The 230,686-nt window shown below is 48.4% G+C and carries 210 protein-coding genes, 3 tRNA genes, 1 other RNA gene, 4 pseudogenes and 3 riboswitches; of the genes and pseudogenes, 128 read left to right on the top strand and 90 right to left on the bottom strand.

Annotation, left to right across the window (positions count from 1 at the left end; genetic code table 11):
* The first annotated feature begins 5 nt into the window (after nt 1-5).
* Together IE082_RS04075 and IE082_RS04080 are read left to right on the top strand one after the other, a co-directional pair.
* Entirely contained in the window at nt 6-1,070 is a 1,065-nt protein-coding gene (locus tag IE082_RS04075; protein WP_444542693.1) for a CLIPPER-2 domain-containing protein, read from the top strand.
* Complete coding sequence (locus IE082_RS04080; protein WP_189491975.1) at nt 1,070-1,375, top strand: OmpA family protein; 306 nt, start codon at nt 1,070-1,072, stop codon at nt 1,373-1,375. The genes IE082_RS04075 and IE082_RS04080 overlap by 1 nt, the downstream gene beginning before the upstream one ends.
* A 219-nt stretch (nt 1,376-1,594) precedes the next feature.
* Here IE082_RS04080 and IE082_RS04085 read toward each other — a convergent pair whose 3' ends face one another.
* The 6 genes from IE082_RS04085 to IE082_RS04110 all read right to left on the bottom strand — a co-directional run bounded on the left by IE082_RS04085 (nt 1,595) and on the right by IE082_RS04110 (nt 9,352).
* The gene (locus IE082_RS04085) at nt 1,595-2,791 is read right to left on the bottom strand and encodes an acetyl-CoA C-acyltransferase (protein WP_189491977.1); all 1,197 of its coding nucleotides are present in this window, start codon (nt 2,789-2,791) and stop codon (nt 1,595-1,597) included.
* A gap of 113 nt (nt 2,792-2,904) precedes the next feature.
* A complete protein-coding gene (locus tag IE082_RS04090) occupies nt 2,905-5,298 on the bottom strand; it encodes a 3-hydroxyacyl-CoA dehydrogenase/enoyl-CoA hydratase family protein (RefSeq protein ID WP_189491980.1) in 2,394 nt (797 codons plus the stop codon).
* Nucleotides 5,299-5,412: 114 nt separating this feature from the next.
* Nucleotides 5,413-5,832 (bottom strand): DUF2147 domain-containing protein, encoded by a 420-nt coding sequence (locus tag IE082_RS04095; protein WP_189491983.1) that lies wholly within the window; start codon nt 5,830-5,832, stop codon nt 5,413-5,415.
* Between the two features lie 132 nt (nt 5,833-5,964).
* The gene (locus IE082_RS04100) at nt 5,965-7,746 is read right to left on the bottom strand and encodes an acyl-CoA dehydrogenase C-terminal domain-containing protein (RefSeq protein ID WP_189491986.1); all 1,782 of its coding nucleotides are present in this window, start codon (nt 7,744-7,746) and stop codon (nt 5,965-5,967) included.
* Nucleotides 7,747-7,778: 32 nt separating this feature from the next.
* Nucleotides 7,779-8,426: a TetR/AcrR family transcriptional regulator gene (locus tag IE082_RS04105; RefSeq protein WP_189491989.1), complete on the bottom strand. Its 648-nt coding sequence runs from the start codon at nt 8,424-8,426 to the stop codon at nt 7,779-7,781.
* Between the two features lie 170 nt (nt 8,427-8,596).
* Nucleotides 8,597-9,352, bottom strand: coding sequence for an enoyl-CoA hydratase (locus IE082_RS04110; protein WP_189491992.1), 756 nt, complete (start codon nt 9,350-9,352; stop codon nt 8,597-8,599).
* 429 nt (nt 9,353-9,781) lie between these two features.
* On the opposite strand from IE082_RS04110, the gene aqpZ reads away from it, so the two are divergent.
* Nucleotides 9,782-10,504 carry an aquaporin Z gene (gene aqpZ, locus IE082_RS04115; protein WP_189491995.1) on the top strand — a complete coding sequence of 241 codons (723 nt, stop codon included), beginning with the start codon at nt 9,782-9,784 and terminating at the stop codon, nt 10,502-10,504.
* A 182-nt stretch (nt 10,505-10,686) separates the two neighbouring features.
* Here the strand turns inward: aqpZ and IE082_RS04120 are convergent, their stop codons facing one another.
* The 4 genes from IE082_RS04120 to pyrC all read right to left on the bottom strand — a co-directional run bounded on the left by IE082_RS04120 (nt 10,687) and on the right by pyrC (nt 14,142).
* The gene (locus IE082_RS04120; protein ID WP_189491998.1) at nt 10,687-10,923 is read right to left on the bottom strand and encodes a hypothetical protein; all 237 of its coding nucleotides are present in this window, start codon (nt 10,921-10,923) and stop codon (nt 10,687-10,689) included.
* A 47-nt stretch (nt 10,924-10,970) separates the two neighbouring features.
* A complete protein-coding gene (locus tag IE082_RS04125; RefSeq protein ID WP_189492001.1) occupies nt 10,971-11,531 on the bottom strand; it encodes a YqiA/YcfP family alpha/beta fold hydrolase in 561 nt (186 codons plus the stop codon).
* A 49-nt stretch (nt 11,532-11,580) separates the two neighbouring features.
* Nucleotides 11,581-12,945, bottom strand: coding sequence for a UDP-N-acetylmuramate:L-alanyl-gamma-D-glutamyl-meso-diaminopimelate ligase (gene mpl / locus IE082_RS04130; RefSeq protein ID WP_189492004.1), 1,365 nt, complete (start codon nt 12,943-12,945; stop codon nt 11,581-11,583).
* Nucleotides 12,946-13,098: 153 nt separating this feature from the next.
* Entirely contained in the window at nt 13,099-14,142 is a 1,044-nt protein-coding gene (pyrC, locus tag IE082_RS04135; protein WP_189492008.1) for a dihydroorotase, read from the bottom strand.
* A gap of 252 nt (nt 14,143-14,394) precedes the next feature.
* On the opposite strand from pyrC, the gene IE082_RS04140 reads away from it, so the two are divergent.
* The 5 genes from IE082_RS04140 to IE082_RS04160 all read left to right on the top strand — a co-directional run bounded on the left by IE082_RS04140 (nt 14,395) and on the right by IE082_RS04160 (nt 18,127).
* Nucleotides 14,395-15,543: an alpha-hydroxy acid oxidase gene (locus IE082_RS04140; protein WP_189492549.1), complete on the top strand. Its 1,149-nt coding sequence runs from the start codon at nt 14,395-14,397 to the stop codon at nt 15,541-15,543.
* Between the two features lie 111 nt (nt 15,544-15,654).
* Complete coding sequence (locus tag IE082_RS04145; protein ID WP_189492012.1) at nt 15,655-15,984, top strand: ArsR/SmtB family transcription factor; 330 nt, start codon at nt 15,655-15,657, stop codon at nt 15,982-15,984.
* A gap of 18 nt (nt 15,985-16,002) precedes the next feature.
* On the top strand, nt 16,003-16,548 hold the full coding sequence (locus tag IE082_RS04150) for an arsenate reductase ArsC (protein ID WP_189492014.1): 546 nt from the start codon (nt 16,003-16,005) through the stop codon (nt 16,546-16,548).
* Between the two features lie 8 nt (nt 16,549-16,556).
* Entirely contained in the window at nt 16,557-17,216 is a 660-nt protein-coding gene (locus IE082_RS04155) for an aquaporin (RefSeq protein ID WP_189492017.1), read from the top strand.
* Nucleotides 17,217-17,335: 119 nt separating this feature from the next.
* On the top strand, nt 17,336-18,127 hold the full coding sequence (locus tag IE082_RS04160; protein ID WP_189492019.1) for a class II glutamine amidotransferase: 792 nt from the start codon (nt 17,336-17,338) through the stop codon (nt 18,125-18,127).
* A gap of 19 nt (nt 18,128-18,146) precedes the next feature.
* On the opposite strand, the gene IE082_RS04165 is transcribed toward IE082_RS04160, so the two are convergent.
* Nucleotides 18,147-18,605, bottom strand: a complete 459-nt coding sequence (locus tag IE082_RS04165; RefSeq protein ID WP_189492022.1) for an Lrp/AsnC family transcriptional regulator — start codon at nt 18,603-18,605, stop codon at nt 18,147-18,149.
* Nucleotides 18,606-18,734: 129 nt separating this feature from the next.
* Between IE082_RS04165 and putA the strand changes: the two genes are divergently transcribed.
* The 8 genes from putA to IE082_RS04205 all read left to right on the top strand — a co-directional run bounded on the left by putA (nt 18,735) and on the right by IE082_RS04205 (nt 28,286).
* Entirely contained in the window at nt 18,735-22,226 is a 3,492-nt protein-coding gene (gene putA / locus IE082_RS04170) for a bifunctional proline dehydrogenase/L-glutamate gamma-semialdehyde dehydrogenase PutA (RefSeq protein ID WP_189492024.1), read from the top strand.
* A 173-nt stretch (nt 22,227-22,399) separates the two neighbouring features.
* Complete coding sequence (locus IE082_RS04175; protein WP_189492027.1) at nt 22,400-23,581, top strand: branched-chain amino acid ABC transporter substrate-binding protein; 1,182 nt, start codon at nt 22,400-22,402, stop codon at nt 23,579-23,581.
* A gap of 317 nt (nt 23,582-23,898) precedes the next feature.
* Nucleotides 23,899-24,399: a phosphatidylglycerophosphatase A family protein gene (locus IE082_RS04180; protein WP_189492029.1), complete on the top strand. Its 501-nt coding sequence runs from the start codon at nt 23,899-23,901 to the stop codon at nt 24,397-24,399.
* On the top strand, nt 24,396-24,944 hold the full coding sequence (locus tag IE082_RS04185) for a CinA family protein (protein WP_189492031.1): 549 nt from the start codon (nt 24,396-24,398) through the stop codon (nt 24,942-24,944). The genes IE082_RS04180 and IE082_RS04185 overlap by 4 nt, the downstream gene beginning before the upstream one ends.
* The gene (locus IE082_RS04190; RefSeq protein ID WP_189492034.1) at nt 24,937-25,206 is read left to right on the top strand and encodes a YkgJ family cysteine cluster protein; all 270 of its coding nucleotides are present in this window, start codon (nt 24,937-24,939) and stop codon (nt 25,204-25,206) included. Before IE082_RS04185 ends, IE082_RS04190 begins: the two co-directional genes overlap by 8 nt.
* A 362-nt stretch (nt 25,207-25,568) precedes the next feature.
* Nucleotides 25,569-26,639 carry an NAD-dependent epimerase/dehydratase family protein gene (locus IE082_RS04195; RefSeq protein WP_189492037.1) on the top strand — a complete coding sequence of 357 codons (1,071 nt, stop codon included), beginning with the start codon at nt 25,569-25,571 and terminating at the stop codon, nt 26,637-26,639.
* 39 nt (nt 26,640-26,678) lie between these two features.
* Entirely contained in the window at nt 26,679-27,665 is a 987-nt protein-coding gene (locus IE082_RS04200) for an AraC family transcriptional regulator (RefSeq protein WP_189492040.1), read from the top strand.
* Between the two features lie 81 nt (nt 27,666-27,746).
* On the top strand, nt 27,747-28,286 hold the full coding sequence (locus IE082_RS04205; protein ID WP_189492042.1) for a DUF1439 domain-containing protein: 540 nt from the start codon (nt 27,747-27,749) through the stop codon (nt 28,284-28,286).
* 62 nt (nt 28,287-28,348) lie between these two features.
* On the opposite strand, the gene IE082_RS04210 is transcribed toward IE082_RS04205, so the two are convergent.
* Nucleotides 28,349-28,870, bottom strand: coding sequence for an RNA pyrophosphohydrolase (locus IE082_RS04210; RefSeq protein ID WP_189492045.1), 522 nt, complete (start codon nt 28,868-28,870; stop codon nt 28,349-28,351).
* A gap of 104 nt (nt 28,871-28,974) precedes the next feature.
* Between IE082_RS04210 and IE082_RS04215 the strand changes: the two genes are divergently transcribed.
* On the top strand, nt 28,975-30,717 hold the full coding sequence (locus IE082_RS04215) for a proline--tRNA ligase (protein WP_189492048.1): 1,743 nt from the start codon (nt 28,975-28,977) through the stop codon (nt 30,715-30,717).
* Between the two features lie 68 nt (nt 30,718-30,785).
* Nucleotides 30,786-31,379: a lytic transglycosylase domain-containing protein gene (locus tag IE082_RS04220; protein ID WP_189492051.1), complete on the top strand. Its 594-nt coding sequence runs from the start codon at nt 30,786-30,788 to the stop codon at nt 31,377-31,379.
* Between the two features lie 53 nt (nt 31,380-31,432).
* On the opposite strand, the gene IE082_RS04225 is transcribed toward IE082_RS04220, so the two are convergent.
* The 6 genes from IE082_RS04225 to hutC form a co-directional block, all read right to left on the bottom strand.
* Entirely contained in the window at nt 31,433-32,020 is a 588-nt protein-coding gene (locus IE082_RS04225) for a CBS domain-containing protein (RefSeq protein ID WP_189492054.1), read from the bottom strand.
* Between the two features lie 199 nt (nt 32,021-32,219).
* The gene (locus IE082_RS04230) at nt 32,220-33,887 is read right to left on the bottom strand and encodes a long-chain-fatty-acid--CoA ligase (RefSeq protein ID WP_189492057.1); all 1,668 of its coding nucleotides are present in this window, start codon (nt 33,885-33,887) and stop codon (nt 32,220-32,222) included.
* Nucleotides 33,888-33,957: 70 nt separating this feature from the next.
* Nucleotides 33,958-34,626 carry a transposase gene (locus IE082_RS04235; protein WP_189492061.1) on the bottom strand — a complete coding sequence of 223 codons (669 nt, stop codon included), beginning with the start codon at nt 34,624-34,626 and terminating at the stop codon, nt 33,958-33,960.
* 174 nt (nt 34,627-34,800) lie between these two features.
* Nucleotides 34,801-35,634 carry a peptide chain release factor N(5)-glutamine methyltransferase gene (gene prmC / locus IE082_RS04240; protein WP_189492064.1) on the bottom strand — a complete coding sequence of 278 codons (834 nt, stop codon included), beginning with the start codon at nt 35,632-35,634 and terminating at the stop codon, nt 34,801-34,803.
* A 35-nt stretch (nt 35,635-35,669) separates the two neighbouring features.
* Complete coding sequence (gene ttcA, locus IE082_RS04245) at nt 35,670-36,605, bottom strand: tRNA 2-thiocytidine(32) synthetase TtcA (protein WP_189492068.1); 936 nt, start codon at nt 36,603-36,605, stop codon at nt 35,670-35,672.
* A 98-nt stretch (nt 36,606-36,703) separates the two neighbouring features.
* Entirely contained in the window at nt 36,704-37,402 is a 699-nt protein-coding gene (hutC, locus tag IE082_RS04250; RefSeq protein ID WP_189492070.1) for a histidine utilization transcriptional repressor HutC, read from the bottom strand.
* Nucleotides 37,403-37,543: 141 nt separating this feature from the next.
* Between hutC and hutU the strand changes: the two genes are divergently transcribed.
* Both hutU and IE082_RS04260 read left to right on the top strand, forming a co-directional pair.
* The gene (gene hutU, locus IE082_RS04255; RefSeq protein ID WP_189492073.1) at nt 37,544-39,244 is read left to right on the top strand and encodes a urocanate hydratase; all 1,701 of its coding nucleotides are present in this window, start codon (nt 37,544-37,546) and stop codon (nt 39,242-39,244) included.
* 108 nt (nt 39,245-39,352) lie between these two features.
* Nucleotides 39,353-39,886 (top strand): annotated as a pseudogene (locus IE082_RS04260) (aromatic amino acid lyase); the annotation flags it as partial.
* 145 nt (nt 39,887-40,031) lie between these two features.
* Here the strand turns inward: IE082_RS04260 and IE082_RS04265 are convergent.
* Nucleotides 40,032-40,430 (bottom strand): dihydroneopterin aldolase, encoded by a 399-nt coding sequence (locus tag IE082_RS04265; protein ID WP_189492081.1) that lies wholly within the window; start codon nt 40,428-40,430, stop codon nt 40,032-40,034.
* A 25-nt stretch (nt 40,431-40,455) separates the two neighbouring features.
* Nucleotides 40,456-41,253, bottom strand: coding sequence for an SDR family oxidoreductase (locus IE082_RS04270; protein WP_189492084.1), 798 nt, complete (start codon nt 41,251-41,253; stop codon nt 40,456-40,458).
* Between the two features lie 105 nt (nt 41,254-41,358).
* Between IE082_RS04270 and IE082_RS04275 the strand changes: the two genes are divergently transcribed.
* On the top strand, nt 41,359-42,525 hold the full coding sequence (locus IE082_RS04275) for a class I SAM-dependent methyltransferase (RefSeq protein WP_189492087.1): 1,167 nt from the start codon (nt 41,359-41,361) through the stop codon (nt 42,523-42,525).
* A gap of 96 nt (nt 42,526-42,621) precedes the next feature.
* Here IE082_RS04275 and IE082_RS04280 read toward each other — a convergent pair whose 3' ends face one another.
* From IE082_RS04280 to IE082_RS04290, 3 genes are all read right to left on the bottom strand, one after another.
* Nucleotides 42,622-44,034, bottom strand: coding sequence for a sodium:proton antiporter (locus IE082_RS04280; protein ID WP_189492090.1), 1,413 nt, complete (start codon nt 44,032-44,034; stop codon nt 42,622-42,624).
* Between the two features lie 231 nt (nt 44,035-44,265).
* Complete coding sequence (gene gltS / locus IE082_RS04285) at nt 44,266-45,516, bottom strand: sodium/glutamate symporter (protein WP_229809713.1); 1,251 nt, start codon at nt 45,514-45,516, stop codon at nt 44,266-44,268.
* Nucleotides 45,517-45,757: 241 nt separating this feature from the next.
* Complete coding sequence (locus tag IE082_RS04290; protein ID WP_229809714.1) at nt 45,758-47,128, bottom strand: dicarboxylate/amino acid:cation symporter; 1,371 nt, start codon at nt 47,126-47,128, stop codon at nt 45,758-45,760.
* 421 nt (nt 47,129-47,549) lie between these two features.
* On the opposite strand from IE082_RS04290, the gene IE082_RS04295 reads away from it, so the two are divergent.
* Nucleotides 47,550-48,500 (top strand): D-2-hydroxyacid dehydrogenase, encoded by a 951-nt coding sequence (locus IE082_RS04295; protein WP_189492093.1) that lies wholly within the window; start codon nt 47,550-47,552, stop codon nt 48,498-48,500.
* Between the two features lie 29 nt (nt 48,501-48,529).
* On the opposite strand, the gene IE082_RS04300 is transcribed toward IE082_RS04295, so the two are convergent.
* Nucleotides 48,530-50,065, bottom strand: a complete 1,536-nt coding sequence (locus tag IE082_RS04300; protein WP_308429000.1) for a B12-binding domain-containing radical SAM protein — start codon at nt 50,063-50,065, stop codon at nt 48,530-48,532.
* 165 nt (nt 50,066-50,230) lie between these two features.
* Between IE082_RS04300 and cysM the strand changes: the two genes are divergently transcribed.
* From cysM to IE082_RS04320, 4 genes are all read left to right on the top strand, one after another.
* Nucleotides 50,231-51,142 (top strand): cysteine synthase CysM, encoded by a 912-nt coding sequence (gene cysM, locus IE082_RS04305; protein WP_189492101.1) that lies wholly within the window; start codon nt 50,231-50,233, stop codon nt 51,140-51,142.
* Nucleotides 51,143-51,295: 153 nt separating this feature from the next.
* Nucleotides 51,296-53,287, top strand: coding sequence for an acetate--CoA ligase (gene acs / locus IE082_RS04310; protein ID WP_189492105.1), 1,992 nt, complete (start codon nt 51,296-51,298; stop codon nt 53,285-53,287).
* Between the two features lie 256 nt (nt 53,288-53,543).
* Complete coding sequence (locus tag IE082_RS04315) at nt 53,544-53,804, top strand: hypothetical protein (RefSeq protein ID WP_189492107.1); 261 nt, start codon at nt 53,544-53,546, stop codon at nt 53,802-53,804.
* Complete coding sequence (locus IE082_RS04320; RefSeq protein ID WP_189492110.1) at nt 53,794-54,846, top strand: LPO_1073/Vpar_1526 family protein; 1,053 nt, start codon at nt 53,794-53,796, stop codon at nt 54,844-54,846. Before IE082_RS04315 ends, IE082_RS04320 begins: the two co-directional genes overlap by 11 nt.
* Nucleotides 54,847-54,925: 79 nt before the next feature.
* On the opposite strand, the gene IE082_RS04325 is transcribed toward IE082_RS04320, so the two are convergent.
* Nucleotides 54,926-56,032 (bottom strand): anhydro-N-acetylmuramic acid kinase, encoded by a 1,107-nt coding sequence (locus IE082_RS04325; protein WP_189492113.1) that lies wholly within the window; start codon nt 56,030-56,032, stop codon nt 54,926-54,928.
* Nucleotides 56,033-56,125: 93 nt separating this feature from the next.
* Nucleotides 56,126-56,464: a P-II family nitrogen regulator gene (gene glnK, locus IE082_RS04330; protein WP_189492116.1), complete on the bottom strand. Its 339-nt coding sequence runs from the start codon at nt 56,462-56,464 to the stop codon at nt 56,126-56,128.
* Nucleotides 56,465-56,696: 232 nt separating this feature from the next.
* Between glnK and tyrS the strand changes: the two genes are divergently transcribed.
* Both tyrS and dtd read left to right on the top strand, forming a co-directional pair.
* Nucleotides 56,697-57,935: a tyrosine--tRNA ligase gene (gene tyrS, locus IE082_RS04335; protein WP_189492119.1), complete on the top strand. Its 1,239-nt coding sequence runs from the start codon at nt 56,697-56,699 to the stop codon at nt 57,933-57,935.
* Nucleotides 57,936-57,951: 16 nt separating this feature from the next.
* On the top strand, nt 57,952-58,407 hold the full coding sequence (gene dtd, locus IE082_RS04340) for a D-aminoacyl-tRNA deacylase (protein ID WP_189492122.1): 456 nt from the start codon (nt 57,952-57,954) through the stop codon (nt 58,405-58,407).
* A gap of 201 nt (nt 58,408-58,608) precedes the next feature.
* On the opposite strand, the gene IE082_RS04345 is transcribed toward dtd, so the two are convergent.
* Entirely contained in the window at nt 58,609-58,773 is a 165-nt protein-coding gene (locus IE082_RS04345; protein WP_189492125.1) for a rubredoxin, read from the bottom strand.
* Between the two features lie 80 nt (nt 58,774-58,853).
* Here IE082_RS04345 and thiD point away from each other — a divergent pair, with 80 nt between their 5' ends.
* From thiD to IE082_RS04390, 9 genes and pseudogenes are all read left to right on the top strand, one after another.
* Nucleotides 58,854-59,747 (top strand): bifunctional hydroxymethylpyrimidine kinase/phosphomethylpyrimidine kinase, encoded by an 894-nt coding sequence (thiD, locus tag IE082_RS04350; RefSeq protein WP_189492129.1) that lies wholly within the window; start codon nt 58,854-58,856, stop codon nt 59,745-59,747.
* A 12-nt stretch (nt 59,748-59,759) separates the two neighbouring features.
* On the top strand, nt 59,760-61,052 hold the full coding sequence (hemL, locus tag IE082_RS04355; RefSeq protein WP_189492131.1) for a glutamate-1-semialdehyde 2,1-aminomutase: 1,293 nt from the start codon (nt 59,760-59,762) through the stop codon (nt 61,050-61,052).
* A gap of 74 nt (nt 61,053-61,126) precedes the next feature.
* Complete coding sequence (locus IE082_RS04360; protein ID WP_189492134.1) at nt 61,127-61,876, top strand: SDR family oxidoreductase; 750 nt, start codon at nt 61,127-61,129, stop codon at nt 61,874-61,876.
* 102 nt (nt 61,877-61,978) lie between these two features.
* The gene (locus IE082_RS04365) at nt 61,979-62,653 is read left to right on the top strand and encodes a response regulator (protein ID WP_189492136.1); all 675 of its coding nucleotides are present in this window, start codon (nt 61,979-61,981) and stop codon (nt 62,651-62,653) included.
* Between the two features lie 121 nt (nt 62,654-62,774).
* Nucleotides 62,775-64,432, top strand: a pseudogene (locus IE082_RS11325) (MFS transporter).
* Nucleotides 64,433-64,454: 22 nt separating this feature from the next.
* Nucleotides 64,455-65,891 carry a sensor histidine kinase gene (locus IE082_RS04375; RefSeq protein WP_189492138.1) on the top strand — a complete coding sequence of 479 codons (1,437 nt, stop codon included), beginning with the start codon at nt 64,455-64,457 and terminating at the stop codon, nt 65,889-65,891.
* Nucleotides 65,892-66,147: 256 nt separating this feature from the next.
* Nucleotides 66,148-66,453 (top strand): DUF485 domain-containing protein, encoded by a 306-nt coding sequence (locus IE082_RS04380; protein ID WP_189492141.1) that lies wholly within the window; start codon nt 66,148-66,150, stop codon nt 66,451-66,453.
* The gene (locus tag IE082_RS04385; RefSeq protein ID WP_189492144.1) at nt 66,453-68,123 is read left to right on the top strand and encodes a cation acetate symporter; all 1,671 of its coding nucleotides are present in this window, start codon (nt 66,453-66,455) and stop codon (nt 68,121-68,123) included. The genes IE082_RS04380 and IE082_RS04385 overlap by 1 nt, the downstream gene beginning before the upstream one ends.
* Nucleotides 68,124-68,294: 171 nt before the next feature.
* Nucleotides 68,295-69,140 carry an undecaprenyl-diphosphate phosphatase gene (locus tag IE082_RS04390; RefSeq protein ID WP_189492148.1) on the top strand — a complete coding sequence of 282 codons (846 nt, stop codon included), beginning with the start codon at nt 68,295-68,297 and terminating at the stop codon, nt 69,138-69,140.
* A gap of 67 nt (nt 69,141-69,207) precedes the next feature.
* On the opposite strand, the gene IE082_RS04395 is transcribed toward IE082_RS04390, so the two are convergent.
* Complete coding sequence (locus IE082_RS04395; protein WP_189492151.1) at nt 69,208-71,421, bottom strand: RelA/SpoT family protein; 2,214 nt, start codon at nt 71,419-71,421, stop codon at nt 69,208-69,210.
* Nucleotides 71,422-71,643: 222 nt separating this feature from the next.
* Here IE082_RS04395 and ppk2 point away from each other — a divergent pair.
* Nucleotides 71,644-72,399, top strand: a pseudogene (ppk2, locus tag IE082_RS04400) (polyphosphate kinase 2); the annotation flags it as partial.
* Nucleotides 72,400-72,404: 5 nt separating this feature from the next.
* Here the strand turns inward: ppk2 and moaA are convergent.
* The 5 genes and pseudogenes from moaA to IE082_RS11440 all read right to left on the bottom strand — a co-directional run.
* Complete coding sequence (moaA, locus tag IE082_RS04405) at nt 72,405-73,400, bottom strand: GTP 3',8-cyclase MoaA (RefSeq protein WP_189492157.1); 996 nt, start codon at nt 73,398-73,400, stop codon at nt 72,405-72,407.
* 83 nt (nt 73,401-73,483) lie between these two features.
* Entirely contained in the window at nt 73,484-74,023 is a 540-nt protein-coding gene (gene mog / locus IE082_RS04410; RefSeq protein WP_189492160.1) for a molybdopterin adenylyltransferase, read from the bottom strand.
* 42 nt (nt 74,024-74,065) lie between these two features.
* The gene (locus IE082_RS04415) at nt 74,066-74,791 is read right to left on the bottom strand and encodes a sulfite exporter TauE/SafE family protein (RefSeq protein ID WP_189492163.1); all 726 of its coding nucleotides are present in this window, start codon (nt 74,789-74,791) and stop codon (nt 74,066-74,068) included.
* Between the two features lie 93 nt (nt 74,792-74,884).
* Nucleotides 74,885-75,219, bottom strand: an RNA gene (gene rnpB, locus IE082_RS04420) — RNase P RNA component class A.
* A 92-nt stretch (nt 75,220-75,311) separates the two neighbouring features.
* Nucleotides 75,312-75,926: pseudogene (locus IE082_RS11440) on the bottom strand (YoaK family protein); the annotation flags it as partial.
* Between the two features lie 240 nt (nt 75,927-76,166).
* Between IE082_RS11440 and IE082_RS04430 the strand changes: the two are divergent.
* Nucleotides 76,167-77,591, top strand: a complete 1,425-nt coding sequence (locus IE082_RS04430) for an APC family permease (RefSeq protein ID WP_189492165.1) — start codon at nt 76,167-76,169, stop codon at nt 77,589-77,591.
* A gap of 80 nt (nt 77,592-77,671) precedes the next feature.
* On the opposite strand, the gene gcvP is transcribed toward IE082_RS04430, so the two are convergent.
* The 4 genes from gcvP to gcvT form a co-directional block, all read right to left on the bottom strand.
* Nucleotides 77,672-80,557, bottom strand: a complete 2,886-nt coding sequence (gcvP, locus tag IE082_RS04435) for an aminomethyl-transferring glycine dehydrogenase (RefSeq protein ID WP_189492167.1) — start codon at nt 80,555-80,557, stop codon at nt 77,672-77,674.
* Nucleotides 80,558-80,559: 2 nt separating this feature from the next.
* Nucleotides 80,560-81,666 carry an ATP-binding protein gene (locus IE082_RS04440; protein ID WP_189492170.1) on the bottom strand — a complete coding sequence of 369 codons (1,107 nt, stop codon included), beginning with the start codon at nt 81,664-81,666 and terminating at the stop codon, nt 80,560-80,562.
* A gap of 87 nt (nt 81,667-81,753) precedes the next feature.
* Nucleotides 81,754-82,122: a glycine cleavage system protein GcvH gene (gcvH, locus tag IE082_RS04445; RefSeq protein WP_189492174.1), complete on the bottom strand. Its 369-nt coding sequence runs from the start codon at nt 82,120-82,122 to the stop codon at nt 81,754-81,756.
* A gap of 51 nt (nt 82,123-82,173) precedes the next feature.
* Nucleotides 82,174-83,271 (bottom strand): glycine cleavage system aminomethyltransferase GcvT, encoded by a 1,098-nt coding sequence (gene gcvT / locus IE082_RS04450; protein WP_189492177.1) that lies wholly within the window; start codon nt 83,269-83,271, stop codon nt 82,174-82,176.
* A gap of 56 nt (nt 83,272-83,327) precedes the next feature.
* Nucleotides 83,328-83,444, bottom strand: a riboswitch (glycine riboswitch).
* Between the two features lie 27 nt (nt 83,445-83,471).
* Nucleotides 83,472-83,559: riboswitch (glycine riboswitch) on the bottom strand.
* 212 nt (nt 83,560-83,771) lie between these two features.
* On the opposite strand from gcvT, the gene IE082_RS04455 reads away from it, so the two are divergent.
* The 8 genes from IE082_RS04455 to IE082_RS04490 all read left to right on the top strand — a co-directional run bounded on the left by IE082_RS04455 (nt 83,772) and on the right by IE082_RS04490 (nt 92,282).
* Complete coding sequence (locus tag IE082_RS04455) at nt 83,772-84,809, top strand: BMP family lipoprotein (RefSeq protein ID WP_229809717.1); 1,038 nt, start codon at nt 83,772-83,774, stop codon at nt 84,807-84,809.
* A gap of 168 nt (nt 84,810-84,977) precedes the next feature.
* Nucleotides 84,978-86,543, top strand: coding sequence for an ABC transporter ATP-binding protein (locus IE082_RS04460; RefSeq protein WP_189492180.1), 1,566 nt, complete (start codon nt 84,978-84,980; stop codon nt 86,541-86,543).
* Nucleotides 86,544-86,545: 2 nt separating this feature from the next.
* Nucleotides 86,546-87,643, top strand: a complete 1,098-nt coding sequence (locus IE082_RS04465) for an ABC transporter permease (protein WP_189492182.1) — start codon at nt 86,546-86,548, stop codon at nt 87,641-87,643.
* Nucleotides 87,643-88,617, top strand: coding sequence for an ABC transporter permease (locus IE082_RS04470; protein WP_189492185.1), 975 nt, complete (start codon nt 87,643-87,645; stop codon nt 88,615-88,617). The genes IE082_RS04465 and IE082_RS04470 overlap by 1 nt, the downstream gene beginning before the upstream one ends.
* A 1-nt stretch (nt 88,618) precedes the next feature.
* Complete coding sequence (locus tag IE082_RS04475; protein WP_189492187.1) at nt 88,619-89,485, top strand: ribokinase; 867 nt, start codon at nt 88,619-88,621, stop codon at nt 89,483-89,485.
* 37 nt (nt 89,486-89,522) lie between these two features.
* Nucleotides 89,523-90,482 (top strand): nucleoside hydrolase, encoded by a 960-nt coding sequence (locus IE082_RS04480; RefSeq protein WP_189492190.1) that lies wholly within the window; start codon nt 89,523-89,525, stop codon nt 90,480-90,482.
* A gap of 38 nt (nt 90,483-90,520) precedes the next feature.
* The gene (locus IE082_RS04485) at nt 90,521-91,360 is read left to right on the top strand and encodes a 2OG-Fe(II) oxygenase family protein (protein ID WP_229809718.1); all 840 of its coding nucleotides are present in this window, start codon (nt 90,521-90,523) and stop codon (nt 91,358-91,360) included.
* A 139-nt stretch (nt 91,361-91,499) separates the two neighbouring features.
* Nucleotides 91,500-92,282, top strand: coding sequence for a GNAT family N-acetyltransferase (locus IE082_RS04490; protein WP_189492196.1), 783 nt, complete (start codon nt 91,500-91,502; stop codon nt 92,280-92,282).
* Between the two features lie 262 nt (nt 92,283-92,544).
* Here the strand turns inward: IE082_RS04490 and metK are convergent, their stop codons facing one another.
* On the bottom strand, nt 92,545-93,714 hold the full coding sequence (metK, locus tag IE082_RS04495) for a methionine adenosyltransferase (protein ID WP_189492199.1): 1,170 nt from the start codon (nt 93,712-93,714) through the stop codon (nt 92,545-92,547).
* A 286-nt stretch (nt 93,715-94,000) separates the two neighbouring features.
* On the opposite strand from metK, the gene IE082_RS04500 reads away from it, so the two are divergent.
* The 10 genes from IE082_RS04500 to IE082_RS04545 all read left to right on the top strand — a co-directional run bounded on the left by IE082_RS04500 (nt 94,001) and on the right by IE082_RS04545 (nt 103,975).
* A complete protein-coding gene (locus IE082_RS04500) occupies nt 94,001-94,870 on the top strand; it encodes a lysophospholipid acyltransferase family protein (RefSeq protein WP_189492202.1) in 870 nt (289 codons plus the stop codon).
* On the top strand, nt 94,857-95,774 hold the full coding sequence (locus IE082_RS04505; protein ID WP_189492205.1) for a lysophospholipid acyltransferase family protein: 918 nt from the start codon (nt 94,857-94,859) through the stop codon (nt 95,772-95,774). Before IE082_RS04500 ends, IE082_RS04505 begins: the two co-directional genes overlap by 14 nt.
* Nucleotides 95,771-96,631 carry a diaminopimelate epimerase gene (dapF, locus tag IE082_RS04510; protein ID WP_189492209.1) on the top strand — a complete coding sequence of 287 codons (861 nt, stop codon included), beginning with the start codon at nt 95,771-95,773 and terminating at the stop codon, nt 96,629-96,631. Before IE082_RS04505 ends, dapF begins: the two co-directional genes overlap by 4 nt.
* 55 nt (nt 96,632-96,686) lie before the next feature.
* Nucleotides 96,687-97,451: a DUF484 family protein gene (locus IE082_RS04515; RefSeq protein WP_189492212.1), complete on the top strand. Its 765-nt coding sequence runs from the start codon at nt 96,687-96,689 to the stop codon at nt 97,449-97,451.
* A gap of 17 nt (nt 97,452-97,468) precedes the next feature.
* Nucleotides 97,469-98,431, top strand: coding sequence for a tyrosine recombinase XerC (xerC, locus tag IE082_RS04520; protein ID WP_308429001.1), 963 nt, complete (start codon nt 97,469-97,471; stop codon nt 98,429-98,431).
* Between the two features lie 67 nt (nt 98,432-98,498).
* A complete protein-coding gene (locus tag IE082_RS04525; RefSeq protein ID WP_189492215.1) occupies nt 98,499-98,786 on the top strand; it encodes a YbeD family protein in 288 nt (95 codons plus the stop codon).
* Nucleotides 98,787-99,428 carry a lipoyl(octanoyl) transferase LipB gene (gene lipB / locus IE082_RS04530; RefSeq protein ID WP_189492218.1) on the top strand — a complete coding sequence of 214 codons (642 nt, stop codon included), beginning with the start codon at nt 98,787-98,789 and terminating at the stop codon, nt 99,426-99,428.
* A 99-nt stretch (nt 99,429-99,527) separates the two neighbouring features.
* Nucleotides 99,528-100,493: a lipoyl synthase gene (gene lipA / locus IE082_RS04535; RefSeq protein WP_189492221.1), complete on the top strand. Its 966-nt coding sequence runs from the start codon at nt 99,528-99,530 to the stop codon at nt 100,491-100,493.
* 91 nt (nt 100,494-100,584) lie between these two features.
* Nucleotides 100,585-102,291, top strand: coding sequence for a hypothetical protein (locus IE082_RS04540; RefSeq protein ID WP_229809719.1), 1,707 nt, complete (start codon nt 100,585-100,587; stop codon nt 102,289-102,291).
* Between the two features lie 67 nt (nt 102,292-102,358).
* Nucleotides 102,359-103,975, top strand: a complete 1,617-nt coding sequence (locus tag IE082_RS04545; RefSeq protein WP_189492227.1) for an ATP-binding protein — start codon at nt 102,359-102,361, stop codon at nt 103,973-103,975.
* A 19-nt stretch (nt 103,976-103,994) separates the two neighbouring features.
* Here the strand turns inward: IE082_RS04545 and IE082_RS04550 are convergent, their stop codons facing one another.
* The 3 genes from IE082_RS04550 to IE082_RS04560 all read right to left on the bottom strand — a co-directional run bounded on the left by IE082_RS04550 (nt 103,995) and on the right by IE082_RS04560 (nt 106,833).
* A complete protein-coding gene (locus tag IE082_RS04550) occupies nt 103,995-105,284 on the bottom strand; it encodes a DNA cytosine methyltransferase (RefSeq protein ID WP_189492231.1) in 1,290 nt (429 codons plus the stop codon).
* Nucleotide 105,285: 1 nt separating this feature from the next.
* The gene (locus IE082_RS04555) at nt 105,286-105,675 is read right to left on the bottom strand and encodes a hypothetical protein (protein ID WP_189492234.1); all 390 of its coding nucleotides are present in this window, start codon (nt 105,673-105,675) and stop codon (nt 105,286-105,288) included.
* A 138-nt stretch (nt 105,676-105,813) separates the two neighbouring features.
* Nucleotides 105,814-106,833 (bottom strand): TniQ family protein, encoded by a 1,020-nt coding sequence (locus IE082_RS04560; RefSeq protein ID WP_189492236.1) that lies wholly within the window; start codon nt 106,831-106,833, stop codon nt 105,814-105,816.
* A 78-nt stretch (nt 106,834-106,911) separates the two neighbouring features.
* On the opposite strand from IE082_RS04560, the gene IE082_RS04565 reads away from it, so the two are divergent.
* Nucleotides 106,912-107,175 (top strand): hypothetical protein, encoded by a 264-nt coding sequence (locus IE082_RS04565; RefSeq protein ID WP_189492239.1) that lies wholly within the window; start codon nt 106,912-106,914, stop codon nt 107,173-107,175.
* 15 nt (nt 107,176-107,190) lie between these two features.
* Here IE082_RS04565 and IE082_RS04570 read toward each other — a convergent pair whose 3' ends face one another.
* From IE082_RS04570 to IE082_RS04580, 3 genes are read right to left on the bottom strand one after another with little or no spacing between them, the layout of a single operon-like run.
* Nucleotides 107,191-108,084 carry a TniB family NTP-binding protein gene (locus IE082_RS04570; RefSeq protein WP_189492242.1) on the bottom strand — a complete coding sequence of 298 codons (894 nt, stop codon included), beginning with the start codon at nt 108,082-108,084 and terminating at the stop codon, nt 107,191-107,193.
* Nucleotides 108,081-109,949: a TnsB C-terminal domain-containing protein gene (locus IE082_RS04575; protein WP_229809720.1), complete on the bottom strand. Its 1,869-nt coding sequence runs from the start codon at nt 109,947-109,949 to the stop codon at nt 108,081-108,083. The genes IE082_RS04570 and IE082_RS04575 overlap by 4 nt, the downstream gene beginning before the upstream one ends.
* Nucleotides 109,946-110,608 (bottom strand): TnsA endonuclease N-terminal domain-containing protein, encoded by a 663-nt coding sequence (locus IE082_RS04580; RefSeq protein WP_189492249.1) that lies wholly within the window; start codon nt 110,606-110,608, stop codon nt 109,946-109,948. The genes IE082_RS04575 and IE082_RS04580 overlap by 4 nt, the downstream gene beginning before the upstream one ends.
* 272 nt (nt 110,609-110,880) lie before the next feature.
* Here IE082_RS04580 and IE082_RS04585 point away from each other — a divergent pair, with 272 nt between their 5' ends.
* From IE082_RS04585 to IE082_RS04605, 5 genes are all read left to right on the top strand, one after another.
* A complete protein-coding gene (locus IE082_RS04585) occupies nt 110,881-112,038 on the top strand; it encodes an AAA family ATPase (protein WP_189492252.1) in 1,158 nt (385 codons plus the stop codon).
* The gene (locus IE082_RS04590) at nt 112,038-112,685 is read left to right on the top strand and encodes a retron system putative HNH endonuclease (RefSeq protein ID WP_189492255.1); all 648 of its coding nucleotides are present in this window, start codon (nt 112,038-112,040) and stop codon (nt 112,683-112,685) included. Before IE082_RS04585 ends, IE082_RS04590 begins: the two co-directional genes overlap by 1 nt.
* Before the next feature lie 98 nt (nt 112,686-112,783).
* Nucleotides 112,784-112,993, top strand: a complete 210-nt coding sequence (locus IE082_RS04595) for a hypothetical protein (RefSeq protein WP_189492258.1) — start codon at nt 112,784-112,786, stop codon at nt 112,991-112,993.
* A 176-nt stretch (nt 112,994-113,169) separates the two neighbouring features.
* Nucleotides 113,170-113,547 carry a cysteine-rich CWC family protein gene (locus IE082_RS04600; protein WP_229809721.1) on the top strand — a complete coding sequence of 126 codons (378 nt, stop codon included), beginning with the start codon at nt 113,170-113,172 and terminating at the stop codon, nt 113,545-113,547.
* The gene (locus tag IE082_RS04605; RefSeq protein ID WP_189492260.1) at nt 113,544-114,020 is read left to right on the top strand and encodes a flavodoxin family protein; all 477 of its coding nucleotides are present in this window, start codon (nt 113,544-113,546) and stop codon (nt 114,018-114,020) included. Before IE082_RS04600 ends, IE082_RS04605 begins: the two co-directional genes overlap by 4 nt.
* Before the next feature lie 55 nt (nt 114,021-114,075).
* On the opposite strand, the gene IE082_RS04610 is transcribed toward IE082_RS04605, so the two are convergent.
* Both IE082_RS04610 and IE082_RS04615 read right to left on the bottom strand, forming a co-directional pair.
* Complete coding sequence (locus tag IE082_RS04610; RefSeq protein WP_189492265.1) at nt 114,076-114,603, bottom strand: lipocalin family protein; 528 nt, start codon at nt 114,601-114,603, stop codon at nt 114,076-114,078.
* Between the two features lie 139 nt (nt 114,604-114,742).
* Entirely contained in the window at nt 114,743-115,486 is a 744-nt protein-coding gene (locus IE082_RS04615; protein WP_189492268.1) for a beta-ketoacyl-ACP reductase, read from the bottom strand.
* Between the two features lie 149 nt (nt 115,487-115,635).
* Here IE082_RS04615 and IE082_RS04620 point away from each other — a divergent pair, with 149 nt between their 5' ends.
* Nucleotides 115,636-116,130 carry a YbaK/EbsC family protein gene (locus IE082_RS04620; RefSeq protein ID WP_189492271.1) on the top strand — a complete coding sequence of 165 codons (495 nt, stop codon included), beginning with the start codon at nt 115,636-115,638 and terminating at the stop codon, nt 116,128-116,130.
* A gap of 107 nt (nt 116,131-116,237) precedes the next feature.
* Here IE082_RS04620 and IE082_RS04625 read toward each other — a convergent pair whose 3' ends face one another.
* Entirely contained in the window at nt 116,238-116,966 is a 729-nt protein-coding gene (locus tag IE082_RS04625; protein ID WP_189492273.1) for a YebC/PmpR family DNA-binding transcriptional regulator, read from the bottom strand.
* A 123-nt stretch (nt 116,967-117,089) separates the two neighbouring features.
* Between IE082_RS04625 and IE082_RS04630 the strand changes: the two genes are divergently transcribed.
* Nucleotides 117,090-118,586, top strand: coding sequence for a helicase HerA-like C-terminal domain-containing protein (locus tag IE082_RS04630; RefSeq protein WP_189492276.1), 1,497 nt, complete (start codon nt 117,090-117,092; stop codon nt 118,584-118,586).
* 94 nt (nt 118,587-118,680) lie between these two features.
* On the opposite strand, the gene IE082_RS04635 is transcribed toward IE082_RS04630, so the two are convergent.
* Entirely contained in the window at nt 118,681-119,967 is a 1,287-nt protein-coding gene (locus IE082_RS04635) for a M48 family metallopeptidase (protein ID WP_189492279.1), read from the bottom strand.
* Between the two features lie 397 nt (nt 119,968-120,364).
* Nucleotides 120,365-122,575, bottom strand: coding sequence for a catalase/peroxidase HPI (gene katG / locus IE082_RS04640; protein WP_189492282.1), 2,211 nt, complete (start codon nt 122,573-122,575; stop codon nt 120,365-120,367).
* Between the two features lie 300 nt (nt 122,576-122,875).
* On the opposite strand from katG, the gene can reads away from it, so the two are divergent.
* Nucleotides 122,876-123,559 carry a carbonate dehydratase gene (can, locus tag IE082_RS04645; protein ID WP_229809722.1) on the top strand — a complete coding sequence of 228 codons (684 nt, stop codon included), beginning with the start codon at nt 122,876-122,878 and terminating at the stop codon, nt 123,557-123,559.
* A 61-nt stretch (nt 123,560-123,620) separates the two neighbouring features.
* Here can and IE082_RS04650 read toward each other — a convergent pair whose 3' ends face one another.
* Entirely contained in the window at nt 123,621-124,841 is a 1,221-nt protein-coding gene (locus tag IE082_RS04650) for an ROK family transcriptional regulator (protein WP_189492285.1), read from the bottom strand.
* A gap of 270 nt (nt 124,842-125,111) precedes the next feature.
* Between IE082_RS04650 and xylB the strand changes: the two genes are divergently transcribed.
* The 6 genes from xylB (at nt 125,112) to IE082_RS04680 (ending at nt 133,664) form a co-directional block, all read left to right on the top strand.
* The gene (gene xylB, locus IE082_RS04655; RefSeq protein ID WP_189492288.1) at nt 125,112-126,563 is read left to right on the top strand and encodes a xylulokinase; all 1,452 of its coding nucleotides are present in this window, start codon (nt 125,112-125,114) and stop codon (nt 126,561-126,563) included.
* A gap of 284 nt (nt 126,564-126,847) precedes the next feature.
* Nucleotides 126,848-128,161 carry a xylose isomerase gene (xylA, locus tag IE082_RS04660; RefSeq protein WP_189492291.1) on the top strand — a complete coding sequence of 438 codons (1,314 nt, stop codon included), beginning with the start codon at nt 126,848-126,850 and terminating at the stop codon, nt 128,159-128,161.
* 206 nt (nt 128,162-128,367) lie between these two features.
* Nucleotides 128,368-129,510 carry a substrate-binding domain-containing protein gene (locus tag IE082_RS04665; RefSeq protein ID WP_189492294.1) on the top strand — a complete coding sequence of 381 codons (1,143 nt, stop codon included), beginning with the start codon at nt 128,368-128,370 and terminating at the stop codon, nt 129,508-129,510.
* A 250-nt stretch (nt 129,511-129,760) separates the two neighbouring features.
* Entirely contained in the window at nt 129,761-131,281 is a 1,521-nt protein-coding gene (locus IE082_RS04670; protein WP_189492298.1) for an ATP-binding cassette domain-containing protein, read from the top strand.
* Nucleotides 131,282-131,355: 74 nt separating this feature from the next.
* A complete protein-coding gene (gene mmsB, locus IE082_RS04675; protein ID WP_229809723.1) occupies nt 131,356-132,504 on the top strand; it encodes a multiple monosaccharide ABC transporter permease in 1,149 nt (382 codons plus the stop codon).
* Between the two features lie 110 nt (nt 132,505-132,614).
* Nucleotides 132,615-133,664, top strand: coding sequence for an aldose epimerase family protein (locus tag IE082_RS04680; protein ID WP_189492300.1), 1,050 nt, complete (start codon nt 132,615-132,617; stop codon nt 133,662-133,664).
* Nucleotides 133,665-133,727: 63 nt separating this feature from the next.
* Here IE082_RS04680 and IE082_RS04685 read toward each other — a convergent pair whose 3' ends face one another.
* Nucleotides 133,728-134,525, bottom strand: a complete 798-nt coding sequence (locus tag IE082_RS04685; protein ID WP_189492303.1) for a DsbC family protein — start codon at nt 134,523-134,525, stop codon at nt 133,728-133,730.
* Nucleotides 134,526-134,586: 61 nt separating this feature from the next.
* Nucleotides 134,587-135,801, bottom strand: a complete 1,215-nt coding sequence (locus IE082_RS04690; RefSeq protein WP_189492306.1) for a UbiH/UbiF family hydroxylase — start codon at nt 135,799-135,801, stop codon at nt 134,587-134,589.
* A gap of 162 nt (nt 135,802-135,963) precedes the next feature.
* Between IE082_RS04690 and IE082_RS04695 the strand changes: the two genes are divergently transcribed.
* The 3 genes from IE082_RS04695 to IE082_RS04705 all read left to right on the top strand — a co-directional run bounded on the left by IE082_RS04695 (nt 135,964) and on the right by IE082_RS04705 (nt 137,599).
* Nucleotides 135,964-136,039 (top strand) — tRNA-Arg (locus IE082_RS04695).
* A 324-nt stretch (nt 136,040-136,363) separates the two neighbouring features.
* Nucleotides 136,364-137,137 carry a hypothetical protein gene (locus tag IE082_RS04700; RefSeq protein ID WP_189492309.1) on the top strand — a complete coding sequence of 258 codons (774 nt, stop codon included), beginning with the start codon at nt 136,364-136,366 and terminating at the stop codon, nt 137,135-137,137.
* A 150-nt stretch (nt 137,138-137,287) separates the two neighbouring features.
* Nucleotides 137,288-137,599, top strand: a complete 312-nt coding sequence (locus IE082_RS04705) for a DUF167 domain-containing protein (RefSeq protein ID WP_229809724.1) — start codon at nt 137,288-137,290, stop codon at nt 137,597-137,599.
* 126 nt (nt 137,600-137,725) lie between these two features.
* On the opposite strand, the gene IE082_RS04710 is transcribed toward IE082_RS04705, so the two are convergent.
* Complete coding sequence (locus IE082_RS04710) at nt 137,726-138,175, bottom strand: OsmC family protein (RefSeq protein WP_189492312.1); 450 nt, start codon at nt 138,173-138,175, stop codon at nt 137,726-137,728.
* A 573-nt stretch (nt 138,176-138,748) separates the two neighbouring features.
* Here IE082_RS04710 and rplM point away from each other — a divergent pair.
* The 17 genes from rplM to IE082_RS04795 all read left to right on the top strand — a co-directional run bounded on the left by rplM (nt 138,749) and on the right by IE082_RS04795 (nt 153,871).
* Complete coding sequence (rplM, locus tag IE082_RS04715; protein WP_189492315.1) at nt 138,749-139,177, top strand: 50S ribosomal protein L13; 429 nt, start codon at nt 138,749-138,751, stop codon at nt 139,175-139,177.
* Between the two features lie 9 nt (nt 139,178-139,186).
* Nucleotides 139,187-139,579, top strand: coding sequence for a 30S ribosomal protein S9 (gene rpsI / locus IE082_RS04720; RefSeq protein WP_114562369.1), 393 nt, complete (start codon nt 139,187-139,189; stop codon nt 139,577-139,579).
* A gap of 178 nt (nt 139,580-139,757) precedes the next feature.
* Nucleotides 139,758-140,804, top strand: coding sequence for an N-acetyl-gamma-glutamyl-phosphate reductase (gene argC, locus IE082_RS04725; RefSeq protein WP_189492318.1), 1,047 nt, complete (start codon nt 139,758-139,760; stop codon nt 140,802-140,804).
* A gap of 96 nt (nt 140,805-140,900) precedes the next feature.
* Nucleotides 140,901-141,260 (top strand): iron-sulfur cluster insertion protein ErpA, encoded by a 360-nt coding sequence (gene erpA, locus IE082_RS04730; protein WP_189492321.1) that lies wholly within the window; start codon nt 140,901-140,903, stop codon nt 141,258-141,260.
* Between the two features lie 197 nt (nt 141,261-141,457).
* Complete coding sequence (ccoN, locus tag IE082_RS04735) at nt 141,458-142,891, top strand: cytochrome-c oxidase, cbb3-type subunit I (protein WP_189492324.1); 1,434 nt, start codon at nt 141,458-141,460, stop codon at nt 142,889-142,891.
* A 24-nt stretch (nt 142,892-142,915) separates the two neighbouring features.
* Complete coding sequence (ccoO, locus tag IE082_RS04740; RefSeq protein ID WP_189492327.1) at nt 142,916-143,530, top strand: cytochrome-c oxidase, cbb3-type subunit II; 615 nt, start codon at nt 142,916-142,918, stop codon at nt 143,528-143,530.
* 9 nt (nt 143,531-143,539) lie between these two features.
* The gene (locus IE082_RS04745; protein ID WP_189492330.1) at nt 143,540-143,737 is read left to right on the top strand and encodes a CcoQ/FixQ family Cbb3-type cytochrome c oxidase assembly chaperone; all 198 of its coding nucleotides are present in this window, start codon (nt 143,540-143,542) and stop codon (nt 143,735-143,737) included.
* 50 nt (nt 143,738-143,787) lie between these two features.
* The gene (ccoP, locus tag IE082_RS04750; RefSeq protein WP_189492333.1) at nt 143,788-144,990 is read left to right on the top strand and encodes a cytochrome-c oxidase, cbb3-type subunit III; all 1,203 of its coding nucleotides are present in this window, start codon (nt 143,788-143,790) and stop codon (nt 144,988-144,990) included.
* A 58-nt stretch (nt 144,991-145,048) separates the two neighbouring features.
* Nucleotides 145,049-146,512, top strand: a complete 1,464-nt coding sequence (gene ccoG / locus IE082_RS04755; RefSeq protein WP_308429003.1) for a cytochrome c oxidase accessory protein CcoG — start codon at nt 145,049-145,051, stop codon at nt 146,510-146,512.
* A complete protein-coding gene (locus IE082_RS04760; protein ID WP_189492336.1) occupies nt 146,509-147,021 on the top strand; it encodes a FixH family protein in 513 nt (170 codons plus the stop codon). Before ccoG ends, IE082_RS04760 begins: the two co-directional genes overlap by 4 nt.
* Before the next feature lie 430 nt (nt 147,022-147,451).
* Nucleotides 147,452-147,820, top strand: coding sequence for a type I restriction-modification system subunit M (locus IE082_RS04765; RefSeq protein ID WP_229809725.1), 369 nt, complete (start codon nt 147,452-147,454; stop codon nt 147,818-147,820).
* Between the two features lie 142 nt (nt 147,821-147,962).
* On the top strand, nt 147,963-148,553 hold the full coding sequence (locus IE082_RS04770) for a thermostable hemolysin (RefSeq protein WP_189492339.1): 591 nt from the start codon (nt 147,963-147,965) through the stop codon (nt 148,551-148,553).
* A 108-nt stretch (nt 148,554-148,661) separates the two neighbouring features.
* Nucleotides 148,662-150,149 (top strand): AMP-binding protein, encoded by a 1,488-nt coding sequence (locus IE082_RS04775; RefSeq protein WP_189492342.1) that lies wholly within the window; start codon nt 148,662-148,664, stop codon nt 150,147-150,149.
* Nucleotides 150,150-150,202: 53 nt separating this feature from the next.
* On the top strand, nt 150,203-150,958 hold the full coding sequence (locus IE082_RS04780) for an SDR family NAD(P)-dependent oxidoreductase (RefSeq protein ID WP_189492345.1): 756 nt from the start codon (nt 150,203-150,205) through the stop codon (nt 150,956-150,958).
* A gap of 17 nt (nt 150,959-150,975) precedes the next feature.
* Entirely contained in the window at nt 150,976-151,647 is a 672-nt protein-coding gene (locus tag IE082_RS04785) for a response regulator transcription factor (RefSeq protein ID WP_189492347.1), read from the top strand.
* The gene (locus IE082_RS04790; protein ID WP_189492350.1) at nt 151,644-153,002 is read left to right on the top strand and encodes an ATP-binding protein; all 1,359 of its coding nucleotides are present in this window, start codon (nt 151,644-151,646) and stop codon (nt 153,000-153,002) included. Before IE082_RS04785 ends, IE082_RS04790 begins: the two co-directional genes overlap by 4 nt.
* Before the next feature lie 8 nt (nt 153,003-153,010).
* Nucleotides 153,011-153,871, top strand: coding sequence for a TauD/TfdA family dioxygenase (locus tag IE082_RS04795; RefSeq protein ID WP_189492353.1), 861 nt, complete (start codon nt 153,011-153,013; stop codon nt 153,869-153,871).
* Between the two features lie 185 nt (nt 153,872-154,056).
* Here IE082_RS04795 and IE082_RS04800 read toward each other — a convergent pair whose 3' ends face one another.
* Nucleotides 154,057-154,710 carry an IS3 family transposase gene (locus IE082_RS04800; protein WP_189492356.1) on the bottom strand — a complete coding sequence of 218 codons (654 nt, stop codon included), beginning with the start codon at nt 154,708-154,710 and terminating at the stop codon, nt 154,057-154,059.
* Between the two features lie 38 nt (nt 154,711-154,748).
* Between IE082_RS04800 and IE082_RS04805 the strand changes: the two genes are divergently transcribed.
* Nucleotides 154,749-155,279, top strand: coding sequence for a hypothetical protein (locus tag IE082_RS04805; protein WP_189492359.1), 531 nt, complete (start codon nt 154,749-154,751; stop codon nt 155,277-155,279).
* A gap of 367 nt (nt 155,280-155,646) precedes the next feature.
* Here the strand turns inward: IE082_RS04805 and IE082_RS04810 are convergent.
* Nucleotides 155,647-155,723 (bottom strand) — tRNA-Pro (locus tag IE082_RS04810).
* 88 nt (nt 155,724-155,811) lie between these two features.
* Between IE082_RS04810 and surE the strand changes: the two genes are divergently transcribed.
* From surE to IE082_RS04890, 16 genes are all read left to right on the top strand, one after another.
* Entirely contained in the window at nt 155,812-156,591 is a 780-nt protein-coding gene (surE, locus tag IE082_RS04815) for a 5'/3'-nucleotidase SurE (RefSeq protein WP_189492362.1), read from the top strand.
* 4 nt (nt 156,592-156,595) lie between these two features.
* Nucleotides 156,596-157,435 carry a protein-L-isoaspartate(D-aspartate) O-methyltransferase gene (locus IE082_RS04820; protein ID WP_229809726.1) on the top strand — a complete coding sequence of 280 codons (840 nt, stop codon included), beginning with the start codon at nt 156,596-156,598 and terminating at the stop codon, nt 157,433-157,435.
* A 20-nt stretch (nt 157,436-157,455) separates the two neighbouring features.
* On the top strand, nt 157,456-158,217 hold the full coding sequence (locus IE082_RS04825; protein WP_189492364.1) for a peptidoglycan DD-metalloendopeptidase family protein: 762 nt from the start codon (nt 157,456-157,458) through the stop codon (nt 158,215-158,217).
* A 98-nt stretch (nt 158,218-158,315) separates the two neighbouring features.
* Nucleotides 158,316-159,680, top strand: a complete 1,365-nt coding sequence (gene rlmD, locus IE082_RS04830; RefSeq protein ID WP_189492367.1) for a 23S rRNA (uracil(1939)-C(5))-methyltransferase RlmD — start codon at nt 158,316-158,318, stop codon at nt 159,678-159,680.
* A 32-nt stretch (nt 159,681-159,712) separates the two neighbouring features.
* Nucleotides 159,713-161,191, top strand: a complete 1,479-nt coding sequence (locus IE082_RS04835; RefSeq protein WP_189492370.1) for a hypothetical protein — start codon at nt 159,713-159,715, stop codon at nt 161,189-161,191.
* 80 nt (nt 161,192-161,271) lie between these two features.
* Nucleotides 161,272-162,468, top strand: coding sequence for a phosphoglycerate kinase (locus tag IE082_RS04840; RefSeq protein ID WP_308429008.1), 1,197 nt, complete (start codon nt 161,272-161,274; stop codon nt 162,466-162,468).
* 29 nt (nt 162,469-162,497) lie between these two features.
* The gene (locus IE082_RS04845; protein WP_189492375.1) at nt 162,498-162,794 is read left to right on the top strand and encodes a hypothetical protein; all 297 of its coding nucleotides are present in this window, start codon (nt 162,498-162,500) and stop codon (nt 162,792-162,794) included.
* A 7-nt stretch (nt 162,795-162,801) separates the two neighbouring features.
* The gene (locus IE082_RS04850) at nt 162,802-163,677 is read left to right on the top strand and encodes an aldo/keto reductase (RefSeq protein ID WP_189492377.1); all 876 of its coding nucleotides are present in this window, start codon (nt 162,802-162,804) and stop codon (nt 163,675-163,677) included.
* A gap of 394 nt (nt 163,678-164,071) precedes the next feature.
* Nucleotides 164,072-165,148, top strand: a complete 1,077-nt coding sequence (fbaA, locus tag IE082_RS04855) for a class II fructose-bisphosphate aldolase (RefSeq protein ID WP_189492380.1) — start codon at nt 164,072-164,074, stop codon at nt 165,146-165,148.
* A gap of 124 nt (nt 165,149-165,272) precedes the next feature.
* The gene (locus IE082_RS04860; protein WP_189492383.1) at nt 165,273-166,169 is read left to right on the top strand and encodes a phosphoribosylaminoimidazolesuccinocarboxamide synthase; all 897 of its coding nucleotides are present in this window, start codon (nt 165,273-165,275) and stop codon (nt 166,167-166,169) included.
* Nucleotides 166,166-166,666 carry a 5-(carboxyamino)imidazole ribonucleotide mutase gene (gene purE / locus IE082_RS04865; RefSeq protein WP_189492386.1) on the top strand — a complete coding sequence of 167 codons (501 nt, stop codon included), beginning with the start codon at nt 166,166-166,168 and terminating at the stop codon, nt 166,664-166,666. The genes IE082_RS04860 and purE overlap by 4 nt, the downstream gene beginning before the upstream one ends.
* Before the next feature lie 42 nt (nt 166,667-166,708).
* Nucleotides 166,709-167,326, top strand: coding sequence for a hypothetical protein (locus IE082_RS04870; RefSeq protein ID WP_189492389.1), 618 nt, complete (start codon nt 166,709-166,711; stop codon nt 167,324-167,326).
* 18 nt (nt 167,327-167,344) lie between these two features.
* A complete protein-coding gene (locus tag IE082_RS04875; RefSeq protein ID WP_189492392.1) occupies nt 167,345-168,517 on the top strand; it encodes a 5-(carboxyamino)imidazole ribonucleotide synthase in 1,173 nt (390 codons plus the stop codon).
* Nucleotides 168,510-169,517 carry an L-threonylcarbamoyladenylate synthase gene (locus IE082_RS04880; protein ID WP_189492395.1) on the top strand — a complete coding sequence of 336 codons (1,008 nt, stop codon included), beginning with the start codon at nt 168,510-168,512 and terminating at the stop codon, nt 169,515-169,517. The genes IE082_RS04875 and IE082_RS04880 overlap by 8 nt, the downstream gene beginning before the upstream one ends.
* A complete protein-coding gene (locus tag IE082_RS04885; protein WP_189492399.1) occupies nt 169,514-169,936 on the top strand; it encodes a bacteriohemerythrin in 423 nt (140 codons plus the stop codon). Before IE082_RS04880 ends, IE082_RS04885 begins: the two co-directional genes overlap by 4 nt.
* 186 nt (nt 169,937-170,122) lie before the next feature.
* Nucleotides 170,123-171,367, top strand: a complete 1,245-nt coding sequence (locus tag IE082_RS04890; protein WP_189492402.1) for an MFS transporter — start codon at nt 170,123-170,125, stop codon at nt 171,365-171,367.
* Between the two features lie 110 nt (nt 171,368-171,477).
* On the opposite strand, the gene IE082_RS04895 is transcribed toward IE082_RS04890, so the two are convergent.
* The 4 genes from IE082_RS04895 to IE082_RS04910 form a co-directional block, all read right to left on the bottom strand.
* Nucleotides 171,478-172,263, bottom strand: coding sequence for a sulfite exporter TauE/SafE family protein (locus IE082_RS04895; protein ID WP_189492406.1), 786 nt, complete (start codon nt 172,261-172,263; stop codon nt 171,478-171,480).
* 202 nt (nt 172,264-172,465) lie between these two features.
* On the bottom strand, nt 172,466-174,262 hold the full coding sequence (locus IE082_RS04900) for an acyl-CoA dehydrogenase (RefSeq protein WP_189492409.1): 1,797 nt from the start codon (nt 174,260-174,262) through the stop codon (nt 172,466-172,468).
* Between the two features lie 144 nt (nt 174,263-174,406).
* Entirely contained in the window at nt 174,407-175,336 is a 930-nt protein-coding gene (locus IE082_RS04905; RefSeq protein ID WP_189492411.1) for an electron transfer flavoprotein subunit alpha/FixB family protein, read from the bottom strand.
* A gap of 26 nt (nt 175,337-175,362) precedes the next feature.
* Entirely contained in the window at nt 175,363-176,112 is a 750-nt protein-coding gene (locus IE082_RS04910; protein WP_189492413.1) for an electron transfer flavoprotein subunit beta/FixA family protein, read from the bottom strand.
* 291 nt (nt 176,113-176,403) lie between these two features.
* On the opposite strand from IE082_RS04910, the gene IE082_RS04915 reads away from it, so the two are divergent.
* Entirely contained in the window at nt 176,404-177,270 is an 867-nt protein-coding gene (locus IE082_RS04915) for a ZIP family metal transporter (protein ID WP_189492416.1), read from the top strand.
* Between the two features lie 57 nt (nt 177,271-177,327).
* On the opposite strand, the gene IE082_RS04920 is transcribed toward IE082_RS04915, so the two are convergent.
* The 5 genes from IE082_RS04920 to IE082_RS04940 are packed head-to-tail and all read right to left on the bottom strand — an operon-like array spanning nt 177,328 to nt 181,560.
* Nucleotides 177,328-177,936: a response regulator transcription factor gene (locus IE082_RS04920; protein ID WP_189492419.1), complete on the bottom strand. Its 609-nt coding sequence runs from the start codon at nt 177,934-177,936 to the stop codon at nt 177,328-177,330.
* Between the two features lie 44 nt (nt 177,937-177,980).
* On the bottom strand, nt 177,981-179,996 hold the full coding sequence (locus tag IE082_RS04925) for an ATP-binding protein (RefSeq protein WP_229809727.1): 2,016 nt from the start codon (nt 179,994-179,996) through the stop codon (nt 177,981-177,983).
* A gap of 2 nt (nt 179,997-179,998) precedes the next feature.
* A complete protein-coding gene (locus IE082_RS04930; RefSeq protein ID WP_189492425.1) occupies nt 179,999-180,661 on the bottom strand; it encodes an HAD family hydrolase in 663 nt (220 codons plus the stop codon).
* Between the two features lie 31 nt (nt 180,662-180,692).
* Nucleotides 180,693-181,184, bottom strand: a complete 492-nt coding sequence (locus IE082_RS04935; RefSeq protein ID WP_189492428.1) for a MerR family transcriptional regulator — start codon at nt 181,182-181,184, stop codon at nt 180,693-180,695.
* A gap of 16 nt (nt 181,185-181,200) precedes the next feature.
* A complete protein-coding gene (locus IE082_RS04940) occupies nt 181,201-181,560 on the bottom strand; it encodes an integration host factor subunit alpha (RefSeq protein WP_189492583.1) in 360 nt (119 codons plus the stop codon).
* A 162-nt stretch (nt 181,561-181,722) separates the two neighbouring features.
* On the opposite strand from IE082_RS04940, the gene IE082_RS04945 reads away from it, so the two are divergent.
* Entirely contained in the window at nt 181,723-181,872 is a 150-nt protein-coding gene (locus IE082_RS04945) for a hypothetical protein (RefSeq protein WP_189492432.1), read from the top strand.
* A gap of 142 nt (nt 181,873-182,014) precedes the next feature.
* On the opposite strand, the gene pheT is transcribed toward IE082_RS04945, so the two are convergent.
* The 12 genes from pheT to IE082_RS05005 form a co-directional block, all read right to left on the bottom strand.
* The gene (pheT, locus tag IE082_RS04950) at nt 182,015-184,432 is read right to left on the bottom strand and encodes a phenylalanine--tRNA ligase subunit beta (RefSeq protein WP_189492435.1); all 2,418 of its coding nucleotides are present in this window, start codon (nt 184,430-184,432) and stop codon (nt 182,015-182,017) included.
* 32 nt (nt 184,433-184,464) lie between these two features.
* Nucleotides 184,465-184,899 (bottom strand): hypothetical protein, encoded by a 435-nt coding sequence (locus IE082_RS04955; RefSeq protein WP_189492437.1) that lies wholly within the window; start codon nt 184,897-184,899, stop codon nt 184,465-184,467.
* 23 nt (nt 184,900-184,922) lie between these two features.
* A complete protein-coding gene (locus tag IE082_RS04960) occupies nt 184,923-185,159 on the bottom strand; it encodes a hypothetical protein (RefSeq protein WP_189492439.1) in 237 nt (78 codons plus the stop codon).
* A 664-nt stretch (nt 185,160-185,823) separates the two neighbouring features.
* Nucleotides 185,824-186,852, bottom strand: a complete 1,029-nt coding sequence (pheS, locus tag IE082_RS04965) for a phenylalanine--tRNA ligase subunit alpha (RefSeq protein ID WP_189492441.1) — start codon at nt 186,850-186,852, stop codon at nt 185,824-185,826.
* A 208-nt stretch (nt 186,853-187,060) separates the two neighbouring features.
* Complete coding sequence (gene rplT, locus IE082_RS04970) at nt 187,061-187,417, bottom strand: 50S ribosomal protein L20 (RefSeq protein ID WP_189492443.1); 357 nt, start codon at nt 187,415-187,417, stop codon at nt 187,061-187,063.
* A 27-nt stretch (nt 187,418-187,444) separates the two neighbouring features.
* The gene (gene rpmI, locus IE082_RS04975; protein WP_189492444.1) at nt 187,445-187,642 is read right to left on the bottom strand and encodes a 50S ribosomal protein L35; all 198 of its coding nucleotides are present in this window, start codon (nt 187,640-187,642) and stop codon (nt 187,445-187,447) included.
* Between the two features lie 163 nt (nt 187,643-187,805).
* Nucleotides 187,806-188,315, bottom strand: coding sequence for a translation initiation factor IF-3 (gene infC, locus IE082_RS04980; RefSeq protein WP_189492448.1), 510 nt, complete (start codon nt 188,313-188,315; stop codon nt 187,806-187,808).
* Nucleotides 188,316-188,536: 221 nt separating this feature from the next.
* Nucleotides 188,537-190,444, bottom strand: a complete 1,908-nt coding sequence (gene thrS, locus IE082_RS04985) for a threonine--tRNA ligase (RefSeq protein ID WP_189492453.1) — start codon at nt 190,442-190,444, stop codon at nt 188,537-188,539.
* A gap of 221 nt (nt 190,445-190,665) precedes the next feature.
* Nucleotides 190,666-190,742: transfer RNA gene (locus IE082_RS04990), tRNA-Val, on the bottom strand.
* A 63-nt stretch (nt 190,743-190,805) separates the two neighbouring features.
* Nucleotides 190,806-191,957: an MFS transporter gene (locus IE082_RS04995; RefSeq protein ID WP_189492455.1), complete on the bottom strand. Its 1,152-nt coding sequence runs from the start codon at nt 191,955-191,957 to the stop codon at nt 190,806-190,808.
* A gap of 68 nt (nt 191,958-192,025) precedes the next feature.
* Nucleotides 192,026-192,337 carry a cell division protein ZapA gene (locus IE082_RS05000; protein ID WP_189492458.1) on the bottom strand — a complete coding sequence of 104 codons (312 nt, stop codon included), beginning with the start codon at nt 192,335-192,337 and terminating at the stop codon, nt 192,026-192,028.
* Entirely contained in the window at nt 192,334-192,537 is a 204-nt protein-coding gene (locus tag IE082_RS05005) for a DUF904 domain-containing protein (RefSeq protein ID WP_189492461.1), read from the bottom strand. The genes IE082_RS05000 and IE082_RS05005 overlap by 4 nt, the downstream gene beginning before the upstream one ends.
* Before the next feature lie 127 nt (nt 192,538-192,664).
* A riboswitch (cobalamin riboswitch) is annotated at nt 192,665-192,924 on the top strand.
* A gap of 61 nt (nt 192,925-192,985) precedes the next feature.
* On the opposite strand from IE082_RS05005, the gene IE082_RS05010 reads away from it, so the two are divergent.
* The 3 genes from IE082_RS05010 (at nt 192,986) to IE082_RS05020 (ending at nt 196,694) form a co-directional block, all read left to right on the top strand.
* A complete protein-coding gene (locus IE082_RS05010) occupies nt 192,986-194,872 on the top strand; it encodes a TonB-dependent receptor domain-containing protein (protein ID WP_189492464.1) in 1,887 nt (628 codons plus the stop codon).
* A gap of 83 nt (nt 194,873-194,955) precedes the next feature.
* Nucleotides 194,956-195,948 carry a FecCD family ABC transporter permease gene (locus IE082_RS05015; RefSeq protein WP_189492467.1) on the top strand — a complete coding sequence of 331 codons (993 nt, stop codon included), beginning with the start codon at nt 194,956-194,958 and terminating at the stop codon, nt 195,946-195,948.
* Nucleotides 195,945-196,694, top strand: a complete 750-nt coding sequence (locus IE082_RS05020) for an ABC transporter ATP-binding protein (RefSeq protein WP_189492469.1) — start codon at nt 195,945-195,947, stop codon at nt 196,692-196,694. The genes IE082_RS05015 and IE082_RS05020 overlap by 4 nt, the downstream gene beginning before the upstream one ends.
* Before the next feature lie 76 nt (nt 196,695-196,770).
* Here the strand turns inward: IE082_RS05020 and IE082_RS05025 are convergent, their stop codons facing one another.
* From IE082_RS05025 to IE082_RS05065, 9 genes are all read right to left on the bottom strand, one after another.
* Complete coding sequence (locus IE082_RS05025; protein ID WP_189492471.1) at nt 196,771-197,916, bottom strand: deoxyguanosinetriphosphate triphosphohydrolase; 1,146 nt, start codon at nt 197,914-197,916, stop codon at nt 196,771-196,773.
* A gap of 98 nt (nt 197,917-198,014) precedes the next feature.
* A complete protein-coding gene (locus IE082_RS05030; RefSeq protein ID WP_189492473.1) occupies nt 198,015-199,142 on the bottom strand; it encodes a UvrD-helicase domain-containing protein in 1,128 nt (375 codons plus the stop codon).
* A complete protein-coding gene (locus tag IE082_RS05035; protein WP_189492475.1) occupies nt 199,132-200,748 on the bottom strand; it encodes an ATP-dependent nuclease in 1,617 nt (538 codons plus the stop codon). Before IE082_RS05035 ends, IE082_RS05030 begins: the two co-directional genes overlap by 11 nt.
* A 54-nt stretch (nt 200,749-200,802) precedes the next feature.
* Complete coding sequence (gene aroB / locus IE082_RS05040; RefSeq protein WP_189492477.1) at nt 200,803-201,885, bottom strand: 3-dehydroquinate synthase; 1,083 nt, start codon at nt 201,883-201,885, stop codon at nt 200,803-200,805.
* The gene (locus IE082_RS05045) at nt 201,882-202,382 is read right to left on the bottom strand and encodes a shikimate kinase (protein WP_189492586.1); all 501 of its coding nucleotides are present in this window, start codon (nt 202,380-202,382) and stop codon (nt 201,882-201,884) included. Before IE082_RS05045 ends, aroB begins: the two co-directional genes overlap by 4 nt.
* A gap of 86 nt (nt 202,383-202,468) precedes the next feature.
* The gene (locus IE082_RS05050; protein WP_189492479.1) at nt 202,469-203,923 is read right to left on the bottom strand and encodes a type IV pilus secretin PilQ; all 1,455 of its coding nucleotides are present in this window, start codon (nt 203,921-203,923) and stop codon (nt 202,469-202,471) included.
* Nucleotides 203,923-204,501, bottom strand: a complete 579-nt coding sequence (locus IE082_RS05055) for a pilus assembly protein PilP (protein ID WP_189492481.1) — start codon at nt 204,499-204,501, stop codon at nt 203,923-203,925. The genes IE082_RS05050 and IE082_RS05055 overlap by 1 nt, the downstream gene beginning before the upstream one ends.
* Nucleotides 204,498-205,106 (bottom strand): hypothetical protein, encoded by a 609-nt coding sequence (locus IE082_RS05060; protein ID WP_189492484.1) that lies wholly within the window; start codon nt 205,104-205,106, stop codon nt 204,498-204,500. Before IE082_RS05060 ends, IE082_RS05055 begins: the two co-directional genes overlap by 4 nt.
* Nucleotides 205,093-206,643 carry a PilN domain-containing protein gene (locus IE082_RS05065; protein ID WP_189492487.1) on the bottom strand — a complete coding sequence of 517 codons (1,551 nt, stop codon included), beginning with the start codon at nt 206,641-206,643 and terminating at the stop codon, nt 205,093-205,095. Before IE082_RS05065 ends, IE082_RS05060 begins: the two co-directional genes overlap by 14 nt.
* Nucleotides 206,644-206,853: 210 nt before the next feature.
* On the opposite strand from IE082_RS05065, the gene IE082_RS05070 reads away from it, so the two are divergent.
* Entirely contained in the window at nt 206,854-209,343 is a 2,490-nt protein-coding gene (locus IE082_RS05070; protein WP_189492490.1) for a penicillin-binding protein 1A, read from the top strand.
* A gap of 129 nt (nt 209,344-209,472) precedes the next feature.
* Here IE082_RS05070 and IE082_RS05075 read toward each other — a convergent pair whose 3' ends face one another.
* From IE082_RS05075 to IE082_RS05090, 4 genes are all read right to left on the bottom strand, one after another.
* Nucleotides 209,473-211,743: a RelA/SpoT family protein gene (locus tag IE082_RS05075; RefSeq protein ID WP_229809728.1), complete on the bottom strand. Its 2,271-nt coding sequence runs from the start codon at nt 211,741-211,743 to the stop codon at nt 209,473-209,475.
* Between the two features lie 68 nt (nt 211,744-211,811).
* Nucleotides 211,812-212,015: a DNA-directed RNA polymerase subunit omega gene (gene rpoZ / locus IE082_RS05080; protein ID WP_189492493.1), complete on the bottom strand. Its 204-nt coding sequence runs from the start codon at nt 212,013-212,015 to the stop codon at nt 211,812-211,814.
* 47 nt (nt 212,016-212,062) lie between these two features.
* On the bottom strand, nt 212,063-212,704 hold the full coding sequence (gmk, locus tag IE082_RS05085) for a guanylate kinase (RefSeq protein WP_189492496.1): 642 nt from the start codon (nt 212,702-212,704) through the stop codon (nt 212,063-212,065).
* 79 nt (nt 212,705-212,783) lie between these two features.
* The gene (locus IE082_RS05090) at nt 212,784-213,725 is read right to left on the bottom strand and encodes a YicC/YloC family endoribonuclease (RefSeq protein WP_189492499.1); all 942 of its coding nucleotides are present in this window, start codon (nt 213,723-213,725) and stop codon (nt 212,784-212,786) included.
* Nucleotides 213,726-213,785: 60 nt separating this feature from the next.
* Here IE082_RS05090 and rph point away from each other — a divergent pair, with 60 nt between their 5' ends.
* The 13 genes from rph (at nt 213,786) to IE082_RS05155 (ending at nt 228,432) form a co-directional block, all read left to right on the top strand.
* Entirely contained in the window at nt 213,786-214,508 is a 723-nt protein-coding gene (gene rph, locus IE082_RS05095) for a ribonuclease PH (protein WP_189492503.1), read from the top strand.
* A 3-nt stretch (nt 214,509-214,511) separates the two neighbouring features.
* A complete protein-coding gene (locus IE082_RS05100) occupies nt 214,512-214,799 on the top strand; it encodes a hypothetical protein (protein ID WP_189492506.1) in 288 nt (95 codons plus the stop codon).
* A gap of 338 nt (nt 214,800-215,137) precedes the next feature.
* Entirely contained in the window at nt 215,138-217,795 is a 2,658-nt protein-coding gene (gene aceE, locus IE082_RS05105) for a pyruvate dehydrogenase (acetyl-transferring), homodimeric type (protein ID WP_189492509.1), read from the top strand.
* Nucleotides 217,796-217,857: 62 nt separating this feature from the next.
* Complete coding sequence (locus IE082_RS05110) at nt 217,858-218,097, top strand: putative quinol monooxygenase (RefSeq protein ID WP_189492512.1); 240 nt, start codon at nt 217,858-217,860, stop codon at nt 218,095-218,097.
* A 100-nt stretch (nt 218,098-218,197) separates the two neighbouring features.
* Nucleotides 218,198-219,859 (top strand): dihydrolipoyllysine-residue acetyltransferase, encoded by a 1,662-nt coding sequence (gene aceF, locus IE082_RS05115; protein WP_189492515.1) that lies wholly within the window; start codon nt 218,198-218,200, stop codon nt 219,857-219,859.
* A 10-nt stretch (nt 219,860-219,869) separates the two neighbouring features.
* On the top strand, nt 219,870-221,660 hold the full coding sequence (lpdA, locus tag IE082_RS05120) for a dihydrolipoyl dehydrogenase (RefSeq protein ID WP_189492518.1): 1,791 nt from the start codon (nt 219,870-219,872) through the stop codon (nt 221,658-221,660).
* Between the two features lie 75 nt (nt 221,661-221,735).
* The gene (locus IE082_RS05125) at nt 221,736-222,707 is read left to right on the top strand and encodes a DUF3644 domain-containing protein (RefSeq protein ID WP_189492521.1); all 972 of its coding nucleotides are present in this window, start codon (nt 221,736-221,738) and stop codon (nt 222,705-222,707) included.
* A gap of 236 nt (nt 222,708-222,943) precedes the next feature.
* On the top strand, nt 222,944-223,744 hold the full coding sequence (locus IE082_RS05130) for a copper resistance protein NlpE N-terminal domain-containing protein (RefSeq protein WP_189492524.1): 801 nt from the start codon (nt 222,944-222,946) through the stop codon (nt 223,742-223,744).
* A 140-nt stretch (nt 223,745-223,884) separates the two neighbouring features.
* Complete coding sequence (locus tag IE082_RS05135) at nt 223,885-225,066, top strand: MFS transporter (protein WP_229809729.1); 1,182 nt, start codon at nt 223,885-223,887, stop codon at nt 225,064-225,066.
* Nucleotides 225,067-225,324: 258 nt separating this feature from the next.
* Nucleotides 225,325-226,941, top strand: coding sequence for a glutamate--cysteine ligase (gshA, locus tag IE082_RS05140; RefSeq protein WP_229809730.1), 1,617 nt, complete (start codon nt 225,325-225,327; stop codon nt 226,939-226,941).
* Nucleotides 226,942-226,968: 27 nt separating this feature from the next.
* Nucleotides 226,969-227,355, top strand: a complete 387-nt coding sequence (locus tag IE082_RS05145) for an Lrp/AsnC family transcriptional regulator (RefSeq protein ID WP_189492527.1) — start codon at nt 226,969-226,971, stop codon at nt 227,353-227,355.
* A 112-nt stretch (nt 227,356-227,467) separates the two neighbouring features.
* Nucleotides 227,468-227,932, top strand: a complete 465-nt coding sequence (locus tag IE082_RS05150) for a MarR family winged helix-turn-helix transcriptional regulator (RefSeq protein WP_189492530.1) — start codon at nt 227,468-227,470, stop codon at nt 227,930-227,932.
* A gap of 95 nt (nt 227,933-228,027) precedes the next feature.
* Nucleotides 228,028-228,432 (top strand): DUF1398 domain-containing protein, encoded by a 405-nt coding sequence (locus IE082_RS05155; protein WP_229809731.1) that lies wholly within the window; start codon nt 228,028-228,030, stop codon nt 228,430-228,432.
* A gap of 134 nt (nt 228,433-228,566) precedes the next feature.
* On the opposite strand, the gene pta is transcribed toward IE082_RS05155, so the two are convergent.
* Nucleotides 228,567-230,654 (bottom strand): phosphate acetyltransferase, encoded by a 2,088-nt coding sequence (pta, locus tag IE082_RS05160; RefSeq protein WP_189492533.1) that lies wholly within the window; start codon nt 230,652-230,654, stop codon nt 228,567-228,569.
* Nucleotides 230,655-230,686 lie beyond the last annotated feature (32 nt).

Raw genomic sequence — 230,686 nt, forward strand, 5'->3', positions numbered from 1 at the left:
CTGGAGTGAGTACCACCTGTACGGGCACACACACCATCACACAAGCGGAGGTTGATGCAGGTGAGGTCAGCAACGTAGCGAGCGTGACAGGTACTGACCCATCGGGCACGGTTGTAAGTGATGAGACAGAACCTGTTATTACCAAGTTAGAGCAAGTCGCTCGATTATTGTTAAGCAAAACCATTTTGCCTATAGAACGTCCACAACTTGGGAGTGTATTGACTTACCGTTTTGAGGTACGTAATACTGGTAATGTGAGCTTATCGGGACTTAGTATAGACGATGCACTGATTGATATGCCTGCAATATGTCCTTCAAACTCGCTTTTGCCTAATGCAGTGGTTACTTGTGTTGGTCAACGCAAGGTGACTGAGAATGACGTTCTTTTAGGCTTTGTGATAAATGTTGCTCAGGCCAAAGCGAATACCTCAGCGTTGGGTTTTGTACTCAGTAATCAGTCTACAGTTACTCAAGCGATTTTTGGGAGAAATGTTCAGCTTCTCGTGACCAAGCGATCTAAAACCAAAACGGCGAAGATTGGTGATTTTGTTCGTTACGAAGTGGTGATTGAGAACCCAAGCAAATACGATGCCAAAGACTTTATCTTAGTGGATCAACCCGCGCCAGGTTTGAGCTATGTTTCAGGCTCAATGAATGTGGTAGGTGATAGCAGCTTTACTGTGACGTCAGAGTATCCATTGACGACATCGAGTTTGGATGTTGCCGCAGGCCAAAAGCTGACATTGAGCTACATGATGCGTGTGGGTGCGAGTGCAGGACAAGGCAGTTTGGAGAACTGTGCGAAGGTCGGTGATGCGTCTTCAGCTATTANGATTGAAACCGATGCATATGGCCGCTACCATATTGAAGGCATAAACCCAGGTCAATGGGCGCGTGGCAGTAACTTCATTGTGAAGGTTGATGTGGCTACTATCCCTGAGGGCGCTGTTTCTACAACGCAAAACCCATTGGTTAAACGCTTGACTCAAGGTTTGCCTGGCTTGTTTAACTTCGGTTTCCGTATGCCGTTTAATACCTATGAACCAGGCAAACCGCTGTCGTACCAGTGATGCTCTCAGCGGATGGTTTGTTTGAGTATGACCGCTTTGATTTGTTGGACGCAGGACGTAAGAAGCTGGCTGATTTGGCTAAGCATTTATTGGAAGACTCGAAGACACAAAAAGGGTTGAAAGTATCCGCTTACACTGATCGTTTGGGTTCGGCTGCCTATAATCAAAAGCTCTCAACGAAACGAGCTGAAACCATTAAAGCATTTTTAGTGAGCCAAGGCATTGATGAGAGCTTGATTACCATTAAAGGCACGGGGGCAGTCAGCCCTTGGTTCAATGTCCAGGACCTAAAAATGACAAGCTGATTCAATGCTTGGCACCTAATAGGAGGTTTGAGGTGGCGTTGCATTAAGAGTGCAAGTGCGACCTGACCTGCCTTTAGTCAGAGAACAGCGTGGTTGATCATGGGATTGTCTTTCATGAAAAATCTTTCAATGGCATCATGCATGATCTTTGTCAGTTTGACGTGAAAAAAACGCCACATGCTTAAAGCATGTGGCGTTTTTGGTTTAAGTCAGTTGAGTTTAGAGACGTTCAATAATGCCTGCTGCTCCCATGCCTGTACCCACACACATTGTGACCATGCCATAGCGGCCACCCGTACGCTTGAGGCCGTGCAGTACTGTGGCCGCGCGAATCGCACCCGTTGCACCGAGTGGGTGACCCAGAGCAATTGCGCCACCGAGAGGGTTGATTTTGCTCATATCCATATCGAGGTCTTGGATGACCGCGAGTGCTTGTGCGGCGAAAGCCTCATTCAACTCAATCCAGTCGATGTCGGATAACTGCAAACCTGCAACTTTTAATGCGGTTGGGATGGCAAATTTTGGACCAATACCCATGATTTCGGGCGGCACACCACGAACGGAGAACGATACGAAACGACCTAGGGGCGCGAGATTGTGTTCTTTCAACATGCGCTCTGACACGAGAATCAATGCACCTGCGCCGTCTGACATTTGCGAGGAGTTGCCTGCCGTGACGCTGCCTTTGGCTGCAAATACGGGTTTGAGTTTGCCCAAGCCTTCGGCGGTGGTATCAGAACGAGGGCCTTCATCCTGAGAAACGGTGAAGTTTTTGTTTTTCAACTCGTGAGTAGATAAATTCAAGCCTATGTCTGTCACGTTATAAGGTGTGATTTCTGCGTTGAAATAACCAGCCGCTTGTGCAGCGAGTGCGCGGCGATGTGATTCTGCGGCGAAGGCGTCTTGCGCTTCGCGAGAGATATTCCATTGTTTGGCGACGTTTTCAGCGGTCAGACCCATGCCGTAGGCGATGCCAACGTTTTCGTCCTTGGTGAAAATCTCTGGGTTCATATCGGTCAGGATGGCATTCATTGGCACCATGCTCATGGACTCTGCGCCACCTGCAATCATCACATCGGCTTGCCCTGTGCGAATGCGATCAGCAGCCATTGCGAGCGCTGTCACGCCAGAAGCGCAATAGCGATTGACGGTCACACCACCGATGGTGTTGGGCAAACCTGCAAACAACACGCCCATGCGTGCCATGTTCAGGCCTTGTGGGCCTTGTGGAATGGCACAGCCAATGATGGCGTCTTCGATGAGTGCGGGGTCAAGATTAGGTACTTGTGCTACGGCACTGCGCAATACGTGCGCGAGCAAATCGTCTGGGCGGGTGTTTTTAAACACGCCGCGTGGTGCTTTACCTACGGGGGTGCGGGTTGCCGCGACGATGTAGGCTTCTTGTAATTGAGTCATTTAAATCTCTCCAAATTCGTTGAGTGAGGCGGGCATTGCCCACCAGTGCTACAGTCAAGAGGTCAGTGGTGGGCTATCGAAAGCGCAGACTTCGCCACTAGACCTCGGTGCGATTAGTTTCGCACTGGTTTGCCCGTAGACAACATGCCCATGATGCGTTCTTGGGTTTTTGGTTTGCCCAATGCGTCGATGAAGTGCTCACGTTCTAGTTTGAGCAACCATTCTTCGTCAATGACCGTGCCTGCTTCAACGCCGCCGCCAGCAAGGATGTTTGCCACGCGGGTGGCAAGTTCGCCGTCATAAGCACTGATGAATCGGCCGTCGCGCATGTTGGCGATGATCGATTGCAACGTTGCTTGGACAGATGGTCCAGCCGCAGTGATGGCCACGCCCGCTAAAGGTGGGCGATAACCCGCATCAGCCAGTGATTTGGCGGTGTTTTTCGCCACGTGCAGCAACTCGTGTACGTTGAATACCACGGTGTCTGAGGCGGTGAGATAGCCCATTTCACGCGCTTCGAGCGCAGATTTTGAGACTTTGGCCATGGCGACGTTTTGGAACCATGGTTTGACGAATTCGGTCAAATTAGAGAAACCATAAGCACCACCGTCACGTGAGGCGCGCAGTGCTGCTTCTTTTAAACCACCACCTGCAGGTACGAGGCCAACGCCTAGCTCAACCAAACCCATGTAAGTTTCGAGGTGTGCTACACGGTGTGCACAGTGAATGGCTGTTTCAACACCACCACCCAATGCCAAACCAGCTAACGCCGCAACAACAGGTACTTGTGCATATTTAAGACACATCGCGGTATCTTGAAATTTTTTCACAAAAGGCTCAACCGCTTTCGCGCCGCCTTGCATGAACAATGGCATCGCAGCTTGTAAATCCGCACCCGCAGAGAATGGCCCACCTGTCAAAGATGCAGGTTGCCAAATGACCAAACCGCTAAAGTCTTTTTCGGCAATGCTGACGGCACGTTGCAAACCATCGAGCACATCTGGGCCGATGGTGTTCATTTTGGTTTTGAATGATGCGATGAGCACGCCGTCGTTTTGATGCCATAGGCGAATAGAGTCATTCTCCTCGACTGTCACGCCTGCGGTTTTTGGATCGGCTGCATTTTCACCGACGAGCGCGGCTGGGAATGCTTGGCGAGCATACACGGGTAAGCTTGAGCGTGGTGTATAGGATTTTTGAGCGGGGGCGTATGAGCCTGCTGGCGTGTGTACGCCACCTACTTCGCTCACCCACGCTGGCAATGGTGCGTTGGACAATGCTTTACCCGCCGCGATGTCTTCTGAAACCCAGTCAGCGATTTGCTTCCAACCTGCAGACTGCCAAGTCTCAAATGGGCCTTCGTTCCAGCCAAAGCCCCAACGAATCGCAAAGTCAACGTCACGCGCATTGTCGGCAATCGACTCTAAATGCAGGGCAATATAGTGGAACACATCGCGGAAAATCGCCCACAAAAACTGTGCTTGAGGGTGATCAGTTTCACGCAGTAATTTAAAGCGCTCCGTCGCTGGACGTTTGAGAATGCGTGCAACCAGCTCGTCCGCTTTGGCGCCGCCGGTGACGTATTCGCCCGTGGCTGGGTTGAGCACTTTGATTTCTTTTCCTTCTTTTTTGTAGAAACCAGCGCCTGATTTTTGACCCAGTGCGCCTTTTTCAACCAAGGCTTTGAGCACTGCGGGTGTTGTGTACTGTGCTGCGAACGGGTCATCCTTGAGGTTGTCTTCCATGGTTTTGATGACGTGTGCCATCGTGTCCAAGCCGACCACGTCGGCGGTGCGGAAGGTGGCTGATTTGGCGCGACCAAGTTTTGAGCCTGTCAAATCATCGACGACATCAAATGATAAACCGTATTTTTCGGCTTCGGCAATCACCGCCAAAATTGAGAACACACCAACGCGATTGGCGATGAAGTTGGGGGTGTCTTTTGCACGAACCACGCCTTTGCCCAGTGTGCTGGTGGCGAATGATTCAAGTTTGTCTAATGTCTCAGCATCGGTTGTCGCAGTCGGAATCAACTCAACCAAGTGCATGTAGCGCGGCGGGTTGAAAAAATGCACACCGCAAAAGCGTTTTTTGAGCTCGTCCGAAAAGCCATTTGATAATTCGGTGATCGACAGGCCTGAAGTATTCGATACAAAAATCGCGTGAGGTGCCAAGTGTGGCGAGACTTTTGCGTACAGGTCATGTTTCCAATCCATGCGCTCGGCGATGGCTTCAATGACCAAATCGCACTCAGCCAGTTTGGATAAATCAGTTTCGTAGTTCGCCGCTTCGATGTAGGCGCCATGGGCAGCGTTGCCCAATGGTGCAGGTGAGAGTTTTTTAAGGCCTGCCAATGCTTTATCGACGATGGCGTTTTTTGAACCTTCTTTATCTGCCAAGTCAAACAACATGACGGGTACTTTTGCGTTAACTAAATGCGCAGCGATTTGCGCACCCATCACGCCTGCGCCGAGCACGGCGACTTTGCGAATTACTAAGTTACTCATGGTTGTCCTTTTCACATCCAATTAAAATCAAATACAGCAACATGACCCATTCAAAATCATGCTGCTGTTGGTAGAGGAAATACGGCGGGGATGAACACCCACCAAACAAATGTTTTACTGACGGTACCAAGTCTGTGTACGACCGATACCCATCACAGAGCCACGCACGGCAAGCGTGTTGCCGTTGTCGGTGAGGGAAACGGTGTAGGTTTTGTCGCTTTTTGGGTCCATGATTTTGCCGCCACCGTATTTGTTACCGCCTTCGGATTGCACGTTCCACATAATGGTTTTGCCCGAAACATTTTGACCTTTGAGCTTGCCTTCGCATGCGTTGCACACATTGCCCGATGGATTGTTGAGTAGCTGAACGATGCGACCGACGTATTTACCATCTTCAAGAGTGATTTTCACCAATGACTTTGGCTTGCCCGTGGCATCATCAATGGTGCGCCAAGTGCCGACTGGGTCAGCCATAGCTGCCAAGGAAAGAGTTAAACCTGCGGTGAGTAACCCTAATTTTGCGAATAATTTCATTTTTTGTCTCCTGTGGGTGAAAGGGTGTTGCGGGTACTGCCATGAATGGATGTGGATGTGAAAGAACCACATGACTTCAATGTGTTGCTCAGCTGCTTGGTTGACCCAAGCCGCATGATATACCTTTGATGATTAGAACCACTCGTCTTTCATGTCGGCCAGTGTGGCATTACCTGCGCGCGCCTGACGGATGTAGCCAGCCGTTTCGGGCAAGAGTTTGGCAAAGTAAAAACGAGCCGTTGCGAGTTTGGCTTTGTAGAAGTCGTCTGTGGATTCTTTTTCCAAGGCCACTTTCGCCATTCGTGCCCAAAAGTAAGCGAACACCATGTGGCCAACCACTCGTTGATACGGTACGGATGCTGCGCCGACTTCGTCCTGGTTGGTCATGGCTTTCATGCCGATTTCCATCGTGAGCTTTTCGACTTTGACGGCAATGTCACCAAGCGGGTTGATGAATTCTTGCATTTTGGCATCGACTCCGTGCTCTTCGACGAATGAACGAACTTGCTCACCGAATTTTTTCATCTTCGCACCCATGTCTGACAAAATTTTGCGACCAAGCAAGTCCAAAGCTTGAACGCCGTTCGTGCCTTCGTAGATTTGAGTGATACGAGCATCGCGCACGTATTGCTCCATGCCCCATTCGGCGATGAAGCCGTGACCACCATAAACTTGGACGCCGTGGTTGGTACATTCAAAGGCATTGTCCGTGATGAATGCTTTGACAATCGGTGTGAGCAATGCCACTAAATCAGCCGCCTCTTTGCGGACAGATTCGTCTGGATGAGACAGCTCTCGGTCAATTTGCAAGGCGATCCAGTATGTGAAGGCACGAGCACCCTCAGCATAAGCGCGTTGCGTGAGCAACATGCGGCGAACATCTGGGTGTACCAAAATCGGGTCGGCTTCTTTTTCGGGATGTTTTGCGCCAGACAGTGCGCGCATCTGGATGCGCTCTTTCGCGTAATTGCGAGCGTTTTGATACGAAATTTCCGTCAAACCCAAACCTTGCATACCTACGCCTAAGCGTGCGGCATTCATCATGACAAACATGGCTTGTAAGCCTTTATTTGGTTCGCCAACCATCCAGCCAAGAGCGCCATCTAAGTTGATCACGCAGGTTGAGTTGCTGTGAATCCCCATTTTGTGTTCAATCGAACCGCATGAAACGGGGTTTCGCGCGCCAACTGAACCATCAGCATTGGGTAAAAACTTAGGTACGACAAATAGCGAAATACCTTTCGTGCCAGTCGGTGCGCCAGGCAGACGTGCCAAAACGAGGTGGATGATGTTTTCCGCCATGTCGTGCTCGCCACTGGAGATGAAGATTTTTGTACCAGTGATTTTGTAGCTACCGTCGTCTTGTGGGTCGGCCTTAGTGCGCAAAATACCGAGGTCTGTACCGCAATGAGGTTCAGTCAAACACATCGTGCCAGTCCACTCGCCTGAAGCCAGTTTCGCCAAATAGGTGTTTTTTAATTCATCTGTGCCGTGTGCGTGTAAAGCTTCGTAAGCACCGTGTGACAAACCCGGATACATCGTCCATGCGATGTTTGCTGAATTGAGCATTTCATACAGTGCGTTATTCAGCGAAATCGGTAAGCCTTGGCCTCCGTAAGCTGGATCGCAAGACAGTGATGGCCAGCCTGCCTCGACGTATTGCTGATAGGCCTCTTTGTACCCTTTGGGCGTGGTGACGACGGTGTCGTTCCAGTGGCAGCCTTCTTGGTCGCCTGATTGGTTGAGAGGGAAAATGACTTCAGAGGCAAATTTTCCCGCCTCTTCGATGACAGCGTTGATGGTGTCTGCGTCGATCTCAGCGTGGGCTGGCATCGCTTGTAATTCAGCTTCTACGTTGAGTAACTCGTGCATCACGAATTGCATGTCGCGCAGTGGTGGAATATATGAACCCATGTTTTTGTCTCCAATTGTGCGCGACGGTTGTGTTACGTCACGCGTCGATATTGTTTAAGAATGCGTTCGAACACTTGGCGAACCAGTGCGGAACCATTTTCGCGTTTCATCAGTCGATTGTGCTGATGAAAAACCAAAGCGACACCATACAACTCAAAAATCACCAACTCCACAGGCGTGTCCGACATCAACTCGCCTGTTTCGATGCTTTGGTTGATGGATTTGTATAACTCCTTCTCCCAAGCTGAAATCATGGCGACCAACTCATCTCGAACTGGGCCTGGGCGATCATCGTATTCAACTGCGCCGGATATGTATAAGCACCCTGACTCTGCCTCTGCATTTAAGCGGTTGAACCAATTGCCCAAAATAGCCTTGAGGCGAGCTAGGCCTCGTGGCTGTGTGACCGCTGGTTTAAGGACTTCTGCCAAAAAGCGATGTTCATACTCTTTGAGTGTTGCAATCAAAAGTTCTTCTCGTGAGCCAAAGTGGGAAAACACCCCGCTTTTGCTCATGCTCAGACGGTCAGCCAAAATGCCGATTGTCACACCCTCTAAACCATCTCGTGCTGCTACTTCTAAGGCGACATCCAAAATTGCCATGCGGGTTTGCTCGCCTTTGCGCACAGCTGTTCGTGTGGGCTGGCGTTCGACGGGTGTCGAATGAGTTGTGTCGCTCATCGGTTTCTCCAAACAAAATCGAACGTTCGTTCTATTTTCAACAAAAGTATATCTCGTGTCAATAGGTTAGCACAAAAAAACTGTGTTTTTGTCGAAAAAGTGCGTGTGTGCGTTTTTATTGTGAGTACAGAGTCAACCTATAGCGTCGTGCTGAAACTCTGAGCAGGGTTTTACTGGAAGTTTGGTTGACGCTTCTCAAAAAATGCGGTCATGGCTTCTCGTGAGTCAGCACCACGGAGTAACTGACCAAAGCTGAGTAGCTCAGCATCCATCGCATCACGCAACGCATCCGCATTTGCCGCCTTGAGCAGCGTTTTGGTAGCGCGCATGGCTTGTGGTGATTTTTCTGCCAAATGTCGGGCTTGATGCTGGGCATAGCGCAGGACTTCAACGTGGGGCATGATGCGGCTGGCAATGCCCATTTCCAAAGCTTCTTGTGCGTTAAAAAATTCACCAAGCATCAGTTTTTCCGCGCTGCGTAAATACCCTGTTCGCTGTGTGAGCAGTAAGCTGGAACCCGCTTCTGGACAGAGTGCGAGATTGATAAAAGGCAACTGAAATTTTGAGTCATCGGCCACAACGACAAGGTCGGCGTGTAGCAACATGGTGACACCGACACCGACAGCAACGCCGTTAACCGCAATGACCAGTGGTTTTTTTAAGTCTCGCAGAGCGAATAAAAATTGCACCACGGGTGCATCATTGCTGGTGACGGGGTTCTGTAGAAAGTCTTGTAAATCATTGCCCGCACAAAACATGTCTATCAGACCATGTAGCAAAATCACACGGACGCTGTTGTCCGCATCGTAGCTTTTAAGCGTTTCTGCCATGGTTTGGTACATGGCTGATGTGAGGGCGTTTTTCCGTTCAGGGCGGTTGATTTGTATGTAGCCAATGCGCTCGTCGATATGAGTGATGATGTTCATGCTGTCTCCGTTTTGGAAATTATGAATGATGGCTTGGTAACGGCAATCAAAGTGCCAAACGATTTTTTTTGAGGCGACTTTTTCATCAGTTTGCTCATCATGTATGACAACTGGATGACTCAAAGTTACATGATGAAAAAATAGAATGATCGTTCTTATCTATGGGGCAGTGTAATTTCAGTCATCCTGCTTGTCAAACATTAGTCAAAAATCACAAGGATTTTGCCCATGTTCAATACTTAATTTATCGCATGAATGATGACTCAAATCTGAAAAATCCAAGCTGGATGATGACGTGTCTGTTTGTTTTCTAGTAAAATCGCGCCGTTGTGCTGCATCATGCCCATTATGTTGGTGTATTGTGTCGCCAAGGTGGCTTTGGGCTTGGCTCCAAAGTCTGATACTGCTTTTTTATTAATGGAGGTTGATATGAATAAATTACTCGCTGAGTTTATCGGTACTTTTTGGTTGGTTTTGGGTGGTTGCGGTAGCGCGGTTTTGGCTGCGGCGTTTCCTGAGCATGGCATTCACTTTGTGGGTGTATCGTTCGCTTTTGGTTTGACTGTGTTGACCATGGCTTATGCTGTGGGTCATATTTCGGGCGGTCACTTTAACCCTGCTGTGACTTTTGGCTTGTGGGCGGGTGGTCGTTTTGCGACTAAAGACATCGTTGGTTACGTCGTGGCGCAGGTCGTGGGGGCGATTGCTGGTGCTGCAGTTTTGTACTGCATCATCAGTGGTAAGTCTGGTTTCGCTGGTTTGGCGACTTCTGGTGCGGGTGTATTTGCGACGAATGGTTACGGTGAGTTGTCACCTGGTGGTTTTAGCATGATGTCGGCATTGATCGCTGAGTTTGTGATGACAGCGGCATTTTTATTTATTATCATGGGTGCTACACACAAAGACGCGCCTGCAGGCTTTGCGCCAATCGCCATTGGTTTGGGTTTGACTTTGATTCACTTGATTTCGATTCCTGTGACCAACACTTCAGTTAACCCTGCACGTTCAACAGGTGTTTCAGTGATTGCTGCGATGTTTGGTAATGGCGCATCGGTTGGTCAATTGTGGTTGTTCTGGTTTGCGCCGATTGCGGGTGGTATCGCGGGTGCGTTGCTGTATCGCGTGACCAAATGCGAAAAATCTGCCAAATAAGAAATGATGTTGTAAAAAAACCTCCACTGATGTGGAGGTTTTTTATGCGCTATTTTCTTTGGTGTGATGGGTGCAGATTTTTGCTCAATATCAGTGCCAGAATCGGACGGCCGAGAGAGTCATTCGAGACCAAATGGACGCCCAGTTCGGAAATTTTTTGCAATAACTGTTTGCGGCGTGGATTAATTGTTCCGTAAAAAAAGCACGTCAATATCCTGTGGCACATTTGTCGGAATACAACTCATTACAGGCATATAACCCATCGGTACAAAATCAATGTGTTCGGCTTTTTTCTTTAGCGATGCTAAAGGTTCGCTGTGCGTGGCAAACAAGATGTTGAGAGCACCAGGACGAATGACGCCGTGCTCGACAGAGGTGGTGTGGCCGAGTGATTCAGCCGCGTTGACAAACAGAGCCATTTCGCGCTGAAAAGCGGAGAAATGAATATGATGAAACTAAGGGTTCCTCATGAAGACAAAAACGTCATTAAGTCATGGAGCTGACCGCCAAAGTCGTTGAGCGCGTGGTCTCCGCCTTCAACGATGATTTGTTGCGCCCCTTTGAAAAAAGCCCGCATTTGCCAAGGGTTGAGTACTTCATCGCCCATTGCCACAAGCAATAAATAACGTGACAAATCGGTGACTTCTTCAGTTTCATAATGCTTGAGTTCAGCCAGGTAGCGGATGGCGTCTGATGGTGTGATTTCTTCAACGTTGTATCGCGTTTGCAGGCTGGCTTGTTTGAGTTCGTTCCATGGGGTGAGGGCTGGGTTGATCGTGGCGCAGCGAAAATGGTATTTTTCGGCCAAATGAATGGCGTAAAAACCACCGAGTGAAGAACCACAGACAGTGTCAATCGCGTGCTCCTTGATGAGCTTTTCGCACAGTTTGATCGAGTCCTTCGGGGATATGGGTAACTGCGGCATCACGGGTGCGCTCAAACCATGGGTTTTACAGTAGTCCGCAATCGCCACAGCTTTTGGTGACTTAGGGGTGGAGCGAAAACCATGCAAGTACAAAAGTTTCATGAAAAATTCTCCTTGTTCTGCGCACCACATGAGTTTGGGTGGGCAATGATTATTTTAGTGCATCCAATAATTTTTGATGTACGCCGCCAAATCCGCCATTGCTCATGACCAGTATATGATCGCCCGATTGTGCGACTGCCTTGACGGCATTCACCAACTCATTGAGGTCGCTAAATGCGCGCGCTTTATCTCCCAGCGGCGCCAGTGATTCAGCCAAGTCCCAGCCGAGCGCGTCTTTGCCATCGCCGACTGCGCCGTAACCGAATATCAAATCGGCTTGTGTCAATGAGTCAGGCAGCTGTGCTTTCATGACACCAAGTTTCATGGTGTTCGAGCGGGGTTCCAGTACGGCCAAAATCCGTGCTGTACCGACGCGTTTACGCAGACCCGCAACCGTGAGTGTGATGGCAGTGGGGTGGTGGGCGAAGTCGTCGTAGACGGTGATGTTGTTGACCACACCTTTGATTTCCATGCGGCGTTTAACCATCTCGAATCGGGAGAATGCCTCAATCGCGTGACGTGGCTCAACGCCAACATGACGCGCGGCCGCGATGGCGGCCAGTGCATTCAATCGGTTGTGTTCGCCTGTGACGTTCCATTGGACGCGGCCTTGCAGTTCGCCCTTGAGCAATACATCAAATGAATCATCACTGCCCACGTTGCTGATTTGCCAGTCGCCCAAACCATTACCAAAGCGTGCCACATCGGTCCATACGCCACGAGACAAGGTTTCGTCCAAAGCGGCTTCATGCGCATTGGAGACAATCAAACCATTGGCTGGGATGGTGCGCATGAGGTGGTGAAACTGCGTTTGAATCGCGTTTAAGTCAGCGAAAATGTCTGCGTGGTCAAACTCAAGATTGTTCAAAATTGCAGTGCGTGGGCGGTAATGCACGAATTTACTGCGTTTATCAAAAAACGCCGTGTCGTACTCATCGGCTTCGATGACAAAAAAAGGGTCATCGGTCAAACGCGCCGAAATGCCAAAGTTATTTGGCACGCCGCCAATCAAAAAGCCAGGGCTTAAACCCGCATCTTGTAAAATCCACGCCAGCATGGATGAGGTGGTGGTTTTGCCGTGTGTGCCTGCGACGGCGAGTACCCATTTGTCACGCAGGACGTTTTCACCGAGCCATTGTGGACCTGAAATATAAGGCAGACCTTGATTTAGAATCGCCTCCATCAGCGGGTTACCACGCGAGACGACATTGCCAATCACGTATAAATCAGGCTTTAAGTCAGTTTGTGACGCATCAAAGCCGCTGATGAGCTCAATGCCTTGCGCTTCGAGTTGTGTGCTCATGGGCGGGTAAACGTTGGCGTCGCAGCCAGTGACTTTGTGACCTGCTTGTTTGGCGATGGCCGCGATGCCACCCATGAATGTGCCGCAAATACCTAAGATGTGAATGTGCATAAAACCCAACCAGTGATGTAATTTAGAGAGGTGAGACGTGTGTTTCACCTCGTTTTTTTAAGATGGTCGGTATTTTAACTTACTTTGATTGGCTCGCTGTGGCAAAGACGCACAAAACCAGCGGCTTTTATTTGGTTTGTCCTGAATTGGTTTTTAAACAATCCCAGCAAATTTCCACGACAGCGTCTCGCCCGCATTGAGCGGAATCAGTTTTTGTCCTTCAATGTACGGTAATTCGCTGGGTACTTGCCAATCTTCTTTAACCAGTCGGATTTTTCGTGTATTCACAGGCAAACCATAAAACGCTGCGCCGTGGATGCTGGAGAAGGCTTCGAGTTTATCGAGGGCACCCGCTTGCTCAAAGGCGGTGGCGTACAGCTCCATCGCGTGTAATGCTGTGTAGCAGCCTGCGCAACCGCAGGCGGTTTCTTTGGTGGGTTGCGCGTGTGGTGCGCTGTCTGTACCGAGGAAAAACCGTGGGTTGCCAGATGTGGCCGCTCCAATCAGTGCTTCGCGGTGTGACTCACGTTTGAGAATCGGTAAACAGTAGTAATGTGGTCTGATGCCGCCAGCCAGCATGTGGTTGCGGTTATACAGCAAGTGATGAGCGGTAATTGTGGCTGCGATACCATCCTCTGATGTGGCCACGTACTCAGCTGCTGCGCGGGTGGTGATGTGCTCCAGCACGATTTTGAGCTTCGGATAGCGAGCGCGTAAAGGGATGAGTACTTTGTCGATGAATACGGCTTCGCGGTCAAATATGTCCACGTTGGCATCCGTCACTTCACCGTGCACCAGCAGTGGCAACCCAGCACTTTGCATCATCGACAATGCCCCATCACAATGATCCAGTGACGTCACACCTGAGTCGGAGTTGGTCGTGGCTCCTGCTGGGTAGAGTTTGACTGCTTTGACGGCGTTGGCTGACACGGCGCAGTTGATGTCGCCCGCATTGGTCTTGTCGGTGAGGTACAGCGTCATTAACGGCGTGAAATCGACATGTTCTGGTACATGCTCCATGATGCGCGTGGCGTAGTCTTGTGCCATGGTACGATTGGTCACAGGTGGTTTCAGGTTGGGCATGACGATGGCGCGTGCGAACTGGTTTGCGATGTGCGGTACGGTGTGGGCGAGTGCCTCACCATCGCGCAAATGGACGTGCCAGTCGTCTGGCTGAATGATGTCGATAGAGGTCATGGGATTCCTGAGGTTTTTGACGTTTTATGAGACTCGTTGAGCGGTGTTTTTTGAGAGTGTTCGGTCAAAGGTTTCATCACGGGGCGCGTGATTTTACCACAGTGATTTTTATGGCTGGCTTACATGTGTGGTTGGCGAATATATTTTGATTTTTTGCTCGATTTTTCTAAGGAAATAGCAGTATGATTCTTACGAAATTACGTTGCTGCCTTGCCTTTTTTAACCCTGTGTCTCAAATCATCCCCAGAGTTCATCATGATTATCACCACTATAGAAGATCTTCGCCAATTGGCACAGAAGCGTGTGCCTCGCATGTTTTATGACTATGCTGATTCAGGTTCTTGGACCGAGTCAACGTACCGAGCCAATGAATCAGACTTTCAAAAAATCAAGTTTCGCCAGCGTGTCGCTGTCAATATGTCTGGTCGCACCACTGCCAGCACAATGGTGGGGCAACCAGTCAGTATGCCTGTGGCGATTGCGCCGACGGGGTTGACTGGTATGCAACATGCTGATGGCGAGATTCTGGCGGCGCGAGCGGCTAAGGCATTCGGTATTCCGTTCACGTTGTCCACCATGAGTATTTGCTCGATTGAAGACATTGCGACAAAGACGGACAACCACCCTTTTTGGTTTCAGCTTTATGTGATGCGAGACAAAGCGTTTATCGAGCGGTTGATTGAACGAGCGCGGGCGGCGCATTGCTCGGCGTTGGTGCTCACGTTGGATTTGCAGGTATTGGGGCAGCGTCACAAAGACATTCGAAATGGTTTGTCTGCGCCACCGAAGCTCACGATGGCGAATATCCTAAATATGGCCACCAAACCCCGTTGGTGCTGGGGTATGCTCAATACAAAGCGGCGATTTTTTGGCAACATTGTCGGGCATGTGAGTGGCACTGGAGATATGGGCTCTTTGTCTGACTGGGTCTCTGGTCAATTTGATCCTGAGCTGAGCTGGTCTGATGTGGCATGGATTAAAGAGCGTTGGGGCGGTAAACTCATCGTCAAAGGCATTTTGGACGAAGAGGATGCTCGACTTGCCGTGCAGCACGGGGCAGATGCGATTGTGGTGTCTAACCATGGTGGCCGTCAGCTTGATGGGGCGATGTCGTCGATTCAGGCGCTGCCAAGGATTGTGGACGCCGTCGGGCAAGACATCGAAGTACACATGGACGGTGGGATTCGCAGCGGGCAGGATGTGCTCAAGGCGATGGCACTGGGGGCGAAAGGCACGTACATTGGCCGACCGATGTTGTACGGCCTGGGGGCCATGGGGGAGGCGGGTGTGACGCGGGCATTGGAGATTATTCACAAAGAGCTTGATTTAACCATGGCGTTTTGTGGGCGGACAGAGATGGCTGCGGTGGATAAAGAGATTTTGTTGCGTGGGACTTACTGAAGTTGCTAAAACGCCAAAAGGTTTCGCGATTTAGTCTCGCTAGTTTGAAAAGCGCCCCATGATGGGCGTTGTTTTATTGCCATACCTCCATCTTTCAACTATTATTGAAATATGGAAACTAAAGCCACTGTTCTCGCTCTCTCCGCACTCGCTCAAGAGTCGCGCTTGTCTATCTTTAAACTGCTGGTACAAGCTGGTCCCAGCGGTTTGCCCGCAGGCAAAATCTCAGAAGAAACAGGCATTTCGCCCTCATCGCTATCCTTTCACCTCAAAGAATTGTCCCATGCCGATATGGTCACTTCTCGCCAAGATGGGAGATTTGTCATCTATGCCGCGAATTTTTCGACCATGAATGCGTTGTTGCAATACCTCACTGACAATTGCTGTGGTGGCAATCCCTGTATGACCAACAGCGATGTGCAGTGCACTTCTCAAAACTGATTATCATAAAGGTTCGCTATGCTCAATGTGCTCATCCTCTGTACACACAACTCAGCGCGCAGTGCGCTCGGCGAAGCCATGCTCAATCACTGGGCGCGTGAGCGCGATGTCGCGGTCAAAGCCTACAGTGCGGGCAGCGCACCTTCTGGCCGTACCAACCCTCATGCACTGGCTGTTTTAGCGCAGGCGGGTATCGATGTCTCATATTTGCGCAGCAAAAATTGGGATGAGTTTTCGCAAAATGACGCACCCAATATCGACATCGTCATCACGGTGTGCGATTCGGCGGCGGGCGAGGTCTGCCCGTTGTTTCAAGGGGGCGCGCATCAAGTCAAAGTGCATTGGGGTTACCCTGACCCGTCCAATACGGTGGGTGACGACACGGCCAAACACGCCGCGTTTGAGGTCACGCGCCAAGCCATCGGCTATCGGATGTTGATGTTGCTCGATTTTTTTGAGAGCTTGACGGACAAACCTGAGGATGACAATGCGCTCAAACAGGCATGGCAAGCATTGCCCAAAGACGTGCGTTTGGCACAGTTAACCCACGTTTTGAAAAAATGAGCGATTAAATGAAACGATTGTTTTTCGCAGAAACTTTTGGCACAGCCTCATTGCTCGCCGTTGTGATTGGTTCGGGCATCATGGGCGAGCAACTGGCGGGTGGCAACGTGGCGGTTGCGCTGTTGGTCAATACCATTGCCACCGTGTTTGGTCTTTATGTGCTGATTACTACGCTTGGATCAGTCAGCGGCGCGCACTTTAACCCTGTCGTGTCACTGGTGATGTGCCTGCGCGGTCAGTTATCAAAGCGTCACACGTTGCTTTATTGGTGTGCACAAAGCATCGGCGCTGTACTCGGCGCGATGCTGGCACATGCGATGTTTGATTTGCCGATTGGGCAGGTGTCACACCATGTGCGTGATGGCTTGAGTTTATTTGTGAGCGAAATCATTGCCACGGCTGGTTTGCTGTTTGTGATTTTGCGCTTTCCCTCATCGCAAGTGGCCGCTGGTGTAGCATGTTACATCGGGGCGGCGTATTTATTCACAGCGTCTACATCGTTTGCCAATCCTGCGGCGGTGCTGGGGCGCATGTTTACCGATACGTTTTCGGGTATTGCGCCGCAGTCGGCGGTGATGTTTGTGGTGGCGCAGGTGATTGGCGCGTTGTTGGGTTGGCTCTTGGCAAAGACTTTGACGGCACGTCATGAGCGAGGTGAGAGAGATTAAACAAATTAGAAACCAGCTTCATGTGATGCTGGTTTTTTTGGCTGTGTTGTCACTGTGCATTGCCCCACACGTTGAGTTTCGCTACACTGCGAAGGTTTTGAACCTAAATGATAAATACTATGTGCCAACTGCTTGGAATGAATTGCAACACCCCGACTGATATTGTGTTCTCTTTTGAGGGTTTCACACAGCGGGGTGGGCTTACCGACCACCACACGGATGGTTGGGGTATTGCGTTTTTTGAGGGCAAGGCGGCGCGGTTGTTCATTGATCATCAGCCGTCGATTCATTCGCCGATTGCGCAGTTGGTGCGTACCTATCCGATTAAATCGCTCAATGTGATTGCCCACATCCGCAAAGCCACGCAAGGTGACGTCAATCTCGAAAATTGCCATCCGTTCATGCGCGAGATGTGGGGTTTGCAGTGGGTGTTTGCGCACAATGGTAATTTGATTGACTTCAATCCACAGTTCACAGGTGTGTATCACCCCGTTGGCACAACGGATTCTGAGGCGGCATTTTGCCTCATCATGCAAAATCTGAGAGCCAAGTTTCCCCAAGCCACCGCATTGCTACCACCTGCGCCGCATGAAGTAGATGAGGCGCTGCGTGTGATTGTCAAAGAGATTGCGCAATTTGGTACGTTTAATTTTTGCCTCTCCAATGGTCAAGCCATGTGGGCGTACTGCTCGACAAATCTGTGCTACATCGTGCGCGAGCATCCATTCACCACCGCCCACCTGCTTGACGCGGATGTCGCGATTGATTTTGCTGAGCACACCACACCAGACGATCGCGTGGCGGTTATTGCCACACAACCACTCACAGACAACGAAGTGTGGCACAAAATGGTGGCCAATGAATTCATTCGATTCTCGAATGGCAAGCCGCGGGCTCATGCGCTATTGTGATGCTCTATTGAACAGCCTATTAGTCTTTCACTGACTCCATGACAATAAACGTCGAGGTCTGCTTCACATGCGGCAGTGTGGAAATTTTGTCGGCAAAAATTCGTCGGTAGTCGGTCATGTTGACACTGCGCACCTTTAATAAATAATCAAAATTCGCGGCAATCATGTGGCATTGCTCAATCTCTGAGATTTTTGCCACCTCTCGATTAAACGCTTCCAACGCGGGTGCGCTGGTGCTGTTCATGGTGACTTGGACGAATGCCATGTTTTCACCGAGCAGTAAATGATCGTCGATGATGGCGGTGTAGCCCTTGATGATGCCTTTTTTCTCAAGGTGTTTGACTCGCGCGGCGCAAGCGGTTGCTGACAAACCCACCATGTCAGCAAGGCGACTATTGGGGATGCGGCCGTCTTGGCGCAGGTGTTTGATGATGTTTAAATCCAATTTGTTGAATTCACTATATATATCAGTTTTCATGATTAAATCACCTATAAAGTAGTTATTAAAAAATTAAAAAATATGATAATTGGCTGAAAATAGACGATAAATGATTTTAGCATCCGTTAAAATTTTTAAATAATTTTTGCACTACCAAAGGATGCTGCCATGTTGCCCCAACACCGTTTGACCATTGCCCAAGCCTTGATGATGTCAGAGTCTGACGCTTTGGCACGATTTGAACCGCTGATTCCGTCATTAGAGCATCGAGCCGCCATCACTGAGCGTGCAGCGCAGCTCATTAAAGACATTCGGGCAGAGCAAAATCCAAGCTTGATGGAGTCGATGCTCGCTGAGTATGGTTTGTCAACCGATGAAGGCGTCGCTTTGATGTGTTTGGCTGAAGCCATGCTGCGCGTGCCTGACTCAGCGACGGTGAATGAGCTGATTGAGGACAAAATCGCGGCGGCCAATTGGGCAGGGCACAAAGGTCAGTCTCCTTCGACATTGATCAATGCGTCCACATGGGGTTTGATGCTCACGGGAAAAATTTTATCAGCTGATGAAACCAGTGGGGTTTTGGGGACGTTGCACGGTTTGGTGAAACGTTTGTCAGAGCCTGTGATTCGCACGGCCATCGGTGAAATGCTCAAACGCTTGGGCACACAGTTTGTGTTGGGCGAGACCATTGAGCTTGCGTTGAAAGAGGCCCGCAAACAAGAAGCGCGTGGTTACACGTATTCGTACGATATGCTCGGTGAAGGGGCAAAAACCGAAGTTGACGCGCTGCGTTATTTTGCTTCTTATCGCAGCACCATTGAGACCTTGACGCCATTGTGTACCCATGACACCGTGAAGGGCAATCCAGGTATTTCGGTCAAGCTTTCAGCGCTTTATCCGCGCTACGAGCATGCCAAAAAAGCCGATGTGATGGCTGTCTTGGTGTCGCGAACATCTGAGCTGGCCAGATTGGCGGCGCGTGCGAACATGGGGTTTAATATTGATGCGGAAGAAGTCGAGCGGCTCGATACTTCCCTCGATGTGATTGAGGCGGTGCTGCGTGACGAGGCCTTGCGAGGCTGGGATGGTTTCGGCGTGGTGGTGCAGGCTTATGGCAAACGCGCACCCGCGGTTTTGGACTGGTTGCACCGATTGGCTACCGAGTTAGACAGAAAAATCATGGTGCGTTTGGTCAAAGGGGCATATTGGGATGCTGAGATCAAACGTGCCCAAGTGCTTGGCTTGGACGAGTTTCCTGTCTACACGCACAAGGCAAATACCGACGTGGCTTATCTCTCCTGTGCGCAGCAATTGCTCACGATGCATGAGCGCATTTATCCACAGTTTGCTACACACAATGCCCATACTGCGACGGCGATTTTGCAATTCGTGGGTGAGCAAGCCATATCGTTTGAGTTCCAGCGCTTGCACGGTATGGGCGAAGCGGTACACGATGAAATCATGCGTCAATACCAGGCGCGTTGCCGCATTTACGCGCCCGTTGGTGCGCATCGCGACTTGCTCGCATACCTCGTGCGACGACTGTTAGAAAATGGTGCCAATGGCTCGTTCGTCCACCAAATGGCGAATGAAGACGTGCCTGCAGAGCTGGTGGCGGCGGATCCTTGGTTGATCGTTGAGCAGTTGCGCGGTGTGACGTCAAATGGCGTGGTCAGGCCATCTGACTTGTTTGCACCGTCACGTCGAAACTCTAAAGGCTGGGATTTAACTGACCCCTTGACCTTGGCTCAACTACCGCATCATCAACCATTTTTTACTGATTCTGCTATCTTAAACGCGGCACATGATGTGGTGATTCGCAATCCTGCGGATTTAAATGATGTGGTGGGTACTGTGAAGAGCGCATCCACTGAGGACGTTCAGGCGGCGATTGCTCGAGCGGTGGCAGCTCAGGCTGGTTGGACGAATACACCAGTGACCGAACGCGCGTACTGCTTGAATCGTTTGGCCGATTTGTATGAAGCGAATGCGCCGCAGCTTTTCGCACTGCTCACGCGAGAAGCGGGTAAAACGTTGGCCGATGCCGTTGCTGAGTTGCGTGAGGCGGTGGATTTTTGTCGTTATTATGCAGTGCAAGCGATGGACTACAGCCATGCGCCTGCGCGTGGCGTGGTGACGTGCATTTCACCGTGGAACTTCCCGTTGGCGATTTTTACAGGTCAAATTGTCGCGGCTTTGGTCACGGGCAATACCGTATTGGCCAAGCCTGCAGAGCAAACACCATTGATTGCGCAGCGAGCGATTGAACTCATGCACCAAGCGGGTGTGCCGCATGATGCGGTGCAGCTTTTGTGTGGTGACGGCGCTGTGGTTGGCGCGGCAATGACAGTAGATGTTCGTATTAATGGCGTGGTGTTCACAGGTTCGAGTGTGACGGCGAAATTGATTCAAAACAACATGGCCAAACACTTGGCACCCGATGCCATGTTTATTGCCGAGACGGGCGGGTTAAATGCCATGATTGTGGATTCATCGGCCTTGCCTGAACAAGTGGTGCGTGATGTGATGGCATCTGCTTTTCAAAGCGCTGGGCAACGCTGCTCGGCCTTGCGGATTTTGTACGTGCAAGAAGACGTGGCACATGATGTGATTGAAATGATTGCTGGGGCGATGGATTTACTCGCAGTCGGTAACCCTTGGCAACTGGAGACTGATGTGGGGCCGGTGATTGATCTGGATGCACAACGTGAGTTGAACGAGTATCTGAAAAACTGCGACATCATCAAAACCGTGCCCGTGCCGAACGCTGGCTACTTCGTTGCCCCAACCATGGCGCGCGTGCAAGGGATTGAGGCGATGGGTAAAGAGATGTTTGGCCCGATTCTGCATGTGGCCACATTTAAAGCGCATGAGTTAGAACAAGTGGTGCAAACCATCAACAACAAAGGTTATGGTTTGACTTTGGGTGTGCACAGTCGCATTGAATCACGCGTCGATGCGGTTTGTGCTCAGGCACATATTGGTAATATTTATGTCAATCGCAATCAAATCGGCGCGATTGTTGGTAGTCAGCCATTTGGTGGTCATGGTTTGTCAGGGACTGGCCCGAAAGCGGGTGGTGCATTGTATCTGTCGAAATTTGTACGTGGCACATCCAACGCTGCCGTGATGGATGTAACAAAAGCCGAGCGTATTGCCCGAATCACTGCCGCCATCTCTCCTGAAGCCAGCCAAGTGTGGCAACAGGTATTGGATGCCACGGCTGCCTTAAATCTTTCGACCATCAGTTTACCTAGCCCGACAGGTGAGTCCAATGACTATCGCATCATTCCACGTGGCACGGTGACTTGCTTGGGCGGTGCGTCTGAGTTTGATTTGATGCATCAAGTACTTGCTGCCTTGCTGTGCGGTAACCGTGTGCAAGTGCTCAGTGATGCTGCTTGGCTAAAGGAGCTTCAGCAAGTGGGTCATATCGAGTTGGTTCGTGAGCTGGGCTTAGATGCTGTGGATGCTGTTGCATTATTTGCTGATGCATCAGCGCAGCGGCAGTGGCAAAAAACATTGGCCGAACACGAAAGCTTAGTGATTCCGCTTATGACTGAGCTCACCGATGTTGCGGCTTTGGTACATGAGGTGCACGTGTGTACGGACACCACTGCGGCAGGTGGTAACGCACAGTTGCTGGCGCACTCTGTGTGATAAAAACAATTCCTTATGGTTGATGGGATGCTTGAAGCGTTGCGGTGGATAACGGTTGTTTATCCATGCAAAGCGTTTTAAACTGACAGCCTTGCTGTTTGGATAGACAAATGGCACGGCGGTTTATTTTAATGAGGTGCAAACACCTTATGATTTTTTAACTGGAGAGACACATGAATTTTAAATATTTAACCCTCACAGCTGCATTGATTGGCAGCTTGACCTTGGCCGCCTGCGGTGCAGGTAACAAAAAGGCCGATGGCGTAGCCAGCAGCAACGTGATTAAGATTGCCACAGCATCGCCGATGAGCGGTGGTCAATCAACTGTCGGTAAAGACAATGAAAGCGGCGCGCGTTTGGCTGTCGAAGAAATAAACGCTGCAGGTGGTGTCGATATCAGTGGTAAAAAATACACCATTGAGTTGGTAGTTGAGGACGACGCAGGCGATCCGAAGCAGGGCGCGACTGTCGCACAAAAAATCGCTGATGACAAAAGCATCTCTGCGGTGGTCGGTCACTACAACTCAGGTGTGACAGCTGTGGCACAACCGATTTATGCCAAAGCCAATCTCGTCGCACTCACCGTCAGCAGCAACCCAGACATTACCCTCAAAGGTGTCAAAAATGACGCAGGCTTGACCATGGTTTATCGTTTGGCTGGCCACGATGGTATGCAAGGCCCAGCCTTGGCAACCTTCGCTCAGAAAAAAGGCTTTAAAAATATCGCCATTGTTGATGATGCGACCGCTTATGGCAAAGGCTTGGCCGATCAGGTTGATAAAAAAGCCAGGGAACTCGGTGTGACTGTTGCTGAGCGCGAATCGGCAACCGACAAAACCACGGATTTCAAAGGCATTTTGACCAAGCTCAAAGCCAAAGGTGTGGATGCCATTATGTGGGGTGGCTATGATGACACGGCGGCGACATTGGCCAAACAAGCTCGTGAGTTGGGTATCACAGCCACCTTCCTCATGCCAGATGCAGTGTGCACGGACAACTATCTGAAACTCGCGGGTGCAGCTGCTGAAGGCACGATTTGCTCAGCGACCAGCCAGCCATTGGCTGATATGAAGGAAGGTGCGGCATTCAAAGAGCGTTTTGAAAAACGCTTCCCAGGTCAAGCCATCCAAGCCTACGGTCCTTTGTACTACGATGGCGTTTATGCTGCCGTGGCTGCGATTAAAAAAGCAGGTTCTACTGATGCTGTAAAAGTGGCTGAAGCCATGAAAGGTTTGAGTCTGACTGGTTTGAGTGGCACGATTGCTTTTGATGACATTGGCGAGCGCAAAGATGCCGTGATCACGATGTCTGAAAGCAAGGGTGGTAAGTTCGTCACCGTTGATCAAGTGAAATAACTGATTTCATGTGGTGCTTCACGCCACGGCAGAAATGCCGTGGCGTTTTTTTATATGGCATGCTTGAGTAACGCCTCATCGATGTACCCATGTCGTGGGCGGTTCGCGAGTGTTTGCGAATGTATTTGTGCTCGTAAATCTAAATTGGCATGGCATTTTCGCTGGCTTTTGCTTAAAGCAAGGGCTTTTTATCAGCATTTCTGTGTTCTTTGAGGGTGTCGCGGTTATAATCATTGCTAATTTTTTATCTCATCTGATGATTAATAGGTTCAGTGCTCTTTTGATACTGAGCCTTCGTTTTTTTAGGAATCAAATCAATGCAAACTCGTTTTCAATGGATTTTGGTGCATCCAGCCGCCATCGTGGCTCAAGGTGCTGGCTCAGGTCTGCTTCATCCTGCGTCAGGTACTTGGGGAACATTGGTTGGGTGGTTGCTGTTTAGTTTTTTGTACACGAACGGGATGACCGCTCCTTGGGTTTGGGTAATATTTTTAGCGGTCACATTCATCATTGGTGTGTGGGCTTGTCATATCACAGGTAAACAACTGGGGGTGCATGATGACTCGTCTATTGTTTTTGACGAAATGTGGGCCATCTGGTTGGTGATGTTGTTTGTTATACCACTCAGCATTTGGTGGCAGTTATTGGCATTTGGGTTGTTTCGTTTGTTTGATATTTGGAAGCCTTACCCCATTCGCATCGTTGATGGTAAATGGCACAACGGACTGGGCGTGATGGTCGATGATGTGTTGGCGGCGTTTTATGCTTTGCTGTCATTCTCCGTGCTCTTCAATGTTTATAAATGGATCACAGCATGATGAGCGTAGATTTAACCCCAGCGATTAACGTGCTGGCCGAGTCACTAAAAACACTCGGCTGGCAAATGGGCACCGCAGAGTCGTGCACAGGTGGTGGTATTGCTTATTATTTAACTGAGGTCCCTGGTTCTTCGGCGTGGTTTGCGGGCAGCGTGGTGTCCTACAGTAATGCTGTTAAACAAGATGTACTGGGTGTAACTTCGCATGATTTGATGGATTATGGTGCGGTGAGTGAGCAGGTGGTGGCGCAGATGGCGCAAGGGGCGTTGCGGGTCTTGAACATCGACTGTGCGGTGTCTGTGAGTGGTATCGCAGGGCCAGGTGGTGCAACGCCGCGTAAACCATTGGGTATGGTCTGCTTTGCGTGGAGTTGGCGTGATGCACACGGTACCAGCCATGCCCGCACAACGACCAAGCAATTTACAGGGGATCGCCACTCGATTCGTGTGCAGACGGTTGAGTATGCGATTTTGGGCATGCAGCGTTTGTGCGATGCTTTTGGCTCGGGCGACTGGTATTTTGAAAGTTTTGAGCGAGATGACTAATCTAGCGTGTCGCTCGGGTTGCGCTGCTTGCTGTATTGCGCCCTCTATTAGCAGCCCCATTGTTGGCATGCCCAATGGTAAGCCAGCAGGCGTGCCTTGTGTGGCGCTCGATGAGCAGCTGCGCTGTCGACTATTTGGTGATGAGCGTCGGCCAAAAGTGTGCGGCAGCTTGCAGCCATCTATTGAAATGTGCGGGAACGAGCAGCAAGGACGTGCGTACGCGATTACTTACTTAACCCGTCTGGAATTGGCGACTTCATAGAAAAAACACGCAGAACGGCCATACTACTTTGTGCAAAGCCTTGTTTTTTAGCGAAAGTTTGTTGATAAACTGTTGCGGCTTTTCTCTAAAAAAACTACATGAATAACTCAATTTTACTGTGCGATTTACACTTGCAGGGGGGATTTTTATTCATTGTTGTATTTCATGACTCAACATAAAAAATGATGTACAAAAGAAGCCCAGATAAACTAATCAATACAAAACGCACAAAATAAGTCCATATAATCGGGCATACACAACGTTTGGCGTGTTTTGCTTAAAATATGGCGTATATGGTTATTGCCCCCTCAGTTAACTTTAATTGATAATAAGTAAGAGTTATCAAACAAAAGGAGATGTAAATGGAATTGGTTTTTGATCAGAATAAACCCGTACTTGTTACGGGCGCAACAGGTTATGTTGCAGGTTGGGTTATTGAACGCTTGCTCACTTTGGGGTTGACCGTTCATGCGGCTGTGCGCAATCCCAATGATGTCAAAAAAATAGCGCATTTGGATGCCTTAGCTAAAAAACACACGGGCAATATTCGCTATTTTAAAGCCGACTTGTTAAATCATGGCGATTACGATGAGGCCATGAAGGGGTGTCAGGTGGTGTTTCATACAGCCTCACCTTTTGTCTTGAATGTTCAAGATCCACAAAAAGATTTAGTCGACCCAGCGGTCTTGGGCACTCGCAACGTTCTTGAGTCCGTTAATCATTGTCCATCTGTTGAACGCGTGGTTCTCACCAGCAGTTGTGCCGCTATTTATGGTGATAACATCGATGTTGCGAATACCCCTAACAATATTTTGACCGAAGAGATTTGGAACACCAGTTCTTCGCTGCAACATAACCCTTATTCATACTCTAAAACATTGGCGGAGGCCGAGGCATGGAAAATGGCTGAAACTCAAAACCGTTGGCGTTTGGTGGTAATTAATCCGTCCTTAGTCATTGGGCCTGGTATAAACCCTAATGCAACATCCGAGAGTTTCAATCTGGTTCGTCAATTTGGTGATGGTCGAGCCAAAATGGGCGTGCCTAAGTTATATATTGGTGTTGTCGATGTCCGTGATGTCGCCGATGCCCATGTCCGTGCCGCTTTTTTGCCAAACGCCCAAGGACGACACATTTTATCGGGTCATGACACCAACCTAGCTGAAATGGCGGCGTGTTTATTGCCTAAGTTTGGTAATAGCTACCCGATCCCCAAACGCATTTTGCCCAAATGGTTGGTTTGGCTTGTGGGCCCTTTGGCGGACAAAACCTTCACCCGTGAAATTATTCGTCGAAACGTCAACATCCCTTGGCGCGCGGATAATAGCAAAAGTCGACGTGAGCTCTGCCTAACATACCGTTCGTTAAACGACTCCATGAACGAATTTTTTGAACAGCTCGTACAATCAGGGCAGTTAAACGCCAAAAAATAGTAAATCGGTGCGCAAACTGAACATAACAACATGAAAGTAATGAGCCACTTCCTCGTACAACCCAGTTGGCGCTTAATTATCACCGACTTGGGCTTAAATGTGGGGCATGTACTGCGCTCGGCACAACTTCCTGCGGATTTATTCAGCCGAGAAGAGGCCTACCTCAGTACGGCTCAATATTTCAAGTTATGGCAAGCCACTGGACAACTGGTGGGCAATGCCAATGACCTCCCTTTGAGGATTGCCCAATCAGTTGCGATTGAGTCTTTTAGCCCACTTGTATTTGCGTGCATGTGCAGCGCAAACTTAAACGTTGCCCTAAAACGCTTGGCCGAATTTAAAAGTCTACTCGGACCAATGACGCTGCATGTCGAGGAAGATGAGACGCATACATGTGCCCAACTTCGCTTTTGTCATACCGAAACACCTGTGCCCACAATTATTGCAGCAACGGAATTGGTATTTTTCACGCAACTGGCTCGTATCGCGACCCGTCAAATGATTGTGCCGTCAAGCCTAGCTTTGCAAGAGCTGCCCAGCGATTTAACGCCTTACACCCAGTATTTCGGTCGTCCAATTGAACCAGGCACTGACATAACAATCGCATTTTCAAAAGTGGATGCCGAGTGCCCTTTCTTGACTGAAAATTCGCCGGTGTGGCAGTTTTTTGAACCCACTTTGCGAAAGCAGCTAAGTGAATTGACGCAACACAGCACAACTGCAGAAAGAGTTAAAAGTGTTTTATTGGAACTGCTACCAACTGGGCGCAGCAGCATAGATGCCGTTGCCAAAACCTTAGCCATGAGCGTGCGTAGTCTGCAACGTCATCTACACAGTGAAAATCTACATTTTCAGGAGGTTTTGCACCAGACCAGAAAAGATTTGGCGCAACACTATCTCAAAAAAAGCCATATTTCTTTGAATGAAATTGCTTATTTACTGGGTTTTCACGACAGTCAATCCTTTGCCAGAGCTTTCAAGAAATGGCAAGGTCAAACGCCATTGGCTTTTAGAAAACAAAAATAAATTCATAATTTTGATTTAAGTAAAGAGATTACACTGGCATCATGCAAAATAGTCATAACATTAATTTTTGGAACATCGAATATGAAACTCATTAAATGGCTTGTGGCTCTGGCCGCATTGGCTGGTTTAACGCTTGCGGGGTGTGAGGCTTTGAACACTGATAAAACGTTCCGTGTGAATCAAGCACAGTTACAAAAATTAGTGAATCGAAACTGGACCACCATAGCAGAGAAGTTGGCACAGTACAATGTGACCATTGCAGCACCCACAATCAACTTGCAGCCCAATGAGCAGCGCATTGGTGCCGATTTTGATGCTTATATTGATTTGGGGCTGATCAAGGTTGAAGGTGTCATGTCTGTTTCTGGGATTCCTGCGTACAGTGAGTCAAAAGGTGCCGTGATGCTCAATAACTTGCGTGTGGATAATTTCGATGCCAAAAACCTTCCTGATGCTTTGGTGAAGTCTCAAGCTCAAAAAATGATTGGTAAAAAGTTTGGCGTGGATATTCCGCTGTATGAAATTTCGCCTGAAAAATTGTCTTTTGCAGGGAAAAAATGGATTCCACAAACCATCAACGTCGAGCGAGACGGTTTAGAAATCATCCTGCAGCCAAAATAATCACCCATGAATCCATCAGATCACGCATAAAAAATCCGCCCAAAAAATGAGCGGATTTTTATTTACTCTGCTAACTGACCATCGGGTGGAATGTGTTGCGGCAAAGGGCGTTTGTGGAACAATAAACGAGCCAGTTCCTCCAATGCTTGCTGATACACACCACGCTTGAAGTCGATGACTTCATCGAGTGGAATCCAATAGTCATTCCAGCGCCAAGCATCAAACTCAGGATGTTCTGAGGCACGTAAATTCACGTGATGATCGCGACCAACAAGTCGCAGCAAAAACCAAATCTGCTTTTGACCACGGTAATGATTGCGAAAATCGCGTTTAACCCAACGGGTCGGAACATCGTAGCGCAACCAATTTCGGGTACGTCCAATGACTTTAACGTGTTCGGGCAATAAGCCTGTTTCCTCATACAGTTCGCGCAACATGGCTTGCTCAGGGGATTCGCCGTGGGCAATGCCCCCTTGGGGAAACTGCCATGCGTGTTCACGGATGCGTTTACCCCAAAAAACCTGATTGCGTGAGTTGACCAGAATGATGCCGACATTGGGGCGATAACCTTCTTTGTCGAGCATTTTTTCCTCAATAAATGATTTACAATAGCGAGATTATATAGCGATTCACACAACTGTGAACTTCAAATTTCCCTTCAAATACACTAACCGAATATCGAGCCCGCATGAAAGCCAGTCAATTCTTTATCTCCACTCTCAAGGAAGCCCCAGCAGAAGCAGAAATCATCAGTCACCAGCTCATGATGCGCGCAGGCCTCATCAAACGCATTGGTAGTGGTATTTATAGCTACATGCCGATTGGCTTGCGCAGCGTACGTAAAGTTGAACAAATCGTTCGCGAAGAAATGAATAAAGCGGGCGCCATGGAGTTGCTCATGCCCGCAGTGCAGCCTGCCGAGTTGTGGCAAGAATCTGGTCGCTGGGAACAATACGGCCCAGAATTGCTGCGTTTGAAAGATCGTCATAACCGTGATTTTGTTGTTGGCCCGACCCATGAAGAAGTCATCACCGACTTGATTCGCCGCGATGTCAAAAGCTACAAACAGTTGCCTGTTAACATGTATCAAATCCAAACAAAGTTTCGCGACGAGATTCGCCCGCGCTTCGGCGTGATGCGTGGTCGTGAGTTCATCATGAAAGACGCCTACTCATTTGATAAAGATGTTGATGGCATGAAGGCATCGTATGACAAAATGTTCAACGCTTACACTGCGATTTTCAAACGCCTCGGCTTAAACTTTCGTGCGGTCGCGGCAGACAATGGCTCTATCGGCGGCGATGGCTCGCACGAATTCCACGTCATCGCAGAGACTGGTGAGGACGACATCGTGTATAACCCCAATAGTGACTATGCAGCGAACATCGAGGCGGCCGAAGCCGTTGCTCTCATCGCTGAGCGTGCGGCGCCGACACAAACATTGACCAAGACTCACACGCCAAGTAAAGGCAAATGCGAAGATGTCGCCGAGTTTCTGGGGGTGCCGTTGGATAAAAATGTTAAATCCATTGTTTTGGCGGTAGACATCGAAAACCAAGAAGACGACAGTGCTACTCAAATTTTTCTCGTATTGCTGCGTGCAGACCACACACTCAATGAAATCAAAGTGTCCAAATTGGCTGGTTTGTCAAACTATCGCATGGCGACTGAAGCCGAAATCGCCACCGCTTTTAACACCACTCCAGGCTACATAGGCCCCGTCGCCACTGCACAAAAAGTCACGATTATTGCTGATAAGACTGTTGCGAACATGTCTGACTTCATCTGCGGTGCGAATGAGGTCGATTACCACCACGTCGGTGTCAACTGGGGGCGTGACTTGCCCGAACCCGACCTCATCGCTGACGTACGCAACGTCGTCGCTGGCGACCCCGCACCTGATGGTAATGGCACAGTGGGCATTTGCCGAGGCATCGAAGTTGGCCACGTATTCCAGCTCGGCACGAAATATTCTGAGGCAATGAAAGCGACATTCCTCGGTGAAAACGGCAAACCGCAGCCATTCGTCATGGGTTGCTACGGTATTGGCATCACGCGAATTCTCGGTGCGGCCATCGAGCAAAATTTTGACGCCAAAGGCATTCTTTGGCCACAATCCATCGCCCCATTTGAAGTGGTGATTTGCCCTGTTGGTGCGGATAAGTCAGAGGTGGTACGTGAGGAGGCGGATAAACTTTACCACTCACTCATCCAAGCTGGTGTGGACGTGATCATTGATGACCGTGGAGAGCGACCTGGTGTGATGTTTGCTGATTGGGAATTGATTGGCGTGCCTCATCGCTTGACCATAGGTGATCGTGGCTTAAAAGAGGGTTTGGTTGAATACCAAAATCGTCGTGACACAGAAGCGACGAAAGTGCCTGTGCTTGAGATTCATGCGCATGTGTTGGCACAGATGAGCGTAGCCTAACGGCTTTGATGTGGAGCGCTTTTGAACGATACCATTGTCTGCCGGGAATGAGCAAGGGAAAAGGCTGTATGGACTGGTTTCTGCGCATCGGTGTGATACTGATGTTTTTTTTGAGTGGCATCACACAGGCTGGTTATCAGAAAGAAGAATACTTGGCCGACTCTGTGAGTACGCTGCTGCGCCAATCGGTCTCTGCCCAAATGCCGCAACAACGCCCCTTTATGTCCGAGCGTGACGAGCAGAATTTTTATCTTTGGCGCAGTGTCATGAGTCAGCGGATGGCGCGGTATGTCTCGCAGCCGTCTCTGCGTCACGCGATACTCGATGCTGTTGATTATGAAGCGCGCCGTGCTGGTTTAGAGCCAGCATTAGTGCTCGGCGTCATTACCGTCGAAAGCCAGTTTAAGCCTGTCGCTACGAGCCCTGTTGGTGCACGTGGCTTGATGCAGGTGATGCCGTTTTGGGCCAAAGCGATTGGGGATGGCGATGCGCGGCGGCTTTATCAGTTGCGTGTGAATGTGCGTTTTGGGTGCGTAATTCTGCGACATTATTTGGAAAAAGAGCGCGGCGATCTTGTCCGTGCTTTAGCTCGCTACAATGGTAGCCTTGGTCAAACGGCTTATGCAGAGAAAGTGTTGCTGTCAGCACGTCAGTGGAGATGATTTTTTAGTGCGCTCTTAAAAAACCTGTCTCAAGGACAGGTTTTTACATCCATTCATTTTAGAGCATTTTCAATTTCGACAAATGTGCGGGCAACATCGGTGTGATGTGCGACACCCAGCTGTCTGGCGATTTGTGCCGCAGAGACAATACCTCGCACGATTTCATTGCCTTGTTGTTCCTCTAACACCAGTGTGTGTTGACGGCCTGATTGGCGAAGGGTTTGTAGTATGTGGCCAACTTTGGCTTTGGCAAGATCATTGTAATGGACGAAAAATAATTGATCACTGGCTGTCATCACGTCGTAGACTGTGACGTCTTGGTGGCGGCCACCTCGCTGTTGTAAAACACGCATGGGCTTCTCGCCTAAAATATCTGATGCTGTGACAATACCGACCACTTGAGCTTTTGAATTGGTGACCAATAGTGAACGTATGCTGAATGAAATCATTTTTGCGTTCGCATCGTCAATATTGGTATCGGAATCAATGGTAATGGCGGGCGTGTGATGAAAGTCTGTCATGACTTCAATCGCTGATGAGTGCAAGTTAACATCACTGATGTTATTTTTTGGGGCTTGAGCATAGACAGCGATGCCCTTTAGGTTAATCTCGGTAAGTGCGGAAAATTGCTCAATGGACATGTTGTAACCTTCGTCTGGTGATTGATTGACCCGAATGATGCAAAGCCATGCATACCTTCGGCGTTTGTTGTTGTGAGCGTATTGTAAACCTATTTTTTTTGAGTGTTTTCTTCTTTTATTGATTTGGCCTAATGTGCTTTGATTCAAAAAAGCCCGCCTGATTGCGCAGGGGGCTTTTTTAAATTTGATGTAGTATGGGTTATTGTCCACGCAAATCTTTACGCAGAATCTTGCCTACATTGGATTTTGGCAAGTCTGTTCGGAACTCAACATACTTAGGACGTTTGTAGTTGGTAAGGTATTCCTTCATGAACTCAAGCAACTCAGTCTCAGTCAGGCTATTGTCTTTCTTCACGACAAAGATTTTGACGGCTTCACCCGAATGCTCATCGGGTACACCGATGGCTGCGCATTCGAGGACTTTGGAGCAGCGGACAGCAACATCTTCAATTTCGTTTGGATAAACATTAAAGCCTGAGATGAGAATCATGTCTTTCTTGCGGTCAACGATTCTGACAAAGCCAGACTCTTCCATAATGCCGATGTCACCTGATTTGAAGTAACCATCCGAAGTCATGACTTTAGCGGTTTCATCAGGGCGCTGCCAATAGCCAGCCATAACTTGCGGGCCGCGAATGGCGATTTCACCCGTCGCACCGATGGGCAGATGATTGCCGTCATCAGCGATGATGGCAACATCAGTTGATGGCAGTGGTAAACCAATTGAACCGTTGAACTCACGACTGCCCACTGGATTAATGGTCGCCCCAGGGCTGGTTTCTGACAGACCATAGGCTTGGCAAATCGTAACGCCCGTTATTTTCTTAAATCTTTCAGCCACCGCTGATTGGACGGCCATGCCGCCACCTAAAGCGATTTTGAGGCTGGAGAAATTCAGTCTCTCAAAATCAGGGTGGTTCATGAGTGCTGTGAACAGGGTGTTGACAGCAGGCAGTAATGCGAAGGGATATTTAGACAGCTCTTTGATAAACGCTGGAATATCGCGCGGGTTGGTGATGAGGAGCAGGTGACCGCCGACGTGTGCACAGTATAGGGCGCACGCGGTGAGGCCAAATATGTGGTACATGGGTAATGCGCCGACGAATACGGTGCCGTCTTCGCCGTCTGTTTGTAGCTCTTTGCCGCACCATGCATCGACTTGGAGCACATTGGCGATGATGTTGGCATGGGTCAATGTGGCACCTTTTGCAACACCTGTTGTACCGCCAGTGTATTGCAAAAATGCGAGATCATTGTGTTCTAAGTGCACAGGGGTGAGCTTGGCATTGATGCTTTGACTGAGTACAGATTTGAAAGAAATGGCGTTGTCGAGTTTCCATGCGGGCACCATTTTTTTGATTTTACGTACGACAAAGTTAACAACATGGCCTTTAAGGCCGAGCATGTCGCCAAGTGTGGCGACGATGGTGTGTTTGAGTTGCTTGAGGTTGGGCAATGATGCTTGCAGTGTGGCGGCGAAGTTCTCAAGGATAAAGATAGCTTTTGCGCCAGAGTCGTTCAATTGGTGTGTTAATTCTGTCGCAGTGTAGAGAGGATTAACGTTAACCACACAGTAGCCTGAGCGCAAAATAGCGGCAACCAAAATCGGGTATTGCATACAGTTTGGCATCATGATGGCGACACGGTCACCTTTTTTCAGACCCAGTTGCTGCAGCCATGCACCAACGTTTTCGGAGTGCTTGGCCCACTCGGCATAGGTCATGTCTTTGCCCATCGATGATGTCGCGATGCGATGAGCGTACCTCTCGAATGCCTCTTCAAACATGCCTGCGATTGACGCATATTTGTCAATATTAATGGTGGCAGGAATGCCAGCCTCATAGGACTTGAGCCAGGGTTGGTTCATGGTTGTCTCCTTGTAACCAATGTTTATGTTGTCTGTGAATTGTACTTAAAAAGTGTACGGATGTGCGGTTTTATTGCATGGGTTGTGCTGGCTTTTTCTTTGGGCGTCCTCTTGCGGCTGGTGTGACTCGCCGCCCACCTAGCCGTGCTGCTTGCGTGAGAAACGTGGCATCACCGAGTGCCCAACCTGTTTGGACAGCATGAGACAATGTTTGTGCCACACGTTCTGAAATGCCTGCTGCGAGTAATTGCTTGTAGCTAAGTTGACGGTCAAAAGGGGTGTTGCCGAGTGACCAGTATTGAGGGTGGTCTTGGATAAAACCCAACAGAGACAATCCGATGTGGTGTGATTGGCTGGTATGTTGACTCATACCATCGAGCCAAAGATAGGCTTGTAGTACATATGGTGTGTCTTGGATGTGTGCGGTTCGATAGCGGCCTTCCCACAATGTCCCGCTGCGCTGATACTTGGTGTTGATTTGGCGCACGTAGCGACGTCCTAGGTCTTGCATCAGTCGCCCCAGTGCTGTTTCATCGCGGGCGGTGACCAGCAGAAATGCTGAGTGCTCAACCAATGCATAAGCATGGATATCCACGGCGTGATTCGGGGCAATGTTGCGCAAAATCGAGCACCATGATTCATAATCTTGGGTTGAAAAGAAAACCGCTGCGCTGTTGATGCCTTGCACTTGCACCAGTTGCGCCACGCCTGGCAAATACACGCGCGCCATCCGAGCCATGCTTGTCCCCTGCATTAATTTAACAAAACTTGTACAAGTCACAATCGACTTGTCTTTTTTCTATACTTGTTATTGGGGTCAGTTTGCATTAAAGATGCGGGCACGTCAAGGTTTGGGTAAAAAAACGTTGTAGGTACTGTTTGGCTTAATGGTGAGTCTGGTGAGTCGCCGTCATCATAGTCCTTGCAAAATGCCCAAAGTGACACGCTCATGTCCCGCTAAGTCTCTGTGTGTTTGTATGCTTGAGAAGCCAGCTTGGGCAAACAAATCTCGTACTGCCTCGCCCTGTGTGAAACCATGCTCCACGACAAAGTGTCCACCCACCGCCAAATGCGTGGCGACTTCGAGTAGTAGAGTGCGATAACAGGATAATCCATCAATGCCATCCGTCAATGCTGTTATCGGTTCAAATCGTACGTCTCCTTGGCTCAGGTGTTCATCAGCTGGTTCGATATAGGGTGGATTGCTGACAATGATATCGAACTGTGCATTGCTGCCTTGAAACACCGAAAACCAATCACTTTCAAAGAACGATACATGCGCATCCAGTCTAGTGGCGTTCTCTCTAGCCACCATCAAAGCGGCACCGCTGACATCGACCGCACAAACGCGCCAATCAGGGCGTTCACATGCGAGAGTGATGGCAATAGCTCCTGAACCAGTACCCAAATCAAGTGCACGAATGTTTTGTGTACGGGATGGTAAATTCAAAACTACCTCAACCAGTAACTCTGTGTCAGGGCGAGGAATTAGCACCGCAGGTGACACCAAAAAATCGCGTCCAAAAAACTCTCGTGAACCCAAAATATAAGCCATCGGCTCACCCGATAATCGGCGTGTGACCAGGGCGTCAAGTGTCATCATCTGTGTAGTTGTTATGACATCATGGGCTCGACTGATGAGTTGTACGTGTGACAGTCCTGTGGCTACCGTGAGCAGCATACGCATCTCAAGTGTAGGTAGCACGCCCGCACGTAAGTGACTCTGGATGGTGGAGGATGGCTTCATTTGGTTTTCGATTGCAGTTACAGCTTTAACCACGCTCACACAAACTGAATCGTTTGAGGGCGAATGGTGTTCAAATCATTCAACTCTAGTGGTTCTGTACTATTTGTCCCGCAAGGTTCTTCATCAAATGCCACATCGCCTTGCTCGACTTCTGTGTCAACAGTCAACCCTTTGAAGTCAAACAATTTACCATCGAGTAGATGAGAAGGCACGACGCTGGACATGGCGGCAAACATGTTTTCCACTCGGCCTGTGAATTTTTTGTCCCACTCGTTGAGCATTGTTTTCATGGCTTGGCGTTGCAGGTTTTCTTGCGAGCCACACAGATTGCAAGGAATGATGGGGAACTGCTTGATTTGGGCGTAGCGCTCTAAATCCTTTTCTTGCACATAAGCCAGTGGTCGAATCACGACATGTTTTTTGACGTCCGAGACGAGTTTCGGTGGCATGGCTTTGAGCTTGCCGCCATAAAAAAGATTTAATAAAAATGTTTCGAGGATGTCGTCGCGGTGGTGACCAAGTGCGATTTTGGTCGCACCGAGTTCGTCCGCCACGCGGTACAAAATACCACGGCGTAGGCGAGAACATAAGCCACAAGTGGTTTTGCCTTCTTCGATGACGCGGGTGACAATGCTGTAGGTGTTTTGCGTCTCAATGTGAAAGGGAACGCCGAGCTCTGTTAAATAAGCAGGCAAAACTTGCTCAGGAAACCCAGGCTGCTTCTGATCGAGATTCACCGCCACGATGTCAAAATGAATCGGCGCACGCTCGCGCAGCTTGAGCAAAATATCCAGCATGGCATAGCTGTCTTTACCGCCAGACAAGCAGACCATGACTTTATCGCCATCTTCAATCATGTTGTAGTCGCCAATCGCTTCACCGACTTGGCGGCATAGACGCTTTTCTAATTTGTTGTTTTCGAATTGGACTTTTTGTTCGGCCTTGGTGGGGAACGTTGTGGGGCTATTCATGATGCGGACTTAAAATGGATAAAACAGGATTTTAAAGCAAAATGGCAAGGTGCGGCGCATCCTGTTGTGTGGCTTATTGGTTTTAGATGCCACGCATTTTAAAACCCACCCGAAAAGCGGTAACGTGTGCCTGCGTGCCACATGGTTGCGATGGACGCGACACAACCCATCGAACGTGTTTTTCGGTGTAGGACAAGGCAAGGCTCGTGAGTGCTGATATGCAAGAGTGCTGCGATGTGCTCGGGCGCAGTGATGGCTTCGATTTGGTAATCAACACCTTGCAAAGGTGCGGCCATCATGAGGTATTCGTTCGCTGTGATGCGTGAAAAGTCTTGTTTTAAGTAGTCTGGGGCGATGGCCGCGTTGACCCGGCGGTCTTCAACTTGTATGGGTATATCGTTTTCAAAATGCACGATGAGTGAATGATAAAGAGTGCTTTTGGTTTTTAGTTCAAATAAAGCTTTGAGCGAATCGCTGGCTTTTGATTGCGACAGTTGCTGTAGCTCGCTACGGTGCTTGTGGCCTCGAGCGCGGATTTCGTCAGCGATGCTTTTGATTTCGACAAGGGTGGTCTGGTATTTTTGCTGCGCCACGTACGTGCCTGAGCCTTGAATGCGTGTGACGATTTGCTCTGCGGTGAGTTCGCGCATGGCACGATTGACCGTCATGCGCGAGACACCGAATTGTTCTGCCAGCTGCATTTCTGCGGGTATGGCTTCACCTTCTTTCCAAACGCCGTTGTGGATGGCCTCAAGGATGTGGTTTTTGATGTTTTGGTATGCGGGTAAGGTGGTCATGGTTGAGCCTCGGTTGGATCAGGACATTTTACTGTGTTTACTGTCCATTTTTTGCAGCAAGTGCTTTTTCTCAATAAATTGTATTGACAACTATATTTTGTTAAATTAAAGTTGTATATACTATTTATTTAGGAGGTGACCATGAACTTTTCCCATGACCCCCGTTTTGATGAACAAAGAGGGATCCGCGCACCCCGTGGCAGTGAAAAAGTGTGCAAAAGCTGGCATGCTGAGGCGGCCTATCGCATGATTCAGAATAACCTTGACCCAGAAGTGGCTGAAAACCCGAAGCACCTTGTTGTCTACGGTGGTATTGGCCGCGTTGCTCGTGATTGGGCTTGTTATGACAAAATCCTCGAAGTGCTCAAAGAACTCAATGATGATGAGACCTTGCTTGTGCAATCTGGTAAGCCAGTGGGCGTCTTTAAAACCCATGCGGATGCGCCGCGCGTGCTCATCGCTAACTCGAACTTGGTGCCCAAGTGGGCGAATTGGGAGCACTTCAATGAGCTAGACCGAAAAGGTTTGTTCATGTACGGCCAAATGACAGCGGGTAGCTGGATTTATATTGGCTCGCAAGGCATTGTACAAGGCACATTTGAGACGTTTGTCGAGGCGGGTCGCCAACACTTCGGTGGTTACTGGGGCAGTCGTTGGATTCTGACTGCCGGTTTGGGCGGTATGGGTGGTGCGCAGCCTTTGGCCGCGACGCTCGTAGGTGCTGTATCGCTGAACATTGAATGCCAACAATCGAGTTTGGACTTCCGCGTTCGCACACGTTACTTGGATAAAATTGCTGACAATCTGGATCATGCGCTCGAATTGGTCAAATACCACTGTGACCGTAAAGAAGCCGTATCGATTGGTTTGCTGGGTAATGCGGCGGACATTTTGCCTGAGTTGGTCAAACGAGCTCAAGCGGGCGGGATTAAGCCAGACTTGGTGACCGACCAAACATCCGCACATGATCTGATTAATGGTTATTTACCCAGCGGTTGGACAGTGGCACAATGGAGAGCGGCACAGCATGACCCAGAACAGCACGCCAAGCTCATGAATGACGCTGCGCAATCATGCGCGGTGCATGTTCAGGCGATGCTTGATTTCCAAAGCATGGGCATCCCAACGGTGGACTATGGCAACAACATTCGCCAAGTCGCTTATGACACAGGCGTGGCCAATGCGTTTGATTTCCCAGGCTTCGTTCCAGCCTACATTCGCCCATTGTTCTGTGAAGGCAAAGGCCCGTTCCGCTGGGTGGCATTGTCTGGTGACCCAGAGGACATCTACAAAACCGATGCGAAAATCAAAGAATTGTTCCCTGACAACAAGCACGTTCACCATTGGTTAGACATGGCGAAAAAGCGCATTGCGTTTCAAGGTTTGCCTGCGCGGATTTGCTGGTTGGGTTTGGGCGAGCGTCATTTGGCTGGTTTGGCGTTTAATGAAATGGTCAAAAGCGGTGAGCTCAAAGCCCCCATTGTTATTGGCCGTGATCACTTAGACACAGGTTCGGTCTCGTCACCGAATCGCGAAACGGAAAGCATGATGGATGGCACGGATGCGGTATCAGACTGGCCGTTGCTCAATGCACTGCTCAATACGGCTGGTGGCGCGAGCTGGGTGTCTTTACACCACGGTGGCGGCGTGGGCATGGGCTACTCGCAGCACTCGGGTATGGTGATTGTGGCCGATGGTACGGATGCCGCCGCAGCGCGTTTGGCCCGTGTATTGGTTAATGATTGTGGTTCTGGTGTGATGCGACATGCCGATGCGGGTTATGATTTGGCCAAAGCGACTGCGAAGAAACAAGGACTCAATCTGCCGATGCTCAATGACTAAAACGTGCTGACGTCAGCATGTGGCCATTCTTTTTAGGTACAAGAAATACACACAGCAGGGAAGCATAGTAGATGTCCCAGCTTTCCCAATACAGATATAAATGGACTGATGATGACCACTCACACTTTACACATTAAACCGAGTCAGCTCACGCTCAATGATTTGCGCAGCGTCTGGGCTGAGCACACCGTGGTTTCATTAGAGGCGTCTGCCCATGAAAACATCAATATTTCATCACAGACCGTTGCGGACATCATCGCCAAAGGTGATGCGGCTTATGGCATCAATACAGGTTTTGGCCTGCTGGCGAAAACACGCATTGCCGATGAGGAGCTTGAAAAGTTGCAACGCAATTTAATCTTGTCGCACTCAGTCGGGACAGGTGAGCCCTTGTCAGATGGTGTGGTTCGATTGGTGATGTTGATGAAAATTGCCAGCTTGGCACGCGGTTATTCAGGGATTCGTGCCGTGGTGATTGATACCATGATTGCGATGTTTAACGCAGGCATTATACCGTTGATACCTGTGAAGGGTTCAGTGGGCGCGTCGGGTGACTTGGCGCCGTTGTCGCACATGACATTGGCTTTGCTGGCCGTTGGTTATTCAGCGGATTTGGCTATTTGGGATATTGCGCGTCCTGCGGATTTGGCGTACAGCATAGGACACAATGCTTGTAAGACTGTGGTGAAGGCTGGCGTGGTCTTGTAAATATCGGTACGGTTTGTTTGAAGGGCGCGATTGATTGCGCCCTTTTTTATTCTGATGAGATCATGACTGATGTTATCAATCACAAATACCAAGCACCCACACCAATCGCATCACAATCAGGATAAATGTCGGTTTTTTCACTGCTGATGTATGCTGCGACGATGGCTGACTTTTTGAGCAATGTCTCGCCGATGCGATCGCACAGGGTTTCTTGCAGTTGGACGTGGGCGCCTTTGGCATGCTCGGTGATGGTGTTGCGCACGAAGTCATAATCAATGACTTCGTTGAGTCCATCGTGCTTTGGACTGGCAGATTCACGTTTGACGAAAGCGGTGACGTTAAAGCGCATGGTTTGCGGTGCATGTTTCTCATGGTCATAAACACCGATGGAGACTTGCAGCTCATAATCGCGGATGAAAATACAGCGACAGTGAACCAGTAAGGCTGAGAGTTCGGGGGTAATGGGGTGTGTGAGCATGTGGATGGTCTTTTAGGTTAATCAATTAAGCACGATGCGTAAACATCACGTCGCGCGCTTGTGGGGTCAAATGTTGTCCTCCATCGACCAGCAGTGTTGTGCCCGTGATGCTTTTCGCGCCAATCGCGTACAACATGGCATCAGCGATATCGGCGGGGTCTGAGGCGTGTTGCAAAATGGTTTGCTGGTGGGCTGATTGAAAGTCAGCTTCTGACTGGTCACCAGACGGTAGGCTGATACCTGGTGCAATGCCAACCACGCGCACACGTGGCGCGAGCGCTTGCGCTGCGAGTGTGGTGGCGTGTGACAAAGCGGCTTTGGATAAGGTATAGCTCAAAAAGTCAGGGTTGGGGTTGTGCAGCTTTTGATCAAGAATGTTAATGACCACACCAGTGCGTGTTTCGTTAATTTGGGCGGCAAACTGCTGCATGAGCGCGATGGGAGCGAAGGTGTTGGCTCTGAAATGTTGTTCAAACAGCGCAAGTGATAAAGGGTCTTCTTGGGTGAGTGAATCGTATTCAAACAAAGAAGCGTTGTTGACCAGTACACCAATATCTCCCAACACAGCGCGGGCATCGTTGACCAAATGATGTACAGAAAACTCATCTGATAAATCTGCTTGCAAGGCAAAAGCCTGTCTGCCTGCCACGCGAATCTCATCAACCAGCCTCAACGCATCGTCTTGTGATTGACCATAATGTACCGCAACGCCAAATCCCGCCTGAGCCAATGCCAAACAAAGCACGCGCCCGATGCGCCGTGCGCCACCTGTGACCAGCGCCGTGCGTGGTAAAGAGTTCGGAAAGGTGGATTTGATGGGCATGGTTTGCGGTAAAATGAGAAATGAAGTTTGATGAGTGCTCGAATATCTCTTGAGCGCTTGATTCACTGACACCACATTATACCCTTTCCCGTCTGACGAAAACCCATGTCTGCTTCTTTGCCCACACCTTCTGCTGCACAAATCAGCCGCAGCGCTGATTTAGTCCAACACATCATCCAACTCATTAACGCTCATCAGGGGTGGTTACCGTTCGATGAATACATGAATGCGGCTTTGTACACACCACGCTTGGGGTATTACAGCAACGATGGTTCACCGTTTTCTGAGTTTGGCGTAAAGGGCGATTTTATCACTGCACCTTTGCTCTCGCCTTTGTTTGGCGCTTGTGTGGCGGAGCAGGCTTTGGAGGTTTTTGAACGGATTGGCTCTAATCAAATGCTCGAAATTGGGGCGGGCACAGGGCAGTTGGCTGCCGATGTGCTCACGCATTTGGCTAAATCAGGCGTCAAGGCGCAGTATTATATTTTGGAATTGTCTGCGACTTTGAGAGCGCAGCAGCAGGCGACTTTGGCTGACGTGGGATTTCACAATATTATTTGGTTAGATGCCCTGCCTGTTGATTTTGAGGGGCTGATTGTGGGCAATGAAGTGCTCGATGCCATGCCTGTCAAACTCGTGGGTATGAAGCTGGGTGACTGGTTTGAGCGGGGCGTTGTGCATGAGAACGGTCAGCTGAAGTATGCAGACAGATCAACAACGGAACGGCTGCCAACCAGTGACTCTTGGCAAGCAGCACTTCGTGAGTCAGGCGCGACGTATCTCTCAGAAACGCAACATCAGCAGGCGGCGTTTATTAAAAGTTTGGCGTTGTGCTTAAAGCGTGGCGTTGTTTTGATGATTGATTATGGTTTTCCTGCCAAGGAGCTTTACCATCCGCAACGCAATACGGGCACGTTGATGTGTCACATTCAGCATGTGGCGCATGATGACGCGCTCTATTATCCAGGTGTACAGGACATCACAGCCCATGTGAATTTCTCTGCATTGAAAGAGGCGGGGTGTTTAGAACATTTATTTGCTGTGGGATATACAAATCAAGCCAATTTTCTCATCAACACAGGACTTTTGAATTTGTTGTCACAGATAGAACCAGAGCAACAACGGATACACGCCAATCGCGTGAGTAAGCTACTGTCCGAGGCAGAAATGGGCGAGTTGTTTAAAGTCATGGCGTGGCAAAAAGGCTTGGGCTGGGATGAGAATGATGCATTGTTGGGCTTTGAGCGTGGAGACCGAATAGACAGTTTATAATAAGACTCCAAATAAACCCAACGTGGGTGGTAAACAATAAAAAAGCCTGGTCAGAATGACCAGACTTTTCACATGCTTGTTGATGCCGTTTGTGTCTTAAATGAAAAACAAAAACGTGAGCAGCACGAACAACGGAATCAAAATCGCAAATGACCAAGCCATGTAGCCAAAAAACGATGGCATTTTAACGCCGCTGTGTTCGGCGATGGCTTTGACCATGAAGTTAGGAGCATTACCGATGTAACTTAATGCGCCCATGAACACGGAGCCAGCCGAAACCGCAGCCAGTGTGCTGGCCAAACGGGTGGTCAGCTCGGTGACATCGCCACCTGCCAAATTAAAGAACACAAGGTAAGTCGGTGCATTGTCGAGAAAGCCAGACAACATCCCTGTTGCCCAGAAATAGCGCCAAACAATCGGCTCACCCGTATCAGTGTGTACGGCGGCAATCAAGCCTGCGAACGGCCCATCCAAACCTGCTTGCAACATGGTAATCACGGGGGCAATGGTGATGAAAATCGCGAGAAATAATTTCGCCACTTCAAACACAGGACCGAAGTTGAACTGATTCTCGTCACGCACTTTCATTGCCGTGGTTTTCCACGACAATGCGGCCATTAAAATCAAGCCCGCATCACGAACCAAATTCTGCAATGTCACTGGTGTACCGAGAATATCAAATGAGACCCCAGAATTCCACAAGCCGCTGATGAGAACGAAACCGATTGCCCCAGCAAGCCAGAGAAAGTTCAAGCCGCCATCAAACGAGATGCGTTTGGTGTCAGGCGTTGGATCCATGATGGCGGGCAACTGCTCTTCACGACGGTGAAAGTAATAACTGTCAATGGCGTAGAACAAAGGCAGCAAAATCACTGTAGAAACCAATGTATCCAACCAAATGTTTTCCAATGTCCATGTAAACGGAACACCCTTTAAAAAACCGAGAAACAACGGTGGATCACCCAGTGGCGTCAGTGAGCCACCGATATTTGCGACAAGGAAGATGAAAAACACGACGACATGCACTTTATGCCTTCGGTTGTCATTCGCGCGCAGCAGTGGTCGAATCAGCAGCATGGAGGCTCCTGTCGTGCCCATAATGGAAGCAAGCACGGTGCCGATGGCCAGTATCGCGGTGTTGAGCTTGGGGGTGCCGTGCAGATTACCTTTGATGTAAATGCCACCAGAGATAATATACAAACAGGCAATAACAATAATGAATGGAATGTACTCCGCAACCAGCGCATGCGTCACAATGTGAATCAGCTCATTGCCCCCAAAACGCATCGCAGCTGGGACCATAAACAACAGCATCCAAAATGCTGCAATTTTACCAAAATAATGATGCCAAAAATGCGGCGCGATCAGGGGAAATAGGGCGATTGATAGCAATATGCCGATAAATGGAATGGCCCACATCAAGCTCAGTTCGGACATGCTGCCGCCTGCGGCTAAGGCTGGGCAGGAGGCAAGAGCCAGTAAAAATAATGTGATTGTTTTTGTGTGCATACATTGTCCCCATTAAAGGTTATTTTAGTCGCACTCACTGAAAAGCGAGTCGCGCATCATAACACTGTCGCGTGTGTGGTTAAAGTGCCATCATTAAAAGTTCGCACCATTTTGGTGAAATTTGCTGTCAGTTAAAATCTTATATAAACCTTGACAAAAAGCGAGCAGAATTTCTGCTCGCTTTTTCGTTTATCTGTTCAATTGCAGACTGGTTTTAGCCATTATCAAACATTAGCTAAAAAAGCCCATGAACAAAGAAATGATGATGGCATTGATTGGGTCAATGAACAATGAACCAACCAAAGGTACGACAAAAAATGCTTTCAAAGATGGACCATTTGCTTTGGTGAATGACTGCATGTTTGCCATCGCGTTTGGTGTCGCACCCAAGCTAAAACCACAGTGGCCTGCAGACATCACCGCTGCATCGTAGTTTTTACCCATAACACGGAATGTGATGAAGTAAGCAAACAGAGCCATTAAGATGGTTTGTACGATCAAGATGATAACGAGTGGACCAGCAATGCCGGCCAATTCCCACAACTTCATAGACATGAGTGCCATGGTCAAGAAGAACATCAAGGACACATTGCCGATGATGTCAAACTGGGCAACTGGTAAAGTCCAGTTTTTTGCATCAATCACATTGCGAACGATGACTGCTACCAGCATTGGTAGTAAGTAACTTGGCAACGCAATACTGATTTTCACACCCAACACGCCAGTCAAAAACGCTGAAAAGGCTTTTAAACCGATGTTTATAGGATCTGTAATGATATAACCGACACCAATACACAGAGCGATCAAGATAATGGCGTACAAAGATGTGTCGGTTGTGGTTGATTTGGTTTCAGAAGTTGTCTCAATGTTTTGTGGAACAGATGGGGTGTCTACCATGCTTGAGTCAAGCTTGTGGCGTTTGAGCAAACGCGATGCCACTGGACCGCCAATCAAGCAGCCAAACACCAAACCCCAAGTTGCTGAAGCAATGGCGGCAGGTGTTGCGCCAACCGCACCTGCTTTTTCGAGCAATGGGCCGAATGCCGCGGATGTACCATTACCGCCTGTCAATGAGACAGAGCCAGCAGACAAGCCGATGAGCGGGTGAATGCCCAAAGCCGATGCCAAAGTCGTGCCCACAGTATTTTGGATAATAACCATGATCACTGCAGCTGCTAAGAAAATCATGACTGCCGTGCCGCCTTTTTTGAGTAACTCAAATGACGCCATAAAGCCGATGGTTGTGAAGAATACCAGCAGCAAAAAGTCCTGCATGTCTGAATAAAATGCGAACTTAAATGCACCTGTTTGGTAGCCAATCAATGAAACGATTGAGAACAGCAAGCCGCCAATGACTGGACTGGGGATGAAAAAGCGCTCCAAAACGGAAATGCGTTTTTTGAGAAACTCGCCAATGACGATGAGTACAGCAGCAATCGCTACCGTCGTCGCCATATTAAGTTTAATTTCTGTTATTTCCATGATAAGTTCCTTTTGCGTGATGCGTTGGGGTTGGTGCTGCACTGACTCTCCCGCCACGTGTGTTTCTAATAGTGCTAAAGTCTGCTTTTTGCAGCGCATGTCCCATGCGGAGGAGGGACTGTGGATAGATGTGCTATAAAAAGCTGGTGCATTATAAAGGCTGTGCGTGTCTTTACAAGCATTGATGTGAGACAAAAGCGAGCCGAAGCTCGCTTTTTTATCAAAACCAATCACATTATGATTAGCCCATGTTGTGATGACCTTTGTCTGATTCAACATGGTGGCTCAAGGTTGCAGCAGCTTCTTCTTCAATCATCGCCGCGCGTTTTGCTGCGTCTTCAACGGAGAGCAACTCGCCTTCCCATTTGCCGATCACAGCAGATGCAACTGAGTTACCCACTGCATTGGTTGCAGAACGACCCATGTCGAGGAAGCGGTCAACGCCCAAAATCAACAACATACCTTCAACTGGCAAGCCAAACTGTGCCAAAGTACCTGCAATCACCACCAATGATGCTGATGGAATCCCCGCCATACCTTTAGATGTCACCATCAATGTAAACAACATGGCCAATTGCGTACCAAAATCCAAGTGGATGCCGTAAAACTGAGCGATGAACAACGCAGCAAACGTACAGTACATCATTGAACCGTCAAGATTGAACGAGTAGCCCAAAGGCATAACAAAGCTGGAAATCTTACGGTTGACACCGAAGCGATCCAACGCGTCCAAGATTTTTGGATAGGCGGCTTCTGATGATGCGGTTGCGAACGACAAGAAAAAGGCTTCTTTGATTTCTTTGAGCAATGTGAATACACGTTTGCCTAAGAACAAGTAGCCGACAAATACCAACAATGCCCACAGTACGAACAAAGCGATGTAGAACGTACCCATGAATTTACCGTAAGTTACCAATACGCCCAAACCTTGTTGCGCAACTACGGTAGAGATGGCAGCAAATACAGCGAAAGGCGCTGCTTTCATCACATAACCAGTGATTTTGATCATGACGTGTGACAATTGTTCCAAAATGTCTACTAAGCCTTTGCCCACTGGACCCAACGCACCCAAAGCCACACCAAAGAAAACCGAGAAGAACACGATTTGCAGCAGTTTATTGCCCGATGCTGCATCAGCGAATGAAGTTGGAATCAATTGTGCAGTGATAAATGCGACGAAACCAGAATCTTTCACCCCTTGTGCGAAACCATCCAATTTACCTTTACCTGCAGCGATTTGCTCAGGCGTCAATGGTTGTAATGTACTGCCAACACCTGGTTGGAACAGATTTGCAAAAATCAAACCCAAGAACAATGACACGACAGAGGCGATGATAAACCAACCCAAAGCCTTTAAACCGACGCGGCCAACTGCTTTGCCTTGCCCCATTTGCGCGATACCAACGACCAAAGTCGAGAATACGAGCGGTGCGATAATCATTTTAATCGCACGCAAAAACAACGTCGATAACAAACCGATATACGACATATCGACATTAATCGCTTTGGTGTTGACCAAATAACCGAAGATAATACCTAAGATCATTGCAATAATGATGTATATCGCTAAGCGACCGCTGCCGCCTTTTGATGAGCTATTCATGTTAGCCATAATTATTTCCTTTTGTGTGATGCGTTGGGGTTGGTGCTGCACTGTCTCCCCCGCCACGTGTGTTTCTAATAGTGCTAAAGTCTGCTTTTTATAGCACATGCAGTGGATGGACTGTGGATAGAATGTGTGCTATAAAAAGCTGGTGCATTATAAAGGCTGTGCGTGTCTTTACAAGCATTAATGTGAGACAGAGTAGAAAAAAACAATAATTGTGTGTGAATTGTTGTTTTTGGCTTTCTTATCGCTGTTGTTCGTTATCTTTGCAGTTAATTGTTTCGTTTTTTTATAATGTGCAGAATAAGGGACGGTTTGGGTGGGTTGAAGCTTTGGTTTTTTTAGGGTGGTTTTTGCACGAGTTTGGTGTTTTTTTGTGCCTAAAGACCATGATTGTGGCGTTCATGACAATAAATAGGGACAGAAAATGACGGGTTTGATTCTTTCAAAGGCGGCTTTGAGTTACCAGCATTTTGCCGAGCAGTCTCGGATAGAAGACTTACGGGATTGGTGGGTGACAGAGTGTCTGGATGATGTGTTGTCCGCCGACGACTTGCGACGCGCCTCAGTGCGGTGGCTGTTGGCTGAACCATCTTTGGCTTTGGCGGTGTTGCCTTATTTGCCAAATTTGGTTTGGTTGCAATCGACTTGGGCGGGTGTTGAGGTGTTGCTTGCACCTTCGTTGCGGCGTGACTATACGTTAACCAATATTCGAGGCATATTCGCACCGCTGATGAGTGAGTATGTGCTGGCACATTGCTTGGCACATGAGCGGCGCTTGTTGGCGCATGAGGCTGCCAAGAGAGAGAAACGCTGGCTGAACGAGCACAATGGGGTACTGCGTGGCAAAACTCTATTGATTATGGGTGTAGGCTCCATTGGGATGGGCATTGCCCAAGCTGCGCGGTTCTTTGGCATGAGGGTGCTGGGGGTGGTGGGTACAGCCCGCCCGATGAGTGATGTGGATGAGGTGGGCACTTTCGTTGATTTACCAACTTTGTTGCCTCGTGCTGATTATGTCGTGAATGTTTTGCCCAATACACCTGCGACACAAAATGTGGTGGATGCGCGCTTTCTATCTCTGATGAAGTCTTCGGCGGTGTTTATGAATGTCGGTCGTGGGCAAGCTGTCATAGAGGCCGATTTGGCAGCGGCTTTGTCGAACGGCATTATCTCGGCGGCGGTGCTTGACGTGTATCGTGAGGAGCCGTTACCTGAGCATCATGTGTTTTGGGATACGCCAAACTTGACATTGACCTCACATACCGCAGCACCGAGTTTTCCAGAGGAGGTGTTTGGGGTGTTTGCTGAGAATCATCGTCGATTTGTGGCGGGAGAGGATTTGATGTATCAGGTGAGTTTTGAGCGGGGTTATTAACTTGCCCCCTTGCACGGTTTTTTCGTCGGTTAGTTAGCTGATGATGTCATTGTTTGGTGTCTGGCTTGTCTGGCCAGTAGGCTACCGTCCGTTTTTTGTTTGGTTTGAATCGTTAGGCCGCGTGTCATCCATGGTAGTTTACCTTGTGCGCCGCTGGCAAGGTAGTCGGCGGTGACGGCATGGCGAATGTCGTCGTGATTTGATTCGTCGCTACGACTCATCAGCCAATTGGCCACTTCTGTGAATAACTTCTCTAAGACGATGCTGTGGCTGCGTTGCCAGATGGTATTTAAATAGTGTGATAAATCAGCGAAACGCGCATAGGGAGACGCACCAGCCATGATGAGTGGTAATGTTTGGTTGAAACGGCCAGAGTTGGCAATCGCGTCCCAGTATTTGGCGAAATGTTTGAAGGCGTCTAATTCGGCTTGTGAGACATCGTGATTAGAAATAATCTCGTAAGGTGGTGCCTCTGAATACACCATGCCAAATGCTTCTGTATGACGAATAATCGGCGTGCCACGCAGACGCTTTAATATACCGATCTGAATTTCATGAGCATCCCACTGATACAGTCGGTCAAACCCTTCGGCAAAGCTTGCCATGGTTTCAGACGGTAACCCCGCGATTAAGTCCACGTGCAGGTGAGCATGGCTGTGTTCGCGCAGCCAGCGCACATTCGCTTCGGCTTTGGTTAGGTCGGTCTTGCGCGAAATGTGCTTTTGCACCGTGGTGTTGAGGGTTTGAATACCGATTTCAAACTGCAAGCTGCCTGCGGGAAAAGCGGCAATCGCTTCTTTGAGTAGCTCTGGTAAATGGTCGGGAATGACTTCAAAATGGGCAAAAATCGGGTCGTCATCGTTCAATTTTTCTCTGAAAAAATCGAGGATGCGCCGTCCTGTGTCGGGCTTCAGATTAAAAGTACGGTCAACGAATTTAAACGTGCGCGCACCGCGTTGATAAAGCGTTTCCATTTCGCGCAAAAAATGGTCTAAATCAAAAGCCCACGCGGTTTTGTCCAAGCTGGACAAACAAAATTCGCATTTAAAAGGACAGCCACGTGAGGCTTCGACATAGATGTTGCGGTGTGCCAAATCATGATCCGTGTAGAGGTGATAGGGCGTGATGAGGTCGTCTAACTTGGCTTGCACACCGATGTGGGTTTTCATCAGTGGTTTTGGCCCATCAATCAATGACGTGAGCAGTTGGGGTAAGGTGATTTCTCCCCAACCTGTGATGACATAATCGGCCAGTTTCGTGATGGCTTGCTGATCCACTTCGTACGAGACTTCTGGGCCGCCAACGATGAGGATCGTTTGGGGTGCTGCGGCTTTGACGGCTTGCATCAACGCCAGAGTTTCATTCACATTCCAGATATACACACCAAAACCGATGATGCGTGGCGCGTCGCTTAGTAGGTCGGCCACCATTTCATCGGTTGCAGATTTAATGGTGTATTCAACCATGCGTGTGTGAGTGGCATGCTCACCAAGGTTGGCCATCAGATAGCGCAAACCCAGTGAGGCGTGTGAATAACGGGCGTTGAGTGTGGTTAAGGTAATCATGGGTGTCATTATACGCTACGGCAAAATCATCGTTCTTTTTATACTTACTCATAATGGCACTGCACTATTTTGCGGTTTTTTCCATCGCAGTTGCGCTCATTGCGCAGCGTCAGCCAATAAATCTTTCACGCGCTATAATGGCGCACATCCTAAATGAGGAATCTCATGAAACACACCTACCCAACCATTGACCAGTTCATCGGTAACACGCCCTTGGTGCGCATACAGCGCATTGGTGCGGATATCTGCTTGCCGCGCAACAATGTGATTCTCGGAAAGCTAGAGGGGAATAACCCTGCGGGTTCTGTCAAAGATCGTCCAGCTCATTCGATGATTGTCGAAGCTGAAAAGCGTGGTGACATCAAACCAGGTGACACCCTGATTGAGGCCACCAGTGGCAATACGGGAATTGCGCTGGCGATGGTGGCGGCGATGCGTGGCTACAAAATGATTCTCATCATGCCTGATAATTTGTCGGTCGAGCGTCGTTTGGCCATGCAGGTGTATGGTGCGGAGTTAATCTTGACCCGTGCCGAAGATGGTGGGATGGAATACGCACGAGACTTGGCGCTCAAAATGCAGGCCGATGGCAAAGGGCGTGTGCTCGATCAGTTCGCCAATCCTGATAATCCGTTGGCGCACATACGTGGCACAGGCCCAGAGATTTGGCGCGACACGCACGGCGAAGTGACGCATTTTGTCAGCGCGATGGGCACGACGGGCACGATCACGGGTGTCTCGACCTATCTCAAGTCCCAAAACCCAAAAATCCAAATCGTCGGTGCACAACCCGCTGAAGGCTCCAGTATCCCCGGAATTCGTAAATGGCCACAAGCTTATTTACCAAAAATTTATGATGCTGCACGAGTCGATCAAGAGGTTTTGGTCGAGCAAAAAGACGCCGAAGAATTCGCACGCAGAATGGCCACCGAAGAAGGCATTTTCGCAGGTGTATCGTCGGGCGGTGCGTTGTGGAGTGCTTTAGAAATCGCAAAAACGGTGGAGAATGCAACCATTGTCTTCATCGTGTGTGACCGTGGTGATCGGTATATGTCGACGGGGGTGTTTGATGTTTGATAAAAATGGGGCTTTGCGCCCCATTTTTTGCATGTGTTTAAAAAATAAAAAAATAGATGCGTTTCTACAGTCTGTGCTGTAAGTGTTCTGTCAGTGACAGTCAGTACGATGAGTCCACAAAATCAAATAAACCACTTTCATGAGGAGACAATCATGAGTCAAAATCCGCAAAACATTCAGAGCGTATTAAACGAAACACGCTCATTCGTTCCAAGCCTAAAAGCGACTAGCAGTGTGCCTGATATGGCCACCTACGAGGCGCTATGTGCTGAGGCTGTTCGTGATGAGCAGGGTTTTTGGGCACGTTTGGGGCGAGAGAACCTAGATTGGCATAAACCATTCACCCAGACGCTTGATGAGTCCAATGCACCGTTTTATCGTTGGTATGGCGATGGGTTATTAAATGCGTCTTACAACTGTTTAGATCGTCACGTACTGGCAGGTCGTGGCGATGTGACAGCGATCATCAGCGAAAGCGATTCGGGGGTAGTGACGCGTGTGACTTATGCAGAATTACTGGCTCGTGTCTGCCAAATGGCCAATGTGCTCAAAAGCCTAGGCGTGCAAAAATCCGATCGAGTTATCATCTACATGCCGATGTCAATCGAGGGCATTGTCGCTATGCAAGCGTGCGCACGCATTGGTGCGACGCACTCTGTGGTGTTTGGTGGTTTTTCGGCCAAAGCGATTCATGAGCGTGTGATTGATGCGGGCGCTGTGTTGATCATCACTGCGGATGCACAGACTAGAGGCGGCAAACAGCTGGGGTTGAAATTGGTGGTTGATGAAGCTCTGGCATTGGGTGGTTGCGATACGGTTCGCCATGTTTTAGTGAATCAGCGTACGGAGCAGGGTTGCGATATGGTCGTGGGTCGTGATTTGGCCTTAGAACCTCTGCTCGCGCAGCAGTCTACTGATTGTGTGCCTGAATGGGTCGATGCTGAGCATCCGCTGTTTGTTCTCTATACCTCTGGTTCAACAGGCACGCCCAAAGGTGTCCAGCATTCGACAGGTGGTTACTTGATGTGGGCGACACAGACGATGAAGTGGTCGTTTGATATTACTGCTCAGGACGTGTTTTGGTGTACCGCTGACATTGGTTGGATTACGGGGCATACGTATGTTTGCTACGGGCCGTTGTCTTGTGGTGCGACGCAATTGGTTTTTGAGGGGATTCCGACTTATCCAGATGCGTCTCGTTTTTGGCAAATGATTGAGCGTCACCGTTGCAGTATTTTTTACACTGCACCGACAGCCATTCGCTCGTTGATTAAAGCGGCGGATATGGATGAGCAAGTTCATCCCAAAAAATACGATTTGAGTAGTCTGCGGATTTTGGGCACGGTCGGCGAGCCGATCAACCCAGAAGCGTGGATGTGGTATCACAAACAGGTCGGTGGCGAGCGTTGTCCGATCATGGATACGTTTTGGCAAACTGAAACGGGTGGTCATGTGATTACGCCGCTGCCTGCTGCGACACCGCTCACGCCTGGTTCTTGTACATTACCTCTGCCCGGCATTCAGGCAGCGATTGTCGATGAAACCGGCGAGGATGTCGAAAATGGTCAGGGTGGCTTACTCGTTATCAAACGCCCATGGCCATCGATGATTCGCACCATTTGGAATAACCCAGAACGCTTCAAGGCAGGCTACTATCCCGAAGAGCTCGGTGGACGATATTACCTCGCAGGCGATGGCGCAGTGCGCCACAGCGACACCACGTATTTTCAAATCATGGGGCGGATTGACGACGTGCTCAATGTCTCAGGACACCGCTTGGGTACGATGGAGATTGAATCTGCGCTGGTGGCTCACCCGATGGTGGCGGAAGCCGCTGTCGTTGGCAAGCCCGATGAGGTCAGTGGTGAAGCCATCTGTGCGTTCGTGGTGCTCAAAAGTGCCATCCCAGAAGGTGAAGCCGCCGTTAAGCTGGCCAATGAACTGCGCGAGTGGGTGAAACACGAAATTGGCCCAATCGCGAAACCAAAGGACATCCGCTTTGGTGATAATCTACCCAAAACGCGCTCAGGTAAAATCATGCGTCGCTTGCTACGCTCCATCGCTAAAGATGAGGCCATCACGCAAGACACCTCGACTTTAGAAAATCCTGCGATTTTGGATCAGTTGCGTACCAGTGTGGTTTAGTGCTGGTGTGATCTAATGAAATGTTGGAAAAGGGCGATTTGTGAATCGTCCTTTTTTGTGTTATTTAAACAAATCACGGCATTTTTCGGTTTTGCAGTAATACTAGTCAGTTATTTGCTATTGTTTGGGGCAGCATCTATACTGGCGTTATTCGGTGTGAGGGCATCTGTGTTTTTTAATTTAATCAATAGGATAAGCGGCAAAATGAAAACAAAATGTCATTGTTTTTCAACGTTTAGATATCAGGAGTCACTACATGCTAATCATTAGAATTTTGAGCACCTTGGCGTTAATCGGATCGATTCTTTGGTTTACCAAGATGCCTGACTATGAGCCAGCGATTGCGATAGTTACCTCCATAACAGCTTTAATAGCTGCTTGGTACAAGGGTCAAAAGCCAGAGCAACAAGCAACTCAAAGGCAGGGAGTTGCAGAGAATGGCGTCGGTATTCAGGCAGGCGGTAACATCACAATAGGCGAGATAAGCCTCGGTCAAAAGGCAAAAGATGCTGAGTAAAGATCAAGACCAAAAAGTTGCTGAGGGCGGCAGTGGAATCCAAGCGGGTGGTAACGTCACGGTAGTAAATGTAGGCGTGACAGCCTCTGAAGCTCGGTCTATCGCTTTAGATGTTGCGAAAGCAACATTCAATGAACTTACCGGCGCGGCAAAAGATACGGCCATCGCGAGAGTTGACGAAATAACGACGCAGATCATTGAAAAGCTTGAGCGGGAATTCCCAAACGGCCTTCAAAAGGCAAGAGACCCTGATTTTCAATATGCGCTCTTTACCGTTCAAAAGGAGTTTGCTCGAAGCGGAGACAAAGACCTCGGCGACTTACTTGTTGATCTCTTAGTCGATCGAAGCAAGTATGACCAGCGGGACATTCTCCAAATTGTTCTCAATGAGTCAATCGCCACCGCACCAAAGCTAACAGATAACCAGCTTGCTGCCTTGGCTGTAATTTTTTTATTCAAGTACACACAAAATTACAATGTTGGGAACCACCAGTTGTTGGGTGAGTACCTTGATAAACACGTTTTGCCATTTGCCCAAAAGCTTTCAAAGAGCCAAGCAGGCTACCAACATCTTGAGTTCGCTGGCTGTGGAACAAGCCTAGTAGGTGATCCTTTGGAAAAAAGCTTTGGTCAAAATTATCAAGGTCTTTTCGTCAAGGGGTTTGATGAGTCTGAGATTACTAATCGCGAAATCACCGTTGGCCTCGATGCTAGGTTTTTCATTCCTTGCATCAACGACTCGTCGAAGATTCAGGTGAAGGGCCTCAATAAAAATAATGCGGAAAAGTATCTCGCAGAACAAGGGTTGTCAGACGAGGACAAGATAAAAATTCTAGCGCTATTTGACATTTCAAAGATGAATAATTATGAGATAAAAGAAATGGTGATTGCCAATCGCCCTTATATGCAGAAAGTCTTCGATATATGGAATGAATCGGCAATGCAGCATTTTAATTTGACTAGTGTCGGAATGGCCATAGGTCACGCCAATATCAAGCGCTTTAACTGTGAGTTCACAGACCTTTCGCTTTGGATTAACTGATGCATAAGAAAGTAGGTTTTGCTTTTTACTGAAACTTCATGCTCTATCTATCGCTAAAACAGCTATGTCTCATGTTGGCTCAAGCTAATGTGATATTGCCCAAAATTCGCGCACCACGCGCACCTGTCACAGCCGGTAAATTGCTGGTTTTGCCTTGAATTGTCTGAGCGGCTAACCATGCAAAAGCAGCGGCCTCAACATGCTCTGGCGCAATACCATGGGCGGCTGATGTTTGCACACGCACCGCTGGTAAGGCATGAGCGAGTTGTTTTATTAACTGCTGGTTGTATGCGCCACCACCACAGATGATGAGTTCGTGCAGGTTCACCGAGCTGCGGTTGATTTCGTTGAGTATGGTCTGGCAGGTCAGGCGCAGCAGCGTCGCTTGTACATCTGCGGCGGAGATGTCGTTAAAATCCGCTAAATGTTTGTATAACCACGGCAAATGAAAGCTATCTCGCCCCGTACTTTTGGGTGGGGGTTGCTGAAAGTATGGTTCATCCAACAAACGATTGAGTAAGTTCTGATGCACTGTGCCCGTTGAGGCCCATTGACCAGACGCATCATAGGTATGCCCCAGATGTTCAGAAATCCAAGCATCCATTAGAACATTACCTGGTCCCGTGTCATAGCCAAACGCATCTGCACCCACATTAAGCACACTGATGTTGGCAAAGCCGCCCACATTCAGAATCACACGATTGAGTCTCTTATCTCGCCAAATCGCATCGTGAAATGCAGGCACCAGCGGCGCACCCTGACCGCCTGCTGCGATGTCTCGCGCCCGAAAGTCAGAGACCACCGTCAAACCTGTTTGCTCCGCAATACGGGCAGGTTGATTCAGTTGAATGGTGTAACTATGCTCGGGACGGTGGCGAATGGTTTGCCCGTGCACACCCACTGCTGCGATGGACTCATGCGCGAGCGATAGGTTTTGGCGCAATTGGTCAATGGCTTGGGCATATAAATCAGCGAGCTGGTTTGCGACGATTTGGGCGCGGGCGATTTCGTCTGTTTGCGGCGCTTGTAATGCCAAACAGTCGGCGCGCAGAGACTCATCAAATGCAACGCTGTATGCGCCGACGACGGATTGTTGCGTCACATCAAAGGCCACCACATCGACGCCATCTAAACTGGTACCTGACATCACGCCGAAATAAATTGAGGAGTTTGGAGGGGTGAACATAGTTATTTTGAACTCAAAAGCAAAGCCCAAGTCTAACCGACTTGGGCTTTGTTGTCAGTGATGCTGTGTCAATTAATGACAAATGATCATCGATTACACCGCGTCAATACCTGTTTCGCCTGTGCGGATTCGGATGACTTCTTCGACATTGCGCACAAAAATTTTGCCGTCGCCGATTTTGCCCGTGTAAGCGGCCTTGATGATGGCATCGACCGCAGGGTTGAGCTGCTCGTCTGCGAGTACCACTTCGATTTTGACTTTTGGTAAAAAATCGACCACGTACTCAGCACCACGATACAGCTCTGTGTGGCCTTTTTGACGGCCAAAACCTTTGACTTCAGTGACGGTTAAGCCCTGAATACCAACGTCGGCGAGCGCTTCGCGTACTTCGTCGAGTTTGAAGGGTTTGATGATGGCGGTGATTTCTTTCATGGTGTGCTCCGTGGTTTTTGTGGGTTTGGGATACGCCCTACGTCAACGTCTGATGGGATTGTGCCACATTCGATTGTGATGTAAAGCACTAAACACGGTGATTTTACGGCTGTTGTGGTGCAAATTTTGCACTGTTTTGGTGCGTTTTGAATGCTGTGCTTTTCAGGTGGGCGGCAGCGGTCAGAGTTGGTACAATATCGGCCATTCACAATATGGATTATATGAGTACATTATGACAGAAGCCGCGACTAACTATCCCATCACCCCAGACGTTGAAAAAGCACTCGCCATCACCAAGCGTGGCTGCGATGAGTTGCTGATTGAGGCTGATTGGGTCAAAAAATTGGCCAAAAGTGCCGCCACAGGCGTGCCTTTGCGTATTAAGCTGGGTTTAGATCCGACCGCGCCTGATATTCACCTTGGCCATACGGTTGTTCTGAATAAACTGCGTCAGTTACAGGACTTGGGTCACACGGTGATTTTTTTGATTGGTGATTTTACATCGATGATTGGTGATCCCTCTGGTCGAAATGCGACGCGCCCACCGCTCACACCTGAGCAAATTAAAGTCAATGCCGAAACGTATTACAAGCAGGCTTCATTGATTCTCGATGAGTCAAAAACCGAAATTCGCTACAACTCCGAATGGTGCGACCCTCTCGGTGCGCGAGGGATGATTCAGCTCGCGTCGCGTTATACAGTGGCACAGATGCTTGAGCGCGATGACTTCACTAAACGATATGACAGTGGTGTACCGATTTCGGTGCATGAGTTTTTGTACCCGCTGATGCAAGGTTATGACTCTGTTGCGCTCAAATCCGATTTAGAGCTCGGCGGTACCGATCAAAAATTTAACTTACTGGTTGGTCGTGCTCTGCAAAAAGAATATGGTCAAGAGCCGCAGTGCATCCTCACCATGCCATTGCTCGTTGGTTTGGACGGCGTGGACAAAATGTCCAAATCAAAAAACAACTACATTGGTATCACCGAGGCGCCGAGCGAGATGTTTGGCAAGGTCATGAGTATTTCGGATGAGATGATGTGGACTTGGTATGACTTGTTGTCTTTTCAATCTATTGAAGCGATTGCTGCACTCAAAGCCGAAGTTGCTGCTGGGCGCAATCCACGCGACGCAAAAGTTGGCCTCGCGCAAGAAATCGTCGTCCGTTTTCACTCACAATCAGCTGCTGAACAGGCACTGGAAGCATTTAATCACCGCGCTAAAGGCGGCGTACCTGATGATATTCCAAGTATCACCGTAGAGTCATCACCCGCTACCTCTACACTAGGTGGGATTCTGAAAGCCGCCGGTTTGGTTGAGTCAGCCTCCGAAGCCAACCGCGCGATTGACCAAGGTGGATTCAAGCTCAATGGCGAAGTCGTTAAAGACAGAGGGCTTAAACTGCCAGCTGGCGAGTATTTGATGCAAGTCGGTAAACGACGTTTTGCAAAAGTCACATTCACTCATTAAGCGACAGTCAGCCACCATGATTGCTTTACTCCAGCGCGTCAAACGCGCTGCCGTCGAAGTCGATGGCAGCATCACGGGTCAAATCAATATGGGTTTGCTGGTGTTTTTATGTGCCGAAAAGAACGACACGTTTGCCATAAGTGACAAACTGCTCAAAAAAGTCCTTGCTTATCGTATGTTCAGCGATGAGCAAGGCAAAATGAACCGCAACGTGCAAAATATTGACGGCAATGGTGCTCACGGTGGCTTGCTCATTGTGTCGCAATTTACCCTCGCAGCAGACACGAATAGTGGCACGCGCGCGAGCTTCACTCCAGCAGCCCCGCCAGATTTGGCTCGTTCGTTATATGATGAGTGGGTCAAACAAGCCCGAGTCGTTCACAGTGATGTGCAAACAGGTATTTTTGCGGCAGATATGCAAGTGTCTCTCGTCAATGATGGACCTGTGACGTTTTGGTTGCAGGTGTCTTAGCTGTATTTTGGTTTATGGGAAACAGCGTCGAGTGATCAAGGTCTCTGTTTCATATATAGCAAAAGACTCCGACGCAGTTGTCGTGAATCTTAGTGTGGTCATGGAGCGCGTGTTAGCGTTTGCTCCCCGTGCCATGACCTGACAGATACTCTGGATGACTTCATTTCTCTAAGTTAGAAAAACGCGTCTGTGGGCTTTGATTTAAAACTCCATCATCTCAAAGTCCTCTTTGCGGGCGCCGCATTCTGGGCATGACCAGTTGATTGGCACATCTTCCCAGCGTGTGCCTGGAGCGATGCCGTCTTCGGGAGCGCCTGCCTCTTCATCATAAATCCAGCCACAAATCAAACACATCCAAGTTTTCATGCTTTTTCCTTTTTCAAGCACTCACCCACGGTGAGCAAACGAGTACAATACGATTGTACCAAATCAAGAAAGACGACACCATGAGCCGACCGATTATTCTGAGTTTTAATGCCCATGACCCGACGGGGGGGGCAGGTATCGCTGCTGATGTACTAACGAGTGCAAGCCTTGAGGCGAATGCATTTACCATACCGACGGCATTGCTGACTGGCGATTTTAGCCAGCTCGATGCGGTGTGCCCGCTTGATGCTGACTGGATTGATGATCAGGCGCGCACATTGCTTGAGGACTCCGTGATTGATGCGATTAAGGTGGGCGTGATGCCTGACTTGAATGTGGTGCGGGTGGTCGCAGAAATCATTGCGGATTATCCACAGGTGCCTGTGATTTTGGCGCCGTCTATCTTGGTGGCAGACGATGATGAGGATAATGACGCCGATGAGATTATCATGGCGATTCATGAGTTGATTTTGCCAAATACGCACTTGCTCATTGCGCAAAAATCATTGCTCAAGCAGCTCGCTGAAATACGCCATGATTTTTCAAGTATTCCTGCTCATGAATTGGCGCATGCGCACGCGCACGCTTTGATGTCGATGGGCTGTGAGTATGTTTTATTGACGGATGCAAAAGCGCCCGAGCCACAGGTGGTGCATCTGTTGTTTGGTGAAGGCGGTTTGTTGCGCTCGGACGCGATGGCGCGTTTACCGTATTCGTTTTTGGGGGCGAACACGACCTTGTCGGCCTCGATTGCGACACTGATTGCCCATGGTCAACCGACGCCACAGGCGGTTGGTGAGGGGCTTGAGTTCACTTGGCAAACCTTACAGCATGGCATCAATATGGGCATGGGCAAAAAAATCCCCGATCGTTTTTATTGGACGCGACCAGATGATGCGGATGCCGAAAAAACCAAAACCACCGATACCGTGGGCGGTAAACGACCCACACCATCTCCCACTACGTTGCAATAATTTTCTTCTTTTATGACCAATCTTAACCAAGCTTTATTTGACCGCGCCAGTTTAACCTCACCAGGGGGCGTGAATTCGCCTGTACGCGCTTTTCGCTCTGTCGGCGGTACGCCACGCTTTATCAAACGTGCCCAAGGCGCGTATATGTGGGATGAAAACGACACACGCTATATAGACTACGTTGGCTCATGGGGGCCTGCGATTGTGGGACACGCTCATCCTGAAGTGGTGAGTGCTGTGCAAGAGGCGGCGACTCAAGGTCTGGGGTTCGGTGCACCAACCCGCGCGGAAGTCGAAATGGCCGAATTGCTCTGTACCATGCTGCCGAGTATGGCGCAAGTCCGCCTTGTGTCTAGCGGTACGGAAGCGACGATGAGTGCGATTCGTCTGGCGCGTGGGTTTACCGGGCGTGACTTATTGATTAAGTTTGAAGGTTGTTACCATGGTCATTCAGACAGCTTGCTGGTGAAAGCGGGTTCGGGTTTGTTGACTTTGGGTAACCCAAGCTCAAAGGGTGTTCCTGTGGGCGTGTCGAATAATACTTTGGTGCTGCCATACAATGATGTGCCTGCACTAAAAACCCTGTTTGCCGAAAAAGGGGATCAAATTGCCGCTGTGATTTTAGAACCGATTGCGGGTAATATGAATTTTGTTCGCGCCAGCTTTGAGTTTATGAACGCCTTGCGGGACTTGTGTACTGAGCATGGCGTGGTGCTGATTATCGATGAAGTTATGACGGGTTTTCGCGTTGGCTTGCAATGTGCTCAGGGTTTGTATGGCATTCAAGCGGACATTACCACGCTGGGCAAAGTCATCGGTGGTGGTATGCCTGTAGCGGCATTTGGCGGACGAGCAGACATCATGGCGCACATGGCACCACTCGGCGGCGTGTATCAAGCGGGGACACTGTCGGGCAATCCCGTCGCCGTTGCGGCAGGTTACACCACGATGAAGCTGATTCAGGCGCCTGGCTTTTATGAAAATTTGCGAGCCAAAGGCGCGGCGTTGCTCGATGGATTGACCCATGCAGCTCATGCTGCGGGTGTGCCGCTCTCAACTGAGTTAGAAGGTGGGATGTTTGGTATATTCTTCTCAGAGCAAGTGCCTAAGAGTTTCGCGGATGTGATGGCTTCGCGCGTGGACTTGTTCCCCGCTTTTTTCCATGGCATGCTCGATGAGGGCGTTTATCTCGCGCCATCTGCGTTCGAGGCTGGATTTATTTCGGCGGCGCATACGGATGACGATGTGGCGCAGACGATTGACTGTGCTAAGCGTGCATTTGCGCGTATTGCGAACCAAGTTTAATGGTTTATGAATACCTTTAAAGCCCATCATGTATGGGCTTTATTGTGGCTTGCATAATATAGTGATTTAAAAAAATGACTCAAAAAACGCTTCTCATCACGGGCGCGTCACGCGGCATCGGCGCGGCGACTGCCATTCGCGCAGCGCGAGAAGGCTGGCGTGTAGCGGTTCACTATCATCAAAATAGCCAAGCAGCTCAGGACGTCTGTGATGCGATTACTCATGCTGGCGGGCAAGCCGATGCATTTGCAGCGGATATGGCGAGTGAGTTCGATATCAAAAGTTTATTTGACCGTGTGCTGACTCATTATGGTCGTCTTGATGGTTTGGTGAATAACGTTGGCATCACGCCTTTACTTGGTCGCGTGGATGAAATGGATGCGTTGCGACTGAATCAAATATTCACAACCAATATCACCAGTGCGTTTTTGTGCTGCGGTCATGCTGTGAAGGCGATGAGTACGCGCTATGGTCACGCGGGTGGTGTGATTGTGAATGTTTCCTCACGTGCTGCCCAGCTGGGCTCGGCTAATCGCTATGTGGATTATGCCGCATCAAAGGCTGCTCTCGATACGCTCACCATTGGTTTGGCGCGAGAGGTCGCGATGGAGGGGATTCGGGTGAATGCCGTGCGCCCTGGTATGATTGATACCTGCATTCATGACAAAAATGGTGGGCGGCAGGATTTGAATCGGGTTACATCGACGATTCCGATGCAACGCATTGGAACACCAGACGAAGTGGCTTCGGCGATTGTCTGGTTGCTCTCTGAAGACTCGCGTTATTGCACTGGGACTTTTGTGGATGTGGCTGGTGGTCGGTAAAAGAAGTGCATAAATATCTAGGGCTAAAGAGAGATGGTGATTGACAAAACCACGGGTAAGCCCGATGATGACAAAATCATATAAAAGCAGTAGGAGGCAAATATGCGTATTTTATTGGCAGAGGATGATGCCATCTTGGCCAACGGCTTGTCGCGTGCTTTGCGTGATACAGGTTATGTGGTCGATGTTGTGGGTGATGGTGAGTTGGCGGATACCGCCTTAAGTTCACAATCATGCGACTTGGTGATTCTTGATTTGGGTTTGCCGCGTATTTCGGGTTTGGATGTGTTGCGCCGATTGCGCGCGCGACACAATTCGACACCTGTGATTATTTTAACAGCAGGCGACTCGGTCGATCAGCGTGTGCAGGGGCTTGATCTCGGTGCAGATGATTACATTGCCAAGCCGTTCTCATTGTCTGAGTTGCAAGCACGCGTGCGAGCGTTGGCGCGTAGACATTCGGGTTTTGATCAAAGTAAAATTCAATTAGGCAAACTCACCTATGATCAGGTCTCACGGAGCACTTATGTGGATGGTGAGTTGCTCGAACTGTCCGCGCGTGAAATTAGTGTGCTCGAGGTGCTTATCAATCGGGCGGGGCGACTGGTCAGCAAAGAGCAGATTCTTGATGGTTTGTGTGAGTGGGGTGAAGAAGTCAGCCACAACGCGATTGAGGTGTATATTCATCGGCTGCGTAAAAAAATCGAAACCTCGGGTTTGTCGATTTCCACGATTCGTGGCTTGGGTTATTGCTTAGATAAACCGAAGAGCGAATGAGCCTGTGTGACTTAAAAAACCTAAACCATGCACATCGCCTTTCATCTGATGTGCATGATGTTTTTTTATATTTTGTATCTATCTCTTGTGCTGTGTTGGTCTTTGGGCAGGAGGGTTTGGTATGAGACGATTGGCGATGTTGCCCATGATTCAGCGAGAGCGCAAAGTGGTTTTTGCCTCATCGCTGGGGACTGCGTTCGAGTGGTACGATTTTTATCTCTTTGGTGCACTCGCGCCGATCATGTCACGTCATTTTTTCTCAGGGTTCAGTGACTCAACTGCTTTTATTTTTGCACTCATGGCCTTTGCGGTGGGATTTGCTGTTCGTCCTTTGGGTGGCGTTTTGTTTGGCTGTCTCGGTGATTTGGTGGGGCGCAAACACACCTTTTTGGTCACGATTCTCATTATGGGTTTGTCCACCTTCATCATTGGGGTGTTGCCTTCTTATGCCACAGTGGGAGTGGCTGCACCGATTATTTGATCGGTTTGCGTCTTTTGCAGGGGCTGGCCTTGGGTGGCGAGTATGGTGCAGCCGCGACTTATGTGGCAGAGTACGCGCAGAATGGTCGGCGAGGTTTGTATACTGCGTGGGTTCAAGCAGCAGCACCGTTTGGTTTGTTTTTATCGTTGTTAGTGATTGTCGTGACGCGATCATGTATGGACGAGGTGGCATTTGAGGCTTGGGGTTGGCGAGTTCCATTCTTGGGTTCGATGGCTTTGTTGGTTGTGTCCATTTGGATGCGGATGCAGTTGCACGAGTCACCGGTGTTTGAGGCGCTGCGCGAAGAGGGACGTTTATCTATCGCTCCTGTCCGTGATTCGTTTGGCCAATCTGGCAATTTAAAATTGGTGTTGTTGGCATTGTTTGGTTTGACGGCAGGGCAGGGAGTGGTGTGGTACACGGGGCAGTTCTATGCCTTATTTTTTCTGACGCAAACGTTGAGGGTCGATAACGATACGGCTTACGGAATGATGGCGATCGCTTTGTTGTGTGTTGTGCCGTTTTATATCTTTTTTGGTGCGCTGTCTGATCGTGTTGGGCGAAAGCCTATTATCATGGTGGGCTGTTTGTTGGCTGCATTGACTTACTTTCCTTTGTTTCAAGCATTGACCCATTATGCCAATCCAACATTACAAGAAGCGCAAAATACTGCACCGATTGTGGTGAGTGCTAATGCTCAAGACTGTTCTTTCTTATTCAATCCCATCGAATCCGTTCGTTTTACCAGCTCATGTGATGAGGCGAAAAGCTACTTGTCTAAAGCAGGTTTGAGTTATAGCAATCAAAACTTAGAGGTCAATGGTCTAGCGAGTATTCAGATTGGTGATCGAGTGGTCAGGTCGTTTGATGGTGCGGCGTCCGATGCCAAATGGCAGCGTTTGAGGTTTCAATCAGAAATTCAGTCTGCCTTAAAGCAAGCGGGTTATCCAACGAAGGCCAATCCGAGTATGATAAATCAGCCGATGGTGGTGATTATTTTATTCATTTTGATGTCGTATGTAGCCATGGTTTATGGACCGATTGCGGCGATGCTGGCAGAAATGTTTCCCACACAAATTCGCTATACCTCTATGTCTTTACCTTATCACGTTGGTAATGGTTGGTTTGGCGGTTTTCTCCCCACCGTTTCGTTTGCGATTGTGGCGACGTCGGGAAATGTTTATGATGGTTTATGGTATCCGATTGGTGTGGCACTGATGACATTGACGATCGGCGTCTTTTTTGTTCGGGAGCGGCGTGATGTTGATATTCGTCGAGTTGATTGTGATGTGATGTGATTTTTATGGGTGAAATAAGCACATGGCTTTGACGAAGCAAAAATCTCTATTTGGGCAGATTTTGCTGTGGATGATGATTCCACTAACGGTGTTGTGGCCGCTGTCATTTTTGGTCAGTTACAACTTGGGTCGAAATATTGCTGACGCGCCTTTTGATCAAGGTTTGAAAAACAGTGTGTTGAACTTATCGCAACAGTTGCAAAGTTCGTATTCCGAGCGATCTTTGTCATCGTGGGGTTTGAGTGTGCCTTCAAGTGATGAGCAAGATCATGTGTATTATCAAGTGGCAGTGGTAGATGCGGAGACCATCGTGGGCACGGTGTCTATGCCAGAGCCACCTTCAGATATGGTGCTCAATCGAGTGCAGTTGTACGACGCAGTGATGTACGAGGAGCCAGTTAAAGTCGCTTATATGTGGGTGGATTTGGCTGGTCAGTCTTTACTCAATTCACGTTTTAAGGAGCATCCTATTGTATTGATTCAAGTGGCTGAGTCTTTGCACAAACGCGAGACTTTGGCTCGCCAAATTTTGCAAGGGGTGACATTACCCCAATTGATTTTTTTGCCGATTGCGGTCATGTTGATTTGGTTTGGGCTGTTTCGTGGGCTGCTGCGTTTGAATCAGTTGCAGCACCAAATGTCGCAACGAGACAGTCAGGATCTGAGCGATTTGAGTACAGAGGACACGCCTGAAGAGCTGCAGCCCTTGGTCCATGGTTTTAATCACGTGTTGTCAAGACTTCGTCGTCACATCGCTTTGCAAAAACGATTTTTGACTGACACAGCCCATCAAATAAAAACCCCGTTGGCGGGCTTAAAAACCCATGCAGAGTACGCTTTGGCAACACAAGATGAAGCGGATCGAAACCACAGCCTCAAACAAATCGTCGCGTCATCTGAGCGAACTGCTCGTTTGGTCAACCAGTTGATTGCGTTGTCTCGAACAGAACATTTGGCTGAAGAACGTTTGGATTTAAGCCCAATGGATTTGGCAAGCATTGCGCGTGAGCAAACAGTCTATGCTGCAGATCGGGCATTGCAAAAGGGTTTGTACATTGCACTGGAAGTGCCAGATACGCCAGTCTGGGTGTTTGCCCATGCCATTATGTTTGGTGAGTTGATTAAAAATTTAGTGGACAATGCGATTTTTTATACCAATAGCTTGGTGATTGTTCGAGTGCTGTTTGATGAGGAACGTGCGCATTTGTATGTACTTGATGATGGACCGGGTATTGCATTAGAGGAACGGGAAAATGTTTTTGAGCCGTTTCACAGCATCTTGGGGGCGAATGGCAACGGCAGTGGACTTGGTTTGGCAATTGTCCGGCAAATTGCTCAGATGCACCACGCGGTAATTGATGTGAGTGACAATAATGAACTACGGGGTGAACAGGTGGGGGCCGTTTTTCACGTCAGCCTACCACGTCAAATCGTTCGCAGTGATGAGTCAAGTGAGTAGCGTAGTTTTGAAAGATAACTTGTTTGGCATTTTTTTCAAAACATGAGGAAAGGCCACTACTTTTCTGGTCGATATAAAAGCCACAGCCGATTGGGTTGTGGCTTTTTTGCGGCGGTGCAAGAACGAAAGTTTTTGTAAAAAGCTTTTGAGTGTGAGGGTGTTCAGACAATTGTAAGTATTGAGGGCTACATTGAGCATCATCATGCAAGGTTAAATGCATTGATATCCAAAAATGGCAAAAACAGGAGACAAAAAAATGGACGACACCTTTATCAAAAGAGTCGAAGGCAATCCAAAATACCAAAGATTAGTGAAAATCAGAACGGCATATGGCTGGGTGCTCACTGCCTTGGTATTGATAGTGTATTACGGTTATACGCTGTTGATTGCATTTGACAAAGAGTTACTCGCGACGCGTATAGGCGATAGTGTGATGACTTGGGGCATTCCCATGGGCTTGTTTGTGATTGTATTCACTATTGTGATTACGGGCATTTATGTGCGACGTGCCAATCATGAGTTTGATGAGTTAACCGAACAGATTAAAAAAGAGGTGATGTGATGAACAAACAAGTCAAAGTGCTCATCGCTGCCAGTATGATTGGCGCGATTTCCTCCGCTCTCGCTGCGGGTGCAGATCTGGGACAGGCCGAAAAACTCGGAACGAACTGGACGGCGATTACGATGTTTTTAGCCTTCGTTGTTCTAACGCTATACATTACCAAGTGGGCGGCAGCCAAGACGAAGTCGGCAGCTGACTTTTATACAGCAGGTGGCGGTATCACGGGCTTTCAAAATGGCTTGGCGATTGCGGGTGACTATATGTCAGCGGCATCGTTTTTGGGCATTTCGGCAGCGGTGTACGCCAATGGCTATGACGGTTTGATTTACTCCATCGGCTTTTTGGTCGGCTGGCCAATCATCACGTTTTTGATGGCCGAGCGGTTGCGAAATTTAGGGCGATATACCTTTGCAGATGTGGCGGCGTATCGTTTTCAACAAGGGCCTGTGCGGGTTTTTGCTGCGACCAGTACGTTGGTTGTGGTGGCTTTTTACCTGATTGCACAAATGGTTGGTGCAGGTCAGTTGATTAAACTCTTGTTTGGCTTGGATTACTATTTGGCGGTCATTAGTGTCGGCGTTTTGATGATGGTGTACGTGCTCTTTGGTGGCATGACTGCCACGACTTGGGTGCAAATTATTAAAGCGGTGATGTTGCTGGCGGGTGCAAGTTTCATGGCATTTATGGTGATGGCCAATTTCGGTTTCAGCTTTGAAGCCTTATTTGCCAAGTCTGTCGAAGTGCATGAGAAAAAACAAGCCATCATGGGGCCGGGTGCATTCATCAAAGACCCGATTTCAGCGATTTCTTTTGGTATGGCTTTGATGTTTGGCACGGCGGGTTTGCCTCACATCATGATGCGCTTCTTTACAGTACCTAATGCAAAAGAAGCACGCAAATCGGTATTCTGGGCAACGACTTGGATTGGCTATTTTTATATCCTGACCTTCATCATCGGTTTTGGCGCGATTGTTTTGGTGAGCACCAATCCTGTCTTCAAAGATGCTGCAGGTAAGCTCATGGGTGGCGGCAATATGGCTGCGATTCATTTGGCCAGTGCTGTTGGCGGCAATGTATTTTTGGGTTTCATTTCTGCGGTTGCTTTTGCCACGATTTTGGCAGTGGTGGCAGGTTTGACGCTCTCAGGTGCTTCAGCAGTGGCACATGACTTATATGCCACTGTGATTAAAAAAGGCAAAGCGAGTAGCGTTGATGAACTGCGCATTTCCAAGCAAACCACCATTGTTTTGGGTGTTGTAGCTGTAGTGTTGGGTATTGTATTTGAGAAGCAAAATATCGCATTCATGGTGTCTTTGGCTTTCGCTGTTGCAGCATCCGCAAACTTTCCCGTGCTGTTTTTGTCGGTGTTGTGGAAAGGTTGTACCACGCGCGGGGCAACTATCGGTGGGTTTCTGGGATTAATCTCTGCGGTGGTGTTGACCATTTTGTCACCATCTATTTGGGAAGCTGTCTTGGGTAACGCGATCGGTAGCTCACCCTTTCCTTATGCATCACCTGCTTTGTTTTCGATGACGATTGGCTTTGTGGGGATTTGGTTGTTCTCTGTCACTGATACATCAGCGCGTGCCATGCAAGATAAAGCAGGTTATGTCGCTCAAAAAGTCCGCTCAGAAACAGGAATTGGTGCTTCTGGTTCTTCTGGACATTGACTGAGTGATGCTTAGATTGTCTATATTTAAAACTAACCTTCCTTTGCCCTGACTTGTCGGGGCTTTTTTATTTGTAGAGTGTTTGTCTGATTGTAGTCGCAAAGTTCGGTTTCGACTCGGTTTTTTTGAGATAATGCCGAATTGTTTTGTCACTCATCAGCAAGGATGGTTATGGATTTTATTTTAATGCTCAAAGCGGCGTTTCTCGGCATTGTTGAGGGATTGACCGAGTTTTTACCGATTTCCAGTACGGGACACTTGATTTTGGCTCAGGCGGGCTTTGATGGTTTGTTTCCCGCAACGGCGACACAGCCATCCCACGAGTTTTGGAGTGGGTTTGAGGTGGCGATTCAGTTTGGTGCGATTATTGCGGTGATGTGGGAGTTCCGTTCACGCATCGGTGGAGTCCTCACTGGCATGGCTAAGCGAGAAGCCATTTCATGGCGTTTTGCTGTCAATGTGGTTATTGCCACTATCCCTGCGGTAGTTCTCGCGTTGGCATTTGGTGATGTTATTAAAGAATATTTATTTAATCCTGTTGCAGTTGCCATCGCGCTGATTGTCGGTGGTTTTATCATCATTGCAGCCGAACGTCGCCAAGCGGCGATTGCTCCGACAGTGACTGACATGGATGACTTAAGCTATATTGATGCACTGAAAGTCGGTTTGGCGCAAACATTGGCGGTGGTGTTTCCTGGCACTTCACGCTCTGGTGCAACGATTATTGGCGGGATGTTTTTTGGGTTGTCGCGTCAGACTGCAACGAATTTTTCGTTTTTTCTCGCCATTCCGATTTTATTTGGTGCATTCGTCAAAGGCCTGTATGACATGCGAGAGTTACTCAATGCTCAGGCGTGGGTGTTGTTTGCGATTGGTTTTGTATTCTCGTTAGTCAGTGCGTTTATTTGTGTGCGTTGGTTGCTCAAGTTTGTCAGCAACAACAACTTTATCGGCTTTGCGTGGTATCGAATCATCTTCGGTGTGTTGATTTTGGTTTTGGCACAGTGGTTGGGTTAAGGTTTTAGATGTGTTTAATTATGATGGCTTTAAAAAGCGCCCTGAGTTTCAGGGCGCTTTTTGTTGGTTATATCCGCTCGACACTGCGTACATCGGGTAATTGGCGCAGGGCTTGCATGGATTTTTCGAGTTGTCCTGTGTTCTCGACCTCAAGCGAAAAAACGAGTTGGCATCGACCAGATGTGCCACGTTGTTTAGATAAGCCGCTGACCAGAATCTTTTCTCGCGCAATGATGTCGGTGATGTCTTTCAAAAGATCAACAGATTCGTGTGCTTGGATAAGCACATCAACCGCATAGCGAGAGCCAGCACGCGTTGCCCAAGTGCAAGGCAATACACGCTCGGGATGTTGCACTTTCATGTGGGCGAAATTATCACAACTGCTGCGATGGATGGAGATGCCTTTGCCACGCGTGACAAAACCTGAGACGTCGTCGGGTGGCGCGGGTTTACAGCATTGTGCGAGCTGGGTCATGAGGTCATCTAGACCGACGACGAGCACGCCACCTTTATTGAGAAACTTGCCTGTTTGAGCACTGACCCATTGCTTATCATCGCTACTCGGGTCTCGTGTGTCTGGTGGTGCAGTTTCTTTAAAGTGTGTTTCTATGTGGTGGGCTGTGATCTCCTCGCGGCCAAAGGCTAGATAACACTCATTGGCGGTGGCAAAGCCTAAGGCCTGGGCAATATCTTCGTGTCGTGCTGCGGTTTTGCCCAAACGCTGTAGCTCTTTTTCGAACAAAGTACGACCTTGCGCGACATAGTCTGCGGTGGCTTGGGCATTAAACCACGAGCGGATTTTTGATTTGGCGCGGTTGCTTTTGACAAAATCGTCACGCAGCCAGTCGCGCGAAGGACCGCCTTGTTTGGCTGCAACGATGGCGACGGTTTGACCTGTTTGTAGTTTAGTGTTCAATGGCACCATTTGGCCGTTCACTTTTGCGCCGCGGCACAAATGGCCAAGGTTGGTGTGAACGTGATAAGCGAAGTCAATCGGCGTTGATTCGCGCGGCAGCTCCATGACACGGGCATCGGGCGTGAGCACGTAGATGTGTGGGTCTTGCAACTTGAGTGCTTTATCTTGAGCCGATAGTGCATGCGTGAGGTCTGACTGCCAACTGATCAGCTGGCGCACCCAGGCGATTTGCGCATCGTACTCGGATTGCTCGGCGTTACCACCTTTGGAAAAGCTACCTTCTTTGTAGCGCCAGTGCGCAGCGACGCCGTATTCGGCGAACTGGTGCATGTCTTTGGTGCGAATTTGGACTTCGATGGGGCGGCCATCGTCACCGACGACGACGGTGTGCAGTGACTGATAACCGTTTGATTTCGGTCGGGCAATGTAGTCGTCGAACTCCTTGGGAATGGGCTGCCATAAGTGGTGTAGCACACCGAGCACGCTGTAACAGTCTTTTAAGTCTGCGACGATGATGCGAAAGGCTCGAATGTCATACAGGTCGGCGAACTCAAGATTTTTGCCACGCATTTTGTTGTAGATGCTGTAAATGTGTTTCGGGCGGCCTGAGATGTCGGCACGGATGTGTTGTTCTTTGAGTGCGGTTTGTAATCTGTCGATGGATTGGGAGATGAATGACTCGCGCTCGGTGCGTTTTTCATCGAGCCATTTAGAAATATCCCGATAGACTTGCGGCTCAGCGAAGCGAAACGCCAAGTCCTCTAACTCCCATTTGACTTGCCAAACACCAAGACGGTTGGCCAAGGGTGAATATAAAAGTAACGTTTCTTGAGCGACTTCGGGCGGACAAATGATTTTATTGGACGCAAAATAGCGCAAAGTTTGAAGTCGAGACACCAAACGCAGAATCACAACTCGAATGTCATGTGCCATGGCGAGTAGCATTTTACGCACGCGCTCGATTTGTTCGGACAGGTCTTGGGCTGCGGCGCGTTTGTCTTTTTTGTCAATGTCCGCATCGGATTTGACTACTTGCACTTTCACACCGATGTTCATTAGGGCATCTAAATTTTGGATGCGCGCCGCTTGTATGTCACCCCAATCCGCCGCGAGTTGCTCGTGACGTTGTTTGCGCTCAGTGGTCGTTTTGGCCAATGCCAAATATGAAAATAGGTAGGCACTGACGTGCATTTCATCACCGACGTCAAGCCGTGACAAAATATCGCTCATGCCGCACGCATGAGCAAAAATGGGCTCTCCTGACGACAGCAGGCTGTCACCATAGCAGCTTTTGGCATAATTTTGTACGCGTCGTAAAGCCTCGCTGGCATTCATTTGTGTCGTGAGTGGTTCGGTGGGCGTCATGGTATGAATCGTTGAAAACGTTATTTGTCATGATACACGCTTGTGTGTTTTGCGACAGCATCTGTACCTGAATTACCGTGATGAAATGTCATCTTTGTGTCATCAACTCGTTCTACAATGACAAAACTACAGACACGATTTGGACAGATGATGAATACTGATACAACCAACCAATTTCTCAAATTGCTACCAACTTTAGAGGACAGTCACGAAAAAACGCCTTACCCTTATGACGATTGGCTGGACTATCAGATTTATGAAGATAAGAAAAAAGAGTTGCAGATAGAGCTATTGAAGCTACAAGCTTGGGTCAAAGAAACCAATCAAAAAGTCATTATTGTTTTTGAAGGCCGGGATGCGGCAGGTAAGGGCGGTACGATTAAACGATTCATGGAGCACTTAAACCCTCGTGGCGCACGCGTGGTGGCGTTACAAAAACCGACAGAGACCGAGCGCGGGCAGTGGTATTTCCAACGTTATGTCGCTCAGTTGCCCACGGCTGGTGAAATCGTCATGTTTGACCGTTCGTGGTACAACCGTGCGGGGGTTGAGCGTGTGATGGGTTTTTGCAGCACGCAAGAGTATTTCACGTTTATGCAGCAAGCCCCTGAGTTTGAGCGAATGTTGGTCAATAGTGGGATTCATTTGATCAAGTTTTGGTTTTCTGTATCGCAAGCCGAGCAGCGACGCCGATTTGAGGAGCGTGCCACCGATCCACTCAAGCAGTGGAAATTATCTCCTGTTGACACGGCCTCATTAGACAAATGGGCGGAGTATACTGATGCCAAAGAAGCCATGTTTTCATTCACGGATACGCCAGATGCGCCGTGGACAGTGATTAAGTCCGATGACAAACGCAGAGCACGGTTGACTGCCATGCAATTTGTGTTACACAAGCTCGATTACACGGACAAAGATGAAGTGCGTATTGGCTTGCTCGATGAGCACTTGATAAGCTCGCCGAAAGATGATTTGTAATGATGTTATCCGCCAGTTTTGGACATAAACCGCAGCACTTGCTGCGGTTTTTCGTTGAATTCGTGGTGTTCGGGTTTCATGCTGATTCCTGAAACAATCGCCGCGCGCAACTCATTGTCAGAGGCGCCCTCTCGCATGAGTGAGCCTAATTCTACCTTGTCATTTTGGCCGAGGCACAAATAAAGTGTGCCCTCGGTGGATAGACGGACGCGGTTACAGGTGTTGCAGAAATGCTGGCTTTTGGGGGTGATGAAACCCAGCGAACCTTTGCCATCGGCGGTTTGCCAGTATTGAGCGGGGCCGCCGCCAACGTGTGTCGGCTGAGCGATGAGGTTAAACTGTGATACGAGGCGTTCGCGCAATACGGAGAGATTGATGAACTCGGCTGCTGCACCTGTGACGCCCATGGGCATGGCTTCGATGAGTCGCAGAACAAAACCGCGCTTGATACAAAACTCGGTCATGGCAGGTACTTCGTGCATATTTTCAGCCATGACAACCATGTTGATTTTAATCGGTGAGAATCCTGTCGCGACGGCAGCATCTAAGCCTGCCATGACCGACTGTAAGCTGTCTCGTCCCGTGATGGCTTGCACCATGGATGGATCTAAGCTGTCTAAACTGATATTGAGACGAGAAACCCCCGCTTCGTACAATTCATGGGCTTGCTGCGTCAGTTGTGTAGCATTGGTGGAGAGTGAAATATCATCAAATAACTGCAAATCACGAATGCTGCGTACCAATCTACTGAGATTTTTGCGTAGCAGCGGTTCACCACCCGTTAAGCGCAGCCGTCGCACTCCCAGCTCGCCAAAAATTTTGGCAACGCGTGTGATTTCGTCGAAATTGAGCCATTCGGCAGGTTCGGCGAAGTCCCGAAAACCTTTGGGTAAGCAATAATGACAGCGCAAATCACAGCGATCCATCACCGACAATCGCAGGTAGTCAATCTTTCTGTCAAAACGATCAATCAGGGCAGCGGGCAGATTTGAGGTGGGCATTGTTTTAAGCAGTCAGCGAGGTTCTAATGGGGGTTGCTAGGGCTATGATGGTTAGACGTTGGGTTTCGCTGAACATGACAGGTTTATTTGGTTTTGGGACGGAAAACATTGACTGAGCCTTCGCGCACCTCAATGAATGGCGCACCAATCAAATCCAAACAGTAGGGAACAGCACCAAACACACCATCAAGCGTTTCTTTAATTGCCTTGGGCTGACCAGGCAGGTTGATGATGAGTGACGAGCCACGAATGACCGCGACTTGCCGAGACAAAATAGCCGTTGGCACGTATTGTAGGCTGACCGCACGCATTTGCTCACCAAAGCCTGGCAAAACCTTATCCGCCACAGCCAACGTGGCTTCTGGTGTGACGTCTCTGGGCGAGGGACCTGTGCCCCCTGTTGTTAATATCAACGCGCAATGCTCTGTGTTTGAGAGTTGTTTGAGTGTTTGCTCAATCACAGGTTGTTCATCAGCGATCAGGTGGCTGACCCACTCAATTGGATTGAGCAAGGTCGCTTCTAACCAATCTCGCAGCGCTGGTAGTCCTTTGTCCTCGTATACGCCAGAGCTAGCGCGGTCACTGATGGAAACGAGTCCGATGCGAATGGGGTCAAGATTCATGTTGTGCCTTTGGTGAGTGAAATGAGATGGTCGGTTGGTTGTTTACGTCAATAGCAGTTTAACACCCGCAATCACCAAAACCAACGCGAGTACCGCATTGACCAAGAGCGGACTGCCATGACGTGCGCCCCATGTGCTGCCTGCGAATCCACCGATGATGACCGCGAGCAACCACCAGCCAAATTGATTAGGCAGCTGTGCGCCAGAAGACAATGCGCCGATTAAGCCTGATAACGAGTTCGCCAAAATAAACGGTGCCACCACTGCGGAGGACTCACGCACCAGTGCCCAACTCATCAAAATAAAAATTGGGCTTAAAAATACACCGCCGCCAATACCCGTCAAACCTGACAATAGCCCCAAAACCATGCCCAACAAAAACAAAATCCATGCGGCAGGCTCTCGTAAATGAGTTACCTCACGATGCGCGGTCAATAATCGAACGGCAGCAGTGACCAGTGTGGTGCCAATCAGTAGTTTGATGAGTGTCGCATCCACGGGCAGACGCCCGCCAATAAACGCTGGGGGCACAGAGCCAGCCAAAAGTGGCCAAAGCAGTTTTGGAAACGAACCAAATCGCCGAATATATTGAACAGAAGCCAGCGAAGCTACCGCCACATTCAAGGCCAAAGCCGCAGGACGAAGCGATGCGGGGGCAAGCCCCAATAGTGCAAAAACGGCCAAATAACCCGAAGCACCACCGTGCCCGACAGCTGAGTAAAGCGCCGCAGCAATGGCCAACAGCAAAGGCAGCAAAATGTCGTTCATAACAAAATCGTACAGATATTAGGTGGTTGGCTCATGACATGAGTGGCGCAGTCAAACGAAAAAAGCAGGCTCTGCCTGCTTCACTCTTGATTCATCCCAAGTTCGCCGATAAGCCGGATTCTGTGACTTCATGCGTCGTGAAACGCATGAAGCGACAATCATTCCTCTAGGCGACAGATTGCTCTGCCACTCAAGCCACCTACCCGCGCGCTCAGCGAGCCGCCTCAATACGCGCCTATTTGGTGTTGCTCCCGATAGAGGTTACCGCGTTTCACCGTAACTAAATACGCTCGTCTCTGTGGCCCTATTCCTCGCCTTATGCCTCTTTTCAAAGATTTCGGCGGACGGCTGTTAGCCGCTATCGTGCTCTATGGAGTCCGGACTTTCCTCCCTCATCGTGAGATGACAGCGATTGTCTGGCAAACATGGGGAAAAGAGTGTAACACAAACCGACGTTTCGCCGACAGGCTTGAAGCCTGTACTTATTGTGTAAAAGTCGCCAATAAGCCGCAGCCAACAACAGCGTTAAGCAAGCGGGTACAGCCAAAGCGTTAATCGCCCATAGCTGAAAAGACCATGCGCCAAATACGCCGCCCACGATAAAACCGTTGATTAAAATCAAATACAGTTTGACCTTGCGCACTTCGATGGGCATGCCACGTAGCCAATTGCCTAGCATAATCCCTAAATCAGTAAACAAGCCAGAAACATGCGTTGTGCGTATCAGCACACCGCTATAGGTTGTCGTCATTGCATTTTGTAACCCACAAGCGGTGGCTGCGAAAAAATGCCCTGAGGTTGAGCCTAAATTCAAAGTGATTAAAGCTGTAAATAAAAACACCGGTTCAACCAATAGAGCCACACCATAGCATCGCCTCAGTTGTAGGTGTGAGTCTCGGACAATTAGCCCTCCTAATACAGCACCAACCACAAAGCTAAACACAATCAAGTTCAAGTGAATTACCAATGATCAGTTGCCCTTCGCCACCTCAAAGCCGATAAAGCTGGAGACACCTGTCAAATGTGAAATGGCTTGATGCTCAAAACCAAGCAGGCCGATGACGTTGATGGAACCTGCGATGAAGGTGAGAAAATCCCCACCGATTTTGATCCAAGCGGGGAATTTGTTGATCATTCTGAGGTCTGCTGTGTCCAGTGCTAAAGCGTTCCACGCGTCGATAATGCGTTTGAACAGGCATCAAAACGATTGGTTTCGCTTGGTATATACGTTGATGGGGTTGATAGGGGGGGCGCTAGTGTACGGTTGGTTTGCTCATAAGTGGCACCACAGCACTTGGCAGTTTATCGTCATAATCGCGCAATTTCACCACAATTACTACATTTTTTATTTTAACTGACGCTTAAGGAGACAATCATGTCAGACAATAAAGGACTTGCTTCAGGGACACTTGGGGCATTTGAGTCGGCCATCATGGGCATCGCTGGCACGGCTCCCGCATTTAGCGTTGCTGTCACCACTGCCACCATTGTTGGTGCTGTGGGTGAGCTTGCCGTGGGTAGTATTCTTTACTGCGGTTTGATCATGTTTGGCATCATGCTGGCATTCACTCATTTGAATAAAATCACGCGTCATGCTGGCGCTACGTATGCTTGGGTGGGTAAGGTGTTTGGTGAGTCTTGGGGGTTTTTGGCTGGCTGGGGTTTACTGATTGCTTCCATATTCTTTATGGTGTCGGCCACCACGCCAGCCGCCACTGCTACACTCAAAATGTTTAGCGAACTTTTTGGTGCACCTGAAGCGTGGGTAAAGGACGTGAGCTACGTGACCTTTACCGCTTGGGTTTGGCTCACTTTGGTGACGATTGTTGTCATTAAAGGGATTCAGCATGCCAGCTATGCACAATTGATTTTGACGGTGATTGAGACCGTCATTATCTTTGCCTTGATTATTGGTGCGTTTGTCGAGTACGGTGATAAACCTGCCCATGCGTTTTCATGGTCTTGGTTCTCGCCGACCTCGTTTAGCGCAGAGACTTTCGCTCAAGGCGCATTGATTGCGATTTTTTTTTATTGGGGCTGGGATGTCACCATGAATTTGGGGGAAGAAACCAAGGAGGGGACGCCCAATCCAGCATCGTCGGGTGCATTTTGGGCCATGGTCAATTTGATTTTGTTCTTTATCATCATGATGATTGTGGTGTTGATCACGCTCACGGATGCAGAAATTGCTGAGGCTGAGACGAATGTTTTGTACGCTATTGCTGACAAATTGTTCCCTAAACCTTGGAGTTATTTGGCCGTTTTGTCGACAATTTTGAGTACGATTGGCACGATTGAAACTCAGATTTTGCAGTTCTCTCGCAGCATGTTTGCGATGTCGCGTGACAATGCGTTGCATCCCATCTATTCAAAAGTTCACCCAGAGTGGAAAACGCCTTGGGTCGCAACCTTTGTGATTTGGTTTTTGGGTTCTGTGTTGCTGTTTTGTGCCACGATGATGCCGACAGTGCAAATGATTTTGGATGCCTCTATCACTGCCATTGGTATTCAAATTTGCTTTTACATGAGCTTGGCGGCATTTGCTTGTGCATGGTGGTACCGTGATAAATTGAACAAGGGTTTGGGTACATCGGTTTCTTATGTTGTATGGCCTGCGTTTAGTGGCGCGTTTATGGTGTTTATGGCGCTTTATCTGTCTTACACCACCTTGATGAATGACGACTCGGAAGATAATTTGGCTATTTATTTGGGCTTTGCGGGTTTGTTGATTGGTTTGGTACCGATGTTTTTGGGCAAGCTGCGACGAGCCAAAATCAAACAAATTGACTTTAATCGTTGATGGTTGAGAACTTTAGAGTGATAAAAAACCCTGCGTCAGCAGGGTTTTTTATTCAGTTCAGTCCAGTCAGACTGGCTTGTTTATGCGGTGTATTCTGAAATCGGAATGCACGAGCAAAACAAGTTTCTATCACCATACACATTGTCGGCGCGCGAGACTGGTGGCCAATATTTGCGTGAGCGCAAAGAAGCAACAGGGTATGCGGCTTGGCTGCGCGGGTAGGCATGTGTCCATTCATCGGCACTAACCACGGCAGCGGTGTGCGGTGCGTGTTTGAGTGGATTATCATCAGCGGGCAATTCGCCACGTTCAATTTGTGCGATTTCGTCGCGAATCGTGTGCATGGCGGTGATGAAGCGGTCGAGCTCTTCCAATGGCTCTGATTCGGTCGGCTCAATCATCAACGTGCCCGCCACGGGAAAGCTCATGGTCGGCGCGTGAAAGCCAAAGTCCATCAAGCGTTTGGCAATGTCATCAACCGTCACGCCCGTGCTGTCTTTGACCACACGCACGTCTAAAATACATTCGTGGGCAACCAGACCTTTTTCGTCGGTGTAGAGAATCGGGAAAAATGCCGAGAGTTTTTTCGCCAAATAATTGGCTGACAAGATGGCTACTTTTGATGCTTCAGTCAAACCTTCAGTGCCCATCATCGCAATATACATCCACGTAATTGGCAACACGCCCGCGCTGCCGTAAGGCGCGGCGGACACTGCTGAAATGCCATTCGGATTGCGCTCGTAACCGACCGCGTTGAGATTTGGCAAAAACTCGGCCAAGTGTGCCGCCACGCAAACAGGGCCAATACCGGGCCCACCACCGCCGTGCGGGATGGCGAAGGTTTTGTGTAAATTCAAATGCGAGACATCGCCACCGAACTGACCAGGGGCGCACAAGCCGACCATCGCATTCATATTCGCGCCATCGACATACACTTGTCCGCCGTGCTGATGAATGATGTCACAAATTTCCGTGATGCTTTTCTCAAACACGCCGTGTGTGGATGGATAGGTAATCATCAACGCTGCGAGGTTGGCGGAATGCTGCTCGGCTTTGGCTTTTAAATCCGCCACGTCGACATTGCCGCACTCATCGCAAGCCACGACCACCACTTGCATGTCCGCCATCGCGGCGGAGGCGGGGTTCGTACCATGCGCCGATGCGGGGATGAGGCAAATGTTGCGGTGCGCTTCGCCCCGTGATGCGTGGTATTTTTGGATGATGAGCAAACCTGCGTACTCGCCTTGCGAGCCTGCATTCGGCTGCAAACTCACCGCCGCGTAACCTGTCGCCGCCACCAACATCGCTTCAACTTCAGCAATCATTGCGCGATAGCCAACCGTTTGCGCGTCGGGTGCGTAGGGGTGGATGTTGCAAAATTCTGGCCACGTCACGGGGAGCATTTCGCTGGTTGCATTGAGTTTCATTGTGCAACTACCGAGCGGAATCATCGAGCGGTCAAGTGCCAAATCTTTGTCAGATAACTCACGCAAATAGCGCAACATGCCGTGCTCAGAGCGGTGTGTGTTGAACACAGGATGGGTTAAAAATTTTGATGTGCGACGCAAACTTTCAGGAATCAAATCACGGGTGGTTTGTGCCAAGGAGGCAAAATCAGGCAAGGTTTGCTCGGCTGACGCGAAAATTTGCCACAGCAAACGCACGTCATCTGGCGTAGTGGTTTCGTCTAAAGAGATGCAAATATATTCATCCCAAGCCATGCGTAAATTAGCACCGTGCTCGTGCCCACGTGCGATGAGCGAGCCAGTAGCCGTGCCAGTTTTGAGGCAGAGCGTGTCAAAGGTTTGTTCATCATGGCATTCGCTGTAGCCCAACTGCGCCAAACCTGCGCGCAAAACTGCCGTGTAATGCGCTACTCGTTGCGCGATGCGGGTCAAACCCTCCGCGCCGTGATAGACCGCATACATACTCGCCATAATCGCCAACAAAGCTTGCGCGGTACAAATATTCGACGTCGCTTTTTCGCGGCGAATGTGTTGTTCGCGGGTTTGCAGCGCGAGGCGCAAGGCTGGATTGCCCTGTGCATCGACCGATACGCCGACCAATCGACCGGGCATCGAGCGTTTAAAGCTGTCACGCGTCGCCATAAACGCCGCGTGTGGGCCACCAAAGCCAAAGGGCACGCCAAAGCGTTGCGTGTTGCCAATCACAATATCCGCGCCGCCGTGCGGCCACTCACCTGGTGGTTTGAGTAAGGTGAGCGCGAGTAAATCACTCGCCACGATGTACGCCGCGCCTTTGTCGTGTACAGTTTTGACATCCTCAAAATCCTCACCCAAACGACCACTGGTCGATGGATATTGGTCAAGCACCGCAAAATAATCATCGCCTTGAATCAACGCGTACCACTCTTCAGCAGAATTCGCGACGCGCACCTCTATGCCCAAAGGCGCAGCACGCGTCTGAATCACTTCAATTGTTTGAGGGTGCGCATCACCCGCCACGATGATGGCATTGCCCTTGGCTTTCACACTGCGCATCGCCAATGTCATCGCCTCCGCTGCCGCCGTCGCTTCATCGAGCATCGACGCATTGGCTATGTCCATCGCGGTTAAGTCCGTCACCATTTGTTGAAAATTGAGCAGGGCTTCTAAGCGACCTTGCGAAATTTCAGGCTGATACGGCGTATACGCCGTGTACCACGCAGGATTTTCCAGCACATTGCGCAAAATCACCGCAGGTGTGTGCGTGCCGTAGTAGCCTTGGCCGATGAAGCTTTTAAAAACCTTATTTTGGTTCGCGTGCTGGCGCAAACGGGCAATCGCGGCTTCTTCAGAATAGCCATGGGCAAACTCGCCGAGATTCATCTCGCTGCGGCGGATGTTATCGGGGACGACGGCATTGATGAAACTGTCCATCGAGTCAAAACCCAAGGCTTTGAGCATGTGCGCTTGGTCAGCGGTGGAGGGGGCGGTGTGGCGGGAGGCGAAGGTGGTTGAGGTCATGGTTAAGTTTCCTTTTGATTTTGAAATTCGGTATAAATATCAAGTAGCTCGTAAAATAAACGATTTTGCTCTTTATTATCCAGAGTAGGTTTGTTGCTTTTAATATCCAACTTCATTTTTGAAAAGCTAAGGAAGTCTTGTAATTGATTTTCTGATTCAAAAACTGGAATATCAAAATTTTGAGGAGAAGTTGCTCTCTTCAGGTTTTTAGAGTGGTCGCTCTTATTGAAATGATTGATCATGAAATTGTGAAAACAATATTCGAAACTATCTTTTAAATAATAATAAATTCGTCCACTGCCAACCGCCGACCAATCTGGGTTGACGATGTCTTTTTTGCCACCATCAAATTTGCAGTACACACACTTGAATAGTTTTGTGTTGTGATAGTAAAAAGTCCAGCAGTAAGTGTTATTGCCTGACGTGTATGAATAACCAATTTCACCTCTTGCCCACTCCGGTGTCTCGCAGCCTTGCTCTGCAAATGCCTCTGTACTTTGAATGGTGAATTCAGGATGATATTTATAATAAAATTTGCCCTCATCATCGTGCGCCCAGTTTTCGGCATCATTTAAATAAAGTCGCAATTTCTCCAAAGGCGTTTGTGTCAAGCCGAAGCGCTCTTTCCACATTTTTTCAATTTGTTTTGGGCTGGCGGACTGGTTTAATGGTGTATTGGAGTCCATTGTTCGTGTGTAAATGTGGTGAGCTCGAACGATGATGCTTTGCTCTTTTTTTTCTTTAACTAAATAATAAGGCTTGTTCGCCGCATTTTGAATAATGAGGATGTCCAAAACATTACCATTGATTGAGCACTGTTCTAAACGAATATCGGGGTAAATGCCCTCTGCGAATCCCGTGCTACGTAAAGTATCAATTAAATTTGCTTGGGTTCTTCTGTTGCATTTCAAAGGGCAAAAACCATAGTTATTGGTCACGCCATAAATTATGTATCGGTCTCCATCGTGATCTGCGTTGGCAAGACACATGATGTCATGAACCAACGCTGCGGTATTGGCGTGGTGTTCTTGTTTGAAATCCCAATAAACACCTTCTTTCGCTTGGTTGATTAGATTAATTATGATGTCCGGTAAATGGAGTGTGACCATATGTTATGAGTTGTTAAAACTTAGGGTGCAATTAGCTAAAAAGGTGTAATGCACTGCGTTATTGCACCCTGCAAAAAGCCTGTTGGCTCAGCCATTTTGCGCTTCGTAATCGGCTTCGCTCAACAATCCATCCAATTCCGCCACATCACTCGGAGCGATTTTAAATAACCATGCGTCGTAAGGTTTTTCGTTCACTTGCTCAGGTGTGTCGGCGATGGCGTCGTTGCGGGCGGTGATTGTGCCGCTGATTGGGGCGTAGATGTCGCTGGCAGCTTTGACTGACTCGACGACGGCGACGTTCTCCGTGGCTTTGACTTCGCGACCGACGTCGGGTAATTCGAGAAAGACGATGTCGCCCAAAGCTTCTTGCGCGTGGTTAGAAATGCCGATGGTGACAGTACCGTCGGCTTCGAGGCGTGCCCATTCGTGGCTGGTGGCGAATTTGAGTGTGGTCATGGTGTGCTCCTGTTAGAAAGTCGTTTTGAAATGAGGTGGGTCGCGGCGGATTTAAGCCGTGGCAAGTATTTTACCGTTTCGAACAAATGGAAGTTTGGCAACGGTGGCATTGAGTGCTTTGTCTCGGATGATGACTTGCACTGTGTTGCCGACGCTAACGCCAAGCGGTACGCGGGCAAAGGCGATGGATTGCTGCATGGTCGGGCTGAATGTGCCGCTGGTGGTTTCACCAGCACCGTGCGCGGTTTGCACGGTTTGGTGGCTGCGCAGCACGCCTTTGTCTTGCAAAATTAGGCCGACGAGTTGTGCGGTTGCGCCAGTACTCAATGCGGTCTTGCCGATGAAGTCACGCTCAGACTGTAAATCCACCGTCCATGCCAAACCTGAGTTGAGCGGGTTGACCGATTCGTCCATGTCTTGACCGTATAGATTCATCCCTGCTTCAAGGCGCAAAGTATCTCGCGCACCAAGACCAGCGGGGCGCACGCCAGCGGCGAGTAATGCATTCCATGCGTCGGCGGCGACTGCGGCGGGGACGGCAATCTCGAACCCGTCTTCACCTGTGTAGCCTGTACGCGCGACCATCCATTCGCTGCCGTCGTGCTCGATGCGGGCGGCGTTGAAAGGTTTGAGGGACTCGGAAGTGGCTTGCGTGAACGGGAAGGCTTGCCACGCTTTGGCGCGGGCGTTTGGGCCTTGTACGGCGATGAGCGCGAAGTCTGGGCGCGGCGTGATGGTTAAGCCAAACTCACCCGTGGCGTTTTGCTCGGCAAGCCAAGCGATGTCTTTGTCCGCCGTGCCTGCGTTGACGACCAGGCGAAAAAAGTCCTCGGCGAAAAAATACACAATCAGGTCGTCAATCACGCCGCCGTCGGGACGCAACATGCACGAGTACAAAGCTTTGCCCGATGTTTGCAACTTATCAACATTATTGGCAAGGACAAAGCGCAAAAAATCGCGGGTTTTATCGCCCGTGATATCCACCACACGCATGTGCGAGACGTCAAACATACCTGCGTCAGTGCGCACGGCGTGGTGCTCTTCGATTTGTGAACCGTAGTTAACGGGCATGTCCCAGCCGCCAAAGTCGACCATGCGGGCGTTGGCAGCCAAATGAGTGGAATGTAAAACAGTGGATTTTAATGTCATAGCAGGTGTCCAGAGGTCAATAACGGACATCATCAATCGGTTGGATTGGTGATGATGTGCCCGTTTCTGTCCTTGGTACCTGAGAGATTCTTGGCAAACGTGGTGTTTGCGCGCCCCTTCGGTGACAGCTTAGACTTGAAATTGTGTCCGCTGTGCTCTCCAGAAATGCGCGGTTGCGTGGCTCGTACGCCATGTCAACCTTCGCCCCGCGAGTCCTTGTGCCTGAGAGTTTTTGGGAATACACCTTCGGCGGCTGTGCTGAACACAGCGCTCTCCTCGCGAGAGGTGCCACTTTACGTTGAAAGCTTTTCTTTGTCAATCCAATTGAATCATGGATGAAATATGATTGAACTTATCAGGTTTGCCTCTGTATAATCCACTATCTTGCAAAAAGGCTGTTGGCGTTGCACTGCGTCCTACGATGGGTCGGTGTTCTGATGTGCCTGATGAGATGGCTGAAACGAATTGGTTTTTTACTTTTTATTATTAGGAGATGATTCATGAAACATCAAAAACTCATGTTGGCATTGGGTATGACCTTGGTTCTCGCGGCCTGCGGTGATAAAGCACCAAAAAAAGACGCGGCAGCAACTGATGCACCAAAAACAGAAGCCAAAGCTGACGCAGCTGGCGGTCCTGCAATTATTTTTGATGCGGGTGGTAAGTTTGACAAGTCATTTAACGAGTCAGGTTACAACGGCGCGGAAATGTTTAAAAAAGAAACAGGTAAATCTTACCTCGATTTTGAGTTGAAAAATCCAGCTGAATTAGAAGGCGTTTTGCGCAAAATGGCACAACGCGGTGGTAATCCGATTGTGACCATGGGCTTTAACAGTGGTGAAGCATTGAATAAAGTGGCTGCAGAATTGCCAAAGAGCAACTTTGTCATCATTGACTCAGAAGTGAAACAACCAAATGTGAAGTCAGTCCAGTTCCGTGAAGAAGAAGGCTCGTTCCTCGTGGGTGCTTTGGCAGCGATGGCGTCTAAGTCAGGTAAAGTGGGTTTCATCGGCGGCATGGATATTCCTGTGATTCGTAAGTTCTCGTGTGGTTTCGAACAAGGTGCGAAGCACATCAACGCCAAAGCTGAAGTGATTAAAAACACAGTTGGCACAACGGGTGATGCGTGGAACAACCCAACCAAAGGCGGCGAATTAGCCAAAGCACAGTTTGACCGTGGTGTGGACGTTGTGTTTGCAGCGGCAGGCGGTACAGGTAACGGCGTGTATCAAGCAGCCAAAGACGGTAAAAAATACGCGATCGGTGTAGACAGTAACCAAAACTACTTGTTCCCAGGCACGATGTTGACCTCAATGGTCAAACGCGTGGACAACGCGGTTTTAGCAGCATTCAAAGAGTCCGCAGCGGGTTCGTTCAAAGCAGGTTCTGTATCAATGGGCTTGGCTGAAGATGGCGTGGATTGGGCTGATGACGAACACAACAAAGCCTTGGTCAATGACGAAATGCGCATAAAAGTGAACGCCATCAAAAAGGACATCATCGATGGCAAAATCAAAATCACCTGCGATGGTAAGTAATCCAAACGCATGAGTGACAGCAAAAGCCAATTCGTTGGCTTTTGCTGTATTTGCTTTGGGTATCTTTTGTGTTAATACTTTCCTTAAATATCTGTACGACACCAAGCGGTATCTAAAACCAATACAGCAAATGGCATGATTAATTTAACAGGATAACAGGAGACATTTATGTCTGACTCCCACGACGCGCAGCCTGCAGGTCCATACGCTGTTGAGCTCAAGCGCATCAATAAACGATTTGGTGCAGTTTGGGCGAATAAGGATATTGACTTATCCGTCCCCAAAGCGACGATTCACGGCATCATCGGCGAGAACGGTGCGGGCAAATCCACACTAATGTCGGTACTCTACGGTTTTTATGAGGCCGACTCTGGCGATGTGGTGATTGATGGTGAAAAAGTCAAAATGACCAATTCGACGCACGCGATTGCGCATGGTGTGGGCATGGTGCATCAGCACTTCATGCTGGTCGAGACTTTGTCGGCATTAGAAAATATTTTGTTGGGCGCAGAAAGTTCGTGGTCGTTGGATGCCTCAAAAGCGAAGGCGCGTCAAAAGTTAGAAGCGATTTCTCAAAAATTTGGCTTGGAAGTACCACTTGATGAGCCAGTTGGCGAGTTGGCGGTTGGTGTGCAACAGCGGGTTGAAATTTTAAAGGCGCTGTATCGTCAGGCAAAGATTTTGATTCTGGATGAGCCGACAGGCGTTTTGACACCACAGGAAGCTGACCAGTTGTTCGATGTGTTGCGCGACTTACGCACGCAGGGCGTCACGGTACTCATCATTACCCACAAACTGCGTGAAATCATGGATGTGACCGACAATGTCTCGGTCATGCGCGGCGGCAAAATGGTGGCGCATCGCAAAACAGCGAACACCAACGCAGAGGAATTGGCTGAGTTAATGGTTGGCCGCCCCGTGGCCAAAGATTTGCCCAAAGGCAACCTTGATCAGTCGCAAGTTTATCTGTCGGTGCGAGACTTATCTTATACCGACGGCAAAGGCATTAAACGCTTAAAAAGTATTTCATTTGATCTACACGCAGGCGAAATCGTCGGTTTGGCAGGTGTGTCTGGCAATGGTCAAACAGAGTTACTCAAAATCTTATCGGGTGAAATGCGTGGCACGAGTGGCATGATTGATTTCGTTGCTGATGGCAAGCCCGCTTACACATGCCAAACATGGCCGAATCCGAAGCAGTTGCGCGCTGTTGGCGTGGCACACATTCCAGAGGATCGTATTGGCCAAGGCTTATTGAAAAACTTCACGATGCAAGAGTCGGCCATTTTGGGTTACCACCACGATGCATCTTTGGGCAGTAAATTTTCGCTGATGGTTAAAAAAGTTCGAGATTCGGCACTGGCTTTGATTAAAGCATTTGATGTTCGCCCGAATTTGCCAGAAATTCGCTCGGCCAATATGTCGGGCGGTAATCAGCAAAAGCTCATCATCGCTCGTGAAATGGCGCGCCAACCGAAAGTGCTGCTGGTTGGTCAGCCGACGCGTGGGGTGGACATCGGCGCGATTGAGTTGATTTATAAAGAGTTGGTCAAAGCACGCGATGCGGGTGCTGCGATTTTGGTGGTGTCGGTGGAGCTCGATGAGGTGTTGACGTTGTCGGATCGTATTTTGGTCATGAATCAGGGACAAATCACGGGTGAGCTCAAAGGTGATGAAGCCGACCCACGAACCATCGGTATGTTGATGGCCAGCTCTGAAGCGATGAAAGGTTAATCATGTCAGATAAGAAAAATTCTCAAGCATTGCCGATTTGGTTGACGGGTTTTGCCATTCCTGTGGTGCAACTGGTCTTGGCTTTTGGGCTCGCGTCTTTATTGGTTTTGTCGATTGGTCAAAGCCCTTTAGAGGTGTTGTCCGTATTATTCCGTGGTGCGTTTAACTTTGATACTGGTTTGCCATTTACGCTCTTTAATGCCACGTCATTGATTTTCACAGGACTGGCCGTGTTGGTGGCTTTTCACGCAGGCTTATTTAATATTGGTGGCGAGGGTCAGGCGTATTTTGCGGGTTTGGGTGTTGCCTTGGTTTGCTTGTGGTTGGGGCCTTATTTGCCAGCGCCGCTGGTGTTTTTGGTAGCGATTGTTGCAGCCTTGATTTTTGGTGGTTTTTACGGGTTTATCCCTGGCTTGCTGCAGGCCAAGCGTGGTGCGCATGTGGTGGTGACGACAATCATGCTCAACTACATTATGTTTGCCTTTATGGATTTTGTCATGCGTTTTTGGTTGGGTAAAGGTGAAAGTACAGATTCTGAAAATTTTGCAGAAAGCTCCATATTGCCCCGTCTGTCAGAGATGCTCCCATTTTTGGGCTTTGATGACACACCGTTGAACTTTGCATTTTTCTTTGCATTGGTCACAGCCGCTTTTGTGTGGTGGTTGATTTGGCGCTCTCGTTTGGGTTATGAGATTCGTGTGGTAGGACAAAATCCTCAGGCAGCGGGTTATGCAGGTATATCGGTGTCTCGTACCATTATTATCAGCATGATGATTTCGGGCGCTTTGGCTGGTTTGATGGCCGTGAATATGGTTTATGGGGCGCAAGGGCGCTTGAGTTTGTCCTTCACATCAGGCATTGGTTTCATGGGGATTGCGGTGGCTTTGATGGGGCGTAATCATCCTGTCGGCGTGGTGTTGGCTGCTTTGCTGTTTGGTGCGCTGGCGCAAGGTGGCTCAGAAATGCAGTTTGACTTACCCGACATTAGCCCTGAGTTTAATGTGGTGATTCAAGGTTTGATTATTTTCTTTGTGGCAGCGCTCGATGGTTTGATTAGAAAGCCCATCGAAACTTTGTATCAGAAAAAAGGGAGTGCGTGATGAATGATTTAATCGTAACGATTGCCAATGTGACGGGCAGTGGACTGCGTCAGGCTGTGCCTTTGATTTTGGTCGCGATGGGGGGCTTGATGGCCGAGCGTTCTGGTACGGTGGATATTGGTTTAGAGGGCAAGTTGCTGTTGTCGGCATTCGCTGGTGCAGCTGTGGCCAGTTTGTCTGGTTCAGTGTCTTTGGCTGTTTTGGCAGCGGTTTTGACGTCTGTGGTTTTTTCGATGTTGCATGGTTTTGCCACCATCAGTCAAAAAGGCGACCATGTTGTGTCTGGCTTGGCGATTAATGTGTTGGCTTCGGGCTTGACCTTGGTGTTGGGACAGGCGTGGTTTCAAAAAGGTGGTCAGACGCCTTTGTTGCCCGATGAGCTGCGTTTCAAACCGATTGTTTTCCCTGGTGTAGAAGCAGTCAGAGGTGTACCTGTGATTGGGCCTATTTATGAAAAGATTATTTCTGGCCATCATGTTTTTACCTATGTGGCGATTGCCTCGGTGTTTTTGACAGCATTTTTGTTGTATCGCACTCGCTTGGGTTTGCGTATTCGTGCGGTCGGTGAAGAGCCAAATGCTGTAGACACCGCTGGCTTATCAGTCATCGGCTTACGTTATTTGGCGCTGGTGTTTACCGGCGTGATGTGTGGTTTGGCAGGCGTTGCGTTATCCATGGCGCAAAATGGCGGTTTTGTGCGGGAAATGAGCGCGAACATGGGTTATATGGCCTTGGCTGCAGTGATTTTTGGTAAATGGAGGCCTTGGCCTGCATTTTGGGCGTGTTTTTTGTTTGGCTTGCTAGGCGCGTTGTCGGGTTCCTTACAAGGCGTGCCGATGTTTGGTTTGCCAGAAATCCCGTCTCAGATATTCAATGCTTTACCTTATGTCTTGACGATTGTGTTGTTGGCGAGTTTCGTCGGTAAAGCGGTCGCACCCAAAGCGATTGGTCGTCCTTATGTCAAAGAGAGATAATATGTCTGCGATTGTGAATTTTGGCTCGATTAATATTGACCATGTTTATCAGGTCGCGCATTTTGTGCAGCCAGGCGAAACGTTGGCGACACTGGGCTATGACAAAGGTATGGGTGGTAAGGGCTTGAATCAGTCGGTTGCTTTACAGCGTGCAGGTGCATCTGTGATTCACGTAGGGTGTATCGGCCGTGACGATGAATGGATGGCTGACCAGTTGACCAAGCTGGCTTTAGATACTTCTGCGATTGAGAAAGTTGAGCAAGCAACGGGACACGCACTGATCCAAGTGAACCAAGACGGTGAAAACTGCATTTTGCTGCACGCAGGCGCCAATCACGCATTGACGGAGCAGATGGTTGACTCACAATTGGCACGCACTGACGTGACGTGGGTCTTATTGCAAAATGAAACCAATTTGATTGAAACCATCATCCAAAAAGCCCATGCAGCTGGCAAACGAATTGCGTTTAATCCTGCGCCTTGTCATGCGAATTTGGCGAAGTTGCCTTTGCATTTGATTGATACATTGATTGTAAATGAGGTCGAAGCGTCGCAGCTTACAGGCTTGTCTGATTTAGACGACGCTTTAGCGAAGTTGAGCCAAGTTGTGAAAAACGTTGTGCTGACCATGGGCGGCGATGGTGTGAAGTACATGGGGCAAGCAGGCACGTTCTTTCAATCAGCGCAACGAGTTGAGGTCGTTGACACCACAGCGGCGGGTGATACATTCATCGGTTATTATTTGGCCGCTATCATGCAAGATTTGAGTGTGTCCGATGCTTTGGCGCAAGCGAGTCGTGCGGCTGCGGTTACCGTTTCGCGAAAAGGCGCGAGCTCAGCCATCCCTTTTGCGCACGAGCTGGTCTAAAACGACTTGTGCTTCAATTTTTATTAAAGGAAGTTCTATGACCAAGTACAAAATGATTATCGACACCGATCCAGGTGTGGATGATGCTTTGGCAATCGCTTTTGCCGCACAGCACCCTGATATTGAGTTGTTGGGCTTGACAACGGTGTATGGCAATGTCTCTGTCGAGCAGTCAACCAAAAATGCAGGTTATTTACTCGACTTGCTGGACATCAAGCATGTGCCTGTTGCCAAGGGCGAGGCGGTTCCGTCTGTACAAAAACCACATCCGTTCCCTGATTTTGTCCATGGTAAAAATGGTTTTGGTGATGTTAAGGTGACCTATCCTGCCGACTTTCAACCCGTGGCTGAGCACGCCGCTGACTTCATCGTCAGAGTGATCAACGAGCACCCAGGTGAAGTCATCTTGGTTCCAGTTGGCCCGTTGGCCAATATTGCTCTGGCTCTGAAAAAAGACCCAACGATTGCCCAAAAAGTCAAACAGGTCGTCATCATGGGTGGTGCAGCTCATGTGGCTGGAAACGTCTCTCCAGCTGCTGAGGCTAATATTTGGAATGACCCTCATGCTGCTCAAAAAGTCTTTGAAGCGCCGTGGCCAATCGTGATGGTGGGCTTGGATGTGACTTATCAAACCATCATGCCGAGTGAGCCGATGGCGCGTATTGCGGCAGCTTCGCCGAAAGTGGGTGGTTTTTTGCAAAAAATCTGCGCTTTTTATGCAAATTTTTATCGTAACGTGGCTGGGTTCAATGGTTTTTCACTGCATGACCCTGCAACGGTGATGTATGTCACCAACCCCGAGTTATTCACCACCGTTCGCGGTCAGGTTGAAGTGGTCAAAGAGGGTGCTGGTGCAGGTAAGACCTTTTTTGCACCAGAAGGAAAAGTCTACGCTGAGAGCTATTGGTCTGAGCGCGACAATGTCCAAGTGTGCACGGATGTGGATGAAGCGGGTGTGTTGGCTTTGATTGAGCAAGTGTTGAGCACAGCAAAATAACCGTGCTTTTGTGAGCGTTCTTTGAAAAGGAAATGATGATGTTACCAGTCATTGATTACACCAGCCCAACAGCGGCGCGTGACTTCACACAGTCTTTGCATGACACAGGGTTTGGGGTGCTGGTGAATCACCCCATTTCTAACCCTTTGGTGCAGGGCATTTTTACGGATTGGTTGTCCTTTTTTCAAGGCGAGGATAAGTTTAACTATCCCTATAGTGCTGAGAAGTTTGACGGGTATTTTTCCACGGCTGTGTCAGAGACGGCCAAAGGCAATGACAAGAAAGACATCAAAGAGTTTTTCCACATCTATCCATGGGGTCGAATCCCAGAGTTGCTCAAATCTGATGCGCTGACTTATTATCAGGAGGCGAGTCAGTTGGCGGCAACATTGCTTGGCTGGGTGGAGCAACAAACACCAGATGCGATTGCTCAACACTACAGCCAACCACTGTCCACGATGATTGACGGCAGTGAGCAGACACTGCTCCGCGTTTTGCACTACCCGCCACTCAAAGGTGATGAACCAATCGGGTCTTTACGGGCTGCTGCACACACAGATATTAATTTATTGACCGTATTGCCAGCCGCCAACGAGCCGGGTTTGCAAGTTCAAGCAAAAAATGGCGAGTGGCTGGATGTGCCTTGCGATTTTGGTATGCTGATTATCAACATTGGTGACATGCTGCAAGAAGCCTCTCAAGGTTACTACCCAAGCACCATGCATCGTGTCATCAATCCAGAGAATCGTACGCACAATGTCAGTCGTGTGTCTTTGCCCTTGTTCTTGCATCCCAAGCCCGAAGTGGTCTTGTCAATCAGACACACAGCAGAGAGTTATTTGAGTGAGCGTTTAAAAGAGCTGGGTATGAAGCAATAATTCGTTGTCAGTGGCTTTGCCACATGAGTGCCTAGAATGAAACGAGCGTTAGATAAACGCTATTCAAGTGCAAAACTTACTGGTAAAATGGTGAGATTGTCAAAAAATCGTGCGAATGATTTTCGCGCACAAGGAGCAAATGTTGGTTCAGACGCAAACAATGCAACAAGCCCAAGCCTCGCCCCACAGTCGGCATGGTCAGGCTGAGTCCGTCGTGGTTGGTTGGGCCAGTTCTATTGACGAAGTTCGGGAAGTTCAACGCTTGCGTTATCAAGTGTTTTCAGAAGAATTGGGCGTTAATTTGCATGGACATGATGGTTTGGATGAGGATCAGTTTGATGCCTGTGCCGAACACGTATTTGTTCGTGACGCGAAAACAGGTCAAGTGGTTGGCACTTATCGCGTCTTACCCCGTGGTTGTACCAGCAGCGTTGGTTTTTATTCTGCTCAAGAATTCGATATCAGTGAACTTTTGCCTCATCGTGAGCGCATTTTAGAAATTGGCCGAGCTTGCGTGCACAAGGATTACCGCAGTGGCCCAGCATTGATGGCCTTGTGGAAAGCCATTTTGGTGTACGCAGTCAAAAATGACTATGACATGATACTTGGCTGCACCAGTGTGCCTATTGCTGCAAACAGTCCTTCTGTCGCTGATGTCCACCAAATGCTCATCGACTCAGGAGCGATGAGCGACGAGTTTAAAGTGACTCCACGCAATCCCTTTGACCATGGTTTACAACCTGTTGTCCAAGCTGATGTAAAAATGGTGTTGCCACCGTTGTTTAAAGGCTACGTGCGTTTGGGCGCTCAAGTTTGTGGTGCGCCGACTTATGACCCTGATTTTCATACCGCTGACTTTCTGACTGTGTTGCATCGCGCCAATGTTGCCCCAAGGTATGCAAAGCATTTTGATTTGGTTTGATGAATCACTTGACATGAAAAGTGGTCAACTCTCTTTGTGAGATAATGGTGAAAACCTCTGCCGCTGCGCAGAGGTTCTTTCTTTAAATGGTAACCGTTCATTGTCAAACTGACTCAATTTGAGAGTAAGCGTCACGTGTAGCCATCTTGAATGAGTCCAAATGACGTGAGATATTGTGTGCTCTAAAAATCAAAGGAGCGTAGATTAAGGCTCCTTGAGTTTCAGTTATTCTATTCTCAAGTGGTTCAAATTTCTGGGAGGCTTACGCAGTAGCATCACGGAGTAATGCTGCTTTGTCTGTTGCTTCCCAGCTGAACTCAGGCTCTTCACGTCCAAAATGACCGTAGGCAGCGGTTTTGCTGTAGATGGGGCGCAGCAGATTGAGCATTTTAACGATGCCTTTCGGACGCAGGTCAAAATGCTCTGCCACCAAAGCAGTGATGCGCTCATCAGAGATTTTACCAGTACCAAAGGTATCCACCATAATCGAAGTGGGGCGTGCCACACCGATGGCGTATGAGATTTGAATCAAGCAGCGTTCCGCTAAGCCTGCAGCCACGATGTTTTTCGCGACATATCGACCTGCGTACGCGGCAGAGCGGTCAACTTTCGAGGGGTCTTTGCCCGAAAAAGCACCGCCGCCGTGTGGTGCTGCGCCGCCGTATGTATCAACAATGATTTTACGACCAGTCAGACCACAGTCACCTTGCGGACCGCCAATCACGAAGCGACCTGTTGGGTTGACGAGGAATTTGATGTCGTTTTTAATCAATTCAGCTGGCAGAATCGGCTTGATGATTTCCTCAATCACGCCTTCGCGAACGGTTTCCAGTGAGATATCAGCGTGGTGCTGTGTCGACAGCACGATGGTATCAATGGCAGAGGGTTTGCCATCTTCGTAGCGAATCGTCACTTGAGATTTGGCATCAGGGCGCAACCATGGCAGACGACCATCGCGGCGAATGTCGGCTTGACGCTCGACAAGGCGGTGCGCCAAGTGAATCGGCAAAGGCATGAGCTCGGTGGTTTCAGAACACGCGTAGCCGAACATCAAACCTTGGTCACCTGCACCTTGGTCTAAATTGTCATCATGCGCGGCATCCACGCCCATGGCGATGTCGGGAGACTGTTTGTCATAAGCGACAAGCACCGCGCAGCCTTTGTAGTCAATGCCATAGTCGGTGTCGTCGTAGCCGATGCGTTTGATGGTGTCGCGCGCGATGTCGATGTAGTCGATGACAGCGGTGGTGGTGATTTCGCCAGCTAAGACCACCAAGCCTGTGTTGCATAATGTCTCGGCAGCCACGCGCGCAGTGGGGTCTTGCTCAAGAATGGCATCGAGAATCGCGTCAGAGACTTGGTCAGCGACTTTGTCGGGATGGCCTTCGGAGACGGATTCGGATGTGAATAGATAGTTTTTGTTGCTGCTCATGAAGTTCCTCAAATAATCAAAAGGTTGGGCGCGCTGTTGTAAGACTGATAAGCCCGAGCAGCGACGCTTTAACGGTGGAAAGCGGGACGCTTTCGCAAATACTCTTCTTGCCCCGTAAGTTGTCGTTAAACCAGCAAGAAGTGGTATTATAGCCGCTTTATAAGGTTTGCGAAAAAGTGCTGTGAAATTTTTCGAGAAATGCTAGTTTTGTGTCGGTAAATACGACAAAAGTGCGGTGACTCGATATTTTTTGTGGTGATAAGCAGAATTTTTAGGGTGTTTTGCCATGTGGGTTAAGTTGTTATTAGCAGCGTTGTCGGTTTTGCCTCTGTCTGTGCTGCATGTACTTGGTGGCTGGCTGGGGCGCTTTGTCGCGCGCTTTGATAAGCGATATGGCGCGCGATTGGCGAAGAATGCATCACAGGCAGGTTTCACCTCGCGACAGTTTGCTCGTGATTCTGCGGCACACATGGGGCGTTCTGTTTTGGAGCTGGCGCATATTTGGACGTGGCGCATTGATGCGTTACTACCCAAAGTGAAAGTGACAGGTTGGGAGGCTGTACAAAAGATTCAAGACAGTGGTCAAGGTGTATTGATGCTCACGCCACACATTGGGGCATTTGAGCTGCTCTCATTGTGGATTGGTCAGCGTGCACCTTTTACCGCCATGTATCGTCCGCCCAAACAGGCCATGATTGCCGAGGCGATGCTCAGCGGTCGTCAAAAATACCAAGTCAAAATGGCCAGTGCTGATGTCAAAGGCATTCGTACCATGCTGCGTGCCTTAAAAAATGGTGAGCTGGTTGGTCTTTTACCCGACCAAGTGCCGAATGCTCAGGGCGATGCGGTACTGGTGGATGTTTTCGGTGCGCCCGCATGGACGATGACACTGCCGTCGAAACTGTTGCGCCAAACAGGTGCGGCGCTCGTGATTATGTCGGCACGGCGCGTGTATGCGCCGCATCGTTACGAAATTGATTTTCAGGTGGTTGAGTTTGTGCCTTCGTTGGACATGGCAGCAGACGCTGCGCGTGTTAATGAATTAATGGCGTCGGTGATTCACCGAGCGCCAGAGCAATATTTGTGGGGTTATAATCGTTATAAAGGCGTGCCTGAGGTGACGAAATCAGAGGGGAAAGCCGATGCTGATGTCTAAACTGGGGGCATATATCCTACGAAAAATGGGGCGATGGCCGCAAGCTGTTCGTCATCGATTGGCCGAGACGGTGGCGGTGTTGGCTTACCGTTTGGTTAAGAAGCGTGTGCGCATTGCTCGCATTAATTTAAAAAAATGCTTTCCTGATTGGGGCGATGAGCAGATTGAGCTGACTGTGAAAGCGCATTTGCGCTATTTTTCGCACGGGTTATTTGACCGCAGTTTGTTTTGGTTTGGTGATTTAAAGGCGTTTGATGAGAACATCGTCAAAATTGACGAGCATTATTTGCACGCTGCGATAGCACAGCAACGACCGATTATTATTCTCGCGCCTCACTTTATCGGGCTGGATGTTGGTGGTTTGCGCATCAACTTTGACCGCGAGATGGCCACGATGTATCAGCGTCAAGCCAACCCCGTTATGGATGAGTTGATGAAAGAAGGACGTGCTCGCTCAGGACAAGCGCATTTGTATTCACGCCAAGACGGCGTGCGAGGATTGGTCAAATTGTTGCGTAAAAATATACCGTTGTACTATTTGCCTGATATGGATTTTGGCATACAAGATGCGATATTTTCTCCGTTTTTTGGGGTGCCTGCCGCGACATTAATGGCATTGCCCAAGTTGGCAAAATTAACCAACGCGCTTATCGTGCCTTGCGTCACACGCATCGACAAAGACGCCTTGGCCCGTGGTCAAACACTCTATCGTACACAGTTTTATCCTGCGTGGGACGGTTATCCAGGCGAGGATGAGGCGGCAGCTGTGCGAGAGATGAATGCGTTTATTGAGACTCGAATTTTGGAGGAGCCAGCGCAGTATTTATGGATGCACAAGCGCTTTAAAACCAGACCCGAAGGCGAACAGAGCTTTTATCAAAAACAAGTTGGTGAAACATCATGAAATTGAAATTCACAAAAATGCATGGCGCAGGCAATGACTTCATTGTCGTTAATGCGATTGATCAAGATGTCTCGCGTATCACACCCGCAGATTGGTGCGCTCTGGCGGACCGTCACTTCGGCGTGGGTGCGGATCAGATTTTGCTGGTCGAAAAGCCGAGCAAATCTTCGGCTGACTTTAAATACACCATTTATAACCAAGATGGTTCGTTGGTTGAAAACTGTGGCAACGGCGCACGTTGCTTCGTCAAATATGTGCATGACAAAGGCATGACACAAAAGCGCGAAATCACGGTGCAAATCGCCACAGGTTTGATGATTTTAACGCTCAACGAAGATGGCTCAGTGACTGTCAACATGGGGGTCCCTAAACTGCAAGCGGCGGGCTTGCCCGCCGTTGTCGATAGCCTTCCTTCGCGTAAACAGGGTGAAGACACACTCTACGCCGTCAATGTCAATGGTGGTACACGCTGGTTGTCCATGGTGTCTATGGGTAATCCTCATGCGGTGCAGGTTGTCTCGGATGTGAATACTGCACCAGTTTTGTTTGATGGTGAAGCGTTGGAAAAACATGCTATCTTCCCGAACAAAGCCAATATTGGCTTTATGCAGATCCACGATCAGCACCACATCAGCGTGCGTGTCTTTGAACGCGGTGCTGGTGAAACATTAGCCTGCGGGACAGGAGCGTGTGCAGCGGTGGTCGCTGGTATTCGCCGTGGCGTTTTGTCCTCGCCTGTGACCGTCCAAGCGCGTGGTGGTGTGCTTAACATCGCATGGGCGGGTAAGGGGCACCCCGTGATGATGAGCGGTCCTGCAGTCACCGTCTTTGATGGTGAAGTGCCTTTGGTAGACTGAGCAACCAATCAAACGATTCCAATGTATTGATACAAAAAACCATACGAGAACAACAATGTCTGAACAACAAAATCGCGATGAACTCATTAATCAAACCCATGAGGCATTGGATGACGCGCCTGTGATGAATGCGGCTGAGGTCATCGCTTATTTACAAAACCACCCAGAGTTTTTTGTCGAACACGCCGAAGCTCTGGCGGGATTGCCATTGCCCACCACGCGTGATGGCAATGTGGTGTCGATGGCGCATTGGCAAAACAACATGCTGCGCGAAAAAGCCGAACAGCATCAAGTTCGCCTTGAGCGATTATTGGCACAAGCTGCGAGTAACCAACAAAACCACGACAAACTACTCCATCTGGTGAGTAATTGGCTGGGCTTGGTGGACGCCAATGATCTGCCTGCACAGATTGAGCGAGATGTGCAAGACGCTTTTCATCTCGACGCTGTGCAAGTCATGGTTTGGAACGAGCCATCGCGCGCGGTCTACCACCCCTCTGGTCAGTCATGGTCTGACAATGTGGTGATTTTTGCCAATAGTTTGCGCACACCGTATTGTGGTCCATGTAAGGGCTTCGAGATTGAAGCGGCATTGGCGAAAAAAAGTGCGTCGGGTTCGATTGCTTCATTGGCCATTGTCCCGCTTTGGGGCACACTCAACCGTGCACATGTGTGTGTCGGCGTTCTGCTGCTGGGTGCGGCAGATGCGAAGCGATTCACGCCAGACATGGGCACACACTTTTTGCAAAGCATCGCACATTTGGCGGGCGCGGCCTTGTCGCGCGTCCAAAGCCCTGTGCATTTGTCGCTGAAAACTTAATCAGGCCAATCGACACCGTGCGCATTGCAGACGAGCTGCCCTCATTGATGCAAGCCTACCTTGAATGGTTGGCGATACACAAGCGACTGTCTGACAAAACTTGCGAGAATTACGCCCGTGATTTAACGTTATTGTGCCGCTTGGCGGCACAGGTTCAAGTCACCGAGCCACAACGCTTGGCGGCTTATCAAATCAAGCACTTTGTGATGCAGCTGCATGGGCAAGGTCATGGCCCGAAAAGTTTGGCGCGCTACCTGTCCTGCTGGCGCACATGGTTTGAGTGGTTGGTGAAGTACCATGAGTTGCCTGCCAATCCCGTTGAAGGTGTGCGTGCGCCGAAAGCACCCAAAAACCTGCCAAAAGCACTGTCGGTAGACGATGCGGTGAATCTGGCCAATCACGCTGCTCGCGGAGACACCGCCATTCTCAAACGAGACCATGCCATCATTGAGTTGCTTTATTCGAGTGGATTGCGGGTGTCAGAGATTGCGGGTTTGGATGTGTCACCACCCACCGCGACCAGCGAAAATGACCAAGGCACGGGCTGGGTGGACTGGTCAGAGTCAGAGGTGCATGTGCTGGGCAAAGGCAGCAAGCCGCGCATTGCACCTGTGGGGGCGCCTGCGATGGCTGCGTTGAACGCATGGCAACAAGCGCGTGCCGCTATGCCGAAGTCAGCACTCACGCACGCGCTGTTTATCAACACTCAGGGCAAACGATTATCGGTGCGCTCGATACAGTTGCGACTGGCGCATCATGCTAAGGTTCTGGGCTTGCCTGTTCGCGTGCATCCCCATATGCTGCGTCACTCGTTCGCCACGCACATATTGCAGTCATCGGGTGATTTGCGAGCGGTGCAAGAGTTGCTTGGACACAGCAGTTTGTCGGCGACGCAGGTGTATACGGGCTTGGATTTTCAGCACTTAGCCTCAGTTTATGATGCAGCCCATCCTCGTGCGAAGAAGCAAACCAAAGATTAAAAAAAATTCTGCTGTTGGCGATACAACGCAAACGCTTTGACAGCATTTTGATAGACAAGGACAAAAAATGACCCAAACCAACAATCCGCCCGAAGAACGCACGACGCTACTCGAATTCCCGTGCGAGTTTCCTTTAAAAGTCATGGGTAAGCACGTCGCAGAGTTCCCCGCGACCATTGTCGCAGTGGTGAAACAACACGCGCCTGATTTCGACGAGGCCACCATGGAGACTCGTCCGTCATCAACAGGCAAATACCTCGGTTTGACTTGCACGGTCACTGCCACCAGCCAAAAGCAACTCGATGATTTATACCTTGCGCTCACAGGTCATCCGCTCGTGAGCATTGTGTTGTAAATGTCTGAGCTCATCGTCAAACGCCTTGGCCGCGTGGACTACTTGCCCACAGAGCAAGCCATGCGCGAATTTACCGCCACTCGTGATGCCAGCACACCTGACGAATTGTGGCTGGTGGAGCATCCGCCTGTCTTTACTTTGGGGCAAGCGGGATTGGCTGAGCACTTATTACAAGCCGGTGACATTCCCTTGGTCAAAACTGAGCGTGGCGGCCAAATCACCTATCATGGCCCAGGTCAAGTCGTCATCTACATGATGCTCGATCTCAAACGCCGTGGCATCATGGTTAGAGAATGGGTGCGACGCATTGAAGGGGCGATTATCCTCACCTTAGCTGACTATGGCATCACAGGCGTGCGCAAAGACGGCGCACCGGGGATTTATGTCGGGCAGGGCACTCATGAAGGTGCTAAAATCGCGGCATTGGGGCTCAAAGTCAAACGTGGCTGCACCTATCACGGACTCAGTTTTAATGTGGATATGGATTTAACTCCGTTTTTACACATCAACCCCTGTGGTTATGCAGGTTTAGAAACGGTTGACATGAAAACCCTCGGCGTCACCGCCACATGGGCAGACGTGGCCGAGCAATTGGCGCAATCCTTAGTCAGTCAATGGCAAGCCGACGAGAGCCAAGCTTGACCCTGAGCCAAACCGTATTGATCCGTTGCACCGCATTTGACGTACTGCCCGCTTTGATGAACGCATGACACCGAAACCGCCCATACTGGAGAACATCGCATGAGCGAAACGACCAACACCAACGTCGATTACGACGCCACCAAAAAGCAAAAAGCCTTTGATAAAGTCTCACGTATCCCCGTCAAAGTCGTTCAAACCGAAGTGCTGAAAAAACCCGAATGGATTCGCGTCAAAGCCGCCTCAGGCAACTCACGGTTTAACGAAATCAAAAAAATCCTACGCGAAAATGAGCTTGTCACCGTCTGCGAAGAAGCCAGCTGCCCCAACATCGGCGAATGCTTCGGCAAAGGCACCGCCACATTCATGATCATGGGTGATAAATGCACGCGCCGCTGCCCATTCTGCGACGTCGGCCATGGCCGCCCAGACCCGCTCGATACCCAAGAGCCAGCCAACTTAGCACGCACCATCGCTGCACTCAAGCTCAAATACGTCGTCATCACCTCCGTTGATCGCGATGACTTGCGCGACGGCGGCGCACAGCACTTCGTAGACTGCATCACGCTCACCCGCGCCCAATCCCCAAACACGCAAATTGAAGTCCTCGTCCCCGATTTTCGTGGTCGTCTCGACAAAGCCCTCGATATTTTTAAAGACGGTCTACCCGACGTCATGAACCACAACCTCGAAACCGTGCCACGTCTCTACAAAGAAGCGCGCCCCGGTGCAGACTACCAGCACTCACTCACACTGCTTAAAGACTTCAAAGAACGCTATCCCAGTGCTGTGACCAAAAGCGGCCTCATGGTCGGCCTCGGTGAAACTGACGACGAAATCCTTGACGTCATGCGCGACATGCGCGCCCACAACATCGACATGCTCACCATCGGTCAATACCTCGCGCCATCAGGCCACCATCTGCCCGTGCGTCGCTATGTCCACCCCGACGTGTTCAAAATGTTTGAAGAAAAAGCCTATGAAATGGGCTTCACCCACGCCGCCGTCGGCGCGATGGTACGCAGCTCATACCATGCCGATGTGCAGGCGCATGAGGCGGGTGTTTGACTGTGAATTCCAACAATAAATAGTACTCAACATAATTAATTGCTACTGAATAACAATAAATGCTACTGGGAGGTAGTTGATGGCGAAGGTTGTGAAAATTGCAGAATTTCCAGATGATGGTCGATTGTGGCGAATCGACTGGCTGGCTGCTGTTCAACACAACGAAAAAAATATCCCGACCGAAAACACGATAGATGTTTATCTGCGACCAGTTAATCCACAGCACACAACCGACTTCGGTATGACGATTACGGAACGTGTATGCTGCCAAATAGGAGTGGGTCAACTACCGCTACTTGCCATTGGCTCACTTTGGCACAAAGGTCAGCTCTTAGATGACATCAGGGCAGTTCAAAGACGAACGAATTTACATTCTGTCTTGATTAACTCCTCAACAGTCAAACTTATTAAAGCAGGGCATCAAGATGAGGGTAATTATGCAATCAGCAAATTTTACTTTGACATTGGCGGTATTCAAAACGGATTGAGCGCAAATTGCTTGGCAATCGAGCGCAATGGTGACCCTTACGGCATTATTATTCCCGTGGCTGAAGTGATTCGTTTTTATTATGCGTCCTCAAGTGACTTATCAAACATTGCTTTTTCGGGTAGGTATGAAAATGACTTTGATTCAATGGTGGGTGAGTTGCACCACATGCACCCAGAACAAGACATGTTCATCATACAACTGAGAAAGTGGCTTGAAGATGATGACGGCTGGACGATTGGGCGGCTGCTACAAGAGCCTTGTGCAGACGAAGTATTTAAGCTGATTCATCGCTCCTTGGTTAAGCAGTCGGTTAATACCCTTCACAAAAAAGCAATGCCAGAGACCAATTTTCCCTTTGAAGGGCGAACGGACTGGACTGCACACTGCATTAACTTTCAATCAGGTGGTAAAAATCGAACATTGATTTTAGAGCTATTGCATTGTACAGCACCATTTCCATTCTCTGACTTGCATGTAATTCATGACAATGATGGTAATAAAGCCAATCCTGAAACCGATGTTTCTGATGATGACAAAATCGAGTGCTGGCCAAATAAAAAAGTAACGAAGCCCAGCCCCGATGATGATTTGTCCTTGCAAAGTGAGGCCGAGCCATACCGTTATGCCAAAAAGGATAGTATTACCTTAATGGCCAATCGTTTTGCAGCATTGGTGGGTAAAGAAATCCTCAAGAACACAAAAGACCAATGCAAGTACAAGGCCGCGCAACTAACCCCTTGCCAAAGCACTGTGGCAACTGGATCGGGGACTGGCTTAGGCACAACAGGTGATTCAACGATAATCCCAGTGCAAATCACTGTAACAGCCGAAGATGAAGAGAAAGTGCGCCGCCAACGAGAAAAAGCTTTGGAAGCATCGTTTGAGACAATGATGCAAGCGTTTAGGTTGTTGAACCAATATCCGAATACAAAAGCCTCTATTCGTCAATCGAGTAATGGATATGAGATCCCGCTAACCTCATCTAAAAGCCGTCAGTGGTCGTACTTGGATTCAAAAAGGAAAAAGTACCGCTCTGTTCTTGTGGCTGATATACAGGTTGATGAGCGGTATTTTTGGTTGATTGAGTTTGAGCAAAGAAAAAGCGAAAAGTGTACTTCGGCATTGATCGAGACTCCAAACCATTACGGAGATAGTGAGTTACTCCAACTGCTTAAAGGTTTGGCATTGAAGAATGGAATTTGGAGGAATATCAAGCATCGGCTTGATTTGAAAATAATACCGATGAAGCATACTTGGAATAGTGCCGAGGGATACGCATTGTCGGTTTATGAGCGATGTCGAATCTGAAGTAGTTAAATGGAACGAGAAGTACTTATTTTGTAAGCAAATTAATTCAAAAAAGAGAGGGTAAATAATGTTTCCAGTAAATGTTTCACCAGATATGGCCATGTATAACTTACTGAAAAGTCAAGGTTACGACCCTGCTTATGCAATAGCAGAGTTTATAGACAATGCGCTACAAGCTCACTTGATGTCGGGATCAGATAGAGAGCAGTTAAATATTGATCTTCATTTTTATTCAAGTGACTTTAAACAGGCCTCTCTTAAAAATTCGCTACTTATCAAAGATAACGGACCAGGGATTGCTAAAGATAAACTGGTTGATGCTATGAAACCTGCCAAACCACCAAGTGAAAAGGGTTTGAGTGAGTTCGGTATTGGCATGAAAGCGGCGGCAGTTTGGTTTTGTGATACGTGGCAACTTTTAACAGAACCAAAAAATCAAATGGTTAAGTTTGATATGAAATTTGATCTTCTTTCGCTTATTAATATGCACAAGGAGGTCGTCGAGGTTCAAGAAAAACAAGGGGATGGGGAAAACGGAACTACTATAGTTTTGTCTGAATTAAGGAAGCCAATAGATCAATTAAAATTTAAAGGTATATGCCAAGATTTGCGTGAGTTGTATCAAAAATTCACCATGGGTTCAGACCCTGAGTTGGTTCTGACAGCTCATTTTAATGGTACGCCTACCTCTTTGAAGTTTGATACTGAACGAATTATATTAGAAGCCAAAACATACAAGGAGTTTGGAAAAGTAGTTTATGCGTTTGGTGAATCAAAAAAATGGTACGTCCCGATAGATATGGTTTTCCAAGGAATACAAATCAGTGGTTATCTGTCCTTGCTAGAAACAGGCAGTTATGTAGCTAATCCTGGGATTATTATGTTTCGTTATGGTCGGGTTATTCAAGGACTCAACGCGCGCCCATATTTACCTAGCAAACTATTTCAAACATCAAACAAATATGCTCGTCAACGGGTATATGGCGAGCTATATGCTGATGGACTACCTGTTACGTACACGAAAGATAAATTTGAGATCGACGATGACTTATTTGCAGAGCAATTGCGTGCGGTACCAGGAGTAATTGATTTGCTCAAACAAGCTCAAGAATACCGCCTGAAAGAAGTGAGAGAAGTAGTCAGTGAGGCAGATATTCCTGGGGCAAAACCGAGTCCGAAACCAGGCCCTAAGCCAGAACCGAATCCGAATCCTAAGCCAACACCAACACCCAAACCAACACCCAAACCAAAAGAGCCGCCTTTGCTTGCACTGCTTCGGAAACTGCGAGGGAGTACGACAAATTTAGCACTCTCATCCATAATTGATGAAACGATTTGGCAATTCCAATTTAAACGTGAGTTAGGGACTGCTTTATGTTTTCGAACCGTTTTAGAGTTAGGGTGCTTGGATAAAATACGACGAGATTTTCATGCGGAATACCCTAAAGTTTCAGAGAAGGGGATAAAGTCTTTATTAAATTATATGTATAGCCATTCAAACGATTTCTTTGATGCTAAAAAAGACCATGTCATTGTTAAATGCGTGCAAAGTTGTGCTAATGGAGCACAGCCTGACGTTATTCTTCTGAATAACATTGCTCATGGGCACTATAAAACCAATTTTGCAGAGCTGCATAAATTTGCGATTAACTTGGAGGCTTTGCTTTTATGGGCTTATAGCTAAATTTCTTTAGATGGTGTTTTTAGACAGAATTTATCGTTGATGCGTGCGAGTTAATTGATGTTAAGTTTCTACCAATTAATTCGATTATTTTGGCGTTTACGGCATTACCGAGTGCCTTAAATGCCGCATTGTTTTTTTCGGGTAACTTTTTCAGCGTATGTAAGTGTTGTAGTTTCGCTGCCTCATATTTTGAAACATAACGAGACTCCGACGGGATGATTGGAATTTGCGTGGGGGTCATGGCGATGAGTGATGGTGCAACATCAGCCCTGAGTACCCTAATACCAGAAGCTCTGAACTGGACAACATGATTCCCAATAACGTGTTTTGTATGGTCGCCGCGCCATTCAAGTATTTGCCAACTGTTATTGATTTTGTTTAGTTTTTTCGACCATTTTTCGCAGAGCCCTTTATTTTCTTGATAAAGGTTTCTACTGAAACGAACTGATTTTAGTATCCATGGTGAAATTTTCTTGTTTTTTTGTGCGTAGCTTGGTATATGACTCAATAGCTCGCTCCAAGTACGGCAACGTTCCAAAGATTGTCCATAAGCGCCTTTGTACTGCCTCATGTCTTTCAATGAAAGATTAACGAAGTTTTCAGGGTAATTCGCTCCAAACTCTGGAGCTACGATTGAGACACCGCTGAGCGTTTCGATATTTAATCCATTGAGTAGCTCTTGCCATAATAAAAGCGTGTCTGATTTTTTGATTTCCAATTTTTTATGATGCAAAGAGTTATCAAGGATTTCATTTAAACTTACTTTTATAATCCCTTCATCACTAGCTGATGGCCATTTAAATGATTCATTTTTAACATCAGATCGAGTTCCTAAAATAAAAACACGTTTGCGATTTTGAGGGATACCTAAATCTACGGGTGAAATGATACGGTAATCCATTTTGTAACCAATGAGTTCAAAAGAACTACGAACATAGTTCCAAAACTGACCATTTTCAATGGTTAAAACATTTGGTACATTTTCAAGCAATATAAATTTTGGCTTATGGTGTTTTGCTATTCTAACAACATGATCGATCAGCCGACCTGACTCTGGACACGTCGCTCCTTTTTTCTTTCCTGCTAACGAGAATGGTTGGCATGGGAATCCTGCGCATAAAATATCGTGTGCGGGAATTTCTGACTCGCGTGCGGTGCGAATATCATCATGGGGTCTGACTCCGTGATTGCTTTCGTAAAGATCTCGTAGGTCTTTATCAATCTCACAAGAGAATACACACTCATGTCCATTGTTTTTCAAACCAACATGAAAACCACCTAACCCCGAAAATAAATCAATAAATTTCATTTTACTTTGCCTCCCTAAGTGTAAATGCCTCTGCAACGTTTAATAAAAGCGACCGAAGAGTTTTTTCCAAGTCGGGGTTGTGTTGGACAACCCTATCTAATGCAGCAATTTCGTTTGTAAACACGCTTCGTTCTGGAGTGGGCTGCGCTCCTAAATCAATTTTCAAAAAAGCGCATAAATTTGATACACGAGGTGTCACAACGCTAAATTGGTTACTGCAAATTCGTTGAACAAAGTCCTTATCTATTTTTTTCCATCCCTTGCCTTTGATTTCACCCGAGTGCCTTAAGTTAAAGGCGTTGGCGCAAGCTCTAACAGTTTTGTGTTGTTCTTTTACAGCGTTCTTAACCGCTATGCTGATGTCGAGGTTGGTAATTTTAAAGTTATTCATTGTCTCATAAATTTAATACAATTTAGATAAATGTATCATTTTTTTAATACTAAGTCAACGTTTTACCGCACTTCAACAAAAGTGAGAGGTCTATTTTGTTATAGGTGAGTTATTGAACCTCTTTTGCGCCTGAGGTTATCACCGTTTATAAAGCTTCTTATCTACATTGCGGTTCAGCACATGGATTAACTCAATAAATCTTTTAGGGCCGTCATTAAAATCCTTGAGCATGTGGTTGTAACGTATTGCCTTGTCAGCCCAAGCATTCAACAAGCGGTTCGGATAATCACTCATCAGCCACAAGCAAAGCCCAAGAGCGTGATGCCGCTCTGCGACTTTGTAGCTCTCCCACGATATGCGAGTTTCGCTGCTTTCTATTTTTTGTAGTGTTTGCCCCGTTTGAGCACAAAGGTACGCATGAAGCTTTGGCGCAAGCCGTGGTGAAAACAGCACCTTCATAAAATGGTGTGTGATTTTCAGTTGGTCGCGCATTTCTTGGTCAAATGGAATGGGTTCATCTAAGAAGTTACGCAGCACATTTCGCCAGTCGCTGAATAGCTGCCTATCCCATACATCAACTTTTTGCACGTCTGCTTTTGACAAGTCAAACTGACATTGCCAGCAGGTGCTGAGCGGATTGAATTGATGTTCTTTTGGCTTCCCCAGTTCTTGCCTGTAAAACGCAATACTTTCGTCGCAAGCGGGGCAATGGTCGTGCATTAAATTCATGTGTTTTGGACAAAGTGTGTGTAGTGCGGTGCGCCATGACTTACGGAAATAAGGTTCGTCATCTTCAGCCAAACACTGTGGGCAAAACTGTAATCCGTGACCACGACGTTTACGGTGATAAATCTGCAAAGTGGTTATCCACGGTAATTGACCCGCTGCGCGGTATCTGTCATAGAGTTTGCCTTGATAGGCCAGTAGCGTTGTGTTAAGAATCCTCTTGCGTGATAGCCCAGTTTTCGCTTGAATTCTCTGTAACAGCCAGTCGGGAGCGAGGCGATCAATATCACGGTTCCATACCTCGAAGCGTTGGTCAAACTCTAAATGACAGAACGTTTGGACTTTGAGGCCGTTGGCATGAGCAATCCGTACAAGCCATGATGACAGCAGTTCATCAGAGTAAGGTTGTGGATGAATAGGCCAAAGACTCATTTTAAAAAGATTTTATTAGTGCGTAATATTAGGCTACTATACCGCTAATCAATTTGTATCCTATGATAGGAGAGGATTATGACATCAGAAAAGTTTAGCCATAATGGTAAAGAGTACGAAATAGATATTGTAGAAAAGTATGATGGTGATGGGGTTCAGGATGGCAAGATAGCACGTATCTACTTGATTGGAACTAATGGTTCTTCTCGTGAACAGTTAGACGTCGATTTTGAGTATAGTCAAGACGCGGGTTCGGATTTTCATACAACACATGGCGAGAATTTAGATCGTCACATAATAGAAATCATAAAAGACAGAATTGTCATGGGTGTAATCAATTAATTTCCTTCGTGCAAATTAACTCAACTGGTCAAGTTGTCGCTTACGGTCAGCTGGCGATACCCACATAATGGCATCGAGTATTTTGATGGTAATGCGCTCTTCTCCTGACGTAACGGCTCTGACTGCTGCTTCAGTGAGTATTCTCGACAACTCGCCAATATAACCTTCAGACATTGAAAACAGGCGGGTGGCCAACGATGTTTCGTGCAGATTGGATGCGTTTTTGAGTGGCAACATGCGCTCAAAACTGGTCAATAAGCTCAAAAACTCTTTGTCAAACTCCCATCGAGGCAAGACGGCAGGTTCAAATCGATTGGATAGTTGCGCATCGGTCTGTAAGGCGCGAAATGCGTCTTTGGTGCCAATGCCGACAATCGGCACTTGTAACTCGTTGCCTAAATACTTGATGACGTTTAAGAAGGTTTTTTGGCGGTTCATGCTGCCAGCCAAAACATGGTGTATCTCATCGATGATGAGCATTTTTAGGCCAATGCGTCGCAAAATGTTGATGACTTGAAACTGTTTTTTGTCGATGCGGTCGTGCGGCTTATAGGGTGCAAACAACACGTCAAGAATCGCATTGTAAAAGCGTCCTTCATCGGGTGTGGGTGGGGCCTGAACCATCAATGTGGGCGCAATGATTGCTCCGCCATTCGGATTGTCTCTGGCTGGGTGCATGGCACGGAAACGTGAAACCAGCATGGTTTTGCCATTATTGGTATCACCGACAATCAGCAGATTGGGCATACGATGGCTTTTGGGGTAAACCAGCAAATCTTCTAATTTTGTGATGATGCGCTTCGCTTGCGGATAGCCTATCCAGCGTGGTGAGCGGATGCGCTCAATGCGCTCTTCATATGAGAGTTCCAAGAACTTGATGGTTGCTTCACGGAGATGTTTATGTGTCATGACAAGTCATCCAAATCATCAAACGGTTGGATATCGTCCGAGAGTTCATCAATTGGGTTATTCATGTTCAAATCATGTGATAGAGGTTTGATGGGGATTTGAATGCGCGTACCATGATTGGTTGAGCGACGCTGTTGCGCGCGACGTGCTGCTTTGGTTTTGCCAGCAGCTGCTTGTTCAATTGTTCTCATGCGCTCATATGCCGAGAAAATCATGCGTTCATCAATGTGCTTTTTACCCTCGGCTTTCAATATGCGCTTGGCTTCTCGCAGCTCCCAAATACTCAAAACAGGGTGAGAGCCATCGCGATACGGTATGGTGAAGTAGGAGCGTAATTCGGGATCAAAGAACCAAATCACACTGATGTCGCGTGGATCACGACGAAAGATGAATTTACGCGCGACTTTTGGGTTGCTCGGTTCGGTTGCGCCAATCCACGGGCGCAGTACATCGTGCCAATAGTGAACCTCATCTAAAGCAACGCCGTATTGCTGCACGGTGCGCTCCTCAAACGGCATGAAGTCCAGCCTCAGCTTGGTTTCATCGATGATTTTAGGTGGCAAGCCCGCGCCAGGTCGCTCATGATTGCCCAGGATACCTTCTTTGTATTTGGTCAATGGTGAAGTACCAAGTGATGTGTGTATGCGTTGGTGATACACATCGGTGATGAAGGTTGTGAGCCAAGTTTCAAACTCTGATAACGTCAATATGGCTTTGTCTTCAGAGTCGTAGCCTTTGCGTTCAATCGTATTAGAAAACGTTGTGCCTGACAGTGTGTGAATCTCTGTCAATAACGTGCCAATCGCTCGCTCAATGTGTCCTCCAAAATGAGGGCGGGCAACGGGTCGCCATTCGATATCGATGCCGTATTGTTGGCACGCACGCTGTAGCATTTTGCCGCGAAACTCTTTGGCGTTATCCAGATGGATTTTTTTGGGTAGTCCCCAGCATGGCCAAGTGCCTTTGACCTCGTGTTTGGTGAGCCATGATTCTTTTGCAATAATGCCATGAGCTAAGCACAGCCCAGTCGATAAGGCACTGGGCGGGTCGAATGACACATAAAAGCCTGTAATCATTCGGCTAAAAACATCGATTGCCACCGTAATCCACGGCCTTCCAATCGGGCGGCGGTGAATGTCATCCACCAGAATAATATCGAGTTTGGTATGGTCTATTTCAACAGCGGCCAGTGGTGAGTTTGCATTTGGGAATTGGTTGTTAATGGGGGCATACACTTCATCAGCCGCTTGTTTGCCTTGTCTTTTGGCTGTTTTAATCTGTGGGGCGAGTTGCTGAATGCGCGAGCGAATGGTGTTGTCATGTGGTGGCTTGAGTGATGCAGCCAAGCACAAACGTTTAACTTCAATGCAAACCTTTTGTGCAGACTTGCGTTGTCCCGTCAGGTATTCCGTTTCAATAGCGGTCTGGATAATGGCTTCAACTTCAGACTGCACTCGCGCACGACCTTTATCAAGACGTGGTTGCTTGGACAGGGCAGTGAGCACGCCGCCTTCTTCGTATTGTTTAATCCAACGATAAACCGTATTGGTGTGAAGATTGAATGCTTTAGCACGCTGTGCGACTTGCTCGCGTGTTCGACCAGCACTGTCAAGTAAAGGCTTAATGACGTTAAATCGCTCTTGAATGCTACTCCATGTGGATTCTTCAATACTGTTTAAATCATGGTTGTTACTGGTTTTAGCGACAGGCTGTAACTCAGTCATGTTGGCCTGATGAGTTTCACCCGTTAAAAGATCGGTCAGCAGCACCTTATCCAAATCCAAAATGTGGGTCACGGCGCAACGTGCACCATTGAAAACAAACTCCGAACCGAGTTTTATGGCCAACGTGGTTTGAGTGTTCATCGAATGCTCCATATTTTAGATTGCATGGATAATGGCTGATTCAAATCGATACCAATTTGAAATGTGCCGATCAGATACCAAAGTGTGGGCAATAACTCAGCACGACTCCACTCATCATCAAAAATGGAAGCAAGTAACTCGTTTGGCGTGCTTGTTTTGACGGCTCTGATTTGTTTATCAAGTAGTGTCATATGTGCCTCATAGTGCTCATGCAATACGCCTTGAGTCACATAAGGCAGTAAAAACCGAACGTTATCCATGTAAATGGTGTGAAGTTCAACCTCGGTTATGAGCTTGAAACGCCAACCGCGTGCTTTGCAGTACGCAACTGCTGCTTTGAATTTTGGTTTTAGCGTGAGCCAGTTTTCTTTGATGTCACTGCGGTATTTGACTTCGTACAAAATCTCGATTGTGGTGTGATGAGATTGTTTATAATGCACCAGCACATCAGGAGTGTACGTACGCTTTTTGCCTGAAGGGTCAAACCATTCAATCGAAACGGGTTGAACTTCAAATTGAGCTACGTCATTAGAGAACTCCAGCAGACTGAGAAAGTCGCGCTCGAGTGAGGATTCGTATGCGGCTGCACCATTTGCCTTTGAGTGCGCAGCAATACCCGTGATATTTCGGTAGTTTTTTGGAATTTTTCTAACAGGCATTGCGCATCCAGTCTCAAATAATGTTGTGAAACAAGTTTAATACGCGGATATTTGATTGTTATAGTAGCAAATATCGTTGTTAAATATATAAAAAGCTATGGTTTCAGTACCATTTAATTATGGAAGTGACATTGACTTATTTTGTTAGACGATCTGTTTGATATAAATACGGAATAAAGCATTTGAAATTCATTTAACCCATTCCATCGAGCGGTAAAGGCTATGAGTTTGTATACCGAATACCACCCGATAGGAAAGTCAAAGGTATCACCATGTATATCCAGTCTGTCGATATTAAGAAATGCCGCATCTTAGAAAATGTGGTCTTGCGCTTTCAGACACCGAACGATATTACAGCACAGACCAATGGCAATGTCATTAACATCATTGCAGGGGTTAACGGCTGCGGTAAAACTAGCGTGTTGCGAGCAATTTACGAAGAGTTTAATACCCCTTGGAATACTCGTGAGAGTATAATAGAATTTGATGCTTTTAGTCTAAATGGGCAGTTTCTCAAGCATGACAAAAAATTAAACGTTTTTGGCCAATTTTGGCATCGACAAAGACAGTCGATTGATAAAGGCGAGGCTAAATTATCGGATGAAAAGTTAATTTTTTTACCATCACAACAAAGTTTTGATTTCCAGCCTCAGGCACAGCTTGAGCTCAAATATGTATTTGCTCAAGAAGTCAATAAACGCACTCTCTTGGGTAATGCCGAGTTTTATATCAAAGAGTATGTGTTGGGTTTAGAGCGCAAAAGTGACATAGCTGATCCCAAGGCGCGTACTCGAGCCGCGATTAATGAGTTTAACAGTCATTTCTTAGATGCCGATTTACTCACTCAATTGGATGACTTGTCTGCTGAGCAGTTTAATCGTCCTTTGTTTAAAAATGTGGCAGGTGAGCGTGTGACCATTGACCAGCTCAGTGATGGCGAAAAGCAGCTGTATGCACGGGTGATTGCGCTGATGATGCTGCAACCGCAAGACTCCATTATTTTGATTGATGAGCCAGAAATCGCCCTGCATCCCGCGTGGCAACAAAAAATCATGTCGATTTATGCCAATATTGGTCAAAACAACCAATTCATTATTGCGACGCATTCACCGCAGATTATCGCTAGTGTGCCTTATCAAAATTTGATTTTGTTGCGCAAAAACCCTGAGACGCGCCAGATTGAAGCCGTGCATTGTGACCAGCCGCCGACTGGAGTGGACGTCAACAGTATTTTGTCTGAGGTGATGGGGGCTGAGGCACAACCCAAAAAACTAACGGACTTGTATCGACAATACAGAGAGTTTGTTGAGAACAAAGAAGAGCATTCACCGCAAGCCTTACAGATAAAAAGCGAACTGCTTAAGTTGGAAAGTCCAGAGTCTGCCTTTATGCAAGAAATGCAGTTTTTGATCGACCTGCGGGAGGATTGATGCGTTACATCAACAAAGGCCCATCTCCCGACTATTTTGAGACAGAAAAACAGAGCATAGTGATTGACCCAAGCTGGAATAACTTGCACTGTAAAACACAGTTAAAAGTGGATTTAATTGCTGAACAGGCTGGCTTGTGCGTGTACTGCGAAGTAGGCATTGATGCTGAAAATGCTCATATTGAGCACATCCAAGCGCAGTCAGTGCATCCGGACCTGCGCTTTGAGTACCGTAACTTAGTGGCTTCATGCTATGGGGCGCAACAGAATTCGGTTTTAACAGTGAACCCTTATGCATCCGAAAATATTGATTCTTGTGGCCACCACAAAGACGATTCGCTTGATATGGGGTTGTTTTTAAACCCAGTAGAAGTGAAAAATATTGGTGAGTATTTTGTGTATGACAAGACCACTTGTGAAATATTAGGCAGTCAGTTAGATGTGGCAAAAGCAAATTACACCATCAGTTTGCTCAATTTGAACAATCCTAGACTCAATATCGCACGAGCTAACGCTCGCACGGCTTTAGAAAAAGCGGTGAAATCTAGTGTTAAAGAACCAATAAGAAGACGGCAAGCGGTACAAAAGTTGCTGGCCAAGGAGCGTCCGTTTATTTCATTTTTGCGTGATTATTTCATTTTTGCGTGATGCTTTTTCTATGTGACTGGTCATATAGGGAGATTGCGGGTCAAGCCCGCAATGACGCGCATGGATGTGCGTTAATTTTAATGATGAAAGTGCTGTGAATGAAAACCATGAGTTACGAGGAGTACCTCAACGAAGTCACTACCTTGATTTATGAGCTGTACGATCTTGATGAGGAGGCGGCGATTGGATTGGTGGTGGCGGCTCAGGATGCTGAGTATTTTGTGCCGCATGATTTGGCACCTGAGATGCGCACTTTGGCTAATGCACGGGCGGATGCTTTGAAGTTGTTTCAGCAGAGCATTCGATGATGAGACGGTACGGGCAGAAATGCCCGTTTTGTTCGTTTGACTTATGGTGCGGTGAAGGCGATGGTGTTTGTAATGGTTTTTTGACAGGGCGGCTCACCGTTCGGGAGGTTGCGGGTCAAGCCCGCAACGACGAGTCGGATTGATTAAGGTTTTTATAATGAAGATGAGAGCTATTGATGCGTGAAGCCTGTGAGTTATGTGGCAAGCCGTTTGAGTGTGCGTCTGACAGTACGTGCTGGTGCATGGCGTATCCTGCTGTGTTGAGTGCGGAGCAGGCGGCTCAAGTTGGTGAGCGTTGCCTATGCCCTGATTGTTTGAGCCTACGCACGCAGCAGGTGTTGCGTGAGCGCATTGATGTGGTTGCGGTGCATGCTGAGCCTTCGGATGAGGCGATGGCTTGTCAGCGCTTGCCGTTGGTTGAGGGTTTGGATTACACGGTTGAGGGCGGGGCTTGGGTGTTGTCTCGCTGGTTTCATTTGAAGCGCGGCAGTTGTTGCGGTCAGGGTTGTCGGCATTGTCCTTTTGGTCATGTGAATGTGGGGCGCGACGGATGAAAACATTGTTAATCATGTATCACAGCCTCACGGGACGCACGTTTGAGTTGGCCAAATCGGTCTGTGAGGGGGCGCGCCTGTCGTTGGCAGGTGAACACGGTGAGTCCTCTGTCGTGGTGTCTTTCCTGCACGCGCGTGATGTGTCGGTGCCTGAGGTGCTGTCGGCGGATGCTTGGGTGATTTGTACGCCTGAGAATTTTGGTTATATGTCGGGCGAGGTGAAGGCGGTTTTTGATCGAACCTATGATGTAACGCGTGAGGCGACGGCGGGTCGCGCGTATGCATTGGTGGTAAGCGCGAGCAATGACGGGCGTGGCGCAGTGGCTGCGATGGAGCGGATTATGGTGGGTTATGGGATGAAGGCGGCGCTTGAGCCGCTGATGGTTCGAGGTGAGGTGGGCGAGCGAGATGTGACGGCAGCCCATGAGCTGGGGCAGTATATGGCGGCGGCGCTTGATGCAGGTTTGATTTGAATAGAGAAGTCTTGACTCTGTGCATCAAGCGAAGCCTTTTGTTTGAGCCTGAATGTTATTGTTGAACCATAATTAGCTTTTGAGTACCAAACCCAGCGGCTTTGGCTTTATCAATCAGCTGCTGTTTGAGTGGTTCGCTGATGGTGGGGGTGCGCGACAGCAACCACAGGTATGAGTGGTCTGGGCCGCTGACGAGCGCGTATTGATAATTGGTTTTATCTAACTCAAAGACGATGTAACCACCATAAAATGGCCCGAAAAATGACACTTTGAGATGACCCGTTGAGGTGTCACCGACAAAGCGCGCTTTACCTGTCGCTTGTTGCCATTTTTGTTTACTCTCAGAGTAACCTTTGTTGATGACAGTGAGCGTGTTGTCTGGGTTGAGTGTGTATTCTGCGGTGACCTTGGATAGCCCACGCTCAAAGCTGTGGTCTAAACGAGCGATTTCATACCACGTACCTGTGTAGCGCGTGGCGTCAAAGTTGGTCACAGGTGTGACGCCTTGTGGAATGCTGTTGCTGGTACAACCGACTAAAAATAAACTGGTGATGAGGACGGTTAAATATTTGAATGGATTCATGATGATTCTCCTGTGGGTGTCTGTGTAGCATACCCTTTTATATGCGGTCTGTGTGGAGGGAAAAATAGAGTCCCAAAGCAAAAAACACCTTGTCGAAACAAAGTGTTTTTGATATGTACTGTGATAGAGTCAATCGCGTTTAAATTGACAAACCGCCTGAGACTTCTAAAGCCACGCCGTTGATATAACTGGCCTCATCGGATGCGAGAAACGCATAGGCGTTGGCGATTTCTTCGGGTTGCCCCAAACGACGCTGCCAGCATTGGCCTTTCATGACATCGAGGACTTTTTCTGGGATGGTGTCCAAAATCGGTGTTTGGATGAAACCAGGGCAAACGGCATTGACACGAATGCCTTTCGGGCCGAGTTCGCGTGCCCATGTGGTGGTGAAACCGATCACGCCGTATTTACTGGCGGCGTAGTTGGTTTGGCCGAAATTGCCATACAGACCGACGACGGAGGAGGCATTGAGAATGACACCGCTGCCTTGTTCGAGCATGGTTGGTGCAACGGATTGGGTACAGGCAAATACCGCTTTGAGGTTCACGCTGATGACTTGGTCGAATTGCTCTTCGGTCATGTTGATAAGGCGCGCGTCGCGGGTGATGCCTGCGTTGTTGACGAGGATGTCGATGCGGTGGTGTTTGGCTTTGACGTTGACGATGAGTTCATCGACTTGGGCGCGATTGGTGACATTGACGACGGCGATGTCGGCGGTGAGATTTTCGGCGGCTAAATCGGCTTGGGCTTTGAGTAAGCTGGTTTCGTTCAGGTCAACCAAGACAACTTTGGCGCCTTCGAGGGCAAACTTACGTGCCGTGGCCAAACCGATGCCCTGAGCCGCACCTGTGATGATGGCGACTTTATCGTTCAATCGTTTCATACATATCCTCATGGGTTGTGTCATAAAAATTGCTGACTTTCGACCGACATTAAAGCACAGTCCCTAATGCATGTGCTGCATTTTCGACGTTAACGAGATGTAAAATAAGCGGATTGAAATTTCTTTAAAACACTCTATAAGGAGTTGCCATGAGTTTATCCAGTGTTACCCATGATTTATCAAAGCGTGCCCCTCATTTAACCATCGTCGAAACTGATACACCGACGCCCACGGTACAAACAGCTGCCGATGTGCACGGTGTTGCTCCTGCGCAGATTGCAAAGACACTGGCGTTTTGGGTGGATAATGGTGGTGCAAAAAAACCTGTGCTCATTGTAGCGGGAGGAATGGCGCGGATGGATAATGCGAAGGTCAAGCGCGCTTTGGGTGGCAAAGCAAAAATGCTCAATGCCGAAGAGGTGCTGTCCGTCACCAGTCACCCAGTGGGTGGCGTGTGCCCCTTTGGTTTGCCCTCGTCGTTGAAGATTTATTTAGACGAAAGCTTAAAGCAGTTTGATGAGTTACTGCCTGCAGCGGGGAGCGTGAACAGTGCGGTGCGCGTGTCATTGAATGAACTCGCGCATTTAACGCAAGGTGAGTGGGTGGATGTGGCGAAAGAGGTCGAGGCAGAGGTAGTGACTTGATGTGGCGGGCTTTGTCGGTAAAAGTCCTCAAAACCTGATTGTCTACAAAATGGGCGATAAAAAACGGCGATGGTATTCGCCGTTTTTGTGTCGTGAATGGCTGCTGATTACTCAATATCCAACACAGCATTGGTATAAACCTCTTGCACGTCGTCCAAGTCTTCGAGTCTGTCGAGGATTTTTTGCATTCGGATGGCATCGTCGCCAGACAGCTCGATTTCGGTTTGGCCGCGCATGGTGATGTCGGCTTCCTCGGCGATTAAACCTGCGGTATCGAAAGCATTTTTGAGGGTTTCAAAGTCAGCGGGATCGCAGATCACTTCGGTGAGACCCTCGTCATCGGTGATGACATCAGATGCGCCGTTTTCTAAGGCGATGTTCATGATGGTGTCTTCGGAGACTTCAGGGGAAAACAAAAATTGGCCAACGTGGTCAAACATGAATGCCACGGAGCCGTCTGTGCCGAGATTTCCGCCGTGCTTGGATAGCGCGTGGCGCACGTCAGCGACGGTGCGGGTTTTGTTGTCGGTCATGCAGTCGATGATGAGTGCTGCGCCGCCAATGCCGTAGCCTTCGTAGCGAATCTCTTCGTAGTCTTCACCCTCGCCAGCACCTGCGCCACGTGCAACGGCGCGGTTGATGTTGTCATTCGGCATGTTCGCGCCCTTGGCTTTGTCGATGGCCAGACGCAGGCGTGGATTGGCAGTCGGATCACCGCCGCCTGTTTTGGCGGCGACTTGTAACTCCTTGATGATGCGGGTCCAAGCCTTACCGCGTGTGGCGTCGGCACGTGCCTTCTTGTGTTTGATATTGGCCCATTTGCTGTGTCCTGCCATAAATTCCTCGAAAAAAGTAAGCGCAGCCTGTGCAGACTATGCACTGGCTTTGGTTTATAATCAGCGCACATTTTAACACACGCACTGTCTCTAAAACCAGTGCGCATTCGCAAGGAGTATCGCATGGCTGAGCCGATTTTACTGGGTAAATCATCGACGATTGAGGTGAATTTTTTACCGCAAATGGGTAATCGCCATGGCTTGATTACAGGTGCAACAGGCACGGGTAAAACCGTCAGTTTGCAAGCGTTGGCGCAGCACTTCGTGAATCTCGGCGTTCCTGTGTTTATGGCCGATGTCAAAGGCGACTTGGCGGGGATTTCACAAGTAGGTGGCGATAACGAGAAAGTCAAAGCCCGTTTAAAAGACTTGGGTCTGCCTGAGCTTGACTGGCAGGGCGCACCCACGACGCTCTGGGACGTCTTCGGCGAAAAAGGCCATCCCGTGCGTGCAACCATCAGCGACATGGGGCCTTTGCTGCTCTCGCGCATGCTGGATTTAAACGACACACAAACAGGCGTGCTCAACATGGTGTTTCGCATTGCCGATGACAACGGCATGTTATTGCTTGACCTAAAAGACTTACGCGCGATGTTGCAATACGTAGGTGAAAACGCCAAAACATTCACCACAGAGTACGGCAATGTCTCCGCCGCATCCATCGGCGCAGTGCAGCGTGGTTTGCTCGCGATTGAGGAGCAGGGTGCTGGAGCGTTTTTTGGCGAACCGATGCTCAACATCGCAGACATGATGCAAACTGTGGGTGGCAAAGGTGTAGTGAATATCCTCGCCGCGGACAAACTCATGAACTCTCCGCGTGTTTATGGCGCTTTCCTCCTGTGGATGTTGTCTGAGTTGTTTGAAAACTTACCCGAGGTCGGTGATGTGGATAAGCCGAAATTCGTCTTTTTCTTTGACGAAGCGCATTTGTTGTTTAATGACGCGCCGAAAGTATTACTCGAAAAAATCGAGCAAGTCGTGCGTCTGATTCGTTCTAAAGGTGTCGGTGTTTATTTTGTTACGCAAAACCCGATTGATATTCCTGATACGGTTTTAGGGCAACTTGGTAATCGTGTACAACACGCATTGCGCGCATTTACGCCGCGTGATCAAAAAGCAGTACAAGTCGCTGCGACGACGATGCGCGAAAATCCAGATTTGGACATTGGCGCTGCCATCACTGAGCTGGGCGTTGGCGAGGCGCTGGTTTCCACTTTGGACGAAAAAGGCCGCCCGAATGTCACGCAGCGCGTGTTTATGATTCCTCCAGAATCACGCCTTGGTCCAGCGACAGAGGCTGAGCGCGCAACATTGATCAAAAACTCCATTGTGGCTGGGGTCTATGACGAAGCGGTGGATTCAGAGTCCGCTTACGAGAAGCTGCAGGCGCGCACGCAAGCCGCCGAACTGGAAGAAGCCGAAGCGAAGAAGGCAGAGGAAGATGGCGGATTGCTGGGTTCGCTGGGTGGCTTGCTTGGTGGAGGAAGTACCAAACGTGCATCGCGCAACGATACCTTGCTCGAATCAGTGGCAAAAAGCACACTGCGCAGCATGGGTACGAATTTGGGGCGAACCATTGTCCGTGGCGTGCTGGGTAGCTTGTTTGGTGGTAAGCGATAGTCATCTTTATAAAGCATGATGCAGTTTATAAACAAACGCCACTTGACTGGATCAAATGGCGTTTTGTTTTTTGTGTCCCAAAAGAATCAAGCTTTTATGAGCTTCGTGATATTGATTTGTTAATAGCAAACAACTTTTTGTTTTGTTCACTAGCAGGTGTTCCTTGTGGTTCTATTTTGTGGTGGAACAGTCCACCTTGGCAGTGATTACACAAAGCATCAATTCGCCAAGGACCAATCGGGTGTGAGGACGTGATATTGTTAAACATCAAACCCATTTGTTCATAGCGTTTACTTTTTTCTCGATATTCTTGAACATTGATCTGTTTGTAAACGAACGCACTGCTGTACAGCATGAGCATACTTTTCGCCGCATCTTCACCTTTAACAAAGTGTAAAGCCATTCGGTCTGCTTCATACTCGAATGCACGTCCCCAAGCTTTAGCGAGTAAATTTATGCCGGGCAAAGAAAAAAGCAAACTCATACAGGTTGCCCAAAAGCCCGTATGTCCTAACTTTATGTGTCCTAATTCATGTGCCATGACAGTTCGAAAAGCTTGTTCATCTCCGCCAACTTCAAAAGCGTATAAAATCTCAGCGTGTATGCATGCAAATTTTCTATAGCCAGAAACACATGAAGCATAGGCGTTATAAACACCATTACCATTAGCTAAATAAAACTCAGGAATCGTTGTCATCCCCATGGTTCTAGCCATTTCCTCGAAAATAGCGTAGGCACGAGGGAACTGCTCCTTCGTGATTTGAATGCTGCGAACCTGAGTAGATAGGTAAGTCATATATTGCGCTATGTAACATAGAATCAAAAAACCAACAATGCCACAGAAAGCCATCATAATATTGGCTTTATCTATTAAAAAGGACAGAATAAAGCCATCGTCCTTATCGTTTGTCAAGATAGGCAATAGCTCGGTGATAGAGTTCTGCAGATCTCTATCGGCTACAAGCAATTGGTTGTTAAATAAAATAGTGATCTGATTGGGTTTTTGTTGCTTAATCAGCCACGCCTCTTCGGTAACTTTGCCTATTTGTGGCGATAGTTTTGTCATGATTAAAAAATTATCGACCACTTTCCAATGGATGTAACGTTCGGACAGTTCATTGTTATTATTGGTAGAACTGGCATTTCCATTCTCAGATAGGATGAGTGTTTGTTTACTGGAGTCATTCTTAATAGCCCACTGCCCATGGAGTAGATTGACTTTATCGGCTTCGGGCACCTGCGTGTTTTCATCAAACGAGGACAAATAAAGTTCTACGCTTAATCGTGGCAACTCCTCATTTAAAAAGGGCTTGGTGATAAATACTACGACAATTATACTTACCAAAACCGCGATAATAGCAGAGCAAATATTAAAAATCATTCGCCCCTTATGGTGGCGGCATGTACTAATTTCATCATTGGATAAAATTCTATGTGTCAATGTTTGTTCCTTTCAGTTGTAAAAATTGAGAAAAAAGTTACGTTTTCATCGGTCTTATTGGGATGGATGTGCTGTACAGTTGAACATACCTTTGGTCTTTTGAAATTGCGTTGCGGCATGGCTAAAGCTACCTTGGTTTAAAGCGTAACGCTATGCGCTTTGACTATAGGGCTTAGGTACTGTCTATGCTGACGGCATCTATATGGATGCGCAGCAATTTGCTTGTATTGGGTTTGCGTGAGTTTCATGCCAAGTTATTGGTAGTGTTAACTGGGCTAATAAAATTTAAAAAGCCAAGCGTTATCGCTCGGCTTTTTTAAAGTCAAAACACATCAACTCACGACAAATCAAAGCGATCAAGATTCATTACCTTGACCCAAGCCGCAACAAAGTCACGGATGAATTTACCTTGGTTGTCTGCTTGCGCGTAGACCTCGCTCAACGCACGCAGTTGTGAGTTAGAGCCGAATACCAAATCGACGCGAGTGGCTGTCCATTGCGTTGCCCCAGTTTGGCGATGGCGTGCTTCGAATACTTGCGCATCGGCAGACGTTGGCTGCCACACCACATTCATGTCCAATAAGTGAGTGAAAAAGTCGTTGGACAATTGTCCTACATGATGTGTCAAAACGCCATGTGGTGCATCAGCGGCAGTGACGCCCAAAACACGCAAACCACCAATCAAAACCGTCATTTCAGGAGCGCTGAGTGTGAGTAGCTGCGCTTTATCAATCAGCAGTTGCTCGGCAGGTACGCGGTAGGTGGCCTTTTGGTAATTGCGAAAACCATCTGCTTGTGGCTCCATCATTTCAAATGACTCGACATCAGTCTGCTCTGCCGTGGCATCCATGCGGCCAGCAGCGAATGGCACATCTACCGTGTGTCCTGCTAAGCTAGCCGCTTTTTCAATCGCGGCACTGCCTGCCAAAACGATTAAGTCGGCCAAGGAGACCTTTTTGCCACCTCCCGCATTCTGATTGAATGTGGTTTGGATGTTTTCTAATGTGCTCAAAACCTTGACCAATTGCTCTGGCTGGTTCGCAGCCCAGTCTTTTTGTGGGGCGAGGCGAATACGTGCGCCGTTTGCACCGCCACGTTTGTCGGAACCTCTGAATGTCGATGCCGATGCCCAAGCGGTTGATACCAACTCTTGAGTGCTTAAACCACTGCTTAAAATATCGGCTTTGAGTGCGGCGATGTCTTGTGCATCAATCAATGGATGATTGACCGTTGGAATCGGGTCTTGCCAAATCAAATCTTCTTTTGGCACTTCTTTACCCAAGTACAAAGATTTTGGCCCCATGTCGCGGTGGGTCAACTTAAACCAAGCGCGTGCGAATGCATCGGCGAACTCGGCTGGGTTTTGATGAAAGCGACGCGAAATTGGCTCATAAATCGGGTCAAAACGCAGCGACAAATCGGCGGTGGTCATCATCGGCGGGTGTTTTTTAGATGGGTCGTGTGCATCAGGAATCAGGTGTTCTGGTTTGCAGTCTTTGGCAACCCATTGATGCGCACCTGCTGGGCTTTTGGTCAGCGCCCACTCGTAGCCAAACAGCATGTCGAAGTAGCCGTTGTCCCATTGGGTGGGATTGGGTTTCCACGCGCCTTCAATACCGCTGGTGGTGGTGTGCACGCCTTTACCGCTGCCGAAGGCATTTATCCAGCCAAAGCCTTGCGCCTCTAACGGCGCGGCTTCAGGTTCTGGACCGACCAATGACGGGTCGCCTGCGCCGTGGGCTTTACCGAATGTGTGACCACCTGCGATGAGCGCGACTGTTTCTTCGTCATTCATTGCCATACGGGCAAATGTTTCACGGACATCTCGTCCTGAGGCGACGGGGTCAGGGTTACCATCAGGGCCTTCTGGATTGACGTAAATCAGGCCCATTTGCACGGCTGCCAGTGGGTTTTCAAGGTTACGCTCACCGCTGTAACGGCTGTGTGGTTTGTCGCTGGTGGCCAGCCATTCTTTTTCTGCCCCCCAGTACACATCTTCTTCAGGTTGCCAAATATCGGTGCGCCCACCTCCGAACCCGAACGTTTTGAAGCCCATGGATTCGAGGGCGACATTGCCAGCCAAAATCATGAGGTCTGCCCACGAGATGGCATTGCCATATTTTTGTTTGATTGGCCAGAGTAGGCGACGTGCTTTGTCTAAGTTGCCATTGTCAGGCCAGCTGTTGAGCGGGGCAAAACGCTGATTGCCAGTGCTTGCGCCGCCCCGACCATCTGCGGTGCGATATGTGCCTGCACTATGCCACGCCATGCGGATGAATAATCCGCCGTAGTGTCCCCAGTCTGCTGGCCACCAATCCTGCGAGTCGGTCATTAATGTGTGCAAATCTTTTTTGAGAGCGTCGTAGTCCAGCGCTAAAAAAGCCTGTTTGTAGTCAAAGTCGGCATCCATGGGATTAGAGGCTGGGGCATGTTGGTGCAGTATGTTGAGATTGAGCTGATTGGGCCACCAGTCTTTGTTCGACTGCGTGCCTTGGACAGCGCGTGCACCAGCAGTGGCATGGAAAGGGCATTTGCTTTCAGTATTCATGAAGTTCTCCTTGTGGTTGTGTTTTTAGGTGGTTTGGAACTGATTATAAGCGTGAATTAAAAAATAGTCTAAATGTATTAATTTATATCATTTATTGTTAAAATCTATCATTATGTTTTAAATATCTTTCAAGTGAAAATTCTTAAAAAAACAAATGGTTATCTGAATGTCTGGTTCTTTTCATATGGTCTTTACTGTACGCTCTTTGGCTTTTTGTGGTGTGTGATAGAATTCGGGCGGTGATTTTGCCATTGTCAGATTCAGGGGCTGTGCAGCCCCATCTTCGAAAAGGATGCCTCAGTGAAAAACCTCAACCCTCCTCGGTTGCCCCGAGCTGCCTTAAAACATCTGCTGGACAATAATCGCATGTGGTCTGAGCGGACGAGGGCCATCGACGAGCATTTTTTTGAATCCTTGGCGCAACAACAAGCGCCTGAATACATGTGGATTGGCTGCGCTGATTCGCGTGTGCCTGCAAATGAACTGATTGGCCTACAACCTGGTGAGGTGTTTGTCCATCGAAACGTGGCCAATTTGATTGTTCATAGCGACTTGAATTGTTTGGCGGCGATGCAGTTCGCTGTGGATATTTTGCAGGTCAAGCACATTATTGTGTGCGGTCATTATGGCTGCGGCGGTGTAAAAAGCGTGTTGGATAACCACCGTGTGGGTTTGGCTGATAATTGGCTTCGTCACATTCATGACACCAAAATCAAGTACGCCAATTTGCTCAGTCAAGTGCTTGAATCTGACTTAAAACACAATCGCTTGTGTGAGCTCAATGTATTGGAACAAGTGCTCAATGCCAGCCACAGCACGGTTGTGCAGGATGCGTGGGAACGTGGCCAATCCTTGACAATCCATAGCTGGGTTTACAATCTAAGAGACGGCTTGATCCGACCCATCGGCTTAGAGGTAAACAGCATTGATGAGCTGGTGGCACAGTACGAGCAGGTACTGGGGTTGATGAGCCATCAGACGTGATGCGCTTCGGGGTGGATAAAAGCAAAAAAGGCGATGATTATCGCCTTTTTTGTGTATTGAATTAACGCAACAAACCTTGATGCGTCAAATGGGTCGGTGTTCCTGTTGGTTCGACATGTTGACTCAAAATCGCGGCGGCGGCACCGAGCGCGGCAGCATTGTGGCCGAATTCGCACAGTTGGATGTTGGGTAAAATATGATTTCGGCCTGTGTGAGCTTTAAAGCTTTGGATGGTCGGGTCTATGAGGTGTTGACCAAATTGGCTCATTGGGCCGCCCAGTACGATGGTTTCTGGGTTGAGGATGTTGGCGACATTGCGCAGCACAATGCCTAAATAATGGCCGACGGCGTTTAAGCCTTGCTTGACCTTTTCATCATCTTTGGCGAGGCGACGTTGCAAGGCGTCAATCGAGAGCATTTGCCTATCACCTGTGACAGCATGGCTTAAAGCACGCTGCGAGACGAGTGTTTCAACACAGCCGTACTGACCACAAGCACAACGCAGGCCGTTCACAGGTTGCAATATTGAATGCCCGATTTCACCTGCCCAGCCGTTAAAGCCACGATACAAGCCTTTCTCTGTGATGATGCCTGCCCCCACACCAATCCCCAATGTCAAATGTACCAACGCGCTGCGTCGGTACTGGGTGTGACCGAACACGAATTCGGATAGTGCGGCGGCGTTGGCGTCATTGAGGATGGTGACAGGGATGGTGGGTAGGTTTTTGCTGACGAATCGCTCGCGCAATAGCTGAATCATCGAGACATCATGCCAATTCAGATTTGGTAGTGCAATGATTTTTTCGTCTAAGGCATTGACCAAGCCCGGAACAGCGATACCCAGCCCCAGAACCTCGTGGTTCATCGTATCCATGATGCGCCAAGCGTGCTCGAGTAGCTCAATCAATTGGTCAATGGACGCCTCCATGTTGCCATGCTGATAAGGTAGGGTGGCATTAAACAGCGTCTCGCCCGTGATAGAACAAGCCAAAACCGTGATGTAATCCACGCCTATTTCCGCACCGAGTAATGCCAGCACATGGCCATTTAGGGTTAAACCTGTGGGGCGACGGCCAGCGCCGTTGAGCGGGGTGGGGGTGTGATCTTCTTGTAACCAGTGTTCATCGAGCAGCTCTTGGACAATTTTGCCGATGGTGGATTTGTTCAGTCCTGTGCGTTTGGCCAAGTCGGCACGCGAGATGCCGGGCTGAGTTTTGACCAAGTTAATTACGGCCAAGCGATTGATTTGTTTGAGGTCGCTGTGATTGCTGGTGAAAGCCATGTGTGTTCCTGAGGTTCTACCAAAAGGTTTTGAGGCGGGTTAAATCGAATAGCGAGAGGGGCAAAATCTTGTGCGAATTGGTTGATGCATCAAAGCTTGCCTCAGATTCTATGATAATTTGTTGTTTAGGTGAATTTTTTATTTTGTATTTTGTGCAGTTTCTGACCTAATTTACTAATTATCTTGCTGGTGGCTCAGAAATTTTGCACTATAATCGCCACAGCTTAATTAGTGTTCTAAAAAAACCAATTATTTGATTTGGAGACAACCATGTATATAGGACTCGACTTTGGCACATCAGAGGTCAAAGCATTACTGATGAGTGCGGTTGGTGTGCCATTGGCCACATCTGGTTCACCATTGACGATTTCTCGCCCGCATCCCATGTGGTCAGAGCAGAACCCAGAAGACTGGTGGGCTGCGACGCTTGCGGCATTGGCTGGCTTGCGTGACCAAAAGCCTGAGGAATATGCGCAAACCAAAGCCATTGGTCTGTCTGGTCAGATGCACGGAGCCGTGCTGCTCGATGAGCACCAGCAAGTTTTGCGCCCTGCGATTTTGTGGAACGATGTGCGCAGTCATGCGGAGTGCATCGAGTTGACAGAAAAAGTCCCTAATTTATATGACGTTGCGGGCAATTTGGCCATGCCTGGCTTTACTGCACCCAAGCTGCTGTGGGTGGCAAAGCATGAGCCTGAGGTTTTTGCCGCAACACGCACCGTTTTGTTGCCCAAAGATTACATTCGCTTTCGACTCACAGGAGCGTTTGTCTCTGACATGTCCGATGCGGCGGGGACACTGTGGTTGGACGTGGCAAAACGTGATTGGTCGGATGAGCTGCTTGCCGCCACAGGACTGACCCGCGCCCATATGCCGCGACTGGTTGAGGGCAGTGCGGTGTCGGCCAATCTGTCCTCTGCGGTAGCTGCCCAACTTGGGTTGTCTGATGAGGTCAAAGTGGCGGGTGGTGGCGGTGATAACGCGGCCAGTGCTGTCGGCATTGGGGCGGTAGCTGCAGGTGATGGCTTTATTTCATTGGGCACATCGGGGGTGTTGTTTGTGGTGAATGATCAATATCGCCCAAACCCACAGGCGGCGGTTCATGCTTTTTGTCATGCCTTGCCTAATCGTTGGCATCAGATGAGTGTCATGCTGTCGGCAGCCAGTGGTTTACATTGGATTTGTCAGACAGTTGGGGTGAAAGAGGCTGACTTGTTGGCAGAAGTGGTTTTATTGGATGATGTCATGACTGCTCCGCTCTTTTTGCCCTATTTGTCAGGCGAACGCACGCCACATAATGACCCATACGCACAAGGTGTGTTTTTTGGATTGACCCATGAGACATCGCGAGCCCATTTGGCCTACGCGGTGATTGAAGGGGTGGCGTTTGGCCTGCTTGATGGCATGAATGCGTTGCGTGCAGCGGGTACACAGGTACATGACTTATCGCTGGTGGGCGGTGGCTCGCGCAGTGCTTACTGGGCGCAGTTGTTGGCCAATGCCTTGCAAGTGCGCATTCACACGCATGTTGGCTCGGAGGCAGGTGGTGCGCTTGGTGCCGCTCGATTGGGGGCGTTGGCCGATGGTTTGAGTGAGGTGGCTGTGTGCACCAAACCGCCGATTGCTCAGAGTTTTGAACCTGTGTTGGTTGAGGGTTTGGCGGCACGCTACGAAAAATTTAAGTTGCTGTATCAGACCGTCAAGCCTTTGTTTCAAAGTTGAGACAAAATGGAATAAGTCTGGTTTATAAAGTTTTACGAACCAATCTGTACTTTCTGAAAAAGCTGGTTCTGCTTATCTTTTTGATTTTGTTGAAAATTTTTTCAGGGTTTCCCTAGAAAAATTTCTAACTCTAAGCACGAAAAAAGTAGGTTTTTACTTTTTTCGTATTTCCTTGATTGATATTTTTCCCCTAAGAATATTGGATGGGGGTTTTACCTGTTTTTGTGAGGCTTTGCCGAGCAAGATGACTAACCGCCCAGTTTTGGGTACTTTTGGAGACAAGCATGAGTGACTATTTTAAAGACATCGCCCCCATTCAATTTGAGGGTTTAAACAGCGAAAATCCACTGGCATTTCGTTATTACAACGCAGACCAAGTTGTACTGGGCAAAACCATGAAAGAACATCTGCGTTTTGCAGCGTGCTACTGGCACACATTTTGCTGGAATGGCTTGGACCCGTTTGGTGGCGGTACATTTGAGCGGCCTTGGTTTGCGGGTGGTACGCCATTGCAACTGGCAGAGCAAAAAGCCGATGCGGCGTTTGATTTTTTTACCAAATTAACCGTGCCGTACTATTGCTTTCATGACCGCGATGTCGCACCAGAAGGCGCTGATCCGCGTGAGAGTCACCATAACTTCAAACACATGGTTGAAAAGCTCGCGGCGCATCAAGAGCGCACAGGGATGAAGTTGCTCTGGGGCACAGCGAATCTGTTCAGTCACCGCCGTTTCATGTCGGGCGCAGCGACCAATCCGAACCCTGAGTTATTTGCCATGGCTGCCGCACAAGTGCGCGACGCGATGGACGCGACGCATCAGCTCGGTGGTGAAAACTACGTGTTGTGGGGAGGCCGTGAAGGTTATGAGTCTTTGCTGAACACGAATATAGGACATGAGCTTGACCAAATGGGACGCTTTCTCAACATGGTGGTTGAGTACAAATACAAAATAGGTTTTAAAGGCGCGATTTTGATTGAACCGAAACCACGTGAGCCATCAAAACACCAATACGACTTTGACACAGCCACTGTTTATGGCTTATTGGCTCGTGCTGGTTTGGAGAAAGAAATCCAAGTGAACATCGAAGCGAACCATGCCACATTGTCAGGCCACAGCTTTGAACACGAAGTGGCGACAGCTTTGGCACTCGGCATTTTTGGTAGTTTGGATATGAATCGTGGTGATTATCAATTGGGTTGGGACACGGATCAGTTCCCGAACAACGTCCCTGAGCTTGCCTTGACGATGTACTACATCATGCAAGCGGGCGGCTTTAAGACGGGTGGTTGCAACTTTGATGCCAAAGTGCGTCGCCAGTCGATTGACGCGGCAGATTTATTCCACGGCCATGTGGGTGGTATGGATGTGTGCGCTCGTGCCTTACTCGCAGCGGAAAAAATGATCTCGGATAGCCGCATGGAGCAAGCCATTTCTGAACGCTATGCTGGCTGGGGTCAGACATGGGCGCAAGACATCATGGCGGGTAAAGTGGGCTTGGATGCGCTTGCAGATCAGGTTTTGGCAAACAACACGGATGTGCTGCCTGTGTCTGGCCGACAAGAGTATCTTGAGAATCTCGTGAATCGCTTTGTGTGAGCATCATTAGGCTGGCGAGTCGTTTAGTGTGGTAATTTGTCAGCTTGCTGTAGGTTGTTTGCTAGTTGGTTTTGAGTGCAGAAAAAACCAACCAGCAAATTTGTTTTTTTAAACAATTAATATTGACAAGCAAGTCATTTTTATTGCTTAATACGCAAAGCGTTTTTAATACACAAAAACGTTCATTTAAAACCCAGGAGACGAACATGAAAAAAAGTATTTTATTGATGGCGGTGATAGCGGCAGCTGTTGGTTTGGCTGCGTGCAATAAGCCTGCTGAAGAGCCAAAAGACGCGCAAAAAGCCGATGCAGGCAAACCAGCCGCGTCAGCAGGTGGTTTGATTGGTATTGCCATTCCAGAAACCCACGTAGAACGCTGGCCTGGTGATGCGGCGTTTATGAAGAAAGAACTTGAAGCCAAAGGCTACAAAGTTGAAGTCGCTTCAGCTGATGGTGATCAATCAAAGCAAAACAAACAAATCGAAGACTTCATCACCAAAGGTGCCAAAGTCATCATAGTTGGTTCAGTTTCAGAAGCTGCTGCCCAAGCAGTTGAGTCTGCCAAAAAAGCAGGCATTCAAGTCATTGCTTATGACCGTTTGATTACGGGTACAGACGCTTATGATTACTATGTGACCTTTGATAACTACAAAGTCGGTACCATCCAAGGTGAAGCGATCAAAGCTGCATTAGATTTGGACAAAGCCAAAGGCAAAAATATCACTTTGTTCTCTGGTGCTGCCACTGACAACAACGCTCGTTTCTTCTACGACGGTGCTTGGGATGTCCTCAAGCCATACGTTGCCAGCGGTGCGCTCAAAGCTTGCGGCCCTGCACCTGACGGTTCAAAAGATGCTGCATGGCCAAAAACCACTACTGAAGGCTGGGTTGCTGAGAAGGCCAAAGCCCGCATGGAAACATTGTTGACAGGCGATTGTAAAGCGGTTCAGTTGGACGCGGTATTGTCACCGAATGACACATTGGCTCGTGCCATCATTGGCGCGTTAGAGCAAGATGGCAAATACAAAACATTGCCGTTTGTTACTGGTCAAGACGGTGAGTTGCTCTCTGTTAAGTGGATTATCGAAGGCAAGCAAGGCATGACTGTGTTTAAAGACACGCGCAACCTCGCTAAAGCCGCTGCAGAAGTCGCTGACTCACTGGTCAAAGGTGGCAAACCAGCTTTGTCTGGCAAACACAAAGAAGACACCACTACTTACAATACAGGTAAAAAAGTCGTGACTTCGTACTTGCTCGAACCAGTTGGTGTGAACAAAGCCAATGCCACCAAAGAAATGGTGGAAAGCGGTTTCTACACAGCTGACCAAGTAGCAAAAGGCACTAAGTAAGTTGTTGTGAGCCGCATTGATTGATACGGCTCAAATGTTTTGTCGTGCCCGTCGTGCTTTGCTGGATTGAACGTCATTCACAACACAAAGTGCGACGGTTGATGCTCACAGATGTGTTGAGCGAGATCGCTGAGATGCGGTTTATCGGGTTTGCCGACAGGCTCGATAAACCGCATCTCTACGAAAAATTATAAAAAACAAACAGTTGTGGCAAAGTGCACCACAGCTGATATGAGACAAAAGGTTTGAGATGGATACCATTTTAGACATCAAAGGTTTGCGAAAAACATTCGGCTCTGTGGTGGCACTCGATAAAGTCGATGTGCATGTCACCAGAGCGAACATTCATTTCATCGTTGGCGAAAACGGCGCAGGCAAATCAACCATGATGAAGGTCATCAGCGGTGTGTATCCTCACGGTAGCTACGAGGGTCAAGTTTTTTATAATGGCCAAGAATGCAAATTCCAAAATATTCGTGAAAGTGAAAAAGCAGGTATTGTCATCATTCACCAAGAGTTGGCGTTATCGCCCTATCTCTCCATCTATGAGAATTTATTTTTGGGTAATGAGCGCAAAAAAGGCTGGCTGATTGACTGGGATCAGACGTATATTGACGCGCGTGAGGTCTTGGCCAAAGTCGGTATCACCGAAGACTTGGCCACACCTGTCAACAAGTTGTCCGTGGCGAAGCAGCAATTGATTGAAATCGCAAAAGCCCTCTCGAAAAATGCCAAAGTACTCATTCTTGATGAGCCAACCTCATCATTGAATGAAGAAGACAGTGCGAATTTGCTTGAGTTATTGAAAAACCTCAAGAAAGAAGGCGTGACCATCATCATGATTTCGCACAAACTCAACGAAGTCATGTCAATTGCCGATGAAATCACCATCATTCGAGACGGTGAAACCATTGAGTACATCAACTTGCATGAGAAGCAGATCGATGTGAACTACATCGTCAAGGGGATGGTTGGTCGCGAGTTGACGTCTATGTATCCGAGCCGCACGCCGAACATTGGCCAGACCATGCTCAAACTATCTAATTACACGGTCAAGCACCCGATTTTCGCTGACAGAACCATCATTAATAATGCGCAGATGGAAGTTAAGGCGGGTGAAATTGTCGGTTTGGCAGGGCTGGTTGGTTCTGGTCGTACTGAATTGATGCTGTCGATTTTTGGTCGCTCACTCAGTCCTGATGTGGTGGGAGATGTCGAGTTTGATGGCAAAAAAGTGGATTTTAGAAGTGCCAAAGAAGCCATTGCCAATGGCATGATTTATGTATCAGAAGATCGCAAAGATTTGGGCTTGGTCTTGATTCAAACGATCAAAAACAATGCGTCTTACTCGTCGTTACCTTTATTGTCTAATAAGTTTGGTGTGGTGGATGATGCAGAGGAGTTTCGTCAAGCCGATGCCATGCGTGTCGCCATGCGCATCAAAACGCCACACCTTGACCAAATTGTCGGTAACTTAAGCGGTGGTAATCAGCAAAAAGTCGTTTTGGCTCGTTGCTTGATGGCTAAACCGAAATTATTGATTATCGACGAGCCAACACGCGGCATTGACGTGGGTGCGAAGAACGAAATCTACAAAATCATGAATGACTTCGTCGCGCAGGGCAATGCCATTATTATGATATCGAGCGAGCTGCCTGAGGTGTTGGGTATGACGGACCGTGTGTACGTCATGGACAAAGGCCGCATCAAGGGCGAAATGGCGACCAAAGACGCGAGTCAAGAAGCCATCATGAAACTGGCTGTGGCGTAATAAGAAGTGTTTGGTATGCCTTATCTTTTTATTAAGCAAGAAAAAACGTAAAAGAAACCTGTCTGGAGACAATCATGCTACAAATTCTCAAACAAAATCAAAAGCATTTCTCGATGTATGCTGTGTTGATTTTAATCTTTGCTGTGTTCGGGTTTTTGACCGATTTTGTGAACTTCATGCCGCGTAATATCACCAATCTGGTGATTCAAAACAGTTATATCTTGATTCTCGCAATTGGTATGGTGATGGTCATCATTATTGGGAAAATTGACTTATCGGTTGGCTCGGTGGTTGCTCTGACAGGGGCGATTGCCGCATGGGCCTATAACTTGGCTGGTGGCAGTTTGATTGTGGCCTTGCTGGTGTCTTTGTTTGCGGGTGCGCTGATTGGAGCTTTTCAGGGGTACTGGATTGCTTATCTTAAAGTGCCCGCCTTTATTGTGACATTGGCAGGGATGCTGGGCTGGCGCGGTGCAACGTATTTGTTCACAGATTTGCAACCGATTGGTTTGACCAATGACAGTTTCAAAGTCATTACCACAGGGTTTGTTGAACCTGGTTTTATCGATGCAAAATTATTGGCGTTGCTTGTCGGTATTGCGGTTGTGGTGCTGATGGTGTTGTTTGATTTACGTCGTCGTCAAAAACGCACCAAGCTCGGCTTTGATATTTTGCCTATGCCATTGTTTGCTTTAAAGAATTTGTTCATCAGTGCAGTCATCATGTGGGTGTTTTACAAGTTCTCGATGGACCGTGGCGTGCCCATCATCATTGTGATTATTGGTGCATTGGTGGTGTTTTTGACTTATGTCATGAACAACACGGTGTTTGGTCGCAACATTTATGCGATTGGTGGCAATGCCAAAGCTGCGAAACTCTCAGGCATCAATGCCGAACGGACTGAGTTGTACGTATTCACCATCATGGGCGTTTTGGCGGCATTCGCTGGCGTGATTTTTACTGCTTATATGAATCAAGCCACACCTGCTGCGGGTAACATGTTTGAGTTGGATGCCATTTCTGCGGTGTTCGTTGGTGGTGCCAGTGCGACGGGTGGTGTGGGGACAATTATTGGCTCCATCATTGGCGGTCTTGTCATGGGCGTGATTAATAATGGTATGTCATTGATGAACCTTGGCCCTGAGTTTCAATATGTGGTCAAAGGCCTCGTTTTGCTGGTCGCGGTTTGGTATGATTTGTACAACAATAAGAAGTCGTCCTAACAAACTACGATTGCCCACAAGTGTTTTCATATTTTGGGCATGTGTTTTTCTCTGTTTCATGTTTAGGCCTTCATCGATGTGATGAAGGCTTTTTTATAGGATTTTTCTCTATGGCTATCGCACAAAAAACCGTTGAGATAGGTGCTTATCAGGTGGCACACTTGACCTTGACCAATCAGCAAGGTATGGTGGTTGAGCTCATGAATTGGGGTGCAACTTTGGTCGATATTTCTACGCCTGATCGTGATGGTTCTGTGCAAAGTGTCACGCTCGCTCATCGCGATTGGGACGCTTATGAAGCGAATGCCCCATTTTTTGGTAGCACGATTGGTCGCGTCGCTGGTCGCATACCTTATGGCCGTTTTCGATTGGCAGGACAGGCGTATCAGTTGCCCACGCAGGCAGCATTTGGCAATCATCATTTACATGGTGGTTCAGGTGCGATGTGGCAGCAGTTATGGCAAGTAGAGTCGGTCCATGAGGTTGAGAATGCTGTCACATTTTTTTATCGTAGTTTGGCAGGGGAAAATGATTACCCAAGCCAGCTTGATCTTCGCGTGACGTATAGCCTTACTGAAAATAGCGAACTAACCATACGCTATGAAAGCAGCAATACCGAAGCCACATTGTGTAATCCCACAAACCATGCTTACTTTAACCTGTCAGGTAATGCATCGCGTACAGTCCATGAGCATCAGTTGCAAGTGGCTGCAGATGAGGTGTGTGAAATGAGCGAAGCGCTCTTGGTGACGGGAGGTGTCTGGTCTGTGTCTGGCACGGATTTTGATTTTAGAGATTTGAAGCCTTTGCGTTTGGCTCTGGATTCGCAAGACCCACGGTTGCGATTGGCCGCTGGGATTGATCATTATTTTGTGTTAAAGGATACGGCGTCTGCTGAGCCTTCAGTAGTGCTTTATGATGCGGTCAGTGGCCGCCGTTTGCGCGTCTGGACGGACAGGCCTTGCGTTGTACTTTATGCACATAATTATTCGGCAGGAGAACTGTTGCGTCACGGTGCAGTGGGGGTGACGCATGATGCGCTGTGCATTGAGACGCAACTGTTGCCTCATATTGTTGGCTCGAATGGTGATCATCCTGCTGCTCAGTACCCAACCACTTCTGCAGTGACAGTTACGGTTTTTGCATTTGATGCGTTATAAGTTGGAAGGTATAAAAAAGCCGCCATACAATGAATATGGCGGCTTTTTAGTTGGTTGCTGGCTTCAAGGTTGGCTGTTTTTTTGCAAGAGCGCATTAAACTCATTTGCTGGCAAGGCGCCTGGTGCACGTTTGCCGTTTTGGAAGAAAATAGTCGGTGTGCCGCTGATGCCAAGTTTCATGGCCAGTGCTCTGTTTTTTTCTAAACGCTCAGTGCTGTCACAGCCTGCTTTGGGTGTCGGGGTTTTGTTGTGTAACATCCATTCATCCCATGCGTGAGCTGGGTCTGCTGTACACAGGAGTGCGCGTGCTTTCTCGGTCGAGTTTGAGCCGAGAATATCAATAGCAAAGGTGTGTATGGTGATGTTGTCAACGTTCTCCAATGTTTTGCGAAACACCTTGCAGTAACCGCAGTTGGGGTCTTCAAAAATCGCGATGTGTCGAGAACCACTGCCCTTAACCAGTGTGAATGCTTGTTTGAGTGGTAATGATTTAAAGTCAATCGTGGCCAGCTCGTCTGCTCGTGCGCTGGTTAAGTTGCGCATGTCTGTGCTGTCAATGATTTGGCCAATCATGATGAATTCGGTGGCTGCGTTGGTGTAGACGATTTCATTGGTGTCCAAAACGATTTCGTACAGATCACCAAATGGCATTTTGGTAACTTGTTTGACTTGGCTTTTTTCAAATTTAAGCTCGAATGTTTTTTTTATTGAAGCCTCAGCACCGTTGGTGTTCGGTGATTGTATGGCTGAAATGCTTACGACTTCTGACTTCGCCTGTGCGTTGATGGATAGACCTGTCGCTAAACCCAGTGCAACAATGGCTGCGCCAGTAAGTGATTTGAACCAAGTGGTTTTTGCCATAGAGCTCTCTGTATGTACGGTGTGTGTGGGAGGTGTAGAAAACATGCGGTATTATAACCAGTTATTTGAACTCAGTGGGCGCGTGACCCATGGCTTGTTGAATCAAACGTCGTTTGAGTGGTGGGATGATGTCCAGCACATTCATGCCCATATTGCGAGCATGACGAATAATTGGATGGTGTGATGCAAACAAACGCTGTAAGGCATGCGTCACACTTTGCATTTCAAAAGTCGGTGTGGCGCATGCGCGCTCATAACGACGCAGCAGGACTGGGTCATCAATGCTGCGATGTGGCTCTGACGCTTGGCTTTCGAGTAGTGTGTCTAATAGCGATGTCAAATCCTGCAAGCCCAGATTGAGCCCTTGTCCAGCCAGTGGGTGCATCGTGTGTGCGGCATCACTGATTAATAAGGCTCGTTGGCTGACTAAATGCTGAGCGCGTTGCCGTTTGAGTGGAAAGCTCTGCGCTCGGCTTAGTGCTGTCAAAGAGCCAAGTGTGTGAGAGGATAGTTGGCCTATATGCGCGGAGAGCGCATCACTTGGAGCGTTGCACCAAATATCAGCGTGAGCCTTGGTGCATGAATAAACCATTGAGACCATTTGATTTGGTAATGGCAAAAGAGCCAATACTTCACCATCACTTAAGAACCATTGATAAGCTGTGTTGTGGTGTGGCTGGCTGATGGAAAAGTTCGCCACCACGCCAAAACGCTGGTAATCAAAAACTTCTGTTTCAATACCCAATGATTGCCTCACCCATGAGTTCGCGCCATCAGCACCAACAATCAAACTCGCTTGCAGAGCTTCGTTGCTTGTTGATAAGCGAACCTCTGAATCTGTTATGATCAATTCAGTTGCGGTGGCATCAAAACGCTGAACATTTGGCGTGAATCTCAATGCCTGATCTAAAATGGTTTGAATATGACGCTGCTCAACAATCCATGCCAACTCAGGCAAAGCCGAGCTATAAGCTGATAAATGCAAAGAACCGCGCAAAACATCATCATCGTTTATATCTCCCATCACACGCATGTCAGAGACAGGGCAAATGCGGCTGGTGTCTAAAGCATCCCAAACATGCAGCCGTTTTAGCAGTGCCACGCTTGACTGTGACAACGCATAAATACGTGAGTCCCATGTGTCGTTCGGATGTGTGGTGGTTGGTTTGGGGTTCATGTGCGCCACTGAGTAACCCAGCTGAGCCAAACCTAAAGCACTGGCACTGCCTGCAATGCCGCCGCCCACAACGATGATGTCAAAATGGTTTTGTGTCATGATAAAAATTAAAGTGATTATCCACATTATAAAGAATGAGCGAGCTTATGTTGTACCAATGTCATGCTTTATTCCTCTGTTCTTCTATAAGCGGTCAAACCACATAGACACAGGCGCATCAAACACGGTATCATGACGGTCTAATGTAAAATTAAAAACGCCGCGCTCGTAGCTCAGTGGATAGAGTATTGGCCTCCGAAGCCAAGGGTCACTGGTTCGATTCCAGTCGAGCGCGCCAAAAAATGCATTGATGCACACACATTAGATCTCATTGGCTTATGAAAACAACGTTGCTCAGAATAAATACAAGTGTGGTTTTTTGGGCAAAAAATAGCCGCTGTGTTTCTCATAACACAAAGCTGATACAATTAAAACTCAATTTCCAAAAAAAATAATGTATGATGGGCACAATTTAAGAATGTCAAGAGTTGTGTTGTATTTTTTTCTTGGTTTACGACTTAAGGCGTACATGGTGTTTAAGTGGTCAACTCAGGTGCATACTTTGCTTTCTTAATGAGCGTTTTGTAAAATCTCGTTTACTCAAAGGAAAAAGGAGCGGTCTATGGCCACTAAAACAAGCCAAGCTAAAAAGAAGACAACTGTCGCTAAAGCGGTAGCAAAACCCGCCGTTAAGAAAGCTGCGGCCAAGCCAGCAGCGAAAAAAGTAGTTGCAAAACCAGCGGCAAAAACTGTTGCTAAAAAGCCAGTGGCCAAAGCGGCTGCTAAGCCAGTAGCGAAGAAAGCAGCGGCAAAGCCAGTGGCAAAAGTGGTTGCTAAAAAGCCAGTGGCAAAAGTAGTTGCTAAAAAGTCAGTGGCCAAAGCGGCTGCTAAGCCAGTAGCGAAGAAAGCAGCGGCAAAGCCAGTGGCAAAAGTGGTTGCTAAAAAATCAGTGGCAAAACCAACAGCAAAAGTGGTTGCTAAAAAGCCGGTAGCCAAAGAAGCGGCTGCTAAGCCCGTAGCGAAAAAAGCAGTGGCAAAACCAACAGCAAAAGTGGTTGCTAAAAAGCCGGTAGCCAAAGCGGCTGCTAAGCCCGTAGCGAAAAAAGCAGTGGCAAAACCAACAGCAAAAGTGGTTGCTAAAAAGCCGGTAGCCAAAGCGGCTGCTAAGCCCGTAGCGAAAAAAGCAGTGGCAAAACCAACAGCAAAAGTGGTTGCTAAAAAGCCGGTGGCCAAAGCGGCTGCTAAGCCCGTAGCGAAACCAGCAGCAAAAGTGGTTGCTAAGAAACCAGCAGCGAAAGCTCCAGCGAAACCAGCACCCGTTGCTAAGCCAGTGGTGGAGCCGCCAGCAGCTAAGCCAGCAGCCATTTGGCCGTTTCCGATTGCACCGCGTCCGTAATCTCCCCACGTTTTAGAAGCGGTGTTGTAAAAAAGCCTTCCCAAGTTCTCTTGCGGAAGGCTTTTTAGTAGAAGGAGGCCGGACACTCATTGTGAATGCAGCGTTCGTGACAACACTATTTTCCTTGTTGACTTTTAAAGGCGTGCTTGCTTGAACTCCAATATATTGCCTACTTATATTAAACAAGACGGTACTGATGTTTTGCTGGCTTTGCATGTTCAGCCAGGCGCAAAGCAAACGTCTTGGGCGGGTTTATACGGTGATCGTGTGAAGGTTCGCTTGTCAGAGCCGCCCCTTGACGGTAAAGCGAATGCGGCCCTTTGTCAGTGGTTGGCTGCTCAGTTTGGTTGCGCGTTGAGGGATGTGTTGGTGGAGAAAGGTTTAACAAACCGAGTGAAGCTGGTGCGTGTGCGCGGCGTATTAGCTGCTGAGGTGGCGCTATTTTTAGGTGCACGGATATAATCATCAGCACATGGCGGTATTGCGCTTTTGGGGGTGAGTGTGATTCGATGACGGAGAGCTTATATTGTCTATTGAGTTTGTTCGGCTGAAAAACTAAGTCGTCCGTTATCGCCTCCCTCTCATCTCTCATGTAACGAGATTTTGAGGTTCACCCACTTCAATGATTTCAAGGCTATGTGTCATGCTGGCTGTTTTTGCGAGCATGATGCTGGCAGAGCAATATTTTTCGTGAGATAGTTTGACCGCACGTTCAACGGCGGCTTCTGTCAGCTGATGACCGCTGATGACAAAGTGAAAGTGAATGTTGGTAAATACTTTCGGGTCTGTTTCAGCACGCGTGGCCGATAACTTGACCACACAGTCGGTGACCTGTTGACGGGACTTTTGCAAAATCATCACCACATCAAATGCACTGCACCCGCCTGTGCCGATGAGGACCATTTCCATCGGACGAGGCCCAAGATTTCGTCCGCCTGCTTCTGGTGCGCCGTCCATCAACACGGCGTGGTTGCTGCCTGACTCACCTAAAAAGGACATTCCTGCTGTGGGGCCGACCCAGCGTACTGTGCATTCCATTTTTGACTCCAGTGATTATTTAGTTGCTTATTATATCGGAATGTGAGCATTTTGCAGACATAAGGGTGACAGGGCGACTTTTTGGCTGAGGTGATTGAGGGATGGGTGAGGTATATTGATGTGTTTTTGCAACAAATGGTTTGTGTTTTTTTCTAAAAAAACAATAAAAATATGATTTATATTTTAGTTGTTGTCAAAAAACAAGAAAAAATTTTATTTTATGGCTTTTGGCAAGCCTTCTATGAATGATCGTACTTTTTTATCTTGCGTTGCACAATAAAATCAGTATAATGGGAGCTATTGGTACAGCAGATGATCTAGTTCTCTGTGTTGGCCTGAAACTTGTCTCCTCCACCCTCCTTTTGGTGGATTTCTATCCCAAGCTTAATTGCTTGGGATTTTTTTGTACGCTTTTATCCACATGTTTTTCTAAATCCTTGACTTATAAGGTTTAAACGTTGATAATGCTCGGCTAGCCCATAAAGGCGTCGAGTCGGGAGAGTCCGCATCGCGGGATATAAGCGGGGGAGTCGGTCGTTAAATGGTTTTTTAAGAACATTGTAGGAATAAGTAATGAAAACTTTTTCAGCAAAACAACACGAAGTGCAACACGACTGGTATGTCGTGGATGCCACAGATAAAGTGTTGGGTCGTGTAGCCAGTGAAGTTGCACTTCGTTTGCGCGGTAAGCATAAACCTGAGTTTACGCCACACGTAGACACTGGTGATTTTATCGTCGTCGTTAATGCCGACAAATTGCGTGTCACAGGCGCGAAATTTGAAGACAAAAAATACTACCGCCATTCAGGTTACCCAGGTGGTATCTATGAAACCAATTTCCGTAAAATGCAAGAGCGTTTTCCGGGTCGTGCGTTGGAAAAAGCCGTTAAAGGCATGTTGCCAAAAGGTCCTTTGGGCTACGCAATGATCAAAAAACTCAAAGTGTATGCGGGCGCTGAGCACCCACACACAGCTCAACAACCTCAAGTGTTGGACATTTAAGGAATAATGATGAACGGTAACTACAACTACGGTACAGGTCGTCGTAAAAGTGCGGTGGCTCGTGTATTCTTAAAAGCAGGTTCAGGCAAAATCGTTGTCAACGGTAAGCCAGCGAACGAATACTTTGCGCGTGAAACAGGTCTGATGATCATCCGTCAACCGCTCGAATTGACTCAAACCACTGAAAAATTTGACATTATGGTCAACGTTTGCGGTGGTGGTGAATCAGGTCAAGCGGGTGCGGTACGTCACGGTATTACCCGTGCTTTGATTGACTATGATGCGAGCTTGAAATCAGGCTTGTCACAAGCTGGTCTCGTCACTCGCGATGCTCGTGAAGTCGAGCGTAAAAAAGTCGGTTTCCGCAAAGCGCGTCGTCGCAAACAGTTTTCAAAACGTTAATATTTTGTTTTGCAGTTCAACAAAACAAAAAAACCACCTTTGGGTGGTTTTTTTGTTGCTGGTTTCTGATTTGTTTTTTTGGTTGTGGGTAATAATAGAGTTTGATGATGAGAGTCTAAAATAGACGGCTTAATGCGGCTTTTTTGATATTCCTTCACCTTAAATATGAGGTTTTTTTATGAGCAAAATCAAGGTTGGTATTGTTGGCGGTACGGGTTACACGGGGGTGGAATTGTTGCGTTTATTGGCGCGCCATCCCGATGTGCAGCTGCGTGCCATCACTTCGCGCAGTGAGAACGGCGTGCCTGTGTCGAATATGTTCCCGAGCTTGCGTGGTGTGGTGGATTTAAAGTTTTCTGACCCTGCTAGCGGAATTTTGGAGGCGTGTGATGCCGTATTTTTTGCGACGCCGCATGGTGTGGCCATGGCGCAAGCGCCCGCTTTGTTGGATAAAGGTGTGAAGGTGATTGATTTGGGCGCTGATTTTCGCTTGCAAGACACCGAGGTGTTTGAGAAGTGGTACAAGCTTGCGCACAGCACGCCAGATGCTTTGAAGCAGGCGGTTTATGGGTTGTCGGAGCTCAATCGCGAACATATCAAATCTGCGCGGCTGGTGGGCAATCCTGGCTGTTACCCAACCACGATGCAGCTGGGGTTTTATCCCTTGTTGAAAAACAATTTGGTGAGTGCTAATGCGTTGATTGCTGATTGTAAGTCAGGTGTATCTGGTGCTGGTCGTAAGGCTGAGGTGGGTACACTGTTTTGCGAAGCGGGCGACACTTTTAAGGCCTATGGTGTGAGCGGCCATCGCCACACGCCTGAGACATTGGAGCAATTGACCAAAATGACGGCGCAAAAGGTGAATTTGATTTTCACGCCGCATCTCACGCCGATGATTCGTGGCATGCACTCGACTTTATATGCGACGCTTTTGCCGGAGGCGGTGGCAATGAGTAACGATGAGTTGCAAAAAGTATTCGAGAGCACTTACGTCAAGGAGCCGTTTGTGGATGTCATGCCTTGGGGGAGTCATCCAGAAACTCGTTCGGTGCGAGGCTCAAACATGCTGCGCATGGCTTTGCACCGAAATGGCGATGTCGTCATTGTGCTGGTGGTTCAAGATAATTTGGTCAAAGGTGCTGCTGGGCAGGCTGTGCAAAACATGAACATCATGTTTGGTTTGGAGGAAACGGCGGGATTGTTGGGGGTTGGGCTTGTGCCTTAATCAATCAGTGTTCGGTGCGAACATCTGAGTTGCGCTATAATGAGCCATGTTTTCGCGCCATCACTTGATAGGCGCATTTGAGAAAAGGAAAAGACCATGAACGCAGTGACCGAAGTGAATTTAACCCAAGGCCCATTTGTTTTTACCGACAGTGCGGCAGATAAGGTCAAAGAGCTAATTGCTGAAGAAGGCAACCCTGATCTCAAGCTGCGTGTATTCGTCCAAGGCGGAGGTTGCTCGGGTTTTCAGTATGGTTTCACATTTGATGAGATTATTAATGAGGATGACACCGCTATTGATAAGAATGGTGTGACATTGCTGGTTGATTCTATGAGTTATCAGTATTTGGTTGGTGCGGAGATTGACTACAAAGAGGATTTGGAGGGTGCGCAGTTTGTCATCAAAAATCCAAATGCTTCAACCACTTGCGGTTGTGGTTCGTCTTTTTCGGTGTGATAAATGACGCGCTGAGTGTGAATTATGGAAAAGCCGTGGCAGTCGCCACGGCTTTTTTGTGAGCAGTTGGGAATGAGCCCCCATAAAATGTACAAAAACCCTTTCAAGGGGCTGGGTTTTACGGCCGAAAGCGGGTACAATATATGCGTTTCGGGTTCTTTTTCTCGAGTGAATTTTTGAGCGATATTGGAGTTTTTATGTCAACACAAGCCGCAACTTATAATTACCGCGTGGTGCGCTGGTTTGCCATCATGGCGGTGGTTTGGGGCATCATCGGTATGGGCGTGGGTGTTTTGATTGCCTCACAAATGGTTTGGCCTGAATTAAACTTTGGTCAGTTCCACTTTGGCCGTTTGCGTCCATTGCATACCAATGCTGTAATTTTTGCTTTTGGTGGCTGCGCTTTGATGGCCACATCTTTCCATGTGGTCCAGCGTACTTCGCACGTTCGCCTGTTTGGTGAAAAGTGGAAGTTGCCTGAGTTGGTTTTTGCAGGTTATCAACTGGTGCTTTTGGCTGCGGTTGTGACTTTGCCGATGGGCTTCACCCAAGGCAAAGAGTATGCCGAGCTTGAGTGGCCAATTGATTTGTTGCTGGCTGTGACTTGGGTGCTGTATGCCGTGGTGTTCTTTGGCACGATCGCCAAGCGCAAAGTCTCTCACGTTTATGTGGCTAACTGGTTTTTTGGCGCTTTCATCTTAACCGTGGCTTTGCTGCATATCGTGAACAGTGCCGCGATTCCAGCTGGTTTGTTTAAGTCTTACTCTGCGTATGCAGGTGCTCAGGATGCGATGATTCAGTGGTGGTACGGCCATAACGCCGTGGGCTTTTTCTTGACTGCCGGCTTTTTGGGCATGATGTATTACTACGTGCCCAAGCAAGCGAATCGCCCTATTTATTCTTATCGTTTGTCTGTGGTGCATTTTTGGGCGTTGATTTTCACCTACATGTGGGCAGGCCCTCACCATCTGCACTATACCGCTTTACCTGACTGGACTCAGGGTTTGGGTATGGCGTTTTCGATTATTTTGTTGGCTCCTAGCTGGGGCGGCATGATTAATGGTGTTATGACCATGTCTGGTGCGTGGGACAAGTTGCGCACGGATCCGATTCTGAAGTTTTTGATTGTGTCCCTGTCCTTTTATGGTATGTCAACTTTTGAAGGCCCTATGATGGCAATCAAAACCGTCAATGCTTTATCGCACTACACTGACTGGACTGTTGGTCACGTTCACAGTGGTGCGTTGGGCTGGGTTGGTTTCATTTCCATCGGGTCTTTGTACTATTTGATTCCGCGTGTATTCAATCGTGAAACGATGTACAGCACGCGTTTGATTAATTTGCACTTCTGGGTGGCAACAATTGGTGTGGTCCTCTACATCACTGCTATGTGGGTTTCGGGTGTAACAGAAGGCGTGATGTGGCGCGATGTTGAGGCTGATGGTACGCTGAAAAATTCATTCGTTGCTGGTGTTGAAGCTGTTCGTCCACTGCGTATGCTTCGTGTGCTCGGTGGTTTGATGTATCTCTCCGGCATGATTTTGATGGCATACAACGTCTTACGCACAGCGATGGCTGGTCAGCGAGTGGATGCACGTATTCCTGCCCTTGATAAACACGTCAACTACTAAAAAAGAAGTTTCGGAGAACGCATAATGAGTTTTTTATCCCAAGAAAAAGTAGAGCGTAAAGTTGGCTGGCTCATTGCTGTGACTTTAATTACTGTCTCTTTCGGTGGTTTGGCGGAGATTGTGCCGTTGTTTTTTCAAGACTCTACGACCAAACCGATTGAAGGCGTTAAACCATACAATGCTTTGCAACTGGCTGGCCGTGATGTTTATGTGCGCGAGGGTTGCTACAACTGTCACTCGCAAATGGTTCGCCCATTCCGTGCGGAGACAATTCGCTACGGTCACTACTCTGTTGCGGGTGAGTCGGTATATGACCACCCGTTTCAATGGGGCTCTAAACGTACGGGTCCAGATTTAGCGCGTCAAGGTGGTCGCAACTCTGACGATTGGCATTACAAGCACTTGATGAACCCACGCTCAGTGGTTCCTGAGTCCAATATGCCTGCGTTTGCGTTTTTGGCGCAAGGTAAGGTGGATGGCGCTGTGATACAAGACCATATGCGCGCATTGAATAAAGTGGGTTTGCACAAATACTCTGAAGAAGAGATTGCTAATGCACCCAAAGAGGTTGAAGGTAAGACAGAGATGGACGCTGTGATTGCTTACTTGCAAGGTCTTGGTCTGGCTCTGAAAAAATAAGGGCATATCATGCAATCATGGTTGGATTGGATTCGAATCGGCGTGACTGTCGCGACATTCATCTGTTTCGTTGCGTGGATTGTTTGGTTTTTGAATAAAGACAATACTGCTAAATATCAAGCTCGAGCCGAGATGTTGCTTGATGATGACGACACCACACCTGTTCAGATAGATGAGCTGAATGAGCAACAGCGCGTTAAAAAATAATATTTCGTTGGCAGCTGAGAAACACCACAGCCGATAAATAAGGAAGCTATATGAGTGAGTTACCATACAATACAAGCGATTTTCAGAGTGAGTTCTGGTCTTATTGGATTATTGCGATTGCGCTTGGTGGCGTAATTTTTTGCCTCGTGATTTTGGTCAGCCAGATGATGGCAAAAACCAATAAGCCCGGTCAAAACGAGCTCAAACCCCATGTGTGGGACGATAATTTGCAAGAGTACAACCACCCAATGCCGCGTTGGTGGGTGTTCATGTTTTTCATCTGTATTGCCTTTGCTTTGGCGTTTTTTGCAATTTATCCTGGCTTGGGTTCGTACAAAGGTAATCTTGGTGGTTTCCTCAAGGACTATCCTCAAGGCTGGACGGCGGTCAATCAGTACAAAAAGGAAGTTGAGACGGAGGATGCTAAGCTTGCGCCGTTGTATGACAAGTATCTGAACACGCCGATTGTTGATTTGGCCAAAGATCCACAGGCAATGATTGTTGGTGAGCGCTTGTTCCTCAATAATTGTGCACAGTGCCACGGCTCTGCTGCTACAGGTGCTGTTGGTTTCCCTAACTTAACTGATGGTGACTGGCTGTACGGTGGCTGGCCTGAAGCCATCGAGGCGAGTATTTTGGGTGGGCGTAATGGTGTGATGCCTTCTCAGGCAGATGCACTGAAAACCCCAGCTGCCGTGGTTGACGTCGCAAACTATGTGCAATCACTGTCCAATTCGCCTCACGATGTGGTGGCAGCTGCTCGTGGTAAAGAGAAGTTTACGTTATGTGCTTCGTGTCACATGCCTGATGCAAAAGGTGCGATTACTGACGTGTCTGGTGCACAGTACGCCGTTGGCGCACCGAATTTAACAGATAAAATTTGGCTATACGGTGGTGATATCAAAACCATCACAGAAACCATCACCAAAGGTCGAAACAACGTCATGCCCTCGTGGGAGTGTTTCTTAGGCCCTGCACGTGTACGTGTTTTGGCGGCTTATGTGTGGCAAAAAAATCGTGACGGCGATAAAGTACTAAATCCAACATCTGCGCCAGACTACTTAAGTAAGGTTTTAGAGGCAGACAAACAAGCTTGGACGAAGAACTTGGCTGATGCTAAGGCCTCGGGCAAACCCGAGTGTAGCGCAAACTCTGTACCTGATCGAGTGGCAAGGGAAGCGAAGTTAGCGGCAGAGAAAGCCGCAGCGGAAGCCGCAGCAAAACCTGCACCTGTCGCTGAACTCAAAAAATAAATCAAAAAATAAATAAAGCGTTCATCAAGAACGCTTTATTTACATGGATCATCACACTATGAACACCACCTCTATTTTTTATGCCAAAGTGGAAATGTTTAGCAATGCCACGCCTGAGGCAGCTCAAGCGCAGCCGCTTTTTGCCGCTCGCAAAAAAATCTACATGCGACCAGTCAAGGGGCCGTTCAATAATTGGCGTTGGGTTTTCGTCTGGCTCACGCAAATTGTTTTTTATCTGACGCCATGGTTGCAGTGGAATGACCGTCAAGCGGTTTTATTCGACTTGACTGAGCGAAAGTTCTATATTTTTGGTTTAGTGCTTTGGCCATCTGACATTGTTTACATGGCTGGTTTGTTGATTATCTGCGCGCTGGCTTTGTTTTTGTTCACCGCTATCGCTGGGCGGCTGTGGTGTGGCTACTCATGCCCGCAGACGGTATATACCGAGATTTTTATGTGGATTGAACGAAAAATCGAGGGCGACCGTGTCGCGCAAATGCGTTTGGATAAAGCGCCTTTGTCCGCCTCAAAAATTCTTAAGAAAGGCACAAAGCATTTGCTTTGGGGTCTGTTTGCCCTCTGGTCTGGTTACACGCTGGTTGCTTACTTCACGCCGATTCGTGAGTTAATGAGCAATACCTTGAGCGGCTCTTTGTCATCGGGCGAGATTTTTTGGATATTCTTTTATGGTTTCATGATGTACTTGTTTGCAGGCTGGATGCGTGAGCAAGTCTGCAAATACATGTGCCCCTACGCACGTTTTCAGAGTGTCATGTTTGATCCTGATACCCTGATTGTGACTTATGATGAACAGCGCGGCGAGTCGCGTGGTGCGCGTAAAAAAGGCATTGACCCGCGCAGTGTGGGCAAAGGTGATTGTATTGACTGTGGCGTATGTGTGGACGTTTGTCCGACAGGCATTGATATCCGCAACGGCTTGCAGATGGAGTGTATCGGTTGTGGCGCTTGTATTGATGGCTGCAATGACATCATGGACAAAATGAATTACCCACGCGGTTTGATTCGCTATGACACCGAAAACGGCGTAGCGAATAAGTTTACGCGTCAACAACTCTGGCAGCGCGTGGTGCGGGGGCGCGTATTGATCTACGCAGCCATCTTACTTGCCATGGTCATAGGCATGGCTTATAGCCTAAGTCAGCGTGGTGCGCTGAAAATGAGCATTGAACGAGACAATCGCTCTGTGGCGCGGTTGTTAGAAAGCGGTCAAGTGGAAAACGTCTATCGCCTCAAATTATCAAATGCTGATGAAAAACCACACGAGATTGAGCTATCCGCACACGGCATGAACAGCATCAATGTCGCTGGTGGTGGTAAACTAACGCTCGCTCCGTTGTCCACCGAGACGATTGTGATTAAGCTACAAACTGATCCTGCTAAGGCGCGCGCAGCAGGAGCGACATCGGGCAGCAACAATATTTCGCTTCATCTGAAGTCGCCAGAAGCGTTGGATGAACCGCTCTCGATTGACACTGTTTTTTCTCTACCCAAACAACAATGAACGCACACGCAAAAGACCCCAGTTTCAAGCCATGGTATCGCTCACGTTGGGCATGGTTTGTTTTCGCATTGCCCATCATTGTCGTGGTGGCTTCTTTCTTGACACTGTCTATTGCCATTGTCAGTGATGATGGCGTCGTGGCGACAGACTATTATAAAAAAGGGCTGTCGGTGAACCAAGACCTAACCCGTGATCAGTATGCTCGCGACATCGGCTTGATTGGGCAGCTAACGGTTAAAGGCACACAGCTTGAATTGCGTCTGTCTGCTAATGATGCGACAGGCATCGCTGGTCAGCCCTTGAACCTATCCGCTCAAAACTACGCCTCAAAAACAGAAGATCAAACTATCGTGCTCCTACCGCGCGGTGATGGCCTGTGGTATGGTCAGCTCGCGGAGCCGCTGGGCATCGGTCGTTGGCAGTTATATATTGAATCTACGCAGTGGCGACTGCAATCCGAAACGGGTGGTGAACCCAAAGCGCCGTTGGTGTTTAAGGCTGGTACTTGAATACTCCTGAAGCAAAGAACAAAATCAACCTAAAACTTGCTGAAACTCATGATGCGGGTTTTTAGCGTTAAATCGGAACTGTTTTGCTTGGTGATAATAGCATCAAATAGTTTGTAAGCCGTTATATTCGTGACAACTTCATAATGACCAATATTGTCTAGCTTGCGTGACATAGAGATCAAGCCCATTTTTAAAAAAGACACATTTTATAGAGATTTTGGCTAGGCTAAATAGTGTAGTCCTGCCTTATTGAACTATCTTGACTTGATAAGTTGAACCATTAAAAATCAACTTTAATTTAGTTAGGAACAGCAACACCATGACAAGCATCGAGCAACGAAAAGAACTACAAGGACAAATCTGGAAAATCGCCAACGACGTACGTGGTGCTGTTGACGGCTGGGATTTTAAGTAATACGTACTGGGTACATTGTTTTACCGCTTTATCAGTCAGCACTTTGCCAGTTACATTGAGGCAGACGACGACATCAATTATGCTGAGCTGTCTGATGATGTCATGACGCCAGAGATTAAAGACGATGCGATTAAAACCAAAGGTTACTTCATCTATCCCAGCCAGCTATTTGTCAATGTCGCAAAAAATGCCCACACCAATGAAGCGCTCAATACCGACTTGGCCAAAATTTTCTCCGAAATCGAAGCCTCAGCCAACAGTTACCCATCAGAAAAAGACATCAAAGGCTTATTTGCTGATTTTGACACCACCAGCAACCGCCTTGGCAATATGGTAAAAGATCAAATAGAGATGCCTCATGTTGCACGGTCAACAGTCTATTAAACTTTTTGGTTTTCATTTGGATTTAAGGTTGGTGTTTTAGAATTGCTCATGTCTTTTATGCCATGAGATTTTTATTTTGTTCGTGTAACAAATTTTCGAGCGTGGATAAAAATCTTGACCATTCATTTAAATGGAGCGGATCATGCCCTATATCCAAACACACTATCAAGAAGAAGACAGTGCTTTAGCACTTAAAAAAGTTATTCAATTGGCTTATCGTCATTACTATCGTGCGCGAGTCACCGATTTTATGCCAATGTTGGCTCAGGTTTTTGTTAAAAATGGCACTCAACCAGGCCGTCGGCTGATCGCGACGTGCGGCTTACGCTCCGCTGATGAGATTTTGTTGCTCGAACAGTATTTACCAGCACCTATCGAGAAATGTATTTCCGAAAATGAAAAAACAGCGGTGGAGCGTAAAAAAATTTTAGAAGTTGGTCAGTTGGTGATGCAGGACGCGAAAGAAATTAAAACGCTATTCCGAATGATGACTGAGTATTGTAAGGAGCATCACTTTGACTATATGGTGTTCACGGTTGTTCGGGTGTTAAAAACGCATTTAGACAGATACTGTGTTCCCACCCGTGAGTTGGCGCGTGCCGATATTAGTCAAGTCAAGCAGCCAGAGCAATGGGGGCATTATTATCGTCATGAACCTGTCGTGCTGTATGTGAATGTCGCATCTGCGTATGATGTTCTGCATGAAAATGAGCTTATTCGACACTGTGGTTAACCAGTCTTTGAACTGCTTGAACCAATGTGAATGCCTCATATTTCAATAGTCACACCCTGACATTAAGTGGTATCCGTTTACAGAGTTTTTCATTAAAAGGCACGAAAAATGATTTTAGAACGAATTGCTCATTGGGCGAAGCATGGCAATCCTGTTGCATTGATATCAGAGAACGGAACGCAGCAAGACACCCATTATGCCACGCTGCAAAATGAATTGATTGAACTGGCACAGCACTTACAGCAAGAGGGGTGGAGCAATGTGGCGTTGTATTTGGACAATGGCTCTGCATGGGTGGTGTCAGATTTGGCTTGTGTACACGCTAATGCTTTGTGTACGCCCATTCCAAGTTTTTTTCATTCGCAGCAAATCGCACACATCATTCAATCCATTCACCCTCAGGTGGTGATCTGTGAGGCAGCCTGGGTTGAGCGTTTGTCACCTTTATGTCAGATTGAGCGTTTGTGCTCAATTGAAATCACAGGGGTTACATACATGATGCTGATACTATCCGATGGCTTATCGCGCCAAGCTTGGCCAATTTTGGAAGGGGTTGATAAGGTGACATTTACCTCAGGAACCACTGCGGATCCTAAAGGGGTTTTGATAGCCAATACCACGTTATCTCATTTAACGGATTCACTGTGCGACAGTGTGGATTTGCAAAAGGGTGATTGTTATCTCTCATTGTTGCCATTGTCTGTCTTGCTAGAAAATGTGGCTGGGGTATATACTGCATTAAGTAAAGGTGCCAGTATTGTCGCGTGGCCTTTGGCCAGCATCGGCTATCGTCCAGACTTTTCGATAGATGTGTCCATTTTTGCTCATGTCATCAATCACACGCGCCCACAGGTGATGATTACCGTGCCCGAATTGCTGGCTCAATTGGTTTTACAAGTTGAGCAAAACTTGATTTCTAGTGACGCCATAAAGTCTTTTAAGTTTATTGCCACTGGAGGAGCTTTGATATCCACTGAGCTGATCAAATGCGCTCAAAATTTGGGCTTACCCGTTTATCAGGGCTATGGTTTGTCTGAGAACAGTTCAATTGCAACACTGAACACGGCCAAGTTTAATCGAATCGGTTCAGTGGGAAAGCCCATGCCGCATGTGCAGATAAAAGTTGAAAACGACGAGATTTTTGTTAAAGGTGCCAATGCTGTTGGTTATCTAAGTGGAGAACGCTTTGGTAATGATTGGCTGGCAACAGGGGATTTAGGAGTGTTGGATGATGGTTTTTTGTATATTAAGGGGCGCAAAAAAAATGTCATCATCAATGCTTTTGGTCGCAACATCGCACCTGAATGGGTGGAACAATTGCTAGCTGATATGGGCATAGAACAAGTGTGTCTAATGGGCGATGCCGAGCCCAACTTGTCAGCGGTTATTTATTCAAAGTTTTCAGTTGAAGAAGTCCTCAATCGAGTCAACACATTGAATCAACAGTTACCTCATTATGCGCAAGTGCGTGCATTATGGATTCGAGCAACACCTTTTTGCCTTTCATCGGGTACTTTGCGCTCTAATGGGGTGCTTGTTCGATCGGCGATCATAGCGCAACTGCATTCAGTGCCTCATCAATTTATAACGATTTAAGCCTGTGCCTAATATAACTGATGCAAAACTTTATTAAATCAAAAAAGGAAGTGATGATGTCTTATTTTTCTGGAAAAATCATTTTATTGACAGGTGCCAGCGGAGGCATTGGCAAAGAAATGATGTACAAACTGCTTGAGCAGGGGGCAAAAATTGTGACTTTGGGGCGCAGCCCGATTGTACGCGACGGTGTTGAACATCTCACTGTGGATTTGAGTCAAGAAAATTCTATTTTAGGACTGGAGTCAGCACTTTACGAGTTAGAACGCATTGATGGTTTGATTCATGTAGCGGGTTTACAGCAAGCTGGGGTGTTTATGAAACAGTCGCCAGAAGCATTGGCTACTATGATGCAAACTAATTTAATAGCACCGACTTTGCTGACGCGTTTGGTGTTGCCTTATATGTCCAAGGGCTGTTTTGTGGCTTATATCGGCTCTGTTTTTGGTCATATCGGTTTTCCCTATTATGCAGCGTATTCAGCAAGCAAATTTGGCTTGCGCGGTTTAAGTGAAGCCCTTGGTCGCGAATTAGAGCCATTGGGTATCCAAGTTTGCCACATTGCACCCAGAGCTGTAAATACGCCCATGAATGATGAGAAAGCACGTGCTTTTATGAAGGCTACAGGCTCGACAATGGATGAGGTGCCCGAAGTGGTACAAGCGGCTCTCAAAGCTATTGAGGCGGGCAAGCCTCATACGATTATTGGCGGTAGTGAACGAATTTTTGCACGTCTAAACGGCGGCTTTCCTAAAGTCGTGAGCAAAGCCTTACGTAAAGCCACCCAAGCAGGGCGAGATATTTTTTAAAGGTGACGGGTTAACCTATGCGATTACTACTGGTAGAGGACAATGAACCTTTGGCTGAAGCGATTCAGTTGGGCTTGAGTGCTTTAGGGCACGTGGTAGATGTTGTGCACAGTGCTGAGCATGCTTTGCTTGAGGTAGATGAAAGCACGTTTGATGCCATTTTATTGGATGTGAATTTGCCCAATATGTCTGGATTTCAGTGCCTTGAACGCTTGCGCCAAAGCAACAACCCTACCTCAGTGATTATTTTGACAGCACGTGATACTACTCTTGATAAAGTTAAAGGTCTCAATTTAGGGGCGGACGACTATGTGGTCAAGCCTTTTGAACTCGATGAACTGGATGCAAGGTTGCGAGCAATTTCACGCAGATCTTCTGGTTTTCAAGACAATGTCTTTCAGTTTGGGGCTTTTCGAATGAATATTCAAACCCATGAAGTTTGGTTCGATAGTGCACCTGTGATTTTATCCAATAAAGAATTCAGTGTGTTGCACATCTTGATTGAAGCTCAAGGTCGTATTGTCTCTAACGGCACTTTAGAAGCGAAGTTATACACTTGGGACAATGATATTGCCAGCAACAGCGTGCAAGTGTACATTTCACACTTGCGCAAAAAATTGGGCAAAGACTGTATCAAAACACATATCGGAATCGGTTACCAACTCAATCAAAAATCGAGCGCGTCATGAGCCGATGGTCTTTTTTTCAAAGCCAATCCATCCGTCAACATTTGATGTACCTTGTGATGGTGATTTTGGCTGTGTTTGGCAGCCTGAGTGTCGCTTTTTTGCTGTGGGGGTTGCGTCATGAAATGCAAGAGACCCTAGATGCCAATTTAGTGGTTTATGCCAATCACTTGAGTGCCCTGAGCCAAGACAGACAGCTGACGGGGGTATTGCACACGCGTTTACACTCTGAAGAGGGTTATGAAAACAGCATGGCCATTCAGATATGGAATGCTCAAGGTGAGTTGGTGCTTCGCTCGGAGCGAATACCCGAGCAAATAGTCGCACTTGGACAAGAAGGATTTTCGGATGTGCAACTGTCTGGAGAAGACTGGCGCAGTTACGCATCGCGCAATGCACATACTGGATATTGGATTATAGTGGCTCGCTCTCGCACTTTGTCAAACCATATGATTAATGAGATTTTAATTAGTTGGTTGATTCCCATGCTGGCTGGCTTTTTGATTTTGCTCTTATTGTTATGGTACTTCATTCGAGAAAGTTTACGACCTTTAAATGACTTAAGTCAAAACATTGCAGAACGCTCACCCGAGCGATTAGAACCAGTGTCTTTGAAAGGGGCCCCCCTAGAAGTACGCCCCATGATTGTATCGCTCAATCGGCTCATGAGTTCTCTAGAGGACTCTTTAAATAAAGAACGTGATTTTACTGCCAATGCCGCACATGAGTTAAGAACCCCCTTAGCCATCATTGATACCTTGGTTCAGACTGCATTAAAAGCACCAAGCCCAAGCATTTTACACAAAATTAAAAATGCAGTGAATGGTGCTAAAGTTCAAATAGAACAACTACTAACTTTGGCTAGACTGGATGCAAATATGCATCTCACACAGCCACAGCGCATCGATGTGTATGAAGTCGCACAAAAAGTCTGTACAGACTTGTTAAACATTTATCATGAACAAGGCACTATTGACTTAAAACTTTATGGACATCCTCATGCTTGGATTCAAAGCGAGGCCAATATGATTTATATTTTACTCAAAAATATTATTGAAAATGCCATTAAGTACACTCCCCGCGATGGGAAAATTTGCGTCTACATTGACAACGAACCCCACGTTCGTGTGACCATCATAGACACGGGTGTGGGCATTTCAGCCGAACACTTAAAATCAATTACTGACAGGTTTTATCGTGTGACCCACCAAGACAATGGGTTTGGTTTGGGCATGTCGATCGTGCAGCGTATTTGCCAACTAAATGATGCGCAACTCGTGATTGAAAATAGAGCCTTGTCAGAGCACGACACCCAAGGACTTCGTGTTGCAGTGACTTTTAGAACCCATATTCAATAGGAGCACTTATGAACAACATCATTTACTCAGACGGCCACTTAACCACCAACGAAACCATCACGCAAATTAAACATCATCTCAAAAACTCAGGATGGGTGCTTTTACGTGATTTTGAGATGAGTGTTGAACGGTTTTCTGCTTTGATGAAACAATTGTGCACACGTTTAACCTTTGACCCAGCGCGTGAATACATGAGTGGCCAAACTCAAAAAGTGGATGCAGGCACACTACCTGTTGGCCTACACAATGAAAATGGCAATACACCTTTCCCTCCCCACGTGGTTGCCTTCTATTCGAGACGCGCGGCAAGACGGGGCTCACAAACAACCGTATGCGATGGTACTGCGATTTTAGAAGATTTACCCCCTGATATACGAGAGCTATTGTCCATGCCTGTTCTGGTAAGTCGTCACCTACCAGAACAGCGTTGGAAAACCTATGTGCTCAACGAACACCCCAAGCTCGAACATATTGAGCAAGTAACACGCGCACATTTAGATGATTTGATTCAGGCCAATACGCGCCAAAGCTACGTATGGCATGATGATGGCACTATTTATTACAACCTCAAAATCCATGCAATTGATCAAAGCATCTTCTCAGGCAAATCGGCATTTATCAATTCTATTTTAGGGCCTTCGTACAATTATGAACCGCCTGTGTTTACACTGGCAAATGATCAAGTTATTGACGATGCATTGAAATCGACTCTGCATGAAATCGGCGAACGGCACACAATTGAGGTCGATTGGCATGATGAGGACGTGGTCATTATTGACAACACCCGAGTTTTGCATGGCAGACGCGCTATTTTAGATGCAGATAGACGCGAATTGCATATTGGCATGGGGTTTGTTACTGCTGCCTAAGTTTTAAGAAATCGCAGCAATACAAAGCCGCCCGCTGGGGTAAGTTGTTAGAAAAAAACAATAAGCTACATGGGTATTCAGCTACAAACAGATAAAAGTAAAGCACAACGAAAACACCAATGGATATTCCATTGGTGTTTTCGTTTATGAGGTGGCGTTGATCTGCCCTCATTTCAACGGACAGTTTAAGCAGCAATTTTAGCTGCTGGGGATTCAAATTTTACAGGACTATGGTATCCCAATTTTGAATGTTTGCGTTTGAGGTTGTAATAGGCCTCAATAAACCAGAAGATTTCACGTCTGGCGTGCTCCATTGACTCAAAAGCAATGCGATAGACATGTTCGACCTTGAGCGTATGGAAGAAGCTCTCACAGGCGGCATTGTCGTAACAATTGCCTTTCCCGCTTATACTGCATTTCAAGCCATAGGCTTTAATCAATCGCTGATAGGCGTGCGAGCAGTATTGGCTGCCACGGTCGGTATGCACAATCACCCCTGATGGGTAGCCCCGTTTGAACAGCGCCGCCTTGAGTGCATCACAGACCAGTCGAGCATTGATGCGCTCACCAAATGTCCAACCAATGACCTTGCGTGAGTACAAATCAACCACCACTGCCAAATACAGCCATTGCTGCTTCACCCGAATGTACGTGATGTCAGCCACCCATTTGGTATTCTGTGCATCGGCTTCAAAGCATTGGTTGAGCAAGTTAGGCGCTGTGGGTAGGTTATGCTTACTGTCGGTCGTATGCTTGAACTTGCGTTTTTGAATACCTTGTAAGCCAAGCGCTTCATGCGACGGCGTACCAGTTCGAGTGATTATTGAGTAGTGCTGCATTTTCAAGCACCGTTGTATCAGAGACATTTAGCAAAAGTATGTTTGGTGAGCTGGACGCGCAGCAATTGCTTGATGACATACAAGCCAGTATTGAGCTTGTGCAAAACGGCAATATGAAAGATTTAGAAGCCATGCTGGTTGGGCAAGCGAAGGCCTTGCAAACGATGTTTGTCAGCATGGCAAATCGGGCGAACAACCAACAATACTTGAAACAGTTCACAACCTACATGAACTTAGCACTTAAAGCGCAGACGCAAAGCCGTGCCACGATACAAGCATTGGTGGAGTTGAAATACCCGCGACAAGTCATAGTGACTCAACAAGCGAATATCGCCAATGGACACCAGCAAGTGAATAATAGTGCAGCCGCGAGTGGTCAATTTTCAGAGCAGTACGCGTACATGCACGCGGGAAAAAATCAAAGTGAGACAAACAAAGTATTGGAATCAAACCATGACAACACCAAAGATACCAAAAATCAACCGCAACGGCTGGACAGTCGCACGACGAAAACGGCAATCTCAAGCCATACACCGTTGGAAACCGTGGCAGCAGTCAACAGGGGCTAAGACAGAGGAGGGCAAGGCCACTGTGTCACGTAACGCCTATAAGGGTGGAGTTTGGATAAAGTTGAAAGCATTACGCAGAGAAACTCGCGCATTATTGCGTGAGCAGCGTGATATGTTGGATAAACTCAAGCAATAAAGAGAAAGGTACTTGGATGGAACTTGCTTCACCTGTGGGGCTGAGACTGGCAATAAGTCTCTTGTGTTGGAATTTTTAAAAGTGGGTTTATACGATAGTGTTGTTCATAAAGATGCGGTTTTGCTAAGCCATTTCATTAAACTGTTCAGGGGTTTGTTCAGGGGGTGGAGATATTTAACGAGAAAACAAAAAAGGCCTTACAGTGTAAAAGCTGTAAGGCCTTGATTTTATTGGTCGGAACGGTGGGATTCGAACTCACGACCCCTTGCACCCCATGCAAGTGCGCTACCAGGCTGCGCTACGCCCCGAGAAGCGACATTATAGCGGTTTTTTTGGATAAAGCAAACCAGATGGCTTTATAATCACGGCTAAATAGTGGAACAAAAAGGCACAACCATGAGTATCAATCGACGCAAGCGAATTTTAATCAGCAATGATGATGGCTATCATGCTGCGGGTATTTTGGCGTTGTACGAGGCATTGCGTGATTTGGGTGATGTGACGGTGATGGCACCTGAGCAGAATTGCTCTGGGGCATCTAATTCGTTGACGTTAGCGAAACCTTTGACGGTGCGTCAGAGCAGCAATGGTTTTTATGTAGTGAACGGTACGCCGACAGATTGTGTGCATTTGGCGAGTACGGGCTTTTTTGATGATTTGCCTGATTTGGTGGTGTCTGGGATTAATAACGGTCAGAATATGGGCGACGATACGCTGTATTCTGGCACTGTGGCGGCGGCGACTGAGGGGTTTTTGTCAGGCGTTCCATCGTTGGCTTTTTCACAAGTTGATCGTGGCTGGGGCAATGTTGAGGATGCAGCATTGGTGGCGCGCTCGTTTGTGAAAATGTTTTTAGAGCGAGATATTCGCACACCATTGCTATGGAATATTAACGTCCCTAATTTGCCTTTGAGCAAAATGACCAGCGTAGAAGTGACACGTTTGGGACGTCGCCATGCGGCAGAACCCGTTCATGTGGTGGTTAATCCGCGAGGTGAGACGCAGTATTGGATTGGTGCTGCTGGGGCTGTTAAGGATGGTGAGGAAGGTACTGATTTTCATGCGACAGCCATGGGCAGGGTGTCGGTGACACCGTTGCAGCTGGATTTAACGGGGCATGAGGCTTTGGCTGAGACTGCCGCTGCCTTGGCTGGTTTTCAATTGACGACAGGCTGATGAAGTGAAAAAGCGCGCGTTTGAACCGACCAGTGAAGTACAGCGTGCGTGGAACCGCGCCGCTGATGAGCGCGCGCGCGCGCCATCTGCGTCACTGTCGTTCGCGCCGAAGCAAGTCGATTTGCTGTATCCTTTAATGAAAGCGGATACCCTGCGCAATACGTCGAGCGATTGGCGAGCGCATCCTGAAATTTTTGTGAAAGCGCGTTCACGCATGGTGACTGCGTTGATGCAGCAGGGCATATCGGATGAGGTGGTGCTCTCGGCGATGTCGCGTGTGCCGCGCCATGTGTTTGTCGATGAGGCTTTTTATCTGAGGGCGTATGACGATGATGCGCTGCCGATTGGTCATGGACAGACGATTTCTCATCCTTCGACTGTGGCGAGAATGATTTCGCTGATGCGCGCTGCGGGTTCATTGCGCCATGTGCTGGAGATTGGCACGGGTTGTGGTTATCAGGCGGCAGTTTTGGCGATGTGCGCGGAGCAGGTCTATACAATCGAGCGCGTCGCGCCATTGTATGATTCGGCCTGTGTCAACCTTGGACAAATGGCCAGTGTTTTACAAAAAGGTGCTGCGCCCGTGCATGTGAAGTATGGAGATGGTATGCTGGGCTGGCCTGACGCAGCGCCGTTTGATGGCATTATTTTGGCGGCGGCGGGATTGAGCGTGCCGCAGGTTTTACTTGAGCAGTTGTCCATTGGAGGGGTGCTGGTTGCGCCTGTGGGTGAACGGGTGCAGCGATTGGAACGCATCACGCGCTTGTCGACTAACGAATGGTGCAGAGAAGTGTTGGATGCTGTGAATTTTGTACCTTTGCTCGGCGGTGTGACGCAAGGGTGAATTGTATAGGGAGGTTTGATATGTTTGGATTCAATAAAGTTTTCACTAAAAAGCTGGCAGCAGCATTGCTCATCGGTAGTATATCATTACTGACTGCTTGCGGTACGGGCGGCGCTGGCAGCGGTTCCTCAACCAGCCGAAAGGCTGATGCAAACGGAATGTACCGCGTTAAGTCTGGTGATACGTTGGTCCTCATTGCCCGTGCGAATGGGGTGGACTACACAGACATCATGCGCTGGAATAACTTGACCAATCCCAATCTCATTGAAGTGGGTTGGCGTCTGCGTGTTCGCCCTAATGCGAGTGTGGCCAGCACGACGAATACGGCCAATACAAGTGGTGGTGTGGCCCGTACGCGTGTGAACACTAACTCTGACCGCGATTTTGGTGTGAATCCCAATACGAGCAATAACATCAACTGGGGCTGGCCAACTGCTGGTGCTGTTTTGGTGAAATACGATGGCTCTGCGAGTAAAGGCTTGGTTTTTGATGGTGTGGCAGGCGACCCCGTCTTCTCTGTGGCTGATGGGCAGGTGACTTACGCTGGCAACAGTTTGCGTGGCTATGGCAATATGGTGGTTGTTAAACACTCCGAAACATGGAGCACTGTTTATGCCAATAATTCGGCCCTCCAAGTGAAAGTAGGGGACGATGTACGCAAAGGTCAGACTATTGCCAGAATGGGGGATACGGATGCTCAGCGTGTTCAGTTATACTTCGAGACACGTTTGAATGCCAAGCCAGTTGATCCGCTCAAAGTATTACCTGCGCGAGTGCCGTAATCTCATCATGACTGGGGGGCGGACGCAGTTTCGCCCTATTTTTTTGAATCACTTTCACCATTAACCACTGAAAACTTTTATTAACGAAAGAATGTCTCATGGCCCGTCGCCGTAACCGCGAATCATCTGCACGAACCTCCAAAATTTTTCCCATCATTGATTACACCATAGAGTCTTTGGATATGGAGGGGCGTGGTATTGCGCGGGGTGAGGATGGTAAGGTGGTTTTTGTGACAGGGGCTTTGCCTTTTGAAAAAGTGCGTGCTGAGGTTGTGCGTGAGAAGTCCAGCTACAATCAAGCCCGCACCATCGCAGTTCTCAAGTCATCGGCTGACCGTGTTGTGCCCAAGTGCCAATCATTTGATATCTGTGGTGGTTGTGCGATGCAGCACATGGATGGGCGTGCGCAGGTTTCTGCTAAACAGCGTGTGCTTGAGGATAATCTACAGCGCATTGGTCAAGTCAAACCCGATACTATTTTGCGTCCGATTGCGGGGCCGACGTGGGGTTATCGTTATCGTGCTCGATTGTCGGTGCGCAATGTTCACAAAAAAAATAAAGTATTGGTAGGCTTCCGTGAAAAAGGTGGCGCGTATGTGGCCGATATGGAAGCATGTGAAGTCCTGCCCAAGCATGTATCAGATTTGCTCATGCCTTTGCGTGAGCTGGTTGGTCAAACGAGCTTGATTGAAAAAATTCCACAAATCGAAGTGGCTGTTGGTCAGTCGCGGACAGTGCTGGTGTTTCGCAATATGGATGCTCTGACTGCTGACGATGAGCAACTGTTCCGAGCGTTTGGTGATGCACATGGTGTAGATATTTGGTTGCAGCCCAAAGGCCCCGAGACGGTGTATGCCTTCCATCCGACCAGTGAAAACTTATACTACGACATGCCTGATTTCAACATCCGCATGCCTTATCGCCCGACGGACTTCACTCAGGTGAATTTCCACATCAATCGCGTATTGGTCTCGCGCGCGGTTCGTTTATTGGAGGTGGCGCCTGATGAGCGCGTTGGTGATTTTTTCTGTGGTTTGGGCAACTTTACATTACCGCTGGCGACGGTGGCGTCGCATGTGATTGGCATTGAAGGCTCCACTCAGCTGACTACGCGAGCCTTGGAAAACGCTGTGGTCAATGGTGTGGATGATAAAACCGAATTCTTCTGCCGAAATTTATTTGAAGTGACCGCCGATGATCTTCGTGGTTTGGGGCGATTGGACAAGTATTTGGTTGATCCGCCGCGCGATGGCGCGGATGCGCTTTGTTTGGCATTGGCCCAGTTGGAACGAGGTGAGAAGCCCACGCGGATTGTTTATGTCTCGTGCAATCCATCAACGCTCGCGCGTGATGCCAACACACTCGTCAATCAAGCAGGCTATCGCCTCTCCAGCGCGGGTGTCGTGAATATGTTTCCGCACACGGCGCATGTCGAATCTATGGCTGTGTTTGATTTGATTTAATATCGGCAAAAATCAAAAAAGGGGGGATTGCAGTGAAGACAAAACAGCATCACATAACCATTACCGCAGCCCTTGTTGCTGCGTTGGTGATTTCACCAAGTCAAGCAAAAACGGCTGATGAGAAGGTTAAAGCCCCCACCAAATCGGCCACACCCAAGACAGTTAGCAAACAAGCCGTTAAAGCCCCAAATAAAAGCGGCACAACCAACGCGCCCAAAGCCAAAACAACCGTCGCTCAAAAGCCTGCGATAGCCAATTCCAAAACCAATCCAGCCGTCACAAAACGTTCTGATGTCAAATCTGCGACCAAGTCTGCCCCCAAAGTCACCGCTGTACCCAAAAAAGCCATCAGTGCACAGCCCAAACCGTCGGGTCAACAACCAGCCAGAACCAATGTGACCGACACAATCCCCAAAAAATCAGCACCCCTAAAGCGAGCTGAACCAGCGACCACCGTTACTGAATTCACTGAAAAAGTTACTGCTCAGCCTCAGCCTATTGCCCCTCCTCTTGTCGAAGTGCCAGCCAAGCCAGAGCCGATTTATCTCATCAATCAGCGGTTTGCGCAGGTGCCTGTTAAATACTGTCCCTCCGTTTCTAATGGTTATGGTTTTGAAATTGGTTATCCCTCTGACAGTACGGCTGCGCCGACTGTGCGAAAAGTTTATGGCAATGCTTATACAGCGGGGCTAAAAAAAGACGCCCGTGTTCTCACGCTCAACAATCAACCGATTCGTACTCAGGCCGATTTTAATCAGATTGTTTATCAAGGCAAAGCGCGCCAAGCCAGTAACTTATTACCTAATATTCAATTGAGTGTGGAGCAAAATGGCCAAGTCGAAACACTCAGCATTAAAAAAGCCGATTACTGTTTGTCTAATCTCACGGTTGAGTCTGAACGAAATATACTGCGCATGGATTTTTCGACCAAAGGCACGGGTTATTCGACCAAAGCCGATGCGCGGGTATATGTAGACCCCAGTTTTTTGGAGAGTTTGAACGAGTCGGATTTACTGACTTTATCAGCGGTTGCCGCTGGTGAGCAGTATCGCCAAGGGTTACGTGTCAAACGTGGGAAAAAAGGTCTGTTTATCGGTCAGGTGTTTGGTACCATTGTGACCTTGTTCACGGGGCTGCCTGTCACGGATCTGACGGCTTCAGGTGCGAGTGCGGCTGGCATGGCCGACCGTAATGAGGGTGCGTTGCGCCCCACAGTGACTTACGGTTATTATCTCGGTGTTGCGCCCGCTGATATGAGGGCGAGTTTAGAGAAGCTCGTTAGTTACCGTGAAGGCTATAAGGTACAGGGCAAACGCTATGATTGGCCAATTCCCGATAATTTGAGCTCGTTTGATGGAGTGCAAGCAGAGCTGAAAACACTGCTTGATACCAAGGCAGAAGACCTCATGCTTGAGCCCAAGCAGCAGCCCGAAGTCAAGCCAGATAGTACGTTACCTGTCATCATCACACCACCTGCGAGTGAAACGGGTGAGGGTGTTGGCAATTATTAACCAATCCTTAATCCATCGTTTACCATCCATACACAATGCCTTGTTGACAAAGCATCTCCATCAACCAAACCAAAAGGGTCATCATGAATGTTTTAACCTTAGCTCAGCTCATCGCTGATAACGCCTTACAAGGCAAGCGTGTCTTTATTCGCTCGGACTTAAATGTGCCTCAGGATGACGCTGGCGCAATCACCGATGACACGCGAATTCGTGCTTCGATTCCCGCCATTAAGATGGCGTTAGAGGCGGGTGCTGCCGTGATGGTGACTTCTCATTTGGGTCGTCCGATAGAGGGTGAATTCAAACCATCCGATTCGCTCCAACCCGTGGCAGAGCGCATCGCTCAATTACTGGGCCAATCCGCAGAGCTCAAACAAAATTGGGTCGATGGTGTTGAGGTTGCTGTCGGTCAAGTGGTCGTGCTCGAAAACTGCCGCGTCAATAAAGGTGAGAAAAAAGACGATGAGGCGTTGGCGCGAAAAATGGCCGCTTTGTGCGACATTTACGTCAACGACGCATTCGGCACATCTCATCGTGCTGAAGCGACGACGCATGGCATTGCCAAATACGCTCCGATTGCTGTGGCAGGGCCATTGCTCGCAGCGGAACTTGACGCATTGGGCAAAGCATTATTGGCGCCCAAAAAACCATTGGCGGCCATTGTTGCAGGCTCTAAAGTGTCGACCAAATTGACCATATTGAAAAGCCTCGCCGATAAAGTTGATCAGCTCATCGTCGGCGGCGGCATTGCCAATACGTTCATGCTCGCAGCGGGTTTGCCGATTGGTAAATCACTGGCCGAACCTGACCTCGTTGAAGAGGCACGCAGCATTATGGCGAAAATGATGGCTCGTGGCGCGACAGTGCCGATTCCCACTGATGTGGTGTGTGCAAAAGAATTCTCCAAAGACGCCGTTGCGACGGTCAAAGCGGCTACAGATGTTGAGGCCGATGACATGATTCTTGATATTGGCCCTGAAACCGCAGCGGCTATCGCCAAACAACTGCTCAGTGCGGGCACGATTGTGTGGAACGGTCCGATGGGCGTGTTTGAGTTTGATCAATTTGGCAACGGGACGAAGGTTTTGGCGCAGGCGATTGCTGACTCTGATGGTTTTTCGATTGCGGGCGGCGGTGATACACTGGCTGCGATTGCCAAATACAACATCAGCGACAAAGTCAGTTATATTTCGACAGGTGGCGGCGCGTTCCTCGAGTTTTTGGAAGGCAAGACTTTACCTGCGGTAGCGGTTTTGGAAATCCGTGCCAAAGGTTGAGGCTTCAAATTAAATTCTGGGAGTAGATAATGAAACTATGGATGATGATTGTGGGTATTGTGGCTTTGACAGCTTGCCAACCAAAAGTGGACAGCAAAACTGATAGCAAAACAGCCACGGTAGTTACAAACAGCAATGCACCGATTTGTGAGCAATATGCGAGTTTCGTCGAAGCGTATGCCAACAAGCAGGCTGATGATGTCAAAGCAACATTGCTCAAACGCTTGGCCTATGACAAGCAAAATTGGGTGAAAATCGGACAACAAGAAGCCGATGCGTACTGCAAACAGTCGTTAGAGCGTATGCAGAAAATGGCGGGTTCGTAAACAGGCCATGATGAGTGACGCTAACCAACTTTTTATTTTAGGCACTATGCGCTGGGGCGCATGGGGGGCGAATTTATCAGCATCGGCAGCGGCAGATTTATTGAGCCAGAGCGTATCGTGCGGTTTGACCACTTTTGATTTGGCGGATATCTATGGTGGTTATACGACGGAGGCATTGTTTGGACAGGCATTGAGGTTAAGTGGCATTCCGCGTGAGCGGCTTCATTTGATTTCAAAGTGTGGAATTGTACTGGCAGGACAAAATTCGCCCGCTGCGGTTAAAAACTACGATCTTTCCAGCCAATATATACATGCCAGTGTGATGCGCAGCCTTGAGCAATTGGGTACTGATTATTTGGATACTCTGTTGATTCATCGGCCATCACCTTTGATGGATTTGCATGAGATGGCAGAAACGTTCCGCGAATTGCGAGATTTTGGGCTGGTGCGTCAGTTTGGTGTGAGTAACTTTGATGTGTACGCGTTTGAGCAGCTTAATCGCTTGTTTCCGTTGGTCACAAATCAAGTTGAGTTGTCCTTGACGCAGCCTGCTGCTTTGTTTGACAATACTTTATTGCAGCTCAGAACGCTTGGATTGACACCTCAAATTTGGTCGCCCTTGGGTGATTATTTAACGCGTGCTGACTCACCTACTCATGAGCGAATTCGATTGGTGTTAGATAGGCTGGTGCGTAAATATGATGCTGATGCTGCTCAACTGTTGATTGCCTGGGTGCGACATCGACAATCACAAGCTCAGGTGATTTTAGGCAGCACAAATATTGACCGCATCCGTGCGATGGTTCAATCTGTGGCTGTGGTGCTTGAAGATTCGGATTGGTATGCGCTTTTGGAAGCCTCTCGTGGTTTTGAGGTGGCTTAGGTGAACCCTTGTGACTTTGAATCATTGAGTTTGAACTCATTGTGAGGCTGTAATGACGGGTTTATTTTTTCTTCTGGTTTGTTTGTGTACTCTGTCCATTGCGGTGGTGACGGTGATTGGACATCGAAAAGGTGTGCCATTTCAAGTCATGTTTCAAAAGATAATCATTTGGACTATAGGCTCTTCTTTGGTGGTTGGGGTGCAGGTTGGAACGTGGGTTTCCCATGGGTTTGATTTGCCTTGGTGGTTGTTTAGCGTGATTAATGTCTTGCTGATGTTGATGTCTTTTTTAGTTACGTTTGGTATTTTGAGGTTGTTTTCAAAGAAAGTTGATGAGAAATGAGACGTTTGTGTATGAGACAAACGTGTCATTTTTTATCTTTAGGAGCTTTTTATGAGCAACATTCTCAATCATGTTTCAGCAGGTGTCGTCACTGGCGATGATGTGCAAAAAATCTTTGCTTTGGCCAAGGCAGGTCGCTATGCCTTACCCGCCGTTAACTGTGTTAATTCAGACACCATCAATGCCACGCTGGAAGCAGCGGCAAAAGCGAAATCTCCCGTCATCATTCAGTTCTCAAACGGCGGCGCGGCGTTTATCGCGGGTAAAGGTTTTAAGGGCGATGGCCAGCAGGCCGCCGTCCTTGGTGCAATCGCGGGTGCACGTCATGTGCACACGATGGCTCGTGCTTATGGCGTGCCTGTAATTTTACATACAGATCATGCGGCGAAAAAATTACTGCCGTGGATTGATGGTTTGCTTGACGCAGGTGAAACGTTTTTTCAAGAAACGGGCAAACCATTATTTTCATCGCACATGCTCGATTTGTCGGAAGAGCCTTTGGAAGAAAATATTGCCATCTGCGCAGAATACCTAAAGCGCATGGATAAACTCGGTATGACACTTGAAATTGAGTTGGGTGTCACAGGTGGCGAAGAAGATGGAGTGGACAACACAGGCGTCGATGCTTCTGCGCTCTACACTCAGCCCGAAGACGTCGCTTATGCCTACGAGCAACTCATTAAAATCAGCCCACGTTTTACCATCGCCGCCTCATTTGGTAATGTCCACGGTGTGTACAAGCCTGGGAATGTGAAACTCACGCCCAAAATTTTGGACAACTCACAAAAATTTGTCTCTGAGAAATTTGGTATTCCCACTAATTCGCTTGACTTCGTATTTCACGGTGGTTCAGGTTCATCAGCCGCAGAAATCAAAGAATCGATTGAATACGGCGTCGTGAAAATTAACATCGATACCGACACCCAGTGGGCAAACTGGGTGGGTATTTTGAACTACTACGCGGATAACAAAGATTACTTGCAAACCCAGCTCGGAAACCCAGATGGTGACGACAAACCGAACAAAAAATATTATGACCCGCGTGTCTGGTTGCGTAAAGGCGAAGAGTCTATGGTGGAACGTCTTTTGCAGGCGTTTCGTGAGTTAAATGCGCAAAATGTCTTGTAATTCTGACTCATTAAAACACGCCTAAACCCGTGATTTCACGGTAAAATATGGCCTCATCGTTTCGCCCATTGAGTTCTGCTCATTGGGCGTCTTGTTTTGATAACCCTGTTTTTGGAAAACCACCATGTCTGCTCTTTACGCCACATCGATTACTTCTTTGCCGTTGCTTGCCAAAGGCAAAGTGCGTGACACGTATATTGTCGATGATAAAACGTTGTTGATGATCACCACAGACCGGTTGTCGGCATTTGATGTGGTGATGAATGAGCCGATTCCTGATAAAGGGCGCGTGTTGAATCAAATGAGTAATTTTTGGTTCAAGCAGCTTCATGACGTGGTGCCCAATCACCTGACGGGTATTGATCCTTTATCCGTCGTTGCCGAGCATGAGCGCGAGCAGGTCAAAGGCCGCAGCGTCGTGGTCAAGCGCCTCAAGCCGATTATGGTCGAGGCCGTGGTGCGTGGCTACATCATTGGTACGGGGTGGAAAGACTATTTGGCAACGGGGCAAGTTTGCGGCATTGATTTGCCTGCGAGTTTACTGTTGGCAGAAAAATTGCCAGAGCCATTGTTCACACCTGCTGCGAAAGCGGCGGTGGGTGAACATGATGAGAACATCTCTTTTGATGAAGTGAAAAATCGCATTGGCGTTGAACTGGCGAATCAGATTCGTGACGTGAGTTTTGCCTTGTACTCAAAAGCCGCCGATTATGCAGCGACGCGCGGTATCATCATCGCGGATACCAAATTTGAATTCGGTTTGGACGATGACGGTGTGTTGCACGTGATGGACGAAGTCCTAACCGCAGACTCCTCGCGGTACTGGCCAGCGGACGAGTACCGCGTGGGCATCAGCCCGCCGAGCTTTGACAAACAGTATGTGCGGGATTATCTCGAAACCTTGGATTGGCAAAAAACGCCGCCTGCGCCTGCATTGCCCCAAAACATCATTGATGCCACCGCAGCGAAATACCGCGAAGCATTGCTCAAAATCACAGGTCAAACATTGGAGTTACTATGAGCCACACACACGCCACGCCGTTGGTCGGCATTCTCATGGGTTCATCATCGGATTGGGATGTGATGAAACATGCGGTTGATATGCTCACGCTGTTTAACGTCCCCTATGAAGCAAAAGTCGTGTCTGCACACCGCATGCCCGATGATATGTTTGACTATGCAGAATTGGCGCATGGCCGAGGCATCAAAGCCATCATTGCGGGCGCGGGCGGTGCAGCACATTTACCCGGTATGCTCGCAGCGAAAACCATTGTCCCCGTGTTTGGCGTACCTGTCCCATCCAAATACCTGCGTGGCGAAGACTCGCTCTACTCAATTGTCCAAATGCCCAAAGGTGTCCCAGTCGCCACATTCGCCATCGGCGAAGCAGGAGCAGCCAATGCGGCGTTACACGCTGTGGCGAATTTGGCCATGCACGATGAGGTGTTGGCGGAAAAACTCCATGCGTTTCGGGTGAAGCAGTATGAGCATGCGGCGGCGATGACGTTGAAAGACTAATTAATATAAGAATTTTTATTGCCGTTACCTCAGGGAGACGATATGGACGAAAAAAAAAGTAGATTTAAGTTCGATGTTTTTAACATGGTTTTCGGTGCGGTTGTTGTAATTCTAGCTGCACTTATACCATATTTAATTAAAACGGTATTTCCAGATCGAGATCTCCAATATAAAGTTGTCGGTTACGTACAAGTAAAAGAGCTTGATGCAATATCGATCAAAATTAAAAATAATGGGAGTAATTTAGAGAAGAATGTTCAGGTTTCATTTAAAACCATTTCAACGAAAGCATCAGATATCATTTTTTATGTTGATTCAAGTGTTGGCTGCAATATTCTCCAAGATCAATCCATGGTCGTCTTTGAAAGGATACGTCCTGGAGAGGAGGTTTCTTTAAGTGTGGTGGCAGATAAATTGCAACTTGCTCAATACTCAGACGGAAGTGTGTTTGGAGTTGAGATTAAATCTGAGGATAACATTGCCTCATTTAAGGCGGAGAGGACAGAGTTCGAGAAGTATGCTTATCCGTTTGGATTTTGGGCATTTGTTTTAATTCTCTTGATATTACTGTTTTTTCTAATTTATGAGAGTTTTTTTATGAGTCCAGAAGATAAAGAAAAAATGGTTTTGCAACAGATAGATAAATTGCCCAAAGGTTGATAAAAAATTGTGAAAAGAATGAATCTAAGTTTTCCATCAGCCATACTTGGCGTCATTGGTGGCGGCCAGCTCGGCCGCATGTTTGCCCAATCGGCGCAAGCCATGGGCTATGCGGTTTGGGTGCTCGATCCCGATGCGAATAGTCCTGCTGGGCAAGTGGCGAATCGGCATATTTGTGCGGCGTATGATGATGCGGCGGCACTTGATGAGATGGCTGCGCACTGCGCTGCGGTGACGACTGAGTTTGAGAACGTGCCTGCGGATGTCTTGCGTCAGCTGGGGAAAGTGATTCCCGTCGCGCCGTCGGGTGATGCGGTGGCGATTGCACAGGATCGGATTGTCGAAAAAGAATTTTTACAAAAAGGTGGGGTGGCGGTTGCGCCGTATGCAGTGATTCGTGATGGAGCCGAATTGGCTGAGGCGCAAAGTCGCGCAGAATTATTCCCCGCGATTTTAAAAACCGCCCGTATGGGCTACGATGGCAAAGGGCAAGTGTCGATTCGCACGGCGGATGACTTGTCTGCGGCATGGAATGGTCTGAACAATGTGCCGTGTGTGTTGGAAAAACGTTTACCACTCAAGTTTGAGGTTTCCGCATTGCTGGCTCGTGGTTGGGATGGCTCTGTGGCGCATTATGCGCTCGCGCAGAACGTTCACCGAGACGGGATTTTGCACACATCGAGTGCGCCTGCGCCTTCTGCGGATGAGGCACTGACAGCACGCGCGCAAACTGCGGCGGCGAATGTCGCGCAAGCCATGGGCTATGTCGGTGTGCTGTGTGTCGAGTTTTTCATCTTAGAGGATGGTTCACTCGTGGCCAATGAAATGGCACCACGGCCGCATAATTCTGGGCATTACACCATGAATGCGTGCTTGACCAGCCAGTTTGAGCAACAGGTTCGTGCCTTGGTGGGACTGCCTTTGGGTGCGACGCACCAGCACAGCCCTGCGGTGATGCTCAATATTTTAGGCGACGTTTGGTTTGATGCTGAGGGGAAAGAGCGCTCGCCTGACTGGGCGGATGTGCTCTCCAATGTCGATAGTTTTTTGCATCTGTATGGTAAAGCCGAACCGCGAATGGCGCGCAAAATGGGACATGTAAACTTCGTTGGCAAACGTTTAGAAAAAGCTGCACTGCGCTGTGAGGCTGCGATGCAGACGCTGGGTTTAGCGGGTGGTGTACATGACTGATGTTGCAGTGGATAAACAAATTGAACTCGCCGCAGAAAAATTAAACAACGGTGAGTTGATTGGCTTGCCCACAGAAACGGTCTATGGTTTGGCCGCCGACGCGCGTAATCCTGCCGCGGTGCGCCGTATTTATGAATTGAAAAATCGCCCGATTACACATCCGCTGATCACGCATGTTGCGCACGGTGCGGATATTTTCGCGTGGGTTGATGAGACACGTGTTTCTGACGCGACGCATGTGATGATTGAGCAACTCACAGCGGCGTTTTGGCCTGGGCCACTCACGTTGGTATTGCCAAAAGCTGAGCAGATTGACGCGACAGTGACGGGCGGGCAAGACACGATTGCCTTGCGTTGCCCCGCACATCCTTTGGCTCAAGCGGTTTTGCGTGAGTTATCTGTTTTGCAGAATCACCCAGCGGTCGGTGTGGCTGCACCATCGGCGAATCATTTTGGCCGCGTTAGTCCAACGCGTGCAGCGCATGTGCGGGATGAGTTCGGTGATGCGGTGTGGGTGCTCGATGGTGATGTCTCGGATGTGGGGATTGAATCGACGATTGTTGATTTGACGCGCGGCATGCCAGTGATTTTAAGGTTAGGACACATCACGGCAGATGATGTGCATCGCGTGACGGGTGTGATGCCACAGGTTCACCAAAGTCACCAAAAAGTAGATCCCAACGCACCGCGTGCCTCTGGAACATTACTGGCGCATTATGCACCACGAACCCCATTGGTATGGGCGAGTGAGGTTGTGGAGGCTGCTGGTGTGGTGCTGTGCCATTCGCCTGATTTTGATGTGGCGGGTTTTGCGGCGCATATTCGCTTGCCCGATGATGCGGTCGGTTATGCTCAAGGTTTGTATCATGCTTTACGTGAACTCGACGGCCACGCTGCGCCACGGATTGTGGTGGAGGATTTGCCTGAGCATCCGGCATGGGATGCGGTGCGTGATCGGTTAAAACGAGCCGTTGTTGGCTCAAATGAGGAGCAATCATGAGTGACGTGATGACGTGGGATGACGAAATGGTGCTGGGCAACGCAACGCTGGATCAAACCCATCAGGAATTCGTGGTTTTGCTCAACCGCTTAGCGGCAGCTCCAACAGATGAGCTGGTGACTGTGCTGGACGAATGCATTGCGCACACGGCAGAGCATTTTGCCCTAGAAGAAACATGGATGGCGCGGTTGAGTTTTCCCGCCGCTGGTTGCCATGTTGGTGAGCACAAACAGGTGCTCGGTGTCATGAAACAAGTTCGTGCACGAGTGGCTGCGGGCGAGACGGAGTTCGCTTCGATACTGGCCACTGAGCTGTCGGCGTGGTTGCGGATTCACGCCACGACGATGGACTATGCGTTGACGTATTTCATTGAGTCAACAGGTGCGGATGTGCACTCTGAGGTGGGTGCGGCGCATTGATGGATTTTGCGCGCAATGATTGAAAATAATTCTATAACTCTAAAAAAGATTAAACATATCTCCTTTTAAAAATGTCGATTCACAAATTTGATATCTGGACGGGATTGATTGGGCTGATGCGCTGATTGCACACAGCACAGAGGCGCGGTGCGTCCTCTGCTTTTCTATTTTCGTTTTGAGGTCAATATGACATTTTCTGTTTCTCAAAAAACCGCTGCGATGCGGTTCATCTACGTGCTCGTGTTTATCGATATGATGAGCATCGGCATGATTGTTCCTGTGGTTCAGCCTCTGTTGCAAAGCATTACTGGCGAGCCTGTGGACAATATTATTATGCTCAATGGTTATTTGCTTGCGTTGTATGGCGTGACGAGTTTTTTGTTTGCGCCACTGATGGGCGCGTTGTTGGACAGGTTTGGACGGCGGCCTTTGTTGTTGCTGTCGATGCTGGGTTTGGCGATTGATCATGTGTTTTTGGCCAACGTGACGTCGTTGTTTTGGGTGTTTGTCGCACGGGCGTTTGCGGGGATTTGCGGCGAGAGTTATGTGGTGTCGATGGCATATCTGGCGGACATCACCGATGCGGATGAGCGGACAATGTCCTATGGACGGTTGGGCATGATGTGGGCTTTGGGGTTTATTTTAGGGCCTGCGATCGGTGGTTTGCTCGGTGATGTGGATGTACGCTTGCCTTTTTATTTCGCTGCTGTCTTGTGTTTGGTTAATCTGGTTTATGGCTATTTTGTCGTGCCTGAGTCGTTGCCGCGTGAGCAGCGCAACGCGCGTGTGACATGGTCGCAGGCCAATCCACTAGCGGTGTTCACAGGCTTTGTCCACGTTCTAGTGGTGTGGCGTCTGGCGGTGGTGGTGTTTTTATCGGGCTTGGCTTTTCAGGCGTTAATCACGAATTGGAATTTATTTTTGCAGCATCAAATGCATTGGGGCGCGAAAGAAATTGGACTGCTGTTGATGTTCGTCGGGTTGATGGGCGCGGCGGTACAGGGTGGTTTGATGGATGTGTTGGCCAAACGTTTTGGTGAGCGGCGTTTGCTGATGGTCGGGCTGATGTCTCAGGCAGCAGAGATGTTTTTGATTGGTTCTGCGAGCACTTTGTTTGTTTTGTTGGTGGCGACGGTGGTGGGGGCTTTGATGAATGTCGTGCATCCTTTGATGTCGAGCATGGTGTCTCAGGCGGTGAATGACGACGAGCAGGGGGCGGTACAAGGGGCCATCGCAGGTATCGAAAGTTTAACCGTGATTATTGGGCCGCTTGCTTCGGCATGGGTGTTTGATTATTTCACCCATACTCAAACACCGTGGGCAGGGGCGGTGATGCATTATGGTGGTGTGATGGCTTTGTTGGGGCTGCTGTGTCTTTGGTTTTTTAAATCACAAAGCAAGGGAATGGTTTATAGTCAAATTCATAAATAATCCGATGGTTTTGATTTCGGGTTGTTTCTGCTTTTTCCCAGATTTTGTGCGGGTTTCCCGCGCAAAATCTCTAATTTTAATCAATCGCAAAGTAGGGTTTTACTTTGCAATTAACTATGACGCCCATAAATCGTCCATGCGTAGTACACGGTGAGCAACAATCCTGTCCCGACCACGGTGTACTTGAGCCATTGTGCGGGCAGTCGTTGGGCGAGTTTGGCACCAACGATGCCGCCGGCAATACAGGCGGCGAAGGCAGGTAAGGCGTGAGACCAAACAACCATACCATTGAGGATGAATATCAGCACGGCGACGGTGGAGATGACACTGGCGATGGCATTTTTGAACGCATTGTTTAATTGCATATCGTGCACGCCAAACAACATCAGCATGGCCATCAGCATCACGCCCAACCCCGCGCTAAAAAAACCACCATAAATCGCTAATATGAGCTGTATGAATGCTGCCAAGAGACTCAAATGTTCTAAAGACATGCTGCGTGGCACAGGACGATGAGCAAAGTGGTCATGAATTTGTTTGCCAAAAGCAAACAGCAAAGTCGCTACCAATATCAGCATCGGAATCAGAGCGCGAAAGCGTGCATTGCCGACTTGCGACAGCAGCCATGCGCCGATCACTGCTCCTATAAGGCCAATCAAGCAGACTCTTAGCAGCATTTTTCGGTGTTGCCACAGGAGATGACGGTAAGTGACCGAGGCCAGTATGTGGCCTGGCCAGACAGCCAGTGCGTTCGAGGCATTGGCTAAAACGGGCGGCAGTCCTGCCGCCAAAAAAACAGGCAATGTGAAAAATGTTCCGCCGCCCGCAACGGCATTACAAACACCTGCGATGAAACCTGTGAGTATGAGTAAAAGCAGCGTGGCGGTGTCAGGCATGATGCGTTCCAAAAAATAAGCCCCGCAACCATCTGGTTAAGCGGGGCTTTGATTGTACACAGATGATCGTGTCTATAGTAAAAACCTTAAATAATCCAATGGTCTGGGCATTGAGTTTATTTGGTTTTTCGTAGATTTTGTGCTGGTTTCCCGCTCAAAATCTCAAACTGGAACAAGCGCAAAGTAGGGTTTTACTTTGCGATTAACTATAAAAACCGCTTACATCAAACTGTGCCACGGCTTCGCCGCCTTCTGTGATTGAGCTGGCAATCGCAGAGGCTTGTGGCAACAGGTGCTGTGCGTAGAACAATGCCGTTTGAATCTTTGCGGTCATGAATTCACCATCGTTGTTGCCTGCGTCCAACTGAGCTTGTGCTGCCAAAGCAGCACGTGCGCTGTGCCATGCGCTGATGGTCAGGCCTGCGAGTTTGAGGTAGGGCACTGAGCCTGCGAAGACATTGTTCGGGTTGGATTTGGTGTGCGCCAGTACATGAGCGACGACGCTGCGATATGCTGCGTTTGCTGCGGACAGTGACGTGGCGATGGCTGTGAGTGAGGCGTTGCCTGACTGATTTAACTCGCTGACCGTCAGGCCGATTTGATCAGCGAATGACAAGGCCACGGCACCACCGTCACGCAATGTTTTTCGACCGATCAGATCATTTGCTTGAATCGCGGTTGTGCCTTCGTAAATCGGCAAAATGCGTGCGTCGCGGTAATATTGCGCTGCACCTGTTTCTTCGATAAAGCCCATACCGCCGTGGATTTGTACGCCGAGACTGGTCACGTCAATGGACTGCTCGGTCGAGTAGCCTTTGACGAGTGGTACCATGAATTCGTATTGTGCCAATGCGGCGGCTCGTACTTCTGCATCCGCATGATGGTGAGCGATGTCTGATAAACCCGCTGCGTGATAGGCCATGGCGCGACAGGCTTCGATGGTGGATTTCATGGTGAGCAGCATGCGTTTGACATCGGGGTGGTGAATGATGGCGACGGCTTCGCGTGCGCTGCCATCGACGGGGCGGCTTTGCAAGCGTTCACGTGCGTAGCTGAGTGCATGCTGGTATGAGCGTTCCATCACCGATAAGCCTTGAATGCCGACGGCGAAACGAGCGGCGTTCATCATGATGAACATGTATTCGAGACCACGGTTTTCTTCACCGATGAGGTAGCCTGTCGCACCGCCGTTGTCACCGAATTGGAGTACTGCCGTTGGGCTGGCTTTAATGCCGAGTTTGTGTTCGAGAGACAAACATTGCACATCGTTTGGTGCGCCAAGCGAGCCATCTGGATTGACATTGACTTTCGGGACGATGAACAGCGAAATGCCTTTGATGTCTTCAGGTGCGCTTGGTGTGCGGGCGAGCACGAGATGAATAATATTCTCTGCTAAGTCATGGTCACCGTAGGTGATGAAAATTTTCGTGCCGAACACTTTATAAGTGCCATCGGCTTGCGGTTCAGCACGCGTGCGCACGAGCGCCAAGTCTGAACCTGCTTGCGGCTCGGTCAAGTTCATTGAGCCTGTCCATTGGCCTGAAATCATGCGTGGGATGAATAATTGTTTTTGTTCTTCTGAGCCTGCGGTGAGCAAGGCTTCAATCGAGCCATCGGTGAGCAGAGAGCACAGCGCAAAGGATAAATTCGCTGAGTTGAGCATTTCCATACAAGCAGTCGCGAGGAGTTTGGGCAGGTTTTGGCCGCCGACGTCTTCGGGATGTGAGAGGCCTTGCCAGCCGCCTTGGGTGTATTGGTCAAACGCATTTTTGAAGCCTGCGGTGGTGGTGACTTTGCCATCCTTGAGGAATGACGGTTCGAGGTCGCCCAAGCGATTGAGCGGTGCGATGACGTCTTGTGTGAGTTTGGCCGCTTCGTCCATCACGCCTGCGATGGTGTCAAAGTCGATTTCGCTATGGATGTCAGCGAGGATTTGGTTCGCATTGGCGACGTGCTCAAGGGTGAATAGCATGTCTTTTTGGGGGGCTGTATAGGTCATTTGTCTCTCCGATGGGACTTTTTGTTGTGTTGCGGTTCATTCTTCTACTCTTGCACAGCTGGCAAAATGTTAGAAATGAAACGATGGTGCTATTTTTAATCAGTAAAAAACCCAGTCGAATGTATTCACTGGGTTTTGTGTGCCTTACAGCGCGTTGGTTAGTTGTGGCACGACTTCAAACAAATCGCCAACAATGCCGTAGTCCGCAATTTGGAAAATCGGTTCGTCTGGGTTTTTATTGATGGCGACGATGACTTTTGAGTCTTTCATACCCGCTTGGTGTTGAATGGCACCCGAAATGCCGACAGCAATGTACAACTGCGGCGCGACGATTTTACCGGTTTGGCCGACTTGTAAATCATTGGGCACAAAGCCTGCATCGACGGCGGCGCGTGACGCACCCATGGCGGCGCCGAGTTTGTCAGCGAGCGCTTCAATGATTTTAAAATTCTCAGAAGAGCCGACACCACGACCACCAGAGACAACGATTGAGGCAGCGGTCAATTCAGGGCGATCCGATTTAACGACTTCTCGAGAGACGAATGTTGCGCCGTTGCCAGCAGGTTGAACCGATTGTGCTTCAATCGCGGCAGAACCACCAGCGGCGGCTGCGGCGTCAAAGCCCGTGGTGCGCACGGTGATAACTTTGATCGCGTCAGTCGCCCGTACGGTGGCGAGGACATTGCCTGCATAAATCGGGCGAACGAATGTGTCAGCCGATTCAACTTTAATGATGTCAGAAACTTGTGCGACGTCAAGCTTGGCGGCGACGCGTGGCAAAACGCTTTTGCCAATCGAGGTGGCTGGTGCGAGGATGTGGCTGTAGTTGCCTGCGATGGCTAGGATTTGCGCGGCAATCGCTTCACTGGTTTGATTGGCGAGCGAAGCATCATCAAAAGTGATGACTTTTGACACACCAGCGATGGCCGCGGCTGAAGTGGCTGCCGCAGCAATACCTGAGCCGAGCACGGCGACATGGATGTCACCACCGATTTGGGTGGCCGCGGTGACTGTATTTAGTGTTGATTTGAGGACGGCGTTGTTGTCGTGTTCTGCAATGATTAAAATGGTCATGAAGATTCTCCAGTATTGTTATGTGATTACAAAACTTTCGCTTCGTTGCGAAGTTTGTCTAATAAAGTCGCAACGTCAGGCACGATGATGCCGGCTTTGCGCGTTGGAGGATCCATGACTTTGAGGGTTTTGAGACGGGGTGTGACATCCACACCGAGTGCTTCTGGGGTGGTGGTATCAAGCGGTTTTTTCTTCGCTTTCATGATGTTAGGCAGAGTTGCGTAGCGTGGTTCATTCAGACGCAAATCCGTAGTGATGACCGCAGGCAGACTCATGGACAATGTTTCCAAACCGCCATCGATTTCGCGTGTGACAGTGGCTTTGCCATCGGCAATCACAACTTTAGAGGCGAATGTCGCTTGTGGCATGTCAGTCAAGGCGGCGAGCATTTGACCCGTTTGGTTTGAGTCGTCGTCAATGGCTTGTTTGCCCAGAATGACGAGGTCTGGTGATTCATTTTTAACCACAGCCGCTAGAAGCTTAGCAACCGCGAGTGGTTGGAGTGTTTCATTGGTTTCAATCAAAATGCCACGATCAGCACCGAGTGCCATTGCACTGCGCAAGGTTTCTGTGCATTGAGTCACGCCTGCAGAGACTGCGATGATTTCAGTAACAATCCCCGCTTCTTTGAGACGCACGGCCTCTTCGACGGCGATTTCGCAAAAAGGATTCATGGACATTTTCGCGCTGGCGATGTCAACATCGGTGCCTGCGGCATTGACGCGGGCTTTGACGTTGTAATCGACAACGCGTTTGACAGGAATTAATACTTTCATGAAGGGTCTCCGTGTGAGCGTTTTTGAGCGGTTTGGTTAACCAAGCGAGCCATTATACGCGCAGCCTTTGTGTTTGTGCGCGCTTCTCCTGCTGAGCTTTTTGGCGTGAAGCATAAAAATAGCACAGTCGTTCGATTTGCGCAATGCTTTTTGAGTCTGCCTATTATGTAAGGAGCTTGACACGTCTGTTATGATGGTTGCACGAGGTCAAAAAAGTTTGGTCTCGCTTCACGCTGAGTGGCATTATCACCCAGCGCATTACTATTAAATGAAAGTCGTAAAGGTATTTATATGAATTATTCTGTTCTTTTTCAAATTATTGGAGTTAATCTAATCTTGGTGATTGCGAGTCTCTTGATGGCTGCTGTCGCTGGAATTTGGCTTTACAACAAAGGTGCTCAGCATCTGGTTAGTTTGGCTGCAGGTGCGTTGTTGGCCATGGCATTACTGAGGTTGCTGCCTGAAGCACAAGAAGGCTTGGTTGAGCAAGGGTTGTCACATAATTCGTTATTTGTGTTTTTGTTAATTGGACTGGTTGGTTTCTTTTTATTGGAAAAGCTATCTTTGTTTCGCCACAATCATCATCATGAGCACGACGGACATGACCACCACCATGGTTTTGATAAAGAAGAAGCTGGACGTGGTGGGTGGATGATTTTGGTCGGTAGTGGTGTGCATAATTTTGCCGATGGTTTGCTGATTGCCGCGGCGTTTTTAACCGATGTCCGATTGGGCTGGCTCACCGCGGTGAGTATCGGTTTGCATGAAATCATGCACAAATTGAGTGATTTTTCGGTGCTGCTAAATGCGGGGTTTACCCGTGTTCGTGCACTGGCGTATACACTGGCTTGTGGTCTAATGGCTGTGCTGGGAGGTGTGCTGGGGTTTTATGTTTTATCAGGATTTGAAAGTTTTGTACCTTATGTCTTGGTGGTGTCGGCCAGCTCGTTTCTGTACATTGCTGTTGCTGATTTGATTCCACAGATTAACGCGCACAAAGGACTTCGTGCAGGATTGACTCAAGCGGCCATGCTGCTGTGTGGTGTGGCATTGGTTTGGCTTTTGAGTCCTGCGCACCAACACAGTCACAGCCATGAAATGGAGCAGCATGAGCGTGAAGAGCCGCATGCTTTGATGTGGTCGCGCAGCGTATTGTGAAAAAACCAGCGTCAAACGGACGCTGTTTTTTTTGAGTCTTTGGCAGAGCAGCTTCGACTAAACTTCTAAAACTTGTAGTAAATTAATCAGCTCAACTGCACCCTTAACCCCCATTTTTTTAAAGATACTGGCGCGGTGCACCTCGACCGTGCGAACAGCCATCTCAAGGTCAATAGCAATGTCACGGTTGGCCTTACCATTGAGAATGCCTTCCATCACATCTAATTCTCGCGGGCTTAGCTGATTCAAGCGGTCGCGAATGACTTCTGACTGACTGGCGTTTGTTTGGCGTTGTCTGCTTAAAGCGATAGCCTCAAAGACACGGTCAACCAGTTGATTATCGGCAAATGGTTTTTCAAGAAAATCAAAGGCACCTTGTTTGACGGCTGTGACAGCCAGTGCAATGTCGCCGTGTCCTGATAAAAATATCACAGGCCATTGATGGGCAACTTCGGGGATTCGTTGAAAAAGCTCAATCCCCGACATGCCTGCACCCATGCGAATATCGAGAATGATGCACGAGGCGGTGTCTTGTGGTAATACGGGTAAGGCGGCTAAAAATGACTCCCCTGATGCGAAACAATCGCATTTTAAATCGCGAGACTCTAAGAGCCAAGAGAGAGAGTCGCGCAGTGCTTCTTCGTCATCTATGACATATACTTGCATGGTTTTTCCCTTTTATATTGTGTTGACCATTTGGTGAGACTGATTTATTCGATGGTGTCGCTGGATGTGGCAATCGGCAGCGTGATATAAAAAACGCCCCCCACTGAGTCGGCTTTCGCCCACATGCGCCCACCGTTTGATTCTATCATGGTGCGACAGATATTTAGGCCAATACCGACACCATTTTTCTTGGTTGTATAAAACGCTTGAAACACCGCTTCGACTTTCTCGGCTGGGATTCCAGGACCATTGTCAAAAATACCCAGCAAAATGTGTTGATCCGAATACTTGGACGCTGTAATGGTAATGATTTTTTTCTCATTGCTGTGATGGTTCATCGCGTCAATCGCGTTGCGAATGACATTGATGAGTGTTTGTTGAATCATGCCGCTGTCAACAAAGATTTCTGGCAACTCCACATCAGCAACTTCATTGCGAATCGTGCATTGATGCTGACGCAGCTCAAGCTCCATAAATTCGAGTGCCTGCTCAATAATCTCGTGCACGTTGGTGTGCCGTGGCGAGAACTCTTTTTGACGCACGAATTGCATGACGCGCCGTGCCACATGTGCTGCTCGCTCGGCTTGTCTGCGGATTTTTTCGGTGATTTCGATGAGCTTTTCGGTGGAGACGGAACTGCTGTCTTTTTGTATGCGGTTAGACAAGCCCGTGGCATAGCCTGATATGGCCGACAGCGGCTGGTTTAACTCGTGTGCGATGGAAGAAGCCATCTCGCCCATGTTGAGCAAGTGGTTAATTGATTCTAAGCGTTTTTGCTCTGAGGCTTGAAAAGCTTGCAGGGTTTTTCGTTCGGTCACGTCTTCAACTGAAGTGATCCAGCCAATCCGTTGTTGGTCTTCATCATAAAGCAAACCACCTCGCATCACTGTATCAATCAACTCACCATTTTTTTTGCGCATCTTGATTTCGAGATGGTCGGTCATCAGGTCTCCACCTGCCAAAATCATGTCGCGCATTGCCATGAGTTTTTTGGTTTCTTCGAGCGGAATATACGGAAGTGGCGGTGGGATATAGAGAATTTCTTCGGGTGTGTAGCCAATCATGTTGCAAAACGCAGGGTTGGTGTAAATGATTGCACCATCAAGCGAGTGGGCTCGAACGCCGATGGCAAGTGAGTTTTCGATGGCGTGTCGCAGATTGTGCTGTTGGCGTAATTCTTTCTCTGTCGCGCGGCGGCGGCCAATATCGCGTGCCAATAAAAGAACACTGATGAGCAACGCGAGTAATAAACCAAGCATGCCCAATAACAAAGTACGCAGCACCCATGCTTGACCATCTGGGTAAATTTGAGCTGTGAATGTGAGTGTGGTGTTTGCTAATTTGATGTCACGATCGACTGTCGGAATTGTGCTGTCAAAGCTCGTGTGTTTGTCATGCTGCGTTGTGTAGATGGATGTGTCCTTGCGAAATACATGGGCATGGTATTTATCCACAAACCACTTGGGAATGACATCATCGAGCATTTGACTGAGGTTGTACTGAATTTTAATTAAACCGACCGTGTTGCTCTTTCCATCAAAGATTGGCTGAAAAGTGGTTGCTTCAAACGTTTGATCTTGCATTGCAAATGGCCCAGTGTTTTGTACACTGCGTTTGGCCAATGCTGCGTCTAAACCACTTTGTTCGATGAGGTCGCGCTCAATGGGCGCTTTGCTGATTTTTTGCTTGATGGGGGACGTCGTTGACAACAGCTGACCTTGCGTGTCAAACCACGAGACAGAGACCAGCTCTTGATTAGACTCAATGAGTTTACTACCTCGCTCAGAGAATGCGCTGTGTGGTAGATTGAGTCGTTCGATGTCTTGAACCAAGTTTAAGACTTGGGTTTGTTGATTGGCTAAGCGACTTTGAATGGTTTGATCTAACCAGTATAGGTCTGATGTGAGCACATCAATGTTTTCTTGGTGCTCTTTTTTGGTCACTTTTTGATAGGTTTGCAAACCGATTGGCAAGAGAATTAAAATCATGAGCAAAGGTAGCCAGTACCAAATACGGTATCTGCTAATGAATTCTTTGCTTTGGGCCACGGTATTATACATATTCAGTTTCGCATCAATAGCTGCTGCAACTCAGCGACACTGCGCACCAAAATAGCAGGCTGACTACTGGCCAACGTATCTGCGTCATGTGCACCATAAGTGACCCCAATTGCAGTTATGCCTGCCCCGTGTGCCATATCCACGTCATACGTGGTGTCTCCAATCATGATTGCTTCATCTGGATGAACTTCCAGCTCTTCGAGTAACTCAAACAGCATCTGAGGGTGTGGCTTAGAGATGGTTTCGTCTGCGGTTCGGGTGGCATCAAAGCGGTTTTTCAATGATGCGTGTTGCAACACACGATTCAGGCCTGCACGAGACTTACCTGTAGCGACGGCGGTGAGTTTATTTTGTGTGCGTAAGCCATCAAGCAAAGAGGTAACCCCCTCAAACAGAGTCACAATCTCTTCACCGCTAAAATAATGACGGCGATATGATTGCATGAATACCTCGGTTTGTGTTGCGCTGAGTGGGCCAACTAAGGCCTCGATGGCTTCAGTGAAACCGAGGCCTATGACTTTTTGAGCGTCTTTTAGAGTGGGAATCGGTTGATTGATGGCTGCACAGGACTGTTGTAATGCGTGACCTATAATGCCTGTTGAGTCGAACAGCGTGCCATCCCAGTCAAATATCACCAGTTTCTTATGGTAAAAATCATGGTGCATGTTTGTTCATCCTATGCATGATTGAGTGTGCTTAGTGATTTAATAAATCTCGGGCAATTTTTAGCTCGTCAATCCATGTTTGGTGGTTTGTTTGGTTTTGCTCGGGTCTCACCTGCGATGTACTAACAGACGGTGTTGTCTCGAGCTTAGGGGCGGGGTCTTCTGCTTCAGTATCGTTCTGACTACTTAATTCAAGCTCATTAGTATTGTCGGCTAACAGCTCGAAACCAGCCGGCTCGTCAATGACTTTTACATCCAACTGTTGGCGTGCGCCTGCTATTGTGTAGCCTTCTTCGTACAGCAGGGCGCGAATTTTTCGTACCAACAAAACCTCATGGTGTTGGTAGTAACGGCGGTTACCACGGCGCTTCATCGGACGCAGTTGTTCGAACTCTTGTTCCCAATAGCGCAGGACATACGAGCGAACGCCGCACAGAGTGCTGACTTCACCGATGGTGAAGTAGCGTTTGGCAGGGATAGCGGGTAAGTCTTGGGTTAAGACGTAGCCTTGCGGTTGGGTCATGGTGTCGCTTTATGAATTAGGCAAAAGCCGCTTGGTTTGGCTGTGCAAATGTCGTGCTGTCGGTTGGTGCGGGCGTGCCCTCAACGGCAGCTTTGAATTTTTGGCTGGCGTGAAATGTGACGACGCGACGTGCCGCAATCGGCACCATTTCGCCCGTTTTTGGGTTGCGTCCTGGTCGTGAGGCTTTGTCGCGCACGGAAAAATTGCCAAACCCTGACAGTTTGACGATGTCGCCGTGCTCTAATGCAGTGCGAATTTCTTCAAAAAACGCTTCCACCATTTCTTTGGCTTCGCGTTTATTTAACCCTACTTGGGCAAATAACACCTCTGCTAGCTCTGCTTTGGTGAGGGTAAATTCACCGCCTGCATCCATCATCAAATCATTTAGGGTGGCTTTGACCACATCGTCATCAAAATTCATGTCACATTCCTGCGTCGCTGCTGTTTTTTGTAAGTCGCTGATTTTAATTCATTTTTAAAACGCGGGTAATGGAAACTCTGCTTTATTTTGGTTCGTTTTGTTACTTTTTGTGAACGGTTGTTTTTTTACCACGCGCTGTGTTTCGGCTTGACGTTGAAGGTGTTTTGGGCACTGCCTGTTGGTTTTCATGCATCGAATGACATCGTTTCTGTGCTGATTTGCCTAGATTGCTTCGGTGGTGTGCTCGGTGCACAGGATGAGCTTTGATCCACAGCTGTTTCTGAAAACCCAGCACAGTACCCAATTCTATTTCGTTGGGCACTGGAAGGAACTAACATGCGCTTACCCTGAGATTCTGAGGTTTTTGGGGTTGGGTGGGCTTGCTTGTCATCTTTCATGACTAGATCTCTCAACGCAACCGCGCGCCCGTTTGCTCAATGACCGTCGCTAACACTTTTTGCATCAAGTCATCAATCTGTGCATCGGTGAGCGTGGCGTTCATGTCTTGCAAATGAAAGCGGTATGCCATGCTTTTTTCATTCGCGGCCATGTGTTCGCCTTGGTACAGGTCAAATAATTGTACGTCACGAATGATGGCTGCGCTCGCATCTTTTTGACGCAATGCGGCAAAGGCATTTTCGATGGCTTGAGCAGAGACGTCGCGTGGGACAATGAGAGCGAGATCGCGCGTGACCATTTGTTGTTTTGAGACGTCCGATGCGATAGGGACGGTGCGAGCGATGACCGCGGTGGCATCTAATTCAAACAACATCGGGGCTTTAGGCAGGTCATGTGCTTGTTGCAAACGTGGGTGCATTTGTCCCAGCCAGCCGATGGTTTGGCCATTCAATACGATTTTTGCGCAACGACCTGGGTGAGCGGCGACGTGGCTGTGTGGTTCAAATGTCAATTTAGATGGCGCGAACAGGCGCTCAATATCGCCTTTGACATCATAAAAATCGATGTCGGTGGTGACACTTGCCCATTGTTCAGGCGCGTTTGAACCATAGGCCAAGCCCGCGAGTTTGAGTGGCTGGGCGATGTTGGGCACGGTGCTGTCAGAAGCAGTGACTTTGGTGTCACGGTGGAACACTTTGGCGATTTCAAACACCCGAACGCGTGATTGTGAACGTGCCAGATTAGTTTTCAGATTCATGACGAGGGACGCGATGAGCTGCGTGCGCATGACCGAAAGCGATGAAGCGATGGGGTTTTGCAACTTAATTGGGTCGCTGTCCTTACCCGCGAAATCTGACTCAAGCGCATCGTCGATGAATGAGAAGTTAATCACCTCTTGGTAGTCCATCGTCACTAATGCGTCACGAACGGCATCGAGCACGCGTTCGGATTCAGGCACTTTGAGCATGGTCATTGTCGCGACAGGGTCACGCACGGGGATGTTGTCGTAGCCGAACAGACGCGCAACTTCTTCGATGAGGTCTTCTTCAATCGCCATGTCGAATCGGTATGACGGTGCGGTGACCGTGAGCGTTTCACCGTGTTTGTCATCATTGCCGCGCGTGACGGCTAATTGTAATTGGCTCAAATGTTTCGCCATATCATCCGCAGGAATGGCCACGCCAATGACTTTCTGCGCACGCGATACGCGCATGGTCAATTCGCCACGAGTCGGTAATGTGCTGATGACTTCTGATACAGGCCCCACCTCACCGCCGCAGATGTCAAGCACCAAACGAGTTGCGTACTCGATGGCTTCACGCTGATTCATAAAATCCACACCGCGCTCATAGCGATGCGACGCATCGGTGGAAAACTTCAATCTACGCGCCTTGCCTGCAATCGCGTCGGGTGAGAAAAACGCTGCTTCGAGAAAAATGTCTGTTGAGTGCAATTCGGCCTTCGTTGAATCACCACCCATAATCCCCGCAATGCCAATTGCACCTGAGTCGTCGGCAATCACCAAGACATCGTCTTGTAACGTGTGGGTTTGTTCGTTTAATAACTTAATCGACTCACCATTCTTCGCCATACGCGCGTGCAATGTGCCTTGGATTTTGCTCAAATCATACACGTGCATCGGCTGACCAAGTTCGAGCATCACATAGGCTGTTATGTCCACCAACGCTGAAATCGAACGCACACCCGCGCGCTCCAAACGCTGCACTATCCACAGCGGCGTCGGCGCGGCGGCGTTGACGTTTTTCATGACACGACCTGTGAAACGACCACAAGCAACTGGTTCATCCACGCGAATCGGCAACTCATCGGTAATGGTTGTCGCCACCGCCTCAGCCGTGAACGATTTCAACGGCGCACCCGTTATCGCCGCCACATCACGCGCCACTCCGCGAATACTCAAACAATCCGCACGGTTTGGCGTGAGTTTAATTGTGAATACGTGGTCATCCAAATTCAGATAGTCGCGAATATTCATACCGACAGGCGCATCCGATGGCAGTTCCATCAAACCCGATGCTTCATCGTTGATGCCGAGCTCACGCGCCGAGCACAACATCCCGCTTGATGCCACACCGCGCAGTTTCGCGGCTTTAATTTTAAAATCATTCGGCAGTTCCGCGCCGATCAAGGCCGCAGGAATCTTAATTCCCACTGCAGCATTCGGTGCACCGCACACGATTTGTAGCAATTCGCCAGTGCCCACATCCACTTTGCAGACATTGAGCTTATCTGCATCGGGATGCTTCTCGATTGATAAGATTTGTCCAACAACAACACCCGTAAAGGCGGGGGCTGCAGGCGTGAGCTCCTCAACCTCTAACCCGCCCATCGTCAGCGTGTCGCTTAGCTGCTCTGTTGTCATGCTTGGGTTCACCCAAGTGCGTAACCATTGTTCTGAAAAATGCATTTTTTAGCCTTGATAGGGGATCTGTACGAATTTTATTGTACTTCGATATAAATTGAGCTGATTTGGTTGTTTTGTTCCAGCGACATCGTGATAGCAGAGTAACCTGCAATGTCTTCCCACTTAGCAGTGGTGGCGTCTTTAAAAGATGGCTGCGTTGATGGTAGGCCTAGTAACTCTAAAACCTCTTTACTAAATTGTTTGCCTTGTAATGAGGTTAGGCTTATGAGATTGGCTTTGTCCTCAACAAATGTGATTTCAACAGCGCCCTGTGAGAAAAGGCAATGATGACCTTTGTTTGAGTTTTGGCATTGAATATGTGAGCCAATAGCCTTCTCAACCTCGGTTAGTGACTTAGAGGCAATCATTGGGATATCAATGATGATTTTGCTTTGTTTAACACTAGGGTCTTCTTTCGAGCAGCCAATCAGTGCAAGGCTGAATAAAATAATGGACAAGGTTTTTCTCATGGCTTTTATACTCCGGTTTGATTTTAAATAACGTGCAAAAATTCGCCTGTGCACGCATCGACTTGGCTGACATTGAGCTTATCCGCGTCAGGATGTTTCTCCATCGACAATATTTGCCCCACGACAATGCCAGTAAAGGCAGGGGCGGCAGGGGCGAACCTATCAACTTCTAAATCGCCCATCGTCAGCGTGTCGCCCAGTTCCTCTGTTGTCATGCTTGGGTTCAGCCAAGTGCGTAACCATTGTTCTGAAAATTGCATATTTCTCTCAAATCTTCTTTTCTAAAAACACCCATCAATCGTAGGGTGCAATGCGCGGAAAGCACGCTTATTGCACCTTACTTGCTTAACTGTAAAACTCTATATCCATGTTCGGTCAAAACTAATGAAAATTGATTGCCAACAGTTGCCACAACACCACCGAATCTACCCGAACGCCCTTCAAATATGACTTTTCCATTGTTTGGAAGGTAAAACATTCTTTTTCCTGAGGTTGAAAAAAAATTCGTAACTCCATTCTCTGTTGTTACATGGTAGCCAACGAATGTTCGCCCGTTTAATATCAATCGCTTTGAACCATTTATCCCGTTTTTTCATACTTAGCTGCACTATTATCGTAATTGCTTTCTGAATTATCGTAATTTAATGGTGAGTTATCATAATTGCTGATTGAGTTATCATAGTTGCTTTCTGAATTGTCATAATTTGATGGGGAGTAGTTATAGGGCAAACTAGCCTCATTAATGAACTTGATAGGTAAGTCAGCCAACGCTATATTGCAAAAAACATACAATAATGTAAATAAAATCCTCTTAAACTTTAATGTTTTCATAGCCATTCTTAATTTAGTAATTGTTTGAATCTTAGAGTTGATTTAGATCAAAAACTTCATTGTCATATAAAAACACAAGTTTCATTAATCGACTTACTTAAACTGCCCTAAAAACCTTAAATCATTCTCAAAAAACAACCGCAAATCATTCACCCCATAACGCAACATCGCCAATCGCTCTAAACCCGAACCAAAAGCGAAGCCCATGTATTCCTCAGGGTCTAATCCAAAGTTGCGAATCACACTCGGGTGCACTTGACCTGCACCTGAAATTTCTAACCACTTGCCTGCGTTTGGACCAGAACCAAACGCCATATCAATCTCAACCGAGGGTTCGGTGAACGGGAAATAAGAGGGGCGAAAGCGCAGCTTGACGTCGTCGGTCTCAAAAAATCGTTGTAAAAACGTGGTGTAGACCGATTTTAAATCAGCGAAGCTGACAGCTTTGTCAATCCATAAGCCTTCCACCTGATGAAACATGGGTGAGTGCGTCGCGTCAGAGTCCACGCGGTAGGTGCGACCTGGGGCGATGACTTTAATCGGTGGGTGCGCGTTTTGCACGTGAGTACGCGCGTAGCGCACTTGCATCGGGCTGGTGTGCGTGCGCAGCACGAGTGGGCGACCGCGCTCGTCTTTGTCCTCAACGTAAAACGTGTCTTGCATTGAGCGAGCAGGGTGGTTTTCGGGGCTGTTTAATGATGAGAAGTTATACCAATCGTTTTCAATCTCAGGGCCGTCGGCGACATCAAAGCCCATCGAGCGAAAAATCGCGGCGACGCGGCGCGTGACGCGGGTGACTGGGTGAATGCCGCCTGTGGCTTGACCACGACCAGGCAATGTCACATCGAGCTGCTCGGTGGCGAGTTTTTCGTTCAGTGCGGCTTGGGCTAAGGCGTTGCGTGCATCGTTGAGGAGGGTTTCTACTTGTTGGCGCACGGCGTTGACTTGGGCGCCACGGGCTTTTTTCTCTTCGATGGGCAGTTTACCCAAGGCTTTGAGCTCCGCGGTGAGCACGCCGTCTTTACCGAGGAATTTGGCTTTTTCGTTTTCGAGGTCAGCTGGTCGGGTGGCGCAAGCAAATGCGGCGCGGGCATCATCAATGATGTGAGAGAGGTCGGTCATTGGTTTTCTTTTTTAAATTTAATGCAAATTTGAGAAAATAGGAGCAAATAGAAACAAATGGTGGGCATTGCCCACCTCAGATCAAATCTAATGAAATTTAACGTTCATCAAAAGACAGTACGAAGATACCCCATCTGTGCTTTGATGAAAATTAAAAAACGAGGCAGAGCCATGATGGCTTGCCTCGTATTTTTTACAACATAACGGCTTACGCCAAAGCTGCTTTCGCTTTTTCAACGATGGCAGCAAACGCTGGTTTATCAAACACAGCCAAGTCCGCTAAGACTTTACGATCGATTTCAATCGAGGCTTTTTTCAAGCCATTCATGAATGCGCTGTAAGTCATTGCATGTGAACGAGATGCTGCATTGATACGCGCAATCCACAAAGCACGGAATACGCGCTTTTTGTTGCGACGATCGCGGTAGGCGTATTGACCAGCACGCATGACTGCTTGCTTGGCAACGCGATAGACGTTTTTACGACGACCACGGTAACCCTTTGCGAGGGCGATGACTTTCTTATGACGGGCTCTTGCAGTGACCCCACGTTTGACTCTAGGCATATCAGACTCCTTTAGTTTAAGTTAGGGTTACGCGTAAGGCATCATAGCGCGGATAGATGGTACATCCGCTGCTGCAACATTCACAGCACCACGCAATTGACGTTTGTTTTTGGTGGTTTTCTTGGTCAAAATATGACGTTTGAAAGCTTGACCGCGCTTGACGGTACCACCTGGGCGAACCACGAAGCGCTTTTTGGCGCTGCTTTTGGTTTTCATTTTAGGCATAAAAACTCCGTTTTGGATGAATCAAGGTGGCCTCAACTTTAGAGACACTTGGGAACCCGACCCATTTTTTATCGAACGACACGAGTGGTTTAACCTGACTCGTGGTGTTCGGCCTTATTAAATCACTTTTTATCTTCAAGTGACCCAATAATTCTTTTTGACGCTATTTTTTGCGCGGTGGCGCAAGCATCATAATCATTTGACGACCTTCAAGCTTGGGCATCGATTCAACTTGCGCTTGTTCAGCCAATTCGTCACGGACGCGCTCAAGTAGGCGCATACCGATGTCTTGGTGAGCCATCTCACGACCGCGGTAGCGCAGGGTGATTTTGACTTTGTCGCCTTCTTCGAGGAAGCGTTTGACGTTGCGTACCTTGACTTGATAGTCGTTTTCATCCGTACCTGGGCGGAATTTGATTTCCTTGATTTGGATGACGTGCTGTTTGGCTTTTGCCTCAGCCGCTTTTTTTTGCTCTTGGTACTTAAACTTGCCGTAATCCATCAAACGGCAGACTGGTGGCGTGGCATTCGGTGAAATCTCGACCAAATCTGTGTCGGCTTCTTCAGCCATTTTGAGTGCGTCGCGTGCTGACATGATGCCAGCTGGTTCGCCGTCGATGCCGATTAAGCGAATTTCGCGCGCTTGAATTTCCCCGTTGATGCGATGCTGCATCTTTGCTGAAGTAGCGATAGTAAACCTCGTTCAAAAAATTAAAAACTTACTTTTTGGCTCTAAAGTAGATTTTGTTTGGATGGAAAATCCAAACAAAACAAGATGAAGCCGAAGTTAAACCCGAAACGCTTCGAGTTTGACAAGTAAGTATATCGTTGCAAACAAAGCCACCTCCGCTTAGAGTGAAGCCGCAGGTGGCTCTTTAAACTGTAGACTGTGGCCTATTGACGTTCTTTGACTTCTGTTGAAATCTTGTCAATGAACGCATCCAAAGCCACCACACCCAAGTCAACATTGCCTCGCGCACGAACTGCGACGCTGTTGCTGTCACGTTCTTTGTCGCCGACGACGAGAATGTAAGGTGTTTTTTGTAAGCTGTGCTCGCGTATTTTATACGTAATCTTCTCGTTACGCAAATCTGTTTGCACCCTAAGTCCTTGTTTTTGCAATTCTTGTGCCACTTGCGCCACATATTCGGCCTGACTTTGCGAAATGTTGCAAATCACGACCTGAACAGGCGATAGCCATGTGGGCATGGCACCTGCGTGGTTTTCAATCAAAATGCCGATGAAGCGTTCGAGTGAACCGACGATGGCGCGGTGAAGCATGATGGGCGTTTTGCGTTGATCGTTTTCATCAATATACGTTGCGCCAAGTCGCTCTGGCATGAACGCGTCCACTTGCATCGTGCCGCACTGCCATGAGCGGCCAATCGAATCTTTGAGGTGATATTCGATTTTCGGGCCATAAAACGCGCCTTCGCCTGGCAACTCTTCCCACTCCACGCCTGAGGCGCGGATGGCTTCGCGCATGGCGTTTTCGGTTTTGTCCCATGCTTCGTCTGAACCAATGCGGTTGTCGGGGCGCAGTGCGAGTTTGACGGCGACGTCGGTGAAGCCGAATTCGCTGTACACTTTATTGGCTAAGGTGTGGAATTGCGCCACTTCGACTTGAATCTGGTCTTCGGTGCAAAAAATATGCCCGTCATCTTGTGTGAAACCACGCACACGCATGATGCCGTGCAACGCACCCGAGGTTTCGTTGCGATGGCATTGACCGAACTCGCCGTAGCGCAATGGCAAATCACGGTAGCTGTGCAAACCTGTGTTGTAAATTTGCACGTGACCGGGGCAGTTCATCGGCTTGAGCGCATATTCGCGGCTTTCCGATTCGGTGAAAAACATATTGTCTTTGTAATTGTCCCAATGCCCTGTTTTTTTCCACAAATTGCAGTCCAAAATTTGTGGGCCTTTGACTTCTTGATAGCCGTTATTGCGGTACACAGCGCGCATGTACTGCTCAACTTCTTGCCAAATCGTCCAGCCTTTGGGGTGCCAGAATACCAAACCAGGTGCTTCTTCTTGCATATGGAATAAATCGAGCTGTTTGCCGAGTTTACGATGGTCGCGCTTTTCGGCTTCTTCAAGCATGTTTAAATACGCGGCTTGATCTTCTTTCTTCGCCCAAGCCGTACCGTAAATACGCTGGAGCATTTCATTGTTGGAGTCGCCACGCCAGTAAGCACCCGCGAGTTTCATCAATTTAAATACTTTGAGTTTGCCTGTGGACGGCACGTGCGGGCCGCGACACAGATCAATGAACTCACCTTCGCGGTACAGGCTGATTTTTTCGCCTGCAGGAATTGAACTGATGATTTCGGCTTTGTAGTCTTCGCCTTGGCTTTTGAAAAAAGCAACGGCCTCATCTCTATCCCAGATTTCGCGAGTGACGGGTTCGTCTTTTTTCGCCAACTCAATCATTTTTGCCTCAATTGCCACCAAATCATCGGGCGTAAATGGGCGTTTGTAGGCGAAGTCATAGTAAAAACCATTGTCAATCACAGGGCCAATCGTGACTTGTGCGTCGGGATACAGCGTTTTCACCGCATACGCGAGCAAATGGGCGGTTGAGTGGCGAATCACATCCACACCATCAGCATCCTTGTCGGTCACGATGGCCAATGCTGCATCTTTTTCAATCAGGTAAGATGTATCAACCAGCTCACCATCGACGCGCCCAGCCAATGCGGCTTTTGCTAAGCCTGCGCCAATACTTGCCGCCACGCCGTGTACGGTCACCGCTTCGCCAAATGTGCGAATCGAGCCGTCAGGTAAGGTAATGTTGATCATAATGTCCTCGTTGAAAACGAATGAATGGTAAAAATAGTAATTAACTAGCCAATTAATAATAAAAGGTACAAAAAACATCAAAAACGAGCAACAAAAAAGCCCACCATGAGGTGAGCTTTTTGAGTGCTTGTTCACGCGACACAAAGCTCACCACGCCAGGGGCGTTGTGGTGGTCGTTGTGGTGGCGCTGAAAACTGAAGTCATGTGTAAACAAATAAAATTGGTAGGCGATATTGGGTTCGAACCAACGACCTCCACGATGTCAACGTGGCGCTCTAACCAACTGAGCTAACCGCCTAAAGAAACGGGAGTATAGCAAAGAACTATAAAAGACACAAGTCCTCGCATTGATTAGCGGTTGTTATTTCCTGCGTGACTGCAGGAAACTCTCTATAGCAATGATGAGGCTGCCCACGACAACCAGCGCGAATGATGCATAAAGTCCAATGTGGGTTGCAACATAGCCCAACAGCGCTGGGCCACCGAGTAAACTGGCATACCCCATGCCTGCGGCAAAAGATACACCGCGGGCAGCAGAGATACCCTCAATATTTGCCGCGCGAACAAACAAAAGCGGCACAATGTTGGCATAACCGAGGCCTGCAAATACCAGTGCGGTCAGCGCAAGTATGGCATTTGGTGCGGTTAAAAAGGCAATCATCATGAGGGATGAAAATAAACTGCTCACCCACAGTAAAGGTAGGGTGGCGAAACGTGTGCGTAAGCGGTCACCTAAAAATCGAGCCACTGTCATCCCTGCAGCAAATGCGCCCAGTGACAGGGCGGTTTGGGTAGGACTGGCATCTTTTTGGTCTCTGATGAATATCCCACCCCAGTCACCAACTGCGCCTTCGGAGAAGAAGCACAGCGCAGTCAAAATAGCGACAACGATGAGAGACAACGGTAAGCGTTGTGCATCTGTCGTGACGCTTGACGCTTCAATAGAAACCATAGCATCTTGCGCATAACAAAACCGTCTGGCGTACAGCAAGGCGGCAATGGCGATTGGTGAGAAAAGAGCGACTGATAGGTTAAACCCCCAACCAAGCGCAATAATGAGTGCGGCGGTCAAGCTCCCCAGAATATTGCCTAAGCTATAGCCGCCATGAAACAAGGAAATCGTCGGTTTTTGCAAATAATGTTCCACTGTGAATCCATGGCTGTTCATACTCGCGTCCAATGTGCCACAGCAGGCACCGAGAGCCGCCAAGCCGACCATCAGTGTGGCAATAGACGGTGCGATGAGCATGATGGGAAACGTCAGCCAAACACCAATACCGCTGACAATCATCACGGCGCGTGTGCCGTGACGCTGCGCATATTTCGGTGTGGCGAAAGTGGCCAGTAATGCGCCCAAGCCAAAACAAAAAATGCTCATGCCGAGCATGTCTTCGGATAAAGCCAGTCGTCGCTGTAACAAGGGAATTGCCGCTGCCCAAAAACCAACCACCACACCAAATGAGGCAAAAATGGTAAATAAGGCGATTTGTGCTGCGCGTGGAGATGTGTTCATGAAATAAAAAGCTTGAATAATTCAAGCTTTAGGATGAGCTAGTTAAGAGAGTGACGCAGACAATAAAGTCACAATAATGAATTTTGAGAAGCGCTCATGACGGTGTCTATGGCTTGGTTGAGATGTTCAATGCGTTGAGATGCTTCAATACTCGCACTGTTGTGCATATTGTGTTGCAGTAGTTCATGGGCGATTTGCAGCGCGGCGAATACCGCGATTTTGTCGTGGCTGGACATACCCATTTGCTGATTAATTGAACTCATTTTTTGGTCAACGAGTGTGACGGCTGCCAGTAACGAGGCTTTTTCATCGGTGGCGCACAGCAGTGTATAGCTGCGACCTAAAATATTGACGTTGAGGGTTTCTTTGGCTTGGCTCATGATGTGTGCTGGCTTTCTATCTGGGCGATGACGTGGTCAATGTGGCTTTGTGCGGCGCTCATGCGCTCGGCGAGTTGTTTGTTTTGGGCGCGCAGCTGGGCATTTTCTTGGCGCAGGTTTTGGTTGTCATGACGCAGGGCATTGGTGTGCGCAATGAGCACGGATAGTTTTTCTTCGAGAGTTTTTAGGGGTGCGAGCATGGTGTCTTTTGACGAAAGGTGAAGGGTTTTTCGCGACGAGTGTGGCGCGGTGTGTAATGGCTTTATTTTACTCGAATTTGTTGTGGGTGCGTGGGCTGTTCACGTTGCTTTTTTGCGTCATCTGTCGTAAAGTTGCTGGCTTATCGGTGGCGCATCTTCGGATGTGCTTTTGGGAAATCGGCGGTTTGATGTGTTTTTGTTTGAACCGACCATGCTGCACCCGCAACGGTATGCCCTGAATTCTTGAAGAAAATCAGAATTCAACGCCACACAAAAACCACTGTTTGCCCGCTGTGATTTGGTCATCGAGCCCAATTTGCGGCACAAATGGGAAGGGGTTTGGCGTCATGGGCTAGCCCGGAGACCGACCGATAACTCAAGGTTGTGCGATTGTGCAGCCGTTTTCGTTAACCCATGCTTTGCGGGTCGCAAAGTTGAGGAATTTACCATGTATAGCCATACCCCAGTCGCGCCGCAAGCGTGCCGCCGCCCTTTGCGTGCGTTATTTATTCTGTCTTTACTCGCTGCCAGTGGCACATCGTTTGCTCAAAGCAACGACGATGAATTGCCTGTTGTCGTCGTGACGGCCTCGCGAACTGAACAAATTGTGACAGACACTTTGCCACACACCACAGTGATTGACCGTGATGCCATCGAAAAAACACCGATGCAAGATGTGGTGTCGTTGCTCAGAACACAGTCGGGCGTGTCCGTACGCCAAAGTGGTGGTCAAGGTGCTTTGTCTGGTATTTCTATTCGGGGCGGCGAGCCGCGTCATACATTGGTGCTGATTGATGGTGTACCTCTAAATAATATTTCGGCAGGAACAGCCGCTCTTGAACAAATTCCCTTGTCTGCGATTGAGCGCATTGAAATTGTTCGGGGTAATGTTTCCGCCCTGTATGGTTCGCAAGCCGTTGGTGGTGTGGTGCAGGTGTTCACGCGCAAGGCCAAAAATGAAAACAGTTTGACTTTACGTGCCGCAGCAGGAACGCACAATCAAGTTCAAGCCTCAGCGCAGGTTAACCTATCGGGTGAGAAAGTCGCCGCAACCTTTGGCATCTCGCATGAGCGAATCAAGGCAGTCAGTGCACAAAATGCGGCAGCCATGAAAAAAATCGTGCCCTATGGCGACGTGAATCCAGACAAAGATGGCTATAAAAACGAAACGGGTTATGGTCACATTCGCTATCGCCCGAATGACAAAAATGAGTTTGGCCTACGCTTTTCCGAAAGCCGTGGCAAAAATCAATACGACAGCGCGTATGGTACGGCAGATTCGGTTCAGTCAAATCGCACCAAGGTATCGAACGTGTCGGTTTATAGCGACAATCGATTGTCTGACAACTGGCACTCAAATGTGCGTGTCTCTCAGGTGAGCGACCGCTCGTATGATTATGATTCTCCGGTGTTTTTTGGCACAGGCGTGTCATTGTTTAAAACCCGAACCACCGAGTTTGCATGGCAAAATGATATTCACACCAAAGCGGGTGAAGTGGTGGTCGGCGTTTCGCGTTCGAATCAACGTCTGTCGTCAGACACCGTTTATGACAACGTGAAACGAAATACGACCAGTCTGTGGGCGGGTTATACTTTGGATAAAAACCGTCATCATCTGCAATTGAATGCGCGCACGGACAAGCTCACGGGTTTAAAACGTGAAAATACGGGCAGTATCCATTATGGATTTGACCTCACATCGAAGTGGCGGATACAAGCGGGTTATAGCAATGGTTTTGCCGCACCGAATTTCAATGAGCTGTATTACCCTGATTACTCCAACCCCAATTTGCGTGCCGAACATGCCAACTATGCCGAGCTTGGCCTACAGTACAACGGCGATGGTTACGGCAGTCGTGTGACGTTGTTTAACACACTGTATCGAGACAAAATTGGTTCCGACCCTGATACATTTTTACCTGTGAATATCAATCGCGCTCGTGCTCGCGGGATTGAGTATCATGGTTGGATGGACTTATATGGATTTGATGTGAATCTGGGTTTGACCTATCAATCAGTGAAAAACCGAGAATCAGGCGAACGGCTGCTACGCCAACCACGATTTATGGGCAGTCTCGGCGTGGGCAAAACCATGGGCAAATGGCAAACTCAAGTTGATTGGACAGTACAAAGTGGCATGGATGATGTGAGTCAAAGCAAGGTGTCAGGTTTTGGCGTTCTCAATGCGGCGGTGTACTATGCGCCAATCAAAGAAGTGAAAATTGGATTGGCATTAAACAATCTGTTAAACCGTCACTATCAGCCTTTGTATGGGTACAATGCCACACCACGCACAGTGCTGTTGTCGTTCCAGTACCAACCGACGTTTAAATAATCACCCATTAATCACCCACGGTGCGAATGGTTTGCTGTCAAAGTGAACATTACCGCACCGTTTGGTAGTTTTGAGGCTCACTTATGAACCAACTCATCCCAACATCACAAAACGCACAAGCTCAGCGGCTTGTGCGTTTTGTCATGCTGCTGTCTGTGTTGGTAGCGATGGTGGTGGTGGCTTTTTCGTTGTGGTTTGATGCTCGCTCGTTGCCGATGGATGTGTTTATTTCGTTGCGCTTGCCGCGTGTGCTCGCCGCGTTTGGTGTGGGTGGTTTATTGGCATTGTCTGGCGTGATGTTGCAGGTGTTGTTGCGTAATCCTTTGGCTGAGCCTTATATTTTGGGGGCGGCGTCTGGTGCGTCTTTTTGTGTGCTGTTGGGCATGTTGTTGGGTGGGGCTTGGTGGTTGTTACAAGGGGCTGCGTTGTTTGGCGCATTGTCCGCGTTGGCAGCGATGCTCTGGATGATGCGGCGGCACGCAAGGCTTGAGGGTGATGTGACGGTGTTGCTGCTGCTCGGTGTGTTGTTGGCTGCTTTGCTCAATGCGGCGGTGAGCGCCATTTTATTGGTGCTGCCTGACCGTGTGATGCGTGGTGCACTGTTTTGGATGTTGGGTGATTTGGCGGGTTCAGGGCAGTTTTATGCGGCGTGGTTTGGCGTGTGGCTGTGTCTCATCGCAACGATGCTTTTGGCGCAGCCTATGGCGGCGTTGATGCGTGGTGCGGTAATGGCGCACAGCATTGGGGTCAATGTGTCGCGTGTGCGCGTGCAATTGCTTCTGCTGTCAGGTTTAGCGACAGCATTGGCCGTGATGGAGGCGGGGGCGATTGGCTTTGTTGGTTTGATTGTGCCGCATGTGGTCAAGGCGGTTGGTGCGCGGCATTTCGCGACGAACATGAGGGTGGTTTTGCCTTTGTGTGCCTTGTGGGGAGGGATTTTATTAGTGGTGGCTGATTGGTTGGCGCGCACGTTGTTTGCGCCGCTTCAGTTGCCTGTTGGGTTGTTTACGGTGGCATTGGGTGCGCCGTTACTCGCTTGGCGGCTCATCAAACGAATGCAAGGAGGATCGGCATGAGTGCGTTATCGGTTCGTGCGTTGAGCATCTATCATGAAGGCCATTTGGTGGTTCAACCTTTCGATTGGTCTGTGGAAGCAGGTGAAAAGTGGGCGGTGCTGGGGGTGAATGGCGCGGGCAAGTCCAGTGTGATCCATGCGTTGTTGGGGCTTAATCGTCAGAATAATCCACAGGTGTGGCTTGATAGTGTGTCCTTGTCGGCGTTAAGTGCGAAGCAGCAAGCCGCATCTCGTGTCTATGTGCCGCAGCGTTACGATGAACCATTTACTGTGACGGTGTGGCAAGCGCTACAAAGTGTTGTGCCTGATGCAGATGAACGGCAGTGTGTGTCAGCTTTGGCTTTGTTTGGGTTAATTGGTCGCGCAAATGCATGGGTGCATACATTATCAGGTGGTGAGCGTCAGCGTTTGACGTGGGCTTTTGCGCATGTCCGCAGCAGTCAGCAGACGTGTTTGGGTTTGTTCGATGAACCTCTATCTGCGCAGGATTTGGCGTGGCAGCAACGATTATTACAACGACTAAAAAATCTGCCCTATGCCGTGGTGGCTGCAGTGCATGATTTGAATCATGTGATGCAGTTTGCATCACATGTGTTGCTGTTGACTCATGACGAAGCGACGGGTGTGTCAAGTGTCTTGGCTCAGGGGTGTGTTGAAGAGGTGATGCAAGATGATTTGCTGTCCACGGCATTTGGTGTACCACTTAAATGTGCTGAAGCTGTGCATTGGCGAACAGACATGACATAAGGGCGGCAGGCAAAAAAGACGCGGATGTTGCTTATGCGTTTGGGGCGCAGTGATTCAGATTGCTTTAAGCATCAAATTATTTATCATCTGTACTTGAAAACAACCGTACATGTTCGCGTAAGGCGTATCGATCGGTCATGCCCGCAATGTAATCGGCGATGCGACGAGCCTGAGTGATCTTGTCATTCGGGACTTGATAGTCTTGTGCCAATAATCTCGGCTCGTCGATAAATGCGGCGAACAGCTCACGAATCACACGCTGTGCTTTGACGCTGCTGCGCATGACTTGATGATGACGGTACATGTGGATCATCAAGTATTGTTTGAGCGTGCTCATGTGCGTGCGCATCTCCTCTGAGAAACTGGCTAATTGCGGTGCAGCCCGTACGTCCTCGATGGTTTGAATTCCATGGGCAGCGATGCTATTTGCGGTGGTTTGGGTCAAATCGACCACCATTGCATTGATGATGCGGCGAACCGTTTCTAAGACTTCTCGGTGCCCTCTAATCTGAGGGAATGCGTGTCGTACTTCATCGTGGTACTGTGCAAACAAAGAGGATTCTCGCATGCCTTCCAAACTCAAAATTCCAGAACGAAGGCCATCGTCAATGTCATGGTTGCTGTAAGCGATGGCGTCAGCGATGTTGGTGATTTGTGCCTCCAGTGAGGGTTGTGTGCCGTTCAAGAATCGCTCACCGACGTCGCCGAGTTGCTCAGCATTACGGCGGGCGCAGTGTTTGAGAATCCCTTCGCGGGTTTCAAAGGTCAAATTCAAACCATCAAAACCACCGTAGCGCTCCTCTAGTACATCCACAATCCGCAAACTTTGTAAGTTGTGCTCAAAGCCACCATAGGGTTGCATGCATTCGTTCAAGGCATCTTGCCCTGCGTGGCCAAAAGGCGTGTGGCCCAAATCGTGTGCCAGTGCAATTGCTTCAATTAAGTCCTCGTTCAAACGCAGTTGCCGCGCCAGTGCCCGCGCCAGCTGCGCCACTTCCATGCTGTGCGTCAGGCGTGTGCGAAAAAGATCGCCTTCGTGATTCACAAACACCTGAGTTTTGTACTCTAATCGTCGAAATGCCGTCGCGTGCACAATCCGGTCTCGGTCGCGTGCGAACGGGCTGCGAGCAGGGTCGACGGTTTCATGATAAAAACGCCCGCGCGATGTCGAGTTGGAGGCAGCGTAAGTTGCCAAATAAGTTTCGTAGTTGGTTGTGAACATATGATCAGTGCCCTCGTGGATAATAAGAAGCCTCTATTTTATGCGCCAACTCAAACGTTTGGCTGTCGCCAATTAATTGACAAGGGGGAACGCCTCAGTCAATACTGTTGAATGTTGGCTATTTTTGAATCCATAACAAAAGCAACGCTATATTTAGCTCGTGTAATTGCAACGTATAGTTTTGCTTTTGCTTTGCCTTCTAAATTTTCACCGTTCTTAAGCCAGTTAAGCATCTTAGGGGTTGGATAAATCAGTACACGTTCGTAGGTTTGACCTTTTGATGCGCCAAAATTGCAGAATTGAAAATTTTCATTCACCCCTTGCTTTAAATTCCATCGCAATTGAACAGGTTTGAATTGCTCAAGGTATTGAGTAACGTTTTTTTTGTTAACCGTAAAAATGCCTTGATGATCAATGCCAGTATTTGGGCAGCATCTACATGGTTGAGTTGCCTCAAAATCATTAGAGTACAGCTGCGATGAAAAGTCACAAATGGCTTGATTGCTTCGATGTGAGGCGGATAAAGTTTGCTCATCAATTTCAAAAGGCGTTTTTTTGACTTCGATTTCAGTGTTCAAAAAGTCCTTAATTTTCCCATTACGATAGTTCTTATGTTTAGACTCGTAATGCGTTTCAAAAGTAGTCTGCCGTGGGTCGCCAACCAGTAAAACTTTTGATGATGATTCAAAAAAAAGTTTTAGTAACGCAAGGTCATATCCAGCTAAATCTTGCACTTCATCAACATAAATATGCGTGAAAATTTTACTTATACGGCTGATGACTGCGCCTTTTGTTTTTTCATTGGATTTAAAAACAAATTTTGACAGTCTGTCCGACAAAATTTTAGTTTTGCCAACAAAATAATGTCGCATGAAGTCTGTATTTTCAGGATACGGAAAACTTACACCCACCTTATTTTTGAATGAGCCATACTCACGACCATTATTAATAATCAAACCGTTAATTTCAATATCGAATAACTTATCATTAAACGAACCTTGAAACGGTCTCACACCATGCTGTAATAAAAATGAAAACCACGTTTGTATCGTGACATGTTTGGGCACGCAACCATTTAAAGAGATAAATCGCTGTGTAATCGAACGTTCATTTTCTTGGGTGTACGTTGTAATCAGTATTTTTTCGTTTGGATACTTCAAAGACTCTTGAACCAAAAAATGAGTTTTGCCCGCACCAGCCCCTGCAATCATCAGTTTATTTTTCATCCGAAATCCAATCAACTGCATCATTGATGTATTCAGGCATCACAACCTCATCAGTACTACCAAACACGCTTAAAGCCCAAGTTGTTTTGTTTTTAATCATCCAAGCCACCAATTCGTTTGTGCTCGATTCGCTGCGCCCTAAAATTGTGTTCAAGGAAGCCAAAGGATTCACATGAGCAAATTGTGGCTCAAGTGTGTTTTGCTGGTTATCACTGTCTGCGCAAATTTTGATGCTTGTGCATGATGAAAATTCAGTATATTTTTTTGTTATATTTTCCTTAAAATCACCATCGTTATCAGTCACAACCGCAACAGGCTTGTTAATCAGTTGGGCAATTTCTAAAAAGCGTTTAAAACTCAGCCCTACGGAAATAACGTCAATTCCTTTTTCTATCGGCAAACAATTAAATTTTTGCAAAAAAGCCTTTTGCACAATCAGTTCATCCGATGGACCTTCCACTAAAATAGCTTTTTTTGCCAACACCATGCGTAAAGTTTCAAAACCAGCCAATTTTTCAAAAAAAACTTGTGTGTCTGGTTTTAAATCAGATAGTTTCATTGCGACTCTATTGTTCAGTAACGTCAAGTGGCTTAAATTTAGTTTGTTTGCCACGAAACTGCTGTGCGTTGTAATCAGTATCTGTTTACCTTCGCATTTGTCTTGAATGGTTTTAATCAGCTGATTGAGTTTGGTGTGCGATAAATGGTTTTCTGGTTCTTCAATTAACACCAAACTTGAATTTTGGGACTTTTTTTGTGCCAACGCCAAGTGTGTTTTGATTAAGCACTGTTCGCCCTTGCCAATTTGATGAAATGGGATGTCCGCAACATACGTCATGAGGGCATTATCCCAAGAATTCTTTGCCGACAAATCAACTGATATTTCAACAGCCTTTTCTGACAAACCCGCATTTGTTGAGATTTTGCGGTTGAGCTGAACAATGGCATAATCGCCCATAAAGGTTTCTTTAAGTTTTCGATAAGACTGAGCCAAAGCAACCGTTTCTTTGCTGTCTAAATCATCACGAATAATTTTAGAAATATAAACATCCGAACCATTTTGCAAACGGCTTGAAGTCGAATCAATAACGACTGATTTTAGTGGAATGCTGCGTGTTGTGATGCTCTCGCGGGCAAAGGTTATGAGCGTGGTTTTATAGTATTCAATCGGGATGGTTTTCACTAAATCAGGCGTTTTAATCAACTCCTCGTATTCCGCTTTGTACGTATCATCGAACTCAATATGAAAGCTAAAACCTATGGCTGTTTTGTCTTTTTTAGAGTTTAGATCACCCTTGAAAATATCTAAACTATCGTCTGAAAGAAAAACCTCAATTGTGATTTTGGGTGGTGCAAGTGCTGTTTTATTTGCAAGGCTATTTAAATACTCTTGCTCTGCTTCATTGTTAAAAAAATAAGAGGTCAACTCATTTCGCAGGTATTTCCCGTTGAGCATACCCGTTAATGCAAGGTGAGCCGCTTCTAACACAGTTGACTTGCCCGCCTCATTGTCACCAACCAATACATTGAGTCCAGCATTCAGCTTCAAAGAAAAGTCTCTAAAGCACTTGTAATTGGTGATGTTAATTTCTGATATATAGCTCATAAATATTCTCTACACAAAATTTCCGATTGTAATCGGCAAGAAATGACTTAATTTTCAAATCACTTCGCACACCCGCAAAGTTTCGCGCAATATAATCTTGGGAGCGGTTTGGATTTTGTATTTGCCGATACCCTCGAGCAGGACGAATTTTATTTGGCCTGCATCGGATTTTTTGTCCAACTTCATGAGTTCAATCATTTTGTCGATGCCGAGTTTCGGTGGTTCGGTCGGCAAACCAGCGGCTTTGACGAGATTCTGGATGCGAGTGACGTCGGTGGCAGAGAGTTGCCCTAAGCGATGTGATAAATCGGCAGCGAGTATCATACCGACGCCGACAGCTTCGCCGTGCAACCATGCTCCATAACCCATGCCTGCTTCGATGGCGTGGCCGAAGGTGTGGCCGAAGTTAAGAATGGCACGGATGCCGCCTTCTTTTTCGTCTTGTGCTACAACCTCTGACTTGATTTCACAGGAGCGTACGATGGCGTGGGTGAGGGCGGCTTCGTCTTTGGCCATGAGTTTTGGCATGTTGTCTTCTAACCAGCTAAAAAACGCTGCGTCGTAGATGGCACCGTGCTTGATGACTTCGGCCATGCCTGCCGATAATTCATTGCCGGGGAGTGTATTGAGTGTGCTCAAGTCGGCGAGCACTAACTGCGGCTGATAAAACGCGCCAATCATATTCTTACCCATTGGGTGGTTGATGCCTGTTTTGCCACCAACGGATGAGTCAACCTGTGAGAGCAGTGTGGTGGGAACTTGAATAAACGGTACGCCGCGCATGTATGAAGCCGCAGCAAAACCCGTCATGTCACCGACAACGCCGCCACCCAGGGCAATTAGGGTGGTTTTACGGTCACACTGGTTGGCGAGCAGGGTGTCAAAAATCGTATTGAGCGTTTCGAGATTTTTGTACTCTTCGCCAGTGGGTAGCGTGTGAATATGAACCGTTTTGCCCAGTCCACGAATTGTTTTCGCCAGTTGCTCGGCATACAGTGGACCGACAATGGTGTTGGTCACAATCAAAACCGTTTTGCCTATGATGGCTTTTTGGAGTGGCTCTGCAGCGTGCGATGCATTGCTGCCGATGATAATGGGATAGGTGCGGTCACCTAATGCAACATGGAGTGTGTTCATGGTGTGTTTCCTGCAGTGTGTTGGATTAATGCTTGAATGATCTGTGTGGCTACTTGACCGACTTGGCCAGCGCCTGTGGTGACTTCGAAGTCAGCCAGTTCGTGATAAATCGGATGGCGGATGTCGTACAGTGATCTGAGTGTGCCCAGCGGATTACTATTTTGTAATAAAGGTCGACCTTTGTCATGGCGCGTGCGGTGAAGCAACCGCTCGGGCGTCGTCCAAAGGTAGACAACCCAGCCGTTGGCTTTGAGGTGTTCACGATTTTCTGGGCGCAAAACAGCGCCACCGCCTGTGGCGAGAACCAAATGGGAGCGCTGCGTCAGATCGGCGATTGCACGAGCTTCGCGTTCACGAAAGCCAGCTTCGCCCTCTATCTCAAAAATAGTGTTGATGGTGGTGCCTGTCCGCGCAATGATTTCGTCATCTGAGTCAACAAAGTCACGTTGCAGTGCTTGTGCAAGGATGCGGCCAACGGTGGATTTACCCGCACCCATCAAACCGATGAGATAGACGTTGGGTGCGTTTTGCAAAATAACGCGTTGCTCGGCTGTGAGCGGTAGAGGAGGGTTTTTTTTTCGATTCATGGTGACTCAGATGAATGCAGGTTGGAAAGAGCGGTGGGCTTGCCTTTGGCATCGAGCACATAAGGAGTAAGGAATATCAACAGTTCTGTTTTACTCACACTTTTATCCGTGCGTTTGAATAGGTAACCGAGCAGCGGAATGTCGCCGAGTAAAGGCACTTTGTTTTCGCTGTTGTTACTGGCTTCTTGATAAATACCGCCGATGACCAATGTCCCGCCATTTTCGACTTTGACTTGTGTTTGCACGTGCTTGGTGTTGATGGTGTAGCCTGCGTCGGTGACCAGAGAGCCAATGCTGTCTTTGGCGACATCCACATCCATGATCACATCACCATTGGGTGTGATTTGCGGTGTGACCTCCAGCTTGAGGTTCGCTTTTCGGAAGGACGTCGAAGTCGCGCCTGAACTGGTGGATTCTTGGTAGGGGATTTCGGTACCTTGCTCAATCAGTGCTTTGACATTATTGCTGGTGACAACGCGAGGGCTGGAGATGACCTTACCTAAACCATCAACCTCAAGTGCGGAGATTTCGAGGTTAATGAATTGGGATAAACCTTTGCGAAATACGCTAACCGCATAGGTCGCTGGGTCTACGGCTGCTGAGGCAATGGCGGCGCCAAAACTTTGGTTGCTGCCAAAGTACGTGCTGTTGCCTTGGCTGCGCGTTGGGATTTGGATGTTTTGGCTCGGGTTTGTCGGGTTGGGCACAGACTGAAAGCCAGAGCTGGTTAAGTCATTAAAGCTCAGCTTCATACCCAAACTGCGTGAAAAACTATCGTCCGCTTCAACGATTCGCGCCTCGATGAGTACCTGACGTGCTGGTTGGTCAATGCGCTTAATGAGTCCACGAATCTGAGCCACGCGATCTGGCGTGTCTTGTACAAGTAGCTGGTTGGATAGTGGGTCAGCCATCACTGCGCCATGAGGTGAGAGTAAACGCTGACTCTCGACAATCATTTTGCGTACCGACTCGGCTTTTTGGTATTGAAGGACGATGGTGTCGACACGGCCATAGTTCTGTATGCCGTAACTGTTTGTGCCATCGTCGTAACCTTGCTCACTGAGCATCACAGAGTCGCCTGTGACGAAGTAGGTATTGTTGCTTTTTTCGACGGTTAGGTTTTTGGCTTTGACAATGACAGCCAATGCTTCTTGCCAAGAGGCATCCTTTAGATTTAGCGTCATAGTGCCTGTGACAGACTCATTGGCGACGATATTCACACCCGCTGTCTCGCCGAGCACTTGTAACAAAGCGCGCACAGGGACATCTTGAAATGAGAAGGCCATGCGTTTGTCTGTTGGTGCTGCGCTTAACGTTAATCCAATTGAGGCGTCGCTGGCTTGTGCAAGCAGCGGTGTACTTGTCATCAGCAATAGCCATGCAGCGAAGTGAGCGCAAACTTGAGCCAATTGATGCGTTCGGGTGCGTTGGGTGGCTTGATTTTTGTTCATCAATGCTCCAGTTGGCCTTTTGTAATAGTGTGGGTTTTGCCGTTTGCAGACAGTTGTAAGTTCTGTTCGGTGAGTTGTGTCACAGACCATGATTCTTTACCAATGTGCTCGTGTAGGTTGACCCGGTAAAGTCGCTCGCCAACTCTGACAATACCCCAAGTTCCGCCATTTTGGTGTAACACACCTTGATAATTGATTTCTCCTAATGTTGCTTGGCTCAATGTTGGCGCATGGGGTTTGATGTTTTGCTGAGGACGCTCAAGCGGCGATTCTGGTAAAGGCGTGGCCACTTCTGTGATCAATGACGTCACTTCATCCAAATTTTTTTGTTCAGTGGTTTTGGCAGATGATTCGTTGCTGGCGATGAAGGCTTGTTTGTTGAGTGAGCTGGGCAGCTCACTACTAAATAGCTGAGTTGTGGCTGCTTGTTCGGGTGGGTGAACGTTGTTTTTTGCTTGCTCGCGCGCTTGCGTCGTCCATTGACTGACATGCTCAACACTGGTCAGGCTGTCAGGTTGCTTTTGGCATGCGCTTAAGATAAGTAGGGAGGTTATTTGAAGCATCAATGAGCCTTTCATTTGGCAGCTCCTTTGATGAAAAACAATTGCATTTTAGCTCTGACCTTGTTGGCATCAAGACCGTTAATCGTTAGACGCTCCAATGAAATGATTTCAGGGCGTTTTGCCAGTTCATGTGTCCATGTCAAAACATTGGCATAGTTGCCCTCTAATTCGATGGTGAGCTGACCAACACCGCTGTCGGCGGCCAACTGATCGGCGAGGTGAATGTTTTGATTGGGGGTGGTCACCTCTTTAAAAGGAACGGGGGTCAGTGAGACGGGGTGAAGTTGTTGATCTGTTGCACTGGTGACCAAGTCAGTGTACCACTGAGGGATGTCTTGCACACTGATCGGTCGCTGGTCTTGAACGCGCATGTCGTGAATCTCAAGGCTCTGTTGCGCTTTTAGCTGCGCTGATTGTCGGTATTGTTGTTGCAGGGTGTTTGTTTGTGATTGCTTGGCTTGTACGGCTTGCCACAAGGGCATGAGAGACAAAACAGCCACTAATGCAATGACTGTCAAAGAAGCAAGCAACAGCAGCAGACGGCGTGGTGTACTTGGCCAATTCATGATTTCAGCCAAATCAAGTTGTGCCCACGTGTGCCAATCGTTACTTTGGTTCATCGGGGTTTCCTTGGTTGGTGGGGGTGCTGATTTTTTGTTTTTTATTGATTAATTCTATGGAAAATTGCCAGTATTGTTGCGTTTGAGCCGTTTTACTGCTGATTTGGTTCAGGCGGACATGGTGGCTGGCTGCGACACGCGGGTTGAGTTGTTCTAGCAGTGCGGCAACGCTTTGCGGTGAATTTGCGTTACCTGTGATGACGACGTTGTCGTTTTCTTGACGTGCGTCAGTAAACTGAACGGACTGATTGGACAAATCATTCAATGCTAGCATCCAATCAAGGTGGTTGGCGCTGCGTATTTTCCACGCTGTAATTTGTCCTAATCGAGCGGCTTCTTCTATTACTGGTTGGCCATCTTTGATTGGTGTCGTGCTGGTTGCGGCATTTATAGACACGAGTTCGGCTTCTAATGCGTGGTTGATGGCGTCTGTTTTGTTTTGCTGATACCACAAAGCTCCGTAACTACATGACAGTACGAGAGAAGTAAACAACCCAGCCAACACGGTTTCTTGAATAAAGTCGGCTTTTTGAGGCTGTTTCTTTTGGTTCGGCCACAGGTTTAAGAGGGGTGATGACAAATAAATCTGCTGGCTAAGATGCCAAACAGTGCCCAAACGTGCCTGCAAGTCAGCATTTGTACTCCCTTCAGTTGGTGTACCGACTGGGCGTACAGACAAACCCAGACGTGTTTGAAGAGATGACTGGGCTTGTGTCCAATCCAAGCCCAAGCCTGTGCACAGCATCTGTGTCATTTTGGGCAAATCCTTGTCCAACCATTGCTTCGCTGCATTTTCGATTTCATTCACGGCAAAGTTGGTTGGTAGCTGCAGGTGCTTTTGAGAGCCAGCTTGATGAGGGGCGCGATAAAGAAACCCCGCTTGTGACAGTGCGTTGGGGTCAAAGTGACGAGCTTGGTGCTGCCTGTGGCCTTTTTTATCTGGCCACCACATTTGTAAACGGTCGTATTCGACTTGGCAGACAAACTGAGTGGGTATTTGAGGTTGGCTCTGTGGTGACTCATGATGGTGAATGCCTGCCCAAACCTGTTGCTCTGGGCACACCCATTTCAAATGCCAGTCAGTTTTGGCGAAAGCTGCGCTGTATTGAGCCACTTCTGTTTGTCGAGCCACGGCCAGCATGGTTTCGTTTTCATTGTGCTGAGTAAAGTCATAAAACACCTCTGACATCGATAAGCCCACTGTCTGCGAAATATGGCGTGTGACTTGGTAGTCACGCTCCTCTATATCCAAACCAGTTGGCAAAGTGATGTACTGCACATGCACCAATGTTGTCGGCAGTACCACCGCCACATCCAGTCTGGCGATGTCTATTTCTGCCTTCAAGCGACTTATCAGTTGCTCAGGTGCAATCAAACGCTGGTTTTGTATCACGTCATGTGGTAAAGGCAAAACACCCGCCTTGATGGTGCGCGTGCCTCGCCGCACGAGATAAACGACCTCGTGTTCAAATAACGCAATCACCAGCAGGGGCGCATTTTGTCGAAATAAACGCAACCAACGACGATTTGAAATCAATCTTGTTTCCTTAACAACACAGAGTCACTTCATTGAAAGCACACACAACTCGACTATAAAGAATACGAAAAGCATGTTTGAGGTTCGCAGTGCGGATATAAAAACCCCTATGATAATCAATGCTTTTTCACACAAAGCCATCTTGCAAGTATACAATAAGCACCAATTTCCCGACGGCACTTTTGTCCGAAACATTTAACTGAAAACACCATGAGCACAGACAAGACAGTTGATTCACAGAACAATCAAAATGAAACATCGCCCACCAAAACGCCGAAAAGCAAAGGCTCGTTGTGGTGGCGCATCATCAAGGGTGGATTTTGGACGGGTGTGATTGGCACATTTATCGGCGTTATCGTTTTAGCCATTGCCGTTGCAATGGCTTGGCCAACCTTGCCATCGGTTGATGCGCTGAAAGACTACAAGCCACGTATGGCTATGCAGATTTTTACCGAAGATGGTCAATTGATTGGTGAATTTGGTGAAGAACGTCGAAAAATGATTGCTATTAAAGACGTGCCAGAGCATGTTAAATGGGCGATTTTGTCGATTGAAGATGCACGTTTTTATGATCATGATGGCATTGATTACAAAGGCTTGGGGCGTGCCATCATCAACAATGTGCTTCATCCCAATGACCCACAAGGCGCATCAACCATCACGCAGCAGTTGGCAAAAAACTTCTTTTTAAGCTCGGAACGAACGTTTAACCGTAAGTTTTATGAAGCACTCATGGCGAAAAAAATCGAGCAAAATTTGAGTAAAGATGAAATTTTAGAGCGTTACATCAATCACATTTTCTTGGGTGAGCGCGCTTATGGTTTCCCTGCAGCTGCCGAGATTTATTTTGGTAAAGAGCTAAAGGATGTCAGTATTGCCGAGGCTGCTATGCTCGCAGCTTTGCCGCAAGCACCTGGTCGTAATAACCCGATCCGCAACCGAGCCAACGCTGACTCTCGCCAACAATACATATTGGAGCGTATGCGTGACATTGGTAAAATCAATCAAGCCCAGTTCGACGAAGCCAAAAAAGAAACTGTGCGCATTGTTGATACACGCAGTGCTGCCATCAATCGTCAGTACAGTGTACATGCTGAATATGTGGCAGAAATGGCGCGACAGTTAATGTTTGAACGTTATAAAGACGCCGCATATACCGAAGGACTTAAGGTGTACACCACTATTAATTCTGCTGAGCAGACCGCCGCTTATGAAGGCGTGCGAAAAGCAGTGCTTAATTACGACACCAAATATGGCTATCGAGGTGCGGAAGCTCAGTACGAGTTGCCAGCAAAAGCGGCAGAGCAATTGACTGCGTTGGATAAGATTTTTGATGACCCCAAACATAAAGACTTCGATAACTTGCGTGCTGCGGTTGTCTTGTCTGCCTCGGGTACCAGCGTTAAGGCCGTTCTGGCAGATGGTGAAGAGATTAGTATCACAGGCAGTGGTTTGAATTTTGCCAAAAAAGCCATGGGTTCAGGTAAAAGCCCTATCAAAACAGGCTCTGTTATTCGTGTCATTGAAAACATTGATGATGCGAGTTGGCGTATTAGTCAAGTGCCTGAAGTCCAAGCCTCTTTCATCTCGATGTCATCGACAGATGGTGCGGTGCGCGCATTGGTGGGTGGGTTTGATTTCAATCAGAGTAAGTTTAATCGTGTTACTGATGGCTATCGTCAACCAGGTTCGGGCATTAAACCGTTTATTTATTCGGCAGCGATGGAAAAAAATGGTTTGAATACAGGGTCAATTGTTGATGATACCCCTATTCAAATAGGTAGCTGGCGTCCACAGAACTCAGATGGACGTTATTTGGGTCCTGTTCCGCTATCGACGGCCTTGGCCAGTTCGCGCAATATGGTTTCGATTCGTTTGTTACAAAGCATTGGTAACGATTACTTCCGTCAGTATGCCACTCGTTTTGGTTTCGAGCCAAAGCGGATTGACCAGTATTTGACTGTCGCACTCGGTGCAATGGAAACAACGAGTTGGCAGTTGGCTGGTGCGTACGGTGTTTTTGCTAATGGTGGGTACAAGGTCAATCCTTACATTATCACCAAAGTGATTGACCGTAATGGAGCCACGATTTTGCAAGCACAGCCGAAAAAGTCTGGTGACCCTACCAATCGCGTGATTACCGAAAAAAATGCGGCCATGACGGATGCTCTGATGCGTGGTGTGGTGCGTAGTGGTACGGGTCGTGCGGCGTCGGCACTTGGGCGTTCCGATATTGGTGGTAAAACGGGTACAACCAATGACTCAAAAGATGCTTGGTTCAATGGTTATCAACCTAAGTTGGTGGGGATTGCATGGATGGGGTTTGATAAGCCGAAATCACTTGGTGCGGGCGAGTTTGGTGGCACATTGGCTTTGCCGATTTGGATGAATTATATGCGTGTGGCTCTGAACAAACAAAAGGTTGAAGTCAGCAAAGAGGTGGTAGAGGACACGCCTGTGACAACTGAGCCTGCTGCTCCAGTTGATCCAAATGCTGCACCTGAAGAGTTGAAAGTTGATTCAAAGGCAGTGCCGCCATCGAATAGTGAAGCGCGTAAAGCAGCAGAGAAAACCAACGAGGCTGATGTGAAAGAGGCTGCGAAGCCTCAGCCAGCACCTGAAGCCCCTGTTTTGCCAGCTGCCCCTGTTACTCCCAAGGAGCCTGTGGTACCTAAGCCTGCACCTGCGGCGGGTGGTTAAGTAGTTTGCGCTTATTGATTTTCGCAGGTGCTTAGCCCCCGAAAAGTTTACGGTGGCTCAACTAAGCCTCATACAAAAAAGCGAGTCGTTTTTGACTTGCTTTTTTGCATTTGACTTTCGGTTATGTGTTTACTTTTTGTGTCCAAATCGTCGGGTGATTTTGAGGACGTCTTTCAATGTGCGTAAATTTTTAAACACGTGAGCCAAATGGACTCGATCAGTCACGTCAATAATGACATCAAGGTGGTTAAGATTGGCGATGGTGTTCATTGAGGCTGACTCAATGTTTGCACCCATTTCACTAATTTTAGAGGCAATTTTGGCCAATAAGCCACGCTCATTCTTGGTGATGATTTGCAAAGCGACAGGAAATGGATCAACTATCTCGGCTTGTTTGTCCCAATCCAGCTCAATCCAGCGTAAGTTGTCGTGGCTGCGTTGGCTGCGAGCGGTAGGGCAGTCTGCCGTGTGAACAACGAGGCCTTGGCGACGTAGTAGGTGACCAATAATGGCGTCACCACGGATGGGGTGGCAGCATTTGGATAGGGTGAGGGTGTTGGTTTCGTCACCGCGAATCACTAACCGTTCGACTTCTGGACGGGTCATCGCTGCTGCGCTGGTGCGTACGATATCTGAATGCTTGTGGTTGCCACCAATCATAAGTAGGCGCTGAGCGGTAATATTGGCGGGTCGAATGTCCAGACCAACTTCAGAGAACAGCTCGTCACGCGTTTTGCATCCTGTGTCAGCCAGTAGCTTGTCCCAAGTTTCTTTGTCGTCAATGTTCGGGAAAGGAATGTGGATGTTATTGACGGCTTGACGCAAAAGTTGTTCACCAAGCTGGGCGGACTCAACCACACGCTGAGATTTGAAGTAGTGACGCAACTCTGAGCGTGCCTTGCCTGTTTTGACTTGCGATAGCCATGAAGGGTGTGGTGTGGCCGCATTGTCGGTGATGATTTCTACCTTGTCACCGTTTTTTAGCTCTGTGGACAGTGCGGCTGATAGGCCGTTGATTCGGCTGGAGGTGGCGTGGTTGCCCACATCCGTGTGTATGGCATACGCGAAATCAAGCACCGTGGCATGACGTGGCAATGTCAATATTCGGGATTTGGGCGTGAACACATAAATCGCATCGGGCGACAAGTCCACTTTGACGTGCTCGAGGAACTCGATGGAGTCATTGGTTTTTTGCTGAATGTGCAGCAAGGATTGTAGTGTGAGGTGAGATTGTTTTTGAACTTCAGAAAAACTCACGTCGTGTTCTTTGTATAACCAATGTGTGGCAATGCCTGATTCGGCGATGCGGTGCATGTCATGTGTGCGGATTTGAAACTCAATCGGGGTGCCGTAAGGGCCAATCACCGTTGTATGGAGTGACTGATAGCCATTCTTTTTGGTCAGTGCAATGTAGTCTTTGAAACGACCAGGTACCGGATTGAATAATCCATGTAAGACGCCAATACTCAGATAACAATCGGCACGTGAAGTGACCAAAATTCTTATGCCATGCACATCTAATACTTTCGAGAGACTGAGCTTTTTGCTCTTCATCTTTTGGTAAATAGACGCGAGGTTTTTTTCTCGACCAGAGACATCCGCATCGATTTGGTTTTGCATGAAGGTGGTATTGACTTTGTCGAGCACTTTATCAAACAGCTCGCGTTTTTGCATCCGTGCACGTTTGAGGGCTTTGTCAATCACTGCTGCACGCAGCGGCTGGGTTTGGAAGAAGCACAGGTCTTGCAGCTGGCGGTAAATGCCGTCCAAGCCGAGGCGATGCGCAATCGGCGCATAAATCTCTAAGGTTTCATGGGCGATACGGCGACGCTTTGCCAACGACAATGTTTCCATTGTAGACAAGTTGTGCAAGCGATCTGCCAGTTTGACCAAAATGACACGCACATCGTCAGCCATGGCGAGCAGCATTTTGCGGAAACTCTCGGCTTGCTGGGCTTCTTTACTGTCGAAGTGTAACTTGTCGAGTTTGGATAAGCCGTCAACCAAGTTGGCGACCGACGCGCCAAATTCAGAGGCCAGTGCGACTTTGTCTGTTCCCGTGTCCTCTAAAACGTCGTGCAGCAACGCTGCCATGATGGACTGGGTGTCGAGTTTCCATGTGGCACACAAAGTGGCCACGGCAATCGGGTGTGTGATGTATGGCTCGCCTGTCTGGCGAAATTGACCCAGATGGGCGGCATCCGCGACTTGGTAGGCTGCGCGAATCTTAGTACGATCCTCATCCGACAGATACATGGCCAGTTGGTTGAATAAGTCGTTTAACCCATCCTTGATGAGGTCAGCGTGCTGCTGTTTGTGTGCCGTTGCGTCCGTCATGATAGTGCTCGCCGCGTGAGGGTCAGGCGGCGTTTGATTGGCAGGCGGGCGGTTTTTTGGCATAGGAGTCACACAGTATTGATAAAAAAAGCCATTGAACTCAATGGCTTTTGGGATGAGTGACCCAGTGTTTAGCTTGGTACTTTCAGCAGCATTTCGACACCAACTTCGCCAGCGGCGATTTCACGCAAGGCGGTGACAGTTGGTTTATCCGTGCTCATGACGCGCGGCGTGTGGCCTTGTGCGAGTTGGCGCGCGCGGTAGGTTGCGGATAGTGTCATTTCAAAGCGATTTGGGATTCTTTTTAAGCAGTCTTCAACGGTAATGCGTGCCATGGTATTTCCTCTTTTGGATTGTCTGGGGGCGTATTGCCCACAGAGATTTACTGAGCATGTATGCCCAAGTCATAAAATAGGCTGGGACGGCGCGAGAATTGTTGCGCAAACCGCAAACGAGCGGCTTTGACCACATGGGTTAAATCTGCAAGTGCGCTGTCCAAATTTTCGTTAATGATAACATATTCGAAGTTAGGCGCGTGCGCCATTTCATTGCCCGCTGCGAGTAGACGGCGGGTGATGACTTCTTCAGAGTCTGTGCCGCGTTTGTACAATCGTTCACGCAAGGCAGTCAGGGAGGGCGGCAGAATGAAAATCCCCGTCATTTGTGGGAAAAAATGGCGAACTTGCTGTGCGCCTTGCCAGTCGATTTCGAGCAAAACATCTTTGCCGCTTTCTAAGGCGTTGTGAATCCACGCCTTGGATGTGCCGTAGTAGTTGCCATGGACTTCGGCCGATTCGATAAACTCGCCACGAGATTGTCGCTCTAAAAAATCTGACACAGTGGTGAAATGATATGACTCACCATTTGTTTCGCCTGTGCGCGGTTCACGGGTGGTGTATGAAACCGAAAGCATGATGTTTGGGTCATTGGTTAATAATGCGTTGACCAATGTGGATTTGCCTGCGCCGCTGGGCGCTGCGACAACGAATAGTGTGCCGGGTTGATTGATTTGACTGACGGGCATAAACGTCCTTCCTGACGATGTGTTTTTTGGGCTTTTTCGTTTGGTTTGTTGATGGGCTATGTGCTAGTTATCTTGTGCGTTATTCTAAGTTTTGAACTTGTTCACGCATTTGCTCAATGATGATTTTTAAATCCATTGAGGCTTGGGTTTGCAGCAGACTGGCTGATTTTGAACCGAGGGTGTTGGCTTCTCGGTTGAACTCTTGCATGAGGAAGTCGAGTTTTTTACCGACCGAACCGCCGTCGCGCAGGGTTTTTCGGGCATTGGCGATGTGGCCATCAAGACGATCGAGCTCTTCGGACACATCAATGCGGATGGCGGTGAGAGAGACTTCCTGTTTGATTCGTTCAATCAGCTCCTCACGTGGAATGGCTGATGTGGCGATGGTCACCTCGTTTTTGTTTGCGTCCATCGCTTTGAGCAGGCGTTCGGTCAGCCGAGCCTCTTGGTGTGCGAGGAGTTCTGGGAGCTGCTGGCGCAGGTTTGTGACGATGTTGCCGATGGCCTCAAGGCGATTGTTGAGTGTTTGAGCCAAATGTGCGCCTTCGGTTGCTCGGTTTGTAAGGAACGTGTCTAAAGTTTGATTGACCAGTGTTTCGACTTCAGCTGCTTGCACCGATGCGAGCGCATGTGCCGCGCCTACGCTGCTGGGCAAAACGCTGGGATGGTTGAGCAGTTGGTTGACCGAGAGTGGTGCGGCGTTGGGTGCGCAGGCAATGATGCTGGCTTGTAGGTCGAGCAAGGTTTGTAGAGCTTCATTGTTGATGTGGGTCGTTGGCACGGTGTCGTTAGCGGTTGCTTGCCATGAAATTTTGCACTCGATTTTGCCGCGTTTGATGCGCTGGTTGATGGATTCGCGCAAAATGCCTTCGAATGGTGCGAGTTCTTCGGGGACTTTTAGAATTAGCTCTAAGTAGCGACTGTTGACACTTTTGAGCTGTAAGGCGAGGGTGCAAGCACTGCTGGAGACTTCGGCGCTGCCGAAACCTGTCATGCTGAAAATATTAGTGGGTGTGTTCATGTACAATGCTCAGACTTAAGAAGTTAAAATTTTTTCATCATTTTAGATAGAGATTTCAATATGATACACCGAGCACAGGGGCGTACGCCCGACCAATTGCGAAAAGTCACCATCGAACGCAACCATACCAAACATGCGGAAGGTTCTGTACTGGTTAGCTTCGGCGATACCAAAGTGTTGTGCACTGCCAGCGTTCTTGATAAAGTCCCTCCACACAAAAAAGGCAGCGGCGAAGGCTGGGTGACGGCCGAGTACGGCATGTTGCCCCGCGCGACGCACACACGTAGTGATCGTGAGGCAGCGCGAGGCAAGCAGACAGGACGGACTCAAGAGATTCAGCGTTTAATCGGACGCTCTTTGCGCGCAGTGGTGGATCTGAAATTGTTGGGTGAGCACACGATTCAGGTGGACTGTGACGTGATTCAAGCTGATGGTGGCACTCGCACGGCGTCGATTACGGGAGCGTATGTGGCTTTGGCTGATGCGGTGTCTTGGATGATTGCTCAGAAAAAAATTGGCCAAACCCCTATCAAAGATGCGATTGCGGCGATTTCGGTTGGCGTGGTCGGTGGTGTGCCGATGTTGGATTTGGATTACTCGGAAGACTCCAGTTGTGACACAGATATGAATGTGGTGATGACTGGGGTGGGTGGCTTTGTTGAAATTCAGGGAACGGCTGAAGGGACACCGTTTAGTGTCGATGAGCTCAATGCTTTGCTTGGATTGGCACAAAAGGGCATTCACGAGTTAATCGCGGTTCAGAAACTGGTGTTGGGAGAGTAATTGATGCTGATAACGGCTGTGTCATTGTTGCTATGGTTAAGTGTTGCTTTAGCGGTTACTGGCCTTTTTCTCGGGTATGTTTTCGGGTTGGTGGCTGTGCCTACTGTGACTGAAAAACGTGGGTGGAAATATTTTTTACTTATCACCGCGATGGTTTTGCCTCTTTATGGTGCAATTTTTTGTTTGGCAAACTATAAAAAAACCACATATGCGAGTAATTTTATCCTTATGGGACTTGGTTTTGCAGCTTTCTCTGGATTATTGAACTACACGCTTTCCATTTTAAAGTAGCGTCAGTAATAAATGTGCTGATCTATCCTGCTTGTATGGTTTGAATATGTGGTTTGTGTTGCTGACGGCGCGGATGTATTCCGGCGCCGTTTTTTATGATGTGTTGGTGATTTGTCGTGATTTTGTCGGAATGCAGTGCAGCATTATTTCATAATATAAAAACTACTATTGCATCATGAAAAAAACTTGCAGGCATTTCTCATGCCGCATAGAATGCTTGCATCCTTTTTCGCCAGTTCTTTTTAATGCGCTTGTGTCGCGTGAGTAAGACTTGGTCAGGAGGCGAATGCGCGCAGGATTATAGGCAACGTGATAACAAAAAATGACTAGGAGATGACATGTCAGAGCAACAAAAAAGCGTGGATATTGACACGCAAGAGACTCAAGAGTGGTTGGACGCTTTAGATGGTGTGATTAGTAACGAGGGTACGGAGCGAGCTGGTTACTTAATTGACAAACAAATTTCTTACGCACGTACGCATGGTGTTCACCAGCCATTTCATGCACAAACGCCGTATATCAACACCATCCCCGTCGAGCAGCAACCCCGCATTCCAGGTGATCAAGACATCGAACGTAAAATCCGCTCGTATGTACGTTGGAACGCGATGGCAATGGTTTTGCGCGCCAATAAAGACACCAATGTTGGCGGTCACATTGGCTCATTTCAATCTTCAGCAACTTTGTATGAAGTCGGGTACAACCATTTTTGGCACGCACCTTCTGAAAATCACGGCGGCGATTTGGTGTTTTCTCAAGGTCATTGCTCACCTGGTATTTATTCGCGCGCTTACATGCTCGGTCGTTTTAGCGATGAGCAATTGGATTCGTTCCGTCAAGAGGTTGACGGCAAAGGTATTTCATCGTACCCACATCCTTGGTTGATGCCCGATTTTTGGCAGTTCCCAACTGTGTCAATGGGTTTGGGTCCGATTATGGCGATTTATCAAGCGCGTTTCATGAAGTACATTCAAGACCGTGGTTTGCTGAAAACCGAAGGCCGCAAGGTTTGGGCGTTTTTGGGCGATGGCGAGACGGATGAGCCAGAGTCTTTGGGTGCGATTGGTATGGCTGGTCGCGAAAAACTCGGCAACCTGGTATTTGTCATCAACTGTAATTTACAACGTTTGGATGGGCCTGTGCGCGGTAATGGTAGCATCATTCAAGAGCTCGAATCAGAATTTCGTGGTTCGGGTTGGAACGTGATTAAAGTCATTTGGGGCACGAAATGGGATGCTTTGTTTGCCCGTGACAAAAAAGGCATTTTGATGCAACGTTTGGGCGAGATTGTCGATGGTGAATACCAAACTATGAAGTCGAAAAACGGTGCTTATGTTCGAAAAACGGTATTCAATACACCAGAGCTTGAAGCTTTGGTCGCTGATTGGTCCGATGAAGATATTTGGGATCTGAACCGCGGTGGTCATGATCCTCACAAAATCTATGCTGCATTCAAGGAGGCACAAGATGCGACTGATCAACCGACATTGATTTTGGCCAAAACGGTCAAAGGCTATGGCATGGGCGCGTCAGGTGAAGCGCAAAACACGGTGCATCAGCAAAAGAAAATGGCGATTGAAGACATTCGTGCCTTCCGCGATCGTTTTGATATTCCTGTCTCGGACGAAGACCTCGAAAAAACACCGTATGTGCGTTTCCCAGAAGGTTCAAAAGAACTCGAATACATGCGTGCTCGTCGCATGGAGTTGGGTGGTTATTTACCGCAACGTCGCCGCAAAGCGGACGTTTCATTGACGATTCCCGAATTGTCATTGTTTGAGCCTTTGCTCAAAGAAACTGCCGAAGGCCGCGAAATTTCAACCACCATGGCATTTGTGCGTATGCTCAATATTTTGTTGAAAGACAAAAACATCAACAAAAACATCGTACCGATTGTGCCTGATGAGTCGCGCACGTTTGGTATGGAGGGTTTGTTCCGTCAACTCGGTATTTGGAATCAAGAAGGTCAAAAATACACGCCGCAAGATCACGATCAATTGATGTTCTACAAAGAGGACAAATCAGGTCAAGTTCTGCAAGAAGGCATTAACGAAGCGGGTGCGATGTGTGACTGGATTGCGGCGGCGACGGCGTACTCGACGCACAATGTGCAAATGATTCCGTTTTATATTTTCTACTCGATGTTCGGTTTCCAACGCATTGGTGATTTGTGTTGGGCTGCGGGCGACATGCGTGCACGCGGTTTCCTCGTTGGCGGTACCGCAGGTCGCACGACATTGAATGGCGAAGGTTTACAGCACGAAGACGGTCATTCGCATCTGTGGTCAGGTGCGATTCCGAACTGTATTTCGTATGATCCGACATTCGCTTATGAAATCGCGGTAATTGTGCAAGATGGTTTGCGTCGTATGTACCAAGAGCAAGAGGATGTGTACTACTACCTCACGGTGATGAATGAAAACTACGCGCATCCTGCATTACCAGCGGGACAAGAGGCGAACATCCTCAAAGGCATGTATCCATTCCGTAAGAGCGGCCATGCGCAAGTTCGCTTGCTTGGTGCGGGTACGATTTTTAACGAAGTGATTGTGGCGGCGGATTTGTTGCAAAGCGACTGGGGCATCACCGCTGATTTGTACTCATGCCCGAGCTTTGTTGAGTTGGCGCGTGATGGCGCCGCGGCAGAACGCACCAATATGCTCAACCCATTATCACCTCGCGTGGTGTCGCATGTCGAACAGATGCTCAGCGATTCTACTGCGCCTGTGATTGCCGCGACTGATTATGTCCGTGCGATTCCAGAGCAAATTCGTGCTTTTGTACCTGCGCGTTACACTGTGTTGGGTACAGATGGTTTTGGTCGCTCGGACACCCGTGAAAAATTGCGTCACTTCTTTGAAGTCAATCGCTATTGGGTAACGGTTGCAGCACTCAAATCGCTTGCTGACCAAGGCACGATTGGGCAAGACGTGGTTGCAAGTGCGATTGCCAAATACAACTTGGATGTGAATAAACCCAATCCGATGACTGTGTAACCCGAACGCTCCCGTAAGATATGCGGGAGCACTTTTATTTTTAGTCGTGTTAGGACAATACAGTGAGTCAAAGCTTAAAAGTGATTGCGCAATTGCAGATACAAGCAGAACACGTGTCGGCAGCGTTACCAATGCTGCAAACATTGGTTCAGCAGGTACGTCAAGAACTGGGGTGTGTTTCTTATGAGTTGTTGCAAAACACCCAAGACTCTGGCCAGTTTACGATTGTTGAAGAATGGGCTAATGAGTCGGCCTTGGCGCAACACACAGATGGACTTAAAGCATCGACCGTGTTTCAGTAAATCATGCCATTACTTGCTGGAACACCAGATATTCAAACCTATTGTGACGTTTAATTGTAATGTTTAAAACATCAGAATAAATAATTATGAGGAAGACAAAATGAGCCAACTCATCGAAGTAAAAGTACCCGACATCGGCGATTATGCTGATGTTCCCGTGATTGAAATTCATGTCAAAGTCGGCGACACCGTTGCCGTCGAAGATTCCCTCGTCACGCTCGAATCGGACAAAGCCACGATGGATGTGCCGAGCAGTGCGGCAGGCGTGGTGAAAGAAATCAAAGTTGCCTTGGGCGACAAAATTGGCGAAGGCAGTGTCGTGGTCATGCTCGAAGCGGCAGACAGCGTGGCAGCATCTGCACCCGCTGCTGCGCCAGCCGCGATTGCACCGGTTGCGGTGGCAGCTCCAGCTGCAACACCCATCGAGTCAAGTGCACCCGCACCTGCAGCAGGCGGCGTGGTTGAGGTCAAAGTGCCTGATATTGGTGACTACAGCGACGTGCCCGTGATTGAAATTCATGTCAAAGTTGGTGATACCATAGCTGTGGAAGACGCTTTGGTCACGCTCGAGTCAGACAAAGCGACGATGGACGTACCATCATCCGCCGCAGGCGTGGTCAAAGAAATCAAAGTCGCGTTGGGCGATAAAATTTCTGAAGGCTCGGTTGTGGTGATCCTCGAATCATCAGGCGCAGCCACTGTACCCGCTGCGCAAACAGCGGCAGCTCCCGCACCCGCATCAGTAGCCGCACCTGCTGCGCCTGTAGCAGTTGCACCTGTCGCTCCAGCACCCGCCGCATCAGTTCCTGCAACGCCAGCCGTTGTAGCCTCAACCACCGCGCATGCGTCACCCTCGGTGCGTAAATTTGCGCGTGAGCTCGGTGTGAACATCGGCTTGGTCAAAGGCACTGGGCCGAAAGGACGCATCACCCCTGATGATGTCCGTGGTTTCATTAAATCAGTCATGACGGGTCAAACGGCTTTGCCAGGTATGATGAGCGCATCATCAGCAAGTGGTTCGGGTGTGGGCTTGGATTTATTGCCATGGCCAAAAGTTGACTTCACCAAGTTTGGCGAAGTTGAATCGCAACCGATGTCGCGCATCAAGAAAATCTCTGGTCAAAACCTCGCGCGTAACTGGGTCATGATTCCGCACGTCACGGTCAACGAAGACGCAGACGTGACCGAGCTTGAGCAATTCCGCGTGCAGATGAACAAAGAGTACGAGAAGCAAGGCGTGAAATTCTCCATGCTCGCGTTCATCATCAAAGCATCGGTGCAAGCGCTCAAAAAATTCCCTGAATTCAACTCATCTATTGACGGTGATAATTTAGTGCTCAAAAAGTACTACAACATCGGCTTCGCCGCCGACACGCCAAATGGCTTGGTTGTGCCCGTGATTAAAGACGCCGACAAAAAAGGCATCGCGCAAATCGCCTCCGAAATGTCTGAGCTGGCCAAACAAGCCCGCGAAGGCAAGCTCAAACCCGCCGACATGAGTGGCGGTTGTTTCACCATCTCGTCACTTGGTGGCATCGGTGGTACGTCATTTACACCAATCATCAACGCCCCCGAAGTGGCGATTCTCGGTGTGATGAAATCAGCCATGAAACCCGTGTGGAACGGCAGCGCCTTTGAGCCGCGTTTGATTTGCCCACTGTGTTTGTCGTTTGATCACCGAGTGATTGACGGCGCGGCAGCGGCGCGATTCAATGCGTATTTGGCGAGTGTTTTGGCGGATTTTCGTCGTGTGTTGATGTAAGGGGATAAAAATGAGCCAATTAATAGAAGTCAAAGTACCTGACATCGGCGATTATGCGGATGTCCCCGTGATTGAAATCCACGTCAAAGTTGGCGACACCATTGCCGTCGAAGACGCATTGGTCACACTCGAATCCGACAAAGCGACCATGGACGTGCCGAGCAGTGCGGCTGGCGTGGTGAAAGAAATCCGTGTGAACATGGGTGACCGCATCGGCGAAGGCGCAGTGGTGGTTGTGCTGGAATCAGCAGGCGAAGCTGCCGCGACAGCCGCACCCGCTGCAACAGCAACTCCTGCACCTGTCGCCGCCGCGCCAACACCCGCGCCTGCTGCAGCACCGATTGCGGTTGCTGCTGGCCCATACAGTGGCACAGTGGATGTAGAATGCGAAATGCTCGTGCTCGGTGCAGGCCCAGGTGGTTACTCGGCGGCGTTCCGTTCGGCGGATTTGGGTATGAATACGGTGCTCGTTGAGCGTTATGCGACGCTCGGTGGCGTGTGTCTCAATGTCGGTTGCATTCCATCCAAAGCTTTGTTGCACACCGCCGCCATCATGGACGAAGCACAGCACATGGGCGCACATGGCATCACATTTGCCAAACCTGAAGTCGATATCAACAAACTGCGTGATTACAAAGACGGCGTGATTAAAAAACTCACAGGCGGTCTCGCAGGCATGGCGAAGGCGCGTAAAGTCAACGTCGTGCAAGGCGTCGGTCAATTCATCGACCCGAACCACATGGAAGTTACCGCTGCTGATGGCTCGAAAAAAATCATCCGCTTCGCCAAAGCCATCATCGCCGCAGGCTCACGAGTGGTAAAGTTGCCATTCATCCCCGATGACCCTCGCATCGTCGACAGCACTGGCGCATTGGAGTTGCGCCAAGTGCCAAACAAAATGCTCATCATCGGCGGTGGCATCATCGGCTTAGAGATGGGCACGGTCTATTCATCACTCGGCGCGCGTCTCGACGTCGTCGAAATGATGGATGGCCTCATGCAAGGCGCTGACCGCGACCTCGTCAAAGTTTGGCAAAAGTTCAACGAACACCGCTTTGACAACATCTACGTGAACACCAAAACCGTCGCCGTTGAAGCCCGCGAAGATGGCATCTACGTCACGTTCGAGAAAGCCAATGACAAATCCACCGCACCAGCCGAACCACAACGCTACGACATGGTGCTCGTCGCCGTCGGCCGTGCGCCAAACGGTGGCTTAATCGCCGCAGACAAAGCAGGCGTCGCCGTCACCGACCGTGGCTTCATCAACGTCGATGCACAAATGCGCACCAACGTCCCGCACATCTTCGCTATCGGCGACATCGTCGGTCAACCCATGCTCGCGCACAAAGCCGTGCACGAAGCGCACACCGCCGCTGAAGCCGCATTTGGTGAAAAAGCCTACTTCGACGTGCGCCAAATCCCAAGCGTCGCCTACACCGATCCCGAAGTGGCTTGGGCAGGTGTCACCGAAGACCAAGCCAAAGCCGAAGGGCGCAAGATTGGTAAAGGCGTATTCCCATGGGCAGCCTCAGGCCGTGCGATTGCCAACGGACGCGACGAAGGCTTCACCAAACTCATTTTTGACGAAGAAACAGGCCGAGTCATCGGCGGCGGTATCGTTGGTACTGGCGCGGGTGACTTGATTTCTGAAGTCTGCCTCGCCATTGAAATGGGTGCGGATGCAGTGGACGTGGGCAAAACCATTCACCCACACCCGACTTTAGGTGAGTCAGTCGGCATGGCGGCAGAGGTGTTTAAAGGGCATTGCACGGATTTGCCCCCTCAGCGGAAGAAGTGATATTGATTTAAGATGCAGTGCAAAAGAACGCCACAAGTTATACTTGTGGCGTTCTTTATTTCATGGGGGGTTATTATGGTAGGCCGAGTTCGACGGGTTGGTTCAATTAGCAATGAGTTACTAAAAAAGTCAAAAGAAGCAGCTTTAGCAGCCGTTCAAATATTTAACAACCCAGTAATCTCATTTAAATCAGAGGCTTTCATTGTGTTAATGAATATTGCATGGACATATTTACTGCACGCCTATTTCAGAAAAATGGGAGTTGAGTATCGATTTTATACTCAAAGAGGAAATCGTAAAATTTATGATAAAACTAAATATGGTGCAAAAAAACACTGGGAATTGGAGAGGTGTCTGAATACCCGTGAGTCACCTATTCAAAAAGATGTCGCCAATAACCTGAAGTTTCTTATTGGGTTTCGACACGAGATTGAACATCAGATGACTACAAAAATCGATGATTTTTTAAGTGCAAGGTTTCAGGCATGTTGTTTAAACTACAACGAATACATAAAGAAGTTATTTGAAGATGATGGAATAGAAAAACATTTATCTTTCAGTCTTCAGTTTTCAAGCATAGATGCGGAGCAAATTCAGTTTCTTCAAGCCCAAACTGATTTACCTGCAAATATTCATTCATACATCACAGAGTTTGATGAAGAATTAACCGATGATGAATACAACAGCCCGAAATATGCTTATCGAATATTCTTTGTGCCCAAGTTGGCAAATAAAAAAGGGCAGGCAGATAAGGTCATTGAATTTGTCAAAAGTGATTCTGATTTTGCAAAAGATGTGAATAAGCAATATGCAGTAATCAAAGAAACTGAAAAAGAAAAATATTTACCCAAACAGATTGTTGTTTTAATGCAAAGCGAAGGATTTGATTTTTTTACCATGCATGAACATACAAAGCTGTGGAAAATACATAATGCAAAAGCCGCAGGCAAGAATTTTGGTGTTAGTGTCGCAGGAGGTAGTTGGTATTGGTATGACAGTTGGTTAAAAGATGTTCGACATCATTGCCAAAGCCAATTTAATAAGTAGGAAAGGAGGGTAGAGAATTTTAGCTGACCACAATGCAAGCGACGCGTTTTCGGCGAGCATGATAGGGTTGTTTATTTGAAGAATCAATGGTTTTCTCATAACGCCCGAACGGGCGTCTGCGGTTTTTTACGTCTGGCTGCCAACTTTTGATGTTGTTTAAGGGTTATCATCGAAACCTACCTCAAGTTGTTTGATTGGGCGATTTTAAACGTTTTTTATTTAAAAGGGAGTGTGGAATGAATCGTCATTTTTTGACTGTTGGGGCTGCTGTGCTGATGTCGGTGGTGTTGTCTTCATGTGCTGTGACGGGCAAGCCTGCTGAGCATGCCGAGGCTGTGAAACCTCCATTTGATGGACACACTTCACAGAATGCGCTCGATTGGCAGGGTACTTATCAGGGCGTTTTGCCTTGTGCTGACTGCGAAGGGATTTCGACGCAAATCACTTTGTCACCCAATGAGACGTATGTGCTAAAAACCCAGTATATGGGTGGTTCTGATAAAGCTTTTTCACAAAAAGGCTCGTTTGTCTGGAGTCAGAACGGTCGTGTCATCACGCTTGATGGTATTAATAAAGCAGAAGCGCTTACGCAGTATCTCGTCGGTGAGAATCAGTTGACTCAGCTGGATTTAGAGGGCAACCGCATCACGGGTGGTTTGGCTGAACATTATGTTTTGAAGAAGGTTGTTAAAATGCCGATAGAAGATAAACGGTGGAAATTGGTGGAGCTTAATGGCCAGCCAGTGAAGGGAACAGCAAAGACGCATTATTTGGTGCTGCATTCAGAAACCAAGCAAGTAGAGGCGAAGGCAGGTTGTAATGCTATGTTTGGTGGCTATGAAATCAAGAATCAATTTCAACTCACTTTTAAGCAAATGGCCTCGACTTTAATGGCGTGTGAGAATATGGCGACTGAGGACGCATTTTCTAAAGTGTTGGAGATGGCGGACAATTTCAGCATTTCAGGGGATAAAATGTCGCTGAACAAAGCGCGTATGGCGCCTTTGGCTCGGTTTGAGCTGGTCAAGCCTGAGTGATTTAACTTTATTTGCTTTCTGAGAAAACCACAGACGCTCGGCTGTGGTTTTTTGTTTGATATTCGGTAGGCTGCGCGCACGTGTGATGTGGTAGTATTTAAAAAAAGTTTTTTTAAACAACTAATGTGCTTTTAAATTGAGTGAGTGATGAAAAAAGTTTATTTCCCTTGATGCTGGGTGGTTTTGGCATCGGTACGACCGAGTTTGTGATGATGGGAATTTTGCCTGACATCGCCAATAGTTTGGGGATTACGATTCCACAGGCTGGGCATTTGATTTCGGCTTATGCACTCGGTGTCGTGGTGGGGGCACCGTCGCTGGTGATGTTGTCACATCGGTTTGCACCGAAAACGATTTTGATGGCTTTGATGCTGATGTTCACATTGTTTAATGGCTTATGTATTTTCGCCCCGAATTATGAGAGTTTGCTTGTGTTCAGATTTTTGTCTGGTCTGCCGCATGGCGCATTTTTTGGCGTTGGGGCTGTAGTGGCGGCTCGATTGGCCGATGAGGGAAAGGCAGCTCAGGCGGTGTCGATGATGTTTTTTGGTTTAACGATAGCCAATTTGTTGAGTGTACCGCTTGGTACTTACTTGGGACATGAGTGGTCGTGGCGCTTGGCTTTTGTATTGGTGGCCATTGTTGGTTTATTTGCTTGGCTGTTTGTGCGTTGGTGGATGCCTGCTTTACCGATGGACAATCCTCATAGTTTGCGCACACAGATTTCTCGGTTTTTCAGAAGTCGTGATGCGTGGTTAATCATGCTGGCTACCGCGATTGGGACGGGTGGTTGTTTTTGCTGGATGAGTTATATTGCGCCGTTGTTGACCGATGTGTCGGGGTTTGATGCATCCAGTGTGCCGTATATTATGGCTTTGGCTGGTGCGGGCATGTGTGTAGGGACGATTATAGGTGGTCGGATGGCTGATCGGTATTCACCTGCATTGACGACAGGGGCTTTGTTGTTGGCGATGGCGGTGGCGTTGATTTTGGTCTATCTGCTTGCTGGCTCGCAAATTGGCATGTTGATTATGACCTTTATCACGGGTGCTTTGGTGATGGCTGTTGCGCCGCCGATTCAGATGCTGATGTTGCAGAGCGCGAAAGGCGCAGAGACATTGGCGTCTTCGGTATTACAAGCATGTTTTAACATTGGCAATGCGCTGGGTGCTTTTTTGGGTGGTTTGCCGTTGGTGGCAGGCTATGATTTTCGTTCGCCGCAGTTGGTGGGGTTGGCGATGGCGTTGTTTGGTGTATTGGCGATTGGTGTGCTGATGAATGGCTGGAGAAACCGCGTATCTTCAGAGCTTGAGGCGTATTAGTTGCTTTGTCTCATGCATCCGTTAGAGGAAGAAAGAATACCGTTTGTGCGCTCTTTGCTGCGCATCAAGCACACAAACAACCATGATTCGCGGTTCATGCATTTAAAAAACCTGTTCGTTGCACAGGTTTTTTGCTATTTCCGCCTGATTGTTGAGTGATGAAATCGTTGGCAGCAGGCTTTTCGTTTTTCGGTTATTCTTACGCCACTTTGAAAACATGTACACTTCGCACAGATGAATAAATGATGAGGACGCATTTTGGAAAACAGCAGCCAAACAACATTGAATCATAAACTGGCACTGCTCAGTCAATCTTCACACCGTTCGCTATTGTCGGGAGGTTTGCGTGGGATTGAGCGAGAGACTTTGCGTGTCGACCAACAAGGGCGGATGAGTTTAACTGCTCACCCCGCAAAGTTGGGCTCAACGCTGACTCATGAGTTGATTACAACAGATTATTCTGAGTCGTTAATGGAGTTCATTACACCGGCGGTGAGTGATGCGCGAGCGGCATTGGCAGAGTTAGATGCCGTGCATCGTTTTGTTTATCATCACTTGGGCGAGCAAATGTTGTGGAGTCAGTCGATGCCTTGCCTTCTGCCGAGCGAGGAGCAAATCCCCATCGCGTGGTATGGCACTTCACATATTGGTATGCTCAAACATGTTTATCGACGTGGTTTGGCACTGCGTTATGGTAAAGCCATGCAGTGTATTGCGGGAATACATTACAATTTTTCATTATCAGAAGACTTGTGGGCTTTATTGCATGAGCATGAGTCCGATGAGTCATTGAAGTCGCTCAGTGCAAAGGATTATCAGTCGGAGCGATACATTGCTTTGATTCGCAATTTCCATCGTTATAGCTGGCTTTTGATGTATTTGTTTGGTGCATCGCCCGCCTGCACAAGCGACTTTCTACGCGGGCGAGCACACACGCTGGAATCATTGTCTGACGATACCTTGTATTTGCCGTACGCGACCAGCTTGCGCATGAGTGACTTGGGTTATCAAAACAATGCGCAAGATGGCTTGGTGCCTCCATACAATACGCTGCGCGAATATATGAGCAGCTTGGCCAAGGCTGTGCGCAAGCCATATCCTGCGTATGAAGCGATTGGCGCACAAAAAGATGGTGAATGGGTGCAAATCAATACCAATGTCCTGCAAATTGAAAATGAGTTTTATGCCACTATTCGTCCGAAGCGAGTGATTCGTTCGGGCGAGCGACCTGTGGAAGCGCTGTTTGATCGAGGCGTTCAGTACATTGAGGTGCGTTGCATGGACATTGATCCGTTTGAGCCTGTTGGTATCAGCGTTGAGACGACTCGATTTTTGGATACTTTTTTGCTGTTTTGTGCGCTGTCAGATAGTCCATTAACCAATGAGACTGAAGGCATCGCTAATACCGAAAATTTTGCTCGCACCGTGAAAGAAGGACGTCGTCCTGCACTCATACTTCATCGCGCTGGTGAGTCGATTTCATTGCAAGATTGGGGCTTGGATTTATTGGTGCAGATGTTGCCAGTGGCACAGTTGCTCGATGAGCAGAATGGTGGTGATGAGTTCGCAAAGAGTTTGACTGTACAAAAGGCCAAATTACTCGATGCCCATTTAACACCATCTGCACGAGTCCTCAATGGCATCAAAGAACATAGTCAATCATTTGCTGCCTTTGCTTTGGCTCAAAGTCGCTCATTTGCAGATGAGTTCGCAGAACGGCCTTTGACTCAAGAGCAGCATGAACATTTTGAACAATTGGCAAAAGCATCCTTGGCGCAGCAAGTAGAAGTTGAGCAAAATCAAGTCGGTAGTTTTGATGAGTTTATCACTGATTACCGTTCTCGAACCTCTGAGCACTTGTGCCGCGAGTGTTGATTTGAGGGTGGTGGTGTTGTGGATAAAATGAACCGTTCCATCTTGAAATGTCTGAAAGCGAACAGTCGTATGAGCTGGCAGGACATTGGCAAAAAAGTTCATCTCACAGGGCAAGCAGTGTCTGTGCGTGTACAGACGATGGTTGATGAGGGCATTATTTCTGGATTCACTGTTTGGCAAGAGCAGGTGACGCGGCATTTCATCACGATGTTTATGGAGCACTCGGATTTCTCTGGTTTTGAGGCGTTTCTGAGTGAAACCGATGGTGTTGAACATGCCTTCAAAGTCACAGGGGAGGGCTGTTATCAAGTGATTTTTATTTCTGAAAATGGTGAGGATTTAGAGGTGTTTTTGAATCACTTACTACGCTTTGGCAAGTACAAAGTGGCGAGTGCTATTCGCTGTGTGAAATAGTTGTGATTGACTGTTGAGTGGACAAACCACAGGTGTATGCTTGTGGTTTTTTATTGACAAATAGTTTCTTTGGAAACTATAATGTTTAAGCTTTCACTCAGTCAGCACAAATATGTCCAACTCACCATCAAACATCAGTAATTTACAAAGCCATTTGGGTTTTTGGCTGCGCTTTGTATCGAATCATGTCTCCGGCTCTTTCAGAGAAAAAGTTGAGGCACTCGGTGTTAGTGTCTCTGAGTGGGTGGTTTTGCGAGAGCTTCTTGACCAAGGCGAGGCGTCTCCGAGTGCATTGGTTGAAAAAATTGGTATGACCAAAGGCGGCCTGTCTAAGTTACTGGTTCGTTTAGAAGGCAAACAACTGTTGCAGCGATATGTACGTGATGATGATCGTCGGCACCATTTGGTGGTTTTGACAGAAGCTGGGCGACGTTTGGTGATTCGCTTAGCGGCTGTTGCTGATGCGAACGATGAGGCATTTTTTGGGCATCTATCGTTGATTGAGCAACAGCATTTGATTGAAGCAATGAAATCTTTGGTTCGGCACCACAACTGGCAGCATTGGCCTGTTGGGTGATGCTCGTAAAAAGAGGAAATTTTTTTCAAACTTATGGGGTGAAAGTCTGAAACCCATCAAAAACACGCTATATTTTTAATATCTCGAAAGGATAAATGATGTTGACGTTAGAGTTAATTGCAGAGACCCATGCCAAAGTTAAATCGGGAGCGGACTTTCCGCGCTATGTTCAAGAGCTAAAATCGTTGGGCATGGCTCACTATGATTTTTATGTGGCGGATGGCCACACAGAGTATTTTTTGCAAGATGGCTCTCGGCTTGATGCACCTGCGAAGTACGAGGGAAAAGTGATTGCAACGGTTTCTGATGCCAATGCTCTGCGTGAAACCATCAAAATTCACCAACAAGGTCAAACGGACTTCCCGACGTTTTGCCAGCAAGCAGCACAAGCAGGTGTGCAGTATTGGCGCACCGATATGATGGGGTTGAAGTGTGTGTATGTTGACTTGGCAGGCAATGAAATGGTTAATGAGCCGATTCCAGATGCATCTGCTTACTGAGGCAGCGCCACTTCACTCCGCTATCTGACTCAATTTTAGTGTGCGATTTATAGCTTTTTTAGAAAGGTGCAGTTTGATTCGTGATGCTTTCTAAAAACACTTATTCTGTATTGCCTCAAGAGTTAAAGGCGAGTTTAGGCGTTTTGTTCGGCTTGAATGGCCGTGAGAGCGATAGTGTACACAAGGTCATCAACCAGCGCGCCGCGTGATAAATCGTTCACTGGCTTGCGCAAGCCTTGCAGCATGGGCCCGACGGAGATGACGTTGGCTGAGCGTTGCACGGCCTTGTAGGTGGTGTTGCCCGTATTTAAGTCTGGGAACACAAATACTGTGGCGCGGCCTGCGACGGGGCTGTTGGGGGCTTTTTGGCGACCGACGGATTCGACGCTGGCAGCGTCGTATTGCATTGGTCCATCAACGATAATGTCAGGGCGCTTTTCTTTGACCAGCAGCGTGGCGGCCCGGACTTTCTCGACTTCATCGCCTGTGCCTGATTCACCCGTCGAGTACGAAATCATCGCAACGCGTGGAATGATGCCAAAGGCGGTGGCGGAGTCTGCCGACTGGATGGCGATGTCGGCGAGTTCTTCGGCCGTCGGGTCTGGGTTAATGGCACAGTCGCCGTACACGAGTACTTGCTCGGGCATGAGCATGAAAAATACCGATGAGACCAGTTTGGCTGTCGGTGCGGTTTTGATGATTTGCAGTGCAGGCCGCACAGTGTTTGCGGTGGTGTGAACCGCACCCGAGACGAGACCGTCAACTTCGCTGAGTGCGAGCATGACGGTACCGAGCATGACGGTGTCTTCAAGTTGCTTTTCTGCTGATGGCGCGGTCATGCCTTTGCTTTTACGCATCCCGACGAGCGGCTCAACGTAGTGGGCGATGGCGGTCTTTGGATCGATGATTTCAATGTCGTCGGGTAAAATCACACCTTGATTGGCGGCGACTTCTCGAATTTCGGCGGGGTCTCCGAGCAGGACGCAGTGTGCAATGCCTTTTTCGTGACAAATAGCCGCCGCAGCGATGGTTCGTGGCTCGTTGCCTTCGGGCAGGACAATCCGTTTTTGGGCGCGGCGGGCTTTTTCAATCAAGTGGTGGCGAAATGCTGGTGGTGTCAGTCGTGGTTCTTTTGGCTCGCCGATGCGCGCAAGCAAGGGCTTCATGTCCAAATGGTCTGCCACATGATTGATGATTTTTTCCATGCGTTCGAGGTCATTGAACGGCACTTTGCGATCCATTTTAATCAGCTGCGTGCTGGTTTCGAATGTCAAACTCGGTACAGCCAAAACGGGCAGGCCTGTGCGCAGGGCGGGGCGACAGATTTGCGCGATGTTCGGATGCACTTCGTGGTCACAGGTGATGAGCAAACCTGCCAGTGGCACGCCATTCATCGTTGCAATGGCGGCCGCGAGAATGATGTCGTCGCGGTCGCCCGGAGTGACAATCAGCGCACCGGGTTTAAGTAACTCAATTACATAAGGCACCGAGCGCGCTACCATCACGATGTCGCGCACACGGCGTTGCTTCATGTCACCTTCGTTGAGTACTTGGGCGTTCAGATAGGTTGCCACGTCGGATACACGTGGCGCCATGATGTCATTGTTCAGAGGGATGCCACCGATGAGTGAAAAATCATTGCCCGATAGCTTGGTGATTTCGTTGGCCAGTTGGTTTTTAAAATTGCTGTTCGGTACGCGGTTGAGAATGTAGCCTGCTAAATTTTTATCAGCCAAATCCAAACTATTCATCGACAACTCAATTTGGTCAATGATGATCTCCGCGCCTTTTTCATCTGCAGCGAAGTCGTTGGGCAGGCTGCCAACGAGCAATACATCCGCTTGTAGGTTGCGTGTCATGTCGGCATTGAGCTGTGTGACGAAAGGTTGTCCAGCCTCTGGTAGCAAGCCTTCAACTACCACGACATCCATATTTTTGGCGGCTAACTCATAAAGACCGATGACTTCTTCCATGAGCTGGTCTGTCATGTCCTTGCTCAAAAGCTCTGACACACGAGCCAAACCAATGGGGTCAGGGGCTTTTCGTTGACAAATTTGACGGGCAAATAGAGTTGATCGGTCAGAGGTAAGGTGTTCAGTTTGCGAAATGGGCTTAACAAAGCCGACTTTCAGGCCTGCGACCTCTAATGCACGAACCAACCCCAGCGAGACAGAGGTTAAGCCAGAATTGGTACCTGTGGCGACAAGGAAAATGGTTTTCATGGGTTGACTGTTATTTTTGATTGGATTGAGGT

This window comes from Formosimonas limnophila, assembly GCF_014652675.1.
GTDB lineage: Bacteria > Pseudomonadota > Gammaproteobacteria > Burkholderiales > Burkholderiaceae > Hydromonas > Hydromonas limnophila.

Excerpts from the sequence above, each read along its gene's own strand:
- IE082_RS04080 (WP_189491975.1), top strand. The coding sequence starts at position 1,070 with ATGCTCTCAGCGGATGGTTTGTTTGAGTATGACCGCTTTGATTTGTTG.
- IE082_RS04085 (WP_189491977.1), bottom strand. The coding sequence starts at position 2,791 with ATGACTCAATTACAAGAAGCCTACATCGTCGCGGCAACCCGCACCCCC.
- IE082_RS04090 (WP_189491980.1), bottom strand. The coding sequence starts at position 5,298 with ATGAGTAACTTAGTAATTCGCAAAGTCGCCGTGCTCGGCGCAGGCGTG.
- IE082_RS04095 (WP_189491983.1), bottom strand. The coding sequence starts at position 5,832 with ATGAAATTATTCGCAAAATTAGGGTTACTCACCGCAGGTTTAACTCTT.
- IE082_RS04100 (WP_189491986.1), bottom strand. The coding sequence starts at position 7,746 with ATGGGTTCATATATTCCACCACTGCGCGACATGCAATTCGTGATGCAC.
- IE082_RS04105 (WP_189491989.1), bottom strand. The coding sequence starts at position 8,426 with ATGAGCGACACAACTCATTCGACACCCGTCGAACGCCAGCCCACACGA.
- IE082_RS04110 (WP_189491992.1), bottom strand. The coding sequence starts at position 9,352 with ATGAACATCATCACTCATATCGACGAGCGCATTGGCTACATACAAATC.
- aqpZ (WP_189491995.1), top strand. The coding sequence starts at position 9,782 with ATGAATAAATTACTCGCTGAGTTTATCGGTACTTTTTGGTTGGTTTTG.
- IE082_RS04120 (WP_189491998.1), bottom strand. The coding sequence starts at position 10,923 with ATGGCTCTGTTTGTCAACGCGGCTGAATCACTCGGCCACACCACCTCT.
- IE082_RS04125 (WP_189492001.1), bottom strand. The coding sequence starts at position 11,531 with ATGAAACTTTTGTACTTGCATGGTTTTCGCTCCACCCCTAAGTCACCA.
- mpl (WP_189492004.1), bottom strand. The coding sequence starts at position 12,945 with ATGCACATTCACATCTTAGGTATTTGCGGCACATTCATGGGTGGCATC.
- pyrC (WP_189492008.1), bottom strand. The coding sequence starts at position 14,142 with ATGACCTCTATCGACATCATTCAGCCAGACGACTGGCACGTCCATTTG.
- IE082_RS04145 (WP_189492012.1), top strand. The coding sequence starts at position 15,655 with ATGGAAACTAAAGCCACTGTTCTCGCTCTCTCCGCACTCGCTCAAGAG.
- IE082_RS04150 (WP_189492014.1), top strand. The coding sequence starts at position 16,003 with ATGCTCAATGTGCTCATCCTCTGTACACACAACTCAGCGCGCAGTGCG.
- IE082_RS04155 (WP_189492017.1), top strand. The coding sequence starts at position 16,557 with ATGAAACGATTGTTTTTCGCAGAAACTTTTGGCACAGCCTCATTGCTC.
- IE082_RS04160 (WP_189492019.1), top strand. The coding sequence starts at position 17,336 with ATGTGCCAACTGCTTGGAATGAATTGCAACACCCCGACTGATATTGTG.
- IE082_RS04165 (WP_189492022.1), bottom strand. The coding sequence starts at position 18,605 with ATGAAAACTGATATATATAGTGAATTCAACAAATTGGATTTAAACATC.
- putA (WP_189492024.1), top strand. The coding sequence starts at position 18,735 with ATGTTGCCCCAACACCGTTTGACCATTGCCCAAGCCTTGATGATGTCA.
- IE082_RS04175 (WP_189492027.1), top strand. The coding sequence starts at position 22,400 with ATGAATTTTAAATATTTAACCCTCACAGCTGCATTGATTGGCAGCTTG.
- IE082_RS04180 (WP_189492029.1), top strand. The coding sequence starts at position 23,899 with ATGCAAACTCGTTTTCAATGGATTTTGGTGCATCCAGCCGCCATCGTG.
- IE082_RS04185 (WP_189492031.1), top strand. The coding sequence starts at position 24,396 with ATGATGAGCGTAGATTTAACCCCAGCGATTAACGTGCTGGCCGAGTCA.
- IE082_RS04190 (WP_189492034.1), top strand. The coding sequence starts at position 24,937 with ATGACTAATCTAGCGTGTCGCTCGGGTTGCGCTGCTTGCTGTATTGCG.
- IE082_RS04195 (WP_189492037.1), top strand. The coding sequence starts at position 25,569 with ATGGAATTGGTTTTTGATCAGAATAAACCCGTACTTGTTACGGGCGCA.
- IE082_RS04200 (WP_189492040.1), top strand. The coding sequence starts at position 26,679 with ATGAGCCACTTCCTCGTACAACCCAGTTGGCGCTTAATTATCACCGAC.
- IE082_RS04205 (WP_189492042.1), top strand. The coding sequence starts at position 27,747 with ATGAAACTCATTAAATGGCTTGTGGCTCTGGCCGCATTGGCTGGTTTA.
- IE082_RS04210 (WP_189492045.1), bottom strand. The coding sequence starts at position 28,870 with ATGCTCGACAAAGAAGGTTATCGCCCCAATGTCGGCATCATTCTGGTC.
- IE082_RS04215 (WP_189492048.1), top strand. The coding sequence starts at position 28,975 with ATGAAAGCCAGTCAATTCTTTATCTCCACTCTCAAGGAAGCCCCAGCA.
- IE082_RS04220 (WP_189492051.1), top strand. The coding sequence starts at position 30,786 with ATGGACTGGTTTCTGCGCATCGGTGTGATACTGATGTTTTTTTTGAGT.
- IE082_RS04225 (WP_189492054.1), bottom strand. The coding sequence starts at position 32,020 with ATGTCCATTGAGCAATTTTCCGCACTTACCGAGATTAACCTAAAGGGC.
- IE082_RS04230 (WP_189492057.1), bottom strand. The coding sequence starts at position 33,887 with ATGAACCAACCCTGGCTCAAGTCCTATGAGGCTGGCATTCCTGCCACC.
- IE082_RS04235 (WP_189492061.1), bottom strand. The coding sequence starts at position 34,626 with ATGGCTCGGATGGCGCGCGTGTATTTGCCAGGCGTGGCGCAACTGGTG.
- prmC (WP_189492064.1), bottom strand. The coding sequence starts at position 35,634 with ATGAAGCCATCCTCCACCATCCAGAGTCACTTACGTGCGGGCGTGCTA.
- ttcA (WP_189492068.1), bottom strand. The coding sequence starts at position 36,605 with ATGAATAGCCCCACAACGTTCCCCACCAAGGCCGAACAAAAAGTCCAA.
- hutC (WP_189492070.1), bottom strand. The coding sequence starts at position 37,402 with ATGACCACCTTACCCGCATACCAAAACATCAAAAACCACATCCTTGAG.
- hutU (WP_189492073.1), top strand. The coding sequence starts at position 37,544 with ATGAACTTTTCCCATGACCCCCGTTTTGATGAACAAAGAGGGATCCGC.
- IE082_RS04265 (WP_189492081.1), bottom strand. The coding sequence starts at position 40,430 with ATGCTCACACACCCCATTACCCCCGAACTCTCAGCCTTACTGGTTCAC.
- IE082_RS04270 (WP_189492084.1), bottom strand. The coding sequence starts at position 41,253 with ATGCCCATCAAATCCACCTTTCCGAACTCTTTACCACGCACGGCGCTG.
- IE082_RS04275 (WP_189492087.1), top strand. The coding sequence starts at position 41,359 with ATGTCTGCTTCTTTGCCCACACCTTCTGCTGCACAAATCAGCCGCAGC.
- IE082_RS04280 (WP_189492090.1), bottom strand. The coding sequence starts at position 44,034 with ATGCACACAAAAACAATCACATTATTTTTACTGGCTCTTGCCTCCTGC.
- gltS (WP_229809713.1), bottom strand. The coding sequence starts at position 45,516 with ATGGAAATAACAGAAATTAAACTTAATATGGCGACGACGGTAGCGATT.
- IE082_RS04290 (WP_229809714.1), bottom strand. The coding sequence starts at position 47,128 with ATGGCTAACATGAATAGCTCATCAAAAGGCGGCAGCGGTCGCTTAGCG.
- IE082_RS04295 (WP_189492093.1), top strand. The coding sequence starts at position 47,550 with ATGACGGGTTTGATTCTTTCAAAGGCGGCTTTGAGTTACCAGCATTTT.
- IE082_RS04300 (WP_308429000.1), bottom strand. The coding sequence starts at position 50,065 with ATGATTACCTTAACCACACTCAACGCCCGTTATTCACACGCCTCACTG.
- cysM (WP_189492101.1), top strand. The coding sequence starts at position 50,231 with ATGAAACACACCTACCCAACCATTGACCAGTTCATCGGTAACACGCCC.
- acs (WP_189492105.1), top strand. The coding sequence starts at position 51,296 with ATGAGTCAAAATCCGCAAAACATTCAGAGCGTATTAAACGAAACACGC.
- IE082_RS04315 (WP_189492107.1), top strand. The coding sequence starts at position 53,544 with ATGCTAATCATTAGAATTTTGAGCACCTTGGCGTTAATCGGATCGATT.
- IE082_RS04320 (WP_189492110.1), top strand. The coding sequence starts at position 53,794 with ATGCTGAGTAAAGATCAAGACCAAAAAGTTGCTGAGGGCGGCAGTGGA.
- IE082_RS04325 (WP_189492113.1), bottom strand. The coding sequence starts at position 56,032 with ATGTTCACCCCTCCAAACTCCTCAATTTATTTCGGCGTGATGTCAGGT.
- glnK (WP_189492116.1), bottom strand. The coding sequence starts at position 56,464 with ATGAAAGAAATCACCGCCATCATCAAACCCTTCAAACTCGACGAAGTA.
- tyrS (WP_189492119.1), top strand. The coding sequence starts at position 56,697 with ATGACAGAAGCCGCGACTAACTATCCCATCACCCCAGACGTTGAAAAA.
- dtd (WP_189492122.1), top strand. The coding sequence starts at position 57,952 with ATGATTGCTTTACTCCAGCGCGTCAAACGCGCTGCCGTCGAAGTCGAT.
- IE082_RS04345 (WP_189492125.1), bottom strand. The coding sequence starts at position 58,773 with ATGAAAACTTGGATGTGTTTGATTTGTGGCTGGATTTATGATGAAGAG.
- thiD (WP_189492129.1), top strand. The coding sequence starts at position 58,854 with ATGAGCCGACCGATTATTCTGAGTTTTAATGCCCATGACCCGACGGGG.
- hemL (WP_189492131.1), top strand. The coding sequence starts at position 59,760 with ATGACCAATCTTAACCAAGCTTTATTTGACCGCGCCAGTTTAACCTCA.
- IE082_RS04360 (WP_189492134.1), top strand. The coding sequence starts at position 61,127 with ATGACTCAAAAAACGCTTCTCATCACGGGCGCGTCACGCGGCATCGGC.
- IE082_RS04365 (WP_189492136.1), top strand. The coding sequence starts at position 61,979 with ATGCGTATTTTATTGGCAGAGGATGATGCCATCTTGGCCAACGGCTTG.
- IE082_RS04375 (WP_189492138.1), top strand. The coding sequence starts at position 64,455 with ATGGCTTTGACGAAGCAAAAATCTCTATTTGGGCAGATTTTGCTGTGG.
- IE082_RS04380 (WP_189492141.1), top strand. The coding sequence starts at position 66,148 with ATGGACGACACCTTTATCAAAAGAGTCGAAGGCAATCCAAAATACCAA.
- IE082_RS04385 (WP_189492144.1), top strand. The coding sequence starts at position 66,453 with ATGAACAAACAAGTCAAAGTGCTCATCGCTGCCAGTATGATTGGCGCG.
- IE082_RS04390 (WP_189492148.1), top strand. The coding sequence starts at position 68,295 with ATGGATTTTATTTTAATGCTCAAAGCGGCGTTTCTCGGCATTGTTGAG.
- IE082_RS04395 (WP_189492151.1), bottom strand. The coding sequence starts at position 71,421 with ATGACGCCCACCGAACCACTCACGACACAAATGAATGCCAGCGAGGCT.
- moaA (WP_189492157.1), bottom strand. The coding sequence starts at position 73,400 with ATGCCCACCTCAAATCTGCCCGCTGCCCTGATTGATCGTTTTGACAGA.
- mog (WP_189492160.1), bottom strand. The coding sequence starts at position 74,023 with ATGAATCTTGACCCCATTCGCATCGGACTCGTTTCCATCAGTGACCGC.
- IE082_RS04415 (WP_189492163.1), bottom strand. The coding sequence starts at position 74,791 with ATGAACGACATTTTGCTGCCTTTGCTGTTGGCCATTGCTGCGGCGCTT.
- IE082_RS04430 (WP_189492165.1), top strand. The coding sequence starts at position 76,167 with ATGTCAGACAATAAAGGACTTGCTTCAGGGACACTTGGGGCATTTGAG.
- gcvP (WP_189492167.1), bottom strand. The coding sequence starts at position 80,557 with ATGACCTCAACCACCTTCGCCTCCCGCCACACCGCCCCCTCCACCGCT.
- IE082_RS04440 (WP_189492170.1), bottom strand. The coding sequence starts at position 81,666 with ATGGTCACACTCCATTTACCGGACATCATAATTAATCTAATCAACCAA.
- gcvH (WP_189492174.1), bottom strand. The coding sequence starts at position 82,122 with ATGACCACACTCAAATTCGCCACCAGCCACGAATGGGCACGCCTCGAA.
- gcvT (WP_189492177.1), bottom strand. The coding sequence starts at position 83,271 with ATGACATTAAAATCCACTGTTTTACATTCCACTCATTTGGCTGCCAAC.
- IE082_RS04455 (WP_229809717.1), top strand. The coding sequence starts at position 83,772 with ATGAAACATCAAAAACTCATGTTGGCATTGGGTATGACCTTGGTTCTC.
- IE082_RS04460 (WP_189492180.1), top strand. The coding sequence starts at position 84,978 with ATGTCTGACTCCCACGACGCGCAGCCTGCAGGTCCATACGCTGTTGAG.
- IE082_RS04465 (WP_189492182.1), top strand. The coding sequence starts at position 86,546 with ATGTCAGATAAGAAAAATTCTCAAGCATTGCCGATTTGGTTGACGGGT.
- IE082_RS04470 (WP_189492185.1), top strand. The coding sequence starts at position 87,643 with ATGAATGATTTAATCGTAACGATTGCCAATGTGACGGGCAGTGGACTG.
- IE082_RS04475 (WP_189492187.1), top strand. The coding sequence starts at position 88,619 with ATGTCTGCGATTGTGAATTTTGGCTCGATTAATATTGACCATGTTTAT.
- IE082_RS04480 (WP_189492190.1), top strand. The coding sequence starts at position 89,523 with ATGACCAAGTACAAAATGATTATCGACACCGATCCAGGTGTGGATGAT.
- IE082_RS04485 (WP_229809718.1), top strand. The coding sequence starts at position 90,521 with ATGTTACCAGTCATTGATTACACCAGCCCAACAGCGGCGCGTGACTTC.
- IE082_RS04490 (WP_189492196.1), top strand. The coding sequence starts at position 91,500 with ATGTTGGTTCAGACGCAAACAATGCAACAAGCCCAAGCCTCGCCCCAC.
- metK (WP_189492199.1), bottom strand. The coding sequence starts at position 93,714 with ATGAGCAGCAACAAAAACTATCTATTCACATCCGAATCCGTCTCCGAA.
- IE082_RS04500 (WP_189492202.1), top strand. The coding sequence starts at position 94,001 with ATGTGGGTTAAGTTGTTATTAGCAGCGTTGTCGGTTTTGCCTCTGTCT.
- IE082_RS04505 (WP_189492205.1), top strand. The coding sequence starts at position 94,857 with ATGCTGATGTCTAAACTGGGGGCATATATCCTACGAAAAATGGGGCGA.
- dapF (WP_189492209.1), top strand. The coding sequence starts at position 95,771 with ATGAAATTGAAATTCACAAAAATGCATGGCGCAGGCAATGACTTCATT.
- IE082_RS04515 (WP_189492212.1), top strand. The coding sequence starts at position 96,687 with ATGTCTGAACAACAAAATCGCGATGAACTCATTAATCAAACCCATGAG.
- IE082_RS04525 (WP_189492215.1), top strand. The coding sequence starts at position 98,499 with ATGACCCAAACCAACAATCCGCCCGAAGAACGCACGACGCTACTCGAA.
- lipB (WP_189492218.1), top strand. The coding sequence starts at position 98,787 with ATGTCTGAGCTCATCGTCAAACGCCTTGGCCGCGTGGACTACTTGCCC.
- lipA (WP_189492221.1), top strand. The coding sequence starts at position 99,528 with ATGAGCGAAACGACCAACACCAACGTCGATTACGACGCCACCAAAAAG.
- IE082_RS04545 (WP_189492227.1), top strand. The coding sequence starts at position 102,359 with ATGTTTCCAGTAAATGTTTCACCAGATATGGCCATGTATAACTTACTG.
- IE082_RS04550 (WP_189492231.1), bottom strand. The coding sequence starts at position 105,284 with ATGAAATTTATTGATTTATTTTCGGGGTTAGGTGGTTTTCATGTTGGT.
- IE082_RS04555 (WP_189492234.1), bottom strand. The coding sequence starts at position 105,675 with ATGAATAACTTTAAAATTACCAACCTCGACATCAGCATAGCGGTTAAG.
- IE082_RS04560 (WP_189492236.1), bottom strand. The coding sequence starts at position 106,833 with ATGAGTCTTTGGCCTATTCATCCACAACCTTACTCTGATGAACTGCTG.
- IE082_RS04565 (WP_189492239.1), top strand. The coding sequence starts at position 106,912 with ATGACATCAGAAAAGTTTAGCCATAATGGTAAAGAGTACGAAATAGAT.
- IE082_RS04570 (WP_189492242.1), bottom strand. The coding sequence starts at position 108,084 with ATGACACATAAACATCTCCGTGAAGCAACCATCAAGTTCTTGGAACTC.
- IE082_RS04575 (WP_229809720.1), bottom strand. The coding sequence starts at position 109,949 with ATGAACACTCAAACCACGTTGGCCATAAAACTCGGTTCGGAGTTTGTT.
- IE082_RS04580 (WP_189492249.1), bottom strand. The coding sequence starts at position 110,608 with ATGCCTGTTAGAAAAATTCCAAAAAACTACCGAAATATCACGGGTATT.
- IE082_RS04585 (WP_189492252.1), top strand. The coding sequence starts at position 110,881 with ATGTATATCCAGTCTGTCGATATTAAGAAATGCCGCATCTTAGAAAAT.
- IE082_RS04590 (WP_189492255.1), top strand. The coding sequence starts at position 112,038 with ATGCGTTACATCAACAAAGGCCCATCTCCCGACTATTTTGAGACAGAA.
- IE082_RS04595 (WP_189492258.1), top strand. The coding sequence starts at position 112,784 with ATGAAAACCATGAGTTACGAGGAGTACCTCAACGAAGTCACTACCTTG.
- IE082_RS04600 (WP_229809721.1), top strand. The coding sequence starts at position 113,170 with ATGCGTGAAGCCTGTGAGTTATGTGGCAAGCCGTTTGAGTGTGCGTCT.
- IE082_RS04605 (WP_189492260.1), top strand. The coding sequence starts at position 113,544 with ATGAAAACATTGTTAATCATGTATCACAGCCTCACGGGACGCACGTTT.
- IE082_RS04610 (WP_189492265.1), bottom strand. The coding sequence starts at position 114,603 with ATGAATCCATTCAAATATTTAACCGTCCTCATCACCAGTTTATTTTTA.
- IE082_RS04615 (WP_189492268.1), bottom strand. The coding sequence starts at position 115,486 with ATGAAACGATTGAACGATAAAGTCGCCATCATCACAGGTGCGGCTCAG.
- IE082_RS04620 (WP_189492271.1), top strand. The coding sequence starts at position 115,636 with ATGAGTTTATCCAGTGTTACCCATGATTTATCAAAGCGTGCCCCTCAT.
- IE082_RS04625 (WP_189492273.1), bottom strand. The coding sequence starts at position 116,966 with ATGGCAGGACACAGCAAATGGGCCAATATCAAACACAAGAAGGCACGT.
- IE082_RS04630 (WP_189492276.1), top strand. The coding sequence starts at position 117,090 with ATGGCTGAGCCGATTTTACTGGGTAAATCATCGACGATTGAGGTGAAT.
- IE082_RS04635 (WP_189492279.1), bottom strand. The coding sequence starts at position 119,967 with ATGATTTTTAATATTTGCTCTGCTATTATCGCGGTTTTGGTAAGTATA.
- katG (WP_189492282.1), bottom strand. The coding sequence starts at position 122,575 with ATGAATACTGAAAGCAAATGCCCTTTCCATGCCACTGCTGGTGCACGC.
- IE082_RS04650 (WP_189492285.1), bottom strand. The coding sequence starts at position 124,841 with ATGGCTTTCACCAGCAATCACAGCGACCTCAAACAAATCAATCGCTTG.
- xylB (WP_189492288.1), top strand. The coding sequence starts at position 125,112 with ATGTATATAGGACTCGACTTTGGCACATCAGAGGTCAAAGCATTACTG.
- xylA (WP_189492291.1), top strand. The coding sequence starts at position 126,848 with ATGAGTGACTATTTTAAAGACATCGCCCCCATTCAATTTGAGGGTTTA.
- IE082_RS04665 (WP_189492294.1), top strand. The coding sequence starts at position 128,368 with ATGAAAAAAAGTATTTTATTGATGGCGGTGATAGCGGCAGCTGTTGGT.
- IE082_RS04670 (WP_189492298.1), top strand. The coding sequence starts at position 129,761 with ATGGATACCATTTTAGACATCAAAGGTTTGCGAAAAACATTCGGCTCT.
- mmsB (WP_229809723.1), top strand. The coding sequence starts at position 131,356 with ATGCTACAAATTCTCAAACAAAATCAAAAGCATTTCTCGATGTATGCT.
- IE082_RS04680 (WP_189492300.1), top strand. The coding sequence starts at position 132,615 with ATGGCTATCGCACAAAAAACCGTTGAGATAGGTGCTTATCAGGTGGCA.
- IE082_RS04685 (WP_189492303.1), bottom strand. The coding sequence starts at position 134,525 with ATGGCAAAAACCACTTGGTTCAAATCACTTACTGGCGCAGCCATTGTT.
- IE082_RS04690 (WP_189492306.1), bottom strand. The coding sequence starts at position 135,801 with ATGACACAAAACCATTTTGACATCATCGTTGTGGGCGGCGGCATTGCA.
- IE082_RS04700 (WP_189492309.1), top strand. The coding sequence starts at position 136,364 with ATGGCCACTAAAACAAGCCAAGCTAAAAAGAAGACAACTGTCGCTAAA.
- IE082_RS04710 (WP_189492312.1), bottom strand. The coding sequence starts at position 138,175 with ATGGAATGCACAGTACGCTGGGTCGGCCCCACAGCAGGAATGTCCTTT.
- rplM (WP_189492315.1), top strand. The coding sequence starts at position 138,749 with ATGAAAACTTTTTCAGCAAAACAACACGAAGTGCAACACGACTGGTAT.
- rpsI (WP_114562369.1), top strand. The coding sequence starts at position 139,187 with ATGAACGGTAACTACAACTACGGTACAGGTCGTCGTAAAAGTGCGGTG.
- argC (WP_189492318.1), top strand. The coding sequence starts at position 139,758 with ATGAGCAAAATCAAGGTTGGTATTGTTGGCGGTACGGGTTACACGGGG.
- erpA (WP_189492321.1), top strand. The coding sequence starts at position 140,901 with ATGAACGCAGTGACCGAAGTGAATTTAACCCAAGGCCCATTTGTTTTT.
- ccoN (WP_189492324.1), top strand. The coding sequence starts at position 141,458 with ATGTCAACACAAGCCGCAACTTATAATTACCGCGTGGTGCGCTGGTTT.
- ccoO (WP_189492327.1), top strand. The coding sequence starts at position 142,916 with ATGAGTTTTTTATCCCAAGAAAAAGTAGAGCGTAAAGTTGGCTGGCTC.
- IE082_RS04745 (WP_189492330.1), top strand. The coding sequence starts at position 143,540 with ATGCAATCATGGTTGGATTGGATTCGAATCGGCGTGACTGTCGCGACA.
- ccoP (WP_189492333.1), top strand. The coding sequence starts at position 143,788 with ATGAGTGAGTTACCATACAATACAAGCGATTTTCAGAGTGAGTTCTGG.
- ccoG (WP_308429003.1), top strand. The coding sequence starts at position 145,049 with ATGAACACCACCTCTATTTTTTATGCCAAAGTGGAAATGTTTAGCAAT.
- IE082_RS04760 (WP_189492336.1), top strand. The coding sequence starts at position 146,509 with ATGAACGCACACGCAAAAGACCCCAGTTTCAAGCCATGGTATCGCTCA.
- IE082_RS04770 (WP_189492339.1), top strand. The coding sequence starts at position 147,963 with ATGCCCTATATCCAAACACACTATCAAGAAGAAGACAGTGCTTTAGCA.
- IE082_RS04775 (WP_189492342.1), top strand. The coding sequence starts at position 148,662 with ATGATTTTAGAACGAATTGCTCATTGGGCGAAGCATGGCAATCCTGTT.
- IE082_RS04780 (WP_189492345.1), top strand. The coding sequence starts at position 150,203 with ATGATGTCTTATTTTTCTGGAAAAATCATTTTATTGACAGGTGCCAGC.
- IE082_RS04785 (WP_189492347.1), top strand. The coding sequence starts at position 150,976 with ATGCGATTACTACTGGTAGAGGACAATGAACCTTTGGCTGAAGCGATT.
- IE082_RS04790 (WP_189492350.1), top strand. The coding sequence starts at position 151,644 with ATGAGCCGATGGTCTTTTTTTCAAAGCCAATCCATCCGTCAACATTTG.
- IE082_RS04795 (WP_189492353.1), top strand. The coding sequence starts at position 153,011 with ATGAACAACATCATTTACTCAGACGGCCACTTAACCACCAACGAAACC.
- IE082_RS04800 (WP_189492356.1), bottom strand. The coding sequence starts at position 154,710 with ATGCAGCACTACTCAATAATCACTCGAACTGGTACGCCGTCGCATGAA.
- IE082_RS04805 (WP_189492359.1), top strand. The coding sequence starts at position 154,749 with ATGTTTGGTGAGCTGGACGCGCAGCAATTGCTTGATGACATACAAGCC.
- surE (WP_189492362.1), top strand. The coding sequence starts at position 155,812 with ATGAGTATCAATCGACGCAAGCGAATTTTAATCAGCAATGATGATGGC.
- IE082_RS04825 (WP_189492364.1), top strand. The coding sequence starts at position 157,456 with ATGTTTGGATTCAATAAAGTTTTCACTAAAAAGCTGGCAGCAGCATTG.
- rlmD (WP_189492367.1), top strand. The coding sequence starts at position 158,316 with ATGGCCCGTCGCCGTAACCGCGAATCATCTGCACGAACCTCCAAAATT.
- IE082_RS04845 (WP_189492375.1), top strand. The coding sequence starts at position 162,498 with ATGAAACTATGGATGATGATTGTGGGTATTGTGGCTTTGACAGCTTGC.
- IE082_RS04850 (WP_189492377.1), top strand. The coding sequence starts at position 162,802 with ATGATGAGTGACGCTAACCAACTTTTTATTTTAGGCACTATGCGCTGG.
- fbaA (WP_189492380.1), top strand. The coding sequence starts at position 164,072 with ATGAGCAACATTCTCAATCATGTTTCAGCAGGTGTCGTCACTGGCGAT.
- IE082_RS04860 (WP_189492383.1), top strand. The coding sequence starts at position 165,273 with ATGTCTGCTCTTTACGCCACATCGATTACTTCTTTGCCGTTGCTTGCC.
- purE (WP_189492386.1), top strand. The coding sequence starts at position 166,166 with ATGAGCCACACACACGCCACGCCGTTGGTCGGCATTCTCATGGGTTCA.
- IE082_RS04870 (WP_189492389.1), top strand. The coding sequence starts at position 166,709 with ATGGACGAAAAAAAAAGTAGATTTAAGTTCGATGTTTTTAACATGGTT.
- IE082_RS04875 (WP_189492392.1), top strand. The coding sequence starts at position 167,345 with ATGAATCTAAGTTTTCCATCAGCCATACTTGGCGTCATTGGTGGCGGC.
- IE082_RS04880 (WP_189492395.1), top strand. The coding sequence starts at position 168,510 with ATGACTGATGTTGCAGTGGATAAACAAATTGAACTCGCCGCAGAAAAA.
- IE082_RS04885 (WP_189492399.1), top strand. The coding sequence starts at position 169,514 with ATGAGTGACGTGATGACGTGGGATGACGAAATGGTGCTGGGCAACGCA.
- IE082_RS04890 (WP_189492402.1), top strand. The coding sequence starts at position 170,123 with ATGACATTTTCTGTTTCTCAAAAAACCGCTGCGATGCGGTTCATCTAC.
- IE082_RS04895 (WP_189492406.1), bottom strand. The coding sequence starts at position 172,263 with ATGCCTGACACCGCCACGCTGCTTTTACTCATACTCACAGGTTTCATC.
- IE082_RS04900 (WP_189492409.1), bottom strand. The coding sequence starts at position 174,262 with ATGACCTATACAGCCCCCCAAAAAGACATGCTATTCACCCTTGAGCAC.
- IE082_RS04905 (WP_189492411.1), bottom strand. The coding sequence starts at position 175,336 with ATGACCATTTTAATCATTGCAGAACACGACAACAACGCCGTCCTCAAA.
- IE082_RS04910 (WP_189492413.1), bottom strand. The coding sequence starts at position 176,112 with ATGAAAGTATTAATTCCTGTCAAACGCGTTGTCGATTACAACGTCAAA.
- IE082_RS04915 (WP_189492416.1), top strand. The coding sequence starts at position 176,404 with ATGAATTATTCTGTTCTTTTTCAAATTATTGGAGTTAATCTAATCTTG.
- IE082_RS04920 (WP_189492419.1), bottom strand. The coding sequence starts at position 177,936 with ATGCAAGTATATGTCATAGATGACGAAGAAGCACTGCGCGACTCTCTC.
- IE082_RS04925 (WP_229809727.1), bottom strand. The coding sequence starts at position 179,996 with ATGTATAATACCGTGGCCCAAAGCAAAGAATTCATTAGCAGATACCGT.
- IE082_RS04930 (WP_189492425.1), bottom strand. The coding sequence starts at position 180,661 with ATGCACCATGATTTTTACCATAAGAAACTGGTGATATTTGACTGGGAT.
- IE082_RS04935 (WP_189492428.1), bottom strand. The coding sequence starts at position 181,184 with ATGACCCAACCGCAAGGCTACGTCTTAACCCAAGACTTACCCGCTATC.
- IE082_RS04940 (WP_189492583.1), bottom strand. The coding sequence starts at position 181,560 with ATGATGGATGCAGGCGGTGAATTTACCCTCACCAAAGCAGAGCTAGCA.
- pheT (WP_189492435.1), bottom strand. The coding sequence starts at position 184,432 with ATGCATTTTTCAGAACAATGGTTACGCACTTGGGTGAACCCAAGCATG.
- IE082_RS04955 (WP_189492437.1), bottom strand. The coding sequence starts at position 184,899 with ATGAGAAAAACCTTGTCCATTATTTTATTCAGCCTTGCACTGATTGGC.
- IE082_RS04960 (WP_189492439.1), bottom strand. The coding sequence starts at position 185,159 with ATGCAATTTTCAGAACAATGGTTACGCACTTGGCTGAACCCAAGCATG.
- pheS (WP_189492441.1), bottom strand. The coding sequence starts at position 186,852 with ATGACCGACCTCTCTCACATCATTGATGATGCCCGCGCCGCATTTGCT.
- rplT (WP_189492443.1), bottom strand. The coding sequence starts at position 187,417 with ATGCCTAGAGTCAAACGTGGGGTCACTGCAAGAGCCCGTCATAAGAAA.
- rpmI (WP_189492444.1), bottom strand. The coding sequence starts at position 187,642 with ATGCCTAAAATGAAAACCAAAAGCAGCGCCAAAAAGCGCTTCGTGGTT.
- infC (WP_189492448.1), bottom strand. The coding sequence starts at position 188,315 with ATGCAGCATCGCATCAACGGGGAAATTCAAGCGCGCGAAATTCGCTTA.
- thrS (WP_189492453.1), bottom strand. The coding sequence starts at position 190,444 with ATGATCAACATTACCTTACCTGACGGCTCGATTCGCACATTTGGCGAA.
- IE082_RS04995 (WP_189492455.1), bottom strand. The coding sequence starts at position 191,957 with ATGAACACATCTCCACGCGCAGCACAAATCGCCTTATTTACCATTTTT.
- IE082_RS05000 (WP_189492458.1), bottom strand. The coding sequence starts at position 192,337 with ATGAGCCAAGCCAAAGAAACCCTCAACGTCAATATTTTAGGTCGCAGC.
- IE082_RS05005 (WP_189492461.1), bottom strand. The coding sequence starts at position 192,537 with ATGCTCGCACCCCTAAAAACTCTCGAAGAAAAACTATCCGTGCTCATT.
- IE082_RS05010 (WP_189492464.1), top strand. The coding sequence starts at position 192,986 with ATGTATAGCCATACCCCAGTCGCGCCGCAAGCGTGCCGCCGCCCTTTG.
- IE082_RS05015 (WP_189492467.1), top strand. The coding sequence starts at position 194,956 with ATGAACCAACTCATCCCAACATCACAAAACGCACAAGCTCAGCGGCTT.
- IE082_RS05020 (WP_189492469.1), top strand. The coding sequence starts at position 195,945 with ATGAGTGCGTTATCGGTTCGTGCGTTGAGCATCTATCATGAAGGCCAT.
- IE082_RS05025 (WP_189492471.1), bottom strand. The coding sequence starts at position 197,916 with ATGTTCACAACCAACTACGAAACTTATTTGGCAACTTACGCTGCCTCC.
- IE082_RS05030 (WP_189492473.1), bottom strand. The coding sequence starts at position 199,142 with ATGAAAAATAAACTGATGATTGCAGGGGCTGGTGCGGGCAAAACTCAT.
- IE082_RS05035 (WP_189492475.1), bottom strand. The coding sequence starts at position 200,748 with ATGAGCTATATATCAGAAATTAACATCACCAATTACAAGTGCTTTAGA.
- aroB (WP_189492477.1), bottom strand. The coding sequence starts at position 201,885 with ATGAACACACTCCATGTTGCATTAGGTGACCGCACCTATCCCATTATC.
- IE082_RS05045 (WP_189492586.1), bottom strand. The coding sequence starts at position 202,382 with ATGGGTGCGGGTAAATCCACCGTTGGCCGCATCCTTGCACAAGCACTG.
- IE082_RS05050 (WP_189492479.1), bottom strand. The coding sequence starts at position 203,923 with ATGAACAAAAATCAAGCCACCCAACGCACCCGAACGCATCAATTGGCT.
- IE082_RS05055 (WP_189492481.1), bottom strand. The coding sequence starts at position 204,501 with ATGAAAGGCTCATTGATGCTTCAAATAACCTCCCTACTTATCTTAAGC.
- IE082_RS05060 (WP_189492484.1), bottom strand. The coding sequence starts at position 205,106 with ATGAACCAAAGTAACGATTGGCACACGTGGGCACAACTTGATTTGGCT.
- IE082_RS05070 (WP_189492490.1), top strand. The coding sequence starts at position 206,854 with ATGAGCACAGACAAGACAGTTGATTCACAGAACAATCAAAATGAAACA.
- IE082_RS05075 (WP_229809728.1), bottom strand. The coding sequence starts at position 211,743 with ATGCCAAAAAACCGCCCGCCTGCCAATCAAACGCCGCCTGACCCTCAC.
- rpoZ (WP_189492493.1), bottom strand. The coding sequence starts at position 212,015 with ATGGCACGCATTACCGTTGAAGACTGCTTAAAAAGAATCCCAAATCGC.
- gmk (WP_189492496.1), bottom strand. The coding sequence starts at position 212,704 with ATGCCCGTCAGTCAAATCAATCAACCCGGCACACTATTCGTTGTCGCA.
- IE082_RS05090 (WP_189492499.1), bottom strand. The coding sequence starts at position 213,725 with ATGAACACACCCACTAATATTTTCAGCATGACAGGTTTCGGCAGCGCC.
- rph (WP_189492503.1), top strand. The coding sequence starts at position 213,786 with ATGATACACCGAGCACAGGGGCGTACGCCCGACCAATTGCGAAAAGTC.
- IE082_RS05100 (WP_189492506.1), top strand. The coding sequence starts at position 214,512 with ATGCTGATAACGGCTGTGTCATTGTTGCTATGGTTAAGTGTTGCTTTA.
- aceE (WP_189492509.1), top strand. The coding sequence starts at position 215,138 with ATGTCAGAGCAACAAAAAAGCGTGGATATTGACACGCAAGAGACTCAA.
- aceF (WP_189492515.1), top strand. The coding sequence starts at position 218,198 with ATGAGCCAACTCATCGAAGTAAAAGTACCCGACATCGGCGATTATGCT.
- lpdA (WP_189492518.1), top strand. The coding sequence starts at position 219,870 with ATGAGCCAATTAATAGAAGTCAAAGTACCTGACATCGGCGATTATGCG.
- IE082_RS05125 (WP_189492521.1), top strand. The coding sequence starts at position 221,736 with ATGGTAGGCCGAGTTCGACGGGTTGGTTCAATTAGCAATGAGTTACTA.
- IE082_RS05130 (WP_189492524.1), top strand. The coding sequence starts at position 222,944 with ATGAATCGTCATTTTTTGACTGTTGGGGCTGCTGTGCTGATGTCGGTG.
- IE082_RS05145 (WP_189492527.1), top strand. The coding sequence starts at position 226,969 with ATGAACCGTTCCATCTTGAAATGTCTGAAAGCGAACAGTCGTATGAGC.
- IE082_RS05150 (WP_189492530.1), top strand. The coding sequence starts at position 227,468 with ATGTCCAACTCACCATCAAACATCAGTAATTTACAAAGCCATTTGGGT.
- IE082_RS05155 (WP_229809731.1), top strand. The coding sequence starts at position 228,028 with ATGATGTTGACGTTAGAGTTAATTGCAGAGACCCATGCCAAAGTTAAA.
- pta (WP_189492533.1), bottom strand. The coding sequence starts at position 230,654 with ATGAAAACCATTTTCCTTGTCGCCACAGGTACCAATTCTGGCTTAACC.